Below are 198,996 nucleotides of genomic sequence, written 5' to 3' on the forward strand. Positions count from 1 at the left end.
CATGACCACCACCCGGGAGCCCTGGGAACCCGCCCTGTCGGTCCGTCAGGTCCTCGCCCTGGAGCGGGTGCTCGCCGGGCAGCCCGAGGTGGTGGCCGGCGCCCACCGGCTCGACCGGCCGGTGCGCTGGGTGCACGTCGCCGAGGCCGCCGACGTCGGCGTGATGCTCAGCGGCGGCGAGATGGTGCTCACCACCGGGGTCCTGCTCGCGGGCGACGAGGACAAGCAGGGCGAGTACGTCCGCTCCCTGCACCGCGCGGACGCCGCGGCGGTCGTGCTCGGCCTCGGCCGGGCCTTCCCCACCCCGCCCGACGGAATGCGCCGGGCCGCCGAACACTGCGGGCTGCCGATGGTCGTCCTGCACCGGCCCTTCCCCTTCGCCCAGCTCACCGAGGAGGTGCAGTCCCGGCTGCTGCGGCACACGTACGCCGCCGTCAGCCTCTCCGAGACCGTACGCACCGAACTGACCGGCCTGATCACCGCGGGCGCCCCGGTGCAGCGCCTGCTCGACGAGGTGGCCCGGCACGGCGGCTGCCCCGTGGTCGTCACCAACCTCGCCCACCGCGTCCTCGCCACGGCGGGGGAGCGGCCCGCGGTCGACGACGTGCTCCGGGACTGGGAACGCATCGCCCGCCAGGCCGGCGCCGGCCCGGCCGACGGCTGGATCCGCGCCGAGCTGACCTGCCGGGGCGAGCGCTGGGGCCGGCTGGTGCTGTGCGGCTACGGCGGGGACCGGGCCGCCGGGCGGCTGCTCGCCGACCGCGCCGCCGAGGCCCTCGTCCTGCACCGCATGCTGGGCGGCGGCGACGGGAGCCACGCCGGGGGGTCGGCGGGGGCGTGGGACTCCTGGGAGGAGCAGTCCGCGCGGAGCCTGCTCACCGACCTGGTCAGCGGCGCCGTACCCGCCCGGCACCTGCTGCCGCGGGCGCGGGCGGCCGGGCTGCCGGTGGGCCGGCGGGTCTTCGTCCCGCTGGTCGTCCGCGCCCGGGAACCGGTCCGCCCGGCCCGCGTCCTGCGGCTGCTGGGCCTGCCCGGGATCGTCGCCCCACTCGCCGACGGCACCAGCGCCGTCCTGCTCAGCCTCGCCCCCGACCAGGACCCCAGGGCGCTGACCGCCCACTTCGCGGCACGGCTGCGGTCGGAGCCGGACTCCGCCGGGGCGGTGGTGGCGGCGGCCGACGCGTGCGCCGCCTGGGAGGACGTACCCGCCGGGCTCCGTGAGGCCCGGCAGGTGGCCGACGCCGTCGACGACCTCGCGGCCCGCCCCGGCCTGCCGCCCGTCGTGCGGCTGCGCGACGTGCACCTGCGCGGACTGGTGCGGCTGCTGCGCGACGACCCGCACGTCCAGTCGTTCGCCGAGCGGGAGCTGGACGGACTGCTGCGCGGCCCCGACGAGGACCTGCTGTCCGTGCTGCGCACCTACCTCGCCACCGGCCGCAACAAGTCCCGCACCGCCCAGCTCCACCACGTCTCCCGGCCCGCTCTCTACCGCCGCCTGGAGGCCATACAGGGCCGCCTCGGCGTGGACCTCGACGACTTCGAGCAGGCCGCCTCCGTCCACATCGCGCTCCTCGCCCACGACGCCCAGCAGGGGTGACGCCGTGCATGACACCGTGCAATGCCCGCGCCCCGCAGACGTGACACCGTGCCCGTCGATCCGGCCGCACGCCGTCCCTAGTCTCGCCGTACACCGAGCGAGTGGAGGCCGAAGATGAGCCGAGTGATCCGTGCCGCGCTCTTCCAGACCGCCTGGACGGGCGACAGGGAATCGATGATCCAGGTCCACGAACAGGCGGTCCGCGACGCCGCCGCCCAGGGAGCCCAGGTCCTGTGCTTCCAGGAGCTGTTCTACGGGCCGTACTTCTGCCAGGTCCAGGACCCCGAGTTCTACGCCTACGCCGAGCGCGTCCCCGACGGCCCGGTCGTCGAGTGCTTCCGGCGCCTGGCCCGCGAGCACGGCATCGTCCTGGTGCTCCCGATGTACGAGGAGGAGCAGCCCGGCGTCCTCTACAACACCGCCGCCGTCATCGACGCCGACGGCTCCTACCTCGGCAAGTACCGCAAGACGCACATCCCGCAGGTCCGCGGTTTCTGGGAGAAGTTCTACTTCCGCCCCGGCAACTCGGGCTGGCCCGTCTTCGACACCGCCGTCGGCAAGGTCGGCGTCTACATCTGCTACGACCGGCACTTCCCGGAGGGCTGGCGGGCGCTGGGTCTCGAAGGCGCCGAGATCGTCTTCAACCCGTCGGCCACCTCGCGCGGCCTGTCCGGCTACCTGTGGCAGCTGGAGCAGCCGGCGGCGGCCGTCGCCAACGAGTACTTCGTCGGCGCCATCAACCGGGTCGGCGTCGAGGAGTTGGGCGACAACGACTTCTACGGCACCTCGTACTTCGTCGACCCCGAGGCCCAGTTCGTGGGCGAGGTGGCGAGCGACAAGGAGAGCGAACTCGTCGTCCGCGACCTCGACATGGGCAAGCTGCGCGAGGTCCGCGACCGCTGGCAGTTCTACCGCGACCGCGCGCCCGGCGCGTACTCCCCGCTGACCGCGCCCTGACCCGCCACCCGGGGCCCCTGACAGGAGGGAACAGCAGCATGAGCAGCCGTACCGTCATCCGCGGCGGCCTCGTCATCACCGCGTCCGACGAGATGCACGCCGACGTCCTGATCGAGGACGGCCGCGTCGCCGCCCTCGCCGCGACCGGCACCCCGGCCGCCGAGGCGTTCACGGCCGAGCGCGTCGTCGACGCGAGCGGCAAGTACGTCATCCCGGGCGGTGTCGACGGGCACACGCACATGGAGATGCCGTTCGGCGGCACCTACGCCGCCGACACCTTCGAGACCGGCACCCGCGCCGCCGCCTGGGGCGGGACGACGACGATCGTCGACTTCGCCATCCAGAGCGTCGGACACTCCCTGCGCTCCAGCCTGGACGCCTGGCACGCCAAGGCCGAGGGCAACTGCGCGATCGACTACGCCTTCCACATGATCGTCTCCGACGTGAACCAGAAGACGCTCAAGGAGATGGACCTGCTGGTGGAGGAGGGGGTCACCTCCTTCAAGCAGTTCATGGCCTACCCGGGCGTCTTCTACTCCGACGACGGCCAGATCCTGCGCGCCATGCAGCGCGCCGCCGGGAACGGCGGCCTGATCATGATGCACGCCGAGAACGGCATCGCCATCGACGTCCTGGTCGAACAGGCCCTCGCCCGCGGCGAGACCGACCCGCGTTTCCACGGCGAGGTACGCAAGGCCCTCCTCGAGGCCGAGGCCACCCACCGCGCCATCAAGCTCGCCCAGGTGGCCGGGGCGCCCCTGTACGTCGTGCACGTCTCCGCGTCCGAGGCGGTCGCGGAGCTGACCCGGGCCCGCGACGAGGGCCTGAACGTCTTCGGCGAGACCTGCCCGCAGTACCTGTTCCTGTCCACCGACAACCTCGCCGAGCCGGACTTCGAGGGCGCCAAGTACGTGTGCAGCACCCCGCTGCGCCCGCGCGAACACCAGGCGGCCCTGTGGCGGGGCCTGCGGACCAACGACCTCCAGGTGGTCTCCACCGACCACTGCCCCTTCTGCTTCAGCGGCCAGAAGGAGCTGGGACGCGGTGACTTCTCCAAGATCCCCAACGGCATGCCGGGCGTCGAGAACCGCATGGACCTGCTCCACCAGGCCGTCGTCGACGGGCACATCAGCCGCCGCCGCTGGATCGAGATCGCCTGCGCCACCCCGGCCCGCATGTTCGGCCTCTACCCGAAGAAGGGCACGATCGCGCCCGGCGCCGACGCCGACGTGGTCGTCTACGACCCGCACGCGGAGCAGGTCGTCTCCGCCGAGACCCACCACATGAACGTCGACTACTCGGCGTACGAGGGCAGGCGGATCACCGGCCGGGTGGAGACCGTGTTCTCGCGCGGCGTGCCGGTCGTCACCGAGCGGGAGTACACCGGGCGCAAGGGCCACGGCGTCTACACCCCGCGCGCCACCTGCCAGTACCTGAACTAGGAGCGGTGCCCATGGACTTCGGACTCGTCCTGCAGACCGACCCGCCGGCCTCCCGCGTCGTCGACCTGATGAAGCGGGCGGAGAGCAACGGCTTCCGCTACGGCTGGACCTTCGACTCCGCCGTGCTGTGGCAGGAGCCGTTCGTGATCTACAGCCAGATCCTGGCCCACACCACGACGCTCAAGGTCGGCCCGATGGTCACCAACCCCGGCACCCGCACCTGGGAGGTGACCGCCTCCACCTTCGCCACCCTCAACGACATGTTCGGCAACCGCACCGTCTGCGGCATCGGCCGCGGCGACTCCGCGATGCGCGTCGCCGGCCGCAGGCCCAACACCCTGGCCCGCATCAGCGAGGCCATGAAGGTCATCCGGGCGCTGGGCAGGGGAGAGGAGGCCGACCTCGGCGGCGGCACCGCCGTCCGGTTCCCCTGGATCCGGCCGGGCGCCGAAGTCCCCGTGTGGATGGCGGCGTACGGCCCGAAGGCTCTCAAGATGACCGGCGAGGAGGCCGACGGCTTCATCCTCCAGCTCGCCGACCTCTACCTGACCGAGTACATGGTCAAGGCCGTCAAGGACGCCGCCGTCGCCGCCGGACGCGACCCGGGCGACGTCACGATCTGCGTCGCCGCCCCGGCCTACGTCACCGCCGACGAATCGCCCGAGGCGCTCGCCCACGCGCGCGAGCAGTGCCGCTGGTTCGGCGGCATGGTCGGCAACCACGTCGCCGACCTGGTCGAGAAGTACGGCGCCCACTCGGCGGCCGTACCCGACGAACTCACCGACTACATCAAGGCCCGCGAGGGCTACGACTACGCCCACCACGGACGCAGCGGCAACCCGGACACCCGGTTCGTGCCGGACGAGATCGTCGACCGGTTCTGCCTGATCGGCCCGGCCGAGAAGCACATCGAGAAGCTGAACGCCCTGCGCGCCCTCGGCGTCGACCAGTTCGCGCTCTACGACATGCACGACGCGCAGGAGTCCGTGATCGACGCCTACGGCACGCGGATCATCCCGGCCGTCAACGCCTGACCCCACCCTCTTCCTCCCCGGGGAAGAGGGCCCAGGACGCGGCACCCGCGCAACCCCCTCGGCACCGCCCGCACGGCCTCTCCCGTCCCACCGCACGATTGGCCTGCCCATGACCGACACCGCGCCCACGGCGATACCGCCGTCCGCCCAAGTCACCCTCCCCGACGGGCGCGTGGAGCTCGCCCCCGGCTCCCCGCCGCCGAGCGGCCCCTACGCCAACGAGGACCTGCTGCCCGTCCCCGTCGAGGGACGCACCTGGACCACGTACAACTTCTCCGCGCTGTGGATCGGCATGGCCCACAACACGGCCTCCTGGACGCTGGCCTCCGGTCTGATCGCCGTCGGCATGGACTGGAAGCAGGCGGTGTTCACCATCGCCCTGGCCAACGTGATCGTGCTCCTGCCGATGCTGCTCACCGGGCACGCGGGACCCAAGTACGGCATCCCCTTCCCGGTGTTCGCCCGCGCCTCCTTCGGTATCCGCGGCGCCAACCTGCCCGCCGTGGTGCGGGCGCTGGTGGCGTGCGGCTGGTTCGGCATCCAGACCTGGATCGGCGGCGAGGCGATCTACTTCCTGGCCGGGAAGCTGATCGGCGACGGCTGGACGGACGCGGCGACGTTCGGCGGCTACGCCTGGACGATGTGGCTGTCGTTCGCGATCTTCTGGGCCATCCAGGTCGCCATCATCTACCGGGGCATGGAGACGATCCGCCGCTTCGAGAACTGGGCGGCGCCCTTCGTGCTGGTCGGCGCGTTCGTGATGCTGTGGTGGATGGCCGGCAAGGCGGGCGGCTTCGGCCCGCTCTTCGACCAGCCGTCGAAGCTGGGCTGGGGCGGCGACTTCTGGAAGCTGTTCTGGCCCTCCCTCATGGGCATGATCGGCTTCTGGTCCACCCTGTCCCTGAACATCCCGGACTTCACGCGCTACGGAAAGAGCCAGAAGGCCCAGACCCGGGGCCAGGCCCTCGGCCTGCCGACCACCATGACGCTGTTCGCGTTCCTCTCCGTGATGGTCACCTCCGGTTCGCAGGCGGTGTACGGGGAGGCCATCTGGGACCCGGTGAAGCTCGCCGCGAAGACGGACAACGCGGTGGGGCTCCTCTTCGCCCTCGTCACCGTCCTGGTCGCGACCCTGTCCGTGAACATCGCGGCCAACCTGGTCTCACCGGCCTTCGACTTCTCCAACGTCGCCCCGCGCAAGGTGAGTTTCCGGGCCGGCGCGCTCATCACCTGCGTCCTCGCCGTGCTGATCTTCCCGTGGAAGCTGTACTCCGACCCGCAGGGCTACATCTTCACCTGGCTCGGCCTGGTCGGCGGGCTGCTCGGCACGGTCGCCGGCATCCTCATCGCCGACTACTGGATCCTGCGCCGCGCCCGTCTCGACCTCGTCGACCTGTACCGCGCGGGCGGACGCTACTGGTACGCCGGGGCTGGAACTGGCGGGCGGTCGTCGCCTTCCTCGTCGGCGGGGTCCTGGCCATCGGGGGCGCCGATTTCCACCCGCTGGTCGACGGCAGGCCCGTGCCGTTCCTGGAACCGCTGGCCGACTACGGCTGGGCGGTGGGCCTCGGCACCTCCATGGCGCTGTACCTGGCCCTGATGCTGCTGCCCGCCACCCGACCCCGCCGGTCGGCCGCCACGGCTCAGCCCTGACCTTCCTCCAGGGCGGCCAGGGCCTCCTTGGCCGCCTTGATGGCACCCTTGTTGATCTCGTCCGTGCTCGGCGCCTTCTTCGACTCGAAGTCACTGCCGTTGTACGTGATCATCACCAGGGCGTTGGACGCGCGGACCAGCACCGTGCCCTCGCGGGTCTGCTGCTCGTCCTCGGTGGTGAGGTTCACGACGGAGTAGGCCTCCTCGCCCAGCCCCGGGACCTCGCCGCCGCCGGCGCGGTCGGCGATCCGCTCCTGGTACGACTTCCGCGCCGCCTCGTCCGACCGCATCACCTCGAAGGAGACGTCGAGCCAGCGGTAGTCGTATCCCTTGAGCGCGTTCCAGGAACAGGTGCGGCGCACGTCGGTGTCCGTGGACGGGATCTCCTTGCCGCCCGCCTTGGCGCCCGGCACCAGCGAGGTGACCGTCTTGCCGGCCAGGCTCGCGCAGGGCGCCGGGGCGGCCGCGTACGTCTTCGTCACCGCCTCGGTCGCCGGTGCGGAGGCGGAGGCGGACCGGTTCGTGGTGTCGGGCGGCGTCCGGTCCTTCGCGGCCGGTGAGGTGTCCGGCCCGGACGACAGGGCCCAGCCCGCCGTGGCGAGCACGGCGACCGGCGCCAGACGCGCGGTCAGGGCGAGCGGCAGGGGAAGAGAACGCACGGCGCACTTCTCGTGGGGGACGGTGCGGAGGGGGTCCGCACTGCGGACGGGACGCCAGTGTCACACGGCTGACTGTGGGGCGGAAGGCCGAACTCGGTGTGTGGTCGCGCGGTGACGCAGACGAATGGGACCGCCGGGCGCCCCCCTTCCAGGGCACCCGCGTCCAGGGCACCCGCGTCCAGGGCACCCCCCCGTCCAGGGCACCCGCTCCTAGGGCACCCGCTCCTAGGGCACCCGCGCCGTCCACTCGGCGGAGCCGAACTTCGTGCGGGCCAGCTCCCGTGCCCGGGCCAGCTCCTCGTCGGTCACCCTTCCCCCGGTGAGCCCGTACCGGCCGCCGAACGACTCGATCATCCGCTCGATCACGGCCTCCCGGGGCAGCCCGGTCTGCCGGCGCAGCGGGTCGACCCGCTTCCTCGCGCTCCTGGTGCCCTTGTCGGACATCTTCTCCTTGCCGATGCGCAGCACCTCCAGCATCTTGCCGGCGTCGATGTCGTACGACATGGTCACGTGGTGCAGGACGGCTCCGGGGCGGCCGTCCGGCCCCACGACGCGCTTCTGCGCGGCGCCCGCGATCTTGCCCTGGTCGGTGGCGATGTCGTTCAGCGGCTGGTACCAGGCGCGGATGCCCATCTCGCCGAGCGCGCCGAGCACCCAGTCGTCGAGGTAGGCGTAGCTGTCCTGGAAGGAGAGGCCCTGCACCAGGGCCTGGGGCACGGAGAGCGAGTAGGTGATCGTGTTGCCGGGCTCCACGAACATCGCGCCGCCGCCGGAGATCCGGCGCACCACCTCGACGCCGTGGCGTGCGGCGCCCTCGGCGTCCACCTCGTTGCGCAGCGACTGGAAGCTGCCGATGATCACCGCCGGGGCGGCCCACTCCCACACCCGCAGGGTCGGCGGACGCCGGCCGGCGGCGACCTCGGCGGTCAGCACCTCGTCCAGCGCCATGTGCAGGGCCGGGGACTGCGGACCCTCGTGGATCAGCTGCCAGTCGTAGTCCGTCCAGTCCGTGGCGTGCGCGAGGGCCCGGCGCACGGCGATGCCGACACCCTCCGAGGTGAGCCCGTACATGACGGTGCCCTCGGGCAGCGCCGCGTCGATCCGCGCGGCGAGTGAGGCGGCGTCGGCGTCCGCCGGGGCGCCCTCCAGCGCGCGGTTCACGGCGTCCAGCGCCTCGTCCGGTTCCAGGAAGAAGTCGCCCGCCACGCGCGCGTGCCGCAGCACACCGTCCTCGGACTCCACGTCCACGACGACCAGCTTGCCGCCGGGGATCTTGTACTCGCCATGCACGGCCTTCGTTCCCTTCCCGTGCGCGGCGTGGGTCGTGAGCCAGGTGCCCCGACATCAGGACAGACGCGCACATACGTCGTGTCGCACCCTAACGCCGCTCATGGCGAGGCCGTGACCTGGTGCCGTTCCCGCTCCGGCGCGTCACCGCCCGGTTCCGCCCCGTACCGGCGGGCGTGGTCAGCGGGCGTCCTCGGTCGCGGTCGGCGGCCGGAAGCAGGCGATGACCGTCTTGCCGTCCGGGCAGCGACGTGCCTCCCAGCTGTCGGCCAGCGCGTCGACCAGGAACAGACCCCGCCCGCCCGGCCGTTCGCCGCTCGCCGGCCGTGGGGTGGGCAGGTGCGTCGAGGCGTCGTGCACGGCGACGTGCAGGCAGGTGCCGTCCCAGGTCATGACCAGTTGGGCGGGGGAGTGCGCGTGCACATGGGAGTTGGTGACCAGTTCGGACACGGTGAGCAGGACGTCGTCCACCGTCTGCGGGGCGTCGTCGGTCCAGTCGAGCGTCTCCAGGTGCTCACGGGCCCAGTCGCGGGCCGCCTTCGGGCCGCTGCGCAGCGGCAGCGAGCGCGCCCACCCGACCGCCCGCAGTGACGAGTCATCCACGGTGTTCCCCCGGTCGTCCACGGTGTTCCCCCGGTCGTCGACGGTGATCCCCCGGCTCCGTTCCATGCCCCGCGAGTACCCCGGCGCGCTGCGGGAAGTCACGCGCCCTTCGCGGCGATGCGCTGAACGTTTTCGGCCAGATAGATCCGGCCGGAAGGTCGCGCAATCGAACGATCCGCACGCGTTCGCGTGCCCTTCACCCGTATTCGATCCGATATGGGCGAGTGAAGGGGAAAGGCTGATTCCGGCCCGCTTGGAAGCGCGGTTCCGGGGACCGCCGCGTCGGAATGTGTGCTTGTTGTGTCAACTTGTGCGGCACCGGTGACCGCACGGGTCACCGGGCCCGACGTCCCGCGCGGGACGGTCATTCCCTTGAGGAGGTGCGGTGATCCCACGTGGGTTCCGTATCGGAAGACGTACGACGACGGCGGCCCTCGCGGCCCTCGCCGTGACCCTCGTCGTGCCGCACACGGCCGTCGCCGCCGACCCCGCGGGGACGCGTACCGCGTGGCGAGCCGTCACCCCGCAACCCCGCGTGGCGACCCTGCCGATGGAGGACTACGGCGACCTCGTCGTGGACGGCGCGCACCAGAAGCTGTTCCTCAGTGATCCCGCGGGCGGCGCGGTCGTCGTCACCGACTTCCGGGGCGCCGTGCTCCAGCGGATCACCGGCCTGCCCGGCGCGGCGAAACTCGCCCTGGCGCCGGACTCCGCCACGCTCTACGCGGCGCTGCCCGACGCGGACGCCATCGCGGCGATCAGCACGACCACCCACCGCGTCACCGCGCGGTACGCGACCGGTGAGGGCACCGGCCCGGCGTCGGTCGTCGTCAGCGGGAAGCGGCTCTGGTTCGGATACGGCGGCCTGGGCGCCGGCGACATCGGCTCCGTCGACCTGACGACGGCCCGGCCGGTGGTCCGGCTCGGCCAGTCGGTGGCCGACCGCTGGTACTCCGCGCCGTCCCTCTACGTGTCTCCCGCCGACCCCGGCACCGTGGTGGCGGGCCAGGAGATCGGCAGCCCCACCCCGATCGCGGTGTACGACGTCCGTACGGGCGTGGCGCGGGAGAAGGCCTACCGGTGGAACCCCAGCGGGTACACCGGCACGCTCGCGGACCTCGCCTTCAGCCCGGACGGCAAGCACATCGTGCTCGCCAGCGGCGCCCCGTACTACCACCAGGTGCTGCGTACCGCCGACCTCGCCGACGCCGGGCAGTACCCGTCCGCCGCCTACCCGGACGCGGTCGCCGTCGCGCCGAGCGGGGCGGTGGCCGCCGGAGTCGACAGCTCGCACGGCTCCGACGTCTTCATGTACCGGCCGGGCACCCGTGTCTCGCACGGCGTCTTCGAGTTCGCCTCGGGCGACTCCTCCCCGCTGCTGCTGCCCGGCGGCCTGGGCTGGGCACCCGACTCGCGGCGCCTGTTCGCCGTCACCCAGGAGTTCCACGAGGGCGCCCCCGTCACCCTGCGCGTCCTGACCAGTCCCGGCCGGGCGGTCAGCGACCTGGCGCTGTACATCCCCTCGTGGGGGGAGCCGGGTGAGCTGCGGTTCGGCGGCCGGCTCAGCTCCGACCTGCCGATCGCGCCGGGTACGGAGATACGGATCAGCCGCCTCGACCCGGGAGCGACCGAGGCGACCGCGCTCCCCTCGGTGAAGGCCGACGCGGAGGGGGCGTTCGCGTTCACGGACCGGCCGATGGGCAGCGGCCTCGCCGTGTACACCGCGAGCTTCGGCGGGGACGCGCTGCACCTGCCGTCCATCGGACGCACGGAGGTCCAGCTCGGCTGAGGCCGGGTCCGGCACGGTCCGGTGCGCGGTCGGGGCCCGTCCCGCCCGCGTACCGTCCGTGGGGCGGGTGCCGGTTAGCCTGACCCGCATGCGTGTCACCAGGGAGCTGCCGGCGCTCGCCGCCGGCGAGGTGGACGTGCCCTTCGTGATCAAGGGGTACGAGGAGGTCGTCGCCGCCGACACGGCCTGGAACGAGCACTCCCACCCGTGGCACGAACTGCTCTGGAACGAACACGGCGCGTCCACCGTCGTGGTGGGCTCGCAGGTGTGGTGCGTGACGCCGACCCTGGGCCTGTGGATGCCGGCGGGGCAGCTGCACTCCGCCTCGGCGGTCGCCGGCACCGCGTACCGGGCCCACTTCTTCCGGCACGGCACGGTCTCCGCGCTGCCCGGCCGGCCGGTGGCCGTGGACATCACGCCGCTGCTGCGGCTCCTGCTGGAGCGGCTGGAGGAGCCGGACCTGTCCGCGCGCTCCCGGTCCGTGACCGAGGCGACGGTCCTGGACGTCCTGCGGCCCTCGTCCCGCGCGCTGCTGGTGCAGATGCCCACGTCCCCGCTGCTGCGGCCGATCGTGGACGCGGTCCGGGCCGACCCCGCCCACCAGCGGACGCTGGCCGGCTGGGCCGCCTCCCTCGGGTGCAGCGCGCGCACGCTCACCCGGGCCTTCCAGAGCGAGACGGGCACGAGCTTCGCCCGCTGGGTGGCGGCGGTGCGGGCCCAGCACGCCGTGCACCTCCTCTCCCGCGGCTTCGAGGTCGATGTGGTGGCCGACGCCGTCGGCTACCGCTCGGCGAGCGCCTTCGGTGCCGCCTTCCGCCGGACCACGGGCACGACCCCCGGCAGGTTCCGGGTGCGCTGACGCCCCGACAGGTGTCCCGATCGCTACAAGGGCTGTCGAAAAGGCTCGATTGATGTACGCACATCGACTCCTTACTCTGTGTGGGCAGGCAAGGCTTACCTAACTTGCCGTGCTTGTCGCGTATCCCTGAACCGAAAGTGACGACCGGGTCGATGAGAACTCCACGTGTTCGCGCGCTCGCCCTCGCGGCGGCCCTCCTGCTCGGCCTCACCGCCTGCGGCGGCCAGGACGGTGACCAGGACGACAGCGGCGCCGCCGGTGCCGGTGCCGGTGCCGACGCGCAGTTCCCGATGACGGTCGAGCACGCGCTCGGCAAGACCGTCGTCCCCGAGAAGCCCACCCGCGTCGCCACCGTGAACTGGGCCAACGAGGAGGTGCCGCTCGCCCTCGGCGTCGTCCCCGTCGGCATGGCCAAGGCCACCTTCGGCGACGACGACGCGGACGGCGTGCTGCCCTGGACCGAGGAGCGGCTGAAGAAGCTCGGCGCCAAGACGCCGGTCCTCTTCGACGAGACCGACGGCATCGACTTCGAGGCCGTCGCCGACACCAAGCCCGACGTCATCCTCGCCGCCTACTCCGGACTGACCGAGCAGGACTACGAGACGCTCAGCCGGATCGCCCCCGTCGTGGCCTACCCCGAGGCCGCCTGGGCGACCCCGTGGCGCGACATCATCCGCATGAACAGCAAGGCCATCGGACTCGCCGACGAGGGCGACAAGCTGATCGGCGACCTGGAGGCGCGGATCGAGCAGACCGCCGCCAAGTACCCGCAGCTCAAGGGCAAGTCGGCGATGTTCATGACGCACGTGTCGTCCAAGGACGTCAGCCAGGTCGGCTTCTACACGGTCCACGACACCCGCACCCAGTTCTTCACCGACCTCGGCATGAAGATCCCCGCCAGCGTCGCCGGACCCTCGAAGTCGACGAAGAAGTTCGTCCTCACCAAGAGCGCCGAGCGCATCGACGACTTCAACGACGTCGACGTCATCACCGGCTACGGCGACGACAAGGGCGAACTGCTGAAGGCGCTCAAGGCCGACCCGCTGACCTCGAAGCTGGCCGCGGTCGAGCGGGGCTCCATCTACCTGCTGCCCGGCACCACCCCCCTGGCCACCGCCGCCAACCCCACCCCCCTGTCGATCCCGTACGTCCTGGACGACTACGCGAAGGCGCTCGCCCAGGCCGCGGACAAGGTCAAGTGACCGTCACCGCCCCGACCGCGCCGGACACCGTCCCGATACGGCGTCCGGCGCGCGTCCGCTTCCTGTGGCTCCTCGCCGTCGCCGTGGTGCTGGCCGCCGTCATGACGGCCTCCCTCGCCTTCGGTTCCCGCTCCGTCGCCTGGTCCGACGTGTGGGCGGCGCTCGGCGGCGCCGAGCACACCCTGGAGGAGGCGGCGGTCGCCAAACGCGTACCGCGCACCCTCCTGGCCGTCGTCGTCGGCGCCGCCCTCGGACTGTCCGGCGCGGTCATGCAGGGCGTCACCCGCAACCCGCTGGCCGACCCCGGCATCCTCGGCGTCAACATGGGCGCCTCCCTGGCCGTGGTCACCGCCATCGCCCACTTCGGCCTCGCCTCCGCGTCCGGATACATCTGGGTGGCGATGCTCGGGGCGGCCCTGACCGCCGCCTTCGTGTACGCCGTCGGCTCGCTGGGCCGCGGCGGCGCCACCCCGCTGAAGCTGGCGCTCGCCGGGGCCGCCATCTCAGCGGCGCTCGCCTCGCTGGTCAGCGCCGTCGTCCTGCCGCGCAACGACATCTCCGACACCTTCCGGCTGTGGCAGATCGGCGGCGTCGGAGGCGCCTCCTGGGACCAGCTCGGCAGCGTCCTGCCCTTCCTCGGCGCCGGGTTCGTGATCTGCCTGGCCGCCGCCCGCGCCCTCAACTCCCTCGCCCTCGGCGACGACCTGGCCGCCGGCCTCGGGGAGCGGGTGGCGCTGGTCCGGGCCGGCGCGGCACTCGGCGCGGTCGTGCTGTGCGGGGCGTCCACCGCCGTCGCCGGGCCGATCGTCTTCGTCGGCCTCGTCGTACCGCACACCTGCCGGCTCCTGGTCGGCGTCGACCACCGCTGGCTGCTGCCCTTCTCCGCGCTGAGCGGCGCCATCCTGCTGACCGCCGCCGACGTGGTGGGCCGCGTCGTGGCCCGGCCGGCCGAGATCGACGTGGGCATTCTGACCGCGATCATCGGCGCCCCCTTCTTCATCCACATCGTCCGCAGGCAGAAGGTCACGTCACTGTGAGCGCCCCACCCCTCAGCGCCCCCACCGCGCGGCCGGCCGTCACCCGGGCCCGGATCCGCGCCGCCCGCCGGCGTCGGCTCCTCGCCCTGGCCCTGCTGCTCCTGGTCGCCGCCGCGTTCGTCACCACCCTCATGGCCGGCCACACCTTCTACCCGGCCGGCGACGTGCTGCGCGTGGTCATGGGCGAGCAGGTCCCCGGCGCGTCCTTCACCGTCGGCACGCTGCGGCTGCCGCGGGCGGTGCTCGCCCTGACCGCCGGCTTCAGCTTCGGCATGGCCGGCGTCACCTTCCAGACCATGCTCCGCAACCCGCTCGCCAGCCCCGACGTCATCGGCATCAGCGCGGGAGCGAGCGCGGCGGCCGCCATCGCCATCGTCACCTTCTCGCTGAGCGGGACCGAGGTGTCGGTCGTGGCGATCGCCGCCGCGCTCGGGGTGGCGCTGCTCATGTACACGCTCGCGTTCCGCGACGGGGTCGCCGGCACCCGGCTCATCCTCATCGGCATCGGCGTCGCCGCCCTGCTCGACAGCGTCACCTCCTACGTCCTGTCGCAGGCTGGCGAGTGGGACCTCCAGGAGGCCATGCGCTGGCTCACGGGCAGCCTCAACGGCAGCACCTGGGAAGAGACCCTGCCCGCCGTCGTCGCGCTGCTCGTGTGCGGACCGCTGCTGCTGTCCCGGGCCCGCGACCTGAGCGCGCTGAGCCTGGGCGACGACACCGCCTCCGCCCTCGGCGTCCGCGTCGAACGCACCCGCGTCACGGTGATCGTCGCGGCCGTCGGGCTCATCGCGTTCGCGACGGCGGCCGCCGGACCGATCGCCTTCGTCGCCTTCCTCTCCGGGCCGATCGCCGCCCGCCTGGTCGGGACCGGAGGCTCCCTGCTGGTCCCCGCGGGACTGGTCGGCTCCCTGCTCGTCCTGGTCGCCGACTTCACCGGCCAGTACGCCTTCGACACCCGCTACCCCGTGGGCATCGTCACCGGCGTCCTCGGCGCGCCCTACCTCGTCCACCTGATCGTCCGCACCAACCGGGCCGGAGGCTCACTGTGACCGCGTCGCACACCCTCGCCACCGAGGACCTCACGCTCGGCTACGGCGACCGTGCCGTCATCGAGGGCCTGGACCTGTCCCTCGCGGCCGGGCGGATCACGGTGATCGTCGGGGCCAACGCCTGCGGCAAGTCGACCCTGCTGCGCGCCATGTCCCGGCTGCTCGTGCCGCGCACCGGACGGGTCGTGCTGGACGGCAAGGAGGTGCACCGCACGCCCGCCAAGGAACTCGCCCGCACCCTGGGCCTGTTGCCCCAGTCACCGGTCACGCCCGAGGGCATCACGGTCCTGGACCTGGTCGGCCGGGGCCGCCACCCCCACCAGCGCGCCTTCTCCCGCTGGACGGCGAAGGACGACGCGGCGGTCGGCGCCGCCCTGGAGGCCACCCACACGACCGACCTGATGGACAGGGCCGTCGACGAACTCTCCGGCGGCCAGCGCCAGCGCGTGTGGATCGCGATGGCGCTGGCCCAGCAGACCGACCTGCTGCTGCTCGACGAGCCCACCACGTTCCTCGACATCAGCCACCAGATCGAGGTCCTCGACCTGCTCACCGACCTGAACCGGACCCGCGGCACCACGATCGTCATGGTCCTGCACGACCTCAACCTGGCCGCACGCTACGCCGACCGGCTCGTCGCCCTGGCCTCCGGACGCCTGCACGCCGCCGGGACGACCGACGAGGTGATGACCGAGGAGACGGTCCGGGCGGTCTACGGCATGGAGAGCCGCGTCATCGAGGACCCGGTCTCCGGCAAGCCCCTCGTCCTGCCGATCGGACGCCACCACTCGACCGCACCGGCCGACGAAGCGCCGGCCGGAACACCCTCCCCGGCGAACACGACGGCCTGACCGGGCCCTGACCACCTCACCAGGCCCCTGACCGCCCTCCACCGGGCCCCTGACCACCTCACCGGGCCCCTGTCCGCCCCCACCGCCCCCCTGACCGCCCACCATCGGCGCCCACGGCCCCCTCGGAACCAGGAACACGGAGTACGGCCATGCCCTCGCCCCACCCCCAACCGCCCACCGCGGCGGCCGCGTCGCCGCGGCACCCCGGCAGCGCCCGCCCGGCGCCCGGGCCGGCCGGGAGCCGCTGAACCATGGCACCGAAGCTCACCGCGCTGCTGCCCGACCTCGCCCCCTGGCGCTCCTCCCGGGACTTCCGCCTCCTGTGGTCGCAGGGCCTGGTGACCTACCTCGGCAGCGTCATGGCCCTGATCGCGCTGCCGCTCCAGATCAAGGAGCTGACCGGCTCACCGCTCGCGGTCGGTGTGATGGGCGCCGTCGAACTCGTCCCCCTGGTGGTCTTCGGCCTCTACGGCGGGGCGCTCGCGGACGCCGTGGACCGGCGCAGGGTCATCGTGCTGACCGAGGCGGGCCTCGGACTGCTCGCCGTCGTCCTCCTGCTCAACGCGATGCTGCCGCGGCCCAGCCTGTGGCCGCTGTACGTGGTGGCGGCCGGGGTGGCGGCACTCGCCGGGCTCCAGCGCCCGGCACTGGACTCCCTGCTGGCCCGCATCGTCCCGCACAACCAGCTCGCCGCGGCGGCCGCGCTGAACGCCCTGCGCTGGCAGGCCGGCGCGATCGCCGGACCCGCCCTCGCGGGGCTCGTCGTCGCCTACGCGGGCAACGTCCCCGCGTACGCCACCACCGTGGTCTGCTTCGCCGCCTCGGTCCTGATGTGCCGCCGGCTCAGTCCCGCGCCGCCCGTCGAGCACGCGGCCAAGCCGTCCTGGCGGGGCATCGTCGAAGGGGCCCGGTACGCCTGGTCCAGGCCGGTGCTGCTGGGCACGTACGCCATCGACCTGGCGGCGATGTTCTTCGCCTTCCCCAACACCATCTTCCCTTTCCTCGCGGACGAACTGGACGCCGACTGGTCGCTCGGGCTCATGTACTCGGCCGGAGCCGTCGGATCGCTGCTGGTCAGCCTGACCAGCGGCTGGGTGTCCCGCACCCGGCGGCACGGCCTGCTGGTGGTGTGCGGCGCGGCCGGCTGGGGCCTGGCCATGGCGGCGGCCGGCTGGACGTCGCAGGTCTGGCTGGTGCTGGCGTGCCTCGCCCTGGCCGGGGCGGGGGACATGCTCAGCGGGCTGGGCCGCTCGACCATCTGGAACCAGACCATCCCCGACCGGCTGCGCGGCCGCCTCGCCGGCATCGAGGTCCTCTCCTACAGCGTCGGCCCGCAACTCGGCCAGGTCCGCGCCGGCGCGATGGCGGGCTGGACCGGCGCCCGACCGGCCATCTGGAGCGGCGGCCTGGCCTGCGTCGCCGCGGTGGGCCTGCTCACCATGGCCCTGCCCAGGCTGCTCGCCTACGACTCGCGCACCGACGAGGACGCCGCACGGCGCCGGGCACAGGAGGAGGGCCCCACCGTTCCCGCCCCCGGGCCGGACGGGGAGAATCGATGAGGCCGTCGACCCCAGCGGACACGAGGTGACAGATGCGGTTCACCACCCGACCCACCCTCCAGGGCACCTTCGGCATGGTGTCCTCCACCCACTGGCTGGCCTCGCAGTCGGCCATGGCGGTCCTGGAGGACGGGGGCAACGCCTACGACGCCGCCGTGGCCGGCGCCTTCGTGCTGCACGTCGTCGAGCCGCACCTCAACGGGCCCGCCGGGGAGGTGCCGATCCTGCTCGCGCCGGCCGGCGGCGAGGTGCGGGTGCTGTGCGGACAGGGCGTGGCACCGGGCGGGGCGACGGTCGCGCACTACAAGGGACTCGGACTGGACCTCGTCCCCGGCACCGGCCCGCTGGCCGCCGCCGTGCCCGGCGCCTTCGACGCCTGGATGCTGCTCCTGCGCGACCACGGCACCAAGCCGCTGGATGACGTACTGAAGTACGCCATCGGCTACGCCGAGCACGGGCACCCGCCCGTGGAGCGGTTCACCCAGACCGTCGAGACCGTGCGGGAGCTGTTCGAGACGGAGTGGACGTCCTCGGCCGAGGTCTACCTCCCGGACGGGCACCCGCCCCGCCCCGGACGGCTCTTCCGCAACCCCGCCCTCGCCGCCACCTGGAAGCGGCTGCTCGCCGAGACCGCCGGCGCGGGGGACCGGGAGGCGCGCATCGACGCGGCGCGCGAGGTCTGGCGCACCGGGTTCGTCGCCGAGGCCCTCGTCCGGCAGTCCGCGCGCCCCACCCTGGACACCAGCGGCGCGCGCCACACCGGCACCCTGACCGCCGCCGACCTCGCCGGCTGGTCCGCGACCTACGAGGCGCCGGCGACGTACGACTGGAACGGCTGGACCGTGTGCAAGGCCGGTCCCTGGAGCCAGGGACCCGTGCTGCTCCAGCAACTGGCGCTGCTCCCGCCCGAACTGCCCCGCTACGGCTCCGCCGACTACGTCCACCTGCTGGTCGAGGGCTGCAAGCTCGCCATGGCCGACCGGGAGGCCTGGTACGGGGACGCGGCCGGCGCGGCCGGGGTGCCGCTCGACGAACTGCTGTCGCCGCAGTACAACGCCGGGCGGCGCGGGCTCGTCGGCGACAAGGCGTCCTTCGAGCTGCGGCCCGGCAGCCCGGGCGGGCGCACCCCGCGGCTCAGTGCCCACGCGCGCGGGGCGGCCGCGGAGGCGGAGGGCTTCGACGCCCTGGGAGTCGGCGAGCCGACGGTCGCCAAGAGCCCGGCGTCCCCCGTGCCGGGCGAACCGGACGTCGCCGCCGACGGCGGCACCCGCGGCGACACCTGCCACATCGACATCGTCGACCGCTGGGGCAACATGGTCGCGGCCACGCCCAGCGGCGGCTGGCTCCAGTCCAACCCCGTCGTGCCCGAACTGGGCTTCGCGCTCGGCACCCGGCTCCAGATGACCTGGCTGGAGGAGGGCCTGCCCAACTCGCTCACCCCGGGGCGCCGCCCGCGCACCACGCTCACCCCCTCACTCGTGCTGCGCGACGGGGTGCCCGTCATGGCGTTCGGCACGCCCGGCGGCGACCAGCAGGACCAGTGGCAGCTGCACTTCCTGCTGGCTCTCGCCCTGCGCGCGCCGGTGCGCGGCGGCCTCGACCTCCAGGGCGCGATCGACGCGCCGAACTGGCACAACGACGGCTTCCCCGGGTCGTTCTTCCCGCGCGGCATGCGGGCCGGGAGCCTCACCGTGGAGTCCCGCCTGTCGCCCGCGGTCGTCGAGGAGCTGCGGCGGCGCGGGCACGACGTGACGGTCGGCGAGGACTGGTCGGAGGGCCGCCTGTGCGCCGTCGCCCGAGACCCGGAGACGGGCGTGCTGTCGGCGGCGGCGAACCCGCGCGGCATGCAGGGGTACGCGGTCGGCCGCTGACCCCGCACCGCCTGTTCGCGCCGATTCCACCCGGCGTACCCGACCCGGGTGGGGATTGTCAGTGGGGCGTGCTCTCATGGAGTCATGATCGAGAACAACGAAACCATCGACGAGTTTCTCGCCCGCCACGCAGACGAGGTGGAGGAGGCCGTCCGCAAGGCCGCCGCCCAGGAGATCATGCCGCGCTGGCGCCGGCTCGCGGAGCACGAGGTCGACCAGAAGGCCGGCCCGCACGACCTGGTCACGGACGCCGACCGCAAGGCCGAGCTGTACCTCACCGAGGTCCTGGCCGACCTGCTGCCCGGCTCGGTCGTGGTCGGCGAGGAGGCCGTGCACGCCAACCCCGCGTCGTACGAGGCGATACGCGGCGACGCGCCGGTGTGGATCATCGACCCCGTCGACGGGACGCGCCAGTTCGTCCACGGCGACCCCGGCTTCTGCACCCTGGTCGCGCTCGCCCACCACGGCGTCGTGCGGGCCTCGTGGACCTACGCCCCCGTCGACGACCGCCTCGCCACGGCCGTCCGGGGCCGGGGCGCCTTCCTGGACGGTGAGCGGCTGTACGCCGGGCCGCCCGAGCCCGGTCGCGACCTGCGGGTCGCCACCTCCCACCCGGACTACACGACCGACGAGCAGAAGCACGCCCTGACCGGCCTGCGCACCCCGGGCGTCGCCCCCCGCGCCTGCGGCTCGGCCGGCCTGGAGTACCTCGCCGTCGCCCTCGGCGAGTCCGACGCCACCGCCTTCTCCTGGGAGGCGGCGTGGGACCACGCGGCGGGCCTGCTCCTGGTCGAGGAGGCGGGCGGCACCCACCTGACCCGCGCGGGCGATCCCTTCCGCATCACCGGGGACAACGACCTGCCGTTCACCGCGGCCCGCGACGCGGCCACGGCCCGACGGGTGGTGGCCCTGCTGTCCGGCGAGGCCTGATCCCGGCCGTGGCCCCCTCGGTGGCGGCGGGCCTCAGGCCGCCACCCGCTCCCACGCGAGGAACTTCTCGACGTACTCCCGCGCGCGACGGTCGAAGTCGGCGTACTGCGCCTCACGCTCGGCGCCCGCGACCGCGTCGCCGACCAGCAGGTTGCCCTCGGCGTCCACCCGCTGCGGGCGCTCCTCCGCGTCGGTGAGCAGGCCGACGGAGGAGTGGGCGAAACCGCAGTAGTAGGCGATGCCCTCGCTCAGGTTGGTCTCCAGGACGGACCGCATCCCCTCCACGACCCCGTCGTCGGCGGTGGCGCCGGCCAGACCCAGCCACAGCATGCGCTTGCCCGCGAGCCGGGGCTTGCTGCGGCCGTAGGCGAACCCGTAGTTCCACACCCGGTCGATCCACCCCTTGAGGAGGGCGGGCACGCTCTGCCAGTACACCGGGAAGACGGCGACGACGACCTCGGCGGCCAGGACGCGCCGCATGTGGGCCCGCGCCTCCTCCGAGTACGCCTTCTCCCTGTTCCCCCAGTCCGGCTGGTCGGCCACGGTCATCCGCGGGTCGAACCCCTCGGCGTGCAGGTCGAGCAGGTCGACGCGGTATCCGGCGGCCTCGAGCCTCGCGGCCGTACGGCGGGCGGTGTGCGCCGTGAGGGAATCGGCGCGGTGGTGGGCGACGACGACGAGGGCTGTCCTGCTGCCGCTGGTGTGCTGCGTCACGGTGACTCCTGGCTCGGCTCGATGCGGTGTCGTGCACTTCGACGGGTCCAGTACAGCCCCCGGTCGCGTGGATGATCCATGGGAGAAACTCTTCGGAACATAGGAGATCGTCCACGCCGACCCCCCTTGGCGGCCCCCGGTGCGTCTACGATGCGTCCCGTGGATCCTTTGAGTTCGCTGCTGAGCGGCATCCGCGCCGAGGGCTCCGTCGTCAGCCACGCCGTACTGACGGCGCCCTGGACCATCCGCTTCGCCGACGGCGCACCTCTCACCATGGTCAGCGTGCTGCGCGGCGGGGGCACCCTGCTGCTGCCCGACGGCACCGAGCGGACGGTCGGCGCGGGCGACACGGCCGTCGTGCGCGGCCCCGCCCCGTTCCACCTCGCGGATCGGCCCGCCACCGTGCACCGCCCCCACACCGAGTACGAGATCGCCTGCTTCACGCCGGACGCCGAGTGCGCCGCCGAGGAACTGGGCGGTATCCACTGGGCCGCCGATCCGCAGGACGCGACCGCGCTGATCGTGGGCGCCTACCGCGCCTCGGGCCATCGCCACGAACGGCTGCTGCGCGCCCTGCCGCCCGTCCTGGTCGTCAAGGAGGACGCCGAGGTCTGCGCCTGGCTGGAGACTGCGGCCGCCGACGCCGCCCGCCTGACGGCCGGTTCGCAGGCGCTGATGGACCGGCTGCTGGACTGGGCCCTGGTGTGCACGTTGCGCACCTGGTTCGACCGGGCCGGAGCCGACGCGCCCAGCTGGTACCGGGGCCTCGCCGACCCGGTCCTCGGCCCCGCCCTCCAGGCCTTCCACGACCGGCCCGCCGAGAGCTGGACGGTGGCGTCGCTGGCCACTCGGGCCGGCGTATCCCGGGCGCTGTTCGCCAAGCGCTTCACCGAGCTGATGGGCCGTCCGCCCCTCGCGTACCTCACCGAATGCCGCATGGCCGACGCCGAGGCGCTCCTGACCGACACCGACCTCAGCATCGCCCGGATCGCCCGGACCGTCGGCTACGCGGACGCCTTCGGCTTCAGCGCCGCCTTCAAGCGCCACAAGGGCCTGAGCCCCAGCACGTACCGCGCCGCGGCGGCCTGACGCGGAACGCCGCCCGGCCTCCGCCCCGAACCGGGCACCGCGCGGCGCCCGCCCGCCGACCCACGACCCCGGGCTGTCGGACCCCGGGCATATCCTGATCCCCAGTGGCCATCGGCTGACGAAGGGGTCCGAAGGTGCCGTCGATGCTCGATGCGGTCGTAGTGGGTGCGGGGCCGAACGGACTGACCGCCGCCGTGGAGCTGGCCCGCCGGGGCTTCTCGGCCGCCGTGTTCGAGGCGCGGGGCACCGTGGGCGGCGGCGCGCGCACGGAGGAGCTGACCCTGCCGGGCTTCCGGCACGACCCGTGCTCCGCCGCGCACCCGCTCGGCATCAACTCGCCCGCCTTCCGCGACCTCCCCCTGGAGCGGTACGGGCTCCAGTGGCTGCACGCCCCGCTGCCCATGGCCCACCCGTTCCCGGACGGCTCGGCCGCCGTGCTGTCCCGCTCGGTCGGCGAGACGGCCGCCTCCTTCGGAGCGCGCGACGCGGGCGCGTACCGCAGGCTGGTCGCGCCCTTCCTGCCCAGGTGGGACACCCTGGCCCGGGACTTCATGTCCCTGCCGCTGACCGCGCTCCCCCGTGATCCGGTCACCCTCGCCCGTTTCGGCCTGGCCGGCCTGCCCCCGTCCACATGGCTGATGCGCCGCTTCCGCGACGAGAAGGCCAAGACCCTCTTCGCCGGGCTCGTCGCGCACGTCATGGCCCCGCTCGGCGGCTTCGCGACCGGCGCCATAGGCCTGGTCTTCGCCCTCGCCGCGCACGCCCGCGGCTGGCCCGTGGCCCGCGGCGGCTCCCAGGCCATCTCCGACGCGCTCGCCGCCTACCTGAAGGATCTCGGCGGCACCGTCCACACCGACTACGAGGTCAAGCGCCTCGACGACCTCCCGCCGGCCCGCGCCTACGTCTTCGACACCTCGCCCACGGCCCTGGCCCGCATCGCCGGCCTCGGCAACCACTACGCCGGTTTCCGGTACGGCCCCGGCGTCTTCAAGATCGACTACGCCCTGGACGGCCCCGTCCCGTGGACCGCCGAGGAGCCCCGCACCGCCGGCACCGTGCAGATCGGCGCCGACAGCGCGGAGATCGGCGCCGCCCTGAACGCCGCCTCGCGCGAGGGCCGCGCCCCCGACGCGCCGTTCCTCATCACCACGCAGCCCAGCGTCGCCGACCCCACCCGGGCCCCGGAGGGCAAGCACGTCTTCTGGGCGTACGGTCACGTCCCCAACGGCTGGACCGGCGACCTCACCGACGCCGTCGAACGCCAGCTGGAGCGCTTCGCCCCCGGCTTCCGCGACCGCGTCCTCGCCCGGGCCACCGCCGGCCCGCCCGAACTCGCCGCGCGCAACGCCAACTACGTCGGCGGCGACATCGCCTCCGGCGCCACCTCCGGCCTCCAGCTCCTGCTGCGGCCCAAGCTGTCGCTGTTCCCGTACGCCACCCCGCACCCGGCCGTCTACATCTGCTCCTCGGCCACCCCGCCCGGCCCCGGCGTGCACGGCATGTCCGGGCACAACGCGGCCAAGGCCGTCTGGCGCAGGCTGCGGCAGACCTGACCACGCACCGGAAACGACCGGGGGACCCGCCATGACCACCCTCACCCTCGTCCAGGGCGACCTCACCCGCGAGAGCGCCGACGCGCTCGTCAACGCGGCCAACTCCTCCCTCCTCGGCGGAGGCGGCGTCGACGGCGCCATCCACCGGCGCGGCGGCCCCGCGATCCTGGAGGAGTGCCGCCGGCTCCGCGCCGGGCACCTCGGCAAGGGCCTGCCCACCGGACAGGCGGTCGCCACCACCGCGGGCGACCTGGAAGCCCGCTGGGTGATCCACACGGTCGGCCCGGTGTACAGCGACACCGAGGACCGCTCCGGCCTGCTCGCCTCCTGCTACCGCGCGTCCCTCCGCGTCGCCGACGAACTGGGCGCCCGCACGGTCGCCTTCCCGGCGATCTCCACCGGTGTCTACCGCTGGCCCGTGGACGACGCGGCCCGCATCGCCGTCGAGACGGTGCGCGGCGCCGCGACATCGGTCGCGGAGGTCCGCTTCGTCCTGTTCGACGACCGGGCCTACGCGGCGTTCGCGGCCCGGGCCGGCTGACCGGCCCGGCTCACCCATCGCCCCCACCTGCCCCATTTCTCCCCACGCCCCGGCCCACCTGGCTTGACGCTTCTCTTGCGCATGATGTGCAATAACCCGGCACTGACAACAAGCGTGGGGGAGACATGACAACCCGTCGGATACGAAGTGCGGCCGCCGCGGCGGCGTTCGCCGCCGGGGTCACGGCCTGCTCCGCGCCCGGGAACGGCGGCACGGACGGCGACGCCGAGGCGGCCGAGTCCGTCGTCATCGGGGTGGCCTCCGAGCCGGACACCCTCAGCCCGCTCCTCGGCTACGGCAAGGACGGGAACTCCAAGATCTTCGACGGGCTGCTCGCCCGCGACACCGACCTGGAGCTGAAGCCGGCCCTCGCCACCGCCCTGCCGAAGATTGCCGACGGCGGCAGGACGTACACGTACACCCTGCGCGACGGCGTGAAGTTCAGCGACGGGGAGCCCCTGACGGCCCAGGACGTGGTCTACACGTACCGCACGGTCCTCGACGCGAAGACCAACAACACCGCGCGCAGCGAACTGGACGCCGTCGAGGAGGTCCGCGCCAAGGGCGACGACACCGTCGTCTTCGAGCTCAAGTACCCGTACGCGGCCTTCGCCGCCCGCACCGTGCTGCCCATCGTCCCCGAGCACGTCGCGGGCGGGCAGGACCCCAACACCGGTGACTTCAACACCAAGCCGGTCGGAACCGGCCCGTACGTCCTGGCCGGCTGGAGCAAGGGCGAGAAGCTCACCTTCAAGGCCAACCCGCACTACTGGGGCGGCAAGCCCGCGGTGAAGTCGTTCACCATGGCGATCATCGCCGACGACAACGTCCGCGCCACCCGCCTGCGCTCCGGCGACCTCGACGGCGCCGTCCTGCCCCCCAACCTCGCCGCCACGTTCAAGAAGGACGACGGCCGGCGCACCTACGAGGCCAAGTCCTACGACTTCCGGGCCGTCACCCTGCCCACCGCCGGCAAGGTCACCGGCGACCGCGCGATCCGGCGGGCCCTGGACGCCGCCGTGGACCGCCAGGCGATGGTCGACAAGATCCTCGACGGCGCGGGCCGCCCGGCCTACGGGCCGCTGCCCGTCGACGACCCCGCCTACGCGCGCTCCGTCGAGCGCCCCCGCGACCTCGCCGAGGCCCGGCGGATCCTGGACGAGGCCGGCTGGAAGCCCGGCGCCGGCGGCGTCCGCGCCAAGGACGGACAGCGCGCCTCGTTCACCCTGTACTACCCCTCGGGCGACAAGGTCCGCCAGGACCACGCCCTCGCCTACGCCTCCGACGCCAAGAAGGCCGGCATCGAGGTGAAGGTGGAGGGCGCCACCTGGGAGGTCATCGAGCCGCGCATGGGCCGGGACGCGGTCCTCGCGGGCTTCGGCAGCGTCGGCGACCCGGACTTCGGCCTCTACACCCTGCTGCACTCCTCGCTGGCCGGCGACGGCTTCAACAACATGGCCCACTACGACGACCCGGTGGTCGACGAGGCCCTCGACGCCGGCCGCCGCAGCCAGGACCCGAAGGTGCGCGGCGCCGCCTACGAGAAGATCCAGAAGGCGCTGGTGGACAACCCCGGCTACACCTTCCTCACCCACATCGACCACCTCTACGTCCTCGCCGACCGCTGGGACGGCCTGACCACGCAGCTGGAGCCGCACGAGCACGGCTTCGCCAGCGGGCCCTGGTGGAACATCGAGGACTGGCAGCCGAAGAAGTGACCCGATCGCCCGGGAGGCTGCCCTGGACAGCGATGGCACGCCTGGCGGGGCGGCGGGCGCTGTTCGCCGTCCCCGTCGTCCTCGTCGTCACCTTCGGCGTCTTCGCCATCGCCGCCGCCTCCCCCTTCGACCCCGTCAAGGCGTACGCCGGCACTGCCGCGCTCGGCGCCGACCAGGAGACCCTGGACCGGCTGCGGGAGAACCTCGGCGTGGACCAGTCGTTCGTGGTCCGCTGGTGGGAGTGGCTGACCTCCGCGCTCACCGGCGACCTCGGCCACTCCGGCGTGATGCGCCAGCCGGTGGCGCAGGTCATCGGCGAACGCCTCGCCTGGTCCGCGCTGCTGTGCGCCGTCGCCTTCGCGGCCGCCGTCCTCGTGGGCACGCTCCTCGGGGTGCTGGCCGCCCGCCGTCCCGGCTCGGCGCTCGACCGGGCGGTCACCTCGCTCGCGTACACGCTGGAGGCCGCGCCGGTCTTCTGGATCGCGCTGCTCGCGGTGTGGCTGTTCGCCCTCCAGTGGGACGTGCTGCCGGCCGGCGGCCTGACGGACACCGCAAGCGAACAGGTCACCTTCGGCCAGGTCGCGAGCCACATCGTCCTGCCCGCCGGTGTGCTCGCCGTCTCCCAGCTGCCCTGGTTCACCCTGTACGTGCGCCAGGGCGTCGGCGACGCCCTCGCGGAGGACCCGGTGCGCGGCGCCCGGGCCCGCGGCATCGGCGAGGGGAAGGTCCTGTTCGGGCACGCCCTGCGCTCGGGACTGCTGCCGGTGCTCACGCTGATCGGCTCCCGGGTGCCGGAACTCATCACCGGCGCGCTGCTGGTGGAGAGCGTCTTCAGCTGGCCGGGCATCGCGGCGGCCACCGTCGAGGCGGCCACCGCCGTCGACTTCCCGCTGCTGGCCGCCCTCACCACCCTCGCCACCGCCGCCGTCCTCGCCGGCAACCTGCTCGCCGACCTGCTCTACGGCCTCTTCGACCCGAGGGTGAAGCTCAGTGAAATGTGAGTCCCATGGCTGACCTCACCGCCGAGAAGGCCGCGGCCGGGACGGCGGGAGGGCCCGGCACCGTGTGGCGCACCCACGGCACCGACCGCCGCTCCACCCGCACCCTGCGCCTGCGCGTCTCCGCCGCGCTGCTGACCGTCACGGTCCTCGCGGTGCTGCTGGTGCCGCCGCTGGTGCAGCTCGACCAGCAGGCCGTCGACCTGGCCGCCAAGCTGCAGGCTCCCAGCTGGGCGCACCCCTTCGGCACCGACGACGTGGGCCGGGACCTGCTCCTGCGCTGCGTGTACGGACTGCGTGTCTCGCTGCTCGTCGGCGTGGCGGCGGCCCTGACGGCGACGGTCGTGGGCACCGCCGTCGGCGCCACCGCCGGCGCGCTGGGCGGCTGGGTCGACCGCGCCGTGATGCGGGTCGTGGACACCATCTCGTCCGTGCCCCACCTGCTGCTCGGCATCTTCATCGTCGCGATGTTCCGCCCCGGCGTCTGGCCGGTGGTGATCTCGGTCGCGCTCACCCACTGGCTGTCCACCGCGCGCATCGTCCGCGCCGAGGTGCTGTCCCTGCGCTCACGCCCCTACGTCGACGCGGCCGTCTCCGGCGGCGCCTCCCGGTGGCGGGTGGCCGTACGGCATCTGCTGCCGGGCGTGCTGCCGCAGGCCGCGCTGGCCGCCGTACTGATGGTGCCGCACGCCATGTGGCACGAGTCGGCGCTGTCCTTCCTCGGCCTCGGCCTGCCCACCCACACCGCGAGCCTCGGCAACCTCATCCAGGAGGCGCGGGGTTCGCTGCTCGCCGGGCAGTGGTGGCCGACGCTCTTCCCCGGTCTGTTCATCATCGTGCCCACCCTCGCCGTCGCCGGTCTCGCCGGTGCCTGGCGGGAGCGGATCAACCCCCGTCGCCGATCGGAGCTGATGCTGTGACCGAGCGAGCCCCCGTGCTGTCGGTACGCGGTCTGTCGGTGCGCTTCCTGATGCCGGGCGGGCGCCGCGTCGCCGCCGTCACCGACGCCCACTTCGACGTGGCGGCCGGCGAGTGCCTGGCCCTGATCGGCGAGAGCGGCTGCGGCAAGTCCGTCCTCGCCTCCGCCCTGCTCGGCCTGCTCCCCGGCAACGCGCGCATCGCGGGCAGCGCGCTGCTCGGCGACCTCGACCTGCTCACCGCCGACGAGCGGACCTTCGCCCGCACCGTCCGCGGCAGGCTGATCGGCCTCGTCCCGCAGAGCCCGGCCGCCCACCTCACGCCGGTCCGCACCATCCGCTCGCAGCTGGAGGAGACGGTCGCCGAACTCACCGGGGTGCGCGGCCGCGCGGCCCTGCGCGAGACCGCCGAGGCCGCCGCCGCACGCGCCGCGTTCCCCGTGACCCACCTCGACCACCACCCGCACGAACTCTCCGGCGGCCTCGCCCAGCGCGCCGCCACCGCCCTCGCCCTGGTCGGCGACGCCCCGCTGCTGCTCGCCGACGAGCCGACCACCGGCCTCGACCGGGACCTGGTGGACCGCACCGTGGACGAGCTGCGCCGGCATGTCGACAACAAGGCGGGCGGCGAGAGCCGGGCCCTGCTGATGATCACCCACGACCTGGCCGCCGCCGAACGCGTCGCCGACCGGGTCGCCGTGATGTACGCGGGCCGCGTCGTGGAACTCGCCGACGCCCGCGAGTTCTTCGGCGCCCCCGGCCCCCGCCACCCCTACAGCCGGGGCCTGCTCGACGCCCTGCCCGACCGCGCCTTCACCCCCATCCCCGGCCTGCCGCCCGAACTCGGCGCCCTCCCCGGCGGCTGCGCCTTCGCCGCCCGCTGCGACCGGGCCACCGAAACCTGCACCGCCCTGCCGCCGCTCACCGGCACGGTCGCCTGCCACCACCCGCACGCCGCGCTCACGGAGGCCGCCGACCGTGCTTGAACTGAGCGCCATCACCGCCGGGTACGCCCGGAACGCACCCGTGTTCCGGGACGTCTCGCTGTCCGTCGCGCCGGGCGAGGCCGTGGGGCTGCTCGGTCCGAGCGGCTGCGGCAAGTCCACCCTCGCGCGGGTCGCGGCCCTGCTGCACCAGCCCGACGCCGGCACCCTGTTCGTCGACGGCACCCCCGTACGGCGCTGGCGCCACCGCGCCCCGCGCGACCAGCGCACCGCCTTCGGCGTCGTCTTCCAGCAGGCCCGGCTCTCCGCCGACCCCCGCCTCGCGCTCACCGACCTGATCGCCGAACCGCTGCGCGCCACCGGCCGACGCGAGGGCATCACCGGCCGGGTCGCCGAACTGGCCGCCACCGTCGGCCTGACCACCGACCTGCTGAGCAGGCGCCCGCACGAGGTCAGCGACGGCCAGTTGCAGCGCGCCTGCCTCGCCCGCGCCCTCGTCCTGCGCCCGCGCTGGCTGGTCTGCGACGAGATGACGGCGATGCTCGACGCGTCGACGACGGCCGCCCTCGTCCGCGTGGTGGAGGACTACCGGGCCGCCACCGGCGCCGGGTTGCTGGCCGTCGGCCACGACCGCGTCCTCCTCGACCGCTGGTGCCACCGCACCGTGGACTGGGGCACCCTGACGCGCGGCTGACCCCACCCCCGGGCCCGGCCCCCGGGAACCTTCATGGACATGTATCGGTCAAGCGCGGTCCACGGAAGCGGAAAACGCGGTTCATCCCGCGCCGATTGCCTGGTTGTCGTCCGGCCATCCGTCCCCTGGAGGTTCGATGACCCCCGACCGGCGACCGCTCCCCACCTCCGCGAACGCTCTCAAGAGAAGGGGCTTCCTCGGCCTCGCGGGCGCCGCCGGCGCCGGCGCGGTGCTGCTCGGCACCGGTGCCGCACCCGCCGCGACCGCCGCACCCGCCGCGCCCCTCGTGCCGGGCCGCGTCCCGGCCGACCCGTTCCGGCTCGGCGTCGCATCCGGCGACCCGCTCCCCGACGGGGTCGTGCTGTGGACCCGCCTGGCGCCGAAGCCCCTGGACGACGACGGCGGCATGCCCCGGCGTCCGGTCGCCGTGCGGTGGGAGGTCGCCCTCGACGAGCGGTTCCGGAAGGTCGTGAAGCGGGGCGTGGAGCACGCCGTGCCCGCCGAGGCGCACACCGTCCACGCCGACGTGCGCGGCCTGCGCCCCCACCACGAGTACTACTACCGCTTCCGCGCCGGCGACGCGGTGTCGCCGGTGGGCCGCACCCGTACCGCCCCGGCCCCCGGCACCTCGCCGACCGTCGACTTCGCCTTCGCCTCCTGCGCCAACTGGGAGCAGGGCCACTTCACGGCGTACCGGCACATGGCCGCCGAGCGCCCCGACGTGGTCTTCCACCTCGGTGACTACCTCTACGAGTACGCCGCCGGCGTCAACGGCAAGGTGCGCACGCACCACGGCGACGAGATGAACACCCTCGCCGAGTACCGCGCGCGGCACGCCCAGTACAAGACCGACCCCGACCTCAGGCTGCTGCACGCCACCGCGCCCTTCGTCGTCACCTGGGACGACCACGAGACCGACAACAACTACGCCGACCTGAGCCCGGAGAACACCGACGCCGGCCAGGGCAACGACACCACCGCCCGCTTCGCCGCCCGTCGCCGGGCCGCCTACCAGGCGTACTGGGAGCACATGCCGCTGCGGCGCCTGCGCAAGCCGGTGGACACGGCGCTGCCGCTGTACCGGCGCCTGGAGTTCGGGTCCACCGCGACCTTCAGCGTGCTGGACACCCGCCAGTACCGCACCGACCAGCCCTACGGCGACAAGTGGCAGGTCTCCGGCCCGGAGCAGTGGGACCCGAAGGCCACCATCCTCGGCGCCGAGCAGCACGCCTGGCTGGAGCGCAGCCTGTCCCGCTCGCGCTCCACCTGGAACGTGCTCCCGCAGCAGATCTACTTCGCCAACTGGGACGCCGTCGCCGGCCCGGACGACGGCGGCTACAACGACGGCTGGGACGGCTACCGCGTCTCCCGCGACCGGGTGCTCGGCTATGTCGAGGAGCGCCGCATCGACAACTTCGTCGTCCTCACCGGCGACGTGCACAACAACTGGACCAACGACCTGCGCCGCGACTTCGAGCGCCCCGAGACGCGGCTGCTGGGCAGCGAGTTCGTCACCACGTCCATCACCTCGGGCGGCGACGGCTCCGCCACCCACGACCCCGGGCAGGTGTACTGGGACGAGAACCCGCACACCAAGTACTACAGCAGCCGCCGCGGCTACGTGAGCTGCTCGGTGTCCAGGGAGAGCTACCGGGCCGACTACCGCGTCGTCGACTACGTCACCCGCCCCGGCGCCCCGGTCCGCACCGACAAGTCGTTCGTGATCGAGGCGGGCAGGCCCGGAGTACAGGACGCCTGAGTGCCGGGGGAGCGGGCGCCCGAGTCCGAGGCGCCCGAGCCCTTCCTCAGGAAACAACAAAGTCCGACGGGGTAATTGATTCGGTTGTGTTCGGGTCCTAGGGTGTGCGTGACTCAGTAGTCGCCGCGTCACCGGCAGTTGTGAACCATCCCCACGGCAACCGCCCTCACAGCACCGTGCGTTGAGCCGCCCCCCGAAGCCCCACGGAAGGCCACGGTCATGCCGCACTCGCCCGTGTCACCCGCCGCACTCCCGGCCCCCCGCCCCCGGCCGCTCGTCAGCCGTCGCCGTCTCCTGGAGGGCGGTGCCGCCGTCCTCGGCGCGCTCGCCCTGTCCGCGTCGGCCGGAGTCGCGCGGGCGGCCGGCCGGCCGGCGGCGGCCGACGAGCCCCCGGAGTGGAACGACTTCGGCGTCTTCCGCGTCGGCACCGAGCCGCCGCACACCACGCTGACGCCGTACGCGGACGTGAGACAGGCCCTCGCCGGCGACCGCACCCGCTCGCCGTACCGCCTGAGCCTGGACGGCACCTGGAAGTTCGCCTACGCCGACCGCCCCGAGGACCGGGACGTCGACTTCCACCGCACGGACACCGACGACGGCGACTGGGAGACCATCCCGGTCCCGTCCGTGTGGCAGCTGCACGGCCACGACTTCCCGATCTACCTCAACATCACCTACCCGTACTGGGGCCCCAACGGCCGCGGCGAGGACCCGGAGCCGCCCGCCGCGCCGACCCGCTACAACCCGGTCGGCCAGTACCGGCGCACCTTCACCGTCCCCCGCGACTGGGACGGCCGCCGCACCTTCCTGCACTTCGAGGGCGTCAAGTCCGCCCACTACGTGTGGATCAACGGCGAACTGGCCGGCTACGACGAGGACTCCTACACCCCGTCCGAGTACGACATCACCGACCTCCTCGAGCCCGGCACCAACCAGATCGCCGTCGAGGTCTACCGCTACGCCGACGGCGACTGGCTGGAGGACCAGGACATGATCCGGCTGAGCGGCATCTTCCGCTCGGTCCACCTGTACTCCACCCCGGCCGTCCACCTGCGCGACTTCAAGCTGGACACCCCCCTCGACGACACGTACACGGACGCCGAGCTGGCCGTCACCGCGAGCGTGCGGGCGTACGGCGACGCGGCGAGGGACGCGGGCCGGTACACCGTCGAGACCCAGCTGTACGACGCCCGCGGGCACGCCGTCTGGTCCCGGCCGCTGGAGCAGTCCGCCGACCTCGCCACGGCGGGCGCCGGCCAGGACGTCACCGTGCGGTCGGCGAAGGCCGTACCGAAGCCGAGGCTGTGGTCGGCGGAGCACCCGAACCTCTACACGGCCGTCCTGCACCTGCGCGACCCGGCCGGCAAGGTGGTCGAGACACTGTCCCACCGGGTCGGCTTCCGCGAGTTCGCGCTCAAGGACGGCCTGATGCGGATCAACGGCAGGCCCGTCTCCTTCCGCGGCACCAACCGCCACGAGATGCACCCCGACCGGGGCACCGCCCTCACCCGCGAGGACATGGTCGAGGACATCACGATCATCAAGCGGCTGAACATGAACAGCGTCCGCACCTCGCACTACCCGAACAACCCGCTGTGGTACGAACTCGCCGACGAGTACGGCCTCTACCTCGTCGACGAGACCAACCTGGAGACCCACGGCATCCGCGAGGAGTACCCCGGCGACCACCCCGACTGGACCGAGGCCTGCGTGGCCCGCGCCCAGAACATGGTCCACCGCGACAAGAACCACGCCTCGGTCGTCATCTGGTCGCTCGGCAACGAGGCGGGCGGCGGCTCCACCTTCACCGCCATGCACGACTGGATCCGCTCCTACGACCCCACCCGCGTCATCCAGTACGAGGGCGACGACCGACCGGGCATCAGCGACATCCGCTCCGAGATGTACGACACCCCGCAGCGCGTCGAGCAGCGGGCCGAGGACACCTCTGACACCCGGCCGTACGTCATGATCGAGTACGCCCACTCGATGGGGAACTCCACCGGCAACTTCAAGAAGTACTGGGACCTGATCCGCCGGTACGACGTGCTCCAGGGCGGCTGGATCTGGGACTTCGTCGACCAGTCGCTGACCTGGCCGGTCCCGCGGCGCACCCTGCTGACCGAGGAGGGTCCCGCCGGCCTGCGCGGGGAGATCCTCGCCGCCTCCGGCACCTTCGAGCGCGGCGAGGGCCTGTCCGGCGGCACGGTCTTCGCCCGCGACGAGCGCCTCGACCTCACCGGCTCGCTGACCCTGGAGGCCTGGGTCACCCCGGACGTCACCGGCTACCACCAGCCGATCATCGCCAAGGGCGACACCCAGTACGCACTGAAGCAGAACAACCGGTCCCTGGAGTTCTTCATCCACTCCGGCGGCCAGTGGATCACCGCTACCTGGACCGTGCCCGAGGACTGGACCGGCCGCGAGCACCACATCGCGGGCGTCTTCGACGCGGACGCCGGCACCCTCACCCTGTACGTCGACGGCGAGCGCCGGGCGACCCGCACCACCGACCGGCGCCCCGCGAACAACACCGCCTCCCTGGCGCTGGCCACCGACGCCGACAACCAGGTCCGCGAGTTCAGCGGCACGATCCGCCGCGCCCGCGTCTACGCCCGCGCCCTCACCGCCGCCGAACTGGCCGACGGCGGCCGTGGCCCCGGTGACGACGGGGTGCGGTTCTGGTTCGACGCGGCGAGCGTGAAGGTGGAGCGGCGGCGGACGAAGGAGAAGACCTTCCTCGCGTACGGCGGTGACTGGGGCGACAACCCCAACGACGGCTGCTTCGTCGCCGACGGCGTCGTCCTCGCCGACCGGGGGCACACCGGCAAGGCCGCCGAGGTCAAGCGGGTCTACCAGGCGGTCGGCGCCGAGCGGCGGTCCGGCGGCCCGGGCGCGGTCACCCTCGTCAACGAACACCTCTTCACCAACCTCCGCGAGTTCGACGGCCACTGGGCCCTCGTCGCCGACGGGCGCACCGTGCGGCGCGGACGGCTCACCCGCGACCAGCTGGACGTGGCGCCGCTGTCCCGCAAGGACATCACCGTGCCCGTACGGCTGCCGGACGACCCGGCGCCGGGCACCGAGTTCTTCCTGGAGCTGTCCTTCACCACGAAGGAGGCCACCCCCTGGGCGAAGGCGGGATTCGAGGTCGCCCGGCGGCAGCTCGCCCTCGACGCGCACGCCCCCGCCGCGACCCCCGTGCCCCTGGAGCGGGTGCCGTCCCTGCGCCACCGGGACGGCGAGGACGAGGTCACCGTCGACGGCCGGGGCTTCTCGGTCACCGTCGACAAGCGCACCGGCACCCTCACCTCCTACGAGGTGAAGGGCAGGCGGCTGATCACCTCCGGCCCGGTGCCCAACTTCTGGCGCGCGCCCACCGACAACGACAAGGGCAACGGCCAGCACACCCGCAACCAGACCTGGCGCGACGCGGGCGCCCGCCGGAAGGTCACCGACGTCACCGTGCGGACGCTGGGCGACCGGGCCGTCGAGATCAAGGTGAGCGGCACCCTGCCGACCACCGTGGAGTCGGCGTACTCCACCACGTACACGGTCTTCGGCAACGGCGAGGTCAAGGTCGACAACACCCTGCGCCCGGGCGCCGCGAACCTGCCCTACATCCCCGAGGTCGGGACGCTGCTGTTCCTGCCGCGCGGCCTGGACCGGCTGCACTGGTACGGCCGGGGCCCCGAGGAGAACCACTGGGACCGCAACACCGGCACCGACGTCGGCCTGTACTCCGGGACCGTCGCCGAGCAGTGGACGCCCTACATCCGCCCGCAGGAGAACGGCAACAAGACCGACGTCCGCTGGGTCGCCCTCACCGACGGCGACGGGGCGGGCCTGCTCGCCTCGGGCGAACCCCTGCTGGAGTTCAACGCCTCCCACTTCACCCCGGAGGACCTGTCGGCCGGGGCGCGGCACGACTACCAGCTCACGCCGAGGGACGCGGTCGTCCTGAGGCTGAACCACCGTCAGATGGGCGTCGGCGGCGACAACAGCTGGGGCGCGCACACGCACGACGAGTTCAAGCTCTTCGCCGACCGGGACTACGCGTACACCTACCGGCTGCGTCCGCTGCCGGACGTGAAGGAGGCGACGGCGCTCTCGCGGCGGCCCACGGCGACCGATTAGAGGTCCGGGTGCCCGGGGTACCCGGGCTCCCATGGGTGACGTACTGGTCGGCGCGTGTTCCTGGACGGACCGTCAGCTCGTGGCGAGCGGCTGGTATCCGCGCGGGCGGCGGGACGCCGAGGGGCGGCTGCGGCACTACGCGTCGCGGCTGCCCGTCGTCGAAGTGGACTCCGGGTACTACGCGTTGCCGAGCCGCCGCAACAGCGAGCTGTGGGTGGAGCGCACGCCGGAGGGCTTCCGCTTCGACGTCAAGGCGTTCTCGCTGCTCACCGGCCACCCCACGCGGGTGGAGGCCCTGCCGCCCGACCTGCGGGGCGCGGGGCCCGCCGCGCTGAGGCGCGGACAGGCGGGCGAAGGGCTCCTGGACGAGGTGTGGGGACGCTTCGCCGAGGCGGTCGAACCGCTGCGCAAGGCCGGGCGGCTCGGCACCGTGCTGTTCCAGTTCCCGCCGTGGTTCGCGCCCGGCGCCCCGGCCGAGGAGGCGCTCGAAGCGTGCGCCCAGCGCACCGAGGGCTGGCCGCTCGCGGTGGAGTTCCGCCACCCCGGATGGTGGGAGCCGGAGCGCGCGGACGCCACCCACGCCCTGCTGTCCGCCCTCGGTGCCTCGGCCGTCGGCACCGACATGGTGCAGGGCCTGCCCGGCTCCCTGCCGCCCATCGCGCCGGTCACCCGGCCGGACCTCGCCGTCGTCCGCTTCCACGGACGCAGCCGGGCCTGGGGGAGGGGCAGCAAGGAGGACCGCTTCCGGTACGACTACTCCCCGGCCGAACTCGCCGCCTGGGCGCCCCGGCTGCGGCGGGCCGCCCGCCGGACGGACGAACTGCACGTGCTGTTCAACAACTGCTGCGCGGACGCCGCCGTACGCGCGGCCGAGAGCATGCGGGAACTGCTCACTGAGCCGCGTCGCTGATCCCCAGCCGCAGGTGCTCCACGTGGTAGACGGCTTGGTCGAGCAGCCCGGCCACATGGTCGTCGTGCAGCGCGTACACCACCGACCGGCCGCTGCGCTCACCCACCACCAGGCCCAGATTGCGCAGCAGCCGCAACTGGTGCGAGCAGGCCGACTGCTCCATGCCGACCTCGGCGGCCAACTCGGTCGCGGGCAACGGGCCTTCGCGCAGCCTCGCGAGGATCAGCAGCCGGGAGGGCGTGGACAGGGCCTGGAGCGTGGTGGCGACCTTGGCGACGTTGTCCGCGTCCAGACGCACACGTGCGGCGGCGTCCTGCGCGGTGGTGGCGGCTCCGTGACCCATGCGCTCATCCTACTCACCACACATGAACGCATGAACGAGTCTTCATTTGTTCCTGTATGGTGTGCCGCGTGTCCACCACGCTCGCCCCCACCCCGGTCCCCACGCCCGTCCGCCGGGCGCCCCGCCGCCGCACCCGCGTCCTCGCCCTGCCCGAGGCCCGCTGGGCGCTCGCCTCGCTGCTCGCCTTCCTCGCGGCGCTCCCGTTCGACCTCGCCGGCGCCCCCGCCTGGACGTACGGCCCGCTGTACGCGCTCGCCTACGCCGCCGGCGGCTGGGAACCGGCGCTGGAGGGCCTGCGGGCGCTGCGCGAGAAGACCCTGGACGTCGACCTGCTGATGATCGTCGCGGCGCTCGGCGCGGCGGCCATCGGCCAGGTCCTCGACGGCGGCCTGCTGATCGTCATCTTCGCCACCTCCGGCGCCCTGGAGGCCCTCGCCACCGCCCGCACCGCCGACTCCGTGCGCGGCCTGCTCGACCTCGCCCCCACCACCGCGACCCGCGTGACCGGTGACCGCGAGGAGACCGTCCCCACCGCGGACCTCGCCGTCGGCGACGTGCTCCTGGTCCGCCCCGGCGAGCGGATCGGCGCCGACGGCACGGTCCTCGACGGCGAGGGCGAGGTCGACCAGGCCACCATCACCGGCGAGTCCCTCCCCGTCCTCAAGCGCGCCGGCGACGACGTCTTCGCCGGCACCCTCAACGGCACCGGCGCCCTGCGCGTCCGCGTCGGGCGCGACCCCGCCGACTCGGTGATCGCCCGCATCGTCACCCTCGTCGAGGAGGCGTCCCGCACCAAGGCGCCGACGCAGCTGTTCATCGAGAAGATCGAGCAGCGCTACGCCGTCGGCGTGGTGGTGGCCACCCTCGCGGTCTTCGGCATCCCGCTCGCCTTCGGCGCCGACCTCACCGACGCCCTGCTGCGCGCCATGACCTTCATGATCGTCGCCTCGCCCTGCGCGGTCGTCCTCGCGACCATGCCGCCCCTGCTGTCCGCCATCGCCAACGCCGGCCGGCACGGCGTCCTGGTGAAGTCCGCCGTCGCGATGGAACGCCTCGGCGAGATCGACACCGCCGCCCTCGACAAGACCGGCACCCTCACCGAGGGCACCCCCGAGGTGACCGCCGTACGCCCGCTGCCCGGCTCCGGCCTAGACGAGGACGCCCTCCTCGCGCTCGCCGCCGCCGCCGAGCATCCCAGCGAGCACCCGCTGGCCCGCGCCGTCGTGGCCGCCGCCCGCGCCCGGGACCTGCGCATCGCACCGGCCGAGGACTTCGCCGCCACCCCCGGACGCGGCGTCACCGCGATCGTCGACGGCCACGAGGTGCGCGTCGGCCGCGCCGAGACACCCGAGGGCGCCGAGACCACCGTCCAGGTCACCCGCGACGGCACCCCCGTCGGCACCCTCACCCTCACCGACCGCCTCCGGACCGACGCCGCCGGCGCCACCGCCGCGCTCACCGCCCTCAACGGCACCGCCCCCACCCTGCTCACCGGCGACAACGCGCCCGCCGCCGCCCGCGTCGCCACCGCCACCGGCCTCACCGACGTCCGCGCCGACCTGCTGCCCGAGGACAAGGTCGCCGCCGTACGGGAGCTGGAGCGGGCCGGCCGCAAGGTGCTCTTCGTCGGCGACGGCGTCAACGACGCGCCCGCCCTCGCCGCCGCGCACGCCGGAGTCGCCATGGGCCGCGCCGGCTCCGACCTGGCCCTGGAGACCGCCGACGCGGTCGTGGTGCGCGACGAGCTGGCGGCCGTACCCGCCGTCGTACGCTTGTCCCGGCGCGCGCGCCGGCTGGTGGCGCAGAACCTGGTCATCGCCGGGACGTGCATCACCGTCCTGGTCCTGTGGGACCTGATCGGGCATCTGCCGCTGCCGCTCGGCGTCGCCGGGCACGAGGGCTCGACCGTCCTGGTCGGCCTCAACGGCCTGCGGCTGCTGCGCGAGTCGGCCTGGCGATCCGGAGCGGCCCAGGAAGCGTGACGTCCATGTCGGATTCCCGCCAGCCCCAGCCCGGCCGGCGGGCCATCCTGGACCCATGCGGACGGGAATGCACACCGACACCGAGCGCTGCGTGCGCGCCGTGCGGTCGAAGGACGCGCGATTCGACGGCTGGTTCTACACGGCCGTCCTGACCACGGGCATCTACTGCCGGCCCAGCTGCCCGGTGGTGCCGCCGAAGCCCGAGAACATGACCTTCCACCCCAGCGCGGCCGCCTGCCAGCAGGCCGGCTTCCGGGCGTGCAAACGCTGCCGCCCGGACGCCAGCCCGGGCTCCCCTGAGTGGAACCTGCGCGCCGACCTCACCGCCCGCGCCATGCGGCTGATCGCCGACGGCGTCGTCGACCGCGAGGGCGTCCCCGGCCTCGCCGCCCGGCTCGGCTACAGCACCCGGCAGGTGGAGCGCCAGCTGCTCGCCGAGCTGGGCGCCGGCCCGCTGGCGCTCGCCCGCGCCCAGCGCGCCCAGACCGCCCGCCTGCTCATCGAGACCACCCCGCTGCCGATGGCGGACATCGCCTTCGCGGCCGGCTTCTCCTCCGTCCGCACCTTCAACGACACCGTCCGCGAGGTGTACGCCCTCGCCCCGAGCGAGCTGCGCAGCCGCGCCCCGAAGCGCCGCACGGCCGGCCCGGCCCCGGACACCGTCACGGGCTCCGCCCCCGCCCCCGGTTCCACCCCCGGCGCCCTGTCCCTCCGCCTCCCCTTCCGCACCCCCCTCAACCCCGACAACCTCTTCGGCCACCTCGCCGCCACCGCCGTACCCGGCGTGGAGGAGTGGCGGGAGGGCGCGTACCGGCGCACCCTGCGCCTCCCGTACGGTCACGGCATCGTGGCCCTCACCCCCCGACCCGACCACATCGCGTGCCGCCTCACCCTCAGCGACCCGCGCGACCTGACCGTCGCGATCAGCCGCTGCCGGCGCCTGCTCGACCTGGACGCCGACCCGACCGCCGTCGACGACCAGCTCCGCGCCGACCCGCTGCTCGCGCCGCTGGTCGACAAGGCACCCGGCCGGCGTGTGCCCCGCACGGTCGACGAGGCGGAGTTCGCCGTACGGGCCGTCCTCGGCCAGCAGGTCTCCACCGCCGCCGCCCGCACCCACGCGGCCCGCCTGGTCACGGCCCACGGCGAGGCGATCGACGACCCCGAGGGCGGTCTGACCCACCTCTTCCCGTCGGCGACGGCGCTGGCACAGGTCGACCCCGAGACCCTGGCGATGCCCCGCACCCGCCGCACGACCCTCACCACCCTCGTGTCCCGCCTCGCCGACGGCTCGCTCAACCTGGGCGTCGAGACGGACTGGGCCGAGACCCGCGCCAGACTCCTCGCCCTGCCCGGCTTCGGCCCCTGGACCGCCGACGTCATCGCCATGCGCGCCCTCGGCGACCCCGACGCCTTCCTCCCCACCGACCTCGGCATCCGCAGGGCCGCCGGGGAGCTGGGCCTGCCCTCGACCCCGGCGGCGCTCACCGCCCGCGCGGCGGCCTGGCGCCCCTGGCGGGCGTACGCGGTCCAGTACCTGTGGGCGACCGACAGCCATCCGATCAACTTCCTGCCCGTGTAAGGACGGACCCGTGGCACCGCTGAAGCAGCACACCGTGATCGACAGCCCGTACGGCCCCCTCACCCTGGTCGCCGACGACGGCGTCCTGAGCGGCCTCTACATGACCGGCCAGCGCCACCGCCCGCCCGAGGAGACCTTCGGAACGGCCGACGACGGACCGTTCGCGCGGGCCGAGGAGGAGCTGGCGGCGTACTTCGCCGGCGAACTGACGGACTTCACCCTCGACCTGCGCCTGAACGGAACCCCGTTCCAGCGCACGGTCTGGGACCAGCTCCGGAAGATCCCCTACGGCGAGACCCGCACCTACGGCGAACTCGCCGCCGCCCTCGGCACCCCGAACGCCTCCCGCGCCGTCGGCCTCGCCAACGGCCGCAACCCGATCGGCATCATCGTCCCCTGCCACCGCGTCATCGGCGCGAGCGGCGGCCTCACCGGCTACGGCGGCGGCCTGGAACGCAAGCAGCGCCTGCTGGACTTCGAACGGGGCTCGGCGCTCTTCTAGGGGGCGTCGTCGCGACCCCGGCATGATCCAGACGACGCCCCTTAGCCACCCGGCACGGTCACCCGGCGCCCAGCCCGCGCAGCAGCTCGGGCAGGGCCGTCCCGATGGGCTCCCGGACGACCTCGTCGGCGAGGTCGTCGTACGGCGTCGGCTCGGCGTTGACGACGACCAGGCGGGCCCCGTGGTCGGCGGCCACCCCGGCGAGTCCGGCGGCCGGCTGCACCTGGAGGCTGCTGCCGACGGCGACGAACACCTGGCACGCCTTGCTGACGGCCACGGCGTCACCGAGGACCACCGGGTCGAGCCGCTCGCCGAACATCACGGTCGCCGGCTTCAGGATGCCGCCGCACTCCAGGCACGGCGGGTCGTCCTCGCCCGCGTCGAGGCGGGCCAGCGCGTCCTCCATCGGGCCCCGGACGCGGCAGCCCGTGCACACGTAGGCGCGTGCCGTGCCGTGCAGTTCCAGCACCTTGCGGGCGGGGAGCCCGGCGAGCTGGTGCAGGCCGTCAACGTTCTGCGTGATCACCCGGACCGGTACCCCGCGCCGCTCCAGCTCGGCCACCGCCCGGTGCGCGGCGTTCGGCTCGGGCCGCAGCGCGTGGGTCTCGCGCCGCATCCGCCAGGAGCGGCGCCGGATCTCCGGATCGTTCATGTAGTACTCGTACGTGACGAGCTTCTCGGCCTCCGGATCGCGCCGCCACAGCCCGTTCGGACCCCGGTAGTCGGGGATGCCGGAGTCGGTCGACACGCCGGCGCCGCTGAGGAGGGCGACGAGGGGCTTGCTGGTCATGCCGTCGAGGTTAGGACGCCCGGCGGACGAGGGGCGAACGCTTATCGATCGACCCGGACGCCGTTCTCCAGCTCGGCCGTGCCCGAGCCGTCCGCGAGCACGTCCAGCGCGGCCAGCACCCGGCCGTGCAGGGAGCCGAGGAGGTGCTCGCCGAGTTCCGCGCGCGACACCAGCCGCCAGGACAGCAGCTCCTCCTCCTGCAACCGGATCGCCTTGAGGTCGTCGTCGCTCAGGACCCCGCCGTCGTACAGGTACGCCACGATCGGCGGCCGGCCCGCCCCGTGCGACCAGTCCACCGCGAGCAGCCGGCCGAGCCGCACGTCCAGGCCGATTTCCTCCACCGTCTCCCGCCACGCGCCCTGCCGCGGGGTCTCCCCGTCCTGCGCCTCGATGGTCCCGCCGGGCAGTGTCCAGCCCTCGCGGTAGTTGGGCTCGACGAGCAGTACCCGCCCCTCGGCGTCCCGGAGGACCGCGGCGGCGCCGGCGATGACCCGGGGGAGCGAGGCGATGTAGGTGGCGTAGTCAGCAGTGCTCATCCCGGAAGCGTAGCGAGAGCCGGGCCCGTGCCGTCGCCGCCGTTCCAGGGAGCGGGCAGGGGCATGACGGGGTGGGTGTCCTCCGGTTATGGTCGCAAGCGGCGCGACTGCCTTGACGTGCGCAAGGCTCGGAGAGCAAGGGGAGAGCAAGGTGGCTGACGCTGCAGTGGACGGGACCCGCAGGGTGCTCGTCGCCGCGGACAAGTTCAAGGGGTCGCTGACGGCCGTCGAGGTCGCCGAGCGGGTGACGGCCGGGCTGCGCCGCGTCGTGCCGGACCTCGGTGTCGAGGCGCTGCCCGTGGCCGACGGCGGTGACGGCACCGTCGCCGCGGCGGTCGCGGCCGGTTTCGAGCGCCGGGAGGTCCGGGTCGCCGGGCCCCTCGGCGACGAGGTGACGGCGGCGTTCGCGCTGCGCGACGGCACCGCGGTGGTGGAGATGGCCGAGGCCAGTGGCCTGCAGCGGCTCCCGGAAGGCGTCCTGGCGGCGCTGACGGCGTCCACGTACGGCTCCGGCGAGCTGCTGCGGGCCGCGCTGGACGCGGGGGCGCGGACGATCGTGTTCGGCGTCGGCGGCAGCGCGACCACCGACGGCGGCGCCGGGATGCTGTCCGCGCTGGGCGCCCGGTTCCTGGACGGCGACGGTGAGCCGGTCGCGCCGGGCGGGGGCGCCCTCGCCGGCGTCGCCTCGGCCGACCTGACCGGACTGGACCCGCGGCTCTCGGACGTCGAGCTGGTTCTCGCCAGCGACGTCGACAACCCGCTGACCGGCCCGAAGGGCGCCCCGGCGGTTTACGGCCCGCAGAAGGGCGCCTCCGAGGACGACGTGGCGGCCCTGGACGCCGCCCTCGCGCACTTCGCGAAGGTGCTGGAGGAGACCGACGGCGTGGGCGCGCGGGCCGCCGAGTACGCGGCCTCGCCGGGCGCGGGCGCGGCGGGCGGCATCGGGTTCGGCGCGATGCTGCTGGGCGCGCGGTTCCGGCCCGGCATCGAGGTGATGCTGGACGTGCTCGGCTTCGCGCCGGCGCTGGAGCGGGCGGACCTCGTGATCACGGGCGAGGGCTCGCTGGACGAGCAGACCCTGCACGGCAAGGCCCCCGCGGGCGTCGCGGCGGCGGCGCGGGCCGCGGGCAAGGAGGTCGTCGCGGTGTGCGGGCGCCTCGCGCTGGCGCCGGAGGTGCTGGGGCGGGCCGGGATCCGGCGGGCGTACCCGCTGACGGACGTCGAGCCGGACGTGGCGAAGTGCATCGCCGAGGCGGGGCCCATCCTGGAGCGGGTGGCGGAGCGGATCGGCCGGGACTTCCTGGCGTAGCCAGGCCCGGGGGTCTGGGGGCGGAACCCCCAGGGCGACCCCGCCCACGCCGGACCACCGGGAAAGCGGAGGGCCCCGGACCCATCCGGGTCCGGGGCCCACTCGGCGGAGCGCTACGGCAACTGCGCCGCCCGCGCCTCCCGCCGGTTGTCACGGAAATTGTTCACCTTGCGAGCGGTGGCGAACAGCGGGATCACCGCGCCCATCACCAGCTGCAGCGCACACCCCGTCTGGAGCAGCAGCTGCCCGCTCGGCGCGTCGAAGGCCCAGCCGGCCAGCAGCCCCATCGACAGGACGATCCACGACAGCATCGCCACCGCGAGGCGGCCCCGCGGCTTCGGGTACTCCACCCGGCTCACCATCAGCCACGCGGTACCGATGATCGCCAGCAGCGTCGCCACGAAGGGCAGCTCCAGCAGCACGATCGACACCACCGTCAGCGCCCCGAACGGCGACGGCATGCCCTGGAAGGTGCCGTCCTTGACGGTGACGCAGGAGAACCGCGCGAGCCTCAGCACCACCGCCAGCAGCACCACGATCGCCCCCACCGCCGCCACGCGCTGGTAGGCGTCGTCCGCGACCATGCCGTAGACGAGGACGAAGTACGCCGGGGCCAGCCCGAAGCTGATGAGGTCGGACAGGTTGTCCAGCTCGGCGCCCATCGGGGACGAGCGGAGCTTGCGGGCGACCAGACCGTCGAACAGGTCGAAGATCGCCGCGCACAGCATCAGGATGACCGCGGTGGCGGCGCTGTGCCGGGCCATGCCCGACTCGTCGCTGCCCATGAGGTGCGGGATGAGGATGCCGGTGGTGGTGAAGTACACCGCCATGAAGCCGCACGTGGCGTTGCCGAGGGTGAGGGTGTCCGCTATCGACAGGCGCAGCGAGAGGGGCATCTCCTCCTCGTCGTCCACGTCGTCGGCCTCGGGCACCCAGCCGGCCTGGGTCTGCGGATCAACCACGGTCAATGCGAGTCACCCCAGCCACCGTCTTCTGACCCACTTCGACCGCGACCTCGACGCCCTCCGGCAGGTACAGGTCGACGCGCGAACCGAAGCGGATCAGACCGACCCGCTCGCCCTGCTCGACCTTGGTGCCCTGCGGCACGTAGGGGACGATGCGGCGGGCGACCGCGCCGGCGATCTGGATCATCTCGATGTCGCCCAGCTCGGTGTCGAAGTGCCACACCACGCGCTCGTTGTTCTCGCTCTCCTTGTTGAAGGCGGGAACGAAGCCACCGGGAATGTGCTCGACCGACGTCACCGTGCCCGCCAGGGGCGCGCGGTTGACGTGGACGTTGAGCGGGCTCATGAAGATCGCGACGCGGGTGCGCCCGTCCTTCCACGGCATGATGCTCTGCACCACACCGTCGGCGGGCGAGATGACCCTGCCCTGCGTGATCTCGCGCTCGGGGTCGCGGAAGAACCACAGCATCCCCGCCGCGAGCGCGGTGGCGGGAACGGCGACGGCCTTGGCGGCGCCGGAGCGGCGGGCGCCAAGGAGGCTGACGGCTGCGGTGGCGACGGTCGGCAGAAGCCACGGCGATGCTCCGCGCGCGAGGCGTACGCCGGCCAGGCTGTCGCGAGATGCAGAGGTTTGGCTGTGGGGCATGGATGACCTTCGTAGCGGATGATGCCGCACACTGACGGGGGACGGCGGCTTTCCGGCGATCGTAGCGGCTTCCCGCCGCAACTGGGTAAGCCAGGAAGCCGAGTCGGCGGCCGAACGGTGCCTACGGGGTGTGACCTTCTTCTCCAAGAAAACACCCCGTATCCGGACATCTAACCCTGGAACCGATACTCTTCGAGCAGTCGGCGGCCGATGATCATTTTCTGGATCTCGGCGGTGCCTTCACCGATCAGGAGCATGGGAGCCTCGCGGTAGAGCCGCTCGATCTCGTACTCCTTGGAGAAGCCGTACCCGCCGTGGATCCGGAAGGCGTCCTCCACGACCTCCTTGCAATACTCGGATGCGAGGTACTTGGCCATCCCCGCTTCCAGGTCGTTTCGTTCGCCCGAGTCCTTTTTGCGTGCGGCGTTCACCATCATGGCATGCGCCGCCTCCACCTTGGTAGCCATCTCCGCGAGCTTGAACTGAATGGCCTGGTGCTGGGCGATCTGCTTGCCGAAAGTGTGACGCTGCTGGGCGTACCGGACGCCCAGCTCGAAGGCACGCTGAGCGACGCCGCAGCCACGCGCCGCGACGTTGACGCGGCCCACCTCGACGCCGTCCATCATTTGGTAAAAACCCCGGCCGGTGACCCCGCCGAGCACCCGGTCGGCGGGAACGCGCAGGCCGTCCATGATGAGCTCGGTGGTGTCGACGCCCTTGTAGCCCATCTTGTCGATCTTGCCGGGGATGGTCAGGCCGGGTCGGACCTCGCCGAAGCCCGGCTCCTTCTCCACCAGGAAGGTCGTCATCGACTTGTGCGGCGCGGTGCCCTCGGGGTGACCCTCGTCACTTTTCACCAGAACGGCCACCAACGACGACGTACCGCCGTTCGTGAGCCACATCTTCTGGCCGTTCAGGACGTACTCCTCGCCGTCCTTCACCGCCTTGGAGGAGATCGCCGAGACGTCGGAGCCCAGCGCCGGCTCCGACATCGAGAAGGCGCCCCTGATGTCGCCGGCGGCCATGCGGGGCAGGAAGTGGTCCTTCTGCTCCTGGGTGCCGTGCTGCTTGAGCATGTACGCCACGATGAAGTGCGTGTTGATGATGCCGGACACCGACATCCAGCCCCGGGCGATCTCCTCCACGCACAGCGCGTAGGTCAGGAGCGACTCGCCGAGGCCCCCGTACTCCTCCGGGATCATCAGGCCGAACAGGCCCAGCTCCTTGAGCCCGTCGACGATGTCCTGCGGGTACTCGTCCCGGTGCTCCAGCTCGGTCGCGACCGGGATGATCTCCTTGTCCACGAAGTCCCGGACGGTCGACAGGATCTCCTGCTGGATGTCCGTGAGACCGGCGGTCTGGGCGAGTCGCGCCATTACTGCTTCCCCTGTTCCTTCAGTTCGGGGCGGCCCGGCTGCTCGCCGCCGCGCTCCTTGACGTACGTCTCGGTGGGCACCATCACCTTGCGGCGGAAGACGCACACCAGCGTGCCGTCCTGCTTGTAGCCCTTGGTCTCCACGTGCACGATGCCGCGGTCGTTCTTCGACTTCGACGGCCACTTGTCGAGCACCGTGGTCTGGCCGTAGATCGTGTCGCCGTGGAAGGTCGGTGCCACGTGCTTGAGCGACTCGATCTCCAGGTTGGCGATCGCCTTGCCGGAGACGTCCGGCACGGACATGCCGAGCAGGAGCGAGTAGACGTAGTTGCCCACCACCACGTTCTTGCCGAAGTCCGTGGTCTTCTCGGCGTAGTTGGTGTCCATGTGGAGCGGGTGGTGGTTCATGGTGAGGAGGCAGAAGAGGTGGTCGTCGTACTCCGTGACCGTCTTGCCCGGCCAGTGCTTGTACGTCGCACCGACCTCGAACTCCTCGTAGGTCCGTCCGAACTGCATCGCCCTCAGCCCTCCGGGATCTCGAACTTGCTGGTGCGCGTCATGCCGGCGGCACGTCCCTTGCCGGAGACGACCAGGGCCATCTTGCGGCTGGCCTCGTCGATCATCTCGTCGCCGAGCATCGCGGAGCCCTTCTTGCCGCCCGCCTCGGACGTGTAGTAGTCGTACGCGTCCAGGATCAGTTCGGCGTGGTCGTAGTCCTCCTGGGAGGGAGAGAAGATCTCGTTGGACGCCTCGACCTGGCCCGGGTGCAGCACCCACTTGCCGTCGAAGCCGAGGGCGGCGGCGCGCTGCGCGACTTCGCGGTAGCCGTCGACGTTGCGGATCTGGAGGTAGGGGCCGTCGATCGCCTGGAGGTTGTTGGCGCGGGCGGCCATCAGGATCTTCATCAGGATGTAGTGGTAGGCGTCCGCCGGGTAGCCGGGCGGCTGCTCGCCCACGACCAGGGACTTCATGTTGATGGACGCCATGAAGTCGGCCGGGCCGAAGATGATGGTCTCCACGCGCGGGGAGGCCTGCGCGATCTCGTTGACGTTGTTCAGGCCCTGCGCGTTCTCGATCTGCGCCTCGATGCCGATCCGGCCGACCTCGAAGCCCATCGTCTTCTCGATCTGGGTGAGCAGCAGGTCGAGGGCGACGACCTGCTGGGCGTCCTGGACCTTCGGCAGCATGATGCAGTCGAGGTTGGGGCCCGCGCCCTCCACCACCGTCACGACGTCGCGGTACGTCCACTCGGTCGTCCAGTCGTTGACGCGCACGACGCGGGTCTTGCCGGTCCAGTCGCCCTCGTTGAGGAACTTGACGATGGTGTGCCGGGCCTCCGGCTTCGCGAGCGGCGCGCAGGCGTCCTCCAGGTCGAGGAAGACCTGGTCGGCGGGGAGGCCCTGGGCCTTCTCCAGGAAGCGCGGGTTCGAGCCGGGCACGGCCAGGCAGGAACGCCGGGGGCGAAGGCGGTTGACGGTCGTCATGCGGGGACCTCCAGGGGGTCGAGCTTGTTCGCGGTGCGGATCTCGTCGACGATGCGGCCGATGATTCCGGTGATGTCGAAGTCCTTCGGGGTGAAGACCGCGGCCACTCCGGCGGCCCGCAGCAGTTCGGCGTCACCGTTCGGGATGATGCCACCGGCGATCACCGGTATATCTGTGGCGCCCGCCACATGCAGCCGTTCCAGCACGTCCGGGACCAGTTGGGCGTGCGAGCCGGAGAGGATGGACAGGCCCACCGCGTGCACGTCCTCGGCGAGGGCCGCGTCCACGATCTGCTCGGGAGTGAGCCGGATGCCCTGGTAGACCACCTCGAACCCGGCGTCGCGGGCGCGCACGGCGATCTGCTCGGCGCCGTTGGAGTGGCCGTCCAGGCCGGGCTTGCCGACCAGGAAGCGCAGCTTGCCGACGCCGAGGTCCCTGGCCGTCAGGTCCACCTTGCGGCGGACCTCGCCGAGCGCCGAGCCCTCCTCGGCCGCGATCGCCACCGGCGCCGACGAGACACCGGTCGGGGCGCGGAACTCGCCGAACACCTCGCGCAGCGCCCCGGCCCACTCGCCGGTCGTGACGCCGGCGCGGGCGCACTCCAGGGTGGCCTCCATGAGGTTGTCGGTGCCCTTGGCGGCCTCCTTCAGCTTCTCCAGCGCCTTGCAGGGGCGCGGGTGGTTGAAGGGCGGCTGGTACCGCGTGTCGCGCCAGTGCTGGAGCGAGGCGATGACGCGGGCCTCCACGGCCGGGTCGACGGTCTGGATCGCGGTGTCCAGGTCGGCGGTCAGCGGGTTGGGCTCGGTGCCCTCGAAGGCGTTGACACCGATGATCTTCTCCTCGCCGGACTCGATCCGCGCCCGGCGCTCGGCGTGCGAGGCGACCAGCTGCGACTTGAGGTAGCCGGACTCGACGGCGGCCATCGCGCCGCCCATCTCCTGGATGCGCTCGATCTCGGTGAGCGACTCCTCGACCAGTTCGGCCACCTTCGCCTCGACGACCTTCGAGCCCTCGAAGAGGTCGCCGTACTCCAGCAGGTCGCTCTCGTACGCCAGGACCTGCTGGATGCGCAGCGACCACTGCTGGTCCCAGGGGCGGGGCAGGCCGAGCGCCTCGTTCCAGGCCGGGAGCTGCACGGCACGCGCGCGGGCGTCCTTGGACAGGGTGACCGCGAGCATCTCCAGGACGATCCGCTGGACGTTGTTCTCCGGCTGCGCCTCGGTCAGACCGAGCGAGTTGACCTGGACGCCGTAGCGGAAGCGGCGGTGCTTGGGGTCCTCGATGCCGTACCGCTCGCGCGTGACGCGGTCCCAGATCCGCCCGAAGGCCCGCATCTTGCACATCTCCTCGACGAAGCGGACACCCGCGTTCACGAAGAAGGAGATGCGGCCGACCACGTCGCCCATGCGCTCCTGGGGCACCTGGCCGCTGTCGCGCACGGCGTCGAGCACGGCGATCGCGGTGGACATCGCGTACGCGATCTCCTGCACCGGCGTGGCGCCCGCCTCCTGCAGGTGGTAGCTGCAGATGTTGATCGGGTTCCACTTCGGCATGTGGGAGACCGTGTACGCGATCATGTCCGTCGTCAGCCGGAGCGACGGCCCCGGCGGGAAGACGTGCGTCCCCCGGGACAGGTACTCCTTGACGATGTCGTTCTGGGTCGTGCCGCTGAGCCGGGTGATGTCCGCGCCCTGCTCCTCGGCGACGACCTGGTAGAGCGCCAGCAGCCACATGGCCGTGGCGTTGATGGTCATCGAGGTGTTCATCCGCTCCAGGGGGATGTCCTGGAACAGCCGGCGCATGTCACCGAGGTGCGCGACCGGCACGCCGACCCGGCCGACCTCGCCGCGGGCGAGGACGTGGTCGGAGTCGTAGCCGGTCTGGGTCGGCAGGTCGAAGGCGACCGACAGACCCGTCTGCCCCTTGGCGAGGTTGCGCCGGTACAGCTCGTTGGACGCCTCGGCCGTGGAGTGACCGGCGTAGGTCCGCATCAGCCACGGCCGGTCCTTCTGACGCTCACTCATGCGGCGCTCCTCAGATGTTCCGGAAGCGGTTGATGGCGTCGATGTGCTGCGCGCGCTTCTCCTCGTCGCGCACGCCCAGGCCCTCCTCGGGCGCCAGGCACAGCACGCCGACCTTGCCCTGGTGGGCGTTGCGGTGGACGTCGTGGGCGGCCTGGCCGGTGTCCTCCAGGGAGTACACCTTGGAGAGCGTCGGGTGGATCTTGCCCTTGGCGATGAGGCGGTTGGCCTCCCAGGCCTCGCGGTAGTTGGCGAAGTGGGAGCCGATGATGCGCTTCAGGGACATCCACAGGTAGCGGTTGTCGTACTCGTGCATGTAGCCCGAGGTCGAGGCGCAGGTGGTGATGGTGCCGCCCTTGCGGGTGACGTAGACGCTCGCGCCGAAGGTCTCGCGGCCGGGGTGCTCGAAGACGATGTCGATGTCCTCGCCGCCGGTGAGTTCGCGGATGCGCTTGCCGAAGCGCTTCCACTCCTTCGGGTCCTGGGTGTTCTCGTCCTTCCAGAACTTGTAGCCCTCGGCGTTGCGGTCGATGATCGCCTCGGCGCCCATCGAGCGGCAGATCTCCGCCTTCTGCGGCGAGGAGACGACGCAGATCGGGTTGGCGCCGCCGGCCAGCGCGAACTGGGTGGCGTAGGAGCCGAGACCGCCGCTCGCGCCCCAGATCAGGACGTTGTCGCCCTGCTTCATCGCCGCGCCGTTGCGGGAGACCAGCTGGCGGTAGGCGGTGGAGTTGACCAGGCCCGGGGCGGCGGCCTCCTCCCAGCTGAGGTGCTTGGGCTTCGGCATCAGCTGGTTGGACTTGACCAGCGCGATCTCGGCGAGGCCGCCGAAGTTGGTCTCGAAGCCCCAGATCCGCTGCTCGGGGTCGAGCATCGTGTCGTTGTGGCCGTCGGAGGACTCCAGCTCGACGGAGAGGCAGTGCGCGACGACCTCGTCGCCCGGCTGCCAGGCGTTGACGCCCGGGCCGGTGCGCAGGACGACGCCGGCCAGGTCGGAGCCGATGATGTGGTACGGCAGGTCGTGCCGCTTGGCCAGCTCGTTGGTGCGGCCGTAGCGCTCCAGGAAGCCGAACGTCGACAGCGGCTCGAAGATCGAGGTCCACACCGAGTTGTAGTTGACCGAGGAGGCCATGACGGCCACCAGAGCCTCGCCCGGGCCCAGCTCGGGCACCGGCACCTCGTCCAGGTGGATCGACTTGCGCGGGTCCTTGTCGCGGGTCTCGAGGCCCGCGAACATCTCGGTCTCGTCCTTGTGCACGGTGATCGCGCGGTACGACTCGGGGAGCGGCAGGGCGGCGATGTCGGCCGGCGTGGATTCGGGCGACTGGATCGCGTCCAGGATGTCCTTCACTGTCACGGTGTTGCCTCCGGCGATGAGCGCCCTGAGGGAGGGGCGCTGAGGGTTACGTCGGTGCTGCTGAGGGTTGGTGGAAGGTGCCTGTGACGCAGGCGTTCGGGCGCGCAGGGGATGGGTGCGGGGACAGCCCGGACACCTTCAACGTATGACACCGCGTGTCACCCCGCAAGGCACTGAGTGCCAGAAATTCCACTCAGATGAAATCTTTACGTAACAGATGAGCGATGATCGATCGAATGCCGTCTTGAGTGGGGTGGAAAAGGGGCGCCGACATGCAAAAACGGCCACCCGGTGGGTGGCCGTCGTCACAGAGCAGAGGAGCCGGCTCAGCGCTCCTTGAGTGCCTGCTCGATGGTCCGCATGACCTCGTGCAGCGGTGCGTCGGTGCGCGCGACCGTCACCAGCACCTCGCCCCGCACGGAGGCCGTGGAGGCGGCCGGACGCGCGGCGGAGGCCGTGGAACGCCCCGCGCCGATGCCCGTGCCGAACGTCCGGCGCACGATCGCGAAGGCGTGGTCCAGCTGGCTCTCCACGTCCCCCTGCCCGCCCGCCCTGAGCCAGCGCCGCAGCACGTGGTTGTGCGCGGTGACCACGGCCGACGCCGCGACCTCCGCCAGCAGCGGGTCGTCGTTGGCGTCGTCGTCGTGCGCGTGCTCGTCGAAGTGGCCGAGCAGATAGCGGGTGAACAGGCGCTCGTAGCGGGCCACCGACGCGATCTCCGCCTCGCGCAGGGTGGGCACCTCGCGGGTCAGCTTGTAGCGGGCGACCGAGATCTCCGGCCGGGCCGCGTACATCTTCATGACTTCCTTGATGCCGCGGCACACCGTGTCGAGCGGGTGCTCGTGCGCGGGCGCCGCGTTGAGCACCGCCTCGGCGCGCACCAGGGTGTCGTCGTGGTCGGGGAAGATCGCCTCTTCCTTGGAGCGGAAGTGGCGGAAGAAGGTGCGGCGGGCGACGCCGGCCTGGGCCGCGATCTCGTCGACGGTGGTCGCCTCGTACCCCTTGGTCGCGAACAGCTCCATCGCCGCCGCCGCCAGCTCCCGGCGCATTTTGAGCCGCTGGGCGGCGGCCCGGCCGCCGGCCGCGCTCTCCGGCGCGTCGGGCGTGGCTGGTGTACGTGAGGACTTGGCGGGCTGGGACATGACCCGAACGTACTGCATGTGCGCTCGATCATGCGCGTGACCGGGGATTCCCCCGCCCGCCGGGGGCGGGGGAGAGCCGGCCGGATCGAGCAGTCCGCCCCAGTCCTCCTTCGACCGGAACCAGTCGCCCGGTCGCTCAGCGGCGGGCATATTCGCGGAAGCCCCGGCCCGTCTTGCGGCCGAGGCAGCCCGCGGCCACCAGGTGCTCCAGCAGCGGCGCCGGGGCCAGCCCCGGGTCGCGGAACTCGCGGTGCAGGACCTTCTCGATGGCGAGCGAGACGTCAAGACCGACCACGTCCAGCAGCTCGAAGGGTCCCATCGGGTAGCCGCCGCCCAGCTTCATCGCCGCGTCGATGTCGTCGAGCGTCGCGTAGTGCTCCTGCACCATCTTGACCGCGTTGTTGAGGTACGGGAACAGCAGCGCGTTCACGATGAACCCGGCCCGGTCGCCGCAGTCCACCGGGTGCTTCCTGACCTTGGCGCAGACCTCGCGGACGGTGGCGTGCACGTCGTCGGCGGTCAGCACCGTGCGGACCACCTCGACCAGCTTCATGGCCGGCGCCGGGTTGAAGAAGTGCATGCCGATCACGTCCTGCGGGCGCGAGGTGGCGCGGGCGCAGGCGACGACGGGCAGCGAGGAGGTGGTGGTGGCGAGCACCGCGCCGGGCTTGCAGACCTTGTCCAGCGTGCCGAACAGCTGCCGCTTGACCTCCAGGTCCTCGGCGACCGCCTCCACGGCCAGGTCCACGTCGGCGAAGTCGTCGTACGTCCCCGTCGGCGTGATCCGCTCCAGCGCCTGCGCGGCGGCCTCGGCGGTCAGCCGGCCCTTGTCGACACCGCGGGCCAGCGACTTGCCGATCCGGGCCTTGGCGGTCTCGGCCTTCTCCGCGCTGCGGGCGGCGAGGACGACCTCGTACCCCGCCTTGGCGAACACCTCCGCGATGCCGGACGCCATGGTGCCCGATCCGGCGACGCCGACGGAGCGCACGGGACGGCCCGGGACGGGGTCGTCGCCGGCGCGGGGGGTCAGGGAGTCGGGCACGACGACCGCGCTGCCCGGCGCCTCGTAGGTGTAGAAGCCGCGCCCGGCCTTGCGGCCCGTCAGGCCCGCCTCGCTGAGCTGCCTGAGGATCGGCGCCGGGGCGTGCAGCCGGTCGTGGGAGGCGGCGTACATGGCCTCCAGGACCGTGCGCGCGGTGTCCACGCCGATCAGGTCCAGCAGGGTCAGCGGGCCCATCGGAAGCCCGCAGCCCAGCCGCATCGCGGCGTCGATGTCCTCGCGGGAGGCGTAGTTCGCCTCGTACATCGCGGCGGCCTGGTTGAGGTACCCGAACAGCAGCCCGTCGGCGACGAACCCGGGCCGGTCGCCGACCGCGACGGGCTCCTTGCCGAGGTCCAGGGCGAGGTTGGTGACCGCGGTGACGGCGCCCGGCGCGGTCAGCACCGAGGAGACGACCTCCACCAGCTTCATCGCCGGGGCCGGGTTGAAGAAGTGCAGGCCCAGCACCCGCTCCGGACGGGCCGAGTCGGCGGCCAGCCGCGTCACGGACAGCGCGTTGGTGCCGGTCGCCAGGATCGTCTCCGGGCGCACGATCCCGTCCAGCTCCCGGAAGATCTGCTGCTTGACCTCGTACGACTCCGGCGCCACCTCGATCACCAGGTCGGCGTCGGCCGCCGCGCCCAGGTCGGTGGAGGTGCGGACGCGGGCGAGGGCGTCGGAGCGCTCCCGCTCGGTGAGGCGTCCGCGCTCGACGGCACGGGCGGTGGAGGCTTCCAGCGCGGCGACGGCGGTCGCGGCCTGCGCCTCGCTGATGTCGATGCCGACGACGTCGCGGCCGGCCCGGGCGAGGACCTCGGCGATGCCGGTGCCCATGGTGCCGAGGCCGACGACGGCGACGGTCCGGAGCGGGGACAGAGGGGTGTCGGACAGGGGAGTGGCCATCGCGGGACTCCAGGAATGAGGGTGACGACGGGAGCACGCCCGGCCGCGCCGAGGGGCGCACCGGGTGCGTGCCGAAGGGAGTGGAGTGCGGGTGTTGCCGGGCTGACTGGCGCACACGCCCGGTGCCGTCGCTCAGGGCGTGCACACGCCCGCGCGGCGGCGGTGGCCGACCGGCCCTGTCCCGAGGCCGAGTCGCACTGCGGTACCCGAAGTACCGGACCGACTGCTCTCCCGGCGGCCGCGTCACCAGACCACCGGGAGGAGTTATGGCGAGTGGGTAACTCGCTCGTCTGAGATTAACTCGCGGGTAACGAGCGCGCCAGCCCTCGGTGTTCGTGATGTACGTCCCACTCGCCGTGTGACGCCCCTAACCTCGGTGTCATGGACGAAGAGTTGCGAACGCTCACGGAGCGTTTACGGGCCGAGTCGGCGGCGTCGGGCGCGCCGGGGGCCGCGGCGGTGTACGACCGTCTCGTGGCGACCGGCGACCTGGACGAACTGGCCGCGGTGCTCACCGAGCCCCGGCAGCCGCTCTGGGCCCGGGAACTGGCCGCGTTCCGGCTGGGCGTGGCGGGGGACCGGCGGGCCTTCGAGTCCCTGGTCCTGCTCCTCAACCACCGCGACCCGCCGCGCTGCGCCTCGGCCGCCCACGCCCTCGCCCGCCTCGGCGACCCCCGCACCGCCCGCGCCGCCGCCGCCCTCGCCACCAACGAACTCCGGGTCGCCTACGCGCTGCACCCGGTGCGGCTGCTGGTCGAACTGCGCGCCCCCGAGGCCGTGCCCGCCCTGATCACCACCCTGGAACGGCGACTGCGCCCGCACGACCCGTACCGGCGTGTGGCCCTCGCCTGCGTCGACGGTCTCGGCACGCTCGGCGACGACCGGGCCGCCCCCGTCCTGAAGGACGCCCTGGCCCACCCGGCGCTGGCCGAGGCGGCGGTACGGGCGCTGGCGCGGATCCCGGGGCAGCGGTGAGCCGTCAGCCGTCAGCCGTCAGCGTGCAGCCGTCAGCCTTCAGCGGTGAGCCGCCGACCCGTAGAGGACGTACAACCCGTCGTCGGCGGTGCGTCGTTCGCCGTCCCGGTCACGGGGCGACGACCGCGAACGCCTCGATCTCCATGAGGAACTCCGGCCGCACCAGCCCCGCCACCCGCACCGCCGAGGCGGCCGGCAGCCGGTCGTCGGGTATGTGCTCGGCGCGGGCCGCGCGGACGGCGGGCAGGTGTGCCGTGTCCGTGACGAAGTAGGTCAGCTTGACCACGTCGTCGAAGGTCGCCCCGGCCGCCGCCAGGCACCGGCGCAGGTTCTCGAAGACCTGGCGGGCCTGGGCCCGGGCGTCGCCCTCGCCGACCACCGCGCCGTCCTCGTCCAGGGCGAGCTGGCCGGAGACGGCCACGAACCGCCCGGTGCCGAGGACGACATGGCTGTACTGGGCGGCGGGCGCGACGCCCTCGGGCGCCGTGATCCTGGTCAGCTCACTCATGCGTCCATGGTGGACCACGGCACCGACATCCCCGGGGCTACCCCCGGAAGCCGAGCAGTCCGTGCAGCGTGGAGCCACGCGAGGACGCCGACGCGGCCTTGGACTCCAGCGGCTCCGGGGCGGGCAGCGCCTGGCACGCCGCGTCCGCCTCGCCGGTGCCCTCGCCGCGCGGCACGGTGCCGTCCGTCAGGTACGCGGCCAGGTGCCGGTCCAGGCAGGCGTTGCCGCTCAGCGTGATGCCGTGGTTCCCGCCGCCCTCCTCGACCACCAGGCGGGAGCCGCGCAGTAGACGGTGCGTGGTGACGCCGCCCTCGTACGGGGTGGCCGCGTCGCCGGTCGCCTGGAACAGCAGGGCCGGCGGCAGCTCGCCGTTGGCGACGTCCACCGGCTGCCGCGAGCCCGTGGGCCAGAAGGCGCACGGCGCGTTGTACCAGGCGTTGTTCCACGCCATGAAGGGTGCCTTCTCGTACACGTCCCAGTTGTCGTCGCGCCACTCCTCCCAGTCGCGCGGCCAGGCGGCGTCACGGCACTGCACCGACGTGTAGACGCTGTAGCCGTTCTCGCCGGAGGCGTCCACGGCCCCGAAGTTCTCGTACGCCTCCACCAGCGGGCCGGTGTCCGCGTCGTTCACGTACGCGGCGAACGCCTCCGCCAGGTAGGGCCAGTAGCCGTTGTAGTAGCCGCCGGGCAGGAAGGTGTCCTCCAGCTCCGCGGCACCGACCTCGCCGCCGGCCGGCTTCGTCGCCAGCGCCGACCGCATGGCGTACCACGCCCTCTCGATCCGCTCCGGGTCGGTGCCCAGCCCGTACGTGGCGTCGTGTTCGGCGGTCCAGGCGAGGAAGGCCCGGTGGCGGTCGTTGAACACGTGGTCCTGGTTGAGGTTGGCCTCGTGCCAGACGGCGGTCGGATCGACGACGGAGTCCAGCACCAGGCGCCGCACCCGCTGCGGGTGGAGCCTGGCGTAGACGGCGCCCAGGTAGGTGCCGTACGAGTAGCCGAAGTAGTTGATCCGCTCCGCGCCGAGCGCCGCGCGGATCAGGTCCAGGTCCCGTGCGGTGCTGACGGTGTCGATGTACGGCAGCACGTCCGCGTACTTCTCGCCGCAGGCCCCGGCGAACGACTTCGCGCGCGCGAGGTTGGCCTCCTCGACGGCCGGGGCGGCGGGCAGGGAGTCGGGGCGCACCGGGTCGAAGTGGCCCGGCCGGCAGTTCAGGGCGGGCTCGCTCTTCCCCACCCCGCGCGGGTCGAAGCCGACGACGTCGTACTGGGCCGCGACCTCTTTCGGCAGTGAGGACGCGACGAACCCGGCGAGCGTCAGCCCGCTGCCGCCGGGCCCACCGGGGTTGACGAGCAGCGGCCCCTGGTACGACTCGGCGGTGTGCGGGACCCGGGACAGGGCGAGTGTGATCCGCTTCCCGTCGGGACGCGCGTGGTCGAGCGGCACCGTGAGCGAGGCGCACTGGAGCGTCGGGTAGTCGGCCGTCCCGCACTTCTTCCAGGCCGGTTTCGCGGCGTGCGGGACGTGCGCGGGTTGCGCCGCGCCCGCCTCGGCGGGGACGGCGGTGACGGTCCCCGCGGCGATGACGGCGGCGCCGCACAGCACGGCTGCGCGTTGTCTCATGGCGTCCTCCCAGGACGGAGAGGCTGCGGCCCGCGCGGGTCGCGGTCCTCGCCGCATCGTCCCGGGGTACGCCCCCGCAGGAACGCGATCGGTCCCTACGTGACCCGATTGCGTCGGCAGATGCCCTCGAACGCGCTCAGAGAAGCGAGAGCTGGACCGGCTCGGTCGCGGCGGTCCGGGCCGGCTTCGGCTGCCCGGCCTCCGGGGGCCGGCGCGGCGTCCCCGCGCGCGTGGGTCCGATGCCGTACTCCCGGGCCAGATCGTGCACCTGGCGCGTGATCCGGCGCTGGTACCACTTCGGGGCGTAGGCGCCCTCCGCGTACAGCCGCTCGTAGCGGCGCACCAGGTGCGGGTGGTGCTGCCCGAGCCAGGCCATGAACCACTCCCGGGCGCCCGGCCGCAGATGCAGCACCAGCGGCGTCACCGACGTGGCGCCGGCGGCGGCGATCGCCCGTACCGTCGCGCGCAGTTGGGCCGGCTCGTCCCCGAGGAACGGGATGACCGGCGCCATCAGCACCCCGCAGCCGATGCCGTGCTCGCCGAGGGTCCTGACGACCTCCAGGCGGCGCTCCGGCGCGGGTGTCCCCGGCTCCACGGTCCGCCACAGCTCGGCGTCGGTGAAGCCGACCGAGACCGAGATGCCCACGTCCGTCACCCGCGCCGCCCGCGTCAGCAGGTCCAGGTCGCGCAGGATCAGCGTGCCCTTGGTCAGGATCGAGAACGGGTTCGCCCGCTCGGTGAGGGCCTCGATGATGCCCGGCATCAGCCGGTAGCGCCCCTCCGCGCGCTGGTAGCAGTCGACGTTGGTGCCCATCGCGACGTGCTCGCCCTGCCAGCGCCGCGAGGCCAGCTGGCGGCGCAGCAGCTCCGGAGCGTTCACCTTGACGACGATCTGGGAGTCGAAGCCGAGCCCCGTGTCGAGGTCCAGGTAGCTGTGCGTCTTGCGCGCGAAGCAGTACACGCACGCGTGCGTGCAGCCCCGGTACGGGTTGACGGTCCACTCGAACGGCATGCGCGAGGCGCCCGGCACCCGGTTGAGGATCGAGCGGGCCCGCACCTCGTGGAAGGTGATGCCCCGGAACTCGGGCATGTCGAACGTGCGGGTGGTGACCGCGTCCGCGCCGAACAGCGCGGGGTCGGCGGCCCGGGCGTGGTCGGAGTCCGTGAGGTTCTCCCAGCGCATGGCGCCTCCTCGGTAGTGCTGCTCCGCCACAATAGAACACTTGTTCCCTTGATCGTGCGGATGCGCCGCGCGGGACCGCTTCGCGCCCCCCGATTTGGTGGCCGGGCGGCGGGGTGGTTGGCTTGCCCCGACCCCGAGAACCAGGCCCTGGAGGAACCCGATGGCGCAGGTCGAGGCGACGACTGAGCGGATCGTCGCAGCGGACGCGGAGACGGTGTTCGACACCCTCGCCGACTACAGCGGCACCCGCGAGAAGCTGCTGCCCGAGCACTTCAGCGAGTACGAGGTCCGCGAGGGCGGTGACGGCGAGGGCACCCTCGTGCACTGGAAGCTCCAGGCCACCAGCAAGCGCGTGCGGGACTGCCTGCTGGAGGTCACCGAGCCGACCGACGGCGAGCTGGTCGAGAAGGACCGCAACTCCTCCATGGTCACCACCTGGCGGGTCACGCCGGCCGGTGAGGGCAAGTCCCGCGTGGTGGTCGTCACCGTCTGGCAGGGGGCCGGCGGCATCGGGGGCTTCTTCGAGAAGACCTTCGCGCCCAAGGGGCTCGCCCGGATCTACGACGCGATGCTCGCCAAGCTCGCCGCCGAGGTCGAGAAGTAGCCACGCGTTCACCGAAGGGCGCCCTTCTCGTACCGAAGGGCGCCTTTCGCGCATCGAAGGGCGCCTTTCACGCACCAAAAGGCATGCCCTGGACGGTTGTTGGCCGCCTCACCGGTTCGAGTGATCTCCGCGTGAACCGGTCGTGATTCCGTAACTCGCCGGACTTGTTCGCAGTTGTCGCCTCAGGCGGCATTTGTGAGCAGGTGTGACGAGGGGAGCGGAACATGGGCGGGATCACTCTGGTGAAGGACGAACCGGTCACCGCACCCCCGACGCCTCCCGAGCCCCCCGAACCCGGGCCTGAGCCCGGAGCCGGGCTGAGCCCGCGCCGGGTGCGGCTGGTCTTCGTCGGACTGATGCTGGCGCTGCTGCTCGCCGCGCTGGAGCAGATGATCGTCGCCACCGCGCTGCCGAAGATCGTCGGCGAGCTGCACGGCCTCGACAAGATGTCCTGGGCGATCACCGCCTACCTGCTCACCTCCACCGTCGGCCTGCCCATCTACGGCAAGCTCGGCGACCTCTTCGGGCGCAAGGGCGTCTTCCAGTTCGCCATCCTGGTGTTCATCGTCGGCTCGGCACTCGCCGGCCGGGCGCAGACCATGGACCAGCTCATCGCCTTCCGCGCCGTGCAGGGCGTCGGCGCGGGCGGCCTGATGATCGGCGTGCAGGCGATCATCGCGGACATCGTGCCGCCGCGCGAACGCGGCCGGTTCATGGGCCTGATCGGCGCCGCCTTCGGACTCGCCTCCGTCGCCGGACCCCTGCTGGGCGGCTACTTCACCGACCACCTCTCCTGGCGCTGGTGCTTCTACATCAACGTGCCCTTCGGCCTGGTCACCATGGCCGTCGTCGCCGTCGTCCTGAAGCTCCCCAAGCCGACGGCCAAGCCCCGCCTCGACATCCTGGGCGCGCTGCTGCTCGCCGCCGCCTCCACCTGCCTGGTGCTGCTCACCAGCTGGGGCGGCACCGAGTACGCGTGGGGCTCGCGGGTCATCCTCGGTCTCGCCGCGGGAGCGGTCGCGGCCACCGTCCTCTTCCTGGTCGCCGAGCACTTCGCGCCCGAACCGCTGATCCCGCTGCGGCTGTTCCGCGACTCCGTCTTCAACGTCACCGGCCTGGTCGGCCTCGTCATCGGCGTCGCCCTCTTCGGCGCCGCCAGCTACCTGCCGACCTTCCTGCAGATGGTCGACGGCGCCACCGCCACCGAGTCCGGTCTGCTGATGCTGCCGATGATGGGCGGCATCGTCGGCGCCTCGATCATCTCCGGACAACTCATCACCCGCACCGGGCACTACCGGTCCCACCCGATCCTCGGCAGCGCCCTGTCCGTCGTCGGCATGTGGCTGCTGTCCCGGCTCGACGCCGACACGCCCCGGCTGCACTACAGCGTCTGGATGGCCGTCCTCGGCGCCGGCATCGGCATGGTGATGCCCGTCCTGGTGCTCGCCGTGCAGAACTCCGTGCGCCCCGCCGACCTGGGCACCGCCACCAGCGCCAACAACTACTTCCGGCAGATCGGCGGCAGCGTCGGAGCCGCCGTCTTCGGCACCCTCTTCGCCGACCGGCTCACCGACGCGCTGGCCGACCGGCTCCCCGCCGAGGCCGGCGCCGGGCTGCCCGACGCCGAGGCCATCAGCCCCCAGCTCGTCCACTCCCTGCCCCCGGCGCTGCGCGACGCCTACATCGACGCCTACGCCGACGCCATGCCGCGGATCTTCCTGTACCTGGTGCCGGTGCTCGTCCTCGGGCTGCTCATCGCCCTCTTCCTCAAGGAGAAACCCCTGGTGTCCCACAACGCCCCCGTCACCGACCCGGCGACCGCGCACCCCGTCGCCGCGGTCCCGCCGGCACGGTCGCCCCACACCGCCGGGATCGCGGTCTGCGGCACCGTGCAGCACCCCGACGGCACCGTCGTACCCCGCGCGGCGCTCACCCTCATCGACGTCGCCGGGCAGCAGATCGGCCGGGGCGCCAGCGGCGACGACGGACGGTACGCGCTGGCCACGCCCGGCGCGGGGTCGTACGTCCTGATCGCCGCGGCCGGCGGTCACCAGCCCCAGGCGGTCTCCGTCACCGTCGGCGAGCGTCCCGTCGAGCTGGACGTCGTCCTCGGTGGCGCCGGGCGCCTGGCCGGCAGCGTGCTCACCGCCGACGGCAGCCCCGTGCGCGACGCGACCGTCACGCTCACCAACGTCCACGGCGAGGTCGTCGCCACCACGCGCAGCGGCCGCGAGGGCGGCTACGTCATCACCGAGCTGGTGGCCGGCGAGTACACCCTCGCCGGCAGCGCCCCCGCCTTCCGCCCGGCCGCGCTGCCCGTCACCGTCCAGGCCGCCCGGGAGACCCGCCAGGACGTGGAACTGGCCGGCGGCGCCGTGCTGCGCGGCACGGTGCGGGCCGGCGGCGGACGGGCCGTGGAGGACGCGCGCGTCACCCTGCTCGACGCGGCGGGCAACGTGGTGGACACGCTGACCACCGGCCCGGACGGCACCTTCCGGTTCGTCGACCTGTCGTCCGGCGAGTACACCGTCATCGCCGCCGGCTACCCGCCCGTCGCCACCGTGCTCCAGGTGGCCGGCGGCGGCCGCACGGAGCGGGACCTCCAGCTCGGGCACGAGGACTGAGGCTCGAGGCCCGAGACACGAGGCCGAGGCCCGAGACACGAGGAGCGAGAGGCGAACACACCGGCGCGCGGACGCGCGCCGGTGTGTTCGCGCGCCACCGATTCCGCCGTTGCCGCACATGGTCACCATCGGCCCCCGTACGGTGGTGACGGTGACACAGATCTCGGGGAGCCGTGGGGGAGAGAGGGCCTGACGCCATGGACCATGGCACCGAGCGGGACACACCAGCCGGCCCGGGAGGCGGACCCGGCGTGGCGCGCGGGGCGTCCGTGGCGGGCCGGGTCCCGCTGGCCGTGGTCGTGGTGGACCGCGACGGTCTGGTCTCCCACTGGAGCCGGGGCGCGCGAAGACTGTTCGCCCTGCCCAAGGAGGAGGCGATCGGCCGGCCCGCCCCCGACCTGCTGCCCGTCTCGGGCGTGCTCCCCGAGGACGGCCCCGGCGACCCCGCCGCACCCCGCTCCCACGCCGCCCACGACGACCTGGGCCCCCGTCTGGAGTCCTCCCTCGACGGACGGCTGTCCTACCCGGCGGCGGGCCGCGCCCGCCTCACCGTGCCGGGCGACGACCGCGTCGACGTGCTGTGGTGGGCCTACCCGCTGGTGGGACCCGGCCCGGAACGGCTGCTCGTGCTCGCCGCCGACGCGGAGGGACTGCGGCGGGACCACACCGACCCGAGCGCGGAGCAGACCGGCGTCGAGCGGATCGCGCCCGCCTTCGCCCTGCACACCGACTTCCCCGGAGCCGAGGAACTCGCCCGCCGCCTCCCCGAGATCCTGCCCAGCATGAGCGTCGGCGAGAGCGCCCGCATCGCCTCCCAGGTCCTCGAACTGGGGTATCCGGTGCTGGAGTTCAGCCAGAACGACCGGGTACCCGTCACCCCCGACTGGGGCGTGCCCCGGCGCGCCGCACGCCGCGCGCGCCGCGAGCGGGCAGCCCGGGCACTCGCGGCGGGCGAGCCGGTGCCGGACGACCTCCGGGACGAAGCCGAGGACCTGGAGTACGCCGCCGTCCGCGAACGCCTGGAGTTCCTCAACGAGGTCAGCGGACGGATCGGCACCTCCCTCGACCTCTCGCGGACCGTCGTGGAGGTCAGCAAGGCGGTCGTGCCCCGCTTCACCGACGTCGCCGGCACCTACCTGCGCGAGCAGGTCGTGGCCGGCGAGGGGTTCCCCGACGGCGTGCCGGACACGACGACCCTGTGGCACCGGGTGGCGGTGGAGCACACCGACGAACCCGGCCGCTGGGACGACGTCGTCCCGGTCGGCGAGGCCATGCCGTTCCCGGCGCACACCCCGTTCTTCCAGTGCATGACCACCGGTGAACCCGTCCTCGTGCCCCGCATCAGCGAGGAGATGGGCCACGCCATCGCCTCCCAGTTCGAGAAGCGGGACATCCGGCCGCTCATCACCGGCCGCTCGATGCTGGTGGTGCCGCTCAAGGCGCGCACCGTCGTCCTCGGCTTCATGATCCTGCTCCGGCATCCGGAGCGCCCCGTCTTCAACGACATGGACCGCGTCACCGGTGCCGAACTCGCCGCCCGCGCGGGCCTCGTGCTCGACAACGCGCGCATGTACACGCACCAGGAGAACGTCGCCGAGACGCTCCAGGACAGCATGCTCCCGCGGATCCCCGCGCGCATGGCCGGCTGCGACATCGCCACCCGCTACCTGCCCGGCACCCTGCTCGGCCGCGTCGGCGGCGACTGGTTCGACGCGGTCGAGCTGCCCGGCGCCCGCACCGCCCTCGTCGTCGGCGACGTCATGGGCCACGGTCTCAACTCCGCCGCCATGATGGGCCAGTTGCGCACCGCCGTGCAGACCATGGCCGGCCTCGACCTGCCGCCCGCCCAGCTCCTGCGCAACCTCGACGACCTCGCCCAGCGACTCGGCGACACCCACCTGGCGACCTGCCTGTACGCCGTCTACGACCCCGTCGCCGGCGCGCTGCACCTCGCCAACGCCGGCCACATCCCGCCCGTCCTGGTCCGTGTCCACGACGGCGGCAGCGAGCTGATCGACCTGCCCACGGGGGCGCCGATCGGCGTGGGCGGGGTGCCCTTCGAGGCGGTACGGGTGCCGGTGGCGCCCGGCGACCGGCTGGTGATGTGCACCGACGGCCTGGTGGAGGTGCGCGGCGAGGACATCGGCGTCGGGCTCGCGACGCTGTGCGCGTCCGCCGCCCACCCGGCCGCGTCGATGGACGACGCGTGCGACACGATCATCCGCGCGCTGGGCACACGCGGGGGCCGCAAGGACGACGTGGCGCTGCTGATGGCCCGGCTCAACGGCATCGAGTCCGACGCCGTGGCCGAATGGCGGCTCGCCCGCGACCCGGCCGAGGTGGGCCGGGCCCGGGCGGTGGTCCGGGAGCAACTCCACGACTGGGACCTGCCGCGACTGGTCCACCCCGCCGAACTGATGGTCAGCGAACTCGTCACCAACGCCGTACGGCACGCCCGCGCCCGTCCCGTCGTCCTGCGCCTGGTGCGCGCCGGCACCCTGCTGTGCGAGGTGGACGACGACGACCACGAGCTTCCGGCGCTGCGCGGCGCCGGCCCCGACGACGAGGCCGGGCGCGGGCTGCGGGTGGTCAGCACCCTCGCCCGCGCATGGGGCGCGAGCCGCACGAGGACGGGCAAGACCGTCTGGTTCGAACTGACGCTGCCGCCCCGGCACCGCCCGCGGACGCGGGGGTAGCCCCGGCGCACGGCCGCGTCCGCCCGGCGCGAACGACCGGTGAAGGTATGCGCCGGGTGCTTGTGGCCGTGCGCCCCGCGCGGTACACCGTACGGGCCCGTCACCGCCGACGGGTCGTACGTCGTCGCACCTGGGGAGACGCGCATGAGCGTGACGAGTCGGTACCGCAACGCCTGGGAAGGCTTCTGGAGCGAGGCGCCCGAGGGGCAGGGGGCGGTGTTCTGGGACGCGGAGCCGACGCTGACCGCCGGCCGCCACCTGGCCCACTTCGAGCCGCACCTGACCCACCCCGCCCTGCCGTTGATCGACCTGGGCTGCGGCAACGGCACCCAGACCCGCTACTTCGCCGACCGCTTCCCGCACGTCGTGGGCGCCGACCTGTCCGCCGCCGCACTCGACCGCGCCCGCCGCGCCGACCCCGCCGGCCAGGCGGCCTACCGGCAACTGGACGCCGCCGACAAGGCCGAGGCGGAGGCGCTGCACGCGGAGCTGGGCGACGCCAACGTCTATGTGCGCGGCGTCCTGCACCAGTGCGAGCCCGACGACCGGCAGCCCCTCGCCGACGCCCTCGCGGCGCTGCTCGGCGAACGCGGCCGCGCGTTCCTGGTGGAGCCCTCCCCGGCGGCCAAGACGCTCCTGATGGGCCTGGCCCAGGGGCCCGAGGGGCCGCCCGCCAAGCTCGCCCCGGTCCTGCGGCACGGACTGACCCCCGGTGAAGTCCCCGACGAGGCGGTACTGGAACACCTGCGCGCCGCCGGGCTCACCGTCCTGGCCGACGGGGAGATGCCCCTCGTCAGCACGGAGTACACCGCGGAGGGCACACGGATCGAGCTGCCGTCGAGGTGGGTGGTGGCGGGAAGGGCGGCCTGACGGGCGGCCGGCGCCGGGGGCGGGGCCGGGGCGGGGGCGGGGGCGGGGGCGCCTCACGCGACCGCGGCGCCCGGCCGCCCCGCAGGCACGCCGTGGTGCCGGAACAGCGGATCGACGCCGGTGGTAGACCATCGAGGTGGAACCAGTGGTCTGGACCAGCGGTAGTTATCCACAGCCCTGGCCGAGGCGGCCGGGCAGCGCGTACGGTTTCGCTCCATGAAGATCCTCATCAGCGCCGACATGGAGGGCGCCACCGGTGTCACCTGGCCGGCCGACGTGCTGCCGGGGACGCCGCAGTGGGAGCGGTGCCGGTCGATGTTCACCTCGGACGTGAACGCGGCGGTGCAGGGCTTCCTGGACGGCGGCGCCGACGAGGTACTCGTCAACGAGGCCCACTGGACCATGCGCAACCTGCTCCTGGAGCGGCTCGACGAGCGGACGCAGATGCTCACCGGCCGGCACAAGGCGCTGTCCATGGTGGAGGGCGTCCAGCACGGGGACGTGGACGGCATCGCGTTCATCGGGTACCACGCGGGCGCCGGCATGGAGGGCGTCCTCGCCCACACCTACCTCGCCAACCAGATCACCGGCGTCTGGCTGAACGACGTGCGGGCCAGTGAGGGCCTGCTGAACGCGCACGTCGTCGCCGAGTACGGGGTGCCGGTCGTGCTGGTCACCGGCGACGACGTGGCCTGCGAGGACGCGCTCGGATACGCGCCCGGGGCGCTGAAGGTCGCCGTCAAGGACCACGTGTCGCGGTACGCGGCCGTCTGCCGTACGCCGGCCAGGACCGCCGCCGACATCCGCGCGGCGGCCAAGGAGGCGGCGGCGCTCGCCGTGCGGCACGAGCCGGTGGACGGCGGCCCGTTCACCGTCGCCGTGGAGTTCGACGCCGAACACCTGGCGGCGGCCTCGACCGTGGTGCCCGGGGTGGCCCGCGTCGGCGAGCGCAAGGTCGCCTACACGCACGACACCATGTTCGAGGCGATCCGGACCTTCAAGGCGGTCACCACGATCGCCTCCGCAGCGGTGGAGGAGCAGTATGGCTGAGCAGCGGCCCCAGGAGACCGGCGCGCAGGCGCTCGACGAGGTCGTCCGGTTCACCTCCGAGCTGATCCGGATCGACACGACCAACCGGGGCGGCGGCGACTGCCGCGAGCGCCCGGCCGCCGAGTACGCCGCCGCGCGGCTCGCCGAGGCCGGGATCGAGCCCACGCTCCTGGAGCGGACCGAGGGCCGCACCAACGTCGTCGCCCGGATCGAGGGCACCGACCCGTCGGCCGACGCGCTGCTCGTGCACGGACACCTGGACGTCGTGCCCGCCGAGGCAGCCGACTGGAGCGTCCACCCGTTCTCCGGCGAGATCCGCGACGGCGTCGTCTGGGGGCGCGGGGCCGTCGACATGAAGAACATGGACGCGATGATCCTGGCCGTCGTGCGCGACTGGGCCCGGCAGGGGGTGCGGCCCCGGCGGGACGTCGTGATCGCGTTCACGGCGGACGAGGAGGCCAGCGCCGAGGACGGTTCCGGATTCCTCGCCGACCGGCACGCCGCGCTGTTCGAGGGCTGCACGGAAGGCGTCAGCGAGTCGGGCGCGTTCACCTTCCACGACGGCGCCGGCCGGCAGTTCTACCCGATCGCCGCCGGCGAGCGCGGGACGGCCTGGCTGAAGCTCACCGCGCGCGGGCGGGCCGGACACGGGTCCAAGGTGAACGCGGAGAACGCGGTCACCCGGCTCGCCGCGGCGATCACCCGCATCGGCGACCACACCTGGCCGCTGCGCCTGACCCCGACGGTCCGCGCCGCCCTGAGCGAACTCGCCGCCGTCTACGGCATCGAGACCGACCTGCGCGACGTCGACGCGCTGCTGGACAAGCTCGGGCCCGCCGCGAAGCTGGTCGAGGCCACCGTCCGCAACAGCAGCAACCCGACCATGCTGGACGCCGGCTACAAGGTCAACGTCATCCCCGGGGAGGCCGTCGCCCACGTCGACGGGCGCTTCCTGCCCGGCTGCGAGGACGAGTTCCGCGGCACCCTCGACCGGCTCACCGGGCCGGACGTGGACTGGGAGTTCGCCCACCGCGAGGTCGCCCTCCAGGCGCCGGTGGACTCGCCGACGTACGCCCGGATGCGCGCCGCCGTCGAGGAGTTCGCCCCCGAGGGGCACGTGGTGCCGTACTGCATGTCCGGCGGCACGGACGCCAAGCAGTTCTCGCGGCTCGGCATCACCGGCTACGGGTTCGCGCCGCTGAAACTGCCCGAGGGCTTCGACTACCAGGCCCTCTTCCACGGCGTCGACGAACGCGTCCCCGTCGAGGCGCTGCACTTCGGCGTCCGCGTCCTCGACCGCTTCCTGCGCACGGCCTGACGGACAACCCGAGGGCGAACCCGACAAGGATCTGGAGGAGAGCACGTGGGGGAGTCAGTGCGGACGCGGGCGTACGGGTCGTGGCCCTCGCCGATCGACGCGGCCCTCGCCGCCGCGCACGACGGGCGGCCCGAGGACGTGGGCTTCGTCGGCGACGAGGTGTGGTGGACCGCGCCCCGGCCCGCCGAGGGCGGCCGGCGCACGCTGGTGCGGCGGCGCCCCGACGGCACCGAGGAGCCGGTGCTGCCCGAGCCGTGGAACGTGCGCAGCCGCGTCCTGGAGTACGGCGGCCGCCCCTGGACCGCGCGCGTGACCGACGCCGGGCCGCTGCTGGTCTTCGTGAACTTCGCCGACCAGCGGCTGTACGCCCGCGAGCCCGGCGGCGAGCCCCGACCGCTGACGCCCCTCTCCCCGGTGGGCGGCGGCCTGCGCTGGGCCGAGCCCGACCTGCGGGCCGAGCGCGGCGAGGTGTGGTGCGTCCTGGAGGAGTTCACCGGTGACGGGCCCACCGACGTGCGCCGGGTCCCGGTGGCGGTGCCGCTGGACGGCTCGGCGGCCGACGACCGCGACGCGGTGCGCGAACTCACCGGCGAGCGGCACCGGTTCGTCACCGGGCCCCGTGTCTCGCCCGACGGCCGGCGCGCGGCCTGGCTCGCCTGGGACCACCCGCGCATGCCGTGGGACGGCACCGAGCTGGTCGTCGCCGAGATCGGCGCCGAGGGCACGTTCCTGGACGCCCGGACCGTCGGCGGAGGGCCTGAGGAGTCCATCGCCCAGGTGGACTGGGCCCCGGACGGCTCCCTGCTGTACGCCTCCGACCGCACCGGCTGGTGGAACCTCTACCGCGACGGCACCCCCCTGTGCGCCCGCGAGGAGGAGTTCGGCGGGCCGCTGTGGAAGCTCGGTCAGCGCTGGTTCGCCCCGCTGGACAACGGCCTGATCGCCGTCGTGCACGGCCGCGGCGCCACCGCCCTCGGCATACTCGACCCCGAGACCGGTGACGTCGTCGACGCGGCCGGCCCTTGGACCGAGTACGTGAGCACCCTCGCCGCCCACGGCGAGCGTGTGGTGGCCGTCGGCGCGAGCCCGCGCAGCTCCTGCGAGGTGCTCGAACTGGATGCCCGTACCGGCCGCACCCGTGTGATCGGCGCGCCCCACGTCGACGCCGTGGACCCGGCGTACTACCCCGAGCCGCTCAGCCGCGTCTTCACCGGTCCGGACGGGCGCGAGATCCACGCCCACGTCCACCCGCCACGCCACCCCGGCTGCCGCGCGCCGGACGGCGAGCTGCCGCCGTACGTGATCTGGGCGCACGGCGGCCCCACCAGCCGCTCGCCCCTGGTGCTGGACCTGGAGATCGCCTACTTCACCTCGCGCGGCATCGGCGTCGCCGAGGTGAACTACGGCGGCTCCACCGGCTACGGGCGCGCATACAGGGACCGGCTGCGCGAGCAGTGGGGAGTCGTCGACGTCGAGGACTGCGCCGCCGTCGCCCTGGCCCTGGCCGACGAGGGCACCGCGGACCGGGCGCGGCTCGCCGTGCGCGGCGGCAGCGCGGGCGGCTGGACGGCCGCCGCCTCGCTGGCCACGACCGACGTGTACGCCTGCGGCACCATCATCTACCCCGTGCTCGACCTGACCGGATGGGCGTCGGGCGGAACCCACGACTTCGAGTCGCAGTACCTGGAGAGCCTCATCGGCCCGTACGCCGAGGTGCCCGACCGGTACGCCGAGCGGTCGCCCGCCGAGCACGCCGACCGGGTCACCGCGCCGTTCCTGCTGCTCCAGGGGCTGGACGACGTGATCTGCCCGCCCGCGCAGTGCGAGCGGTTCCTCGCCCGCGCGGCGGGCCGGGGCGTCCCGCACGCCTACCTCACCTTCGAGGGCGAGGGCCACGGCTTCCGCCGGGCGGAGACGATGGTGCGCGCCCTGGAGGCCGAACTCTCCCTCTACGCGCAGGTCTTCGGGCTGCACCCGCCCGGCGTGCCGACCCTGGAGCTGACGAAGTGAGCACAACCGGGGAGCCCGGCGAGGTACGGGAACTGACACGGCCGGTCCGGCTCGCCCCCGGCGCCCGGGTGGCCGTCGTGGCGCCCAGCGGGCCCGTGCCCGAGGAGCGGCTCCAGGCGGGCCTGGACGTGCTGCGCGGCTGGGACCTCGACCCGGTCGTCGCCCCGCACGTCCTGGACCGGCACCCCGCCTTCGACTACCTCGCGGGCACCGACGCCGACCGGGCCGCCGACCTGCAGGCCGCCTGGTGCGACCCGGCCGTGGACGCGGTGCTGTGCGCCCGCGGCGGGTACGGCGCCCAGCGCGTGACCGACCTGCTCGACTGGCCGGCCATGCGGGCGGCCGGACCCAAGGTCCTCGTGGGCTTCAGCGACATCACCGCGCTGCACGAGGCGTTCGCCACCCGGCTGGGCCTGGTCACCCTGCACGGACCGATGGCGGCGGGCATCGACTTCCTCAAGAACGCGCGGGCACAGGAGCACCTCAGAGCCACCCTGTTCGCCCCGGAGACCGTCCGCGTGATCGCCTCCGGCGGCACCCCCCTGGTCCCCGGCCGGGCGCGGGGCGTCACCCTCGGCGGCTGCCTCTCCCTGCTCGCCGCCGAACTGGGCACCCGGTACGCCCGGCCCTCCGCGCGGGGCGGACTGCTGTGCCTGGAGGACGTGGGGGAGGAGACCTACCGGCTGGACCGGTACCTCACCCAGTTGCTGCGGGCCGGCTGGCTCGACGGGGTCGGCGGGGTGCTGCTCGGTTCGTGGGACCGTTGCGACCCCGCCGAGCGGCTGCGCCCGATGCTGGCCGACCGGCTCGGCGGACTCGGGGTCCCGGTCGTCGAGGACTTCGGGTTCGGGCACTGCGAGGGGGCCCTGACCGTCCCGTTCGGCGTGCCGGCGCGGCTCGACGCGGACGCGGGCACCCTGACCCTGGACCGGCCGGCGCTGCGCTGACGACGCCCCGCGCGCGGCGGTGCGGCGTCGTAGGCTGGCGCCATGCCGCACATCCCGACCCGACACCTCGCCGAGGGCCCTCGCGTGGGCATACGTCACTTCACCCTGGAGGACGGCGCCGAGTTCACCGCCCGCGCCCGGGAGAGCAAGGACCTGCACCATCCGTGGCTCTTCCCGCCGGACAGCCTCCGGGCCTACGAGGCGTACGCGGCCCGCCTGATCGAGGACCCATCCAAGGCCGGCTTCCTGGTCTGCGAGAAGCACGCGGGCGGGGCGGGTGGCGGCGGGGAGCACGCGGGCGGGGCGGGTGGCGGAGCCATCGCCGGGTTCGTCAACATCAACAACATCGTCCAGGGCGCCTTCCTCAGCGGCGCCCTCGGCTACGGCGCCTTCGCTCACGCGGCGGGACGCGGGCTGATGCGCGAAGGGCTGGACCTCGTCGTGCGGTACGCCTTCGGGCCGATGCGGCTGCACCGGCTGGAGATCAACGTGCAGCCGGGCAACGCCGCTTCCATCGCGCTGGCCCGCGCCTGCGGCTTCCACCTGGAGGGCTTCTCACCGCGGATGCTCTACATCGACGGCGCCTGGCGCGACCACCAGCGCTGGGCGATCACCGCCGAGAGCGTGACGTCCGGCTGACCTCCCCTGCCCGGGTCCGTCGCCGTCCGCCGCGCCGCTCCCCAGAACCGGACATGAGCCACCTCGCCGCGAACGTGACCGACGGAGCCCCTGTTCACGGCACCGGAGAGCGGCTTCCATGGGCAGCGTGACGACGATCCGACGTGAGGTACTGACCCTGCCCGCCGCGCCCCTGGGGCCGGACAACCCGCTGCCGCCCCTGCGCCCCCTGGGCGAGGCCCACCGCGTCGACGCGCGCGACCGGGCCGGCCTGCCGCGCGACATGGCCCGCCAGGTCGGTTACGAGCCGCTGCGCAGCCTGCTGCCGGTGCGGGTCCGCGACGGCTACGACCGGGTGCGCGAGCCGCGTGAGGTCGAGGCCCTCGTGATCGAGAACGACCGGCTGCGGGTCACCGTGCTGCCCGGCCTCGGCGGCCGCGTCGCCTCCCTCCACCACAAGCCGACGGACCGGGAACTCCTCTACGCCAACCCCGTGCTCCAGCCCGCCAACTTCGCCCTGAACGGCGCCTGGTTCTCGGGCGGCATCGAATGGAACATCGGCGCGACCGGCCACACCACCCTCTCCTGCTCACCGGTGCACGCCGCCCGCGTACCCGCCCCCGACGGCCGGGGGCACCTCCCGGGCCCTTCGGGCAGTGGGGGAGAGATGCTCCGCCTGTGGGAGTGGGAGCGGCTGCGCGACCTGCCCTTCCAGGTCGACCTGTGGCTGCCGGAGGGCTCCGACTTCCTGTACGTCGGCGTCCGGATCCGCAACCCGCACGAGCGCCCGGTGCCGACGTACTGGTGGTCCAACACCGCCGTGCCCGAGGAGCGTCGCGTCCTCGCCCCGGCCGACGAGGCCTGGCTCTTCGGCTACGAGCGGCGACTGCGCCGCGTGCCCGTCCCGTCGTACGACGGAGCCGACCGGACGTACCCGCTCAACAGCACGTACCCAGCCGACTACTTCTACGAGGTGCCCGACGGCCGGCGCCGCTGGATCGCCGCCCTCGACGAGCACGGCCACGGGCTGGCGCAGACCTCCACCGACGCCCTGCGCGGCCGCAAGCTGTTCGTGTGGGGCACGGGACCCGGCGGACGCCGCTGGCAGGAGTGGCTCACCGAGCCCGGCACCGGCGGCTACTGCGAGATCCAGGCCGGGCTCGCCCGCACCCAGCTGGAGCACGTCGAGCTGGCGGCGGAGGGCGAGGTGTCGTGGCTGGAGGCGTACGGACCGCTCGACGCGACACCCGACGGCGCGTGGCACACCGTACTGCGCGAAGCCGAGGACCGGCTGGAGGAGGTCCTGCCGCGCGCCGGCGTCGAAGCGGCGTACCGCGCCTGGCAGTCCTACGCCGACGCCGAACCCGGGGAGCGTCTCGCCACCGGGTCGGGCTGGGGCGCGCTCGAAGTGCTGCGCGCGGACTGGAAGCTGCCCGGCACGCCCTTCGAGGAGGACACCCTCGGTGACGCGCAGCGGCCCTGGCTGCACCTGCTGCGCACGGGCTCCCTGCCCGGCCCCGAGCACCACGCGCCGCCCGGAGACACGCTGGTCGCCCGGCCCTGGCGGGACATGCTGGAGACCACGGCCGCCACCCCGGACGCCGAGTACCACCTCGGCGTCGCCCAGTGGCACGGCGACGACCGGGCGCAGGCGGTGCGCAGTTGGGAGCGCGGGCTCCAGACGGCCGCCGTACGCTGGCCGCTGCTGCGCTGCCTCGCCGTCGCCGACCAGGAGGACGGCCACCACGAGCGGGCCGCCGACCGGTACGCCGAGGCCTTCGACGACCTGTGCGAGCGGCTGCGCGAGCAGCGGGGCGGGGGAGGAGAAGGGACGGGGACGGGCTCCCGCGCCGACGGCACGGCCGAGGACACGGCCGGCGACACCGTCGACGACACGCGGTGGACGGCCGTCGCCGCCGCGCTCGGCCGCGAGGCGATCGAGGCGCTGCTCGCGGTGTCCCGCACGGCGGACGCCCGGTCCGTGTGGGAGCGGCTGCACCCCGCGACCCGGGCCCGCGGCCGGTTCCGGCTGATCGAGGCGGAGCTGCTGGCCGCCGAGGGCCGGCGCGAGGAGGCGCGGGCCGTGTTCGACGAGGGCTTCGAGGTCGCCGACCTGCGGGAGGGCGCGGAGAGCATCGGCCGGCTGTGGTCCCGGCTCGGCGACGAACCGCTCCCGGCCCGGCACGACTTCCGGATGCGGCCGGACGGGGGGTGAGCCCGCCCGGCCCCGGGCCTCCCGTCCGCTATCCCCGCCGGTCCACGTACTCGTAGATCGCACCGTCCGGATGACGGGCGATCAGGTTGCGGCCGGCGGGTGTCGGGACCGGGCCGGCGATGACGTCCCCGCCCAGCGAGGTGAGGACGCGCTCGGTCTCCTCGACGTCCGTCACGGCGATCGTCGCCGCCACCTTGCGCAACACCTCGAGCTGGGACTCGGGTCCGCTCATCAGCAGGAAGCAGCCGACGGCGGCGACCTGCACGCCGCCGCGTTCGAAGCGGAGGGCCGGGGCACCGGCCAGACCCTCGTAGAAGGGGATCGCCTTGTCCAGGTCGTCGACGTACACGCGCAGTGTGGCTCCCAGAATGTCCATGCGGACGAGCCTAGTTGGCCGTGACGGGCCCGGGCCCGCCGTCCCGCCCATGGACGGCGCGCTCGCGGGTACCCGCAACCCATGGACCGCATGGATCACTTGGAACACCTGGACAAGCATCTGGTCGACGAACTGGCGCAGGTGGCACGCGAGACCGTGCGCGACGAGCTGCGGGAACAGACGCGGAAGCAGCGCCGCAAGGCCACCCTGTACGCCGCCTCCGGTGCCGCCGCCCTGTACGCGGGCGCCGCCCTCGCGCTCACCGTGGGCCTCGCCCTCGCCGTCGTCCTGCCCGCCTGGGCCGCCGCCCTGATCACGGCCGTCCTGCTGGGCGTCGTGGCGTACCTGCTGCGTGGCGCGGCCCGACCGGGGGCCGGCCACGCCGACGGGCCGGACCGCGCCCTCGGGGGCACCGCCCCGGGCGGGCCGCCGAGCGGACTCGGCATGCCCTACCCGCCGATGCCGCCCGTCGCGCCCGGTGGCGCCGGCGGAGCGACCGGCGCACCGGGTGCGGGCACGCCCGCACCGGGCGGCACCGGACCGGCGGCGCCGCGCCCGGACGACACCGGCCCCGAGGCCCCGCACGGCCGTGGCTGACCCGGCCACGACAAACCCCACAACGCCCCAAGGCCGCAAGGCCACAACGCCACAACGCGACAACGCCCCCGGACCCGCGTCCGGGGGCGTTCGCGCGCCGGCGTCAGGCCCTCCGCTGGAGCTGCGGCAGCACCTTCGTCCGGTAGAAGTCGAAGAAGCCGCGCAGGTCGGGACCGATCTGGTTGACGTAGACCCGGTCGAAGCCGGCGTCGGCGAACTGCCTGAGCTGCGCCACGTGTTCGTCGGCGTCGTCGCCGCACACGCGGTTGTCCCGGACCATGTCCTCGGTGACCAGGGTCTGCGCCTGCTCGAAGTGCTTGGGGGAGGGCAGCACCTGGCCCAGCTCGCCCGGCAGCAGCTCGTTGGCCCACAGCCGGTGCACGGTCCGCACCGCCTCGTCCCGGTCGGTGTCGTAGCAGACCTTGGTGCCGCCGCTGACCAGCTTCCCGCCGCCTCCGCCCTTGCGGTACTGCTCCACCATCGAACTGTCCGGCATCATCGTGATGTAGCCGTCGCCGACACGGGCCGCCAGCTTGGTCGCCGCCGGGCCGAAACCGGAGATGTCGATCGGCACGGGCTCGTCCGGGACGGTGTACAGGCGGGCGTTCTCCACCGTGTAGTGCGTGCCGTGGTGGTTGACCTCCTCGCCGGTGAACAGTCGGCGCATGACCAGGATGGCCTCCTCCAGCATCTCCAGGCGTACGTGCGCGGCCGGCCAGGCGTCGCCGAGGATGTGCTCGTTGAGCGCCTCGCCGGTGCCGACGCCGAGCCGGAAGCGGCCGTCGGTCATCACCGCGCTGGTCGCCGCGGCCTGGGCCACCACCGCCGGGTGCATGCGCACGGTCGGACAGGTCACCGCGGTCTCGACCGGCAGGGACACCGCGTCGGACAGCGCGCCGATCACCGACCACACGAACGGGCTCTGCCCCTGCTCGCCGTTCCAGGGGTGGTAGTGGTCCGAGATCCACAGGGCCTGGAATCCGGCCTGCTCGGCCATCCGCGCCTGCTCGATCAGCTCCGCGGGACCGTACTGCTCGCACGAGAGGAAATAGCCGTACTCGGGCATGGGGGGTTGCCTCCGGGACGTCGGACGGGTCGGGACCGGGGCCGGGTACCCGGGCGGGGGTGCGAAAACCGGCGGTCGCGCGGCTCGGCGGGACCCGGCGTCGGGCCTCCGCACGGGGCCGGCGGACGTTTGGCCGCCCCGGCCAGGGGGACGCGGAAGGCTCACGAGGTACGCGACAGCCCGGAGGCGAACCGTGAGCCGACCCCGCATCGTGATCGTCGGCGCCGGCTTCGCCGGGTACCGGACGGCCCGCACCCTGTCCCGGCTCACCCGGCACCAGGCCGACATCACCCTGCTCAACCCGACCGACTACTTCCTCTACCTGCCCCTGCTGCCCCAGGTCGCCGCCGGGATCCTGGAACCCCGCCGGGTCAGCGTGTCCCTGTCGGCCACCCTGCCCCGCGTACGGCTGGTGCTCGGCGAGGCCGACGGCATCGACCTCGACGGGCGCACGGTGCACTACACCGGCCCGGAGGGCGGCGAGGGCACCCTGTCCTACGACCGGCTGGTGCTCGCCGCGGGCAGCGTCAACAAGCTGCTGCCCATCCCCGGGGTCGCCGAGCACGCCCACGGATTCCGCGGGCTGCCGGAGGCGCTGTACCTGCGCGACCACGTGACCCGGCAGGTGGAACTGGCCGCCGCGGCCGGCGACCGCGCGGAGTGCGCCGCCCGGTGCACCTTCGTCGTGGTCGGCGCCGGGTACACCGGCACCGAGGTGGCCGCGCACGGCCAGATGTACACCGACGCGCAGGTCCGCAAGCACCCGATGCGCACCGGCATGCGGCCCCGCTGGATGCTGCTGGACGTGGCGGAACGGGTGCTGCCGGAGATGGACGAGCGGCTCTCCCGCACCGCCGAGCGAGTGCTGCGCCAGCGGGGCGTCGACGTGCGGATGGGGACCTCCGTGAAGGAGGCCACGCACGACGGGGTCCTGCTGACCGACGGCACGCGTGTCGACACGCGCACCCTGGTGTGGTGCGTCGGTGTGCGGCCCGACCCCCTCGTTCAGTCCCTGGGACTGCCCATGGAACGCGGCCGGCTGCTGGTCGACCCCCACCTCCAGGTGCCGGGGCGGCCCGAGCTGTTCGCGTGCGGTGACGTGGCCGCCGTGCCCGACCTGCACCAGCCCGGCCAGTACACGCCGATGACCGCGCAGCACGCCTGGCGGCACGGCAAGGTCTGCGCCCACAACGTCGCCGCGTCGCTCGGCGTCGGGGAGCGGCGGGTCTACCGCCACCGGGACATGGGCTTCGTCGTCGACCTGGGCGGGGCGAAGGCCGCCGCCAATCCGCTGGGGGTGCCGATGTCCGGCCCGGCGGCGGGCGCGGTCACCCGCGGCTACCATCTCGCGGCGATGCCGGGCAACCGCGTCCGGGTCGCCGCGGACTGGCTCCTCGACGCGGTACTGCCCCGGCAGGCGGTGCAGTTGGGCCTCGTACGGTCCTGGTCCGTGCCCCTGGAGTCGGCGTCGCCGGAGGTGGCGCGGGTGCGGGCGGACACGCCGCCGGGCGCCCTCGGCCGGGCGGGCGGCAGCCGCTCCGACGACGACACGGGAGAGACGGGCACACGCCGACCGGGTGGCGGCGAGGCCGCCAGGACTCAGCCCGGCGGTGAGCCCGCCAAGAATCAACCCGGCGGTGAGCCCGCCAAGAACCAGCCCGGCGGTGAGCCCGCCAAGAATCAACCCGGCGGCGAGACCGCGAAAGGGACCGGAGCGGGTGGAAGGGCCGGAGCAGGTGGAACGGCCGGAGCGGGTGGAAGGACCGGAGCGGCCGGGAAGCCCGGTGCCCCGCCCCGCTCACCCGGGACGCACGCCCCGGTCCGGTCCGCCGGTGCGCCCCGCGACCCCGGTCCCGAACCCCCGGCCGACCAGCCGCCCCCCGGACCCGACATCGCCCCCGGCCCCGTCCGGCGCACCGACCGGCGCGCCGAAGAAGGAGACTCATGAACACCGGTGAACTCGTCGAGCTCGGACAGCAGCTGCGCGTCGACAGCGTACGGGCGTCCGCCGCCGCGGGCTCCGGACACCCGACGTCCTCGATGTCCGCCGCGGACCTGATGGCCGTACTGCTGGCCAACCACCTCCGCTACGACTTCGAACGCCCCGCCCACCCCGGCAACGACCGCTTCGTCCTCTCCAAGGGACACGCCTCGCCGCTCCTCTACTCCGCCTACAAGGCGGCCGGTGCCATCGACGACGAGGAACTGCTCACCTTCCGCAAGCTCGGCAGCCGCCTGGAGGGCCATCCCACCCCGCAGCGGCTGCCGTGGGTGGAGACGGCCACCGGTTCGCTCGGCCAGGGCCTGCCCGTCGGCGTCGGCATCGCCCTGTCCGGCAAGCGGCTGGACCGCGCCGACTACCGCGTGTGGGTGCTGTGCGGCGACAGCGAGATGGCGGAGGGCTCGGTGTGGGAGGCGGCCGAGCACGCCGGGTACGAGCAGCTCGACAACCTCACCGTGATCGTCGACGTCAACCGCCTCGGCCAGCGCGGCCAGACCCGGCACGGTCACGACCTCGACGCGTACGCGCGCCGTTTCCGGGCCTTCGACTGGCACACGATCGAGATCGACGGCCACGACGTGGACGCCGTCGACCGCGCCTACGGTGAGGCCCTGTCGACCAGGGGCCAGCCCACCGCGATCATCGCCCGCACCCTCAAGGGCAAGGGCGTCGAGGCCGTGGAGGACCGCGAGGGCCAGCACGGCAAGCCGCTGCCCGAGGCCGAGGAGGCGATCGCCGAACTCGGCGGCCCGCGCGACCTCGCGGTGCGGGTGCAGGAGCCGCCGGCCACCCGGGCACTGCACTCCGCCGGCACCGGGCAGACCGAGCTGCCCCGCTACGACCAGGGCGACGAGGTCGCCACCCGCAACGCCTTCGGTGAGGCGCTCGCCGCGCTCGGCACCGCCCGCGGCGACGTCGTCGCCCTGGACGGCGAGGTCGGCGACTCCACGCGCGCGGAGTTCTTCGCCAAGGAGCACCCCGAGCGCTATTTCGAGTGCTACATCGCCGAGCAGCAGATGGTCGCGACCGCGGTGGGGATGGCGGCGCGCGGCTGGGTGCCGTTCGCCACCACGTTCGCCGCCTTCCTGACCCGTGCGCACGACTTCGTCCGGATGGCCTCGGTCACCGGCTCCGGCATCAGCCTGGTCGGCTCCCACGCGGGCGTCGCCATCGGCCAGGACGGGCCGAGCCAGATGGGCCTGGAGGACCTCGCGATGATGCGGGCCGTGCACGGCTCGACGGTCCTCTACCCGTGCGACGCCAACCAGACCGCCCGCCTCGTCGTCGAGATGGCCGGTCTGGAGGGCATCCGCTATCTGCGCACCTCGCGGGGCGGGAGCAAGGTGATCTACGGGCCCGACGAGGAGTTCCCCGTCGGCGGCAGCAAGATCCTGCGCTCCTCCGACCGCGACCGGCTCACCGTGGTCGCGGCCGGCGTCACCGTGCACGAGGCGCTCGCCGCGGCCGACGCCCTGGGGCGGGACGGCATCCGGGTCCGGGTGATCGACCTGTACTCGGTCAAGCCCGTGGACCGGGCCACCCTGCGGCAGGCCGCCGAGGACACCGGCTGCCTGCTGACCGTGGAGGACCACCGTCAGGAGGGCGGCCTCGGGGACGCGGTCCTCGACGCCTTCTGCGACGGACGGCCCGTGCCCCGCCTGGTCCGGCTCGCCGTCCGGACGATGCCCGGCTCCGCGACCCCGGCGGAGGAGCTGCACGCCGCCGGGATCGACGCCGAGTCCATCGAGGCGGCCACGCGGATGCTGGTGGAGCAGGCGATCGTCCCGTGAGCGGGGACGCCGTACGGACCGTCCGGACCGGCCGGCGCACCGTGGAGGTCCACCGGCCGGACAAGGTGCTGTTCCCCCGCGGGGACGACGGTGCCGAGGAGTACACCAAGGGCGACCTCGTCGACTACTACCGTTCCGTCGCCCCCTTCATGCTGCCGCACCTGCGGGGCCGCCCGCTGATGCTGGAGCGGCACCCGGACGGCGTCGACGGGCCGCGGTTCATGCAGAAGAACACCCCGGAGCACTACCCGGACTGGATCGGCCGGGTCGAGGTGGCCAAGGAGGGCGGCACCGTCCGCCACACCGTCTGCGACGACACCGCCACCCTCCTCTACCTCGCCGACCAGGCCGCCCTCACCCTGCACCGCTGGCTGTCGCGCACCGGGCAGGTCGAACGGCCGGACCGGATGGTCTTCGACCTCGACCCGGCCGGCGACGACTTCGCGGCCGTGCGGGAGGCCGCGCGGCTGCTGGGCGAACTGCTCGACCGGCTGAGGCTGCCCTCGGCCCTCATGACCACCGGCTCGCGGGGCCTCCACGTCGTCGTGCCGCTGACGGGCCGTCATGACTTCGACGGAGTACGGGTGTTCGCGCGGGAGGTCGCCGACACGCTCGCCGCCGCCCACCCCGGCCGGCTCACCACGGCCGCCCGCAAGAAGGACCGCGGCGACCGGCTCTACCTCGACATCCAGCGCAACGCCTACGCGCAGACCGCGGTCGCCCCCTTCACCGTCCGGGCCAGGCCCGGCGCCCCCGTGGCCGTCCCCGTCTCCTGGGACCAGCTGGACGACCCGGCCCTGCACGCCCGCCGCTGGACCGTCGCGGACGCGGTCGACCAGGCCCGCACCCGTCCCTGGGCCGGGATCATGAGCCGCCCCCGGGAGCTGGCCCCGGCCCGGCGCCGGCTGAACGCCCTGCGCGGCTGAGGCGGCCGCGGGGGGACGGGGTTCCGGGCGTGTGGCACATGCAGACACCCGTGGAGGTTTGGCGAACACACTTGCGGCCACACGGAGGGGGAGGTGGCCATGTCGAACACGAACAACACGTCCGAATCACAAGACTCACAACAGAGTTCACAGAAAACACAGAGTTCGCGTAGGTCTCAGAAGTCACAAGAGAATCAGAATGCGCAAAAGGGACAAAGCGCTCGGGGCGCGCAGGAGCCGCGTCGGCCCCGGCCGATGGAGGTGCTGCGCGAGGCGCGCGCCCAGCTCGCGGAGCTGACCGGCATGACCGCGGAGACCGTGTCCTCCTTCGAGCAGACGGAGGACGGCTGGTCGCTGGAGGTCGAGGTGACGGAGCTGGAGCGGGTGCCCGACACGATGAGTCTCATGGCGAGCTACCAGGTGGAGCTCGACTCCGAGGGGCAGCTCACGGGCTATCGGCGCGTCCGGCGTTACGAGCGCGGCCGGTCCGACAGCCGCGGCGGCCGCTAGGCCGTCCGACCGGACCCACCGCGGCGCATCCCGCACCCACACACACGATGGAGGAATCACCGGCATGACTGTCGTACCGGCACAGCAGTCCGGCGGCGGAGGCGGCAGCAGCGGCCTCTACGACGTGCTCGAGCTCGTTCTGGACAGGGGGCTCGTCATCGACGCATTCGTGCGTGTCTCCCTGGTCGGCATCGAGATCCTGAAGATCGACGTCCGAGTGGTCGTCGCCAGCGTCGACACCTACCTGCGCTTCGCCGAGGCGTGCAACCGCCTCGACCTGGAGGCCGGGCCGCGCAAGGACCCGGGCCTGCCCGACCTGGTCGGCTCGATCACCGAGTCCGGTGCCAAGGGCAAGTCCAAGGGGGCCCTGTCCGGCGCCGCCGAGACGATCTCCGACGCGTTCAAGCAGGCCCGTGAAGAGGGCGAGACCTCGTCGCGTCCGCGTGCCCGCAAGGCCGCGCCCTCGCGCCGGAAGGAGGAGCAGGAGTGAGTACGTACGTCTACGGCATCACCGCCGCATCGCACCCCGCGCTTCCCGAGGGCCTGACCGGCGTCGGCGACAGCGAGGTGCGGATCCTGAACGCGGGCGAGCTGTCGGCCGTCGTCAGCGACGCGCCCGAGGGGCTGCGGCCCAAGCGCAGGGAACTGCTCGCCCACCAGAACGTGCTCAGCGAGGCGGGCGTGGCCGGCTGTGTCCTGCCGATGCGCTTCGGCAGCGTCGCGCCGGACGACGGCGCGGTCACCGGGGTGCTCGCCGAGCGGGCCGAGCACTACAAGGAGCGGCTCGGCGCGCTGGACGGCCGGGTCGAGTACAACATCAAGGCCAACCACGTCGAGGAGGCCGTCCTGCACCACGTGATGGCCGAGAACCCGGACATCCGTGCCCTCGCCGAGGCCAACCGCAAGTCGGGTGGCGGGAGTTACGAGGACAAGATCCGCCTCGGCGAGATGGTCGCGGCCGCCGTCAAGGGCAAGGAGGCCGACGACGCGACCGCGCTGGAGCGCGCCCTGGAGCCGGGCGCCGACGCGGTGAGCGTGGGTCCCGAGTCCACCGGATGGCTGGCCAACGTGTCGTTCCTGGTGAGCCGGGACTCGGCCGAGGAGTTCCTGGCCGCCGTGGAGCGGGCACGCACGGAGATGCCGCACCTGGAGGTGCGGGTGAACGGCCCGCTGCCGCCGTACAGCTTCGTCGAGCCCGGCCCGGCCGAGCCCGCGGGGACCGCGGCAGGTGGTGCGGACGCCGGAGCGGAGTGACGTCATGGGACTGATCTCGGAGGTCCTGCTGCTGCCGTTCGCACCGGTGCGCGGCAGCGCCTGGGCCATCAGACAGGTCATGAACGAGGCCGAGCGGATCTACTACGACCCCGCCACGGTCCGTGCCGAACTAGCCCGCCTGGAGGAGCAGTTGGAGGCCGGCGAGATCACCGAGGAGGAGTTCGACCGACAGGAGGACGAGCTTCTGGACCGGCTGGAGACCGCTACGCGCACGAGCGCGGGATTGGGCAACGGGACGGCACAATGAATCGAGTGGGACTCGGCCTCGCCGTAGGGGCCGGCTATCTGCTGGGACGCACGAAGAAACTGAAACTCGCGGTCGCCGTCGGCACGATGGTGGCCGGCAAGAAGATGAACCTGACCCCCAAGGGGATCGCGGAGCTGGTCTCCACGCAGTTGCAGAACAACCCGCAGTTCAAGGAGATCGGGGACCAGCTGCGCACCGACCTCAGGGGCGTGGGCAAGGCGGCCTCGGGCGCTCTGGTCGAGCGGCAGATAGACGCGATCGCCGACCGTCTGCACGGGCGTACCGCCGAGGTGCGCGACCAGCTGTCCGGCGTGACCTCCCAGGTGCCCGGCGTCGGCTCCGACGACTCCCGCGACTCCCGCGACTCCGAGGACTCGGAGGACTCGGAGCCGTACGAGGAGTACGAGGACGAGGACGACGGGCGCTACGAGGACGAGCGCGACGACGACCGGGACCGTGACGGGGACGAGGAGCACGAGGAGCCCCGGCACGAGCGGGCCGCGAAGAAGGCCCCGCCCCAGGCGCGGAAGGCGGTCAAGAAGGCCCCCGCGAAGAAGGCCGCCGCCAAGGCCCCGGCGAAGAAGGCCGCGGCGAAGCGGGCGCAGCCCGCCAAGAAGGCGGCCGGGAAGAAGACCGCCGCCGCCAGGAACGCCACGCGCGGGGCCGGGCCCCGCCAGTCGAAGGGCGGTGGTGAGCGATGACCGACACCCTCGGTTCCGCGGCCTCCACGGCCGGCAAGGCGGCGAAGAAGAACCCGATCGCCGACGTGGCCCGCAGCGAGGCGGCCGACCGCCTGAAGGCGGAGGTGCAGGACTACCTCGCCGCCCAGGCGACGCGGCTGCTGACCGGCGTCGGCACCAAGCTCGGCGAGACCACCGGCAAACTGAACGACATCGCCGAGGGCAAGAGCCCCGGCTTCGCCAAGCTCGCCCTCGACGGCGGACGCAAGCTCGCCGAGGGCAAGAGCCCGATGCGGGCCGCGTTCGAGGTCGGCGCAGGCAAGGTGAAGGACAACGTCGTCGGCGCCTTCAAGAACCTGACCGGCGGCAAGGGCCGGAAGAAGGGCGGCGGCGGCCAGAAGCCGACCGTCATCATCGAGTACGTCGACGTGGGTGTGCCGCTGCGCACGGCCTACGACCAGTGGACGCAGTACCAGGACTTCAGCACCTTCGCCAAGGGCGTCAAGAGCGCGAACCGCGCCGACGACACGTCCTCCGACTGGCAGCTGAAGGTTTTCTGGTCCAACCGCAGCTGGAAGGCGAAGACCACCGAGCAGGTGCCCGACGACCGGATCTCCTGGACGTCGGAGGGGGCCAAGGGCTCCACCAAGGGCGTGGTCAGCTTCCACAAGCTCGCCGACAACCTCACCCGCGTGATCCTCGTCATCGAGTACTACCCCAAGGGCCTCTTCGAGAAGACCGGCAACATCTGGCGCGCCCAGGGCCGCCGGGCCCGCCTCGACCTCAAGAACTACGTCCGCCACATCACCCTCAAGGGCGAGGCGGACGACGGCTGGCGCGGGGAGATCCGCGACGGCGAGGTCGTCCGCAGCCACGAGGACGCCGTCGCGGAGGAGCAGGAGGAGCAGGCGGAGCAGGAAGGCCAGGAGCAGGAAGGCCGGGAAGGGGACGAGCAGGAAGAGCAGCAGGAGGGGCAGGACACCGAGCGGGACCGGGAGTCCGGGGAGTCGGACGAGGACTCCGAGGCGGCGGACGAGAGCGAGGAGGAGGCCCCGTACGCCGAGGAGGAGGGTGAGACGGACGCCGAGTACGAGGAGGAGCCCGAAGAAGAGTACGAGGAGGAGCCCGAGGGCGAGTACGAGGAGTACGAGGAAGCCGACGAGTCCGCCGAGGACGACGACGCGCCCCGTGACGACCACGAGGACGCCCACCGCGGGAGCGCGCGATGACCACGCCCAGCCGGCTGCCCGATCCCTACGGCGGCCAGGGACAGAGCGCCAACCTCGCCGACATCCTGGAACGGGTGCTCGACAAGGGCGTCGTCATCGCCGGCGACATCAAGATCAACCTGCTCGACATCGAGCTGCTCACGATCAAGCTTCGGCTCGTGGTGGCCTCCGTCGACAAGGCCAAGGAGATGGGCATCGACTGGTGGGAGAGCGACCCCGCGCTGTCCTCGCGGGCGCGGCACGACGAGCTGACCCGGGAGAACGCGGCACTGCGTGAGCGCCTGCGCGAGCTGGACCCGGGCCGCGTCCCGAGGGAGGAAGCATGAGCGGACTGCGGTACGTCTACGCCGTCTGCCGGCCGTTCGGCGCGGCCCTCCAGTCCCAGCTGGCCGGGGTCGCGGGCGACCCGCCCCGGCTGCTGGCCCACGGCGACCTGGTGGCCGTCGTCAGCCATGTGCCCGAGGCGGACTTCTCCGAGGAGGCGCTGCGCGCCCACCTGGAGGATCTGGACTGGCTCGCCGGGACCGCCCGCGCCCACCAGCAGGTCATCGACGCGCTCACCGCGGTCACCACCCCGCTGCCGCTCCGGCTGGCCACCGTCTTCCGTGACGACAGCGGCGTGCGCGTGATGATGGAGGAGCGGCGTGAGTCCTTCCTGCGCACGCTCGACCGGCTGGACGGGCGCGTGGAGTGGGGCGTCAAGGTCTACGTCGAGGCCGGGAGCGAGGGGGCCGCCGAGCAGGCCGAGCCCGCCCCGAAACCCGCCTCGGGCCGGGACTACCTGCGGCAGCGCCGCCAGCGGACGCGGGCGAACGAGGACCTGTGGAACAGGGCCGAGCGGTTCGCCACGCGCCTGCACGAGACGCTGTCCGCCCGGGCCGACGACGCGCGGCTGCACGCCCCGCAGAATCCCGGTCTGTCCGGTGCCGCCGGACGGAACGTGCTCAACGCCGCCTATCTGGTGCGGCGCGACGTGTCCGAGGAATTCGTGGAGACGGTGGACGGGACGAAGGACGACTCCCCCGGAATTCGCGTGGAACTCACCGGCCCCTGGGCGGCGTATTCCTTCGCCGGCGAGGAGAGCCCGGACAAGGGGGAGGGATCGTGACCGTCGTCGAACGCCGTGAGGTCGCCCTCGTGGACCTGCTCGACCGGCTGCTGGCCGGCGGCGTCGTCATCAGCGGCGACCTCACCCTGCGCATCGCGGACGTCGACCTGGTCCGCATCGACCTGAACGCGCTGATCAGCTCGGTCAACCGCAACGTTCCCTCACCGTTCGGGGACTGACGTGAGTGATGTGAGCGAACCTTCCGAGCCCCGCAAGCGCCTCGAACTCGAACCCGACACCGTCGAGCGCGACCTGATCAAGCTGGTGCTGACCGTCGTCGAGCTGCTGCGCCAGCTCATGGAACGGCAGGCGCTGCGCCGGTTCGACGAGGGCGACCTGAGCGAGGAGCAGGAGGAGCGGATCGGGCTGACCCTGATGCTCCTCGACGACCGCATGACCGAACTGCGGGACCGGTACGGCCTGCGGCCCGAGGACCTGAACCTGGACCTCGGGCCGCTGGGACCGCTGCTGCCCCGGGAGTGAACCTCCCGGGGCAGCGGCCTCGTCGCGAAGTGTTGTCCGACGTGGTGTGTGCGTTCACCACCTGTACCAGTTCACCACCTGTACCAGTTCACCACCTGTACCAGTTCACCACCTGTACCAGTTCACCACCTGTACCAGTTCACCACCTGTACCAGTTCACCACCTGTACCAGTTCACCACCTGTACCAGCGGCCCCTGCCGCCGCCGGCCGTGGTCCCACGGGCCAGGAAGCCCAGCAGCCACAGGACCAGAACCGCGGCAGCGATCCACCACAGGATCTCCACGGCGAATCCCGCGCCGAAAAGAACGATGACGAGAAGCAGTACGAGCAGAAGCGGAACCATAATGGATCACCTCCTGTCGTACTGGTTTCCCGGAATTCAACGATCAGGCGTGGACGCGGTCTCCTTTCGGCACAGGATCTCCCCGTGCAGGACACTGAACCAGCCGTCGGGCTGCCGTCCCCATTCCCGCCAGGCCGCCGAGACGGCCCGCAGCCGCTGTGCCGTCGCGTGCCCGCCCTCGGTGGCCCGCTCGGCGTACGCCGACGCCAGGGTGCGGTCCGCCCACAGCCCGCTCCACCACTCCCGTTCCCCGGGCGTGCTGAAGGTCCAGGTCGCGGAGGTCGCCGTGACGTCCGTGAAGCCCGCCTCCCGCGCCCATGCCTTCAGCCGGCGTCCGGCGTCCGGCTCGCCCCCGTTGGCCCGGGCCACCCGGTGGTACAGGTCGAGCCAGTCGTCCATGCCGGGGGAGGCGGGGTACCAGGTCATCGCCCCGTAGTCCGAGTCGCGGACGGCGACGATGCCGCCCGGCCTGGTGACCCGCCTCATCTCGCGCAGGGCCCGCACCGGGTCGCCCACGTGCTGGAGCACCTGGTGGGCGTGGACCACGCAGAACGTGTCGTCCGGGTGGTCCAGCGCGTGCACGTCGGCGACCGCGAAGTCGGTGTTGGTGAGCCCCCGCCCGGCCGCCGTGGCCCGGGCCCGCTCCACGATCTCCGGGGCCCGGTCCACGCCGGTGACGTGTCCGTCCGGGACCAGTGCCGCCAGGTCCGCAGTGATGGTGCCCGGGCCGCAGCCGACGTCCAGGATCCGCATGTGGGGCTTCAGGGACCCCAGCAGGTAGGCGGCGGAGTTGGCGGCGGTGCGCCAGGTGTGCGAGCGGAGCACGGACTCGTGGTGTCCGTGCGTGTAGACGGCGGTCTCCCGCGGTTCCGGCATGGTGGCCCCTCTCCCGGCTGTCCCGACCATGCGGTCACCGTACGCCCGTCGGCCGCATTATGAGACCGGCGTATCACAATGCGGACCATGCGTCTGGAGAGGAGCCGCCCCAGGAGCCGCCCCTCCGCCGGGCAGCGGTACGTCAGGAGAGGAGCCCGAGCCCCTCCCCGGGCAGCGGCCGGTACACCGTGAGCGCCTCGGGGAGCTTCTCCAGCGTCAGGTCGCCCTCGGTCTCGGTCAGCTCGCCGTCGAACGCCATCAGCGTGCCCGGCGCGACACCGGACAGCCGCAGCCGGCCCACCTGCACCGCCGCGTGGGCCGGAGAGCGCGTCAGCGGACCCGCGAGGGCCGCGGACAGCAGCCGCAGCGCCGGCCGGCGGCCACCGTGCACCACCCGCACGTCCAGCTGGCCGTCCGCCAGGTCGAGCCGGCGGCCCGACGCGATGCCCCGCCGGTGGTACGTGCCGTTGCCCGCGAACAGCATCCACAGCGGCCGCCTGCGGCCCCGTACCTCGGCCTCCAGCGGGTGCCGGTCGGCCCGCAGCACCCGCACCGCCGCGACCACCCCGGCCGGCCAGCCGCCGATCCGCGACGACCAGCGCTCCCGCTCGCGCACCAGCTCCGGATAGACGCCGAGGCTGAAGGTGTTCAGGAAGATGCCGCGCCGCCCGCCCGAGACGAACCGGCCCACGTCCACCCGCACGCCCTCGCCCCGCTCCAGCGCCCGGCACAGGTCCCGTACGTCCTCCACGCCGAGGTCGTAGGCGAAGTGGTTGAGGGTGCCGCCGGGCAGGACCGCCAGCGGGAGCCGGTGCCGCAGGGCGATCTCGGCGGCCGCGTTCACCGTGCCGTCGCCGCCGCACACACCGAGCACCCGGGCGTGGCCCGCGGCCCGCTCCAGCTCCGACCGGACGTCCTTCGGCTCGCACTCGACGACCTCCGCGTCGGGCAGCGCGTCGCACAGCGCCCGCACCCGGTCCGAGGTGCCCGAGCCGACGTTGGCCACCATCACCAGACCCTCGCCCTTGGGGAGCGCCGGCAGCTCGGCACGCGGCCGGGCCGGCGGGGTCAGCTGGGCCCGCGTGGGCACCATGCCCCGTACGGCGAAGGCGGCGCCCGCGCCGAGGGCCGCACCGGCCAGGACGTCGCTCGGGAAGTGGACGCCGGTGTACACCCGGGACAGGGCGACCGCGGCGGCCACCGGGGCCACCGCCGCCCCCCAGGCCGGGGACTCCAGCGCGACACCGGTCGCGAACGCCGCGGCCGACGCCGCGTGCCCGGACGGGAAGGACGTCGTGATCGGCTGCCGCTTCAGCTGCCGGACCAGCGGCACCGGGTCGAGGACGGGGCGGGCCCGGCGGACCGAGCGCTTGCCGAGGGTGTTGATCGTCAGCGAGGCCAGGCTCAGCGAGGCGATGCCCCGGGCGGCGGCCCGGCGGGCCCTCGGCGTGCGGGACGCGGCCAGGGCGGCGGCCGCCGCGAACCACAGGACGCCGTGGTTGGCGCTGCGGCTCAGCCGGGGCAGCAGAGGATCGGCGCCGGGCCACGTACGAGAGGCGACGGCCTCGAACGCACGCTGGTCCCAGCGAAGGAAGCCGTTGCGGACCGGGTGCGGGCCGGGCGTGAGGGCGGTGAGGTCTACGTCGGGGCTCATGGCTCCCGCATACCCTGCGGACGGCGTTTCCTGCCGGTGGCGCGCCCCGCGGGACCCCGCGCCGGGCGCGGTGCGGCTAATCGGTTTGCCCGGGGCGCGCCCGGGGCCGCAGAATCCGTACCCATGGGTCACCTCGAAGCCGCGCACCTGGAGTACTACCTTCCCGACGGGAGGGCACTGCTCGGCGACGTGTCCTTCCGCGTGGGGGAGGGGGCCGTCGTGGCCCTCGTCGGACCCAACGGAGCGGGCAAGACCACCCTGCTGCGCCTGCTGGCGGGGGAGCTGAAACCGCACGGCGGGACCGTCACCGTCGGCGGCGGCCTCGGGGTGATGCGGCAGTTCGTCGGCTCCGTCCGGGACGAGACGACCGTGCGCGACCTGCTCGTGTCCGTGGCACCGCCCCGCATCCGCGAGGCCGCCCGCGCCGTCGACGCCGCCGAGCACGCGATCATGACGGTCGACGACGAAGCCGCCCAGATGCGCTACGCGCAGGCCCTCGCCGACTGGGCCGAGGCCCAGGGCTACGAGGCCGAGACCCGGTGGGACATCTGCACCACCGCCGCGCTGGGCGTCCCTTACGACAAGGCCCAGTGGCGGCGGGTGAGCACCCTGTCCGGCGGCGAGCAGAAGCGGCTGGTCCTGGAGGCGCTGCTGCGCGGCACCGACGAGGTGCTGCTGCTCGACGAACCGGACAACTACCTCGACGTGCCCGGCAAGCGCTGGCTGGAGGAGCGGCTGAAGGAGACCCGCAAGACGGTCCTCTTCGTCTCCCACGACCGCGAACTCCTCTCCCGCGCCGCGCAGAAGATCGTCTCCCTGGAGCCGGGTCCCGCGGGCGCCGACGCCTGGATGCACGGCGGCGGCTTCGCCACCTTCCACGAGGCCCGGCGCGAGCGATTCGCCCGCTTCGAGGAGCTGCGCCGCCGCTGGGACGAGAAGCACGCGCAACTGAAGAAGCTGGTCCTGACGCTCCGTCAGGCAGCCGCCGTCAGCCATGAGATGGCGTCCCGCTACGCCGCCGCCCAGACCCGGCTGCGCAAGTTCGAGGAGGCCGGACCGCCGCCCGAGCCGCCGCGCGAGCAGGACATCAGGATGCGCCTGAAGGGCGGCCGCACCGGCGTGCGCGCCGTCACCTGCGAGCAACTGGAACTCACCGGCCTGATGAAACCCTTCGACCTGGAGGTCTTCTACGGCGAACGGGTCGCCGTCCTCGGCTCCAACGGCTCCGGCAAGTCGCACTTCCTGCGCCTCCTCGCCGGCGACGACGTGGCGCACACCGGGAACTGGAAGCTCGGCGCGCGCGTCGTGCCCGGACACTTCGCGCAGACCCACGCCCACCCGGAACTGCTCGGCCGCACCCTGCTGGACATCCTGTGGACGGAACACTCCCAGGACCGGGGCGCCGCCATGTCGCGCCTGCGCCGCTACGAACTGACCCAGCAGGCCGAGCAGACCTTCGACCGCCTCTCCGGCGGCCAGCAGGCCCGCTTCCAGATCCTCCTGCTGGAACTCCAGGGCGTAACCGCCCTGCTGCTCGACGAGCCGACCGACAACCTCGACCTGGAATCGGCCGAAGCCCTCCAGGAGGGCCTGGAGGGCTTCGAGGGCACGGTCCTCGCGGTCACCCACGACCGCTGGTTCGCCCGGTCCTTCGACCGCTACCTCGTCTTCGGCAGCGACGGCCGGGTCCGCGAGACGCCGGAGCCGGTCTGGGACGAACGGCGGGTGGAGCGGGCCCGCTGACGCGGACGCGGCCGGGGGCCCGGGTCACTTCCAGCGCAGCAGCGCGCCCAGGCCGCCCACCGGAGCCTTCTCGGCGGCCTCGGACGGCAGCGCCGGCGTCACCGAGATCGCCGGTGCGCCGGTCATCACCGCCGAGCGCAGCAGGGCGTCGTCCGCGCGGGCCGACCAGGAGTTCTGCTCGCCGAGCGTCTTCAGCTCCGTACGGCGCACGGCCACCTGGTCGGCGTCCTCGCCCACCCACACCTCGCGGTGGGTGTCGGGCGCGTCCGGGATGACCAGCAGCTCGTCGATGCGGTGCTCCCGGGCGGCCTCGACCAGCGCGGGCACGCCCTCCGCCGCGCCGGCCCGGCCCTCGCCGTCCGGTGTCCGGGCGGCCAGGAACCGGTCCAGGTCCTCCCGCGCCCGCGCCCGCACGTGGTCGTCGCGCAGCCGCTCCACCTCGTCGTCCAGCAACCTGCTGCCGGCGCCGCGCGAGGCCTCCGCGACGCGGTCCTGGAGCCGCTTGGGCATCCGCTCGTGCACGGACCGCCGCTCCCGGTCGTCGCCGACCAGGATCAGCAGGTCGGCGCCGGTCTCCTCCTGGCACACGGCGAGCGCGTCCGCGATCTCCGCCGCGTTGTGCTCCCAGGTGTTCTCCACCCGCAGCTGGAAGTGGCGCTCCGACCAGTCGGCGCTGCTCGTGCGGTGCACCGGCCACTGCCGGCCGGTCACGCCGCCCGCGTCCGAGCTGCCCAGCGCGCTGCGCAGCTCGAAGTCGGCGCCCTTGCGGTCGACGTACGCCACCACGCACACCGGGTCCTCGCCGGCCAGGTCGAGCAGCGGCGCGACGTGCGGCAGCGGCGCCCAGTCGGCGGTGGTGCCGCCGTACGGGGGCCGGGCCAGCGGGGGATCGAGGACCACCCGCCCGGCATGCGCGAACAGTGCCCGGCCGTGCGGGTCGGTGGCGTGGCGCAGCTCCTCCACCGCCTCCCGCACGGCCCGGCAGGTCGCGTCGTCCGCGCCCTGCTCCGCCAGCTCCCGGGCCACCGCGGCGGCCGTCAGCTCACGCTCGTGGGGGGTGTCCTCCGTGTGCCGGGACAGATCGACGTACACGGAGGCCCAGGGCCCCTGGTGTTCGTAGAGGGGGTGCAGAAACGCGAGATCCATGGCTCCCTCCCGGGTGCCCTCGGGGGTGGTAGTGCTCCGGGGGCGGGTACCCGGACCGCATGAACGAACACGACACGCGTGAGGCCACCGTGACCGGTGTCGACCCGGGCCGTCTGGACGACCAGCAGCTCATGAAAGAACTGGAGACCATCCACCGCACGCGCCACGACACGCTGCTCTACGGGTCGAACGACGCGCTGCGGGCCCACAACGAGCGGATGGCGCAGCTGGAGGGCGAGTGGCTGCGCCGCAATCCCCGGCGCCCGGTCGCCGCGGGCCGCACCCGCGAGGGCGCCCGCGAACGCGGCTGCGGGGAGCCCACCGCCCCCGGCGGCTGAGCACGCGCCGGGCCCGGCCCCTTCGGCGCGATCGGGGCGCGCCGCGGGACCGGGCCCGGCGTGAGGCTCAGGTGAGGGCTCGCGCCCCGTCCGTCAGCCGCCCGCCTTGGCGAACTCCTTGAGGAACGTCGCGCAGAACGCCTCGAGATCGTCCGGCTTGCGGCTGGTGATCAGCACGTTGTCGCCGTGGTCGCAGACCTTCACCTGTTCGTCGACCCAGGTGGCGCCCGCGTTGCGCAGGTCGGTCCGCAGGCTCGGCCAGGAGGTCAGGACCCGGCCGCGTACGACGTCCGCCTCGACGAGTGTCCACGGGGCGTGGCAGATGGCGGCCACCGGCCGGCCCTGCTCGAAGAAGGCCCTGACGAACGCCACCGCCTTCTCGTCCGTACGAAGGAAGTCCGGATTGGCCACGCCGCCGGGCAGCACCAGCCCGCCGAACGAGTCGGCCGACGTGTCGCCCACCACCTCGTCCACCGGGAACGTGTCCGCCTTGTCGAGGTGGTCGAAGCCCTGGATCTCACCCGCCTGCGTGGAGACGAGGACGGGCTCGTGGCCCGCGTCCTTCGCCGCCTTCCACGGCTCGGTCAGTTCCACCTGTTCCACGCCCTCGGGCGCGGTCAGAAATGCGATGCGCATGTGGTTCGGTCCTTTCCCGCGCGTCGGCGGATCGACGTCCGGCGCGCGTACGTTTCTTCGGGGGCGACGGGAGTCGGACGGGGGCCTCCCGGCCTCTCGCGAGGCCGCCCCGCCGCCCGTGTCAGTCGCCGCCCCGGGTGCCGGGTTCCGCGCGGCTGATGCCGGCGAGCGCCGAGGAGGGGGCGCGGGCCTCGGCCAGATCACCGAGGCTCACCATCCCGACCGGCAGCCCGTCCTCCACGACCGGCAGCCGGCGCACGGCGTGCTCGCGCATCAGCGCCACCGCGTCGGCCACCCGGTCGTGCGGGGACACCAGCAGGGGCTCGTGGGCGCACACCGCCGCGACGCTCACCGCCATCGGGTCGAGGCCCTCGGCCACCACCCGCACCGTGATGTCACGGTCGGTGAGCAGACCCACGACGTCCTGCCCGTCCGCGACCACCACGTCCCCGATGTTCTGCGTGCGCATGAGCCGCGCCGCCTCCACCAGGGAGGAGTCCGGACGTACGGCGGTCACACCGGCCGTCATGACGTCCCGCACGTACACGGCCGCGTTCTCGGTCACGAAACCGCCCCTTCCGGCGCCTAGGCGCCGCGCGGACCGGCGGCCTCGGACCCGCCGTTCTCGGTCAGGGCCACCGCCAGTTCCTGGACGTTGCCGTAGCGCGCCTTGCCCGGCAGCCGTTCCAGTCCCTCGACGAGGGCGTCCGGCGCGTTGCCGCGGCGCAGCGCCCTGGTCAGTTCCGGCGGGCTCGCGGGGAAGGTGCCCCGGGTCAGGTTCCGGGCCAGTTCGAGTCGGAGGGCCTCCAGATACGTGGGTCCGCGGCCCGGCGTCACCGGTCCGTACATCACGTCCGGGTCGTCCTCCGCGGCCGGTTCCGGGTCGTGCCACTCCTCGGTGCGGGTGGGGTGCCCGGACCTGAGCAGACCCTGCAGTTCGTGCTTCATCTCGTCGTCGCGGTGGACGCTCATCCGGTCACTGCCTCGCTGCATGTCTCCCTCCAGACTCTCAGGGTGCCGACCGCGTACCCGGACACCGCGGGCCGACACGGATTCACCCGGACGGGTCCGGTCCGATTCCGCCGGCCACCGTGCGTGCCCGGCCGTGCACGGCGGGTTTGCCCCGCGGGCCCGGGGAACCCGGCACGCGCCACCACCCCCCACGCCCACCCTTCACGGGAAGGACGGACCATGGCGGTGCTGCTCGCTGTGCTCATCCCGGTCCTCATGCTCGGCGTGGTGCTGGCCCTCGGCCGCTACGAGGAACTGGTGCTCCCGGGCACCGCCGACCCGTCCGACGACGCCGACGCGGCGGTCGCCCGGCGGACGGACCGGTAGTCGCCGGCGGTCGCCCGGCGGACGGATCAGTTATCGAGAAGCGGGGACCGCCGTGCCCCGTCTAGCGTGTCCCTGCCGACCCGCCGACGGAGGAGACACGATGAGCAGCGCCAAGAGGACGGACACACCGCCGAGCGCGCCCCATGCCGCCGACCGCCACGACATGATCCGTGTGCACGGTGCCCGGGAGAACAACCTCAAGGACGTCAGCATCGAGATCCCCAAGCGCCGGCTGACGGTGTTCACCGGCGTCTCCGGCTCGGGCAAGAGCTCCCTGGTGTTCAACACGATCGCCGCCGAGTCGCAGCGGCTGATCAACGAGACCTACAGCGCCTTCGTGCAGGGCTTCATGCCGACCCTGGCCCGGCCCGAGGTCGACGTCCTCGACGGCCTCACCACCGCGATCATCGTGGACCAGCAGCGGATGGGCGCCGACCCGCGCTCCACCGTCGGCACCGCCACCGACGCCAACGCGATGCTGCGCATCCTCTTCAGCCGGCTCGGCGACCCGCACATCGGCCCGCCCAGCGCCTACTCCTTCAACACCGCCTCCGTCCGCGCGAGCGGCGCGATCACCGTCGAGCGCGGCGCCAAGAAGGCCGTGAAGGCGACCTTCGAGCGCACCGGCGGCATGTGCGTGCACTGCGAGGGCCGGGGCAAGGTCTCCGACATCGACCTCTCCCAGCTCTACGACGACTCCAAGTCGCTCGCCGAGGGCGCGTTCACCATCCCCGGCTGGAAGTCGGACAGCCAGTGGACCGTGCAGGTCTACGCGCAGTCCGGCTTCGTCGACCCCGACAAGCCGATCCGCGAGTACACCGAGAAGGAACTGCGGGACTTCCTCTACGGCGAGCCGGTCAAGGTCAAGGTCAACGGCGTCAACCTCACCTACGAGGGCCTGATCCCGAAGATCCAGAAGTCGTTCCTGTCCAAGGACAAGGAGGCGATGCAGCCGCACATCCGGGCGTTCGTCGAGCGGGCCGTCACCTTCACCACCTGCCCCGAGTGCGACGGCACCCGGCTCAGCGAGGGCGCCAGGAACTCGCGGATCGGGAAGATCAGCATCGCCGACGCCTGCGCCATGGAGATCCGCGACCTGGCCGCCTGGGTCCGCGCACTCGACGAGCCGTCGGTGGCGCCGCTGCTCACCGCGCTGCGGGACACCCTCGACTCCTTCGTGGAGATCGGTCTCGGCTACCTCTCGCTGGACCGTCCGGCGGGCACCCTGTCCGGCGGCGAGGCGCAGCGCGTCAAGATGATCCGCCACCTGGGCTCCTCGCTCACCGACACCACGTACGTCTTCGACGAGCCGACCATCGGGCTGCACCCGCACGACATCCAGCGGATGAACGACCTGCTGCTGCGGCTGCGGGACAAGGGCAACACGGTCCTGGTCGTCGAGCACAAGCCGGAGGCCATCGCGATCGCCGATCACGTCGTCGACCTCGGCCCCGGGGCCGGCACGGCGGGCGGCACCGTCTGCTTCGAGGGCACCGTCGATGGCCTCAGGTCCGCCGGCACCGTCACCGGGCGCCACCTCGACGACCGGGCCGCGCTCAAGGAGACGGTGCGCGAGCCCACCGGCGCACTGGAGATCCGCGGCGCGCGCACCCACAACCTCCAGGACGTCGACGTCGACATCCCGCTCGGCGTGCTCTGCGTGGTCACCGGCGTGGCCGGCTCCGGCAAGAGTTCGCTGATCCACGGCTCGGTCCCCGCCGGGGCGGACGTCGTCTCGGTCGACCAGAGCCCCATCAAGGGCTCGCGGCGCAGCAACCCGGCCACGTACACCGGACTGCTCGACCCGGTCCGCAAGGCCTTCGCCAAGGCCAACGGCGTCAAGCCGGCCCTGTTCAGCGCCAACTCCGAGGGCGCCTGTCCCACCTGCAACGGCGCCGGCGTCATCTACACCGACCTGGCGATGATGGCCGGCGTCGCCAGCCCCTGCGAGGACTGCGAGGGCAAGAGGTTCCAGCCCTCGGTGCTGGAGTACCGGCTCGGCGGCCGGGACATCAGCGAGGTGCTCGCGATGTCGGTGGCGCAGGCGGAGGAGTTCTTCGGGGCCGGCGAGGCGCGCACCCCGGCCGCGCACCGGATCCTTGAGCGGCTCGCCGACGTCGGGCTCGGCTACCTCACCCTCGGCCAGCCCCTCACCACCCTGTCCGGCGGCGAGCGGCAGCGGCTGAAGCTCGCCACCCACATGGGCGACAAGGGCGGCGTGTACGTCCTCGACGAGCCCACCACCGGACTGCACCTCGCCGACGTGGAGCAACTGCTCGGCCTCCTCGACCGCCTCGTGGACGCCGGCAAGTCGGTCATCGTGATCGAGCACCACCAGGCGGTCATGGCGCACGCCGACTGGATCATCGACCTCGGCCCCGGCGCCGGCCACGACGGCGGCCGGATCGTCTTCGAGGGCACCCCCGCCGACCTCGTCGCCGACCGCTCCACCCTCACCGGTGAACACCTCGCGTCGTACGTCGGGGCCTGACCGCCCGCGGATCCCACGGCGCCGGCCCGCCGGCGGTGTCCGGCGCTGTGGGATCGTGGAGGGGTGACCACGCTGGAGGACCTGGCCCGGCTGCGCAGGGCCCGCGACCTGATGGACCGCGAGTACGCCGAGCCGCTCGACGTGCCCGCGCTGGCGCGGGTGGCACTGATGTCGGCGGGCCACTTCTCCCGCAGCTTCCGCGCCGCGTACGGGGAGACGCCGTACAGCTATCTGATGACCCGCCGGATCGAGCGGGCCATGGCGCTGCTGCGGCGCGGCGACCTGAGCGTGACGGAGGTCTGCTTCGAGGTCGGCTGTACCTCGCTCGGGTCGTTCAGCTCGCGCTTCACCGAGCTGGTCGGCGAGAGCCCGAGCGCCTACCGGGCCCGCGACCACGGTGACGGCGCCGCCGTCCCGGCCTGCGTCGCCAAGATCTACACCCGACCGGTCAGGAACGGAGAAGCGAGGCCGGTGTCCCCGCCCCTAGCGTGAGACGCATGGACATCAGCCTCTCGCAGTGCTTCATCGCCGTCGACGACCACGACCAGGCGCTCGCCTTCTACCGGGACGTGCTCGGGCTGGAGGTGCGGGGTGACGTCGGGGCCGAGGGCATGCGCTGGGTCACCGTCGGCTCCCCGGCGCAGCCCGGCGTGAACATCGTGCTCGAACCCCCGCTCGCCGACCCGAACGCCACGGACGAAGACCGCAAGGCCATGGCCGATCTGCTGGCCAAGGGCATGCTGCGCGGCGTCGTCTTCGCCACCGACGACGTCGACGCCACCTTCGAACGCATCCGCGCCGCCGGCGCCGAGGTGCTCCAGGAGCCGGTCGACCAGCCCTACGGCGTCCGCGACTGCGCCTTCCGCGACCCGGCCGGCAACATGCTGCGCTTCAGCCGGCCGCGCGAGCGGTGACCGCCGCGGCCGTCAGTCCCTCCCCGCGCCCGGCAGGAACTCCTGCACCTTCGCCTTGAATCCCTGTGCGAGCACCGACCCCCGGTCCGCGTCGCCCTTCAGGAGGGAGGCGGCCGTCGCCTCCATCTGGTCCCAGGTGGCGTGCGGCGGGACCGGGGGCACGGCGGGGTCGGTGAGGAACTCGAGCACCGCGGGGCCGTCCGCCGCCAGGCCCGCCCGCCAGGCCGCCTCCACCTCCTCCGGCTTCTCCACCCGGATGCCGGTCAGGCCCAGCGAGCGGGCGAAGTCGGCGTAGCGCACGTCCGGGAGCGCCTGCGAGGGCAGGAACGACGGCGCGCCCTCCATGGCCCGCATCTCCCAGGTGACCTGGTTGAGATCCCGGTTGTTCCACACGGCGACCACCAGGCGGGGGTCCTCCCACAGGTCGCGGTACTTCGCCGCCGTGATCATCTCCGCCAGCCCGTTCATCTGCATCGCGCCGTCGCCGACCAGGGCGATCACGGGCCGGTCCGGGTGGGCGAACTTCGCCCCGATCGCGTACGGCACCCCGCAGCCCATCGTCGCCAGCGTGCCGGACAGGGAGCCGCGCATGCCGGGCCGCATGGTCAGGTGGCGGGCGTACCAGTTCGCCGTCGACCCCGAGTCGCAGGTGACGATCGCGTCGTCCGGCAGCAGCGGGTCCAGGGCGGCGGCCACGTACTCCGGGTTGACCGGGTCGGCCTCCAGAGCGGCCCGGCGCTCCATGATCCCGCGCCAGCGCGACACGTTGTCGCACACCGTGTCGTACCACTCGCGCCCGCGGCCGGCCTCGATCAGCGGGATCAGCCGCTCCAGGGTCGCCTTCGCGTCACCGACGAGGTTCACCTCGTACGGGTAGCGCATCCCGACCATGTGCGGGTCGATGTCGATCTGCACCCCGCGCGCCGCGCCGAACTCCGGCAGGAACTGCGAGTACGGGAAGGACGACCCGATGGTCAGCAGGGTGTCGCAGTCCCGCATCAGCTCGTAGGAGGGGCGCGTGCCGAGCAGGCCGATCGACCCGGTGACGTACGGCAGGTCGTCGCCGATCACGTCCTTGCCGAGCAGCGCCTTGGCCACGCCCGCGCCCAGCAGCTCGGCGAGCCGCTCCACCTGCTCCCGTGCCCCGGCGGCGCCCTGACCGACCAGGACGGCCACCTTGTCGCCGGAGTTGAGCACCTCGGCGGCGCGCCGCACGGACTCGTCGGACGGGACCGCCGTCCAGGCGCCGCGGTCCAGGCTGGAGGGCACCATCTTGAACGCGTGCGTGGGCGGCGAGTAGTCCAGGTCCTGGACGTCACCGGGGATGATCACCGCGGTGGGGCAGCGGCGGGCGTACGCCGTGCGGATCGCCCGGTCCAGCACGTTCGGCAGCTGCTCGGGGACGGTCACCGTCTCCACGAACTCCGAGGCGACGTCCTTGAACAGCGTGTGCAGGTCCACCTCCTGCTGGTACGAGCCGCCCATCGCCGTCCGGTGCGTCTGCCCGACGATCGCCAGGACGGGGACATGGTCGAGCTTGGCGTCGTACAGCCCGTTGAGCAGGTGGATCGCGCCGGGACCCGAGGTCGCGGCGCACACGCCCAGCCGCCCGCTGAACTTGGCGTACCCGACCGCCTGGAACGCGGACATCTCCTCGTGCCGGGACTGCACGAACCTCGGCTGGTTGTCGGCGCGGCCCCACGCGGCCAGCAGACCGTTGATCCCGTCACCCGGGTAGCCGAACACGTGCTCGACACCCCACTCGCGCAGCCGTCGCAGGACGTGGTTGGACACCTTGACGCTCATGCAACGGACCTCCGGGCCGGGGGGATGTCGGTACAGCAGCCCTACGGGTGACCGCGCGCCCGCCCGGAAAACATCCCGGTGTTTGGCGCGAGGGTCAGGGGGCAGGTGCAGGACCAGTGCTTCGGACAGGAGGCACGTCCGTGGGAGCGGCGCGACGCCGCCACGGATGCGTCCGTCCGGTCGCCGGATGCCCTCCCACGGTGACAGCCCGAACCCCAGGGCCGTGTCGTCGCTACGGCACCGGTGAGGTGGTCCGGCCCGCGCGCCGGGATTCCGTGAACACCGGGCGCCCTCCGCGCCGACCGCGCCGACCGGGTCATCGCCCGGCCGCGACGACGGGACCCCGCGCTCCGAGGGAGTTGCGACGCACATGCCGACCCACGCAAGCGTGAAGCACCCGCACGACGACGCCCCCGACACCACCGACGCCTTCCGCAGGCTCGCCACCCTGTCCGCCGGTCCGGAGCGGGACGCGGTCCGGGACGGGATCGTCGAGGCCTGGCTCCCCATGGCCGAACGGCTCGCGGGACGGTTCCGCAGCCGTGGCGAGAGCTTCGAGGACCTGCGCCAGGTGGCGGCGCTCGGCCTGGTCAAGGCCGTCGACCGCTACGACCCCGGACGCGGCAACGCCTTCGAGAGCTACGCCGTGCCGACGATCACCGGCGAGATCAAGCGTCACTTCCGCGACCACATGTGGACCCTGCACGTGCCGCGCCGGGTCCAGGACCTGCGCAACCGTGTGCGCTTCGCCGGGCAGGACCTGTCCCAGACCATCTCCGGCCGCAGGCCCACCGTGGCCGAGATCGCCGAGCACGCCGACCTGAGCGAGGAGGACGTCCGGGTCGGCCTGGAGGCCCTGGAGAGCTTCACGGCCCTGTCCTTGGACGCCGAGCTGCCCGGCAGCGAGGACGGCTACTCCCTGAGCGACGCCCTCGGCGCCCCCGACCCCGCCCTCGACACCGTCGTCGACCGCGAGGCGGTCAAGGACCGGCTGGCCGCACTGCCCGAGCGCGAGCGCGCGATCCTCTACATGCGCTTCTTCGACGACATGACCCAGAGCCGCATCGCCGAGCAGCTCGGCATCTCCCAGATGCACGTGTCCCGCCTGATCAGCCGGTGCTGCGACCGCGTGCGGGAACAGGTCCTGCGGGAGCCGGGCGCCTGACCCCGGTCCGCGCGGACCGGCGGCGCGCGCACCTGAGGTCGTGACGTGCGGGGGCGTTCGCCGGTGGACCGAAACCTCGGCGTCACCCGCTCGGGCGCCCCGTTCCCGCGAACGGCGCACGGTGGCGGGCGCCCACGGCCCGGGCGGGCTGTGATGGCCGAGGGGGCGCGAGTGCCGTGCCCCCGCAGCCGTCGCTCGAAGGAGCCCGCCCCATGCGCCGCACCGCCCGCGCCCTGTCCGCCGCCGTCCTGGCCAGTGCCTCCCTCGGCGTCGTCGCGGGGCCCGCCTCGGCCGGTCCCGACCTCACCCCGGCGGACGTCGCCCCGGGCACCGTCTCCGCCTCCTGCGCCCCGGCCGGCCCGGCCGCCGGGTCCGTGCCCTCGACCCGCGGCGCCCCCTCGTCGGCCTTCGCCGAGCGCACCGTCGCGCTGCGCGAGGGGGAGGGCGACGCCGGAACGGCCGCCGGGCCCGCCGCCCGGGGCGCCGCGCGCATAACCACCGCCGATGAGCTCGAGGCCGACCCGGACGCGGTGGGCCCGGAGTCGGTCCCCGAGGAGGGGGGCGGGGGAGTGGGCCCGGAGTCCGTCCCCGAGGAGGGGGGCGGGGAGCCGGTCCCCGACGCGGTGGGGCCCGAGTCCGTCCCCGACGCGGTCGAGCCCGAGGACGACGCCTGGACCGCCGACGGGGCCTGCCCGGAGGCGTCCGGCGAGGAGGGCGGCGAAGCGGGCGATCCCTGGAGCGCGACGACCGCGCCGCGGCAGGGGAGCGGCACCGCCGCACCGGCGTGCCCCGAGCCCGCCGCACCGCACGGCGGGGCCTCCGCGCACGGCACGCCCTGCACCACCAAGCCGCCGTGCCCCGAACCCGCCGCACCGCACGGCGGGGCCCCGGCGCAGAAGGAGCCCTGCGGCGGCCCGGCCGCGGAGCACGGCGTGCGGGCCGGCGCGGGCGGGGCGTTCAGCGACTCGGTGCCCGCCCTGGTCGCGGGCGGCGTCCTGATGGCCGGCGCGTTCGGCGCCGCCGCGTACCGGCTGCGGCCGCGCCCGAGCGGGGACGCCGGGCACCGCTGACCGGCGCGGGCCCACCGGTCCGCGGGACCCGCGCGACCGGGGCCCCAGCCATGGCGGGGCGCCACGATGGGTACTTGGAGCAACGACCGAGGAAAGAGCATCCGCCGGACGGCGACAGGACTCGGCACCACGGACTGCGCGGAGGCACGCATGCGGCGGACGCACCTCGAAGGCCACGACTCCCGAGGCCGCCATCCCGAACGCGAGCCCACGCACACGCACGGCCATGACCCCGTAGGGCACGGCCCCGTCCGTTTCGGCCCGCACTTTCCCGGCGACGGCCTGCCGGTGCTGCCCGAGCTGTCCGCCGTCCTCGCCGCCGCCGCGGGCCGGGGACACGACGAACCGGCCGGCGGCGGCGCGCCCCTCCTGGCCGCCGCCTGCGGCTACTGGGCCCGGCGCGGCCTGCCCACCGAACCCGGTCACGTGGCCGCGGGGCCCGGCGCCGGCCCCCTGCTGCTCGCCCTGACCGCCGCGCTCGGCGGCGACGTCCTGGTGCCCCGCCCCTGCGCCGCCTGGTGGGCGCCGTACGCGCGACTGCTGGGCAGGCCCGTCTTCCACGTGCCCACCCCGGCGGAGTCGGGCGGCGTGCCCGACCCGTACGCGCTCCTGGAAACCGTCCGCAGGGTCCGCGCCGAGGGCGGCGACCCCCGCCTGCTCGTGCTGTCCGTCGCCGACGACCCCACCGGCACGGTCACGCCGCCCGAGCTGCTGCACGAGACCGTCGAGGCCGCCGTCGGCGAGGGGCTGCACCTGGTCAGCGACGAGACCTGGCGCGACACCCTCCACGACCTCCACGCCACCGTGCTGCTCAGCCCCGCCGAAATGCTGCCCGAGCGGGTCACCGTCGTCACCGACCTGGCCGGCGCGCTGCTGCCGCCGGGCTGGCCGGCCGCCGTGGCCCGTTTCCCCGCCTCCGCCGCCGGGGACGGCCTGCACGCGCGCGTGCTCGACGTGCTCACCGCGCTCGGCGCCCGGGTCGCCGCGCCCGTCGCCGCCGCGGCCGGGTACGCGCTCGGTGAACCCGAGCCGGTCACCGCCCGCCGCGCGGCGGCCGTACGCCTGCATGCGCGCGTGGCCGCCGCCGTGCACGCCGCCGTCGTGGCCGCGGGCGCCACCGCCCGGCCGCCGCAGGCCGGCCGTCACCTGTACGCCGACCTCGGCCCGCTGCGCGAAGCGCTCGCCGCCCGGGGCGTCGGCGACGCCCAGGAACTGGAGGACCACCTCACCGCCCGCCTCGGCATGCCCGCGCCCGGCGGGCACCGCTTCGGCGACGACCTCCCCGCCCTGCGGGTCCGGCTCTCCACCGGCCCCCTGGTGGAGGGCGCCGGCGAGCGGGGCGCGGAATGCCTCACGTCCCCCGAACCGTTGGAACTGCCGCACGTGCAAGGCGCGTTGAACGCCCTGAAGTCGGTCTTCGGTGATCTCCGCGACGCTCAGCGATGGGAGCCTCCTCGATGACGCAGCAGCCCCGGTCGAGCACGAGCGCCCCCACGTCCACCGGCGACACCGGGCCCGTGGACGCGGCACCGGGCGGATCCTCCCCGGCCCCCGGCCGCCCGCCGCTCGCGGATCCCCGCCCGCCGGCCGAGCGCCGGGTGTGGCCGCGGACCTTCCACGACCGGCTCACCGCACCACTGCCCGGCCTGAAGGCCTTCGCGAGGTTCGCCCGCGAGGGAGCGGTCAGACCCGGCCCCGGGGGCCTCGCCGACATCCCCCGGATCCCGTACGCCCCCGCCCCGCTGCCCCGCGTGGACGCCCGCGCCGTCGCCGTCACCTGGGTGGGACACGCCAGCTGGGTGGTGCGGATCGGCGGCCTCACCGTGCTCACCGACCCGGTCTGGTCCCGGCGCATCCTGGGCACCCCGGCCCGCGTCACCCCCGTCGGCGTGCCCTGGAGCGCCCTGCCCCGCGTCGACGCGGTCGTCATCAGCCACAACCACTACGACCACCTGGACGCCCCGACCCTGCGCAGGCTGCCGCGCGAGACCCCCGTCCTCGTCCCGGCCGGGCTCGGCCGCTGGTTCCACCGGCGCCGCTTCACCCGCGTCACCGAGCTGGACTGGTGGGAGGCGACGGAACTGAACGGCGTCCGCTTCGACTTCGTACCGGCCCACCACTGGTCCAAGCGCACCCTCACCGACACCTGCCGCACGCTGTGGGGCGGCTGGGTCCTCACCGCCCCCGACGGCCGGCGCGTGTACTTCGCCGGCGACACCGGGTACGGCCACTGGTTCGCCCGCATCGGCCGCCGCCACCCCGGCATCGACCTCGCGCTGCTCCCCATCGGCGCCTACGACCCCCGCTGGTGGCTGAGCGACGTCCACTGCGACCCGGAGGAGGCGGTGCGGGCCGCCCAGGACGTCGGCGCCCGCCGGATGGCGCCGATGCACTGGGGCACGTTCGTCCTGTCCGCGGAGCCGGTACTGGAACCCCTCACCCGGGTACGCGCCGCCTGGCAGCGGGCGGGCCTGCCCCGCGAACACCTGTGGGACCTCCCGGTCGGCGGCTCGGGCGTACTGGAGTGACCGCGCCCGGCCGCCCGGCCGCCGGGAGACCGTCTCCGGAACCGCTCCCGGCGCTCCCCCCCGGCCCCTCCCCGCGCCGCGGGTCTACGCCTTCTCCGGCCCCCGCAGCCGTCGCCACACGGTCGGCGCGCCGCTGACCAGCACCGTCAGGGCGATCGCCGCCGCCACGCCCTCCCACGGCTCACTGAACAAGGCGCCGCTGAGGACGCCGATCAGCTGGTACGTCACCGCCCAGGCCAGGCAGGCCGGGAGGTTGCCCCGGGCGAACCGGCGCAGCGGCCAATCGGCCAGCAGGCAGGCCAGCATCACCGGTATGCGCCCCGCCGGCACCAGCCGGGACAGCACCAGCACCGCGACGTCGTGCTCGGCGAGCTTCTCCCGCGCCTGCTCCAGCCGGTCCTCGGGCGCCCGGGACCGGATCGCCTCCAGCCAGCGCGAGCCGTTCTTCGAGTGGACCCCGCGCCGCCCCAGCCAGTACAGGGCCATGTCCCCGCAGAACGCGGCCAGCGACGCCGTCGCGAACACCACCAGCATGGACAGCGGCAGCGTCTGGTGCATCGCCACCACCGCCGCCGAACTCACCAGCGCCCCCGTCGGCACCACCGGCACCAACGCACCGATCAGCACCAGCAGGAACAGCGACGGATAGCCGAACGCCTGCTGGGTCGGCTCGGTCGGGATGCTCGTCACGGTGGCACCCAGCCAGCTCACCGCGCGACCTCCACGCGCACTCTCTCGCCATGCCCCAGCCGGTGCACGGCCACCCCCGGCGCACGCAGCGCCGACAGGCGCACGAACTCGTCGCCCGGCGTGTGGAACTCGTGGGGGCGCACGGCGTCCATCCCGATCGGCCAGTACGTGCCGTAGTGCACCGGCACCGCCGTACGCGGCGCCAGCCGGGCCAGCGCCTCGGCCGCCCGCCCCGCGTCCAGGTGCTCCGGACCCAGGTACGGCCCCCAGCCGCCCACCGGCAGCAGGGCCGCGTCGACCGGCCCGACCTCTTTCTCCATGCCGTCGAACAGGCCGGTGTCCCCGGCGAAGTACGTGCGCGCCTCGCCCTCGACGACGTAGCCGAGCGCGGGGGAGCGGTGCGGTCCGAGCGGCAGCCGCCGCCCGTCGTGCCGCGCGGGCACCGCCCGTACCCGCAGGTCGCCGACGGTCGTCTCGTCGCCCGGCGCCACCTCGGTCAGCGTCAGGTGCCGGAGCCGGCGCAGCCCCGGTACCGCCCGGCGTGCGCCCCGGGGCACGAGCAGGCGCGTGCCCGGCGCGAGCCGCGCGAGCGACGGCACGTGCAGGTGGTCGGCGTGCAGATGGGACACCAGCGCCACGTCCGCGCGGCAGGCGTCCGGCGGCGGCACCGCCCCCCGCCTGCGACGCAGGTGCGCGAGCCGGCGGGCGAACAGGGGGTCGGTCAGTACGCGTATGTCCGAGTCCTCGACCGTGCAGGTGGCGTGACCCCACCACGTGAGCTCCACCGGCACTTCTTTGCCTCCCTCTGCGCGACTCCCCGAAGCCTACGTCCAGGAGTAGGGTCGGCGGCGAAAACGGGAGGTGAGGGGGACACCATGAGGCTGGTGCGGGTGACGGCGATCGCGAGTCTGACGCCACTGGAGCGGCTGGACGACGACCCCTTCCTGGTCGACTCCCGCAGCCAGCACGCCATGTGCGCCCGCTGGGCCGCGGAGCACGGCTACGTCGTCGCCAGGGAGCTGCTGGTGAGCGGCCTGCGAACCGATCACGACGCCCTGTGGGAGGGAGTGCGCGCGGGCCGGGACCTCTTCGTCGCGCCCAGCCGCCGGGTGCTGGAGAGCGCGTTGTCGTCGGTGGAGGAGTTCACCGAGGAGTGCGCGCGGCGCGGCGTCCGCGTCGAGACGGCCGGGCACGCCGAACCGTCCTACGACGCCCGGATGAAGGCGTGCGTGCACCGGCGCCTGTCCATGCCGACGGCGGGGTACGACGGCCGCTGACCACCGCCGGGTGTGAACCGGACCCGGGGGGACAAACGGGTGCTCCGGTCCGTTGTGACAGGGTGGGGAAGGCCCGCGCCGACGGCGGGCCCGGGACGTGAGGTGTGCGGAGCGTGGGTGGAGGGCGTTGGCGCCGGGTCGCCAGTCAGATCGGGCGGAGTGTCACGGTGTGGGCCGTCTCCACCCTCACCATGCTCGTGCTCGCCGGGATCCTGCCGGACTTCCGGCTCCAGTCGCCCGACGGCGACAGCGCGACCGACATCGCCGTGACCGCCGCGGTCGGCGCCGGCGCCTTCGGTCTGCTGTCCGCCCTGGTGTGGCCGCTGCTGGTGCGGCTGCTGCTCCTGGTGCCGACGCTCGTCCTCGGGGTGCTGGTCTTCTTCCTCAACGGCGCCCTGCTGCTCCTCGCCATCGACGTGAACCCGGCCGGAAGCGGCGGCGTCGCCCCCGAGACGGCGGTCGTGGTGGCCGCCGTCATGTCCGCCGTCGCCTCGGCCACCGGCGGCGCCCTGGCCGTACGCGACGACGACGCCTACCGGCGCCGGCTCTACCGCCTCGCCGACCGCCGCCGCAGATCCGGCCCGCCCTGCCCGGCCGACCCCGGCACCGTCTTCCTGCAACTGGACGGCGTCGGCCACGACGTGCTCCTGGACGCCGTCGACGGCGGCGCCATGCCGACCGTCGCCCGCTGGCTCGGCCGGGACGGCGCCTCCGCGTCGCACCGCCTCGCCGCGTGGCGCACCGACTGGTCCAGCCAGACCGGCGCCAGCCAGCTCGGCATCCTGCACGGCTCCAACCACGACGTCCCCGCCTTCCGCTGGTACGAGAAGGACAGCGGCGAGGTCGTGGTCTGCAACCGCCCGACCAGCGCCGCCGAACTCCAGCACCGCGCCGTGCGGCGCACCGGAGACGGCGGGCTGCTCAGCCTGGACGGCGCCAGCCGCGGCAACCTGTTCGGCGGCGGCGCCGACGAGCAGGCCCTCGTCCTGTCCATCGCCACCCGCCGCCGCAGCCGGGAGACCCGCTCCCGCTCCGGCTACTTCGCCTACTTCTCCGACCCGGCCAACGCCGTGCGCACCGCGCTGTCCTTCGTCGCCGAGGTGGGCCGGGAGATCGGCCAGTCCACCCGCGCCCGCGTGCACAAGGTCCGCCCGCGCGTCTCCCGGGGCGGCCTCTACCCCTTCGTCCGCGCCTTCGCGACCGTCGTCGAACGGGACGTCGTCGTCGCCGCGGTGATGGGCGACATGCTCGCCGGACGCACCGCCGTCTACGCCGACCTGGTCGCCTACGACGAGGTGGCGCACCACTCCGGGCCCCGCGGCCGGGACGCCGCGAAGGTCCTCCAGCGGCTCGACCGGTCGCTGGCGCTGATCGAGAAGGTCGCCGAGCACGCCCCGCGCCCCTACCGCCTCGTCGTCCTGTCCGACCACGGCCAGAGCCCCGGCGAGACCTTCCGCGCCCGCTACGGCCTCACCCTCGGCGACCTGGTGCGGGCCGGCTGCGGACTGCCCGTGCCGCGCCGCGCGCAGCGCACCCGCAGCGGCGCCGAGGCGCGCAACACCGTCCGGGCCGCCCTGCACCGGCCCGTCGAGGAGGGCGCCGAGCAGCAGCGCCCCGCCGACACCCCCACCGGCCGCCGCTCGGAGCCGATCGTGCTGGCCTCCGGCAACCTGGGCCTGGTCTCCTTCCCGGACGTACGCCACCGGATGACCCGGGAGGAGATCGACGCCCGCCACCCCGCCCTGCTGCCCACCCTCGCCAACCACCCCGGCATCGGCTTCCTGCTGGTCCGCAGCGAGGAGCACGGCGGCGTGGTGCTCGGCGCGCGGGGCGCGGAGATACCCCTGGACCGGCTCGACGAGGACCCCGGCCCGCTCGCGCCCTTCGGCCCAGGTGCCGCCGACGCCGTGCGCCGCACGCACTCCTTCCCGCACACCGCCGACATCATGGTCAACTCCTTCCACGACCCGGCCGACGGCGAGGTCCTCGCCTTCGAGGAGCAGATCGGCTCGCACGGCGGACTCGGCGGCGCCCAGTCCCGCGCCTTCCTGCTGGCGCCGGTCGTCCTGTCCGCGCCGGTCGCCGAAGGGGCGGAGATCGTCGGCGCCGAACACGTCCACCGGATCCTGCGCCGCTGGCTGCGCGAGTCGAGCGGACCGCAGGTTCCCCTGGACGATTCCCGGCCGAAGGCCGTCGACGGCGCAGTATTTCCCGTCGCGGACGGGGTCGTGCGGGACAAAACCGCCTGATTTGGAGCGGCGCCGGAGCCTGCCGGACCATGGGCGCCGTCCCGGCGATCCCGGGCACCAGTTCCAAGGAAGGCGCACCACCCCATGCACGTCACCGGGACCGTCCCCCCACCGGCTCCGGACCCGCAGGAGACCCCCGCGGCGCCCGACTCCGCCCCCGCCCCCGCCCCGGGCAACGGCAGGCACGCCCGCCGCTTCGGGCTCCCCGTCGCCACCGCCCTGGTCATGGGCAACATCATCGGCGGCGGCATCTTCCTGCTCCCTGCCTCCGTCGCCCCCTTCGGCACCATCAGCCTGCTCGCCTTCGGTGTCCTGACCGTCGGCGCCATCGCGCTCGCCCTGGTCTTCGGCCGGCTCGCCGCCCGCGACCCGCGCACCGGCGGCCCGTACGTCTACGCCCGCGAGGCCTTCGGCGACTTCGCCGGCTTCCTCGCCGCCTGGGCGTACTGGATCACCACCTGGGTCTCCAACGCGGCTCTCGCCGTCGCCGCCGTCGGCTACCTCGACGTCCTGATCCCGGTGAACGACCACCGCTGGACCGCGTGCCTGGCCGCGCTCGTCATCCAGTGGCTGCCGGCGCTCGCCAACTTCGCGGGCACCCGCTACGTCGGCGCCGTGCAGCTCGTCTCCACCGTGCTGAAGTTCGCGCCGCTGCTGCTCGTCGCGGTCGGCGGGCTGTTCTTCTTCGACCCGGACAACCTCGGCCCGTTCGACGCGAGCGGCTCGAGCGGCATCGGCGCGGTCTCCGCCGCCGCCGCGATCCTGCTCTTCTCCTACCTCGGCGTGGAGTCCGCCGCCGTCAGCGCCGGCGAGGTCAAGGACCCCCGCCGCACGGTCGGCCGGGCCACCGTGATCGGCACCGCGGGCGCCGCCCTGGTCTACCTGCTGGGCACCCTCTCGGTCTTCGGCACGGTCGCCCACGACCGCCTGGTGACCTCCACCGCGCCCTTCTCGGACGCCGTGAACGCCATGTTCGGCGGCGCCTGGGGCGGCTGGGCGGTGGCGCTGGCCGCCCTGGTGTCGATGACCGGCTGCCTCAACGGCTGGACGCTGCTCAGCGCCCAGACCCCGTACGCCGCCGCGAAGGACGGCCTGTTCCCGGCCGCGTTCGCCCGCAGGCGGCGCGGCGTGCCCACGGTCGGCGTCGGCGTCACCGTCGTCCTGGCCTCCCTGCTCACCGTCTACAACTACACGTCCGGCTCGGCGAAGGTCTTCGAGATCCTCGTCCTCGTCACCACCTTCACCGCGACCGTGCCCTACCTGCTGGCCACCGCCGCGCAGATCTTCCACCTGGTCTCCGGCCAGGGCGAGAAGGTCGACCGGGGACGGCTGGCGCGGGACGGCGTGATCGCGGCTGTGGCGGCCGGGTTCTCCCTGTGGCTCGTGGCGGGCGCCGGCTACGCGGCGGTCTACCAGGGCGTGCTGTTCCTCTTCGCGGGTGTCCTGGTCTACGCGGTGATGGCGGCCCGCAGGCGGCGCGCGGAGGGGCCCGTTCCCGTCCCGGGGGACGGTTCTTGCGGGTGAGCCGGGCCGGAGTGTGATCGGATGGGGCGGTGGGAACCCGGAGCCGGGCTCCCACCGCCCCAGTACAGCAAGCGAATTCGAGAGGACCCGCCGTGGCAACCACGCGCTCCGCACACACCGTCTGGGAAGGCAACCTGCTCGAGGGCAAGGGTGTCGTCACCTTCGACTCGTCCGGCATCGGCGAGCAGCCGGTGTCGTGGCCGTCGCGCGCCGAGCAGGCCAACGGGAAGACCAGCCCGGAGGAGCTGATCGCCGCCGCCCACTCCAGCTGCTTCTCCATGGCCCTGTCGCACGGCCTGGCCGGTGCCGGCACCCCGCCCACCAAGCTCACCACGTCCGCCGACGTGACCTTCCAGCCCGGTGAGGGCATCACCGGCATCCACCTCACCGTGGAGGGCACCGTCCCCGGCCTCGACGACGACGCGTTCACCGCCGCCGCCGAGGACGCCAAGAAGAACTGCCCGGTCAGCCAGGCCCTGACCGGCACGACCATCACCCTCACGGCCAAGCTGGCTTAAGGGCCAGGAGGGACCGGCTAGGAGCCCGCGCGCTCCCAGCCCCGCCGGTCCGGGCGCGGCCCCAGCTGCCTGGGGTCGCGCGACCGGTAGACCACGTAGGGCCGGACCAGGTACCGCACCGGCGCGCTGAACATGTGCACGAGCCGGGTGTACGGCACCAGGGCGATCAGCACCATCCCGATCACCGCGTGCACCTGGTACAGCACCGGCACCCCCACCATCAGCTCCGTCTTCGGCTGGAGGGTGAACAGGCCGCGCGACCAGGGCGCGATGGTGTGCCGGTAGTCGTAGCCGGTGCCCGAGGAGTGCGCGAGCTTGGCGACCATGCCCAGCACGATCGCGCCGAGCAGGAAGACGTACATGCCCTTGTCGTTGGCGGTCGTCGCGCGGAAGACGGGCGCGTTGGTGCGCCGCCGGTAGATCAGGAGCCCGATCCCCGCCACCGCCAGCACCCCGGCCGCCGTGCCGCCGTACAGCGACAGCAGATGGTACGCGTGTTCGCTCACGCCCACCGCGTCCGTCCACGACTCGGGGACGAACAGCCCGATCAGGTGGCCGACGAGCACGAAGAGGATGCCGTAGTGGAACACGGGCGAGGCGATGTTCAGCAGCTTCGACTCGTAGACCTGTGAGGAACGCGTCGTCCAGCCGAACCGGTCGTAGCGGTGCCGCCAGACCAGCCCGGCGACCAGCAGGACGAAGGCGGCGTAGGGCAGGACGCCCCAGAGGAGGACGGTCACGGGCGGGCTCCAGCGGGTGCGGGCGGCAGGGTGGCGCACACCGCGTCCAGGACGCACGCGTAGGGCGTGCCGAAGGCGGTGAGCCGGGAGCGCAGCTGGTCCAGGGCCCCGCGGTGCTCGGTGAGCATGCCGATGTCACCGGTGCGGGAGGCGAACTCCAGGACCGCCGGGAGGAAGTCGGGGAGTTCCTCGTCGGTGAACTCCAGGCCGTGGGCGCGGTACAGCTCCTTGAACCGGACCAGCGCCATCCCGCGGTTGCGGGTGTCGCCGTCGGTCCACCAGCTCAGGTACAGGCTGTGCCGGTTCTTGAAGTCGAAGACCTCCACGTAGTGCGCCTGGAGGTCGCCCTGCGACGTCACGGCCGCGTGGTCGGTGAAGCCGCGCAGCTGGGGCGCGGCCTCGCGCAGCAGGGGCAGCCGGACGCGGAAGTCGTCGTCGGGATACGTCAGACAGAGCGCCGCCGCCTGGTACAGCACCTCGAACCCGGGCATCGGATCAGACCTCCCTCTCGTCGTCGGCGGTCTGCCGCCGGCGCAGGACGTGGAAGTTCTCCACCGGCACCAGCGGCAGCCGCCTGCGTCCCGAGTCCTGGCCGAACGGCCCGTCGCCGCCCATGCCGGGCCCGCCGTCGGTGTCCAGGCTGCACGTGTCCGGCAGAGCCGACGCCTCCAGCCGGTGCGCGTCCCCGACGGCCGCGGTCGGGATCACGTACCGCTCCTCGTACTTGGCGAGCGCCAGCAGCCGGTACATGTCCTGGACCTCCTGTGCGGACATGCCCACTCCCGCGAGGACGGCCGGGTCGGGGTCCTCGCCGAGGTTGATCGCCCGCATGTGGGAGCGCATCGCCGCCAGCTTCTCCAGCGAGGCCCGCACCGGTCCCACGTCGCCCGCCGTGAACAGCTCCGCGAGGTACTCCAGCGGGATCCGCAGCGTGTCGATCGCACCGAACAGGTTGTCCGCGTCCTCACCGTCGTGCCCGGTCTCGGTCAGCGCGTCCACCACCGGCGACAGCGGCGGGATGTACCAGACCATGGGCATGGTGCGGTACTCCGGGTGCAGCGGCAGCGCCACCCGGTACCTGCTCACCAGCGCGTGCACGGGGGAGCGCCGCGCCGCCTCGATCCAGTCGTACGGGATCCCCGCCTCCTCGGCGGCCCGCCGCACCCCGGGGTCCTCGGGGTCGAGGAAGACGCCCAACTGCGCCTCGTACAGTTCCCGTTCGTCCGGGGTGGACGCCGCCTCGGTCACCTTGTCGGCGTCGTACAGCACCACGCCGAGGTAGCGCAGCCGTCCCACGCAGGTCTCCGAGCACACCGTCGGCTGCCCGATCTCGATGCGCGGGTAGCAGAACGTGCACTTCTCGGCCTTGCCGGTGCGGTGGTTGAAGTACACCTTCTTGTACGGGCATCCGGTCACGCACATCCGCCAGCCCCGGCAGCGGTCCTGGTCGACCAGGACGATGCCGTCCTCGGAGCGCTTGTACATGGCCCCGGACGGGCAGGACGCCACGCACGACGGGTTGAGGCAGTGCTCGCAGATGCGCGGCAGGTAGAACATGAAGGTCTCTTCGTACGCGAACCGCACCTTCTCCGACGCCTGCTGCCGCGTGCGTTCCACCATGGGGTCGAGGTCGCCGTAGGCGGGGGCGCCGCCCAGGTCGTCGTCCCAGTTCGAGGACCAGCCGATCTTCATCGGTTTGCCGTCGAGCTGGGAGACGGGCCGGGCGACCGGATAGTCGGAGCCGAGCGGGGCGTCGGTGAGGTTCTTGTAGTCGTACGTCCAGGGCTCGTAGTAGTCCTTGATCTCCGGCAGCTTCGGGTTGGAGAAGATCCCGGCGAGCTTCTTGATCCGGCCGCCCGCCTTGAGCTTGAGCGCGCCCCGCCGGTTCAGCTCCCAGCCGCCCTGCCACCTCTCCTGGTCCTCGTAGCGGCGCGGGTAGCCCTGTCCGGGGCGGGTCTCGACGTTGTTGAACCAGACGTACTCCATGCCCCGGCGGTTGGTCCACGCCTGCTTGCAGGTGACCGAGCAGGTGTGGCAGCCGATGCACTTGTCGAGGTTCATGACCATGGCGACCTGGGCCATCGGGCGCATCAGTACTCGACCTCCTGGCCGCGGCGGCGGATCACGGTGACCTCGTCACGCTGGTTGCCCGTCGGGCCGAGGTAGTTGAACGCCCAGGACAACTGGGCGTAGCCGCCGATGAGATGGGTCGGTTTGAGGAGCAGGCGGGTGAGCGAGTTGTGGATGCCGCCGCGTTTCCCGGTCGTCTCCGCCAAGGGCACGTTGACCGTGCGTTCCTGCGCGTGGTGCATGTAGACCGTGCCGGGCGGCATCCGGTGCGAGACGATAGCGCGGGCCACGACCACGCCGTTGCGGTTGACCGCCTCGATCCAGTCGTCGTCGGCGACCCCGATCGCCTCCGCGTCCCGCGTGGACATCCAGATGGTCTGGCCGCCCCTCGACAGCGCCAGCATGAACAGGTTGTCCTGGTACTCGGAGTGGATGGACCACTTGTTGTGCGGGGTGAGGTAGCGGACCGTCACCTCGCGGTGTCCGTCGGGGCCGAGCTGGGGCTCGCCGAACAGCCGGCTCATGTCCAGCGGCGGCCGGTACACGGGCAGCGCCTCGCCCAGCTCGTGCATCCAGTCGTGGTCGAGGAAGAAGTGCTGGCGGCCGGTGAGGGTGTGCCAGGGCTTGAGGTGCTCGGTGTTGAGCGTGAACGCCGTGTACCGTCGCCCGCCCGCCTCGCTGCCCGACCACTCCGGTGAGGTGATCACCGGCACGGGCGCCGCCTGGGTGTCCGCGTACGTGATCCGCTTGCCCTCGTGCTCGGCGGCCAGGTGGGCCATCTCCTGCCCGGTCTTCGCCTCCAGCGTGTGGAAGCCCTGGACGGCCAGGCGCCCGTTGGTCGTGCCGGACAGCGCCAGGATGGTGTTGGCGGCCTTCACCGCCGTGTCCAGCGCCGGGCGTCCGTCGGCGGGGCCGCCGCGCACCGCGCCGTTCATGTGCCGCAGCCGCTCCACCTCCTCGTCCGGCTTCAGGGTGATGCCCTTGGCGGGCAGCCCCTTGGCCTCCACCAGCGGGCCCAGCGCCGCGAACTTCGCACCGACGGCCGGGTAGTCCCGCTCGACGACGACGAGGTTCGGCAGGGTCTTGCCGGGCTCGGGAGCGCACTCCCCGCGCCGCCAGTCCCGTACGACCCCGCCCGGCTGGGCGATCTCGCCCGGGGTGTCGTGCTGGAGGGGCGCCGCCACCAGGTCCTTGCGCACCCCGAGGTGGTCCACGGCCAGCTCGCTGAGCTTCTCGGCGAGCGCCTTGAAGGTGTCGAAGTCGGTGCGCGTCTGCCACGGAGGGTCCACGGCCGGCGAGAAGGCGTGCACGTAGGGGTGCATGTCCGTGCTGGACAGGTCGTGCTTCTCGTACCAGGTCGCGGCGGGCAGCACCACGTCGGACAGCAGCGTGGACGAGGTGTGCCGGAAGTCCAGGGACAGCAGCAGGTCGAGCTTCCCCTCGGGTGCCTCCTCGTGCCACACCACGTCCCTCGGCCGCTCGTCCGGCGCGGCCTCCTCGGCCCGCAGCGAGGAGTGGGTGCCCAGCAGGTGCTTGGTGAAGTACTCGGCGCCCTTCGCCGACGAGCCGAGCAGGTTCGCCCGCCACAGGGTCAGGATCCGCGGCCAGTTCTCCGGCGCGTCCGGATCCTCGCAGGCGAACTTCAGCGTCCCCGCCCGAAGTTCCGCCACCGCGTTCGCCACCGGGTCGCCGAACGCCTCGCCCAGCTCCAGCGGGTTGCGGTCGAAGGTCGGGTACGACGGCATCCACCCCGTCCGCGCCGACAGCGCCAGGCAGTCCGCGCCCGTCATCCCCGCCAGCCGCCCCTCGCCCAGCGGCGAGGCCAGCACGTCGGCGCCGAAGCGGTCGTAGCGCCACTGGTCGGTGTTGAGGAACCAGTACGCGGTGCCGATCATCTGACGCGGCGGCCGCGACCAGTCCGACGCGGCGGCCAGCGACGCCCAGCCGGTCGACGGGCGGCACTTCTCCTGGCCCACGTAGTGCGCCCAGCCGCCGCCGTTGCGGCCCTGGCAGCCGGTGAGCTGGAGCAGGGCCAGGAAGGCCCGGTAGATCGTCTCGGAGTGGAACCAGTGGTTGGTGCCCGCGCCCATCAGGATCATGCAGCGCCCCTTGGAGCGCTCGGCGGTCCGCGCGAACTCCCGGGCGATCCGCACACAGGCCGCCGCCGGGACCGAGGTGTGCGTCTGCTGCCAGGCCGGGGTGCCGGGCGCGTCCGCGTCCTCGTACGACGCCGGCCAGTCGCCCGGCACCCCCGGGCGGGCCACCCCGTACTGGGCCAGCAGCAGGTCGAACACCGTCGTCACCAGCGGCCCCGTCGCCCCGCCCAGCCGCGTCGCCGGCACCCCCCGCCGGACCACCTCGCCGCGGCCCTGCGCGTGCGCGCCGCCCTCCGTGTCGAAGCGCGGGAGCAGCACCTCCACGCCCGACGCCATCTCGTGGCCGTGCAGGCTCAGCCGGGGGCTCACGTCACCGAGGTCGAGGTTCCACCTCCCCTGGTCCGCCTCGTTCCAGCGGAAGCCCAGGGAGCCGTTCGGGACGACCGCGCGGCCCGACGCCTCGTCCAGCACGACCGTCTTCCAGCGCGCGTCCTCGCCCTCCTGCCCCAGGTCGGCGGCGCGCAGGAACTTCGCCGGCACGTACGCGCCGTCCCGCTCGGTCAGCGTCACCAGGAACGGCAGGTCGGTGAAGCGCCGCACGTAGTCGTCGAAGAACGGGGTCCGCCGGTCGACGAAGAACTCCTTGAGGACCACGTGCCCCATCGCCAGGGCCAGCGCGCCGTCCGTGCCCGGGTGCGGGTGCAGCCACTGGTCGGCGAACTTGGTGTTGTCGGCGTAGTCCGGGGAGACGACCACGACCTTCTGGCCCCGGTAGCGGGCCTCCGCCATCCAGTGCGCGTCCGGGGTGCGGGTGACGGGGACGTTCGACCCCCACATGATCAGGTACGCCGCGTCCCACCAGTCGCCCGACTCCGGCACGTCCGTCTGGTCGCCGAAGACCTGCGGGGACGCCACCGGCAGGTCGGCGTACCAGTCGTAGAACGACAGCATCGGGGCGCCGATGAGGGAGTGGAAGCGGGCGCCCGCCGCGTGCGACACCATCGACATCGCGGGGATGGGGGAGAAGCCCGCGATGCGGTCCGGGCCCTGGGTGCGGATGGTGTGCACGTGGGCCGCGGCCACCAGCTCGACCGCCTCGTCCCAGGTCGCCCGCACCAGGCCGCCCTTGCCGCGCGCTTGCTGGTAGCGCCGCCGCCGCTCCGGGTCGCTCTGGATGTCCGCCCAGGCCAGCACCGGGTCCGACAGCCGTGCCTTCGCCTCCCGGTACATCTCCAGGAGCACCCCGCGCACGTACGGGTAGCGCACCCGGGTCGGCGAGTACGTGTACCAGGAGAACGCCGCCCCGCGCGGGCAGCCGCGCGGCTCGTACTCGGGACGGTCCGGGCCGACCGACGGGTAGTCCGTCGCCTGGGTCTCCCAGGTGATGATCCCGTCCTTGACGAACACGTTCCAGCGGCACGAACCCGTGCAGTTCACGCCGTGCGTGGAGGTCACGACCTTGTCGTGGCTCCAGCGGTCCCGGTAGAAGGCGTCCGACTCCCGGCCGCCGACCAGCCCGATGCTGTGCAGGTCGGGCGCGGCGGTGCCGGACCGGAAGAACCGCCCCGCGCGCAGCAGCGCCGCGCCCGGCTCGGTGGGCGGTGTCCGCGTGTCGGTCACGTGCGCTCCCTCGATCGCCCAGGCCCTGGATCTTCGAACCTAGGGCCGGGCGCGGGAGCGCACCCGTTCGCGGCGCCCGTACGGGTCAGTGCGGGCGCCGGCCGGTCCCGTCAGACCTTGCGCGCCACCCCCGCGTACACCGGCACGATGCCCTCCGACTGGACCGCCACGTCCTGAGGGTCCGGCCGCCATCCGGTGACCGGGATGATGCCGGGACCCAGCAGTTCCAGCCCGTCGAAGAAGCGTGCGAACTCGCCGAGCGAGCGCGGGTAGAACGGGGTGCCGCTGCGGGCGAACAGCCCGGCGGCCTTCCCCACCGCCTCCGGGTTCAGGTCCGGCGTCACCTGGGAGAGGACCAGGTGGCTGCCGGGGGCCAGGGCGTCGACGTACCGCTTCAGCAGGCCGTGCACGTCGTCGCCGTCGGCCGCGTCACCGAGGTAGTGCGTCAGCGCCACCAGCGACAGGGCCACCGGTTCGCCGAAGTCCAGGGACTCCGCCGCCAGCCGCAGGATCAGGTCCGGGTCCCGGACGTCCGCGTGGACGTACTCGGTCGACCCCTCGGCCGTGCCGTGCAGGAGTGCCTCGGCGTGCCGCAGGACGATCGGGTCGTTGTCGGCGTAGACCACCCGCGCCTCGGGCGCCACGGCCTGGGCCACCTGGTGCAGGTTCGGCTCGGTGGGGATGCCGGTGCCGATGTCCAGGAACTGGCGGATCCCCGCCTCGGCGAGTGTCCGCACGGCCCGATGCATGAACCGGCGGTTGGCCCGCGCCCCGCGCACCGCCGTGTCGTCGGCGGCGAGGATCCTGCGGGCCAGTTCCTCGTCCACGGGGTAGTTGTCCTTGCCGCCCAGCCACCAGTCGTAGACGCGGGCCGGATGCGGCCGACTGGTGTCGACGGGGGCGGGCACGGCGTCGGATCCGGTCATGCGGTGTGGTCTCCTCGGGGTCGGGGTCGGGGTCGGGGTCGGGGTCGGGGTCGGGGTCGGTGTCGGGTCGGGGCGGGTCCGGGTGTCGGAGTCGGGCCGGGCCGCCGGGTCAGAAGGTCTCGCGGTACGCGCGCAGGATCTTCTCGGTGCGCTGGGTCGAGGCGGCACGCGCCGTCATGTGGTCCAGGACCTCCAGGTGCGCGGAGACCTCCGCGCGGGAGTCCAGGTACAGGGCGCCCGTCAGGTACTCGGTGAAGACCATGTCGGGCAGCTCCGGCTCGGCGAACCGGAACAGCGTGAAGGGCGCGTACGTCCCGGGGTGCGGCCCGTCGTCGAACTCGGCGACCTGGAGCGTCACCCGGTCCCGGGTCGCCAGCTCCAGCAGCTTGTCCAGCTGGTCGCGCATCACCCGGCCGTCGATGCTGACGGGGCGCCGCAGCACCGTCTCGTCCATCACCACCCACAGGTGCGGCGGGTCGGCGCGCTCCAGCAGCCGCTGCCGCTCCATGCGCAGCGACACGTGCCGCTCCACCGCGTCCGGGCCCGCGTTCCCTATCGTCCCGGCCTCCAGCACCGAGCGCGCGTAGTCCTCGGTCTGCAGCAGCCCGGGCACGAAGTGCGGCTCGTAGGAGCGGACGATCCGCGCGGCGCCCTCCAGGCTCACGTACATGCTGAACCAGTCCGGCAGCACGTCGTGGTACCGCTGCCACCAGCCCGGCTGGTTCGCCTCCTCGGCCAGCGTGACGAAGGCCGACACCTCGTCCTCACGCACCCCGTACGCCGTCAACAGGATCTGGACGTACGGTATTTTCAGCGCGACCTCGGCCATCTCCATGCGCCGCACGGTCGCCGGGGCCACCCTGAGCACCTTGGCGGCCTCCTCGCGCTTGAGGCCCGCCGTCTCCCGCAGTTCCTGCAACCGCCTGCCCAGGACCACCTGGCCCACCGTGGGTGCGGCCCGCCGCTCACTCACGCCACGCCTCCCCAACGCGCCCAAGTCCGCCCGCAGTCTGTCACGTTCCCCCACCGGCCTCACAGGGGTGCCGGCGGATCAACATCATTACCTGCCGGGTAATCGACCGTGCGCGGCCCGGCCGGGAGAGTGGAGTCAACGGGTTCCGGGCCGGCGCACTCCGGTCCGGCACCCGGCTTCCCGCAGCGTGTCCGATCCCGACGGAGGGTGACTCGTCATGTCCACCAACCAGCTGGCCGTCCTCGCCCGCACCGCCGAACCGCGGCTGATGCTGCGCCGCTTCCTCGCCCTCGACGCGGTGGTGACCGGCACCAACGCGGTCGCCTACCTCGCCCTGTCCGGGCCGCTCGGCCGGTTCCTCGGCGTGGACTCCGGGCTGCTGCTCGGCCTCGGCGCGTTCCTGGCGGTGTACGCCGGGTGCGTCGCCCTGCTGGCCGCGCGCCCCGAGCCGCCCGCCCTCGCCGTCCGGGCCGTCGTCGAGGCCAACCTCGCGTGGTCGGCGGTCAGTCTCGCCGCCCTCGGCCTGTGGCTGACGCCCACCACGGCCGGCGCGGTGTGGACCGTGCTCCAGGCCCTCACCGTCGCCGGGTTCGCCCTGCTCCAGTACGCGGCGCTGAGGCAGCGTCAGGGCAACAGGGTGTGAAGGTACTTGACCGTCGCCGGGTCGGCCGGGAGCAGTGTCTCGATGGCCAGCTCGGCGACGGTCACGTCCATCGGGGTGTTGAACGTGGAGATGGACGAGATGAACGACAGGGTCCGGCCCTCGTGCTCGATCCGCAGCGGCAGCGCGAAGTACGGCACCGGCTCGTCCGGTTCCTCGCCCGCGCCGCTGGCCGGCACCGGGTAGGCCGCCACCTCGTCGTACAGCGCCCGCAGCGGCGCCGAGCGGTGCAGGGCGATCTGGCGCCGCATCTGCTCCAGCAGGTGCCCGCGCCACTCGCGCAGGTTGCGCACGCGCGGGGCCAGTCCCTCGGGGTGCAGGGTCAGCCGCATCGCGTTGAGGGGCGGTTCGAGCAGGTGCTCCGCGACGCCGTCCAGCAGCATCGAGATGCCCCGGTTGGCGGCCAGCACCCGGTAGGTCGCGTCGACGACCAGCGCGGGGTACGGCTCGTAGCCCCGGATCAGCCGCTCCATGCCCTCGCGCACCGCGCCCAGCGCCGGGTCGTCCAGGGGCGTCTCCGGGTAGCGCGGGGCGTAACCGGCCGCCAGCAGCAGGGCGTTGCGCTCCCGCACGGGGACGTCCAGGTGCTCGGCGAGCCGCAGCACCATCTCCTCGCTCGGCCGGGAGCGGCCGGTCTCCACGAAGCTGATGTGCCGGGCGGAGGAGTCGGCGCGCAGCGCCAGCTCGAGCTGGCTGACCCGCCGCCGCTCCCGCCAGGCCCGCAGCAGCGGGCCCACGCCCTGGGTGGCGGATGCGGTGCCGGGCCCGCCCTGGGGGGTGGGGGTGGGTGCGGTACCGGGCGCGAGTGCGGTCATGCCCCGACGGTAGTCGACGGCGGGCCGCGCCGGGAGCGGCCGGCGCTCGGCCAGGGCCGGGGCGGCCCCGCTGTGGCAGGCTGAGGAGGTGTGCGCCGCGCGAGCGGCCGCCGAGGAGACGCCCAGGAGAAGGAGTGAGGCCCATGCCCGTCGAACCGCTGTCGCAAGAGGAGATCGAGGAGCGGCTGGCCGAGCTGCCCGGCTGGTCCCTCGACGACGGCCGCCTCACCCGTTCCTACCGGCTGGGCTCGCACTTCGCCGCGACCGCGATGGTCGTGCACATCGCCCAGGTCCAGGAGGAGCTCGACCACCACTCCGACCTGACGCTCGCGTACCACACGGTCTCGCTGGCCGTGCACACCCACAGCGCGGGCGGCGCCGTCACCGAGAAGGACATCGAGCTCGCCCGCAGGGTGGAGGACCTGGCCACCGGCCACGGGGCACACTGACGGTGTGCTCGACTACGACAAGGAAGCGGAAGTCTACGACGCCTCCCGCGGCGGCGAGCCCCGCGCCGAGGCCGCCGCACGGGCCGTACTGAGCCTCGTGCCGCCCGGGGCGCGCGAGCTGCTCGACGTCGGCTGCGGCACCGGCATCGTCACCCGGCGGCTCGCGGACGGACGGCCCGGCCTGCGCGTGACCGGCGCCGACCTCGCGCCCGCGATGGCCCGGCGTGCCGCCGCCCGGCTGCCCGGTGCCGTGGTGCTCGCCGACAGCCGCCGGCTGCCCTTCGGGGACGGCGAGTTCGACGCGGTCGGCAGCGTGTGGCTGCTGCACCTCGCCGACGGCGCGGACGGTGTGCGGGCGATCGTCGGCGAGTGCGCGCGCGTCCTGCGGCCCGGCGGGGTGTACGTGACGACGGTCGACAAAGGTGCCTCGCACAACGTGGGCAGCGACATCGACGCCGTGCTCGCCGCCCGCCCGCCGAGCACCGCCCACGACGCCGCCGACCTCGTCGAGTCCCACGCCCGCGCCCACGGCCTGGTCCCGGCCGGGCACGCCCGCTTCACCGGCCACGGACAGGGCCGCAGCCCGCGCCGTACGATCGCCGACCTCCGGCGCGGCTGGTTCGTCACGCTGCCGCCGGGCGATCCGCGCGCCGAGCACTTCGCGGCCCGGCTCGCCGCCCTGCCGGACCAGGACCGGCCCCGGCCCGACCCGGTGTTCACACTGAGGGCGTTCGCGAAGCCGTAGGCAGGCGTGGGGCGTCACGGGAAGCCGTCGGGCAGACCGTGGGGGAAGTCGTGGGCGGTGGGCGGCAACCCGGCCGCTCCGGGCGGCGACTGAGGGACGGAACCCGTCCGACCCCCAGGAGGTTCGTCCCGTGAGCCACCCCCACACGCGCCCCCACCCCCGCACGCACCGCAGACGCCGCCCGCTCGTCCTCGGCGCGGCCCTCGCCGCCGCGACGCTCGTCGGCACCGGCCTGACCACGCTCACCACCGGCACCGCCGAGGCGGCCACCGCCCGGCAGGTCGAGGCCCTCGACCGGGGCGTGGTCAGCGTCCACACCGGCGACGGCAACCTGGTCGGCTGGCGCTGGCTGGGCACCGACCCGGACAACGTGGCGTTCAACGTCTACCGGGCCGGCACCAAGGTCAACTCCGCGCCCGTCACCGGCACGACCACCTTCTTCCACGCCGGCGCCCCCTCCCACGCCGACTACACCGTCCGCGCCGTCGTCAACGGCACGGAGCAGGGCGACTCCGTCCACGCGGTCCAGTTCCGGTCCGGCTACAAGGACGTGCCGATCACCCCGCCCGCCGGCGGCACCACCCCCGACGGCGTCTCCTACACCTACGAGGCCAACGACGCCTCCGTCGGGGACCTCGACGGCGACGGCGCCCTCGACCTCGTCCTCAAGTGGCAGCCGACCAACGCCAAGGACAACTCCCAGTCCGGTTACACCGGCAACACGATCGTCGACGGCGTCAAGCTCGACGGCACCCGCCTGTGGCGCGTCGACCTGGGCCGCAACATCCGTTCCGGCGCCCACTACACGCAGTTCCAGGTGTACGACTACGACGGCGACGGCCGGGCCGAGGTCGCCATGAAGACCGCCGACGGCACGAAGGACGGCACCGGCGCGGTCATCGGCAGCTCCTCGGCCGACCACCGCAACTCCTCGGGCTACGTCCTCACCGGCCCCGAGTACCTGACCATGTTCGACGGCCGCACCGGCAAGGCCATGGGCACGGTCGACTACGTACCCGCCCGCGGCACCGTCTCCTCCTGGGGCGACTCCTACGGCAACCGCGTCGACCGCTTCCTGGCCGGCACGGCCTACCTGGACGGCTCCCGCCCCTCCCTGATCATGGCGCGCGGCTACTACACGCGCTCGGTGATCGCCGCCTGGGACTGGCGGGGCGGCGCCTTCACCCGCCGCTGGACCTTCGACACCAACTCCTCCACCAACGCCGGCAAGGGCTACGACGGCCAGGGCAACCACCAGTTGTCCGTCGCGGACGTCGACGGCGACGGCAAGGACGAGATCGTCTACGGCGCGATGGCCGTCGACGACAACGGCAACGCCCTGTGGACCACCCGCAACGGCCACGGTGACGCCATGCACGTCGGCGACCTCGACCCGTCCCGCGCGGGCCTGGAGGAGTTCAAGGTCGACGAGGACAGCTCGAAGCCGTCATCCTGGATGGCGGACGCGCGCACCGGCCAGATCATCTGGGCCACCGGCGCGAGCGGCGACAACGGCCGGGGCGTCTCGGCCGACATCTGGTCCGGCAGCGCGGGCGCCGAGTCCTGGTCGTCCGCGGAGAGCGGCATCCGCAACCCGAAGGGCACGGTGGTCAACAGCCGCAAGCCCTCCAGCGCCAACTTCCTGTCCTGGTGGGACGGCGACCCGGTCCGCGAACTCCTCGACGCCACCCGCGTCGACAAGTACGGCACCTCCGGCGACACCCGCCTGCTCACCGGCTCCGGCGTCGCCTCCAACAACGGCACGAAGGCCACCCCGGTCCTGTCCGGCGACATCCTCGGCGACTGGCGGGAGGAGGTCGTCTGGCGTACGTCGGACAACAGGGCCCTGCGCATCTACTCCACCCCGCACGACACGGACCGCCGCATCACGACGCTCCTCCACGACACCCAGTACCGCACGGCCCTGGCCTGGCAGAACACCGCCTACAACCAGCCCCCGCACCCGAGCTTCTTCCTGGGCGCCGGCATGACGACGGCACCGAGACCGACGGTGTACACACCCTGATCCCTGACCTGCTGCCCTCTGCCCGACGGGTACTCGTACGTGGCAGCCGCTCACCTCACGGGAGCGGCTGCCGCAAGTCTCCGGCAGTGACCTCACCGTCCGGCGGAGCGGCCATTCACCGCGGTCACGCGACCGCGCACGTCCGTCAGTCCCATCCGCCGAGGAAGCCGCTGCTCAGCTGCGCCATGCAGATGTTGTAGTCGCCGGAGGCGTGCCCCTTCTTGGTCTGCCCGTCGACGGTCACCGAGCAGTTGATGTCCCCGCCGCCCATGAGCTGCGCGGACACGTTGTAGTACATGGCCTCGCCGTCCAGCTTCAGTGTCTTCGTCATCGGCAGACCCTTGCCCGACCGGCTGTCGGTGTCGCTGCCGTAGTTGATGTCGACACCGGCCGGAGCGGATCCCCACACCTTGAACACGACTTCGCCCGCGGAGCCCGCCTCGGCCGGCGGGTCCGCGGGCTTGTCCTCGGCCTTCGGCTTGACCGTTTTCGTCTCCGTCACGGTCACGGTGGGCGCCGGCTTCGGCTCGTCGTCCTTCACGGGCTTCGCGGCGGCGGACTCGGTGACGGTGACGGTCGGCCGCGCCTCGGCGGCCGCGCTCGTCTTCTCCGGTTCGCCGCCTCCCGCGGCGCCGATGCCGACACCGACGAACAGGGTGAGAACGGCGGCCGGGATCACGTACCGCTTCCGCGCCCACGTCGGCCCGCCCGGCGGTGGCCCGGGCGGCATCGGAGGCGGCTCCGGGAACGGGGGTCGGGCAGGCGGCGGCTGATGGAACGACATGATTCCCCCAAGGTTGAACGTTGGAACACGTTAGACCACATGTGAGGAATCTGTGAACGCGGGTTACCGCTCTGTGACGGAACGGCTACCGGGGCCTGGCTTGTCAGACTTCGTGGATGTGGACGCCGTCGTCGGTGAGGGTGCCGTCGTGCTGCTCGTAGTGGGACAGTGCGAGGCCGAGTCCGAAGAACGTGGGTGCCCACTCGCCCACGAAGAGGCCCCAGCGGTCGGCGCGGTCGACGTTGACGCCGGGTTCGACCTTGAGGCTGGTGGCCCAGGCCGCGACGGTGAGGCCGATGGAGGCGAAGGCGGCCAGGTAGGCGTGCTCGCTCCTGACGCCCATGTCGTGCATCTTCTTGACGATCATCGGTGGCTCCGTTCCTGTGGGGAATCCACGGAACGGAGTGCCCTCGTCGCGTGCCCGTATTCACCCGTTCTGGGTTATCTGTCCTCTGTGTGCTCCTCAGCTCACCGGTGGGGCTTCTCGCCGTTGACCACCGTCCTGACCCGTCGCTGCGTCAGCCGCGTCCGCGAGGCCAGCACCTCCACCGGTACGCCTCGCCGGTACGCGGCGCGCAGGGCGGTGTCCCGCCAGTGGCCGTTTCTCTTCTTCGCGGTCCGGCCCGCGACGGTTCGCTGGAGCACCACCGCCAGCCCGAGCAGCAGCCGCCCTGCCGCGCCCTCCCACGTTCGCGCCATGCGGCGCCCCCTGTCCTCGCCACCACTCCCACTGACACCACGGTCGAAGAAGGGCGGCGGCGCCACAAGGGCGCGAAGCGGGCGCGGGGATCACGGAGCCGGGAGGGCGCGCCGCCGGTACGCGCCCTCCCGGGCTGTCATGCCTGCGTGCAGGCTCGGCCTCCCGACATGAACGACGTCGGTTTCGCGTTGGTCCCCGACCAGCTCCCCGTGAAGCCGAAGCCCACCGACGCGCCGGGCGCCACGCCGGCGTTCCAGCCGGTGTTCCTCGCCGTCACCGTCGCGCCCGACTGGGTGTGCTCGGCGTTCCAGAGCTGGGCCACCTTCTGGCCGTCGGCGAAGGGCCAGGTGAGGGACCAGCCGGTCCAGGCGGACGTCCCGGTGTTGGTGAGCCGGACGTCGGCCTGGAAGCCGCCCGGCCACTGGTTCGTGATCGTGTACGTCACCGCGCAGGCCCCGGTGGGGGCCGGGCCGGTGCCGTCGGCCGGGTCGCCGTAGACGATGCCGCGCCCGTTGGTCGCCACGTACACCCGGCCGAACACCCGGGGGTCGCCGGTGATGGCGGCGCCGGTCCAGCCCCACTGGTGGGCGTCGTCGTTGACGCGGGTCCAGGTGGCGCCCCGGTCGGTGGAGCGGAAGATGCCGCGCACGCCGTCGATCTTCGCACTGGTGAAGAGGGTCTGGTACGAGGCGTCGGGCGCCGCCTTGCCGAAGCCGATCGTGTCGGCCTCCTCGACGCCGGACAGCTTGGTGAAGCTCGCGCCGCCGTCCGTCGAGTGCCACAGACCGTACGGGCCGTCCGCCGCCCCGCCCGCCAGCCAGATGTCGCCCTTACCGCCCGGCAGCGCCTTGAAGCGGACGCTGTCGCCGGCGGGCAGCCCGGTCGCCGCCGACGCGGTGAAGGTGGCGCCGCCGTCGGTGCTGACGTAGAACTTCCCGGACTTGAAGCCGTAGAACGTCTTCGGGTCCACCCGGTCGGACTCGACGACCGCCCCGGCCGGGATGCCGGCCGACGCCTGCCAGGACGTGCCGACGCCGTTCGCGAAGTGGACGCCGGTGCCCTGCGGGCTCCACACGAAGCGGCTGCCGTCGGCGCCCGCCGCGACCGTGCCACCGCCGCTGACCCCCGAGGGATCGGTTCCGCCGGACCAGTGGGCGCCGTTGTCCGTGGAGAACGCGACGTGCGGGCCCGCGTCCAGGTTCCCGGCCCGCACGACGACGTCCGGGTTCGCCTCCGCGAAGTCCAGGCTCGTGGTCGTGGTGAAGTTCGGGGAGGTGAACATCATCGACGGCACCTCGGTCAGGCTGGTGTGCCGGAAGCCGCCGACGTCACCCAGCGCGCTGAGCAGCGGGGCGCCCGACGGGGGAGCCGCCAGGTCGTTCACCGCCGTCTCCTCCAGGCCGCGCACCATGGGGGAGACGCTGAACCTGCCGCCTTCGTCGTCCCAGTTCGTGAGGTTCTCCGTGCCGTAGATCGTCGCCCCCGTCCCGTACATCATCCGGTCGGAGTCGAACGGGTCGATCTCCAGCGTCTCCGTCATCCAGCCCAGCTTCGGCGTCTGCTCCGGCGGCGTCGGGTTCGCGCCCCAGGTCAGCCACGGGGACGACGAGACGTCCATCGTGTAGCGGTTCTCGCGGGCCGGGTACGACGTGTAGTTCCACGCCTGCGTCCACGTCCCGCCGCTGTCCGTCGAGCGGAAGATCTGCGTGTCCGGCCACCAGGAGCTGTACGCCGTGGCCATCACCGTCCCGGGGTTCTGCCGGTCGACGGTCAGGCCGCTGAAGCCGTAGGAGGTGTCCGCCTCCGCCGCCGGGCTGATGTCCGTCCAGGTGCCCGTCCCCGTCGCGTACCGGTACAGCCGGCCCTTGCCGCCGTCGTACGGGCCGCCCGTGTCGCTGTAGGCCAGGTACAGGTAGCCGTTCTCCGCGTCCAGGACGCCCTTGTGGGCCAGGTAGCCGGTGGGCTGCCCGGCGATCCGCTGCCAGGTCGCGCCCGCGTCCGTCGAGCGGTAGACGGCGTTCTCCTTGTCGGCGACCCCCACGTAGACCGTCTTGGTGGGCGCGCCCGCCGTCCCCGTGGACTCGTCGAAGGTGACCCAGACGACGCCCTGGTTGTCGGAGGCGTAGCCGCTCGTGTCGGTCGGGTCCTGCGCGTAGTTCCCGGGGTTCGGGAAGGCCGTCACCTCGGACCAGGTCACGCCCGCGTCCGTCGACCGCCACAGGCCGTTCCCGCTGGGCGCGCCCAGGTACAGCACGTCGTTGTCGTGCGGGTCGACGGCCAGGCGCTCGCCCATGCCGCGGCCCGGCATGTTGCCGCCCAGCTTGAAGGGCAGATCGGCCTTCTTCCAGGTCGCGCCCCGGTCGGCGGAGCGCAGCACGGCGCCGTTGCCCGGGTCCCAGTCGTTGGTGTACGTGCCGACCGCCGCGTACACCCGGTCCGGGTCGACGGAGTCGGAGGCGAGGGAGGCCACGCCCGTGTGCCCCCAGTCGTCCCAGCCGACGTGGTCGAGCAGCGGCGTCCAGGACCGCGTCGCCTCCTGCCAGCGGTAGGCGCCGCCGATGTCGGTGCGGGCGTAGGCCAGGTCCTTCTCGGAGCGGTTGAAGACGATGCCGGGGACGAAGCCGCCGCCGTCGACGCGCGCGTTCTTCCAGGTGTAGGTGTCGGCGGTCACGGCCGCCGCCTTCGGTGGCTCGGCGGCCAGCGCGGCGGGCGGGCCGGCCGTCAGGAGGCCGGCCGCCAGGGCCAGCAGAGCGGTGAGGACCCGGGTTCTTCGCACGGTGGGGAACCGTCCTTCCGTCAGGAGCAGAACATGCGAGCACCGGGTGGCCCCAGGCGTGGGCAGGGGCCACCCGGTCAGGTGGTCTCGTCGTCCGGTGACGAGACCGTGCACGCGGAGCCGTCAGGCGCACCGAGGCAGAAGCGGTGCCCACAGCGCCCCTACGAGGGGCGCGGGGAACTGCGCGACCAGCCACACACGGCCCGCAGCCGAGAACGAACCGCCCGACCCGCGGTGCGCCTCGCGGGGGCTATTCGAGAAGCTCCGCGTACGAACCCATGGCGAGGGCGATGTCCGCCTGCGCCCAGAACCGGTGGTACGTGAAGGTGGGCGCGGCACCGCCCGCGAGATAGCTCTCGATCTTCGACCAGGCGGGGTCGTCCTGGTAGAAGGAGCGGATCGAGGAGAACGTCGACGACGCGTCGATCGTGTCGCCGTTCGGCATGGTCCCGGTCCAGCCGCTGGGCACGTGCACCGGGTCGTCGAAGCGGCTGTAGTCGGCGCGGGTCTCCGGCACGGCGATGCCGAGCGCGGTCTGGTCGTTCTCCCACATGCCGTCCAGCAGCGCCTTCGCGGTCGCCGCCGCCTCCGCGTCACCCGAGCGGTCGGCGTAGTACGTCAGGGTCTTGGCGTACGCCGCCGCGACACCGACGTCGTCGGTGTAGTCCGCGACCGTGACGTGCAGCGAGGCGTTGGCACCGGGGGAGGCCGCGTTCCAGGTGTCCGGCTTGCCCGACCACTTCAGCGTCGAGGGGATCCGGAAGCTGCCGTCCGGGTTGACCGTCGTCTCCGACAGCGCCCAGTCGACCCACTTGTCCAGGACCTCCTTGGCCCGTACGTCGCCGCTCTGCTGGTAGTACTCGGCGACCCGCTCCATGGACCACGCCTGGAAGCCGAACCACTGGTTGGACGGCGGGTCGTGGTACACCGGCTTCTCGTCGTAGTACATGCCGTAGAACGTCGGCGTACCGGCCGGCGGGGTCGCGTACCGGCCCGCCCAGCTGTTGGTCGCGCCGCCCGCGATGGCGCCCTCGTCGGACTGCAGCCAGCGGTAGAACTCCACCTGCCGGTCCAGGGACTTCGCCCAGTCCGCCGCGCCCGTCGCCGACTTCGGCTTCAGGTCGTCGTAGGTGCTGAGCGCGTACGCGGCCAGCGGGTTCTGGTAGCCGCCGTGGGTGTGGCTGGAGCCGATGCGCCAGGCCCAGCCCGCCGAGGTGTCCACCGCGCCGCCCCAGGCGTAGTACCAGGACAGCAGGTAGTGCGAGGAGTCCTTGCCGGTGCCCGCCGGACAGCTCGTCGGACCCACGCAGTCGCCGACCTTCTTGAAGTACTTGTCGAACATGGCGTAGCGCAGGTAGTCGCCCATCTTGGCGGCCTTGTCCAGGGTCCCGGCGATCTCGTCGCCCTTGCCCTGCTCCTCGGCCCACTTGTCCGCCCAGTACGCGGCCTGCACGGCCCGCGCGTCGGCGTCCGGGGCGTTGGTGAACTTCCACTGCTTGGCGTAGGAGGCGTCACCGGTGAACAGGTCCAGGTAGCCGTTCTTGCCGCCGTACTTGAAGGCGTCGCAGGTGGGCTGCGGCACCGTCTCCCACACCGACTCCTGCGCGCCGCGCTGGAAGGTGTTGATGTACGACGGGCCGGTGTCCGAGGGGCCCGCCTCGCACTTGCCGGGCGAGTTGCCGTAGCCGTAGGTGTTGTCGACGTCCTGGAGCCAGTGCATGCCGTACACGTCGTCCGTGCCGTACGCCGACTTCAGCTCGGCGGCGATCGGGTCCGGGCCGACGGAGACCGTGCCGTCCAGCTTCGCCGGGTACTCCTGCGGCGTGTCCAGCTCGGGCGCGTACGTCGCCGGCTTGGAGGCGTTGTAGGCCGAGTTGGTCGGCTGGTCGGCGTGCGTGGGGATCATGTACGTCTCCATGATCTCCCAGGCGTTGTTGAACCGGGACCAGTCGCCGGTCACCTTGCCGTACATGGCCTGCAGCCACAGCAGGTAGCTGTACGCCTCGGACGTCGTCTCGTGCCCGTGGTCCGGGGCCTCGACGATCAGCGTCTCGACCGAGTGGTACGGGATGCCCTCGGGGGAGAAGTAGCCGTTCGCCGGGTCGGTGATCTTCCCGTACAGCTCCAGGAAGCGGGCGTCGTAGTCCTTGGCCGCGGCCAGCTGGGTCACGGTGACCGCGGCCTTGCCGTGGCCGGGGGCCGTCGACTCGAACACCGCCGAGCCGGTGCCCGAGGCGTCGGCCGAGACGGTCACCTTCTGGGCGGTGGCCCAGTTCGCGGGCGTGAAGGTGAGGCTCGCCCCGCCGGTCACGCTCAGGCCGGTGTTGCCGCTCGCCCGGGCCGTCGTCACGGTGACGTTCGCGGCCGGCTGCTTGGAGAGCTTGACCTCGTACGTACCCGACTCGCCCTGCTGGACGCCGAGTTGCGCGGGCGTGGCGACCACGGTCGGTCCCGAGGCGACCGTGATGCCGACCGGCGTCGAGTCCGCCGAGGCGCCCATGCTGTCGTACGCCTTCGCCACCAGGGAATGACTGCCCACGGTCAAGCCGGAGGCCGAGTAGGTGTAGGGCGAGCTGGTGTCGGTGCCCAGCAGCCGCGTGTCGTCGTAGAACTCCACCTTGCTGATCGTGGCGCCGTCGGCCGCGGCCGCGGTGGCCGCCAGCGGCACGGCCTCGCCCTGCGAGTACACCGCGCCCGCCTCGGGGCTGGTCAGCACGGTGATCGGCGGCTGGTGCGCCCCGGTGCAGGGGGTGCCGTTGACCGCGAAGCTCGTCGGGGCGGTGTTGGTGCCGCTGTAGGTGAACTGCCCGCCGGCGGTGACGGCGGCGCCGGACGCGATCCGGCCGTTGTAGGCGGCGTTCTTCACGGTGACCGTCCGGCCCGACTGGGACCAGGTGCCGTTCCAGCCGTTGGTCAGCCTCTGGTTGCCGGCGTAGTCGTACGTCAGCGTCCAGCCGTCGATGGCGTCGGCGCCGCGGTTGGTGAGCGTCAGCTCCGCGGTGAAGCCGGAGCCCCAGTCGTTGGTCCTGTAGTCCACGCTGCACTGAAGCGCGGCCGCCTGAGCGGGAGTCGAACCGGTACCCAGCAGGGTCAGGGGTAACGCGAGGGCCGCCAGCGCGGCCGTCCACAGGCGCCGCGCGGTGCGGCGTGGGCGTCTGCGGCCGGGTCTGTGTCCGGGATGCATGGTGCTGGTTCCTCCTTGCGGCTCGGGGAGGTGTGGGGGAGGAGCAACAAGCCTTGAACCAGTGGGAGCGCTCCCATAGTGGGGAGGGGGTGCGGAGCGGTCAAGATGTGTGGCGAGTCGAAAAGATTCGACAGGAGCCGCCGGGAGAATCTCGGTAACTCCTCTGTTCTTCACCGTCACTTGGCGCTACCTTCACTGGCACCAGTGGGAGCGGTTCCATCAGTCGACGCGTCCGTCACGGCGCCCGAACTGCAAGGAGTCGCTCATGCGACACCCCCCGCACCACCCTCCGTGTTCAGGACTTTTAGCCGCCGGTGCGGCTGGTCCGACGCGTCCTCGGCCGGCGGGCCGACTCGTACCTCCCCCGGGCGGTTCCACCGTGCCCGCGGGCCGTTCCTGACCTCCGAAAGCGGCGGCACCCCCATGCCGTCCGGCAGCGGGCCGCGCCCGGTACGGGCGTGGCCCCGGACGACAGCACCCGCACCCCCACCAAAGAAGGAACCCGCACTCATGACCCGTAGCAGAACCGCGATGCTCGCTGCCCTGACGCTGGTCGCCGGGGCGTCCGGCACGGCCCTCGCGGCCCATTCCGCGAACGCCGGAGCGGCGGCCGTCCCCTGCACCGTCGACTACAAGGTGCAGAACGACTGGGGCAGCGGCTTCACCGCCGCCGTGACCGTCACCAACAACGGCGCCGCCACCTCCAGCTGGTCGCTGGGCTGGACGTACGCCGGCAGCCAGAAGGTCACCAACAGCTGGAACGCGAAGGTCAGCCAGAGCGGTGCCGCCGTCACCGCGGCCAACGAGAGCTACAACGGCGCGCTGGCCACGGGAGGTTCGGCGAGCTTCGGCTTCCAGGGCACCTACAGCGGCAGCAACGCCGTCCCGGCCACCTTCACCCTCAACGGCGTGACCTGCAACGTCGACGGCGGCGGCGGACCGACCGATCCGCCGGACCCGACGGACCCGCCGGAGACGGGCGACAGGGTGGACAACCCCTACGCCGGCGCCAAGGTCTACGTGAACCCGGAGTGGTCCGCGAAGGCCGCCGCCGAGCCGGGCGGCAGCCGCATCGCGAACCAGCCCACCGGCGTGTGGCTCGACCGGATCGCCGCCATCGAGGGTGTGAACGGCGGCATGGGGCTGCGCGACCACCTCGACGAGGCGCTGACCCAGAAGGGTTCCGGCGAACTCGCCGTCCAGCTCGTGATCTACAACCTGCCCGGCCGTGACTGCGCGGCCCTCGCCTCCAACGGCGAGCTGGGCCCGACGGAGATCGACAAGTACAAGACGCAGTACATCGACCCGATCGCCGCGATCCTCGCCGACCCGAAGTACGCGGGCCTCAGGATCGTCACCACGGTCGAGATCGACTCGCTGCCCAACCTGGTGACCAACGTCAGCGGACGGCCGACCGCCACGCCGAACTGCGACGTGATGAAGGCCAACGGCAACTACCAGAAGGGCGTCGGCTACGCCCTGAACAAGCTCGGCGACATCGGCAACGTCTACAACTACGTCGACGCCGGCCACCACGGCTGGCTCGGCTGGGACAGCAACTTCGGTCCCTCCGCGGAGATGTTCAAGTCCGCCGCCACCACGGAGGGGGCGACCGTCGCCGACGTGCACGGCTTCATCGTCAACACCGCCAACTACAGCGCCCTGAAGGAGGAGAACTTCAAGATCACGGACTCGGTGAACGGAACCTCCGTGCGCCAGTCCAAGTGGGTCGACTGGAACCAGTACACCGACGAGCTGTCCTACGCCCAGGCCATGCGCGACAAGCTGGTCTCGCTCGGTTTCGACCGGAACCTCGGCATGCTGATCGACACCTCCCGCAACGGCTGGGGCGGCACCGCCCGGCCCACCGGACCGGGTGCGACGACCAACGTGGACACCTACGTCAACGGCGGGCGCTACGACCGCCGCATCCACCTCGGCAACTGGTGCAACCAGGCCGGAGCCGGCCTCGGCGAGCGCCCGAAGGCCTCTCCCGCCGCCGGGATCGACGCGTACGTCTGGATGAAGCCCCCGGGCGAGTCCGACGGCGCGAGCAAGGAGATCCCGAACGACGAGGGCAAGGGCTTCGACCGGATGTGCGACCCCACGTACACGGGCAACGCGCGCAACGGCAACAGCATGTCGGGCGCCCTGGGCGACGCCCCGGTGTCCGGGCACTGGTTCTCCGCGCAGTTCCAGGAGCTGATGAAGAACGCCTACCCGCCGCTGTCCTGAGCGGATTCCGGCGTAGGTGACGCCGGCAGGTGACGTCGTCGGGGCCCGGTCCTCCCGGCCTGGCCCCGACGGCTGCCCTGTTTGCGAAAGCGGCAACAGAACTTGCCCCGGCGCGGTGGGTCGTCGCACTCTGGCGACACCGCGAACGGGAGGCTGACCAGCATGGCGCACGATCAGGACCACGACCACCATCACGGCCACGGCCACGGCCACGGCCATGACCATGGCCACGATCACGACCACGGCCACCTCGACTGGGCCGAGATGGCCCCGGTGCTGGAGGCGCAGGCGGAGCTGTACGCACCGCTGTACCGGCAGGCGATGACATGGCTGGCCGAGGACGTGCCCGCCCCCGGCCTGGTCGCCGACGTCGGCAGTGGGCCCGGCGTCGTCTCCTGCCTGTTCGCCGAGGCCTTCCCCGGCGCGCGTGTCGTCGCCGTCGACGGCTCCGCACCGCTGCTGGAGCGGGCCCGCGACCGGGCCGCCCGCCTCGGCGTCGGCGACCGCTTCACCACCCTCACCGGCGACCTTCCCGCAGTGCTGGGCGAACTGCACTATCCGGCCGACCTGATGTGGGCGAGCCAGAGCCTGCACCACCTCGGCGACCAGCGCGCGGCCCTCGCCGCCCTCGCCGCGCACCTCGCCCCCGGCGGCACGCTGGCCGTCCTGGAGGGCGGCCTCCCGGCCCGGTTCCTCCCCCGCGACCTCGGCATCGGCCGCCCGGGGCTGCAGGCCAGGATGCACGCCGTGGAGGAGGACTTCTTCGCCGAGATGCGCGCGAGCCTGCCCGGCACGGTGGCCGAGACCGAGGACTGGCCCGCGATGCTGACCGCGGCGGGACTGAAGCACACCGGCACCCGCAGCTTCCTGCTGGATCTGCCGGCCCCCGTGCCGGACGCGGCACGCGCCCACGTCGCCGCCTCGCTGTCCCGGCTGCGGGAGCGGATCGGGGACGGCCTGGACGCCACCGACCGGGCCACCCTCGACCGGCTCCTCGACCCCGACGACGAGGCGGGCGTGCACCGGCGGCAGGACGTGTTCGTGCTGGTGGCGCACACGGTCTACACCGCCGTACGGCCGGCCTGACGCGGACGCCGGACACGCGAAGGGGCCCGGTCGCCGACCGGGCCCCTCGTCGTGCCGACCGCTCGGGCGGCGCGTCAGCCGTTGAACTCCGCCGGGTCCGGGCCCAGCCGCCGGTCCTCGTTCAGCGCGCTGATGGCCGCCAGGTCCTCGGTGTCCAGGGTGAAGTCGAACACGTCGATGTTCTCCTCGATCCGGGACGGCGTCACGGACTTCGGGATCACCACGTTGCCCAGCTGGAGGTGCCAGCGCAGCACCACCTGGGCCGGGGTGCGGCCGTGCTTGCGGGCGATCGCCACGATCGCCGGGACCTCCAGCAGGCCCTTGCCCTGGCCGAGCGGGGACCACGCCTCGGTGGCGATGCCCTGCTCCGCGTGGTACTCACGGGCGGCGTGCTGCTGGAGGTGCGGGTGCAGCTCGATCTGGTTGACGGCCGGGACGACCGACGTCTCGCCGATCAGCCGCTCCAGGTGCTCCGGCAGGAAGTTGGAGACGCCGATGGCCCGGACCCGGCCGTCGGCGAGCAGCTTCTCGAACGCCTTGTAGGTGTCGACGTAGCGCTCCTTGGCCGGCATGGGCCAGTGGATCAGGTACAGGTCCACGTACTCCAGGCCGAGCTTGTCCAGCGAGGTGTCGAAGGCCCGCAGCGTGGCGTCGTACCCCTGGTCGCTGTTCCAGAGCTTGGTGGTGACGAAGAGGTCCTCGCGGGCGATGCCGGAGGCGGCTAGAGCCTTGCCGGTGCCCTCTTCATTGCCGTAGATCGCCGCTGTGTCGATGCTGCGGTACCCGGCCTCCAGGGCCGACGCGACGGCCGTGCGAGCCTCGTCGTCCGGCACCTGCCAGACGCCGAAGCCCAGCTGGGGCATCTCGACGCCGTTGTTCAGGGTGATCGGGGGGACCTTGCTGCTCACGAGCTCTTGATCCTTCGGTTGTGGTCAGGTGGTACTCACATCGTCAACGATCACGGGCTCCCGTGCATTCCTGACCGGCGGACTCAGGCCGTGTAGAGCGCCTCGACCTCGGCGTCGTACGCCTTCTCGATGGCCTTGCGCTTCAGCTTGAGCGAGGGCGTGAGCAGGCCGTGCTCCTCGGTGAACGGCTGGGCGAGGATCCGGAAGGTGCGGATCGACTCGGCCTGGGACACCAGCGTGTTCGCGGCGACGACCGCCCGCCGCACCTCCGTCTCCAGGTCGGCGTCGTGCACCAGCTCGGCCGGGGGCATCCGGGGCTTGTTGCGCATCGCCAGCCAGTGCTCGACCGCCTCGGTGTCGAGGGTGATGAGGGCGGCGACGTAGGGGCGGTCGTTGCCGACGACGATGCACTGGTTGACCAGCGGGTGGTCGCGGACGCGCTCCTCCAGCAGGCCGGGGGAGACGCTCTTGCCGCCGGAGGTGACCAGGATCTCCTTCTTGCGGCCGGTGATGGTGAGGTAGCCGTCCTCGTCGAGCGCGCCCAGGTCGCCGGTGGCCAGCCAGCCGTCCCGCAGGGCCTCGTCGGTGGCCTTGGGGTTGTTCAGGTAGCCCTGGAAGACGTTGTCGCCGTTCAGCCAGATCTCGCCGTCCTCCGCGATGTGCACGGTGACGCCCGGGACGGGGCGGCCGACGGTGCCGAAGCGGGTGCGTTCGGGCGGGTTGGCGGTGGCGGCGGCCGTGGACTCGGTCAGCCCGTAGCCCTCGTAGATCTGCACGCCGGCGCCCGCGAAGAACAGGCCGAGGCGCCGGTCCATCGCGGAGCCGCCCGACATGGCGTTGCGCAGGCGGCCGCCCAGCGCCGCCCGCACCTTGCCGTAGACGAGCTTGTCGAAGAGCTGGTGCTGCACGCGCAGGCCCGCCGACGGGCCGGGGCCGACGCCCCAGGCCCTCTCCTCCACCGCCTGCGCGTACTTCACGGCCACGTCCACGGCCTTCTCGAAGGGGCCCGCCCGGCCCTCCTTCTCGGCCTTGCGCCGGGCCGAGTTGAACACCTTCTCGAAGATGTACGGCACGGCCAGGATGAACGTCGGCCGGAACGCGGCCAGGTCGGGCAGCAGGGCGGCGGCGTTGAGCTGCGGCTGGTGCCCGAAGCGGACCTTGCCGCGGATCGCCGCGACCTCCACCATCCGGCCGAAGACGTGGGCGAGCGGCAGGAACAGCAGGGTCGCCGCCTCGTCGCCCTTCCTGGAGTGGAACACCGGCTCCCAGCGGTCGATGACGGTGTCCGCCTCGTACATGAAGTTGCCGTGGGTGAGGACACAGCCCTTGGGGCGGCCCGTGGTGCCCGAGGTGTAGATGACGGTGGCGACCGTGTCCGGCGTGACCGCGTTGCGGTGCCGGTGCACCACCTCGTCGTCGAGGTGGGCGCCCGCGTCGTACAGCTCCTGGACGGCGCCGGAGTCCAGCTGCCACAGGCCCCGCAGGTGCGGCAGCCGGTCGATGACGGTCGCGATCGTCATCGCGTGGTCCTCGTGCTCCACGACCGCGGCGGTCACCTCGGCGTCGTACAGCATCCATTGGCACTGCTCGGCCGAGGAGGTCGGGTAGACGGGCACCACCTGGGCGCCGATCGTCCACAGGGCGAAGTCGAAGAGGGTCCACTCGTAGCGGGTGCGGGACATGATGGCGACCCGGTCGCCGAAGCGGATGCCCTGCGCCAGCAGGCCCTTGGCGAGGGCGAGCACCTCGTCGCGGAACGCGCCGGCGGTCACGTCCCGCCACCGCCCCGCCTCGTCCTTGCGGCCGAGCGCGATGTGGTCCGGGTCGTCCTGGGCATGCCGGAAGACGACGTCGGCCAGCCCGCCCACCGGTGGTGCCGACGTCGACGGAGGACTGGTGAACTCGCGCAAACCCCGCTCCCCGTTCCTGGTGACGCCCCGCACGGCGCGGTGAAAGCTACCCCACGCCGGTCGGCGGCGGCAGGGGTGCCACGATCGGTCGGGGCCCGTGTCCGCGCTGGTCAGCGAGAGAAAATGCGCCCACATGGGGAAGGGCCGGACACTTTCCTGACCATTGAGTAAGTTTCGGTGGCGTAATCTCCACGAGATCTGTACACCCGCTCACGGCCGGTAGTCCGGCTGCCCGAGGCCCCGGCGCCCGGGCCGGTGCAGACGGTCGCCGCTCGCCAGGATCGCCGACGCGAGGGCGTCCGCCGCACCCTGCGCGGAGGGGTGGCGCCGGCCGTGCACCAGCACGAAGTCGACCCGGCCCAGCTCCGGCAGCCCGGCCCGCTCCGGCACCCGCACCAGGCCCGGCGGGACGAGCCCGCGGGAGTGCGCCATCACGCCGAGGCCCGCCCGGGCCGCCGCGATCAGGCCGTTGAGGCTGCCGCTGGTGCACGCGACGCGCCACTCCCGGCCCTGCCGCTGGAGGGCCTCCATCGCGAGCGCGCGCGTGATGCCGGGCGGCGGATAGACGATGAGCGGCACCGGACGGTCCGCATCGAGGCGCAGCCGCTCCGCGCCGATCCACACCAGCCGGTCGCGCCACACCGGCTCGCCGCGCGGATCCTCCGGCCGCCGCTTGGCCAGGACGAGGTCGAGCTTCCCGGCGGCCAGCTGCTCGTGCAGCGTGCCCGACAGCTCCACGGTCAGCTCCAGGTCGACCTCGGGGTGGTCGTGCCGGAAGCCCTCCAGGATCTCCGGCAGCCGGGTCAGCACGAAGTCCTCGGACGCCCCGAACCGCAGCCGGCCGCGCAACCGGGTGCCGGTGAAGAAGGCCGTCGCCTGCTCGTGCACCTCGAGGATGCGGCGGGCGAACCCGAGCATCGCCTCCCCGTCCTCCGTCAGCTCCACGGAGTGCGTGTCGCGGCTGAAGAGCTGGCGGCCGGTCGCGTCCTCCAGCCGCCGCACGTGCTGGCTCACCGTCGACTGGCGCAGCCCGAGCCGCCGGGCGGCCTGCGTGAAGCTCAGCGTCTGGGCCACCGACAGGAAGGTGCGCAGGTGGGAAGGGTCGTACACGCGGGCAGCTTATCGCGGACCGTGATGACAGTCAGAGCGGTGTACCGGATTCCCGATCGCTGGAGGAGGGAGCACGATGGAGCGGGGACCCGCGACCCCGCCGGACGAGCGACTCTGCCGGACGAGCGACCCCGCCGGACGAGAAGTGAACGAACGAGCGACGAGCAAGTGGAGCACCGTGAGACGCCTGCGATGGCCGCGTTGGATGCCGATCGACCCGTACATCCTGCTGCTGCTCGGGACGGTGGGCCTCGCGGCGCTGCTGCCGGCCCGCGGCGCGGGCGCGGACGTCGCCTCCGGGGCCTCCACCGCCGCGATCGCCTTCCTCTTCTTCCTCTACGGCGCCCGGCTCTCCACCCGCGAGGCGATGGACGGACTGCGCCACTGGCGGCTGCACGTCACGGTGCTGGCCTGCACCTTCGTCGTCTTCCCGCTGCTCGGGCTCGCGTCGCGCGGACTCGTCCCGGTCCTCCTGACCGACCCCCTCCACCAGGGCCTGCTTTTCCTCACCCTGGTCCCGTCGACCATCCAGTCGTCGATCGCCTTCACCTCCCTGGCCCGCGGCAACGTGCCCGCCGCGATCTGCGCCGGGTCCTTCTCCTCCCTGGTCGGCATCGTCGTCACGCCGCTGCTGGCCGCCGCCCTGCTGGGCAGCGGCGCGGGCGGGTTCTCCGCGGACTCACTGACCGGGATCGTGCTGCACCTGCTGGTGCCGTTCGTCGCCGGACAGGTGCTGCGCCGCTGGATCGGGGGCTTCGTCGCCCGGCACAGGAAGGTCCTCGGGCTCGTCGACCGCGGCTCGATCCTCCTCGTCGTCTACACGGCGTTCAGCGAGGGCATGGTCCAGGGCATCTGGGGGCGGGTCAGCCCGGCCCGGCTGGCCGGACTGCTGGCCGTCGAGGCCGTGCTGCTCGCCGTGATGCTGCTGCTGACCTGGTACGGAGCGCAGGCGCTGGGCTTCGGCCGGGCGGACCGGATCGCCATCCAGTTCGCCGGGTCGAAGAAGTCCCTCGCGGCCGGACTGCCGATGGCGAGCGTCCTGTTCGGCGCCCAGGCCTCGCTGGCCGTGCTGCCGCTGATGCTCTTCCACCAGATGCAGCTGATGGTGTGCGCGGTCATCGCCAAGCGCCGCGCGCGCGATGCGGACGCCGACGCGCGGGCCGCCGCGCCGCCGCGCGCCACCGCCGGTGCCGCCGGCGGAGGCGGCCGCTGAGCCGGTACGGCCCGCTCACCCGCCCGCCGTCACCGCGTCCAGCGGCAGGTGCAGCACCGTGTTCCCGAGGGCGGAGGGCGGGTTCCCCGCGGCGATCTCCTCGTCGGTCAGCGCCCGGTTCCACACGTGCGCCTCGTCGATCGCGCCGGTGAAGCGGGCCCTGCCGTCCACGCGTTCCCCGACGTGCACACCGAACGGCGAGTTCCGGCTGACCGATCCGGGCACGTCCGCCGCGCCGAACGGCGTACCGTCGACGAACAGCGTGAGCCGGCCCCCGCCGCGGCGCAGGGCCAGGTGGTGCCACCGGCCGTCGTTGTGGGCGCGGTCGGTGCGCACCCACGCCGAGCGCGGCGCCGCCCCGCCCTCCCGCGTGGTGATCAGGCCCTGGATCCTGCCGTTGCCGGGCTCGGCCCGCAGCCACACCTGGGGCTGCGTGGTGCCCACCCCGCCCATCCACAGCAGCGGCTGCTCCCCGTCCACCGCCGTGTACCTAAACCACAGCGACGCCGTGAAGTCCCCGTCCCCGAGCGGCAGCCGCCCGTCGTACGGCAGCCGTACGGCGTCGTCGGCGCCGTCGAAGGAGAGCGCGCCGCCCACCGCGCCGTCCGTCGTCCCCGCGCCGCCGAGCACGGTCGCGGGCGCCGCCCCGGGCGTGAGGTCGGGGGTGGTGGGATCGGCGCCCCGGCGTGGCTGGAGCCACTCCTCGGTGAAGCGGGCGAAGCGGATCTCGTCGCGGGCGTCCACCGGCCCGGCCTCGTACATCAGGCCCACCGTGGTGTCGTCGACGGCGACCATGTCGGAGTAGCCGGACCAGTCCCGGGTGACGACCGTGCCCCGGTCCACGCTGTCCCAGGTCGCGCCGCCGTCGTAGGAGGACCGCACGGCCATGGTCCGGCGGCGGTCGGGGTCGGCGGGCGCGGACAGCAGCATCCGGTCGCCGAGGCGGAGCACGGCCCCCTGCACCTGCGGGGTGTACAGGTCCGGCAGGGTACGGAAGGGGGCGGCGAAGCTGTCGCCGCCGTCGCGGCTGACGGTCTGGGTCCGGTGACCGAGGTCGGTTCCGTTCTCCTCCCGGCCGCTGACCAGGAGTGTGCCGTCGGCGCGTTCGGAGAGGGTGACCTCGGAGGGCTTCTGCCGGAAGGTGCCGTCGGCGGCGACGGGCCAGGTGTCCGTGGCCCCGACCTTCCAGTGCTCGCCGCCGTCGTCGCTGACCAACAGCGCCGCGTGGTTGGCGGAGACCCTCCCCCGGCCTCCGGCCGGGGGGACCCCCATCTCGCTTCGCTCGTGGTCCCAGGTCTCGGCGTTGACGCCGACGACGAGCCGCCCCGGGTGGCTGCCGCCGGTGAGCTGCACGCCGTGCACCGGGCCGGTGGCGTACCAGGAGTTCCAGTCGGGCGGCAGGATCTCGGGGCTCAGGTCGCGCGGCGCGGACCAGGTGCGGCCGTCGTCGTCGCTGTACTGGAGGTGCGGCGTGCGGGCGCAGGGCACCGAGCAGCCCGCGGCGTCCGTGCGGCCCGCGTTGTACGTCTCGACGAGCAGGACGCGGCCGGTGGTGCGGTCCACGACCGGGGCCGGGTTGCCGTGGGTGTCGCCGCCGCCGTCGTTGACGACCTGGAGCGGACCCCAGGTGCGTCCGCCGTCCGTGGAGCGCTTGACGACGATGTCGATGTCCCCGGCGTCCCCGCAGTTGAGGACGCGCCCCTCGGCGAAGGCCAGCAGGGTGTCGTCGGTCGTCCGCACGATCGCCGGGATGCGGAAGCAGGCGTAACCCCCGGGGTCCTGGTCCGCCTCGAAGAGGACCTGCTGCTCGAACTGGGCCGCCCTGCCCCTCGGCTCGGCGTGGGCGGGGAGCGCGGAGGCGGCCAGGGCGCACAGGGAGGCGAGGGCGAGCAGGGGGGAGCGCGGACGCGTGCGGGGAGGTGACGGCATGGAGCGGTCTGCCCTTCGGGCGGCTGGACGGGAGCCGGTCGTCAGGACATCAGTACATCAGTACATGTACGCGGCTGACGGATGATCAGACGCGTGTCGTCCGAGGGCACTTCCTGGGGCGCCCGCGGGGCTGGTGAAGGGCCGCGGCGAGTCCGGGACCGGGGGCCGGGAGCCGAGACGGGGCCCCTGCGGCGCAGGGGGCGCTCCCCGCCGGTCGGGGCCCCGCCGCCGTGCCGCGGGGACCGGGTCAGCCCTGGGCGGCCGCGGCCCGCAGGGCGACCCGGTCCTCACCCGCGTACACGTTCATGGAGGTGCCGCGCAGGAAGCCCACCAGGGTCAGGCCGGTCTCGGCGGCCAGGTCCACCGCGAGCGAGGACGGCGCCGACACCGCGGCCAGCACCGGGATGCCCGCCATCACGGCCTTCTGGGCCAGCTCGAAGGAGGCGCGCCCCGACACCAGCAGGACGGAGCGGGACAACGGCAGGTCCCCGTTCTGCAGGGCGCGGCCGACCAGCTTGTCGACGGCGTTGTGCCGGCCGACGTCCTCGCGCACGTCCACCAGCTCGCCGTCCTCGGTGAACAGCGCCGCCGCGTGCAGACCGCCGGTCCGGTCGAAGACCCGCTGGGCGGCGCGCAGCCGGTCGGGCAGGCTCGCCAGCAGCGCGGGGGTGACGCGGAGCGGGGGAGTGTCGGCGATGGGCCAGCGGGCCGTCGTGCGCACCGCGTCCAGGCTCGCCTTGCCGCACAGCCCGCAGGAGGAGGTCGTGTAGACGTTCCGTTCCAGGGTGATGTCGGGGACGGTCACGCCGGGGCCGGTCCGCACGTCGACGACGTTGTAGGTGTTGGTCCCGTCGGCGGTCGCTCCCGCGCAGTAGACGATGTTCTGGAGGTCCCCCCGCTCCGCGAGCACCCCCTCGCTGACCAGGAACCCGGCGGCCAGCGCGAAGTCGTCGCCGGGCGTGCGCATGGTGATCGCGAGGGGCTTGCCGTTCAGCCGGATCTCCATTGGTTCCTCGGCGACGAGCGTGTCCGGGCGGGTGGAGACCGCCCCGTCCCGTACGCGGATCACCTTGCGTCGTTCCGTGACTCGTCCCATGTTCCGTGCCCCTCGTGCCGGTCAGTCCCGGTTCTGTACGTGCTGGTAGCCGAAGCGGCCCTTGATGCAGAGGTTGCCGTGGGTCACCGGGTTGTCGTGCGGGGAGGTGACCTTGACGATCTCATTGTCCTGCACGTGGAGGGTGAGGTTGCAGCCCACTCCGCAGTACGCGCACACCGTGGTCGTCTCCGTCTGCCGCTCCTCGTCCCAGGTGCCGGCCGCGCGCATGTCGAACTCGGACTTGAACGACAGGGCGCCCGTGGGGCAGACCTCGACGCAGTTGCCGCAGTAGACGCACGCCGAGTCGGTCAGCGGGGCGTCCTGCTCGACGGAGATCCGGGCGTCGAAGCCGCGGCCGGACACGGAGATGGCGAAGCTGTTCTGCCACTGGTCGCCGCAGGCGTCCACGCACTTGTAGCACAGGACGCACTTGCCGTAGTCGCGGACGTAGAGGTCGTTGTCGATCCTCGGTTCCTCGTCGACGCGGGCCGCGTCGGGGCCGAAGCGGTCGGGTTCCGCCCCGTACTCCTTGATCCACCCGGCCGCCCCGGGGGTGGTGGACAGGTCGACCGACGACGCGAGCAGTTCGAGGACGACCTTGCGGCTGTGCCGGGCGCGCTCGGTGTCGGTGCGGACCACCATGCCCGGCTCCGCCCGGCGCGAGCAGGCGGGGGCGAGCGTCCGGGCGCCCTCGACCTCCACGACGCAGACCCGGCAGGCGTTCTTCGGGGTGAGGGTGTCGCCGTGGCACAGGGTCGGCACGTCCTTCCCGGCGGCCCGGCAGGCGTCGAGGACCGTCGAGCCCTCGGGCACCCGGGTCTCCCGGCCGTCGAGGGTGAACTCCACCAGCCGGCGCGGCACTCCGAGCGGTATCGCGGTCATTCGTACGCCCCCAGACGGTCGATGGCGGATTCCACGGCGTTCCAGGCGGTCTGCCCCAGACCGCAGATCGAGGCGTCCCGCATCGCGCGGCCCACCTCCCGCAGCAGGGCGATGTCCCCGGCCGCGGCGGCGCCCGTGCGGTCCGCGATCCGGCGCAGCGCCTCCTCCTGGCGCACGGTCCCCACCCGGCACGGCACGCACTGCCCGCACGACTCGTCGCGGAAGAACTCCGCGATGCGCAGCAGCAGCGCGGGGAGCGGGACGGTGTCGTCGAAGGCCATCACGACGCCGGAGCCGAGCGTCGTCCCCGCCTGGCGGGTCCCCTCGAAGGTGAGGGGGATGCCGAGTTCGTCGGGGCGTACGAAGCCGCCCGCGGCGCCGCCGAGCAGCACCGCCCGCAGGCCCTCGCGCACGCCGGCGAGCGCGAGCAGCTCGCCGAGGGTCGCGCCGAAGGGCAGCTCGTAGACGCCGGGGCGGGCCACGCTCCCCGACACGCAGTACAGCTTGGGGCCGGTGGAGCCGGCCGTGCCGATCGCCGCGTAGGCGGCGGCGCCCAGGGTCAGGATCGGCAGCACGTTGACCAGGGTCTCGACGTTGTTCTCCACGGTGGGCTTGCCGAACAGGCCCTTCTCCACGGGGAACGGCGGCTTGGAGCGGGGCTCGCCCCGGTAGCCCTCGATGGAGTTGAACAGGGCTGTCTCCTCGCCGCAGATGTAGGCGCCCGCGCCCCGCCGGATCTCGATGTCGAAGGCGTAGCCCTGGCCGAGGACGTCGTCGCCGAGCAGGCCGCGGGCGCGGGCCCGGGCGAGGGCGTTCTCCATGCGGCGCAGGGCGCGCGGGTACTCGCCGCGCAGGTACAGGTAGCCCCGGTGCGCGCCGGTGGCGTACGCCGCGATGGTCATCGCCTCGACGAGCGCGAACGGGTCGCCCTCCATGAGGACGCGGTCCTTGAAGGTGCCGGGCTCCGACTCGTCGGCGTTGCAGACGAGGTAGTGCGGGTGGTCGGGCTGGGCCGCCGCGGCCTGCCACTTGCGGCCGGTGGGGAAGGCGGCGCCGCCGCGGCCGACCAGCCCGGCGTCGGTGACCTCGCGGATGACGCCGGCCGGGCCGAGGGCGAAGGCGCGGCGCAGGGCGCTGTAGCCGCCGTGGGCGCGGTAGTCGTCGAGGGAGGTGGGGTCGGTGGTGCCGATGCGGTGGAGGAGGGTGAGGGTGGGGTCGCCGGTCTGGGGGACGGAGGCTTCGGGGGCGGGTTCGGCGGGTGCCGATTCGGGGGCGGTGGCCGCGCGGATCGTGGCGTCCGGGGTCGCGGGGGCGCATACGGCCGTCGCGCGGAGGGTGCTTCGCCCCCGCCGCCCCTTCCCTTTCCCGACCCCGGGGGCTGCCGCCCCCGGACCCCCGCTTTCGGCCTGGACGGCCTCGTCCTCAAACGCCGGACGGGCTGAAATGCCCCCCTGTGCCGGACGGGCCGATGCACCCGCCCGGACGACCAGAGCCGCCGGGGCGCGCTCGCACAGGCCCAGGCACGGGCTGCGGTCGACCTTCACGCCGCGCTCCTCCACGGCCGCGCACAGTTCACTCGCCCCCGCCGCCGTGCACGCCAGGTCGGTGCAGACGTGCAGGACCGTGGCAGGGCGGGGGCGGACCGAGAACATGGCGTAGAAGGTGGCCACCCCGTACGCCTCGGCCGGGGGGACCGTCAGGCGGCGGCACACGTAGCCCAGGCCGCCCTCGCTGATCCAGCCGACCCGGTCGTTGAGCGCGTGCAGGGCCGGCAGCAGCTGGTCGCGGCGGTCCCGGGCCGCTCGGCCGCCCCGGGCCCATCTGAGGTCGGCATCGGACCGGTCCGCGCCCTCCCAGGACGACTCGGGCGGGCCGAGCAGGGCGTCGACGGCCTCGCGCTCCTCGTCCGTCGGCCTGCTGTCACCGAAGCGCAGGTCCACCGCTGCTCACCTTCTCGATCCGGATCGCCGAGGCCTTGAACTCCGCCGTCCCGGCGATCGGGCAGTTGGCCTCGATGGTCAGCTGGTTGGTGTCCACCTCGTCGGGGAAGTGGAAGCTCATGAAGGCGAGCCCCGGCCGCAGCGCGGTGTCGACCCACACGGGCGCGACCACCGCACCGCGCCGCGAGGCCACCCGCACCTCCTCACCGACCACGACCCCGTAGCGCTCGGCGTCCTCGGGGCACAGCTCGACGGCCTCGCCGCGGCGCAGGGGAGAGGCGTAAGCACCGCTCTGCACACCGGTGTTGTAGGAGTCGAGCCGCCGTCCCGTGGTCAGCCGGATCGGGTACTCCTCGTCGGTCAGGTCCACGGGCGGGTCGTGCCGGACCAGGCCGAAGGGCGCGCGCGGGCCGCGCCGGTCCGGGTCCGTGTCCCACAGCCTGCCGTGCAGGTAGGTCGGTTCCAGCTCCTCGGTGCTCGGGCACGGCCACTGGATGCCCTGGTGCTCCTCCAGCCGCGCGTACGTCATCCCGTGGTGGTCCGGCGACAGGGAGCGCAGCTCGTTCCAGACGGCCTCGGCGTCGGCGTACTTCCAGTCGTGGCCGAGGCGGGCCGCCAGGTCGCAGAGGATGTCGATGTCCTCCCGCGCCTCACCGGGCGGGGTGACCGCCCTGCGCACGCGCTGGACGCGCCGCTCGCTGTTGGTGGTGGTGCCCTCGGTCTCCGCCCAGCCGGCGGTCGCCGGCAGGACCACGTCGGCCAGCTCGGCGGTCTTCGTCAGGAAGATGTCCTGCACGACGAGGAAGTCCAGCGCCCGCAGGCGGCGTATCGCCTGCTCGCTGTCCGCCTCCGACTGCGCCGGGTTCTCGCCGATGCAGTAGACGGCCCGCAGGGTGCCGTCGTCCATGGCCTCGAACATCTCGGTGAGGGTGAGGCCGTGGCGCGGCTGGATGACGGTGTCCCAGGCCGTCTCGAACTTCCGCCGGACGCCGTCGTCGAGGACGTCCTGGAAGCCGGGCAGCCGGTTGGGGATCGCCCCCATGTCGCCGCCGCCCTGCACGTTGTTCTGGCCGCGCAGGGGCTGGAGCCCGGATCCGTAGCGGCCGACGTGGCCGGTGAGCAGGGAGAGGTTGATCAGCGCGCGGACGTTGTCCGTGCCGTTGTGGTGCTCGGTGATGCCGAGGGTCCAGCACAACTGGGCGCGCTCGGCGCGGGCGTAGGCGTGCGCCAGGTCCCGGACGGCGGCGGCCGGGACGCCCGTGACCTTCTCGGCGAGGGAGAGCGTCCAGGGTTCGACCAGGGCGCGGTACTCCTCGTAGCCCGAGGTCGCCCGCTCGACGAACGCCTCGTTGACCAGCCCCGCGTGGATGATCTCGCGGCCGATCGCGTGCGCCAGCGGGATGTCGGTGCCGACGTTCGGGCCGAGCCAGCTCTCCGCCCACTCGGCGGTGGAGGTGCGGCGCGGGTCGACGGCGTACAGGCGGGCCCCGCCGCGGATGCCCTTCAGCACGTGCTGGAAGAAGATCGGGTGCGCGAAGCGGGCGTTGGAGCCCCACATCACGATGACGTCGGTGTGCTCGATCTCCTCGTACGACGAGGTCCCGCCGCCCGAGCCGAAGGCCGCCGACAGGCCCGCGACGCTCGGCGCGTGACAGGTGCGGTTGCAGGAGTCGACGTTGTGGGTGCCCATGACGACCCGGGCGAACTTCTGCGCCACGTAGTTCATCTCGTTGGTCGCCCGGGCGCAGGAGAACATCCCGAACGCGCCGCGCGCCGCCGCCAGGCCCCGGGCGGTCCGGTCGAGGGCCTCGTCCCAGGTCGCGCGGCGCAGCGGTTCGCCGCGCGAGTCGCGGACCAGGGGATGGGTGAGGCGGACGTAGGTCTTCGGTTGCCGTTTCCTCATGCGGCGCTCCTCAGCGCGAGCAGGTCCGACAGGGCGTGGACGGTGCGCAGGGTGGGCACCGGGACCCCGGTGATCTCCGCCAGTTCGACGACGGCCGCGAGCAGCACGTCGAGTTCGAGCGGCTTGCCGCGCTCCAGGTCCTGGAGCGTGGAGGTGCGGTGGTCGCCGACCTTCTCGGCGCCCGCGAGGCGCCGCTCGATGGAGACGCCGACCTCGCAGCCGAGGGCCGCGGCGACCGCCAGCGTCTCGGCCATCATGGTCTCGATGACCCGGCGGGTGCCGCCGTGCAGGCACATCTGCCGCATGGTGGCGCGGGCCAGGGCGCTGATCGGGTTGAAGGAGATGTTGCCCAGCAGCTTCAGCCAGATGTCGCCCCGCAGGTCCGGCTCCACCGGGCACTTCAGGCCGCCCGCCCGCATGGCCTCGCTCAGTGCCAGGCACCGCGCCGACACCCCGCGGCCGGGCTCGCCGATGGAGAACCGGGTTCCTTCCACGTGCCGGACGACGCCCGGCTGTTCCAGTTCGGTGGCCGCGTAGACGACGCAGCCGACGGCCCGCTCGGGCGCGAGCACCGCGCTGACCGCGCCGCCCGGGTCCACGCTCTGAAGCCGGCGGCCGTCGTACGGGCCGCCGTGCCGGTGGAAGTACCACCAGGGGATGCCGTTCTGGGCGGCCACGATCGCCGTGGTGCCGTGCAGCAGCGGCTCGATCAGCGGCCCGCACGCCGCGTACGAGTGGGCCTTGAGCCCCAGGAACACGTAGTCCACCGGGCCGACCTCGGCCGGGTCGCCGGTGGCCCGGGGACGCGCGGTGAAGTCGCCGCGCGGGCTGCGCACCCTTACTCCGTCCCGCCTCATGGCCGCCAGATGCGGTCCACGGGCGATGAGATGCACGTCGGCGCCCGCACGGTGGAGCGCGGCACCGACGTAGGCGCCGATCGCCCCGGCGCCGAGGACTGCGACCTTCATGGCGGACGAGCTCCGTTCGGTCGAGGGATACCGCGGAACCGCCGACCGGACCCGGACCCGGCTCCCACCGGTTCCGCGTGTCTGTCGACGAAATATTGTCTACAGTATGGAGGTTGGGCCAGCAAGGCTTTGTGCAAGGACAGTGGTTGTCCGCTCAACCGTCTTCTCAACCGTGTGACGCCTGCCTACGGTTGGGGACTCATGAGTCCCCCCGTCGCACCCCCGGGCTGGAGCCGCTGGCTCGTTCCCCCCGCCGCCCTCTCGGTCCACCTCTCCATCGGCCAGGCGTACGCCTGGTCCGTGTTCAAACCGCCCCTGGAGTCCGCGCTCGGCCTCAGCGGCACGCAGAGCGCGCTGCCCTTCCAGCTCGGCATCGTCATGCTCGGGCTGTCCGCCGCGTTCGGCGGCACACTCGTGGAACGCAACGGCCCCCGCTGGGCGATGACCGTCGCCCTGGTCTGCTTCTCGTCCGGCTTCCTGCTCTCCGCCCTCGGCGCGGCCGTCGAGCAGTACTGGCTGATCGTCCTCGGCTACGGCTTCGTCGGCGGGATCGGCCTCGGCATCGGCTACATCTCGCCCGTCTCCACGCTCATCAAGTGGTTCCCGGACCGGCCCGGCATGGCCACCGGCATCGCCATCATGGGCTTCGGCGGCGGCGCGCTCATCGCCTCGCCCTGGTCGGCGCAGATGCTGGAGAGCTTCGGCAGCGACAGCTCCGGGATCGCGCTCGCCTTCCTGGTGCACGGACTGACGTACGCCGTCTTCATGCTGCTGGTCCGGGTGCCGCGCCCGAAGGCGGGGGCGGACGGCGGACCGGCCGCGCCGGCGGGCGTCCAGGTCTCCGCCCGCGGGGCGATGCGCACCCCGCAGTTCTGGCTGCTGTGGATCGTGCTCTGCATGAACGTCACGGCCGGCATCGGCATCCTGGAGAAGGCCGCGCCGATGATCACGGACTTCTTCGCCGACACCTCCACGCCGGTGTCGGCGACGGCCGCCGCCGGTTTCGTGGCCCTGCTGTCGGCGGCCAACATGGCGGGCCGGATCGGCTGGTCCTCGACCTCCGACCTGATCGGCCGCAAGAACATCTACCGCGTCTACCTCGGCGTCGGCATCCTGATGTACGCCCTGATCGCGTGGTTCGGCGACGCCTCCAAACCGCTGTTCGTGCTCTGCGCGCTGGTCATCCTGTCCTTCTACGGCGGCGGCTTCGCGACGATCCCCGCCTACCTCAAGGACCTCTTCGGCACCTACCAGGTCGGTGCCATCCACGGGCGGCTGCTGACCGCCTGGTCCACGGCCGGCGTCCTCGGACCGCTGATCGTCAACTGGATCGCCGACCGGCAGGAGGAGGCCGGGCGGCACGGCGCGTCCCTGTACGGACTGTCGTTCGGCATCATGATCGGTCTGCTGGTCGTCGGCCTCGTCGCCAACGAACTCGTCCGGCCGGTCCACCCCCGCCACCACCACGTCCCCGCCCCGGCACCGAAGGAGGCCGCCGATGTCCCACGACAGCAGCCCGAGTCCGCGTGAGGTGCCCGGCCGGCGGCCGCTGATCGCTTTCGCCTGGCTCTGGGTGGGCATACCGCTCGCCTACGGTCTGTACGAACTCGTCCGCAAGGCGACCCAGCTGTTCACCGGGTGACCCCGGGGCTCCCCGGGCTCCCTGGCGGGCGTCCGGGGACGCGCCGGTGGCGTCGCGGGTGCTGACCGAAGCCGACAAGGCGGGCGTCCGTTTCCTGTCGTATCACCTGCCGTCGTACCCGTCGGTCACTGATCACACTGGTGGATCCCGTACCCGAGGCATCGAGGACTCCACCCATGCACGGCTCCCGCATCACCGCCGTCGGCCACTACCAGCCCGCCGGGGTTCTCACCAACGAGGACCTGGCGGGCATGGTCGACACCAGCGACGAGTGGATCAGGAGCCGGGTGGGCATCCACTCCCGCCGGATCGCCGGGCCCGACGAGCCGGTCGACGAGCTGGCCGGCCACGCCGCCGCCAAGGCCCTCGCGGCGGCCGGGCTGGTGCCCGCCGACGTGGACATGGTGGTGGTGGCCACCTCCACCGCGATCGACCGGTCGCCGAACACCGCCGCCCGCGTCGCGGCCCGCCTCGGCATCCCGGGCCCCGCCGCCCTGGACCTCAACGTCGTGTGCGCGGGCTTCACCCACGCCCTGGCCACCGCCGACCACGCCGTCCGGGCCGGCTCGTCGAGCAGGGCCCTGGTCATCGGCGCGGACAAGATGTCCGAGGTGACCGACTGGACCGACCGCACCACCTGCGTGCTCGTCGGCGACGGGGCGGGGGCCGCCGTCGTGGAGGCGTGCGCCGAGGGCGCCGAGCCGGGGATCGGCCCGGTGCTGTGGGGATCGGTGCCCGAGATGGGCAACGCGGTCCGCATCGAGGGCACGCCCCCGCGGTTCGCGCAGGAGGGGCAGAGCGTCTACCGCTGGGCGACCACCCGGCTGCCCGCCATCGCCCGCCAGGCCTGCGAGCGCTCCGGGCTGGCACCCGCCGACCTGGCCGCGGTCGTCCTGCACCAGGCGAACCTGCGCATCATCGAACCCCTCGCCGCGAAGATCGGCGCCGTCAACGCCGTCGTCGCCCGCGACGTCGTCGAGTCCGGCAACACCTCCGCGGCGAGCATCCCGCTCGCCCTGTCCAAGCTGGTGGAGCGCGGCGAGATCGGCACCGGCGACCCGGTCCTGCTCTTCGGCTTCGGCGGGAACCTCTCCTACGCCGGACAGGTCGTCCGCTGCCCCTGACACGCGGGGCCCCGGTGCGCCGTAGACTGTAGACGAAAGACAATCGATACTCGGCGTACCGGTACGGGTGGTCGCTTCCCCCGTGCCGCTCGCGCCGGATCGCTTTCGAGGGGGACCGATGTTGTCCGCAGGACTGCCGCAGGGCGCGGTGCCCAAGCTCGAACGGCCCGGCCCGTTGCGCGACCGCGTCTACGAGGCGCTGCTCGAACTCATCACCACCCGGGCCCTCCGGCCCGGCCAGCACCTCGTCGAGAGCGAACTCGCCGGTCACCTGGGGGTGTCGAGGCAGCCGGTGCGGGAGGCCCTGCAGCGGCTGAACACCGAGGGCTGGGTCGATCTGCGCCCCGCGCAGGGCGCGTTCGTGCACGAGCCGACCGAGGAGGAGGCCGACCAGCTCCTGACGGTCCGTACGCTCCTGGAGGCCGAGGCGGCGCGGCTCGCCGCCGCCAACGCCGGCAGCGCGGGCGTCGCCGCGCTGAAGGAGCTGTGCGAGGAGGGGGAGCGGGCCGTGGCCGCCGACGACGTGGACGCGGCCGTCGCCGTCAACGCCCGCTTCCACGCGAAGATCATGGAGCTGGCGGGCAACGCCGTCCTCGCCGAACTCGCCGCGCAGGTCGACCGCCGGGTCCGCTGGTACTACACGCCGATCGCCCGGCAGCGCGGCCGGCAGTCCTGGATCGAGCACCGCGGGCTGATCGCCGCCATCACCGACCGGGACGAGCAGGAGGCGACGCGACTGATGCGCGAGCACACCGAACACACCCGGCGTTCGTACCACGCGCGCGCACAATCCTGAGGTCAGAGGCTGTTCAGGGGCCGCCCGGCACTCGCGCCGGGCGGCCCCTGCGCGTTCCGATCCGGTGGGAACACGGAACGCCTTTGTCCACTCAGTGGAGAAAGTTCGCAGCAATTCGTGCGTGACTTCTTCCCACACCCGGCGCCCACTGCTACGTTCCCTCCGAAAGCAAGCCAGGGACGTGGCCGGGAACCGGCACACTCGAGGCCGATTGAGGCGGGGAGGGGCTCGTGAGACGGATGACGGCACGACCCGCTAACGGTCACCAGGCCCGACTGCTCCAGCTGTTGCGCGACGGAGGGCCCAACTCCCGCGCCCAGCTCGGCGACCAGGTCGACCTCTCCCGGTCGAAGCTGGCCGTGGAGGTGGACCGGCTGCTGGAGACGGGGCTGGTGGTGGCCGACGGACTCGCCGCCTCCCGCGGCGGGCGCCGCAGCCACAACGTCCGCCTCAACCCCGAACTGCGGTTCCTGGGCGTCGACATCGGCGCGACCTCGGTCGACGTCGCCGTCACCAACGCCGAGCTGGAGATCCTCGGGCACATCAACCAGCCCATGGACGTGCGCGAGGGCCCGGTCGCGGTCTTCGAGCAGGTGCTCGCCATGGCGGCCAAGCTGCGGGCCTCGGGGCTCGCGGAGGGCTTCGACGGCGCCGGCATCGGCGTCCCGGGACCGGTCCGCTTCCCCGAGGGCGTGCCCGTGGCACCGCCGATCATGCCGGGCTGGGACGGCTTCCCCGTGCGGGAGGCGCTCAGCCAGGAACTGGGCTGCCCGGTCATGGTCGACAACGACGTGAACCTGATGGCGCTGGGGGAGCAGCACGCGGGCGTCGCCCGCACCGTGCACGACTTCCTCGTCGTCAAGATCGGTACCGGCATCGGCTGCGGCATCGTCGTCGGCGGGGAGGTCTACCGCGGGACGACGGGCAGCGCGGGCGACATCGGGCACATCCAGGCCGTGCCCGACGGCCGTCCGTGCGCCTGCGGCAACCGGGGCTGTCTGGAGGCCCACTTCAGCGGCGCGGCACTGGCCCGCGACGCCACGGAGGCAGCCCAGCACGGCCTGTCGGCCGAACTCGCGAACCGGCTGGAGGCGAACGGGGGCCTGAGCGCCGCCGACGTCGCCGCCGCGGCCGCCGCGGGGGACGCCACCGCACTCGACCTGATCCGCGAGGGCGGCCGGAGCACCGGCCAGGTCATCGCCGGACTGGTCAGCTTCTTCAACCCGGGCCTGGTGGTGATCGGCGGCGGGGTGACCGGCCTCGGCCACAACCTGCTCGCCGCGATCCGCACCCAGGTCTACCGCCAGTCGCTGCCCCTGGCGACCGGCAACCTGCCCATCGTCCTCGGGGAGCTGGGCCCCACCGCCGGAGTCATCGGCGCGGCCCGGCTGATCAGCGACCACCTGTTCTCACCCGCGTAGGCGTCACCCGGTACCCGGCCTCCACCGGGTCCCGTCCGAAGTTCACCAGCACAGCGCTCCGCACGGCCCCGCTCTGCCCAGCACTGCCTGATTTCTCATCCATCGTCCTGCTTCGCCCTGCTCTGCCCTGACACCGGCCCGCATGCCCGCCGAGGGGACCTCACATGGCACCAGAACCACCGCTGCTCAGCATGTCCGGCATCACCAAGTCGTTCCCGGGAGTCCGGGCCCTGGACGGCGTCGACCTCGACGTCCAGGCCGGCGAGGTGCACTGCCTGCTCGGCCAGAACGGCGCCGGCAAGTCCACCCTCATCAAGGTGCTGGCCGGTGCCCACCAGCCCGACACCGGCACCATCCGCTGGCGCGGCGAGGACGTCACCCTGCGCTCGCCCATCGCGGCCATGCGCCTCGGCATCGCCACCATCTACCAGGAACTCGACCTGGTGGAGCACCTGTCGGTCGCCGAGAACGTCCACCTCGGCCACGAGCCGACCACCGCCGGCTTCGTCGTACGGGGAAGGGCGGCCAAGGAATCCACGGCCCAGCTCCTCAAGCGGCTCGGGCACCCGGAGGTCGACCCGGGGCGGCTGGTCGGGGACCTCTCGGCCGCTCAGCAGCAGATCGTGTCCATGGCGCGGGCGCTCTCGCACGACGTACGGCTGATCGTGATGGACGAGCCGTCCGCCGCCCTCGACCCGGACGAGGTCGACAACCTCTTCCGCATCGTCGCCGACCTCACCGCCGACGGCGTCGCCGTCGTCTACATCTCGCACCGCCTGGAGGAGATCCGCCGCATCGGCGACCGGGTCACCGTCCTCAAGGACGGCCGGGCCGTCGCGGGCGGACTGCCCGCGAAGGAGACGCCGACCCGGGAGGTGGTGGCACTGATGACCGGGCGCAACGTCGAGTACGTCTTCCCGGACCGGCCCACCGCCCCGCCCACGGGCGAGCCCGTGCTGAGCGTGCGGGGACTGTCCCGTCAGGGCGAGTTCGCGCCGCTCGACCTGGACGTGCGGCCCGGGGAGATCGTCGGCCTCGCCGGCCTCGTCGGCTCCGGCCGCTCCGAGGTCCTGGAGACGGTCTACGGGGCCCGCAAGCCCAGTACGGGCCAGGTCCTCGTCGAGGGGCGCCCGCTCAGGCCGGGCAGCGTGCGCGCCGCCGTCCGCGCCGGGCTCGGGCTCGCCCCCGAGGAACGCAAGGCGCAGGCCCTGCTGATGCTGGAGTCCGTCACCAGCAACGTGTCGGTCTCCTCCATGTCCCGCTTCTCCCGCGGCGGCTGGCTCGATCACGGCGCCGAACTGAAGGCGGCCCGCGCCGCGACCCGTGAACTGTCCCTGCGGCCCGACAACCCCTCCGCGCCCGTGCGCACCCTGTCCGGCGGCAACCAGCAGAAGGCGGTCCTCGCCCGCTGGCTGCTGCGCGGCTGCAAGGTCCTGCTGCTCGACGAACCCACCCGCGGCGTCGACGTCGGTGCCCGCGCCGAGCTGTACGCGGTCATCCGCCGGCTCGCCGACGAGGGCCTCGCCGTCCTCCTGGTCTCCAGCGAGGTGCCCGAGGTGCTGGGCCTCGCCGACCGCGTGCTGGTACTGCGCGAGGGCAGCGTCGTGCACGAGGCCCCCGCCCGCGAACTCGACGAACACCGCGTACTCGACCTCGTGATGGAAGGAAGCCCGGCGTCATGACGCAGCACGTGTCCCCGCCCCGGGACGACACCGGCAAGGCGGCACCGGCGGACGGGCCGCCCGCCTGGCGGGTCCAGTTGGGCCGCGCCGACGTCCGTACCCTCAGCCTGCTCGGGGTGCTCGCCGTCCTGGTCCTCATCGGCGGCATCACCCAGCCCGACTCGTTCCTGGACACCCGCAACCTCCAGCTGGTGCTCACCCAGGCGTCCGTGATCGGCATCGTCACCGTCGGCATGACCTTCGTCATCATCTCCGGCGGCATCGACCTGTCCGTCGGCGCCATCGTCGCCCTGGCCTCGGTGTGGGCGACCACGGTCGCCACCCAGGAGTACGGCTTCTTCGGCATCCTGTTCACGGCGGTCGTGGTCGGCGTGGGCTGCGGCCTGGTCAACGGCGTGCTCATCGCGTTCGGCCAGATGGTGCCGTTCATCGCCACCCTCGCCATGCTGGCCTCGGCCCGCGGCCTCGCGCTCCAGATCACCGACGGCAGCACCCAGGTCGTCACCGTGCCCAGCGTCCTCGACCTGGCCGAACGCGACTCCTACGTGCTGGGCGTCCCGCCGCTGGTCCTGGTGTTCGCGGCCGTCACCGTCATCGGCTGGCTGGTGCTGAACCGGACCACCTTCGGCCGCCGCACCGTCGCCGTCGGCGGCAACCCGGAGGCCGCCCGCCTGGCCGGCATCGACGTCCGCCGCCAGCGGCTCTACCTGTACCTGCTGTCCGGACTGTGCTGCGGCATCGCGGCCTTCCTGCTGATCGTCCTGGCCGGCTCCGGCCAGAACACCAACGGCAACCTCTACGAACTCGACGCCATCGCCGCCGCGATCATCGGCGGCACCCTGCTGACCGGAGGCCGCGGCACCATCGTCGGCTCCGTGCTCGGCGTCCTGATCTTCACCACCATCACCAACATCTTCGCCCTGAACAACCTCGAGACCGCCGTCCAGCAGATCGCCAAGGGCGCGATCATCGTCGCCGCCGTGCTGGTCCAGCGCCGTACCGCAAGCACGCATTGAGGAAAGGGTTCACCGCCATGACGCAACTCACGAGCCGCAGAGGACTGCTCTTCGGAGCCGCCGCCGTGTCCGCCGGTGCCGTCCTCACCGGGTGCACGAGCAACGACCCCGACGACGGCGGGGACAAGGCCGCCGACACCCAGCCGGCCGCCGACGACAAGCCCGGCAAGCAGGTCACCATCGGCTACGCCGGACCGCTCGCCGACCACGGCTGGCTCAACGCCGTCAACGACCAGGCGCAGAAGCGCGCCGAGAAGTACTCGGACGTCACGCTGGAGACCACCGAGGGTTCCAACGACACCGCCCAGCAGATCGGCCAGATCGAGACCCTCATCAACAAGAAGGTCGACGTCCTGGTGATCCTGCCCGCCGACGGCAAGGCGCTCACCCAGGTCGGGCTGAAGGCCATGCGCGCCGGCATCCAGGTCGTCAACCTCGACCGCATCTTCAACAGCCCTCAGGCGTACCGCTGCTGGGTCGGCGGCGACAACTACGGCATGGGCCTCAACGCCGCCCACTACATCGGCGAGAAGCTCAAGGACAAGCCGAACGCCAAGGTCATCGAGCTGGCCGGCCTGGACAACCTGGAACTGACCAAGCAGCGCACCCAGGGCTTCGACGACGGCCTGAAGAACTACCCGAACATCCAGAAGGTGGCCCGCCAGGCCGCCGAGTTCACGGTCGAGTCCGGCCAGGCCAAGATGTCCCAGCTGCTCCAGGCCCAGTCGAAGTTCGACGCCCTGTGGAACCACGACGACGACCAGGGCGTCGGCGCGCTGCGCGCCATCGAGCAGGCCGGCCGCGACGACTTCCTGATGGTCGGCGGCGCGGGCGCGCTCTCCGCCTTCCAGGCCATCAAGGCGGACAGCGGCGTCCTGAAGGCGACCGTGCTCTACCCGCCGACCATGGCCGCCTCCGCGATCGACCTGGCCCGCGCCCTCGGCCAGGGCAAGGGTGTCAGCGGGCTCGCCGAGTTCGAGATCCCCTCGACGGTCACCTGCTACTCGGCCGTCGTCGACAAGGAGAACGTCGACCAGTACATGCCCACGGGCTTCAAGTGAGGGCCGCCGCCCCACGGCCGGCCTGACCAGCCGGCCGTCGGGCGGGGCCCCACCCCCCACCGCGCCACCACGACGAGGAGGACATCCGCATGGGACAGCCGCAGCAGCCCGAGGGGGCCGGGACGGAGGCGTCAGCCACCGGTACCGGACCCGGCGACGGGACCGGGACCACGGCGACGGGGGCATCCGCGACCAGACCGCCCCTGCGGGTCGGCATGGTCGGCTACGCCTTCATGGGTGCCGCCCACTCCCAGGGCTGGCGCACCGCCGGCCGGGTCTTCGACCTGCCGCTGAACCCGGTCCTGGCGGCGATCTGCGGGCGGGACGCCGACGCCGTCCGGACCGCGGCCGACCGGCACGGCTGGCAGAGCACCGAGACCGACTGGCGGGCCCTGGTCGAACGGGACGACATCGACCTCGTCGACATCTGCACCCCCGGCGACAGCCACGCCGAGATCGCGCTGGCCGCGCTCGCCGCCGGCAAGCACGTCCTGTGCGAGAAGCCGCTCGCCAACACCGTCGCCGAGGCGGAGGCCATGACCCGGGCCGCCGACGAGGCGCACGCGCGGGGCCAGTTGGCGATGGTCGGGTTCAACTACCGCCGGGTGCCGGCCACCGCGCTGGCCCGGCGCATGGTGGCCGAGGGCCGGGTCGGGCGGCTGCGGCACGTGCGGGTGACGTACCTCCAGGACTGGCTGGTGGACCCCAGGTCGCCCCTGACCTGGCGGCTGCGCAAGGAACTGGCCGGATCGGGCGCCCTCGGCGACCTCGGCGCCCACATCGTCGACCTCGCGCAGTACCTGACGGGGGAGCGGATCGCGGGCGTCTCCGCGCTCACCGAGACCTTCGTACGGGAACGCCCGCTGCCCGAAGGGGCCTCCCGGGGCCTGTCGGCGGGTTCCGCGGACGGGGTCACGGGCGAGGTCACCGTGGACGACGCCGCCGTGTTCACCGGCCGCCTCACCTCCGGCGCCCTGGTCTCCTTCGAGGCCACCCGGTACGCCACCGGCCGCAAGAACGCCCTGCGCATCGAACTCAACGGAGAGCGCGGCTCGCTCGCCTTCGACCTGGAGCGACTCAACGAGCTGTCGTACCACGACGGTACGGAGCCCGGGGAGCACGCCGGCTTCCGGCGCATCCTCGTCACCGAGCCGGAGCACCCCTACCTGGAGGGCTGGTGGCCGCCGGGCCACGGGCTGGGCTACGAGCACACCTTCGTCCACCAGGCGCGCGACCTCGTCCACGCCGTCGCCGAGGGCCGCCGGCCCGAACCCTCCTTCGCCGACGGGCTGCAGGTGCAGCGCGTGCTCGCGGCGGTGGAGGAGAGCGCCGAGAAGAACTCCGTCTACACCCCGATCGCCCCCTGAGGAGGCTGGCAGCGAATGCCGCGCAACTTCACGCTCTTCACCGGTCAGTGGGCGGACCTTCCCCTGGAGGAGGTCTGCCGCCTCGCCCGCGACTTCGGCTACGACGGCCTGGAGCTCGCCTGCTGGGGTGACCACTTCGAGGTCGACAAGGCCCTGGCCGACCCCTCGTACGTGGCATCCCGCCACCAACTGCTCGACAAGTACGGGCTGAAGTGCTGGGCCATCTCCAACCACCTGGTCGGCCAGGCGGTGTGCGACGCCATCATCGACGAACGCCACGAGGCCATCCTGCCCGCCCGCATCTGGGGCGACGGCGACGCGGAGGGCGTGCGGCAGCGGGCCGCCGCCGAGCTGAAGGACACCGCACGGGCCGCCGCCCGCCTCGGCGTCGACACCGTCATCGGGTTCACCGGGTCCGCGATCTGGCACCTGGTCGCGATGTTCCCGCCCGCCCCCGAGTCGATGATCGAGCGCGGCTACCAGGACTTCGCGGACCGCTGGAACCCGATCCTGGACGTCTTCGACGCCGAGGGCGTGCGGTTCGCGCACGAGGTCCACCCCAGCGAGATCGCCTACGACTACTGGACCACCCAGCGGGCCCTGGAGGCCGTCGACCACCGGCCCGCCTTCGGCCTCAACTTCGACCCCTCCCACTTCGTGTGGCAGGACCTCGACCCGGTCGGCTTCCTGTGGGACTTCCGCGACCGGATCTACCACGTCGACTGCAAGGAGGCCCGCAAGCGCCTCGACGGCCGCAACGGACGGCTCGGCTCCCACCTGCCCTGGGGCGACCCGCGCCGCGGCTGGGACTTCGTGTCGGCCGGCCACGGCGACGTCCCGTGGGAGGACGTCTTCCGCATGCTGCGCTCCATCGACTACCAGGGCCCCGTCTCCGTCGAGTGGGAGGACGCCGGCATGGACCGGCTCCAGGGCGCCCCCGAGGCTCTCACCCGCCTCAAGGCCTTCGACTTCGAGCCGCCCAGCGCGTCCTTCGACGCCGCCTTCAACAGCTGAACCGTCCGCCCGACGGCAGGTCGGGAAGGGGGCCGGGCACCACCGCCGGCCCTCGGTCCGGCCTGCCCTGATACCGCTTTGTCCTGCATTGGGAAAAAGTTCAACCGGTCCTGGTCCAAGGGGTGTCGGCCCCGGCAGAACGCGGTTACCGTCCCTGAAGTGTTCAGGACACCACTCCCGCCTCCGGGGTGACGGCGCACCCCGGCGCCCGCACCGCACGTCCACGACCCATCCCGTACGGCCCATTCCGTTCCCGGAGGGACTTCGTGCACAGAACCAGACTCAAGAGCACCCGCACCAAGAGGCGTCCCCGACTGCGCACCGGCCTCGCCCTGTTCACCGGCCTGCTGCTGGCGGTGGGCACTCCGGCGACCGTGGCCGGCGCCCACCCCGGCCACCCGGAGCACGACGAACCGGCGGCCGCCGAGGGACAGTTCCAGCAGGTGCCGCTCGCCAAGGGCGAACCCGAGATGGGCGAGCCCATGTCGCTCGCCGTGCTCCCGGACCGCAGCGTCCTGCACACCGCCCGGGACGGCACACTGCGCCTGACCGACCAGGGCGGCGTCACCAAGGTCGCCGGCAAGCTCGACGTCTACAACCACGACGAGGAGGGCCTGCAGGGCGTCGGCATCGACCCGGACTTCGAGAACAACCGGGCGATCTACCTCTACTACGCCCCGCCGCTCGACACCCCCGCGGGCGACGCCCCGGAGACCGGCACCGCCGAGGACTTCAAGAAGTTCGACGGCGTCAACCGCCTCTCCCGGTTCGTCCTCAACGCCAACGGCACGCTGGACCTCGCCAGCGAGAAGAAGGTCCTGGACGTCGCGGCCTCCCGGGGCACCTGCTGCCACGTCGGCGGTGACATCGACTTCGACGCCGAGGGCAACCTCTACCTGTCGACCGGCGACGACACCAACCCCTTCGCCTCCGACGGCTACACGCCGATCGACGACCGCCCGGACCGCAACCCGGCGTTCGACGCCCGCCGCAGCTCCGGCAACACCAACGACCTGCGCGGCAAGATCCTGCGCATCAAGGTCGCCGAGGACGGCTCGTACACCGTCCCGGAGGGCAACCTCTTCGCGCCGGGCACCGAGAAGACCCGCCCCGAGATCTACGCGATGGGCTTCCGCAACCCGTTCCGCATGAGCGTCGACGACAAGACCGGCACGATCTACGTCGGCGACTACGGCCCCGACGCCGGCTCCGCCGACCCGAACCGGGGCCCCGCCGGCCAGGTCGAGTTCGCCAAGGTCACCAAGCCCGCCAACTTCGGCTGGCCGTTCTGCACCGGCGACAACGACGCCTACGTCGACTACGACTTCGCCACCAAGACCTCCGGCGAGAAGTTCGACTGCGCCGCCCCGAAGAACACCTCGCCGCACAACACGGGCCTCGTCGACCTGCCGCCCGCGCAGGCCGCCTGGATCCCGTACGACGGCGGCAGCGTGCCGGAGTTCGGCAGCGGCTCCGAGTCCCCGATGGCGGGCCCGGTCTACCGCTACGACCCCGAGCTGGACTCCTCCGTGAAGTTCCCCGAGGAGTTCGACGGAGACTTCTTCGCCGGCGAGTTCGGCCGCCGCTGGATCAAGCGGATCGAGCAGAACGCCGACGGCACGGTCGCCAAGATCAACGACTTCCCGTGGACCGGCACCCAGATCATGGACATGGAGTTCGGCCCCGACGGCGCGCTCTACGTCCTCGACTACGGCGTCTCCTGGTTCCAGGGCGACGAGAACTCCGCGCTGTACCGGATCGAGAACGCCGAGGACGGCTTCTCCCCGATCGCCGAGGTCAGCGCCGACAAGACGTCCGGCGCGGCCGGCCTGAAGGTGAAGTTCACCGCCTCCGTCAAGGACGCCGACTCCCCGGACCTCACCTACAGCTGGGACTTCGGCGACGGCACCAAGGGCGAGGGCCTGACCCCCACCCATCAGTACAAGAAGGTCGGCACCTACACCGCCACCTTCACCGCCAAGGACCCCGAGGGCAACACCGGCAACGCCAGCGTCCGGATCGTGGTCGGCAACACCGAGCCCAAGGTGCGCATCGACGTCCCGGGCAACGGCACCCTGGCCGCCTTCGGTGAGCCCGTCCCCTTCAAGGTGACCGTCACCGACCCCGAGGAGACCATCGACTGCTCCAAGGTCAAGGTCGCCTACAGCCTCGGCCACGACTCCCACGCCCACGAGCTGACCAGCGAGATGGGCTGTGAGGGCACCCTCAACCCGCCGCCCGGCGACGGCGGGCACGACCCCAACGCCAACATCTACGGCGTCGTCGGCGCCAGCTACACCGACGGCGGGGCGAACGGCCAGGAGGCCCTGACCGGCACCGCGCGCACCGTGCTCCAGCCGCTGCACCGCCAGGCCGAGCACTTCACGAAGCAGCAGGGCGTCGCGGTCATCGACAAGACCGGTGCCAACGGCGGCAAGACCGTCGGCGACGTCCACGACGGCGACTGGATCTCCTTCAGCCCCTACAAGTTCGACGGGCAGAAGAAGCTCACCGTGCGGGCGTCCTCCGGCGGCGCCGGCGGATTCCTCGAACTGCGCACCGGCTCGCCCGACGGCCCGCTGCACGGCTCGGCGCACATCCCGCCGACCGGCGGCTGGGAGACGTTCCAGGACGTCGACGTGCCGCTGCGGGCCCTGCCCAAGAAGACCACCGACATCTACCTGGTCTTCCGGGGCGGTGACGGCGCGCTGTTCGACGTGGACGACTTCGAGTTCTCCAAGGAGCCGTTCAAGGACGGCAAGAAGGTCCTGGTCTTCTCCAAGACGGCCGGCTTCCGGCACGACTCCATCCCGGAGGGTGTCGCCGCCCTGAAGGAACTGGGCGCCCCGGCCGGCATCTCCGTCACCGCCACCGAGGAGGCCGGACAGTTCACCACGGCCAACCTCGCCAAGTACGACGCGGTCGCCTTCCTGTCGACGACCGGTGACGTCCTCAACGCCGACCAGCAGAAGGCGTTCGAGAACTACGTCAAGAACGGCGGCGGCTACATGGGCGTCCACGCCGCCGCCGACACCGAATACGACTGGGAGTTCTACGGCGGCCTGGTCGGCGCCTACTTCGACTCGCACCCGGCCATCCAGAAGGCCACCGTGCGCGTCCACGACCACGACCACCCGTCCACCGCGCACCTCGGCGACGCCTGGGAGCGCACCGACGAGTGGTACAACTACCGCACCAACCCGCGTGAGCAGGCCAAGGTCCTCGCCACCCTGGACGAGACCACCTACCAGGGCGGGAACATGAAGGGCGACCACCCGATCGCCTGGTGCCAGAACTACGGCGGCGGCCGCTCCTTCTACACCGGCGGCGGTCACACCAAGGAGTCCTACGCCGACGAGGCGTTCCGCACCCACCTGCTCGGCGGCATGCAGTACGCCACCGGCCAGGTCAAGGCGGACTGCAAGCCGAGCAAGGACTACCGGAAGATCTTCAACGGCCAGACCCTGGACGGCTGGAAGCAGGCCGGCCCCGGGAAGTTCGTCGTCCAGGACGGCACCCTGGTCTCCGAGGGCGGCATGGGCCTGCTCTGGTACCAGGCCAAGGAGCTGAAGTCGTACTCGCTCAAGCTCGACTGGAAGATGCGGGGCGACGACAACTCCGGGATCTTCGTGGGCTTCCCCGCCTCCGACGACCCCTGGTCCGCGGTGAACAAGGGCTACGAGATCCAGATCGACGCCACGGACGCGGCGGACCGCACCACGGGCTCCGTCTACTCCTTCAAGTCGGCGAACATCAAGGCCCGTGACCAGGTCCTGCGGCCGCCCGGCCAGTGGAACTCCTACGAGATCAAGGTCCAGGGCGAACGCCTCCAGGTGTTCCTCAACGGAGTCAAGATCAACGACTTCACCAACAAGGACCCGCAGCGGAGCCTGACGGACGGCTACATCGGCCTCCAGAACCACGGCGCCGCCGACCAGGTCTCGTTCCGTAACATCCAGCTCAAGGAACTGTCCTCCTAGGGCTACCGGAACGGCGGCGGGCGGAGGACGCCGGACCTCCGCCCGCCGTCCCGCCGGGCCCCGCGCCCGGCACCCCGCTCGTCCGCCTCCGGCACACTCCCACCCGGTTCGCGTACGACAAGGAGGCTGCCCATGTCCGCCGAACCGTCCCCCGCCACCCCCTCCACGGCCCCGCGCTTCGGCGTCTGGCTCATCGGGGCACGCGGCTCCGTCGCCACGACCGCGATCGCCGGCTGCGCCGCCGTCGCCGCCGGGCTCCACCCGCCGACCGGCATGGTCACCGAGACCCCCGACTTCACCTCCTGCGGGCTGCCCCCGCTCGCCTCCCTCGTCTTCGGCGGTCACGACACCCTCGACTGCCCCCTGCCCAAGCGCGCCGAACACCTCGCCGCCGGCGGCGTCCTGCCGCACGGTCTGCCGTCCGCCGTGCACGCCGAACTCGTCGCCGCCGACCGGGAGATCAGGCCCGGCGGGCCCCTGCCGGGGGGTACGGACGGCGGCCCGGAGCGCACCCAGGACGAGTGGATCGACGTGTTCGCGGCCGACATCCGCGACTTCTCGCACCGTCACGGCCTCGCGGGCACCGTCGTGGTGAACGTCGCCTCCACCGAGCCCGCCCCCACCGACGGCACGCTGCCGCCCAGCTCCCTCTACGCCGCGGCCGCCCTGCGCGCCGGCTGCCCCTACGTCAACTTCACCCCCTCCACGGGCCTGCACCACCCGGCGCTGGCCCCGCTCGCCGAGTCCTCCGGCCTGCCCTACGCGGGCCGCGACGGCAAGACCGGGCAGACCCTGCTGCGCTCCGTGCTCGGGCCGATGTTCCTGCAGCGCGCCCTCGCCGTACGCGCCTGGTCCGGCACCAACCTCCTGGGCGGCGGCGACGGCGCCGCCCTCGCCGACCCCGCGGCCGCCGCCGCCAAGAACGCCGGCAAGGAACGCGTCCTGGCCGACACCCTCGGCGCCGCGCCCGAGGGCGAGGTCCACATCGACGACGTGCCCGCGCTCGGCGACTGGAAGACGGCCTGGGACCACATCGCCTTCGACGGCTTCCTCGGCGCCCGCATGGTGCTGCAGACCACCTGGCAGGGCTGCGACTCGGCGCTCGCCGCCCCCCTCGTCCTCGACCTGGCCCGGCTGACCGTACGCGCCCGGGAGAAGGGCCTGTCCGGCCCGCTCGGTGAACTGGGCTTCTATTTCAAGGACCCCGTCGGCGACGGCCCCTCCGCCCTCGCCGAGCAGTACGGGGAGCTGAGGCACTTCGCCGGACGCCTGCGCGACGGCGCCGACGACGACCGCGGAGCGGGGCGATGAGCCGCACGGCGGCCCCGACCGGGGACACACCCGGCGGCACGGGCGGGGACACGGTCACGCCGGCCGGGGGAGCGACCGGGGACACGACCGGGGACACGCCCACGCCGACCGGGGGAGCGACCGGGAAGACGGTGGCGGACGGTGGGCCGGCCGGGGGCACGGTGACGGACGGCCCCCTCCCCGGGGACTTCGGGGCGAACACCTCCGACGGCACCGCCCGCCGCCGTACCCCCGGGGCCCGCCGCCGTACGTCCGGTGGCCGCACCGGTGGCCCGGACCCCCGCGCCTGGGCTGAACTGCTGCGCCTTCCCGCCCTCTTCACGGTCCCCGGAGACGCCCTGGCCGGAGCTGCGGCGGCCGGTGCGCGGCCCGGTCCCCGGACCCTGCTCGCCATCGGCTCCTCCCTGTGCCTGTACGAGGCCGGCATGGCCCTCAACGACTGGGCGGACCGCGCCGAGGACGCGGCGGAACGCCCGCACCGCCCGCTCCCCTCCGGTCGTGTCCGTCCCGCCGCGGCCTTCGCGGCGGCCTGCGGCCTCACCGGCGCCGGACTGGCACTGGCCGCCGCCGCGGGACGCCCGGCCCTCGCGGTGGCCGCGCCGCTGGCCGCCACGGTGTGGGCCTACGACCTGGCGCTGAAGCACACGCCAGCCGGCCCGGCGGCCATGGCCGCCGCCCGGGGACTGGACCTGCTCCTGGGCGCGGCAGCCACCGGCGGCGGCACTCGCGCCGCACTGCCCTCCGCCGCGCTGCTCGGCAGCCACACCCTGGCGGTCACGGCCGTCTCCCGCCGGGAGACCACCGGTGGCTCGGCCCTGGCCCCGCTGGCGGCCCTCGCGACGACGGGGGCGCTGACCGCGCTGGTCACCCACCGCCGCACCCGACTCCCGGCAGGCCGGCGGGCAGCAGCCGCCCCCGGCCTGCCGGGCCCCACCCCGCCGGCGCGCCCGGCCGGGGCCGGCGGCGCCCTCACCGCCGCCCTGGCCGCCGCGTACACGGCCACGGCCGCCCGGCCCTACTTCCACGCCGTGCTCAACCCCTCACCCCCGCTCACCCAACGGGCCGTCGGCGGCGGCATCCGGGCCACGATCCCGCTCCAGGCCGCCCTCGCCGCCCGCTCCGGCGCGAGGGCCACGTCCCTCCTGGTCGCCGCCCTCGCCCCGGCCGGCCGGATGTTCGCGAGGAGGGGCGGGATGAGGAAGGTGAGCATCACATGAGCCGAAACCCGAACCAACGCGCGGAGGACGCCGCATCCGCCTCCGCCTCCGCTTCGGCTTCCGCCTCCGCGCCCGCGCCGGTGGGCCTGCGGCGGGAACGGGGTGCCGGGGCTTCGTCCCCCCTCCGCTTCGGTTACGGCACCAACGGTCTCGCCGACCTCCGTCTCGACGACGCCCTCGCCCTGCTCGCCGACCTCGGTTACGACGGCGTGGGCCTGACCCTCGACCACATGCATCTCGACCCGCTCGCCGACGACCTCGCCGCCCGCACCCGCCGGGTCGCGCGGCGTCTGGACGCGCTCGGTCTGGGCGTCACGGTGGAGACGGGCGCCCGCTACGTACTCGACCCGCGCCGCAAGCACGGTCCCTCCCTCCTCGATCCGGACCCGGACGACCGCGCCCGCCGCGCCGGCCTCCTCGTCCGCGCCGTCCGGGTCGCCGCCGACCTGGGTGCCCACGCCGTGCACTGCTTCAGCGGCATCACCCCGCCGGGGACCGGCGAGGAGACGGCCTGGAAACGCCTGGCGGAGACCCTCGCCCCGGTCCTGGACGCCGCCGACGCCGCCGGCGTGCCGCTCGCGGTGGAGCCCGAGCCCGGCCATCTCCTGGCCACCCTCGCCGGCTTCCACCGGCTGCGCCGTGCCCTCGGCGACCCCGAGAACCTCGGCCTCACGCTGGACCTCGGCCACTGCCAGTGCCTCGAACCCCTCCCTCCCGCCGACTGCGTACGCGCCGCCGCCCCCTGGCTGCGGCACGTCCAGATCGAGGACATGCGCCGCGGCGTCCACGAACACCTCCCCTTCGGTGACGGCGAGATCGACTTCCCGCCCGTCCTCGACGCCCTCGCGGCCACCGGCTACCAGGGACTGACCGTCGTCGAACTGCCCCGGCACTCCCACGCGGGTCCGCTCTTCGCCGAACGCTCCCTCCCGTTCCTCCGCCGGGCCGCGGCGGCCTCCCCCCGCACGAACCGCTCGGGCGAGCCCTCCGCCACCCACTGAAGGGAGCAACCCCATGACGCAGCCACACGCCCCCCACGCCACCCCCGGCACCCGGGGGGCGGCCGCCGGCCGGGACGCGGCCGGCACCCCCGCCGGGCAGGACTCCCAGGGCACCACCCCCGCCCACGTCCCGCCCGCCGACCTGCGTGCCGCCCTCACCGCCGAGCTGGGTGGAGCGGCGCGGGCCTGGCTGGACCAGGCCCTGGACGAGGCCACCGCCCACCCCGGCACCCACGGCCCGATCTCCGTGTGGGAGCTGCGCCTGGCCGAGGCGGGCCGGCGCTGCGGCCCCGCCCACGCCGACGCCGCCCGCGTCCTGGTCCTGCACGCGGCCCGGGCCGACACCGAGGCGCTGGCCCGGGTCTACTCCCAGGGCACCGCCGACGAACGCCGCGCCGTCCTGTACGCGCTGCCCCACCTGGTGCCCGGCCCCGACGCCCTCCCGCTCGTCGAGGACGCCCTGCGCACCAACGACACCCGCCTCGTCGCCGCCGCCCTCGGCCCCTACGCCGCCCGGCACCTCGACGCCCACCAGTGGCGCCACGCCGTACTGAAGTGCCTGTTCACGGGCGTCCCCCTCGACCGCGTGGCGGACCTCGACCGCCGGGCCGGCGGCGATCAGGAACTCGCCCGCATGCTCGCCGACTACGCCGCCGAACGCACCGCCGCCGGCCGTCCCGTCCCCGAGGACCTGCACCGCGTCCTGGCCCTGGCCGAGTCCCGGAGCCCGGCGAACGCCACGGACGACCCCCACGGCAAGGAGTCCTGATGCGCATCTTCGACCCCCACATCCACATGACCTCCCGGACCACCGACGACTACGAGGCGATGTACGCGGCCGGTGTCCGCGCCGTCGTCGAACCGGCGTTCTGGCTGGGCCAGCCCCGCACCTCTCCCGCTTCCTTCCGCGACTACTTCGACTCCCTCCTGGGCTGGGAACCCTTCCGCGCCGCCCAGTACGGCATCGCCCACCACTGCACCATCGCCCTCAACCCCAAGGAGGCGAACGACCCCCGCTGCCTCCCCGTACTCGACGAACTGCCCCGCTACCTCGTCAAGGACCGGGTGGTGGCGGTCGGCGAGATCGGCTACGACTCGATGACCCCCGCCGAGGACACCGCCCTGGCCGCCCAGCTCCAGCTCGCCGCCGACCACGGCCTGCCCGCCCTCGTGCACACCCCGCACCGCGACAAGCTCACCGGGCTGCGCCGCACCCTGGACGTGGTCCGCGAGTCCGCGCTGCCCACCGACCGGGTCCTGGTCGACCACCTCAACGAGACCACCGTCAAGGAGGCCAAGGACAGCGGCGCCTGGCTCGGCTTCTCGGTCTATCCGGACACCAAGATGGACGAGACCCGCATGGTCGCCCTGCTGCGCGAGTACGGCCCGGACCGGGTCCTGGTCAACTCCGCTGCCGACTGGGGGAAGAGCGACCCGCTGAAGACCCGCAAGGTGGGCGACCTGATGCTCGCCGAGGGCTTCACCGAGGACGACGTGGACCGTGTCCTGTGGCGCAACCCCGTGGCCTTCTACGGACTCAGCGGGCGCCTGAGCCTGGACGTGACCTCGCCCGACGCCACGCACGAGGGCAACTCCATCCTGCGCGGCGGGGAGTGACCCATGCGCTTCCGGCACCCCGACGGCACCACCGTCCACCTCGCCTACTGCACCAACGTCCACCCCGCCGAGACCCTCGACGGCGTCCTCGCCCAACTCCGCGACCACTGCGAGCCGGTGCGCCGCCGCCTCGGCCGCGACCGCCTCGGCATCGGGCTGTGGCTCGCCAGGGACGCGGCCCACGCCCTGGTCACCGACCCCTCCGCGCTGCGCGGCCTGCGCACGGAACTCGACCGGCGCGGCCTGGAGGTCGTCACCCTCAACGGCTTCCCCTATCAGGGTTTCGGCGCCGAGGAGGTCAAGTACCGCGTCTACACACCGGACTGGGCCGACCCCGAACGCCTCGACCACACCACCTCCCTGGCCCGCGTCCTGGCCGGCCTCCTGCCCGACGACGTCACGGACGGCACCATCTCCACCCTGCCGCTCGCCTGGCGCACCGCGTACGACGAGGCCCGCGCCGACAAGGCCCGCACCGCCCTGGACACCCTGGCCGAACGCCTCGACGCCCTGGAGGAGCTGACCGGCCGCTCCATCCGCGTCGGGCTGGAACCCGAGCCCGGTTGTGTCGTGGAGACGACCCGCGACGCCATCGCGCCGCTGACCGCGATCGCCCACGACCGCATCGGCGTCTGCGTCGACACCTGCCACCTCGCCACCTCCTTCGAGGACCCGCACGCCGCCCTGGACGCCCTGACCGCGGCCCGCGTCCCGGTCGTCAAGTCCCAGCTCTCCGCCGCCCTGCACGCCGAACACCCCTCCCGACCCGAAGTCCGCGAGGCCCTCGCCGCCTTCGCGGAGCCCCGCTTCCTGCACCAGACCCGTACCACCGTCGCCCCCTCCACCGGCGACACCGACACCACCGCCCTGCGCGGCACCGACGACCTCGACGAGGCCCTCGCGGACGGCGGTCCGCTGCCGGACACCGCACCCTGGCGCGCGCACTTCCACGTTCCGCTGCACGCGGCCCCCGCCGCGCCCCTCACCTCCACACTCGACGTACTGAAGGCCGCGCTGACCCGGCTCGTCGGCGGCCCGCACCCGCTCACCCGCCATCTGGAGGTCGAGACCTACACCTGGCAGGCCCTCCCGCCCGAGCTGCGACCCCGCGCCCGCGCCCAGCTCACCGACGGCATCGCCGCCGAGCTGACCCTCGCCCGCGACCTGTTGACGGACCTCGGCCTGAAGGAACTGCCATGACCCGACCCCACCTCTCGGACGGACCGGCCTCCTCCGACGGCCCGGCGCCCTCCGCCGGACCGACCCCCCTCCTCGTCCTGGACGTCGTGGGCCTCACCCCCCGCCTCCTCGACCACATGCCCCACCTCAAGCAGCTCGGCCAGTCCGGCTCCCGCGCCGCTCTCGGCACCGTCCTGCCCGCCGTCACCTGCGCCGCCCAGTCCACCTTCCTCACCGGCACCCACCCCTCCGAGCACGGCATCGTCGGCAACGGCTGGTACTTCCGCGAACTCGGCGACGTCCTGCTGTGGCGCCAGCACAACGGACTCGTCGCCGGCGACAAGCTGTGGGACGCCGCCCGCCGCGCCCACCCCGGCTACACCGTCGCCAACATCTGCTGGTGGTACGCCATGGGCGCCGACACCGACATCACCGTCACCCCTCGTCCCGTCTACTACGCCGACGGCCGCAAGGAACCCGACTGCTACACCCGCCCCCCGGCCCTGCACGACGAACTCACCGGCAAACTGGGCACCTTCCCCCTCTTCCACTTCTGGGGACCCGGTGCCGATCTGGTCTCCAGCCAGTGGATCATCGACGCCACCCGGCACATCATGGCCACCCGGCACCCGGACCTCACGCTCTGCTACCTCCCTCACCTCGACTACGACCTGCAGCGCTTCGGCCCGGACGACCCCCGCTCCCTGAAGGCCGCCGCCGACCTGGACGCGGCGCTGGCCCCGCTCCTCGACGACGCCCGCGCCGAGGGCCGCACCGTCGTCGCGCTGTCCGAGTACGGCATCACCCGCGTGAACCGGCCCGTGGACATCAACCGCGCCCTGCGCCGCGCCGGACTGCTCGAGGTGCACACCCAGGACGGCATGGAGTACCTGGACCCGATGGCCTCCCGCGCCTTCGCGGTCGCCGACCACCAGGTGGCCCACGTGTACGTCCGCCGCCCCGAGGACCTCGACGCGGCCCGCGCCGCGCTCGAAGGGCTGCCCGGGATCGAGCAGCTCCTCGACGACGAGGGCAAGAAGGCACACCACCTCGACCATCCGCGCGCCGGCGAACTCGTCGCCGTGGCGGAGCCGGACGCCTGGTTCACGTACTACTACTGGCTCGACGACGACCGCGCGCCCGACTTCGCGCAGCTCGTCGAGATCCACCGCAAACCCGGCTACGACCCGGTCGAGCTGTTCATGGACCCCCTCGACCCCTACGTCAAGGTCAAGGCGGCCACCGCCCTGGCCCGCAAGAAACTCGGCATGCGCTACCGCATGGCGGTCGTGCCCCTGGACCCCTCACCTATTCGAGGCAGCCACGGCCGCCTCCCCGCGAGCGACGACGACGGTCCGCTCCTCATCTGCTCCACCCCCCGCGCTGTCGGAGACCGCGTCGCGGCCACCGATGTCAAACAACTCCTGCTCCAGCTCGCCGGACTCGGCTGACGCGGCACCACGTGCGGCCCCCGGGATCCGACTACTGAGAGTGAAACACACGGCACTGACAACGGCCCGCCCCGCGGTATCAGGGCAGGCCACGACGTAGAAGGCAGGCACCCGTGACCCTGTTCCCCGACCCCTCCCGCACCGACGCCGCCACCGCCCCGGCCGCCGACGGCCCGGACGAGAGCCTGCGCCGCACCCTCGGCGTGAACCGGCGCCGCTTCCTCAGCACCTGCACCGCCGTGGCGGCCGGAGCCGTCGCGGCCCCCGTCTTCGGCGCCGGCCCCGCCCTGGCACAGGACCGCGGCAGAGACCACGGCCACGGCCATGACCACGGCCACGGGCACGGCGGGCAGGTCCTCGTCCCGGCGCACAAGCGGGGCATCATCCTCTACACCGTCCGTGACGCCACCGGCCGCGACCCCCTCGCCACCGACCTTCCCTCCGGCTTCCGCGAGGTGTTCAAGCAGCTGTCCCGGCACGGCTACCGCCAGGTGGAGTTCGCGGGCTACCGCCAGCACGCCAACGCGCCCGGCGGAGCCAGCCTGGAGTCCGTCGAGGGCGCGAAGCTGCTGCGCTCCTGGCTCGACGACTACGGTCTGCGCGCCCAGGGCAACCACGGCTTCATCCCGCCCTCCTGGCCACTGACCACGGCGGACCTGGACACCTTCAAGAAGAACCTGGAGATCGCCAACATCCTCGGCATGGACCACATGGGCACCGGCGGAGACCCCACCGGCAGCTCCCACCGCGCCGACTGGGACGTGGCCGCCGACAAGTGGAACGCCCTCGGCGCGATCGCCCGCCGCGAGGGCATCAAGCTCTACACCCACAACCACGACGGGGCCTACGGCTTCCTGCTCGACGGCGGCCCGCTGGACGACCAGGGCCGCCCGACCCGCAGCTCCGGCATCCGCAAGCTGGAGTACTTCCTGAAGAAGACCGACCCCAGGCTGGTCTGGCTGGAGATGGACATCTTCTGGGCGCACGTCGCCCAGTACAAGTTCCACACGTACACCGCCCACGACGGCTCCACGCGCGAGAACGTCTTCGACCCGGCCGGGCTCGTCGCCCGCAACAACAAGCGCTACCCGCTGTTCCACGCCAAGGACGGCGTCGTCAGCACCACCAACGGCATGGGCTACGACATGGTGCCCTTCGGCACCGGCGTCATCGACTACACGACGTTCTTCTCACGGGTCGGCGAGCGCAACTACCACAACCCGATGATCGAGGACGACAACTCTCCGAGCGCCACCGACCCCGCGCAGTCACTTCGGGAGGCCAAGATCAGCTACGACAACCTGGCGGCCCTGCGCAAGCGCCGCCGCTGACCCCAAAACCCGGAACACGACCGGGCGGCCCCTCCCGCGTACAGCGGGAGGGGCCGCCCGGTCGTGCGAGGAAGCTCCGTCGGGTCATCCCTCGCCCAGCGGCCGCGGGTTGGGCGTGACACGCTTGTTCTTCGGGCGGCCCGGCGGCCGCAGGAACATCGCCATGAAGCCGGCGAATATCGAGATGCAGCCCGCCAGGGTGAAGGCCCCGTTGTAGCCCCAGGCGCCGACGACCACGGAACCCATGCCCGCGCCCAGACCGGAGACGAGCTTGGAGCTGTAGACCATCCCGTAGTTCGTGGCGTTGTTGTTCTCGCCGAAGTAGTCCGCCGTCAGGGCCGCGAACATCGGGAAGATGGCACCGCCGCCGAAACCGGAGATGGCGGAGAAGACCAGGAACAGCGGCAGGTTCTTGATCTCGGCCGACCAGATGATGCCGAACTGGGCGAGGCCCAGGATCGCGCACACGTAGAGCAGGCACTGCTTGCGGCCGTAGAGGTCGGAGAGCCAGCCGATGACACCGCGCCCGGTGCCGTTGACGATCGCCTTCAGCGACATCGCGGTGGCCACGATCCCGGCGGCGAAGCCCGCCTCCTCACCGATGTCGACCTGGAAGGCGATGCCGAAGATGTTCACCCCGGAGGTGCAGGCGAGACAGAACCACATCAGCGCCACCCGGCCGGTCTTCCACGCCTCCAGCGGGGAGTACTGCTTGACGGCCGGGGGGTTCTTCTCCAGCGATCGCCGCGCCCGCGGGTCGTCCGGCGGGTTCAGCGGGTCGATGGAGGCCGGCCACCAGTTCTTCGGCGGGTCCCGGAAGTAGAAGCCGGCGACGGCCACCGTCGCGGCGAGGAAGACACCTGCCGAGACCAGCACCCAGCGGAAGTTCGACACGTCCATGTAACCGTGGAAGATGAAGACGAACGGCACCGAGCCGTAGGCGAAACCGCCGTTGACGAATCCGGTCTTGCCGCCCCTGCGCTCGGGATACCACTTGCCGACCATGTTGACGCAGGTCGCGTACACCATGCCGGCACCCATGCCGCTGAACACGCCGAACCCGATGAAGGCGAGTGAGACGTGCGGTGCGTACGCCAGCGACAGATAGCCGAGCAGCGTGCCGACCGCCCCCAGCATCATCGCCCAACGCGCCGGCAGCTTGCCGTTCTCACGCAGCCGTCCCGCCGGAAAGGCGACGGCGGCCTGGCAGAAGACCCAGGCGGTCATCATCCAGTAGATGTTGCCGCTGGACCAGTGGTGGGCCTCGTGGAGCGTGTCCTCGGCGGACGCGAACGCGTACTCCGCTGAGGAGATGCCCATCATGCCGATCCACGGCAGGATCACCATCCACTTGCGCTTGCGCCCCATGATGTCGATGTCGGACTCGCCCACGCGATAGACGCGCCCGTTCCTGTCGGTCACCTCCCGGTAGGCGGCGACCCGTGTGACATCGGTGGTTGTCATGTCGTTTGCACCCCTAGCGTCGAAAGATCTGGCCAGCGCCCCCTGTCCCATGCCTTCCGTGCGCGCGCGGGTCCCGGGCCGGCCGACGCGCACCCGTCGGCCGGCCCCACGTCGCCTCACCTCATGAACCGCCCCCCAGCAACCCCGCGGCCCGCGCCCACCGGTACTTCGCACCGAGTACGGCCACCGGCTTCTCCGTCGTGTACGGGTACGCCACCACCCCGCGCTCGAAGAGGTACTGGCACGCCTCCTCCACCTCCACGTCCCCCGCGAGGGAGGCCACCACGGGCTTGTCGACACCGCGCTGGCGGAACTCGGCCACCACGCGCGCGGTGAGTTCGGCGAACACCATGGGGGGAGTGACGATGGTGTGCCAATAGCCGAGGACCAGGGCATGGACGCGCGGATCCTCCAGACCCAGCCGGATCGTCGCCTCGTACGTGGACGGCGGCTCGCCCCCCGTGATGTCCACCGGGTTGCCCGCCGCCCCGAACGGCGGGATGAACGCGCGGAACGCCGTGTCCAGGTCAGGCGGTATCTCCATCAGCGACAGCCCGTTGTCCGTCACCGCGTCCGACAGCAGCACCCCGCTCCCGCCGGCCCCGGTGATGATCACGACGTTGTCGCCCTTCGGCGCGGGAAGCACCGGCAACGCGCGCGCGTACTCCAGCATCTCGTTCAGACCGGGCGCCCGGATGACACCGGCCTGCCGCAGGATGTCGTCGTACACGGCGTCGTCCCCGGCCAGCGCCCCGGTGTGCGACCCGGCGGCCTTCGCGCCCGCCGCCGTACGTCCCGCCTTGAGCACCACGACCGGCTTCCTCGGCACCGTCGCCCGCGCGGCCTCGACGAACGCGCGCCCGTCCTTGAGGTCCTCCAGGTGCATCGCGATGCACTCGGTGTGCGGGTCCTCGCCGAACCAGGTCAGCAGGTCGTCCTCGTCCAGGTCCGACTTGTTGCCGAGTCCGACGATCGCCGACACGCCGGTCTTCGTGGTCCGTGCGAAGCCCAGGATCGCCATGCCGATGCCGCCCGACTGGGAGGTCAGCGCGACCCCGCCCTTGACGTCGTACGGCGTGCAGAACGTGGCGCACAGGTCCTGCCAGGTCGAGTAGTAGCCGTAGATGTTCGGGCCCAGCAGCCGGACGCCGTGCCGTTCGGCGACCGCCACGATCTCGTCCTGGAGCGCCTGCTCGCCGGTCTCCGCGAAGCCGGAGGGGATCAGGACGGCGTTGGGGACGCCCTTGCGTCCCACCTCCTCCAGTGCCGCCGCCACGAACCGTGCGGGGATCGCGAAGACCGCCACATCCACCTCGCCGGGAACGTCGGTGACACTCTTGTACGCCTTGCGGCCCAAGATGTCATCGGCCTTGGGGTTCACCGGGTGGATCTCGCCCGCGAAGCCGCCGTCGACCAGGTTGCGCATCACCGAATTGCCGATCTTGCCGCTCTCGTTGGAGGCGCCGATCACGGCGACCGACGTGGGCTCCATCAGACGGCGCATCGAGGTGAGGATCTCCTCGCGCGTGTACCGGCGGCGCTCCTTGGGCGCCTCGGTCGCGAGGATCACCCGTATGTCGGCGGCGACGGCACCCGCGGGCGTGGCGATCACCGGGTTGAGGTCCACCTCGGCGATCTCCGGGAAGTCCGTGACCAGCTCGGAGACCCGGCGGATCTGCTCGGCGAGCGCCCACCGGTCCACCCCGGTCCGCCCGCGCACCCCGCGCAGCACCTGAGCCGCCCGGATGGAGTCCAGCATGGACAGCGCCTCATCGGCGGCCACGGGCGCGAGCCGGAAGGTGACGTCCTTGAGCACCTCGACCAGCACACCGCCGAGCCCGAACGCCACCACCTTCCCGAACGTCGGATCGGTCACCGCCCCGACGATGACCTCCTGCCCGGCGGGGAGCAACTCCTGGACCTGCACGCCCTCGATCCGCGCCGACGCGTCGTACGCGCGCGCGTTGTCGACGATCCGGCGGAACGCGGCCCGTACGTCCGCCGCCCCCTCCACCCCGACGACCACCCCGCCGGCGTCGGTCTTGTGCAGGATGTCCGGCGAGACGATCTTCATCACGACCGGCCCGCCGAACCGCGCCGCGTACGCCACCGCCTCGTCGACGTCCCGCGCCAGTTCCTCGCCCGGTACGGCGATCCCGTAGGCGTCGGCCAGCACCTTGCCCTCGGGCGCGGTCAGCGCGGAGCGCCCCTGGGCCCGTACGGACTCCAGGAGCCCGCGCACCCGCGCCACCCGGTCCTCGGCCCGCACGTCAGATCACCCCGTTCGACTTGAGCAGGCGCAGTTCCTCGTCGCCGAGACCCAGCTCGCCGACGTACACCTCTTCGTTGTGCTCGCCGAGCAGTGGGGAACTGCGCACCTCCACCGGCGAGTCGGAGAGCTTGAGCGGGCTGCCCACGGTGACGAACTCGCCGCGCTCGGGGTGGGGGACGGTCACGACCATCTCGTTGGCGACCAGGGAGCGGTCCTCGATGATCTCCTTGGTGGACAGGATCGGCCCGCACGGGATGTTGTGGGCGTTGAGCCGCTCCAGCACCTCCCACTTGGGCAGGGTGGACGACCACTCCTCGATCAGCTGGAACATCTTGTTCAGCTTCGGCAGCCGGGCCTGCGGGGTCGCCCACTCGGGGTCGTCGGCCAGCTCGGGCCGGCCGATCAGCTCGCTCAGCGGCTGCCAGCCGACGGGCTGGACGATGACGTACACGTAGTCGTTCGGGCCGCCCGGCGCGCACTTGACCGCCCAGCCCGGCTGCCCGCCGCCGGACGCGTTGCCGGAGCGGGGAACCTCGTCGCCGAAGTCCTCGTTGGGATATTCGGCGAGTGGACCATGGGTCAGGCGCTGCTGGTCGCGCAGCTTCACCCGGCAGAGGTTGAGCACCGCGTGCTGCATGGCCACGTTCACCCGCTGTCCGCGTCCGGTGCGCTCCCGCTGGTACAGCGCGGCGAGGATGCCCGCCACGACGTGGACGCCCGTGCCCGAGTCCCCGATCTGGGCCCCCGTCGCCAGCGGCGGCCCGTCCTCGAAACCGGTGGTGGACATCGATCCGCCCATGGCCTGCGCGACGACCTCGTACGCCTTGAAGGCGGTGTACGGGCCCTCGCCGAACCCCTTGACGGAGGCGTAGACGATCCGGGGATTGATCTCCCTGATGCGGTCCCAGGTGAACCCCATCCGGTCCACCGCTCCCGGCCCGAAGTTCTCGACCATGACGTCGGAGCGCCGGATCAGCTCGGTGAGGATCTCCTTGCCGCGCTCGGTCTTGGTGTTGAGGGTGATGCTCCGCTTGTTGCAGTTGAGCATCGTGAAGTAGAGGGAGTCGACGTCCGGCAGATCGCGCAACTGCTTGCGCGTGATGTCACCGGTCGGCGCCTCCAGCTTGACGACGTCCGCGCCGAGCCAGGCGAGCAGCTGGGTCGCCGAGGGGCCGGACTGGACGTGCGTCATGTCGAGGACGCGGATGCCCTCGAGGGCCTTGGCGGGCGGTGCGGTCATGGGTCCCACCTCACTTGTACATCGTCTGGTTCATGGTTCCGGGGGCGTACGCGTCCGGGTCGACCCAGACGTTGATCAGGGACGGCTTGCCGGACTCGCGGGCCCGGCGCAGCGCGGGGCCGATGTCGGCGGGGTCGCGGACCTCCTCGCCGTGGCCGCCCAGCATCCGCGCGAACTCGTCGTAGCGGACGTCGCCGAGGGTGTTGCCGACCCGCTCGCGCTCCTTGCCGTACTTGGCGGCCTGGCCGTAGCGGATCTGGTTCATGGAGGAGTTGTTGCCGACGATGCCGACGAAGGGGAGGTCGTAGCGGACGAGGGTCTCGAAGTCCCAGCCGGTGAGTGAGAAGGCGCCGTCCCCGAAGAGGGCGACGACCTCCTTGTCGGGCCGCGCCTGCTTGGCGGCCAGCACGAAGGGGACGCCGACGCCGAGCGTGCCCAGCGGTCCCGGGTCCATCCAGTGCCCCGGTGACTTGGGCTGCACGACCTGCCCGGAGAAGGTGACGATGTCGCCGCCGTCGCCGATGTAGATCGAGTCCTCGGTGAGGAAGTCGTTGATCTCGCTGACCAGCCGGTACGGGTGGATGGGGGAGGAGTCCGACCTGAGCTGCGGCAGCCGCTTGTCCAACGCGGTCCGCTCCGCGGCGCGGAGTTCGTCGAGCCATTCCTTGCGCTTGGCCGCACCGCCGTTGATCCGCCCGGAGGCGGCCTCGGTCACCGACTTCAGCACCAGCCCGGCGTCGCCGACGATGCCGAGGTCGATGTCGCGGTTCTTGCCGACCGTGCGGTAGTCGAGGTCGATCTGCACGACCGTCGCGTCGGGGGAGAGGCGCTTGCCGTAGCCCATGCGGAAGTCGAAGGGCGTGCCGACGATCACGATGACGTCGGCGTTCGAGAAGGCGTAGCGGCGCGACAGCTGGAAGTGGTGCGGGTCGCCGGGCGGCAGGGTGCCGCGGCCCGCGCCGTTCATGTACGCCGGGATGTCGAGCGTGCGGACGAGGTCGACGGCGGCCTCGGTGCCGCGCGTCGTCCACACCTGGCCGCCGAGCAGGACGGCCGGCTTCTCCGCGTGGACGAGAAGGTCGGCGAGCTTCTCGACGGCCTCCGGATCACCGGGCGAGCGGGTCGAGGCACGGTAGGCCCCGGCCTTCGGCACCCGGGCCTTGTCCGTCGCCACCTTGGCGTCCAGCACGTCGCGCGGGATCTCCAGGAAGGAGGGCCCGGGCGCGCCGTGGTAGCACTCGCGGAACGCCATCGACACCATGTCCGCGGCCCGCGCGGTGTCCGGCACGGTCGCCGCGAACTTGGTGATCGGGGTCATCATGTCGACGTGCGGCAGGTCCTGGAGGGACCCCATCTTGTGCTGGGTGTGGGCGCCCTGACCGCCGATCAGCAGCATCGGGGACTCGGCGCGGAACGCGTTGGCGACGCCGGTGACGGCGTCGGTCGTCCCCGGTCCCGCGGTGACCACCGCGCAGCCGGGCTTTCCGGTGACGCGGGCGTAGCCGTCGGCGGCGTGCGCGGCGACCTGCTCGTGGCGTACGTCGACGACCTCGATGCCCTCGTCGACGCAACCGTCGTAGATGTCGATGATGTGGCCGCCGCACAGCGTGTAGATGCGGTCGACCCCCTCGGCCTTGAGTGCCTTGGCGACGAGGTGACCGCCGGAGATGACGTCCTGGGTGGTGTCGTCGGGCATGGCGAAGTCCTGTCCCTTCACGAGGGGTTGGGGGGCTCACGCGTACATTGCATACAGTCGACGAATACTGTATGAAGCTTGTTATCCCGCATCCGGTGGGTGGTGTCCAGGGGGCGTGCGGCACTTTCAGTCAGGAGCCGGAATGGACCTGTACGAACACCAGGCAAGGGAACTCTTCGAGGAGAACGGCATCGTGGTGCCGAGGGCCGAGGTCACCGACTCGCCCGAACGGGCCCGCGACATCGCCCGCAGGCTCGGCGGACGCGTCGTCGTCAAGGCGCAGGTGAGGACCGGCGGCCGGGGCAAGGCGGGCGGGGTGCGGCTCGCCGCCGGTCCGGCCGCCGCCGAGGACGCCGCCCGCCGGATCCTCGGCATGGACATCAAGGGCCACACCGTCGGCGCGGTGATGCTCGCCGAACCCGTCGACGTCGACCGCGAGTTCTACGTCTCCTACGTCCTCGACCGCGCGGCGGGCCGATTCCTCGCGATCGCGTCGGCCCAAGGCGGAATGGAGATCGAGGAGGCCGCGGCCGAACGGCCGGAGGCCGTCGTACGCGTCCCCGTCGACCCGGCCGAGGGCGTCACCACGGCCGTGGCGGCACGCGTCGCCGACGCCGCCGGCCTGCCCCCGCAGACCGTGGACGTGCTCGTACGCCTCTGGGAAGTCCTGGTCCGCGAGGATGCCCTCCTCGTCGAGGTCAACCCGCTGGTCCGCACCACGCGCGGCGCGATCGTGGCCCTCGACGGCAAGGTCACCCTCGACGACAACGCCCTCTTCCGCCGGACCCGGTGGGGAGGCGGACGGACGACGCCCGCCGACCCGCTGGAGGCACGGGCGGCCGGCAAGGGCCTCACCTACGTGAGACTGGACGGCGAGGTCGGCGTCATCGGCAACGGCGCCGGACTGGTCATGTCGACGCTCGACGTGGTCGCCGGCCAGGGCGCCCGGCCCGCCAACTTCCTCGACCTCGGCGGCGGCGCCTCCGCCCGGGTCATGGCCGACGGGCTCTCCGTCGTCCTCTCCGACCCCGCCGTGAAGTCCGTACTCGTCAACGTCTTCGGCGGCATCACCTCCTGCGACGCCGTCGCCGACGGCATCGTCCGCGCCCTGGAGGAGGTCAGGCTCACCAAGCCGCTCGTCGTACGCCTCGACGGCAACAACGCCGCCCGGGGCCGCGCCGTCCTCGCCGCCCGCGCGCATCCGCTCGTCGAACAGGCCACCACCATGGACGGCGCCGCCCGCCGTGCCGCCCGACTCGCCACCGCGGCGTAAGGAGACCCCCGACATGGCGATCTACCTCACCAAGGAGAGCAAGGTCCTCGTCCAGGGCATGACCGGTGCCGAGGGCATGAAGCACACCCGCCGCATGCTGGCCGCCGGCACCGACGTGGTCGGCGGCGTCAACCCGCGCAAGGCGGGCCGCACCGCGGACTTCGACGAGCGCGCCGTACCCGTCTTCGGTTCGGTGCGCGAGGGCGTCGAGCACACCGGCGCGGACGTCACCGTCGTCTTCGTGCCCCCCGCCTTCGCCAGGGCCGCGGTCACCGAGGCCGCCGACGCCGGCATCGGCCTCGCCGTCGTCATCACCGAGGGCATCCCCGTCCACGACTCCGTCGCCTTCACCGCCTACGCGAAGGACAGGGGCACCCGGATCATCGGCCCCAACTGCCCCGGGCTGATCACCCCCGGCCAGTCCAACGCGGGCATCATCCCGCCCGACATCACCAAACCCGGCCCCATCGGCCTGGTCTCCAAGTCCGGCACGCTCACCTACCAGCTCATGTACGAACTCCGCGACCTCGGCTTCTCGACCTGCGTCGGCATCGGCGGCGACCCGGTCGTCGGCACGAGCCACATCGACTGCCTCGCCGCCTTCCAGGACGACCCCGACACCGAACTCATCGTCCTCATCGGCGAGATCGGCGGCGACGCCGAGGAACGCGCCGCCGCCTACATCCGCGACCACGTCACCAAGCCAGTCGTCGGCTACGTCGCCGGCTTCACGGCACCCGAGGGCCGGACCATGGGGCACGCCGGCGCGATCGTCTCCGGGTCCTCGGGCACGGCGCGGGCCAAGCAGGAGGCACTGGAGGCGGCCGGCGTACGGGTGGGGAGTACCCCGACCGAGACGGCACGGCACGTCGTCGCCGTCCTCGGCGGCGCGGCACGGGACGGAGTGCCGGCATGACGGCCGCTGCCGAGGGCGCCGCCGCCCCGACCGCTACGGCCCTCACCCTCAAGGCGGGCACCTCCTGGGCCGACGCCTGGCAGCGCTGCCTCACCGTCGCCCCGGAGGCGTTCCGGGACGACCGCGTCCTCAACCTCTGGGGCGGCACCTGGCGGGCGGACGGCCGGGTCCTGCCCGCCACCAGCCCCGTCGACGGCACCCCGGTCACCGGCCCGCCCCGGCTGGACGGCGAGAGCGCCCACCGGGCCGTACGCGCCTCGCTCGACCAGCACCGCGCCTGGCGCCACCTCCCGTTGCCCGAGCGCCGCGCCCGTGTCGCCGCCACCCTGGACGCCCTCGCCCAGCACCGGGACCTCCTCGCGCTGCTGCTCGTCTGGGAGATCGGCAAGCCCTGGCGGCTCGCGCGGGCCGACGTCGACCGGGCCGTGGACGGGGTGCGCTGGTACCTCGACGGAATCGACGACATGCTCGACGGGCGTGCCCCGCTGGACGGACCGGTGTCCAACATCGCGAGCTGGAACTACCCGATGAGCGTGCTCGTTCACGCATTGCTGGTACAGGCCCTGGCGGGCAACGCGGTCATCGCCAAGACCCCGACCGACGGCGGTGTCGCCTGTCTCACCCTGGCCTGCGCACTCGCCGCCCGCGAGGGGATTCCCGTCACCCTCGTCAGCGGCAGCGGAGGAGAGCTGTCCCAGGCGCTGGTGCGGGCGCCCGAGATCGGCTGCGTCTCCTTCGTCGGCGGACGCGACACCGGCGCCGCCGTCGCCACGGCCCTCGCCGACCTCGGCAAGCGGCACATCCTCGAACAGGAAGGACTCAACACCTGGGGCATCTGGAACTTCACGGACTGGGACGCGCTCACCCGGGTGATCCCGAAACTCTTCGACTACGGCAAGCAGCGCTGCACCGCCTACCCGCGCTTCGTCGTCCAGCGCCGGCTCTTCGACGCGTTCCTCGCGGCCTACCTCCCCGCGGTCCGCACGCTGCGCGTCGGCCACCCCCTCGCCGTCGAGAACCCGCACGCCCCCTACCCGGAGCTGGACTTCGGGCCGGTCATCAACCCGGCCAAGGCCAAGGAGCTGCGGGACCAGGTCGCCGAGGCCGTCGACCGCGGCGCCGTACCGCTGCACCGCGGCAGCGCCGACGACGCACGCTTCCTGCCCGGCCAGGACACCTCGGCCTACGTCCAGCCGGTCACCCTCCTGAACCCGCCCCGCTCCTCGCCGCTGCACCACGCGGAACCGTTCGGCCCGGTCGACACCGTCGTCCTGGTCGACACCGAGGCCGAGCTGCTCGCCGCGATGAACGCCTCCAACGGCGCCCTGGTCGCCACGCTGTCCACGGACGACCGCGCGACCTACGACAGGCTCGCGCCGCAGATCCGCGCGTTCAAGGTCGGGCACGGCGTCCCGCGCTCCCGGGGCGACCGCGAGGAGCTGTTCGGCGGGCACGGCGCGTCCTGGCGCGGTGCGTTCGTCGGCGGAGCGCTGCTCGTGCGCGCCGTCACGCGGGGCCCGGAGGGGGAGCGGCTGCCCGGGAACTTCCCGGACCACCACCTCATGCCGTGAAGCCGGACCGCCGGCGCACGGCCGGGCGGCAGGGCGTGTGCGCGTGACCCCGGGTCAGCCGATGCCCTGCCGGTCCGGTCGCAGCGCGAAGGCCCGGTCCGCCGGGGACGGCGCGGCCCGCTCGACCGCCTGCCGCAGCAGCTCGCGGTGGCGCAGCAGCGGTTCGCGCCGCTCCGGCGGGGCGAGCAGCAACAGGTCGTCGAGCCCGGCCAGCATGCGCCGCGTGACCTGCGGCGCACCGGCGCCGCAGGCCCGGACCTCGGCGAACCCGAGGTCCACCAGCTCGGTCCAGCCGGGAACGGGCTGCACCAGCCGGGGCACGCCCCGCCGGTCGCGGTGCACGACGGCGTCCAGCGGCCGCCTGGACAACGCGGCCAGGATCTGCACGACCCGGTCCAGCGCCTGGACGGCGGTCGTCGGATCGTTGACCGCGCTGGACAGGGCCCGCAGCGCGATGTCGGACAACTGGCGCAGCCCGAACCCCAGGTCCTGGTGAAAGGTGCGCTCCACCCCCACGGACAGGGCGTACCGCAGCGCCCGGCGAGGTGGCGCCTGGCCGCCGTGCACCGCGAGGACGGGGGTGCCGGGCACCAGGAAGTCACCGATCCGCGGGACCAGCCGCAGCACCACCCCGTGGGCGCGCGCCACCCGCACCAGCCTCGCGGTGTGCACGTCCCGCAGCACACCCGCCCGCCCGTCGTGGGCCACCCACGCGGTCACGGGACCGAGAGGGCCTTCGGCGTTCCCGCCCGGACCGCGCGGCGTCGTGCCGTGGACCGGCGCCGGCATCAGCGCCGCCACCCGGAAGGACTCCTCGGCGATCCGGGCGATCACATGACCGACCCGCATCAGCCGCAGCGTCGCGTTCACGTACATCACGAAGAGCAGCAGGCTCAGCGCCACCATGACGAGCGTCAGCGCCGACTGCACGATCGGTACGGACGTGATGTCACGAGGGTCGGGGGTGCTGTCGTAACTGGTCAGGACGAGCAGCGTCAGGACGAACGTGGCGAGGAAGACCGCGAAGGTCGCCTTCGTGATCCGGCTGCGGACGAAGAGCCGCACCACACGCGGGGTGAACTGCCCACCGGCCATCTGCACGGCGACCAGCGAGATGCTGAACACCACACCGATGAAGGTCATCATGGCCGAGCCCACCGCGGACACGACCGTCTTCGCGTCGTCCGCGAACCGCACCAGCTCGGCGAGCGTGTCGTGGTCGCCCTCATCCCGCAGCGTCCGGACGAGAGCGGCATCGAGTTCCTGGGCCACCCACCACACCACGAAGACGCCCACCATGGCAGCGGTGGGCGCGAACCAGAACGTGTCCCGCAGGTGCTCCCTGAGCGGCGACAACGCCCGCGGCCTACGACGCGGAAGCGGGCTGTGGGTAACCGGCCAGTCACTCATGGTGCGACCTTAGATGCGGTGGGCCCTTCCGCCCCGGGCCGCCGCTCAGGGGAAGGAAACGCAGGTGAAAGGCGCTGCGAAACCTTGGTATGGTTGTCCATGTCGCCACGGGGGAACAGCCCGCCGAGGCGACGGACACCTGGTCCGGGTGGCGGAATGGCAGACGCGCTAGCTTGAGGTGCTAGTGCCCTTTATCGGGCGTGGGGGTTCAAGTCCCCCCTCGGACACAACAGAGCAGGTCGAGCGAGATGCCGGCCGGGAGAGATCCCGGTCGGCATCTCGCGTTGCGGGCGAGGGTGCGTGCGGGGGCGCCGCGAGGGCGTGCGGCGGCGCACCGAAAATGCGCTGCGGAGCCCCTCCCGGCTTCCCTAGACTCACCACGACATCGAGATCGAGTGAGGGGAGCCGGGCCGTGCGTATCCGCACCGCTGCCGTCGTTCCCCCGTCCCGGTACGAGGTGATCCTCGTGTCTCCGGCCGTCCGGTGTCCGCTGCGCGGCCGGCACCGGAAGCCCGCGACGAGCATCTGACGAGCGACCACTCCCGCCGCCGTACGGTGGCGGCCTTCGCCTCGCCTCGTTCCGTCCTCCTCGCGGGAATCGCGCCGCCCCGCTCACACTCCAGCGAAAGGCCACGGGCCGTGCGCACCGTCACCAACCCCCTCGCCACCGTTCGCAACCTGGGCATCCTCGCCCACGTCGACGCCGGCAAGACCACCGTCACCGAGCGGATCCTCTACACCACGGGCACCACGTACAAGCGCGGCGAGGTCCACGACGGGACGACCGTCACCGACTTCGACCCGCAGGAGCGCGACCGCGGCATCACCATTTTCGCCGCGGCGGTCAGCTGCTCCTGGGACGGTCACCGGATCAACCTGATCGACACCCCGGGGCACGTCGACTTCGCCGACGAGGTCGAACGCTCCCTGCGCGTGCTGGACGGCGCGGTCGCCGTGTTCGACGCCGTCGCGGGCGTGGAACCGCAGAGCGAGTCCGTGTGGCGGCAGGCCGACCGGCACGGGGTGCCGAGGATCGCGTTCGTCAACAAGATGGACCGCGCGGGCGCCGACCTGGACAGGGCCGTCGACTCGATCCGCGAGCGGCTGCACCCCGTACCGCTGGTCACGCAGTTGCCCATCGGCTCCGAGGACGGTTTCACCGGCGTCGTCGACCTGGTCCGCATGCGCGCCCTGGTGTGGGCCGACGGCTCGGACACGGCCGAGGAGGGGCCGGTGCCCGACGCTCTGCGCGAGGAGGCGGCACGCAGGCGCCGCCTGCTGGAGGAGGCGGTGGCGGAACGGCACCCGGCCGCGCTGGAGGAGTTCTGCGACCGGGAGACGCTCACCGCGGCCACCCTCGCCACGGCGCTGCGCGACCTGACCCGAGCCGGCGACGGAGTGGTGGTGCTCTGCGGCTCGGCCTACCGCAACCGCGGGGTCGAACCGCTGCTGGACGCGGTGGTGGCCTACCTGCCGTCACCACTCGACGTACCTCCGGTCCGGGGCACGCACGACGGCACCCCCGACGGCACGGAGGTGGAAAGGCCCGCCGACCCGGCGGCGCCGATGGCGGCACTGGCGTTCAAGGTGAACGCCACCCCGACGGGACGACTGACGTACCTGCGGGTGTACTCGGGCACGATCGAGAAAGGAGACACCGTGTGGGACGCGGGCACGCGGCGCGGTGAGCGCGTCGGCCGCATCCTGCGGGTGCGGGCCGACCGCCACGACCCGCTCGAACGGGCCGTCGCCGGGGACATCGTCGCCGTGGTCGGGCTGAAGACGGCCCGCGCCGGCTCGACCCTGTGCGCGCCGGGCGCCCCCGTCGTCCTGGAGCCCCCCGGGGTGGCCGAACCGGTCGTGCACGTGGCGGTGGAGGCCCGTCGCTCCACCGACACCGACCGGCTGGCCTCGGCGCTCGCCCGGCTGACCGAGGAGGACCCCTCGCTGGCCGCGCGCACCGACCCGGAGACCGGGCAGACCGTGCTGTCGGGCATGGGCGAACTGCACCTGGAGGTCGCCATGGAGCGCGTCCGCCGCGAGTACGGCCTCGAGGTCGCCGTCGGCCGCCCCGGCGTGGCGTACCGCGAGACGGTGGGCGAGGGCGTGTCGGGCTTCGTCCACCGCCACGTCAAGCAGGACGGTGGCGCGGGGCAGTTCGCGCATGTCGTGCTCGACGTGGAGCCGTGGGAGGGCGACGCGGTGGAGGGCGGATTCGTCTTCCGGTCGACGGTGGTCGGCGGGCGGGTGCCGCAGGAGTTCGTCCGGGCCGTCGAGGCCGGCTGCCGGGACGCCCTGGCGGAGGGTCCGCTCGGTGGGCACCCGGTGACCGGTCTGAGGGTCACGCTCACCGACGGCCAGACCCATGTGAAGGACTCCTCGGACACGGCGTTCCGCACCGCCGGCCGGTTCGGCCTCCGGGAAGCCCTGCGCGCCTCGGCGATGGTCCTGCTGGAACCGGTCGTCGACGTCACGGTCACCGTGCCCGAGGACGCGGTCGGCGGCGTCCTCGGCGACCTGGCCGCCCGCCGCGGCCGGGTCACCGGCTCGGACACGCGGGGCGGGGCGGCAGTCGTCACGGCCACCGTGCCGCTGGCCGAACTCTTCGGCTACGCGACGCGGTTGCGCAGCCGTACGCAGGGCCGGGGCACCTTCACGGCCCGGCCGACCGGCTACGCACCGGCACCGGCATCGGCACCGGCCACCACGCCGGCGGCGCGGTAGCGTGCCGGGCTGCCTCCTCCCCTCTGCGGGAGGGGGCAGCCCGCCCTCCAGCCCGCCCTCCAGCCCTCCCTCCGGCCCTCCCAACCCCCAGCTCCCGGCAATCCGGTGAACCCCTGCTCTCGATCAGCGTGGGAGAGCGCTCTACCGGCCGCTGGACCTCGCCGGTTAGGGTGCGGGCATGAGCAGACGGGCGCCGACCCTGGAGGACGTGGCCCGGGAGGCCGGCGTGTCCCGGGCCACCGTCTCGCGCGTGGTGAACGGCGTCCGCAACGTCGACCCCGCCATCCAGGACCTGGTCCGCCGGGTCGTCGAGCGCACCGGGTACGCCCCCAACCAGGCCGCCCGTCAACTCGTCACCCGGCGCACCACGACCGTGGCCCTGGTGGTCTCCGGCGCGGGGGACGCCACGGAGACGGAGCGGAACGCCTTCGCCACCCGGGTGTTCGCCGACCCCTTCTTCGGCCGGGTGGCGGGCGGCGTCGTCGGACACCTGCGGCCACGCTCGATGCACCCGGTGCTCATGTTCGCGGAGACCCCCGGGGCACGGCAGGAGGTCGTGACGTACCTCCGGCAGGGCGGTGCGGACGGGGCGCTGGTCGTCTCCACCCATCCCGACGACCCGCTGCCCGCGCTGCTCGCCGGGGCTCGGCTGCCGGCGGTGCTGTTCGCCCGGCCCGGACGCCCGGCACCGCTCAGCCACGTCGACCTCGACCACTGCCACGGCGGCCGGCTCGCGGCCGAGCACCTGCTGGGGCGGGGCTGCCGCCGGATCGCCACCATCACCGGGCCGTTGGCCGTCGCCGCGAGCCAGGAGCGGCTGGCCGGTTTCCGGGACACCCTGGCCGCGCACGGACATCCCCGCGTCCCGGTGGCCGAGGGCGGCTTCACGGTCGACAGCGGTATGGCGGCGACGACCTCGCTGCTCGCCGAACACCCCGCTCTGGACGGCCTGTTCGCCGCCAACGACCTGATGGCCCAGGGCGCCGTCCAGGCCCTGCGCGACCACGGTCGCCGGGTGCCGCAGGACGTCGCGGTCGTCGGCTTCGACGACTCGGGCGTGGCCGTCACCTGCCGGCCCCGGCTGACCACCGTGCGCCAGCCGGTGGAGGAGATGGCGGCCACGATGGCCCGCCTCCTCCAGGAACACATCAGGGGCGAGCGCACGGCCCCCACGTCGGTGATCTTCGCCCCCGAACTGGTGGTGCGGGAGTCGGCGTAGCCGCCCCTCGGTTGCCCAGGGGGGCATCTTCGACGAACGGAACAGAGGCGCGCGGTGGGGCTTATTCCGCCGGGCCGGACGGAATAGTCCCAGACATGTCAAAGGCAACGCGCGACGTGCTGATCGTCGTCCTTCTGGTCTGGAGCGGGTTCGCCTACCCCTGGTTCGACAAGGGCTGCGACATCGCGGAGGCGTACACGGCGGTCATCGAGTACGGGGTGCCGGAGGGCCTCGAGCCCCTCCCGGCCTGCTACGGCTGAACGTCCGGCCGGACCGGCGCGCACGGCCCCGTCGGCCGGCTCCCGGACCGGCGCGCACGGACTCACCGTCCGGGTCCCGGACCGGCGCGTATGGACAGACCGGCCGGCTTCCGGACCGGCGCGTACGGACAGACCGACGGGCCGGCTCCCGGACCGGCGCGCACCGACCCACCGTCCGGGTCCCGGGACGGCCCCGGGACCCGGACGCACCTCGTCACCCGCCGGAGAGCAGCACCTCGAGCTCCTGCGCCGAGCGCGGATGGCGAACCGTGAGCACCGCGCCGCCCTCCGACGGGACGGGCCGGGCCGTCGCCCACGCACCGTCGCAGCCCAACAGGTCCGCCACCGCGTCGCACGCGGCCGGGTGCGCGGAGAGCAGAGCGGCACCCGACGGGACGGGAGCCCCGGGTTCCGACCACTCCCCCGCGCAGCCCAGCAGCCCCGCCACCGCGTCGCAGGTCGCCGGATACTCCGGGAGCAGCGCGGCGCCCCGGGGGCCGTGGGCCGCCGCGTCCGCCCGGCGCGCGGGGAGCGGCGCGGCGGGCATCCGCCACGGCGGCACCCACGCGTCCAGCTCCGCGAGCCGGCCCGGGAAGATCCGCCCGGCCTCCCGGATCAGCAGCGGCGCCAGCTCGGCGGCGCCGGACCGCAGGGTCGTGATCAGCAGCGGCAGCCACGGCAGCAGCACCGCGTCCGGCAACCGCCCGAAGGCGTTCGACACCGCCTCCACGACCACGTCCGCCAGTCCCGGCACCGGCTCCAGCGCGTGCACGAAGCCACTGAGGTAGCGCGGATACGCGGGCACCACCAGCGGGTTGTCCAGCAACTCGCCGCACCGGGCCCGCAGCTCCGCCCGCGACAGCGTGCCGAGCTGCACCTGCGCCGCCCACAACAGGGCCGTCCTGGACGGATCCTCCGGATGCGACTGGGCGACCGCCAGCTCCAGCTGGGCCCGGTCGCAGCCCAGCGACAACGCGAGCCCTTCCATGCTGAACAGGAAGCCGAGCATCGCCGCGACCTGCCCGACCTTCGCGTCCTCGTCCCGGAACGCCGTCGGCAGCAGCGTGCAGTAGTGCGCGTACCCGGTCTTCACGAACGACTCGATCCAGGCCGGCAGGACCGGCTCGGTGGTCCGGTAGTACGACAGCAGCGCCCGGACCCGGCGCAGCACCTCCGGCGCGCCGTCGACACTGCGCTCGGTGGCGAGCACCTTCAGCGCGTGGCCGCCGAGTTCGTCGGCGAGGCGGCGGCTGCGCAGGTACAGCGTCGCGTCCTCGACCGCGGCGAGTACGGTCGCCGTCGTCGCCCGCGGCCCGTAGGCGTCGCGCCGCAGCCGCTGCTCCAGGACCTGTTCGACGCTGACACCCTCGTAGCCCAGCTCGATGAGCGCGCGCTGGTGGGTGCCGATCGCCAGGTCCCACGACTCCTGGATCGACCGCTCGCCGAGCCGCCGCTCACCCATGATCGGCCGCGCCGCCCCCTGCGGCATCAGGCGCCGCAGCATCCACAGCACGTCGGAGCACGCCTGAAGCTCCGGCCGGGACGCCATGTCGAGCAACGCCCGCTGCACTCCGCGCTGCTGGAGCTTCAGCCCGAGCGGCGCCAGCCGGTCGTGCACGTCCCGGGCGAGCGGCGGCAGCGCCTCGTAGCCGACCTGGCCGATCCGGTCGCCGCCCATCATGATCTCGACGAGCCGCCGCACGTCCCGCCGCCCGGGCACGACGTCCTTCTCGATGCACGTGACCGCCGCGTCCTGGAAGTCGTACGGCGTCGGCTTCGCCCGGTCCCGCATGCCGGCGAGCAGGATCGACGTCTCGAAGACCGCGATGGCGTCGGCGGTGGAGGCGAGGTAGCCGGCGCGCCGGGCCGCGCGCACGATGTCCACGGACCAGCCGAGCAGTTCCGCCTCGTCCAGCGCGTCGAGCACGGGCGGCCGGCGCAGGAAGCCGGACAGGTGGTCGGCGGAGGCGTCCGGGGACGGCACTGCGGAGGCGGATGCCGGCCGGGCGGTGGTCTTCTTCGCGGACGGTTTCCTCGTGCCCGCCTGGCCCGCCAGCCGGTACGGCCGCACCCGCGTCCGCTTGAGGCTCTTGGCCCACTCCGTCGCCGCGATCGACACCGAGCCGGCGGCGAGGCCGAACTGCGCCTCGATCGCCGTGTGACTGGACGGGATCAGTCCGTACTGCCAGGTGGTGGCGGTGCGCGGGGAGATCGTGAATGTGTCCGCGCTGCCGTGCACGCCGAACTCCTCGACGCGGCTGGCCGCGTGGAACGCCCCGCACACGTACAGGCAGTCCGCCGGATCGGTCCCGGTCGCGCCGAGGTGCTCGCGCATCCGGGTCCACATGTACCGCTCCCGGTCCTCGTCCACCCGGAGCCGGGCGCCGTCGCCGGGGGCGAGCCGCCGGAAGAGGCTGCCGATGAGGAACATGACCTGGCGGTACGTGTCGTGGTCGGCGGTGCCGTCGCCGAGCGGCACCTCGACGTACTGGTGCCACCACTCCGACCAGTGCCGCACCTTGCCGTGGCGCAGCAGGTGCTCCTCCAGCTCGGCGAAGCGCGGCCTCAGGTCGCCGATCTCGACGCCGACGGCCTCGCCGTGCAGCCCGGAGGCGGGCTCGGTGCCGGCCTCGGGTGCGGCGTCCTGCGCCGGGGCCTCGGGCGCCCGCTCGTCCCGGCCGTCCCACTGGAAGACGTGGTCCGAGGAACGGTCGACGAGGACCAGCTCCACCCCAGGAGTGTCCAGCGCGTACGCGATGGCCTGGTACTCGGCGGACGCCTCGGTGATCGGCGCGACGACCGACAGCGGCGCCCACTCGGCGGGGAAGCCGTCGACGTCACCGGCGAACGCCTGCACCGCCACCGGCAGCCGGCAGTTGCGCAGCTCGGCCAGGAGCGGCGCCATGTCCTCGCACAGCTCCAGGTACACGACCTTGGGCTGCTTCTCGCGCAGCCGCCGGGCCATGGCCGTCGCCGAGGCGGGGGAGTGGTGGCAGACGGGGAAGATCTCCAGCGGCTCGCGCACCGCCCGGTCGACGTCGTCGACCATGCCGAGGAGGATGCCCTCCAGGGCGTCGGGCCCGCCCGCGAACGCGGCCGCCGCCTCCTGGAGCTGCCCGCGCAGCGCGGCGAACGACGTACTCTCCTGGACCCCGCTCATGACAGCGTGGCGATCGCGTCGCGGCCGCCCTCCAGGAACTCCGGCCACGAGCCGCCCTCCTCCTTGCTGCGCGGCTCGACGACGCCGTGCAGGTACTTGTTGAGGATGGCGAGGTCCTCGGGCTCGCGGCGGGTCAGGGAGCCGACGAGCGAGGAGGCCAGGGTACGAGCGGTCAGGGCGCGCTCGCCGAAGAAGTTGCTGTGCAGGACGGCGTCCTCCAGCACGCCGATCTGCTCGGCCGTGGACAGCGCGGACTCCAGCTTCTCGTCGTCGCTGCCCGCCGAGGCGGCGGAGGCGCGCAGGTCGGCGAAGCTCTGCAGGAGCACGTCGAGCAGGGTCGGCGGCACGTCCAGGTCGATCGAGTGCCGGCGCAGCAGCTCCTCGGTGCGGAACCGGACGATCTCCGCCTCGCTCTTCTTGTTCGTCACCACCGGGATGCGGACGAAGTTGAAACGCCGCTTGAGGGCGGAGGACAGGTCGTTGACGCCCCGGTCGCGGCTGTTGGCCGTGGCGATGATCGAGAAGCCCGGCTTGGCGAAGACGATGTTGTCGTCACCGCCGCCGCTCTCCAGCTCGGGGACGGAGATGTACTTCTCGGAGAGGATCGAGATCAGCGCGTCCTGCACGTCACTGGTCGACCGGGTCAGCTCCTCGAAACGGCCGATGGACCCGGCCTCCATCGCGGTCATGATCGGCGAGGGGATCATCGACTCCCGCGACTGTCCCTTGGCGATGACCATGGACACGTTCCACGAGTACTTGATGTGGTCCTCGGTGGTGCCGGCCGTGCCCTGCACGACCAGCGTGGAGTTGCGGCTGATCGCGGCGGACAGCAGCTCGGCCAGCCAGCTCTTGCCGGTGCCCGGGTCGCCGATGAGCAGCAGGCCGCGGTCGGAGGCGAGCGTGACGATGGACCGCTCGACGAAGCTGCGGTCACCGAACCACTTCTGCGCGATCTCCCGGTCCAGGCCGTCGGAACGCTCGGAGCCGAGGATGAACAGGCGGACCATCTTCGGCGACAGCCGCCACGAGAACGGCTTGGGACCGTCGTCGATCGACTCCAGCCAGTCCAGCTCCTCGGCGTACTTGATCTCGGCGGGCGCGCGCAGCAGGTCGGACATGAGGAAGAGGCCTTTCAGTACGAGGATCAGGGCATACGACGCGGAGGGCGGCCGCTGATCAGGTGAGGAACGTCTTGAGTTCGTGCACGAGCTTCTTGATGTGACCGGAGATCACCGGCGTGCCGAGGTCCTTGAACCGCTCCCGGAACCACGGGTCGACGCTGCCGCGCCCGGAGCTGGTCACCGAACCGACCGGGATGAACTTCGCCCCCGAGCGGTGCACGGCGGCCATGCTGTCGAACAGCTCCTGGCGGCGCCACTCGTAGAAGTCGGAGATCCACACCACGACGGTGTTGCGCGGCTCGGCGATCTTCGGCTGGGCGAGCGCCATGGCGACGGTGCCGTCGGTGCCGCCCCCGAGCTTGGTGCGCAACAGCGTCTCGAACGGGTCGTGCGCCCAGGGAGTCAGGTCCAACGCCTGCGTGTCGTACGCGATCAGGTGGACGTCCACCTTCGGCAGCCCGGCGAAGATGGAGGCCAGGATGGTGCAGTTGACCATCGAGTCGACCATCGAACCGGACTGGTCCACGACGACGATCAGCCGCTGGGGCGTGGTCTTGCGGCTGGTGTGCCGGTAGTAGAGGCGGTCGACGTAGAGCCGCTCCTCCTCCGGGCTCCAGTTGGTGAGGTTCTTCCAGATGGTCCGGTCGATGTCGAGGTTGCGGAACACCCGCTTGGGCGGCACGGAACGGTCCAACTCGCCGACCGTGGACTTCTCCACCTGGGTGCGCAGCACTTCGGTGACCTCGTCGACGTAGCGCCGGATCAGCGCCTTGGCGTTGGCGAGGGCCACACCGGACAGGTTGCCCTTGTCCCGCAGCAACTGCTCGATCAGGGACATGCTCGGCGTCAGCCGGGAGGCCAGCGCCGGGTCGGCCAGTACCTCGCGCAGGTGCATGCGCTTGACGAGGTCGCCCTCGATGGCACCCAGCTCCGGACCGATCGCGGGGATCAACCGGCTGAGGTCGGGCGTGGGACCGCCGACACCGGTGCCGGTCGGGCTGACCCCGCCGCCGGCACCGCCACCCGCCCGGCCCGAGCCGCCCCGCCCGCCCCGCAGCTCGCCGGGCCGGCAGCCGAGGGCACGCTCGAACCAGTCGGCGTCGGACTGCCAGCGCGCCAGCTGCTCGGCGGTGACGTTGCCGGGCCGGGAGGCGAAGACGTTGAGCAGCACCTTGGAGGCGAGCGCCGCGCGCCGCACCTCGGCCGCCCGGTCCCGCTCACCGTCCTCCTCCGGCTCCGGCACCATCAGTCCGTCGAACTCGGCGGCCAGTTCCGGATGCCGCTGGACGACCGAGCCGACGGACGCGTCGGGGTCGAGCAGCGCGGGCGGCAGACCGATGTCCTCGACGACGGACAGACTCGCCGACTCCAGTGAGGCCTGCTCCTCGGGATCGAACAGCCGGGCCAGCAGCCGCCAGTAGAGAACCTGCCGCCGGTTGTCGTACGCGTCGGGCTCGGGAGTGTCGTACGCGTCGTACTCGGGAGCGCCGTACGCGTCGGGCTCGGGTCCGGGACCTTGCCCGGTACGGGGGCCGGTCATTTCCGCAGCAGCTTTCCGGCGCGCTCGCGCAGCACGGTGACGGCGTCGGTCGCGGCCTTCTCGCCCCGTACCCCCGCCTTGTCGGCCGTCCCCCCGGCCCAGGCCCCGGCATGCACGGCGACCGCCTTCTTGCGCACCGTCCGCTCCACGCCGAGCGGCTGGAGCAGGAACTCCCCGGCATCCCAGCGCAGCAGCCCGAGGCAGGCACTGGACGACGCCACGGCCTCGGGCGTGAGCGGGCCAGCGGCCGGCACGCGGTCGGCGTCGACGCCCAGACGGCACCCGGCGACCTCCAGCACGATCCCGTCGTCCCCCTCCTCCACGCCGTACCCCTCCACCAGGACGGGCACCGCGATCCGGGCCGGATGCCGGTCCAGCGGCGACACGGCGAACGCGGTGGCGGCGGGCAGGGCCACCCGGGCGGTGACGAAGGCGTCGGCGGGCTCGCCCGCACGGGCACACGCGTCGTCCCACACCAGGTCGCCCTCGGCGGTGACGGGCATCGCGTCGAGGTCCATGGCCCTGCCCTCACTCACGGCGGCCAGCAGGGACATGTGCGGCCGCAGCAGCTGCCACAGACCGGCCCCGACGACCGTGTCCGGCTTCGGCGCGGACACCGAGGCCCGCACCAGCCGGGTCGCGCCCCCGTCCGCGGGCTCGAACACCGCGTGCACCTGCGCCTGTACGGCGGTGGCGTGCTCCTGGACGTCCACGCCGAGCGGCAGCAGACGCCCCGTCACCTCCGCCACGGCCGGGGCCGTGTCCGCTCCCGGCAGCGTCAGCAGCAGGGCGCGCGACCACAGGTCGGCCCAGCGGCGCACCGGCACCCGGTCCAGGGTCGCCCCGGGGCAGGAGGCGGCCAGCTCGGCGGCGAACCCGTCGAGGAGCATGGCGAGTCGGCGCGACGCCGGATCGGGCAGCATCGCGGAGACCACGGACGCGGCCCCGCCCACGAGTTCGTGGTCGATGCCCCGCCAGCCGGCCCGGGCCAGGTCGCACAGCCAACCGCGCGCGGCGGTCCGCAGGTTCACCGCGTGCTCCTCCCCGGCCAGCGAGCCGGTGGTGTCGTCGGCCGCGACCGGCCGGCCCACGGCCTCCGCCACCCGCGCGGTGAGGGCGTCGTGCACGGACCCGAGCAGAGCCGTACGAGCGGCGGCGAGCGCGATGAAGTGGTCCTCGTCGCCGGCCCCGGCGGTCGTCTTGTCGGCGGCCTCGGCGACCCGCGAGGCCAGCGGCGTCCCGGCGACGGCGTCGGCGAGCCCGGCCAGCCCAGCGGCCTGCGCGGGTTGCGGACGCAGCAGCCCGCCCACGAGCGCCGCGTCGAAACCGTCCACGGCGGCGAGGGCCTCGTCGAGCCCGTCGACGTCATCGAGCAGCAGATCGGCGCGCATCAGGCGGCCACCGCCCTGGTCGTCGGGAACCACTGCATCTCGGGCGAGGGACGGGTCGTGGGCGCGAGTTCGAGGTAGGCGAGATGCCGCAGGAACCGGCTGAACACCTGCGCCGCTGCCGAACTGTCCCCCGGCGCGGGCCGCGAGGCCGTCATGACGGAGGTGAGCGCGTGTGCCTCGGCGCCACCCTCGGCGTCGATCTTCAGATACCGGGCCACACGCTCGGCCCCGTACTGGAGCACCGCCTCGCCGACGAGCGCCCGTATGTGGTTGCAGAACGAGCCGCGCGCCCCGCCGCAGGGACGGTTGTTGTTGGTGCTGCAGGCGTACGCGTACGACCCGGCCGCGACCGAGGAGACGTAGACCCGCCCGATGTCCGACCCACTGGACACCACACCCTGCAAGCGCCCGTCGGCCAGCTCCACGAACGGCACCTTGGCCAGCTTCCGCGGCCGCGCCGGCGGCACCACCCGTGCCGTGCTCGACTTCTCCCAGACGGACAACGCACCATCTCCCATGCATGCGAAGGGGGAGTTCACGCCACCTCGGCGGAACAAGACCGAATCTATCGGCGGCCACTGACAATCGCCCCGGACGTCGCCCCGAGGCCGCTGCGACCTTGACGCCGGTCCGGAACCGGTCGCTACTTGTGCAGTGCACGTTGGGCGGTTGTCCATGTCTGTGTCAGCGGTGAGGGGAGAGGATGGCGCGCGTTCGTCCCCGGTCTTCGATCCAGGCGGTGAGGCAGTGCGGGCAGTGCAGGCGGTGCAGACGATGCGTATGAGGAAGAGAATCCGCGGCGCGGGAGCCGTCCTCGGCGTCCTGGCCACGGTGGGCGCACTACCAGCACAGGCGTCACCACCCGCATCACCCGCATCACCCGCACCGCCCCAACAGGGCGCTCCCGCCCTGCCCCTGGGCCCCACGCACCTGCCCGAGACCCGCACCACCACGACCCTCCAGCCGGGCGTCACCCTCACCCGCATCGTGCGCGGCACCCCCGACCCGTCACTGCACTGGACGGTGGAGGTCTCCATCCCCGGCGGCGACACCTCGCCGGACCCGGACGCCCCGCCGACCGCCCTGAAGGACAAGGCCAGCGCCGACGAACTGGTCGCCGACCTGCGACGGGACGGTTTCGAGGCTCGGGCGGAGCAGGTGACCACACCAAGGACGGCCGACTACGCGGGCGGCACCCTCGGCTGGCGGGTCCGCGTGGGGACGTACGCCTCACAGTCCACCGCGACGACCGAACGCACCCGCCTGAGGGCGGCCGGGTACACGGGATCCGCCGTTTACACGGGCTGGGACGGCGCACCCACGGACCGCGGCCCGTGGCACGTCGACGTGCTCACCGTCGACCCGCGCACGTTCCGCGGCAGCCTGGACGCGTCATACGGCCCGGACCTGGAGAACCGCGAGACGACCAGCACCCTGGCGACGTCGGCCCACGCGACCGCCGCGGTCAACGCCGGCTTCTTCGTCCTCGACCCCAAGGCGGGCGCCCCCGGCGACCCCGCGGGTGTGGGCGTGTACGACGGACGCCTGCTGAGCGAACCGGTGGCCGGACGCCCGAGCCTGGTGCTCCAGGACAACGGCCGGCGGACGCGGGTCACGCGTTTCACCTGGCAGGGCGAGGTGACCGGCCGCGCGACCGCCCTCCGCCTCAACGGCGTCAACCGCGTCCCGGGCCTGATCCGCAACTGCGGCGGCACCGAGGGCGACGCCCCCACGTCGCTGCCCCTGCACGACGTCACGTGCACCAACCCCGACGAACTGATCGCCTTCACACCGGACTACGGCTGGCACACGCCCCAGGGCGAAGGCGTGGAGGCCGTACTGGACGCCCACGACCGGGTCGTGGAGCTGCGCTCGCCACGGGGCGGCGAACTCCCGCCGGGCGGCAGCTCCCTCCAGGCGACCGGCCGCCGCGCCGCCGACCTGACCGCACTCGCGCGCGCAGGGGACCGCCTGCGCGTACGCACGACGCTCTTGGACGAACGCGGACACCGCCTGTCACCCACACCCCACACGGACATCCTGAACGCCGGACCGGAACTGGTCCGCGACGGACGCGTCCACGTCACCCCCGCCACCGACGGCATGGTCCACCCCGGCGACCCGAGCTGGTACTACGGCTGGGTCCACAAGCGCAACCCCCGCACCCTGGCCGGCGTGGACGCCGCAGGCCGCACCGTCCTCGTCACGGCCGATGGACGCGACACGGACACCCTGGGCCTCAGCATCACCGAGAGCGCCGAGGTCGCCAGGTCTCTGGGTCTGCGCGACGCGGTCAACCTCGACGGCGGCGGCTCGACGACGATGGTCGCCCACGGCGAGGTGATCAACGACCCGTCGGACGCCGCCGGCGAACGCCCGGTGGGCGACGCCCTGCTGGTCCTACCCCGCAGACCCGCCGACTGACGCCCGAGCCGACCCGACTCAGCCCCACCCCCGCACCACAGCGCGACGAACAGCAACCCACCCAGGGAGCCGCCATGTCCGCCAACGTGCCAGCCACCCCGACCCCGTCCAGAACCCGAACCTTCCTGCTAGCCCTGGCCACCCTCCTGACCGTCCTCACAGCCACCCTCGCACCGACAGCCCCCGCGTCGGCAGCGGAGCAGCAGCCGCTCTCCACCCGCCACCCCGGCGCCGAAGTCGTCGCCGTCACGCAGGTCGCCGACCGACAGGTCGACCTGTCCGTACGCTCACCCTCCCTGGGCGGACGCACGGTGAACGTCCGCCTCCTCACCCCGGACGGCTGGAACCCGCACGACCGACGCCACCGGCAGAACTGGCCGACCCTCTGGCTGCTGCACGGCTGCTGCGGCGACTACACGTCCTGGACGAGCAGGACGGACGTGGCGGAGATCGCCGGCCTCCGCGACGTCCTCGTGGTCATGCCCGAGGCCGGCTGGAACGGCTGGTACAGCGACTGGTGGAACCACGGCCGGGGCGGCGACCCGGCGTGGGAGACCTTCCACACCAAGGAGCTGCGCCACCTCCTGGAACGCGACTGGGGCGCCGGCCGCGACCGCGTCGTCGCCGGCCTGTCGATGGGCGGCCAGGGCGCCCTCCTCTACGCCGCCCGCCACCCGGGCATGTTCAAGGCGGCCGCCTCCTACTCCGGCTCGGCCCACCCCCTCCTCAACACCGAGTCGGTCGACCGCATCCTGGGCCTCTTCGCCGGCCAGAACAACGACCCCCTGCGCGTCTGGGGCGACCCGGTCGCCCAACGCCGCGTCTGGGAGTCCCACGACCCCTTCCACCTCGCCAACCGCCTCCGCTCCCTCCCCGTGTACCTGTCCTGCGGCGACGGCACGACGGGGCCGCTGGACGCACCGGGGAGCGTGAGCGCGCTGGAGGCGGACTTCGAGCGCCAGAACCTGGCGCTGGCGGCAGAGCTGCGCCGGGTGGGCGCGCGACACCTGACGACCCACTTCTACGGACCCGGCACCCACGGCTGGGCGTACTGGGAACGAGAGCTGCACGCTTCGCTGCCGATGCTGTTGGGGGCGCTGGGATAGGCGGACGCCGCCAAGGCGGTGCCCGCCGCACCGATCACCATCCTCTACGCTCTCGTTACCACTGAGCCTTTTCCAACCTCATGCCGG

163 protein-coding genes, 1 tRNA gene and 1 pseudogene are annotated in these 198,996 nt (G+C 72.9%); 103 read left to right on the forward strand and 62 right to left on the reverse strand.

All coding sequences use genetic code 11. The features are described from left to right. Position 1: 1 nt before the first annotated feature. The 5 genes and pseudogenes from ACFIF2_RS04865 to ACFIF2_RS04885 all read left to right on the forward strand — a co-directional run bounded on the left by ACFIF2_RS04865 (position 2) and on the right by ACFIF2_RS04885 (position 6,683). Positions 2 to 1,597: a PucR family transcriptional regulator gene (locus ACFIF2_RS04865; RefSeq protein WP_395571224.1), complete on the forward strand. Its 1,596-nt coding sequence runs from the start codon at positions 2 to 4 to the stop codon at positions 1,595 to 1,597. A 114-nt stretch (positions 1,598 to 1,711) separates the two neighbouring features. Then, the gene (locus tag ACFIF2_RS04870) at positions 1,712 to 2,554 is read left to right on the forward strand and encodes a nitrilase-related carbon-nitrogen hydrolase (RefSeq protein ID WP_395571225.1); all 843 of its coding nucleotides are present in this window, start codon (positions 1,712 to 1,714) and stop codon (positions 2,552 to 2,554) included. A 38-nt stretch (positions 2,555 to 2,592) separates the two neighbouring features. Beyond that, a complete protein-coding gene (hydA, locus tag ACFIF2_RS04875) occupies positions 2,593 to 3,996 on the forward strand; it encodes a dihydropyrimidinase (protein WP_395571226.1) in 1,404 nt (467 codons plus the stop codon). An 11-nt stretch (positions 3,997 to 4,007) separates the two neighbouring features. Further along, complete coding sequence (locus tag ACFIF2_RS04880) at positions 4,008 to 5,030, forward strand: TIGR03842 family LLM class F420-dependent oxidoreductase (RefSeq protein ID WP_395571227.1); 1,023 nt, start codon at positions 4,008 to 4,010, stop codon at positions 5,028 to 5,030. A 109-nt stretch (positions 5,031 to 5,139) separates the two neighbouring features. Then, a pseudogene (locus ACFIF2_RS04885) lies at positions 5,140 to 6,683 on the forward strand (NCS1 family nucleobase:cation symporter-1). On the opposite strand, the gene ACFIF2_RS04890 reads toward ACFIF2_RS04885, so the two are convergent. The 3 genes from ACFIF2_RS04890 to ACFIF2_RS04900 form a co-directional block, all read right to left on the reverse strand. Next, the gene (locus ACFIF2_RS04890; RefSeq protein WP_395571228.1) at positions 6,674 to 7,342 is read right to left on the reverse strand and encodes a hypothetical protein; all 669 of its coding nucleotides are present in this window, start codon (positions 7,340 to 7,342) and stop codon (positions 6,674 to 6,676) included. The pseudogene ACFIF2_RS04885 and the gene ACFIF2_RS04890 sit on opposite strands and share 10 nt — an antisense overlap. Positions 7,343 to 7,567: 225 nt before the next feature. Continuing rightward, positions 7,568 to 8,632, reverse strand: coding sequence for a biotin/lipoate A/B protein ligase family protein (locus ACFIF2_RS04895; protein ID WP_395571229.1), 1,065 nt, complete (start codon positions 8,630 to 8,632; stop codon positions 7,568 to 7,570). A 177-nt stretch (positions 8,633 to 8,809) separates the two neighbouring features. Continuing rightward, positions 8,810 to 9,232: an ATP-binding protein gene (locus ACFIF2_RS04900; protein ID WP_395571383.1), complete on the reverse strand. Its 423-nt coding sequence runs from the start codon at positions 9,230 to 9,232 to the stop codon at positions 8,810 to 8,812. A gap of 385 nt (positions 9,233 to 9,617) precedes the next feature. On the opposite strand from ACFIF2_RS04900, the gene ACFIF2_RS04905 reads away from it, so the two are divergent. From ACFIF2_RS04905 to ACFIF2_RS04945, 9 genes are all read left to right on the forward strand, one after another. Continuing rightward, on the forward strand, positions 9,618 to 11,021 hold the full coding sequence (locus tag ACFIF2_RS04905) for a YncE family protein (protein WP_395571230.1): 1,404 nt from the start codon (positions 9,618 to 9,620) through the stop codon (positions 11,019 to 11,021). An 88-nt stretch (positions 11,022 to 11,109) separates the two neighbouring features. Next, entirely contained in the window at positions 11,110 to 11,880 is a 771-nt protein-coding gene (locus tag ACFIF2_RS04910) for an AraC family transcriptional regulator (protein ID WP_395571231.1), read from the forward strand. A 152-nt stretch (positions 11,881 to 12,032) separates the two neighbouring features. Next, a complete protein-coding gene (locus ACFIF2_RS04915; protein WP_395571232.1) occupies positions 12,033 to 13,082 on the forward strand; it encodes an iron-siderophore ABC transporter substrate-binding protein in 1,050 nt (349 codons plus the stop codon). Beyond that, entirely contained in the window at positions 13,079 to 14,119 is a 1,041-nt protein-coding gene (locus ACFIF2_RS04920) for a FecCD family ABC transporter permease (RefSeq protein WP_395571233.1), read from the forward strand. The genes ACFIF2_RS04915 and ACFIF2_RS04920 overlap by 4 nt, the downstream gene beginning before the upstream one ends. After that, a complete protein-coding gene (locus tag ACFIF2_RS04925) occupies positions 14,116 to 15,168 on the forward strand; it encodes a FecCD family ABC transporter permease (protein ID WP_395571234.1) in 1,053 nt (350 codons plus the stop codon). The genes ACFIF2_RS04920 and ACFIF2_RS04925 overlap by 4 nt, the downstream gene beginning before the upstream one ends. Further along, on the forward strand, positions 15,165 to 16,019 hold the full coding sequence (locus ACFIF2_RS04930) for an ABC transporter ATP-binding protein (protein WP_395571235.1): 855 nt from the start codon (positions 15,165 to 15,167) through the stop codon (positions 16,017 to 16,019). The genes ACFIF2_RS04925 and ACFIF2_RS04930 overlap by 4 nt, the downstream gene beginning before the upstream one ends. Positions 16,020 to 16,270: 251 nt before the next feature. Then, positions 16,271 to 17,578, forward strand: coding sequence for an MFS transporter (locus ACFIF2_RS04935; RefSeq protein ID WP_395571236.1), 1,308 nt, complete (start codon positions 16,271 to 16,273; stop codon positions 17,576 to 17,578). A gap of 32 nt (positions 17,579 to 17,610) precedes the next feature. Next, the gene (locus tag ACFIF2_RS04940) at positions 17,611 to 19,449 is read left to right on the forward strand and encodes a gamma-glutamyltransferase family protein (protein WP_395571237.1); all 1,839 of its coding nucleotides are present in this window, start codon (positions 17,611 to 17,613) and stop codon (positions 19,447 to 19,449) included. An 84-nt stretch (positions 19,450 to 19,533) separates the two neighbouring features. Continuing rightward, positions 19,534 to 20,379 (forward strand): inositol monophosphatase family protein, encoded by an 846-nt coding sequence (locus ACFIF2_RS04945; protein ID WP_395571238.1) that lies wholly within the window; start codon positions 19,534 to 19,536, stop codon positions 20,377 to 20,379. A gap of 33 nt (positions 20,380 to 20,412) precedes the next feature. Here the strand turns inward: ACFIF2_RS04945 and ACFIF2_RS04950 are convergent, their stop codons facing one another. Next, entirely contained in the window at positions 20,413 to 21,093 is a 681-nt protein-coding gene (locus tag ACFIF2_RS04950) for an NAD(P)H oxidoreductase (protein ID WP_395571239.1), read from the reverse strand. 150 nt (positions 21,094 to 21,243) lie between these two features. Between ACFIF2_RS04950 and ACFIF2_RS04955 the strand changes: the two genes are divergently transcribed. From ACFIF2_RS04955 to ACFIF2_RS05005, 11 genes are all read left to right on the forward strand, one after another. Beyond that, on the forward strand, positions 21,244 to 22,182 hold the full coding sequence (locus ACFIF2_RS04955) for an AraC family transcriptional regulator (protein ID WP_395571240.1): 939 nt from the start codon (positions 21,244 to 21,246) through the stop codon (positions 22,180 to 22,182). A 143-nt stretch (positions 22,183 to 22,325) separates the two neighbouring features. After that, positions 22,326 to 23,735, forward strand: a complete 1,410-nt coding sequence (locus ACFIF2_RS04960) for a phytoene desaturase family protein (protein ID WP_395571241.1) — start codon at positions 22,326 to 22,328, stop codon at positions 23,733 to 23,735. Positions 23,736 to 23,766: 31 nt separating this feature from the next. Then, positions 23,767 to 24,276 carry an O-acetyl-ADP-ribose deacetylase gene (locus ACFIF2_RS04965; RefSeq protein ID WP_395571242.1) on the forward strand — a complete coding sequence of 170 codons (510 nt, stop codon included), beginning with the start codon at positions 23,767 to 23,769 and terminating at the stop codon, positions 24,274 to 24,276. Positions 24,277 to 24,401: 125 nt separating this feature from the next. After that, positions 24,402 to 25,994, forward strand: coding sequence for an ABC transporter substrate-binding protein (locus ACFIF2_RS04970; protein ID WP_395571243.1), 1,593 nt, complete (start codon positions 24,402 to 24,404; stop codon positions 25,992 to 25,994). 32 nt (positions 25,995 to 26,026) lie between these two features. Then, positions 26,027 to 26,995: an ABC transporter permease gene (locus ACFIF2_RS04975; RefSeq protein ID WP_395571244.1), complete on the forward strand. Its 969-nt coding sequence runs from the start codon at positions 26,027 to 26,029 to the stop codon at positions 26,993 to 26,995. A gap of 5 nt (positions 26,996 to 27,000) precedes the next feature. Beyond that, positions 27,001 to 27,912, forward strand: a complete 912-nt coding sequence (locus tag ACFIF2_RS04980) for an ABC transporter permease (protein ID WP_395571245.1) — start codon at positions 27,001 to 27,003, stop codon at positions 27,910 to 27,912. Beyond that, positions 27,909 to 28,895, forward strand: coding sequence for an ABC transporter ATP-binding protein (locus ACFIF2_RS04985; protein WP_395571246.1), 987 nt, complete (start codon positions 27,909 to 27,911; stop codon positions 28,893 to 28,895). Before ACFIF2_RS04980 ends, ACFIF2_RS04985 begins: the two co-directional genes overlap by 4 nt. Further along, entirely contained in the window at positions 28,888 to 29,547 is a 660-nt protein-coding gene (locus tag ACFIF2_RS04990) for an ABC transporter ATP-binding protein (RefSeq protein ID WP_395571247.1), read from the forward strand. Before ACFIF2_RS04985 ends, ACFIF2_RS04990 begins: the two co-directional genes overlap by 8 nt. Positions 29,548 to 29,683: 136 nt before the next feature. Next, entirely contained in the window at positions 29,684 to 31,306 is a 1,623-nt protein-coding gene (locus tag ACFIF2_RS04995; RefSeq protein ID WP_395571248.1) for an alkaline phosphatase D family protein, read from the forward strand. Between the two features lie 219 nt (positions 31,307 to 31,525). Continuing rightward, positions 31,526 to 35,443, forward strand: a complete 3,918-nt coding sequence (locus ACFIF2_RS05000; RefSeq protein ID WP_395571249.1) for a glycoside hydrolase family 2 TIM barrel-domain containing protein — start codon at positions 31,526 to 31,528, stop codon at positions 35,441 to 35,443. A 31-nt stretch (positions 35,444 to 35,474) separates the two neighbouring features. Then, positions 35,475 to 36,353 (forward strand): DUF72 domain-containing protein, encoded by an 879-nt coding sequence (locus tag ACFIF2_RS05005; protein ID WP_395571250.1) that lies wholly within the window; start codon positions 35,475 to 35,477, stop codon positions 36,351 to 36,353. Here ACFIF2_RS05005 and ACFIF2_RS05010 read toward each other — a convergent pair. Next, entirely contained in the window at positions 36,334 to 36,696 is a 363-nt protein-coding gene (locus ACFIF2_RS05010; protein WP_395571251.1) for an ArsR/SmtB family transcription factor, read from the reverse strand. The genes ACFIF2_RS05005 and ACFIF2_RS05010 overlap by 20 nt on opposite strands. 56 nt (positions 36,697 to 36,752) lie before the next feature. On the opposite strand from ACFIF2_RS05010, the gene ACFIF2_RS05015 reads away from it, so the two are divergent. From ACFIF2_RS05015 to ACFIF2_RS05025, 3 genes are all read left to right on the forward strand, one after another. Then, on the forward strand, positions 36,753 to 38,678 hold the full coding sequence (locus tag ACFIF2_RS05015; protein ID WP_395571252.1) for a heavy metal translocating P-type ATPase: 1,926 nt from the start codon (positions 36,753 to 36,755) through the stop codon (positions 38,676 to 38,678). A 67-nt stretch (positions 38,679 to 38,745) separates the two neighbouring features. Further along, positions 38,746 to 40,260 (forward strand): AlkA N-terminal domain-containing protein, encoded by a 1,515-nt coding sequence (locus ACFIF2_RS05020; protein ID WP_395571384.1) that lies wholly within the window; start codon positions 38,746 to 38,748, stop codon positions 40,258 to 40,260. A gap of 19 nt (positions 40,261 to 40,279) precedes the next feature. Beyond that, the gene (locus ACFIF2_RS05025) at positions 40,280 to 40,762 is read left to right on the forward strand and encodes a methylated-DNA--[protein]-cysteine S-methyltransferase (protein WP_395571385.1); all 483 of its coding nucleotides are present in this window, start codon (positions 40,280 to 40,282) and stop codon (positions 40,760 to 40,762) included. Between the two features lie 58 nt (positions 40,763 to 40,820). On the opposite strand, the gene ACFIF2_RS05030 is transcribed toward ACFIF2_RS05025, so the two are convergent. After that, on the reverse strand, positions 40,821 to 41,552 hold the full coding sequence (locus tag ACFIF2_RS05030) for an SIR2 family NAD-dependent protein deacylase (protein WP_395571253.1): 732 nt from the start codon (positions 41,550 to 41,552) through the stop codon (positions 40,821 to 40,823). A 41-nt stretch (positions 41,553 to 41,593) separates the two neighbouring features. Further along, positions 41,594 to 42,088 (reverse strand): NUDIX domain-containing protein, encoded by a 495-nt coding sequence (locus ACFIF2_RS05035; protein WP_395571254.1) that lies wholly within the window; start codon positions 42,086 to 42,088, stop codon positions 41,594 to 41,596. Between the two features lie 184 nt (positions 42,089 to 42,272). Here ACFIF2_RS05035 and ACFIF2_RS05040 point away from each other — a divergent pair, with 184 nt between their 5' ends. Then, positions 42,273 to 43,397: a glycerate kinase gene (locus ACFIF2_RS05040; protein ID WP_395571386.1), complete on the forward strand. Its 1,125-nt coding sequence runs from the start codon at positions 42,273 to 42,275 to the stop codon at positions 43,395 to 43,397. Positions 43,398 to 43,510: 113 nt separating this feature from the next. Here ACFIF2_RS05040 and pssA read toward each other — a convergent pair whose 3' ends face one another. The 9 genes from pssA to ACFIF2_RS05085 form a co-directional block, all read right to left on the reverse strand. Beyond that, positions 43,511 to 44,329: a CDP-diacylglycerol--serine O-phosphatidyltransferase gene (gene pssA, locus ACFIF2_RS05045; protein ID WP_395571387.1), complete on the reverse strand. Its 819-nt coding sequence runs from the start codon at positions 44,327 to 44,329 to the stop codon at positions 43,511 to 43,513. A gap of 22 nt (positions 44,330 to 44,351) precedes the next feature. Further along, entirely contained in the window at positions 44,352 to 45,008 is a 657-nt protein-coding gene (locus tag ACFIF2_RS05050; protein WP_395571388.1) for a phosphatidylserine decarboxylase, read from the reverse strand. A gap of 170 nt (positions 45,009 to 45,178) precedes the next feature. Next, entirely contained in the window at positions 45,179 to 46,384 is a 1,206-nt protein-coding gene (locus tag ACFIF2_RS05055) for an acyl-CoA dehydrogenase family protein (protein ID WP_395571255.1), read from the reverse strand. Further along, complete coding sequence (locus ACFIF2_RS05060) at positions 46,384 to 46,899, reverse strand: MaoC family dehydratase (RefSeq protein ID WP_395571256.1); 516 nt, start codon at positions 46,897 to 46,899, stop codon at positions 46,384 to 46,386. Before ACFIF2_RS05060 ends, ACFIF2_RS05055 begins: the two co-directional genes overlap by 1 nt. 5 nt (positions 46,900 to 46,904) lie before the next feature. Beyond that, a complete protein-coding gene (locus ACFIF2_RS05065) occupies positions 46,905 to 47,867 on the reverse strand; it encodes an HpcH/HpaI aldolase/citrate lyase family protein (protein ID WP_395571257.1) in 963 nt (320 codons plus the stop codon). Further along, positions 47,864 to 49,891, reverse strand: coding sequence for a protein meaA (locus tag ACFIF2_RS05070; RefSeq protein WP_395571258.1), 2,028 nt, complete (start codon positions 49,889 to 49,891; stop codon positions 47,864 to 47,866). Before ACFIF2_RS05070 ends, ACFIF2_RS05065 begins: the two co-directional genes overlap by 4 nt. Before the next feature lie 10 nt (positions 49,892 to 49,901). Continuing rightward, on the reverse strand, positions 49,902 to 51,245 hold the full coding sequence (gene ccrA, locus ACFIF2_RS05075; RefSeq protein WP_395571259.1) for a crotonyl-CoA carboxylase/reductase: 1,344 nt from the start codon (positions 51,243 to 51,245) through the stop codon (positions 49,902 to 49,904). Between the two features lie 326 nt (positions 51,246 to 51,571). Next, positions 51,572 to 52,387, reverse strand: coding sequence for a TetR family transcriptional regulator (locus ACFIF2_RS05080; protein ID WP_395571260.1), 816 nt, complete (start codon positions 52,385 to 52,387; stop codon positions 51,572 to 51,574). A gap of 136 nt (positions 52,388 to 52,523) precedes the next feature. Further along, positions 52,524 to 54,329, reverse strand: a complete 1,806-nt coding sequence (locus ACFIF2_RS05085) for a 3-hydroxyacyl-CoA dehydrogenase family protein (RefSeq protein ID WP_395571261.1) — start codon at positions 54,327 to 54,329, stop codon at positions 52,524 to 52,526. A gap of 381 nt (positions 54,330 to 54,710) precedes the next feature. Here ACFIF2_RS05085 and ACFIF2_RS05090 point away from each other — a divergent pair, with 381 nt between their 5' ends. Then, positions 54,711 to 55,304 carry an adenylosuccinate lyase gene (locus ACFIF2_RS05090; RefSeq protein WP_395571262.1) on the forward strand — a complete coding sequence of 198 codons (594 nt, stop codon included), beginning with the start codon at positions 54,711 to 54,713 and terminating at the stop codon, positions 55,302 to 55,304. Positions 55,305 to 55,413: 109 nt separating this feature from the next. On the opposite strand, the gene ACFIF2_RS05095 is transcribed toward ACFIF2_RS05090, so the two are convergent. From ACFIF2_RS05095 to ACFIF2_RS05105, 3 genes are all read right to left on the reverse strand, one after another. Next, the gene (locus tag ACFIF2_RS05095) at positions 55,414 to 55,812 is read right to left on the reverse strand and encodes a RidA family protein (RefSeq protein ID WP_395571263.1); all 399 of its coding nucleotides are present in this window, start codon (positions 55,810 to 55,812) and stop codon (positions 55,414 to 55,416) included. 37 nt (positions 55,813 to 55,849) lie between these two features. After that, positions 55,850 to 57,433, reverse strand: a complete 1,584-nt coding sequence (locus ACFIF2_RS05100) for an alpha/beta hydrolase (protein ID WP_395571264.1) — start codon at positions 57,431 to 57,433, stop codon at positions 55,850 to 55,852. 136 nt (positions 57,434 to 57,569) lie between these two features. Further along, complete coding sequence (locus tag ACFIF2_RS05105) at positions 57,570 to 58,616, reverse strand: Rv2578c family radical SAM protein (protein WP_395571265.1); 1,047 nt, start codon at positions 58,614 to 58,616, stop codon at positions 57,570 to 57,572. A 160-nt stretch (positions 58,617 to 58,776) separates the two neighbouring features. Here ACFIF2_RS05105 and ACFIF2_RS05110 point away from each other — a divergent pair, with 160 nt between their 5' ends. The 10 genes from ACFIF2_RS05110 (at position 58,777) to ACFIF2_RS05155 (ending at position 73,568) form a co-directional block, all read left to right on the forward strand. Continuing rightward, the gene (locus ACFIF2_RS05110) at positions 58,777 to 59,220 is read left to right on the forward strand and encodes an SRPBCC family protein (RefSeq protein WP_395571266.1); all 444 of its coding nucleotides are present in this window, start codon (positions 58,777 to 58,779) and stop codon (positions 59,218 to 59,220) included. Between the two features lie 224 nt (positions 59,221 to 59,444). Continuing rightward, on the forward strand, positions 59,445 to 61,844 hold the full coding sequence (locus ACFIF2_RS05115; RefSeq protein ID WP_395571267.1) for an MFS transporter: 2,400 nt from the start codon (positions 59,445 to 59,447) through the stop codon (positions 61,842 to 61,844). 197 nt (positions 61,845 to 62,041) lie between these two features. Next, positions 62,042 to 64,540 carry a SpoIIE family protein phosphatase gene (locus tag ACFIF2_RS05120; RefSeq protein WP_395571268.1) on the forward strand — a complete coding sequence of 833 codons (2,499 nt, stop codon included), beginning with the start codon at positions 62,042 to 62,044 and terminating at the stop codon, positions 64,538 to 64,540. Between the two features lie 144 nt (positions 64,541 to 64,684). Next, positions 64,685 to 65,410 (forward strand): methyltransferase domain-containing protein, encoded by a 726-nt coding sequence (locus ACFIF2_RS05125; RefSeq protein WP_395571269.1) that lies wholly within the window; start codon positions 64,685 to 64,687, stop codon positions 65,408 to 65,410. Positions 65,411 to 65,626: 216 nt separating this feature from the next. Beyond that, positions 65,627 to 66,460: a M55 family metallopeptidase gene (locus ACFIF2_RS05130; protein ID WP_395571270.1), complete on the forward strand. Its 834-nt coding sequence runs from the start codon at positions 65,627 to 65,629 to the stop codon at positions 66,458 to 66,460. Continuing rightward, positions 66,453 to 67,778, forward strand: a complete 1,326-nt coding sequence (locus tag ACFIF2_RS05135; protein ID WP_395571271.1) for a M20/M25/M40 family metallo-hydrolase — start codon at positions 66,453 to 66,455, stop codon at positions 67,776 to 67,778. Before ACFIF2_RS05130 ends, ACFIF2_RS05135 begins: the two co-directional genes overlap by 8 nt. Before the next feature lie 45 nt (positions 67,779 to 67,823). Next, entirely contained in the window at positions 67,824 to 69,788 is a 1,965-nt protein-coding gene (locus ACFIF2_RS05140; protein ID WP_395571273.1) for a prolyl oligopeptidase family serine peptidase, read from the forward strand. After that, the gene (locus ACFIF2_RS05145; protein WP_395571274.1) at positions 69,785 to 70,735 is read left to right on the forward strand and encodes an LD-carboxypeptidase; all 951 of its coding nucleotides are present in this window, start codon (positions 69,785 to 69,787) and stop codon (positions 70,733 to 70,735) included. The genes ACFIF2_RS05140 and ACFIF2_RS05145 overlap by 4 nt, the downstream gene beginning before the upstream one ends. A gap of 42 nt (positions 70,736 to 70,777) precedes the next feature. Continuing rightward, on the forward strand, positions 70,778 to 71,374 hold the full coding sequence (locus tag ACFIF2_RS05150; RefSeq protein WP_395571275.1) for a GNAT family N-acetyltransferase: 597 nt from the start codon (positions 70,778 to 70,780) through the stop codon (positions 71,372 to 71,374). Positions 71,375 to 71,492: 118 nt separating this feature from the next. Further along, positions 71,493 to 73,568, forward strand: a complete 2,076-nt coding sequence (locus ACFIF2_RS05155; protein WP_395571276.1) for a DUF5107 domain-containing protein — start codon at positions 71,493 to 71,495, stop codon at positions 73,566 to 73,568. 28 nt (positions 73,569 to 73,596) lie between these two features. On the opposite strand, the gene ACFIF2_RS05160 is transcribed toward ACFIF2_RS05155, so the two are convergent. Further along, positions 73,597 to 73,944 (reverse strand): VOC family protein, encoded by a 348-nt coding sequence (locus ACFIF2_RS05160; protein ID WP_395571277.1) that lies wholly within the window; start codon positions 73,942 to 73,944, stop codon positions 73,597 to 73,599. Positions 73,945 to 74,025: 81 nt separating this feature from the next. On the opposite strand from ACFIF2_RS05160, the gene ACFIF2_RS05165 reads away from it, so the two are divergent. Beyond that, a complete protein-coding gene (locus ACFIF2_RS05165) occupies positions 74,026 to 74,541 on the forward strand; it encodes a phage holin family protein (RefSeq protein ID WP_395571278.1) in 516 nt (171 codons plus the stop codon). Between the two features lie 103 nt (positions 74,542 to 74,644). On the opposite strand, the gene ACFIF2_RS05170 is transcribed toward ACFIF2_RS05165, so the two are convergent. Then, the gene (locus ACFIF2_RS05170; RefSeq protein ID WP_395571279.1) at positions 74,645 to 75,607 is read right to left on the reverse strand and encodes an LLM class F420-dependent oxidoreductase; all 963 of its coding nucleotides are present in this window, start codon (positions 75,605 to 75,607) and stop codon (positions 74,645 to 74,647) included. Positions 75,608 to 75,800: 193 nt separating this feature from the next. On the opposite strand from ACFIF2_RS05170, the gene ACFIF2_RS05175 reads away from it, so the two are divergent. The 13 genes from ACFIF2_RS05175 (at position 75,801) to ACFIF2_RS05235 (ending at position 85,857) form a co-directional block, all read left to right on the forward strand. Beyond that, positions 75,801 to 77,555 carry an FAD-dependent oxidoreductase gene (locus ACFIF2_RS05175; RefSeq protein ID WP_395571280.1) on the forward strand — a complete coding sequence of 585 codons (1,755 nt, stop codon included), beginning with the start codon at positions 75,801 to 75,803 and terminating at the stop codon, positions 77,553 to 77,555. Continuing rightward, positions 77,552 to 79,399, forward strand: coding sequence for a transketolase (locus tag ACFIF2_RS05180; protein ID WP_395571281.1), 1,848 nt, complete (start codon positions 77,552 to 77,554; stop codon positions 79,397 to 79,399). Before ACFIF2_RS05175 ends, ACFIF2_RS05180 begins: the two co-directional genes overlap by 4 nt. Beyond that, complete coding sequence (gene ligD / locus ACFIF2_RS05185) at positions 79,396 to 80,325, forward strand: non-homologous end-joining DNA ligase (RefSeq protein WP_395571282.1); 930 nt, start codon at positions 79,396 to 79,398, stop codon at positions 80,323 to 80,325. Before ACFIF2_RS05180 ends, ligD begins: the two co-directional genes overlap by 4 nt. Before the next feature lie 99 nt (positions 80,326 to 80,424). After that, positions 80,425 to 80,835, forward strand: coding sequence for a gas vesicle protein (locus ACFIF2_RS05190; RefSeq protein ID WP_395571283.1), 411 nt, complete (start codon positions 80,425 to 80,427; stop codon positions 80,833 to 80,835). Between the two features lie 64 nt (positions 80,836 to 80,899). Next, complete coding sequence (locus tag ACFIF2_RS05195; RefSeq protein WP_395571284.1) at positions 80,900 to 81,325, forward strand: gas vesicle structural protein GvpA; 426 nt, start codon at positions 80,900 to 80,902, stop codon at positions 81,323 to 81,325. Further along, on the forward strand, positions 81,322 to 82,089 hold the full coding sequence (locus ACFIF2_RS05200) for a GvpL/GvpF family gas vesicle protein (protein WP_395571285.1): 768 nt from the start codon (positions 81,322 to 81,324) through the stop codon (positions 82,087 to 82,089). The genes ACFIF2_RS05195 and ACFIF2_RS05200 overlap by 4 nt, the downstream gene beginning before the upstream one ends. Before the next feature lie 4 nt (positions 82,090 to 82,093). After that, positions 82,094 to 82,357 (forward strand): gas vesicle protein GvpG, encoded by a 264-nt coding sequence (locus ACFIF2_RS05205; protein WP_395571286.1) that lies wholly within the window; start codon positions 82,094 to 82,096, stop codon positions 82,355 to 82,357. Continuing rightward, on the forward strand, positions 82,354 to 83,058 hold the full coding sequence (locus tag ACFIF2_RS05210; protein ID WP_395571287.1) for a DNA primase: 705 nt from the start codon (positions 82,354 to 82,356) through the stop codon (positions 83,056 to 83,058). The genes ACFIF2_RS05205 and ACFIF2_RS05210 overlap by 4 nt, the downstream gene beginning before the upstream one ends. After that, on the forward strand, positions 83,055 to 84,266 hold the full coding sequence (locus tag ACFIF2_RS05215) for an SRPBCC family protein (RefSeq protein WP_395571288.1): 1,212 nt from the start codon (positions 83,055 to 83,057) through the stop codon (positions 84,264 to 84,266). The genes ACFIF2_RS05210 and ACFIF2_RS05215 overlap by 4 nt, the downstream gene beginning before the upstream one ends. Continuing rightward, positions 84,263 to 84,592: a gas vesicle protein gene (locus ACFIF2_RS05220; protein ID WP_395571289.1), complete on the forward strand. Its 330-nt coding sequence runs from the start codon at positions 84,263 to 84,265 to the stop codon at positions 84,590 to 84,592. Before ACFIF2_RS05215 ends, ACFIF2_RS05220 begins: the two co-directional genes overlap by 4 nt. After that, positions 84,589 to 85,374 (forward strand): GvpL/GvpF family gas vesicle protein, encoded by a 786-nt coding sequence (locus ACFIF2_RS05225; protein WP_395571290.1) that lies wholly within the window; start codon positions 84,589 to 84,591, stop codon positions 85,372 to 85,374. Before ACFIF2_RS05220 ends, ACFIF2_RS05225 begins: the two co-directional genes overlap by 4 nt. Continuing rightward, positions 85,371 to 85,553: a gas vesicle protein gene (locus ACFIF2_RS05230; protein ID WP_395571291.1), complete on the forward strand. Its 183-nt coding sequence runs from the start codon at positions 85,371 to 85,373 to the stop codon at positions 85,551 to 85,553. The genes ACFIF2_RS05225 and ACFIF2_RS05230 overlap by 4 nt, the downstream gene beginning before the upstream one ends. 10 nt (positions 85,554 to 85,563) lie before the next feature. Next, positions 85,564 to 85,857 (forward strand): gas vesicle protein K, encoded by a 294-nt coding sequence (locus ACFIF2_RS05235; RefSeq protein ID WP_395571292.1) that lies wholly within the window; start codon positions 85,564 to 85,566, stop codon positions 85,855 to 85,857. 173 nt (positions 85,858 to 86,030) lie between these two features. Here the strand turns inward: ACFIF2_RS05235 and ACFIF2_RS05240 are convergent, their stop codons facing one another. The 3 genes from ACFIF2_RS05240 to ACFIF2_RS05250 all read right to left on the reverse strand — a co-directional run bounded on the left by ACFIF2_RS05240 (position 86,031) and on the right by ACFIF2_RS05250 (position 88,731). Continuing rightward, positions 86,031 to 86,201, reverse strand: a complete 171-nt coding sequence (locus ACFIF2_RS05240; protein WP_395571293.1) for a hydrophobic protein — start codon at positions 86,199 to 86,201, stop codon at positions 86,031 to 86,033. A 36-nt stretch (positions 86,202 to 86,237) separates the two neighbouring features. Then, positions 86,238 to 87,077: a methyltransferase domain-containing protein gene (locus ACFIF2_RS05245; RefSeq protein ID WP_395571294.1), complete on the reverse strand. Its 840-nt coding sequence runs from the start codon at positions 87,075 to 87,077 to the stop codon at positions 86,238 to 86,240. Between the two features lie 142 nt (positions 87,078 to 87,219). Beyond that, entirely contained in the window at positions 87,220 to 88,731 is a 1,512-nt protein-coding gene (locus ACFIF2_RS05250) for a bifunctional phosphatase PAP2/diacylglycerol kinase family protein (protein WP_395571295.1), read from the reverse strand. Positions 88,732 to 88,854: 123 nt separating this feature from the next. Between ACFIF2_RS05250 and ACFIF2_RS05255 the strand changes: the two genes are divergently transcribed. Then, a complete protein-coding gene (locus ACFIF2_RS05255; protein ID WP_395571296.1) occupies positions 88,855 to 90,474 on the forward strand; it encodes an ABC-F family ATP-binding cassette domain-containing protein in 1,620 nt (539 codons plus the stop codon). Positions 90,475 to 90,498: 24 nt separating this feature from the next. On the opposite strand, the gene ACFIF2_RS05260 is transcribed toward ACFIF2_RS05255, so the two are convergent. After that, entirely contained in the window at positions 90,499 to 91,620 is a 1,122-nt protein-coding gene (locus tag ACFIF2_RS05260) for a Vms1/Ankzf1 family peptidyl-tRNA hydrolase (protein ID WP_395571297.1), read from the reverse strand. Positions 91,621 to 91,679: 59 nt separating this feature from the next. On the opposite strand from ACFIF2_RS05260, the gene ACFIF2_RS05265 reads away from it, so the two are divergent. Beyond that, positions 91,680 to 91,958, forward strand: coding sequence for a DUF6158 family protein (locus ACFIF2_RS05265; RefSeq protein WP_395571298.1), 279 nt, complete (start codon positions 91,680 to 91,682; stop codon positions 91,956 to 91,958). 93 nt (positions 91,959 to 92,051) lie between these two features. Here the strand turns inward: ACFIF2_RS05265 and ACFIF2_RS05270 are convergent, their stop codons facing one another. The 3 genes from ACFIF2_RS05270 to ACFIF2_RS05280 all read right to left on the reverse strand — a co-directional run bounded on the left by ACFIF2_RS05270 (position 92,052) and on the right by ACFIF2_RS05280 (position 93,587). Next, positions 92,052 to 92,594, reverse strand: a complete 543-nt coding sequence (locus ACFIF2_RS05270) for a type 1 glutamine amidotransferase domain-containing protein (RefSeq protein ID WP_395571299.1) — start codon at positions 92,592 to 92,594, stop codon at positions 92,052 to 92,054. A gap of 121 nt (positions 92,595 to 92,715) precedes the next feature. Further along, a complete protein-coding gene (locus tag ACFIF2_RS05275; protein WP_395571389.1) occupies positions 92,716 to 93,123 on the reverse strand; it encodes a CBS domain-containing protein in 408 nt (135 codons plus the stop codon). A gap of 56 nt (positions 93,124 to 93,179) precedes the next feature. Beyond that, the gene (locus ACFIF2_RS05280) at positions 93,180 to 93,587 is read right to left on the reverse strand and encodes a DUF2795 domain-containing protein (RefSeq protein WP_395571300.1); all 408 of its coding nucleotides are present in this window, start codon (positions 93,585 to 93,587) and stop codon (positions 93,180 to 93,182) included. Positions 93,588 to 93,785: 198 nt separating this feature from the next. Here ACFIF2_RS05280 and ACFIF2_RS05285 point away from each other — a divergent pair, with 198 nt between their 5' ends. The 4 genes from ACFIF2_RS05285 (at position 93,786) to ACFIF2_RS05300 (ending at position 97,337) form a co-directional block, all read left to right on the forward strand. Beyond that, entirely contained in the window at positions 93,786 to 93,932 is a 147-nt protein-coding gene (locus ACFIF2_RS05285; RefSeq protein ID WP_395571301.1) for a hypothetical protein, read from the forward strand. 100 nt (positions 93,933 to 94,032) lie between these two features. Further along, entirely contained in the window at positions 94,033 to 96,423 is a 2,391-nt protein-coding gene (locus ACFIF2_RS05290) for an ATP-binding cassette domain-containing protein (RefSeq protein ID WP_395571302.1), read from the forward strand. A gap of 63 nt (positions 96,424 to 96,486) precedes the next feature. Beyond that, positions 96,487 to 96,915 (forward strand): helix-turn-helix transcriptional regulator, encoded by a 429-nt coding sequence (locus ACFIF2_RS05295; RefSeq protein WP_395571303.1) that lies wholly within the window; start codon positions 96,487 to 96,489, stop codon positions 96,913 to 96,915. A gap of 5 nt (positions 96,916 to 96,920) precedes the next feature. Further along, entirely contained in the window at positions 96,921 to 97,337 is a 417-nt protein-coding gene (locus ACFIF2_RS05300; RefSeq protein ID WP_395571304.1) for a VOC family protein, read from the forward strand. 12 nt (positions 97,338 to 97,349) lie between these two features. Here the strand turns inward: ACFIF2_RS05300 and ACFIF2_RS05305 are convergent, their stop codons facing one another. Further along, positions 97,350 to 99,143, reverse strand: coding sequence for a thiamine pyrophosphate-requiring protein (locus ACFIF2_RS05305; RefSeq protein WP_395571305.1), 1,794 nt, complete (start codon positions 99,141 to 99,143; stop codon positions 97,350 to 97,352). Positions 99,144 to 99,513: 370 nt separating this feature from the next. Here ACFIF2_RS05305 and ACFIF2_RS05310 point away from each other — a divergent pair, with 370 nt between their 5' ends. From ACFIF2_RS05310 to ACFIF2_RS05325, 4 genes are all read left to right on the forward strand, one after another. Beyond that, the gene (locus tag ACFIF2_RS05310) at positions 99,514 to 100,308 is read left to right on the forward strand and encodes an RNA polymerase sigma factor SigF (protein ID WP_395571306.1); all 795 of its coding nucleotides are present in this window, start codon (positions 99,514 to 99,516) and stop codon (positions 100,306 to 100,308) included. 212 nt (positions 100,309 to 100,520) lie between these two features. Continuing rightward, positions 100,521 to 101,378 (forward strand): hypothetical protein, encoded by an 858-nt coding sequence (locus ACFIF2_RS05315; RefSeq protein WP_395571307.1) that lies wholly within the window; start codon positions 100,521 to 100,523, stop codon positions 101,376 to 101,378. A gap of 150 nt (positions 101,379 to 101,528) precedes the next feature. Continuing rightward, positions 101,529 to 102,839: an aminotransferase class I/II-fold pyridoxal phosphate-dependent enzyme gene (locus tag ACFIF2_RS05320; protein WP_395571308.1), complete on the forward strand. Its 1,311-nt coding sequence runs from the start codon at positions 101,529 to 101,531 to the stop codon at positions 102,837 to 102,839. Further along, positions 102,836 to 103,906 (forward strand): MBL fold metallo-hydrolase, encoded by a 1,071-nt coding sequence (locus tag ACFIF2_RS05325; RefSeq protein WP_395571309.1) that lies wholly within the window; start codon positions 102,836 to 102,838, stop codon positions 103,904 to 103,906. Before ACFIF2_RS05320 ends, ACFIF2_RS05325 begins: the two co-directional genes overlap by 4 nt. 84 nt (positions 103,907 to 103,990) lie before the next feature. On the opposite strand, the gene ACFIF2_RS05330 is transcribed toward ACFIF2_RS05325, so the two are convergent. Next, positions 103,991 to 104,617, reverse strand: coding sequence for a DedA family protein (locus tag ACFIF2_RS05330; protein WP_395571310.1), 627 nt, complete (start codon positions 104,615 to 104,617; stop codon positions 103,991 to 103,993). After that, positions 104,614 to 105,387: an MBL fold metallo-hydrolase gene (locus ACFIF2_RS05335; RefSeq protein ID WP_395571311.1), complete on the reverse strand. Its 774-nt coding sequence runs from the start codon at positions 105,385 to 105,387 to the stop codon at positions 104,614 to 104,616. Before ACFIF2_RS05335 ends, ACFIF2_RS05330 begins: the two co-directional genes overlap by 4 nt. 84 nt (positions 105,388 to 105,471) lie before the next feature. On the opposite strand from ACFIF2_RS05335, the gene ACFIF2_RS05340 reads away from it, so the two are divergent. The 4 genes from ACFIF2_RS05340 to ACFIF2_RS05355 all read left to right on the forward strand — a co-directional run bounded on the left by ACFIF2_RS05340 (position 105,472) and on the right by ACFIF2_RS05355 (position 110,164). After that, positions 105,472 to 105,873 (forward strand): hypothetical protein, encoded by a 402-nt coding sequence (locus ACFIF2_RS05340; RefSeq protein WP_395571312.1) that lies wholly within the window; start codon positions 105,472 to 105,474, stop codon positions 105,871 to 105,873. Between the two features lie 104 nt (positions 105,874 to 105,977). Next, positions 105,978 to 108,122 carry a phage holin family protein gene (locus ACFIF2_RS05345; RefSeq protein ID WP_395571313.1) on the forward strand — a complete coding sequence of 715 codons (2,145 nt, stop codon included), beginning with the start codon at positions 105,978 to 105,980 and terminating at the stop codon, positions 108,120 to 108,122. Positions 108,123 to 108,206: 84 nt separating this feature from the next. Then, positions 108,207 to 109,646: an amino acid permease gene (locus ACFIF2_RS05350; RefSeq protein WP_395571314.1), complete on the forward strand. Its 1,440-nt coding sequence runs from the start codon at positions 108,207 to 108,209 to the stop codon at positions 109,644 to 109,646. 92 nt (positions 109,647 to 109,738) lie between these two features. Then, a complete protein-coding gene (locus ACFIF2_RS05355) occupies positions 109,739 to 110,164 on the forward strand; it encodes an OsmC family protein (RefSeq protein WP_395571315.1) in 426 nt (141 codons plus the stop codon). 17 nt (positions 110,165 to 110,181) lie between these two features. On the opposite strand, the gene narI is transcribed toward ACFIF2_RS05355, so the two are convergent. From narI to ACFIF2_RS05385, 6 genes are all read right to left on the reverse strand, one after another. After that, positions 110,182 to 110,904, reverse strand: coding sequence for a respiratory nitrate reductase subunit gamma (gene narI / locus ACFIF2_RS05360; RefSeq protein WP_395571316.1), 723 nt, complete (start codon positions 110,902 to 110,904; stop codon positions 110,182 to 110,184). Beyond that, on the reverse strand, positions 110,901 to 111,395 hold the full coding sequence (narJ, locus tag ACFIF2_RS05365; RefSeq protein ID WP_395571317.1) for a nitrate reductase molybdenum cofactor assembly chaperone: 495 nt from the start codon (positions 111,393 to 111,395) through the stop codon (positions 110,901 to 110,903). The genes narI and narJ overlap by 4 nt, the downstream gene beginning before the upstream one ends. Before the next feature lie 4 nt (positions 111,396 to 111,399). Further along, positions 111,400 to 112,995 carry a nitrate reductase subunit beta gene (gene narH / locus ACFIF2_RS05370; RefSeq protein WP_395571318.1) on the reverse strand — a complete coding sequence of 532 codons (1,596 nt, stop codon included), beginning with the start codon at positions 112,993 to 112,995 and terminating at the stop codon, positions 111,400 to 111,402. Continuing rightward, positions 112,995 to 116,690, reverse strand: coding sequence for a nitrate reductase subunit alpha (locus ACFIF2_RS05375; protein WP_395571319.1), 3,696 nt, complete (start codon positions 116,688 to 116,690; stop codon positions 112,995 to 112,997). The genes narH and ACFIF2_RS05375 overlap by 1 nt, the downstream gene beginning before the upstream one ends. A 110-nt stretch (positions 116,691 to 116,800) precedes the next feature. Next, positions 116,801 to 117,616: an SAM-dependent methyltransferase gene (locus ACFIF2_RS05380; RefSeq protein WP_395571320.1), complete on the reverse strand. Its 816-nt coding sequence runs from the start codon at positions 117,614 to 117,616 to the stop codon at positions 116,801 to 116,803. Between the two features lie 109 nt (positions 117,617 to 117,725). Next, positions 117,726 to 118,589 (reverse strand): helix-turn-helix transcriptional regulator, encoded by an 864-nt coding sequence (locus tag ACFIF2_RS05385; RefSeq protein WP_395571321.1) that lies wholly within the window; start codon positions 118,587 to 118,589, stop codon positions 117,726 to 117,728. A gap of 217 nt (positions 118,590 to 118,806) precedes the next feature. Here ACFIF2_RS05385 and ACFIF2_RS05390 point away from each other — a divergent pair, with 217 nt between their 5' ends. Next, on the forward strand, positions 118,807 to 119,232 hold the full coding sequence (locus ACFIF2_RS05390) for a hypothetical protein (protein ID WP_395571322.1): 426 nt from the start codon (positions 118,807 to 118,809) through the stop codon (positions 119,230 to 119,232). Here the strand turns inward: ACFIF2_RS05390 and ACFIF2_RS05395 are convergent. Beyond that, a complete protein-coding gene (locus ACFIF2_RS05395; protein ID WP_395571323.1) occupies positions 119,214 to 120,065 on the reverse strand; it encodes a helix-turn-helix domain-containing protein in 852 nt (283 codons plus the stop codon). The two genes, ACFIF2_RS05390 and ACFIF2_RS05395, sit on opposite strands and share 19 nt — an antisense overlap. A 143-nt stretch (positions 120,066 to 120,208) precedes the next feature. Between ACFIF2_RS05395 and ACFIF2_RS05400 the strand changes: the two genes are divergently transcribed. From ACFIF2_RS05400 to ACFIF2_RS05410, 3 genes are all read left to right on the forward strand, one after another. After that, complete coding sequence (locus tag ACFIF2_RS05400) at positions 120,209 to 120,514, forward strand: 4a-hydroxytetrahydrobiopterin dehydratase (RefSeq protein ID WP_395571324.1); 306 nt, start codon at positions 120,209 to 120,211, stop codon at positions 120,512 to 120,514. 4 nt (positions 120,515 to 120,518) lie between these two features. Beyond that, positions 120,519 to 121,259 (forward strand): class I SAM-dependent methyltransferase, encoded by a 741-nt coding sequence (locus ACFIF2_RS05405; protein ID WP_395571325.1) that lies wholly within the window; start codon positions 120,519 to 120,521, stop codon positions 121,257 to 121,259. A 130-nt stretch (positions 121,260 to 121,389) separates the two neighbouring features. Beyond that, positions 121,390 to 123,285 carry a rhamnogalacturonan lyase gene (locus tag ACFIF2_RS05410; RefSeq protein WP_395571326.1) on the forward strand — a complete coding sequence of 632 codons (1,896 nt, stop codon included), beginning with the start codon at positions 121,390 to 121,392 and terminating at the stop codon, positions 123,283 to 123,285. A gap of 145 nt (positions 123,286 to 123,430) precedes the next feature. Here the strand turns inward: ACFIF2_RS05410 and ACFIF2_RS05415 are convergent, their stop codons facing one another. From ACFIF2_RS05415 to ACFIF2_RS05435, 5 genes are all read right to left on the reverse strand, one after another. Beyond that, positions 123,431 to 123,964, reverse strand: a complete 534-nt coding sequence (locus tag ACFIF2_RS05415; protein ID WP_395571327.1) for an MmpS family transport accessory protein — start codon at positions 123,962 to 123,964, stop codon at positions 123,431 to 123,433. Positions 123,965 to 124,172: 208 nt separating this feature from the next. After that, positions 124,173 to 124,436, reverse strand: a complete 264-nt coding sequence (locus ACFIF2_RS05420) for a hypothetical protein (protein WP_395571328.1) — start codon at positions 124,434 to 124,436, stop codon at positions 124,173 to 124,175. 101 nt (positions 124,437 to 124,537) lie between these two features. After that, complete coding sequence (locus tag ACFIF2_RS05425; RefSeq protein ID WP_395571329.1) at positions 124,538 to 124,768, reverse strand: hypothetical protein; 231 nt, start codon at positions 124,766 to 124,768, stop codon at positions 124,538 to 124,540. Positions 124,769 to 124,905: 137 nt separating this feature from the next. Further along, positions 124,906 to 127,545, reverse strand: coding sequence for a cellulose binding domain-containing protein (locus ACFIF2_RS05430; RefSeq protein ID WP_395571330.1), 2,640 nt, complete (start codon positions 127,543 to 127,545; stop codon positions 124,906 to 124,908). 250 nt (positions 127,546 to 127,795) lie between these two features. Further along, positions 127,796 to 130,729 carry a glycoside hydrolase family 48 protein gene (locus tag ACFIF2_RS05435; protein WP_395571331.1) on the reverse strand — a complete coding sequence of 978 codons (2,934 nt, stop codon included), beginning with the start codon at positions 130,727 to 130,729 and terminating at the stop codon, positions 127,796 to 127,798. Positions 130,730 to 131,239: 510 nt separating this feature from the next. Here ACFIF2_RS05435 and ACFIF2_RS05440 point away from each other — a divergent pair. Both ACFIF2_RS05440 and ACFIF2_RS05445 read left to right on the forward strand, forming a co-directional pair. Beyond that, on the forward strand, positions 131,240 to 132,964 hold the full coding sequence (locus tag ACFIF2_RS05440; RefSeq protein ID WP_395571332.1) for a glycoside hydrolase family 6 protein: 1,725 nt from the start codon (positions 131,240 to 131,242) through the stop codon (positions 132,962 to 132,964). A 162-nt stretch (positions 132,965 to 133,126) separates the two neighbouring features. Next, complete coding sequence (locus ACFIF2_RS05445) at positions 133,127 to 134,050, forward strand: class I SAM-dependent methyltransferase (protein ID WP_395571333.1); 924 nt, start codon at positions 133,127 to 133,129, stop codon at positions 134,048 to 134,050. A 74-nt stretch (positions 134,051 to 134,124) separates the two neighbouring features. Here the strand turns inward: ACFIF2_RS05445 and ACFIF2_RS05450 are convergent, their stop codons facing one another. From ACFIF2_RS05450 to ACFIF2_RS05460, 3 genes are all read right to left on the reverse strand, one after another. Further along, the gene (locus tag ACFIF2_RS05450; protein ID WP_395571334.1) at positions 134,125 to 134,958 is read right to left on the reverse strand and encodes an aldo/keto reductase; all 834 of its coding nucleotides are present in this window, start codon (positions 134,956 to 134,958) and stop codon (positions 134,125 to 134,127) included. Positions 134,959 to 135,041: 83 nt separating this feature from the next. Beyond that, positions 135,042 to 136,868: an AMP-dependent synthetase/ligase gene (locus ACFIF2_RS05455; RefSeq protein ID WP_395571335.1), complete on the reverse strand. Its 1,827-nt coding sequence runs from the start codon at positions 136,866 to 136,868 to the stop codon at positions 135,042 to 135,044. 210 nt (positions 136,869 to 137,078) lie between these two features. Then, complete coding sequence (locus ACFIF2_RS05460) at positions 137,079 to 137,978, reverse strand: LysR substrate-binding domain-containing protein (RefSeq protein ID WP_395571336.1); 900 nt, start codon at positions 137,976 to 137,978, stop codon at positions 137,079 to 137,081. Between the two features lie 205 nt (positions 137,979 to 138,183). On the opposite strand from ACFIF2_RS05460, the gene ACFIF2_RS05465 reads away from it, so the two are divergent. Continuing rightward, a complete protein-coding gene (locus ACFIF2_RS05465) occupies positions 138,184 to 139,191 on the forward strand; it encodes a bile acid:sodium symporter family protein (protein ID WP_395571390.1) in 1,008 nt (335 codons plus the stop codon). 15 nt (positions 139,192 to 139,206) lie between these two features. On the opposite strand, the gene ACFIF2_RS05470 is transcribed toward ACFIF2_RS05465, so the two are convergent. The 6 genes from ACFIF2_RS05470 to ACFIF2_RS05495 all read right to left on the reverse strand — a co-directional run bounded on the left by ACFIF2_RS05470 (position 139,207) and on the right by ACFIF2_RS05495 (position 147,909). After that, positions 139,207 to 141,120: an exo-alpha-sialidase gene (locus ACFIF2_RS05470; RefSeq protein WP_395571337.1), complete on the reverse strand. Its 1,914-nt coding sequence runs from the start codon at positions 141,118 to 141,120 to the stop codon at positions 139,207 to 139,209. 247 nt (positions 141,121 to 141,367) lie between these two features. Next, a complete protein-coding gene (gene fdhD / locus ACFIF2_RS05475) occupies positions 141,368 to 142,216 on the reverse strand; it encodes a formate dehydrogenase accessory sulfurtransferase FdhD (RefSeq protein WP_395571338.1) in 849 nt (282 codons plus the stop codon). 21 nt (positions 142,217 to 142,237) lie between these two features. After that, the gene (locus ACFIF2_RS05480) at positions 142,238 to 143,098 is read right to left on the reverse strand and encodes a 2Fe-2S iron-sulfur cluster-binding protein (RefSeq protein WP_395571339.1); all 861 of its coding nucleotides are present in this window, start codon (positions 143,096 to 143,098) and stop codon (positions 142,238 to 142,240) included. Continuing rightward, positions 143,095 to 145,038, reverse strand: coding sequence for an NADH-ubiquinone oxidoreductase-F iron-sulfur binding region domain-containing protein (locus tag ACFIF2_RS05485; RefSeq protein ID WP_395571340.1), 1,944 nt, complete (start codon positions 145,036 to 145,038; stop codon positions 143,095 to 143,097). Before ACFIF2_RS05485 ends, ACFIF2_RS05480 begins: the two co-directional genes overlap by 4 nt. Continuing rightward, complete coding sequence (locus ACFIF2_RS05490; protein ID WP_395571341.1) at positions 145,019 to 146,941, reverse strand: molybdopterin oxidoreductase family protein; 1,923 nt, start codon at positions 146,939 to 146,941, stop codon at positions 145,019 to 145,021. Before ACFIF2_RS05490 ends, ACFIF2_RS05485 begins: the two co-directional genes overlap by 20 nt. After that, positions 146,938 to 147,909, reverse strand: a complete 972-nt coding sequence (locus ACFIF2_RS05495; RefSeq protein ID WP_395571342.1) for a 2-dehydropantoate 2-reductase — start codon at positions 147,907 to 147,909, stop codon at positions 146,938 to 146,940. The genes ACFIF2_RS05490 and ACFIF2_RS05495 overlap by 4 nt, the downstream gene beginning before the upstream one ends. Before the next feature lie 201 nt (positions 147,910 to 148,110). Between ACFIF2_RS05495 and ACFIF2_RS05500 the strand changes: the two genes are divergently transcribed. The 19 genes from ACFIF2_RS05500 to ACFIF2_RS05590 all read left to right on the forward strand — a co-directional run bounded on the left by ACFIF2_RS05500 (position 148,111) and on the right by ACFIF2_RS05590 (position 172,119). After that, on the forward strand, positions 148,111 to 149,439 hold the full coding sequence (locus ACFIF2_RS05500; RefSeq protein WP_395571343.1) for an OFA family MFS transporter: 1,329 nt from the start codon (positions 148,111 to 148,113) through the stop codon (positions 149,437 to 149,439). Then, positions 149,408 to 149,551: a hypothetical protein gene (locus ACFIF2_RS05505; protein WP_395571344.1), complete on the forward strand. Its 144-nt coding sequence runs from the start codon at positions 149,408 to 149,410 to the stop codon at positions 149,549 to 149,551. Before ACFIF2_RS05500 ends, ACFIF2_RS05505 begins: the two co-directional genes overlap by 32 nt. 176 nt (positions 149,552 to 149,727) lie before the next feature. After that, positions 149,728 to 150,675: a beta-ketoacyl-ACP synthase III gene (locus ACFIF2_RS05510; RefSeq protein ID WP_395571345.1), complete on the forward strand. Its 948-nt coding sequence runs from the start codon at positions 149,728 to 149,730 to the stop codon at positions 150,673 to 150,675. Positions 150,676 to 150,793: 118 nt separating this feature from the next. Continuing rightward, positions 150,794 to 151,471, forward strand: coding sequence for a GntR family transcriptional regulator (locus tag ACFIF2_RS05515; protein WP_395571346.1), 678 nt, complete (start codon positions 150,794 to 150,796; stop codon positions 151,469 to 151,471). Positions 151,472 to 151,710: 239 nt separating this feature from the next. After that, positions 151,711 to 152,892, forward strand: coding sequence for an ROK family protein (locus ACFIF2_RS05520; protein WP_395571347.1), 1,182 nt, complete (start codon positions 151,711 to 151,713; stop codon positions 152,890 to 152,892). A 164-nt stretch (positions 152,893 to 153,056) separates the two neighbouring features. Next, a complete protein-coding gene (locus ACFIF2_RS05525; RefSeq protein ID WP_395571348.1) occupies positions 153,057 to 154,574 on the forward strand; it encodes a sugar ABC transporter ATP-binding protein in 1,518 nt (505 codons plus the stop codon). Further along, positions 154,571 to 155,590, forward strand: coding sequence for an ABC transporter permease (locus tag ACFIF2_RS05530; RefSeq protein ID WP_395571349.1), 1,020 nt, complete (start codon positions 154,571 to 154,573; stop codon positions 155,588 to 155,590). Before ACFIF2_RS05525 ends, ACFIF2_RS05530 begins: the two co-directional genes overlap by 4 nt. A gap of 17 nt (positions 155,591 to 155,607) precedes the next feature. After that, positions 155,608 to 156,651 (forward strand): substrate-binding domain-containing protein, encoded by a 1,044-nt coding sequence (locus tag ACFIF2_RS05535; protein ID WP_395571350.1) that lies wholly within the window; start codon positions 155,608 to 155,610, stop codon positions 156,649 to 156,651. Positions 156,652 to 156,740: 89 nt separating this feature from the next. Beyond that, a complete protein-coding gene (locus ACFIF2_RS05540; protein WP_395571351.1) occupies positions 156,741 to 158,018 on the forward strand; it encodes a Gfo/Idh/MocA family protein in 1,278 nt (425 codons plus the stop codon). Positions 158,019 to 158,033: 15 nt separating this feature from the next. Next, a complete protein-coding gene (locus ACFIF2_RS05545; protein ID WP_395571352.1) occupies positions 158,034 to 159,032 on the forward strand; it encodes a sugar phosphate isomerase/epimerase family protein in 999 nt (332 codons plus the stop codon). A gap of 266 nt (positions 159,033 to 159,298) precedes the next feature. Further along, positions 159,299 to 163,012, forward strand: a complete 3,714-nt coding sequence (locus ACFIF2_RS05550; protein ID WP_395571353.1) for a ThuA domain-containing protein — start codon at positions 159,299 to 159,301, stop codon at positions 163,010 to 163,012. Positions 163,013 to 163,144: 132 nt separating this feature from the next. Continuing rightward, positions 163,145 to 164,323 (forward strand): inositol-3-phosphate synthase, encoded by a 1,179-nt coding sequence (locus ACFIF2_RS05555; protein WP_395571354.1) that lies wholly within the window; start codon positions 163,145 to 163,147, stop codon positions 164,321 to 164,323. Next, positions 164,320 to 165,540 (forward strand): SCO3242 family prenyltransferase, encoded by a 1,221-nt coding sequence (locus tag ACFIF2_RS05560; protein ID WP_395571355.1) that lies wholly within the window; start codon positions 164,320 to 164,322, stop codon positions 165,538 to 165,540. The genes ACFIF2_RS05555 and ACFIF2_RS05560 overlap by 4 nt, the downstream gene beginning before the upstream one ends. After that, positions 165,537 to 166,541 (forward strand): sugar phosphate isomerase/epimerase family protein, encoded by a 1,005-nt coding sequence (locus tag ACFIF2_RS05565; RefSeq protein WP_395571356.1) that lies wholly within the window; start codon positions 165,537 to 165,539, stop codon positions 166,539 to 166,541. The genes ACFIF2_RS05560 and ACFIF2_RS05565 overlap by 4 nt, the downstream gene beginning before the upstream one ends. A gap of 13 nt (positions 166,542 to 166,554) precedes the next feature. Further along, positions 166,555 to 167,310, forward strand: coding sequence for an EboA domain-containing protein (locus ACFIF2_RS05570; protein WP_395571357.1), 756 nt, complete (start codon positions 166,555 to 166,557; stop codon positions 167,308 to 167,310). Next, positions 167,310 to 168,158: a TatD family hydrolase gene (locus tag ACFIF2_RS05575; protein ID WP_395571358.1), complete on the forward strand. Its 849-nt coding sequence runs from the start codon at positions 167,310 to 167,312 to the stop codon at positions 168,156 to 168,158. Before ACFIF2_RS05570 ends, ACFIF2_RS05575 begins: the two co-directional genes overlap by 1 nt. Before the next feature lie 3 nt (positions 168,159 to 168,161). After that, positions 168,162 to 169,358: a metabolite traffic protein EboE gene (eboE, locus tag ACFIF2_RS05580; RefSeq protein ID WP_395571359.1), complete on the forward strand. Its 1,197-nt coding sequence runs from the start codon at positions 168,162 to 168,164 to the stop codon at positions 169,356 to 169,358. Beyond that, entirely contained in the window at positions 169,355 to 170,788 is a 1,434-nt protein-coding gene (locus ACFIF2_RS05585) for a nucleotide pyrophosphatase/phosphodiesterase family protein (protein WP_395571360.1), read from the forward strand. Before eboE ends, ACFIF2_RS05585 begins: the two co-directional genes overlap by 4 nt. Positions 170,789 to 170,901: 113 nt before the next feature. After that, positions 170,902 to 172,119, forward strand: coding sequence for a sugar phosphate isomerase/epimerase family protein (locus tag ACFIF2_RS05590; RefSeq protein ID WP_395571361.1), 1,218 nt, complete (start codon positions 170,902 to 170,904; stop codon positions 172,117 to 172,119). An 84-nt stretch (positions 172,120 to 172,203) separates the two neighbouring features. On the opposite strand, the gene ACFIF2_RS05595 is transcribed toward ACFIF2_RS05590, so the two are convergent. The 4 genes from ACFIF2_RS05595 to ACFIF2_RS05610 all read right to left on the reverse strand — a co-directional run bounded on the left by ACFIF2_RS05595 (position 172,204) and on the right by ACFIF2_RS05610 (position 178,791). Next, complete coding sequence (locus tag ACFIF2_RS05595; RefSeq protein ID WP_395571362.1) at positions 172,204 to 173,583, reverse strand: OFA family MFS transporter; 1,380 nt, start codon at positions 173,581 to 173,583, stop codon at positions 172,204 to 172,206. 121 nt (positions 173,584 to 173,704) lie between these two features. Continuing rightward, a complete protein-coding gene (locus ACFIF2_RS05600; protein ID WP_395571363.1) occupies positions 173,705 to 175,852 on the reverse strand; it encodes an acetate--CoA ligase family protein in 2,148 nt (715 codons plus the stop codon). Position 175,853: 1 nt separating this feature from the next. After that, positions 175,854 to 177,095 (reverse strand): formyl-CoA transferase, encoded by a 1,242-nt coding sequence (gene frc / locus ACFIF2_RS05605; RefSeq protein WP_395571364.1) that lies wholly within the window; start codon positions 177,093 to 177,095, stop codon positions 175,854 to 175,856. 10 nt (positions 177,096 to 177,105) lie between these two features. Beyond that, the gene (locus ACFIF2_RS05610) at positions 177,106 to 178,791 is read right to left on the reverse strand and encodes a thiamine pyrophosphate-binding protein (protein ID WP_395571365.1); all 1,686 of its coding nucleotides are present in this window, start codon (positions 178,789 to 178,791) and stop codon (positions 177,106 to 177,108) included. Positions 178,792 to 178,933: 142 nt separating this feature from the next. On the opposite strand from ACFIF2_RS05610, the gene sucC reads away from it, so the two are divergent. Genes sucC through ACFIF2_RS05625 form a run of 3 tightly spaced genes read left to right on the forward strand, consistent with a single transcriptional unit; the run spans position 178,934 to position 182,551 of the window. Continuing rightward, on the forward strand, positions 178,934 to 180,064 hold the full coding sequence (sucC, locus tag ACFIF2_RS05615) for an ADP-forming succinate--CoA ligase subunit beta (RefSeq protein ID WP_395571366.1): 1,131 nt from the start codon (positions 178,934 to 178,936) through the stop codon (positions 180,062 to 180,064). 13 nt (positions 180,065 to 180,077) lie between these two features. After that, positions 180,078 to 180,980 carry a succinate--CoA ligase subunit alpha gene (gene sucD, locus ACFIF2_RS05620; protein ID WP_395571367.1) on the forward strand — a complete coding sequence of 301 codons (903 nt, stop codon included), beginning with the start codon at positions 180,078 to 180,080 and terminating at the stop codon, positions 180,978 to 180,980. Beyond that, positions 180,977 to 182,551, forward strand: coding sequence for an aldehyde dehydrogenase family protein (locus tag ACFIF2_RS05625; RefSeq protein ID WP_395571368.1), 1,575 nt, complete (start codon positions 180,977 to 180,979; stop codon positions 182,549 to 182,551). Before sucD ends, ACFIF2_RS05625 begins: the two co-directional genes overlap by 4 nt. Positions 182,552 to 182,605: 54 nt before the next feature. Here the strand turns inward: ACFIF2_RS05625 and ACFIF2_RS05630 are convergent, their stop codons facing one another. Continuing rightward, complete coding sequence (locus ACFIF2_RS05630; protein ID WP_395571369.1) at positions 182,606 to 183,961, reverse strand: DUF2254 domain-containing protein; 1,356 nt, start codon at positions 183,959 to 183,961, stop codon at positions 182,606 to 182,608. 142 nt (positions 183,962 to 184,103) lie between these two features. On the opposite strand from ACFIF2_RS05630, the gene ACFIF2_RS05635 reads away from it, so the two are divergent. The 4 genes from ACFIF2_RS05635 to ACFIF2_RS05650 all read left to right on the forward strand — a co-directional run bounded on the left by ACFIF2_RS05635 (position 184,104) and on the right by ACFIF2_RS05650 (position 188,164). Continuing rightward, positions 184,104 to 184,188, forward strand: a tRNA-Leu gene (locus ACFIF2_RS05635). Positions 184,189 to 184,600: 412 nt separating this feature from the next. Continuing rightward, a complete protein-coding gene (gene fusA / locus ACFIF2_RS05640; protein ID WP_395571370.1) occupies positions 184,601 to 186,685 on the forward strand; it encodes an elongation factor G in 2,085 nt (694 codons plus the stop codon). 178 nt (positions 186,686 to 186,863) lie between these two features. Then, positions 186,864 to 187,904 carry a LacI family DNA-binding transcriptional regulator gene (locus tag ACFIF2_RS05645; protein WP_395571371.1) on the forward strand — a complete coding sequence of 347 codons (1,041 nt, stop codon included), beginning with the start codon at positions 186,864 to 186,866 and terminating at the stop codon, positions 187,902 to 187,904. Between the two features lie 95 nt (positions 187,905 to 187,999). After that, positions 188,000 to 188,164: a hypothetical protein gene (locus tag ACFIF2_RS05650; RefSeq protein ID WP_395571372.1), complete on the forward strand. Its 165-nt coding sequence runs from the start codon at positions 188,000 to 188,002 to the stop codon at positions 188,162 to 188,164. Positions 188,165 to 188,378: 214 nt separating this feature from the next. On the opposite strand, the gene ACFIF2_RS05655 is transcribed toward ACFIF2_RS05650, so the two are convergent. The 5 genes from ACFIF2_RS05655 to ACFIF2_RS05675 are packed head-to-tail and all read right to left on the reverse strand — an operon-like array spanning position 188,379 to position 195,897. Beyond that, on the reverse strand, positions 188,379 to 191,324 hold the full coding sequence (locus ACFIF2_RS05655; RefSeq protein WP_395571373.1) for a hypothetical protein: 2,946 nt from the start codon (positions 191,322 to 191,324) through the stop codon (positions 188,379 to 188,381). Next, positions 191,321 to 192,445: an AAA family ATPase gene (locus ACFIF2_RS05660; RefSeq protein WP_395571374.1), complete on the reverse strand. Its 1,125-nt coding sequence runs from the start codon at positions 192,443 to 192,445 to the stop codon at positions 191,321 to 191,323. Before ACFIF2_RS05660 ends, ACFIF2_RS05655 begins: the two co-directional genes overlap by 4 nt. A 58-nt stretch (positions 192,446 to 192,503) precedes the next feature. Further along, a complete protein-coding gene (locus tag ACFIF2_RS05665) occupies positions 192,504 to 193,988 on the reverse strand; it encodes a VWA domain-containing protein (protein ID WP_395571375.1) in 1,485 nt (494 codons plus the stop codon). After that, positions 193,985 to 195,412: a hypothetical protein gene (locus tag ACFIF2_RS05670; protein WP_395571376.1), complete on the reverse strand. Its 1,428-nt coding sequence runs from the start codon at positions 195,410 to 195,412 to the stop codon at positions 193,985 to 193,987. Before ACFIF2_RS05670 ends, ACFIF2_RS05665 begins: the two co-directional genes overlap by 4 nt. Beyond that, the gene (locus tag ACFIF2_RS05675) at positions 195,379 to 195,897 is read right to left on the reverse strand and encodes a hypothetical protein (protein WP_395571377.1); all 519 of its coding nucleotides are present in this window, start codon (positions 195,895 to 195,897) and stop codon (positions 195,379 to 195,381) included. Before ACFIF2_RS05675 ends, ACFIF2_RS05670 begins: the two co-directional genes overlap by 34 nt. Before the next feature lie 262 nt (positions 195,898 to 196,159). On the opposite strand from ACFIF2_RS05675, the gene ACFIF2_RS05680 reads away from it, so the two are divergent. Together ACFIF2_RS05680 and ACFIF2_RS05685 are read left to right on the forward strand one after the other, a co-directional pair. Next, complete coding sequence (locus ACFIF2_RS05680) at positions 196,160 to 197,803, forward strand: phosphodiester glycosidase family protein (protein ID WP_395571378.1); 1,644 nt, start codon at positions 196,160 to 196,162, stop codon at positions 197,801 to 197,803. Between the two features lie 74 nt (positions 197,804 to 197,877). Then, entirely contained in the window at positions 197,878 to 198,909 is a 1,032-nt protein-coding gene (locus ACFIF2_RS05685; protein WP_395571379.1) for an alpha/beta hydrolase, read from the forward strand. Positions 198,910 to 198,996 lie beyond the last annotated feature (87 nt).

It is taken from the genome of Streptomyces sp. BK79, from assembly GCF_044142145.1.
GTDB lineage: Bacteria > Actinomycetota > Actinomycetes > Streptomycetales > Streptomycetaceae > Streptomyces.

What these genes read in the sequence shown, in the direction of transcription:
- ACFIF2_RS05190 (WP_395571283.1), top strand. Translation starts at nt 80,425, where the DNA reads ATGTCGAACACGAACAACACGTCCGAATCACAAGACTCACAACAGAGT.
- ACFIF2_RS05080 (WP_395571260.1), bottom strand. Translation starts at nt 52,387, where the DNA reads ATGTCCCAGCCCGCCAAGTCCTCACGTACACCAGCCACGCCCGACGCG.
- ACFIF2_RS04970 (WP_395571243.1), top strand. Translation starts at nt 24,402, where the DNA reads ATGACAACCCGTCGGATACGAAGTGCGGCCGCCGCGGCGGCGTTCGCC.
- ACFIF2_RS05505 (WP_395571344.1), top strand. Translation starts at nt 149,408, where the DNA reads ATGTCCCACGACAGCAGCCCGAGTCCGCGTGAGGTGCCCGGCCGGCGG.
- ACFIF2_RS05560 (WP_395571355.1), top strand. Translation starts at nt 164,320, where the DNA reads ATGAGCCGCACGGCGGCCCCGACCGGGGACACACCCGGCGGCACGGGC.
- fdhD (WP_395571338.1), bottom strand. Translation starts at nt 142,216, where the DNA reads ATGGGACGAGTCACGGAACGACGCAAGGTGATCCGCGTACGGGACGGG.
- ACFIF2_RS05340 (WP_395571312.1), top strand. Translation starts at nt 105,472, where the DNA reads ATGAGGCTGGTGCGGGTGACGGCGATCGCGAGTCTGACGCCACTGGAG.
- ACFIF2_RS05015 (WP_395571252.1), top strand. Translation starts at nt 36,753, where the DNA reads ATGGTGTGCCGCGTGTCCACCACGCTCGCCCCCACCCCGGTCCCCACG.
- ACFIF2_RS05465 (WP_395571390.1), top strand. Translation starts at nt 138,184, where the DNA reads ATGCCGATCGACCCGTACATCCTGCTGCTGCTCGGGACGGTGGGCCTC.
- ACFIF2_RS05540 (WP_395571351.1), top strand. Translation starts at nt 156,741, where the DNA reads ATGGGACAGCCGCAGCAGCCCGAGGGGGCCGGGACGGAGGCGTCAGCC.
- ACFIF2_RS04980 (WP_395571245.1), top strand. Translation starts at nt 27,001, where the DNA reads ATGGCTGACCTCACCGCCGAGAAGGCCGCGGCCGGGACGGCGGGAGGG.
- ACFIF2_RS04965 (WP_395571242.1), top strand. Translation starts at nt 23,767, where the DNA reads ATGACCACCCTCACCCTCGTCCAGGGCGACCTCACCCGCGAGAGCGCC.
- hydA (WP_395571226.1), top strand. Translation starts at nt 2,593, where the DNA reads ATGAGCAGCCGTACCGTCATCCGCGGCGGCCTCGTCATCACCGCGTCC.
- ACFIF2_RS05180 (WP_395571281.1), top strand. Translation starts at nt 77,552, where the DNA reads ATGAACACCGGTGAACTCGTCGAGCTCGGACAGCAGCTGCGCGTCGAC.
- ACFIF2_RS05380 (WP_395571320.1), bottom strand. Translation starts at nt 117,616, where the DNA reads ATGACCGGATCCGACGCCGTGCCCGCCCCCGTCGACACCAGTCGGCCG.
- ACFIF2_RS05070 (WP_395571258.1), bottom strand. Translation starts at nt 49,891, where the DNA reads ATGAGTGAGCGTCAGAAGGACCGGCCGTGGCTGATGCGGACCTACGCC.
- ACFIF2_RS05060 (WP_395571256.1), bottom strand. Translation starts at nt 46,899, where the DNA reads ATGCAGTTCGGACGGACCTACGAGGAGTTCGAGGTCGGTGCGACGTAC.
- ACFIF2_RS05645 (WP_395571371.1), top strand. Translation starts at nt 186,864, where the DNA reads ATGAGCAGACGGGCGCCGACCCTGGAGGACGTGGCCCGGGAGGCCGGC.
- ACFIF2_RS05500 (WP_395571343.1), top strand. Translation starts at nt 148,111, where the DNA reads ATGAGTCCCCCCGTCGCACCCCCGGGCTGGAGCCGCTGGCTCGTTCCC.
- ACFIF2_RS05400 (WP_395571324.1), top strand. Translation starts at nt 120,209, where the DNA reads ATGCCCGTCGAACCGCTGTCGCAAGAGGAGATCGAGGAGCGGCTGGCC.
- ACFIF2_RS05300 (WP_395571304.1), top strand. Translation starts at nt 96,921, where the DNA reads ATGGACATCAGCCTCTCGCAGTGCTTCATCGCCGTCGACGACCACGAC.
- ACFIF2_RS05160 (WP_395571277.1), bottom strand. Translation starts at nt 73,944, where the DNA reads ATGGACATTCTGGGAGCCACACTGCGCGTGTACGTCGACGACCTGGAC.
- ACFIF2_RS05265 (WP_395571298.1), top strand. Translation starts at nt 91,680, where the DNA reads ATGAACGAACACGACACGCGTGAGGCCACCGTGACCGGTGTCGACCCG.
- ACFIF2_RS05050 (WP_395571388.1), bottom strand. Translation starts at nt 45,008, where the DNA reads ATGCCCCACAGCCAAACCTCTGCATCTCGCGACAGCCTGGCCGGCGTA.
- ACFIF2_RS05205 (WP_395571286.1), top strand. Translation starts at nt 82,094, where the DNA reads ATGGGACTGATCTCGGAGGTCCTGCTGCTGCCGTTCGCACCGGTGCGC.
- ACFIF2_RS05270 (WP_395571299.1), bottom strand. Translation starts at nt 92,594, where the DNA reads ATGCGCATCGCATTTCTGACCGCGCCCGAGGGCGTGGAACAGGTGGAA.
- ACFIF2_RS05325 (WP_395571309.1), top strand. Translation starts at nt 102,836, where the DNA reads ATGACGCAGCAGCCCCGGTCGAGCACGAGCGCCCCCACGTCCACCGGC.
- ACFIF2_RS05280 (WP_395571300.1), bottom strand. Translation starts at nt 93,587, where the DNA reads ATGCAGCGAGGCAGTGACCGGATGAGCGTCCACCGCGACGACGAGATG.
- ACFIF2_RS05095 (WP_395571263.1), bottom strand. Translation starts at nt 55,812, where the DNA reads ATGAGTGAGCTGACCAGGATCACGGCGCCCGAGGGCGTCGCGCCCGCC.
- ACFIF2_RS05440 (WP_395571332.1), top strand. Translation starts at nt 131,240, where the DNA reads ATGACCCGTAGCAGAACCGCGATGCTCGCTGCCCTGACGCTGGTCGCC.
- ACFIF2_RS05630 (WP_395571369.1), bottom strand. Translation starts at nt 183,961, where the DNA reads ATGAGTGACTGGCCGGTTACCCACAGCCCGCTTCCGCGTCGTAGGCCG.
- ACFIF2_RS05120 (WP_395571268.1), top strand. Translation starts at nt 62,042, where the DNA reads ATGGACCATGGCACCGAGCGGGACACACCAGCCGGCCCGGGAGGCGGA.
- sucC (WP_395571366.1), top strand. Translation starts at nt 178,934, where the DNA reads ATGGACCTGTACGAACACCAGGCAAGGGAACTCTTCGAGGAGAACGGC.
- ACFIF2_RS05320 (WP_395571308.1), top strand. Translation starts at nt 101,529, where the DNA reads ATGCGGCGGACGCACCTCGAAGGCCACGACTCCCGAGGCCGCCATCCC.
- ACFIF2_RS04945 (WP_395571238.1), top strand. Translation starts at nt 19,534, where the DNA reads ATGATCGAGAACAACGAAACCATCGACGAGTTTCTCGCCCGCCACGCA.
- ACFIF2_RS04880 (WP_395571227.1), top strand. Translation starts at nt 4,008, where the DNA reads ATGGACTTCGGACTCGTCCTGCAGACCGACCCGCCGGCCTCCCGCGTC.
- frc (WP_395571364.1), bottom strand. Translation starts at nt 177,095, where the DNA reads ATGACCGCACCGCCCGCCAAGGCCCTCGAGGGCATCCGCGTCCTCGAC.
- ACFIF2_RS05530 (WP_395571349.1), top strand. Translation starts at nt 154,571, where the DNA reads ATGACGCAGCACGTGTCCCCGCCCCGGGACGACACCGGCAAGGCGGCA.
- ACFIF2_RS05470 (WP_395571337.1), bottom strand. Translation starts at nt 141,120, where the DNA reads ATGCCGTCACCTCCCCGCACGCGTCCGCGCTCCCCCCTGCTCGCCCTC.
- ACFIF2_RS04960 (WP_395571241.1), top strand. Translation starts at nt 22,326, where the DNA reads ATGCTCGATGCGGTCGTAGTGGGTGCGGGGCCGAACGGACTGACCGCC.
- ACFIF2_RS05275 (WP_395571389.1), bottom strand. Translation starts at nt 93,123, where the DNA reads ATGACGGCCGGTGTGACCGCCGTACGTCCGGACTCCTCCCTGGTGGAG.
- ACFIF2_RS05610 (WP_395571365.1), bottom strand. Translation starts at nt 178,791, where the DNA reads ATGCCCGACGACACCACCCAGGACGTCATCTCCGGCGGTCACCTCGTC.
- ACFIF2_RS05675 (WP_395571377.1), bottom strand. Translation starts at nt 195,897, where the DNA reads ATGGGAGATGGTGCGTTGTCCGTCTGGGAGAAGTCGAGCACGGCACGG.
- ACFIF2_RS05495 (WP_395571342.1), bottom strand. Translation starts at nt 147,909, where the DNA reads ATGAAGGTCGCAGTCCTCGGCGCCGGGGCGATCGGCGCCTACGTCGGT.
- ACFIF2_RS05165 (WP_395571278.1), top strand. Translation starts at nt 74,026, where the DNA reads ATGGACCGCATGGATCACTTGGAACACCTGGACAAGCATCTGGTCGAC.
- ACFIF2_RS04865 (WP_395571224.1), top strand. Translation starts at nt 2, where the DNA reads ATGACCACCACCCGGGAGCCCTGGGAACCCGCCCTGTCGGTCCGTCAG.
- ACFIF2_RS05010 (WP_395571251.1), bottom strand. Translation starts at nt 36,696, where the DNA reads ATGGGTCACGGAGCCGCCACCACCGCGCAGGACGCCGCCGCACGTGTG.
- ACFIF2_RS05420 (WP_395571328.1), bottom strand. Translation starts at nt 124,436, where the DNA reads ATGATCGTCAAGAAGATGCACGACATGGGCGTCAGGAGCGAGCACGCC.
- ACFIF2_RS04870 (WP_395571225.1), top strand. Translation starts at nt 1,712, where the DNA reads ATGAGCCGAGTGATCCGTGCCGCGCTCTTCCAGACCGCCTGGACGGGC.
- ACFIF2_RS05480 (WP_395571339.1), bottom strand. Translation starts at nt 143,098, where the DNA reads ATGACCGCGATACCGCTCGGAGTGCCGCGCCGGCTGGTGGAGTTCACC.
- ACFIF2_RS04915 (WP_395571232.1), top strand. Translation starts at nt 12,033, where the DNA reads ATGAGAACTCCACGTGTTCGCGCGCTCGCCCTCGCGGCGGCCCTCCTG.
- ACFIF2_RS05055 (WP_395571255.1), bottom strand. Translation starts at nt 46,384, where the DNA reads ATGGCGCGACTCGCCCAGACCGCCGGTCTCACGGACATCCAGCAGGAG.
- ACFIF2_RS05425 (WP_395571329.1), bottom strand. Translation starts at nt 124,768, where the DNA reads ATGGCGCGAACGTGGGAGGGCGCGGCAGGGCGGCTGCTGCTCGGGCTG.
- ACFIF2_RS05115 (WP_395571267.1), top strand. Translation starts at nt 59,445, where the DNA reads ATGGGCGGGATCACTCTGGTGAAGGACGAACCGGTCACCGCACCCCCG.
- ACFIF2_RS05155 (WP_395571276.1), top strand. Translation starts at nt 71,493, where the DNA reads ATGGGCAGCGTGACGACGATCCGACGTGAGGTACTGACCCTGCCCGCC.
- ACFIF2_RS05150 (WP_395571275.1), top strand. Translation starts at nt 70,778, where the DNA reads ATGCCGCACATCCCGACCCGACACCTCGCCGAGGGCCCTCGCGTGGGC.
- ACFIF2_RS05625 (WP_395571368.1), top strand. Translation starts at nt 180,977, where the DNA reads ATGACGGCCGCTGCCGAGGGCGCCGCCGCCCCGACCGCTACGGCCCTC.
- ACFIF2_RS05125 (WP_395571269.1), top strand. Translation starts at nt 64,685, where the DNA reads ATGAGCGTGACGAGTCGGTACCGCAACGCCTGGGAAGGCTTCTGGAGC.
- ACFIF2_RS05020 (WP_395571384.1), top strand. Translation starts at nt 38,746, where the DNA reads ATGCACACCGACACCGAGCGCTGCGTGCGCGCCGTGCGGTCGAAGGAC.
- ACFIF2_RS05515 (WP_395571346.1), top strand. Translation starts at nt 150,794, where the DNA reads ATGTTGTCCGCAGGACTGCCGCAGGGCGCGGTGCCCAAGCTCGAACGG.
- ACFIF2_RS05310 (WP_395571306.1), top strand. Translation starts at nt 99,514, where the DNA reads ATGCCGACCCACGCAAGCGTGAAGCACCCGCACGACGACGCCCCCGAC.
- ACFIF2_RS05290 (WP_395571302.1), top strand. Translation starts at nt 94,033, where the DNA reads ATGAGCAGCGCCAAGAGGACGGACACACCGCCGAGCGCGCCCCATGCC.
- ACFIF2_RS05685 (WP_395571379.1), top strand. Translation starts at nt 197,878, where the DNA reads ATGTCCGCCAACGTGCCAGCCACCCCGACCCCGTCCAGAACCCGAACC.
- ACFIF2_RS05065 (WP_395571257.1), bottom strand. Translation starts at nt 47,867, where the DNA reads ATGACGACCGTCAACCGCCTTCGCCCCCGGCGTTCCTGCCTGGCCGTG.
- ACFIF2_RS05660 (WP_395571374.1), bottom strand. Translation starts at nt 192,445, where the DNA reads ATGTCCGACCTGCTGCGCGCGCCCGCCGAGATCAAGTACGCCGAGGAG.
- ACFIF2_RS05575 (WP_395571358.1), top strand. Translation starts at nt 167,310, where the DNA reads ATGCGCATCTTCGACCCCCACATCCACATGACCTCCCGGACCACCGAC.
- ACFIF2_RS04940 (WP_395571237.1), top strand. Translation starts at nt 17,611, where the DNA reads ATGCGGTTCACCACCCGACCCACCCTCCAGGGCACCTTCGGCATGGTG.
- eboE (WP_395571359.1), top strand. Translation starts at nt 168,162, where the DNA reads ATGCGCTTCCGGCACCCCGACGGCACCACCGTCCACCTCGCCTACTGC.
- ACFIF2_RS05090 (WP_395571262.1), top strand. Translation starts at nt 54,711, where the DNA reads ATGGACGAAGAGTTGCGAACGCTCACGGAGCGTTTACGGGCCGAGTCG.
- ACFIF2_RS05490 (WP_395571341.1), bottom strand. Translation starts at nt 146,941, where the DNA reads ATGAGGAAACGGCAACCGAAGACCTACGTCCGCCTCACCCATCCCCTG.
- ACFIF2_RS05510 (WP_395571345.1), top strand. Translation starts at nt 149,728, where the DNA reads ATGCACGGCTCCCGCATCACCGCCGTCGGCCACTACCAGCCCGCCGGG.
- ACFIF2_RS05525 (WP_395571348.1), top strand. Translation starts at nt 153,057, where the DNA reads ATGGCACCAGAACCACCGCTGCTCAGCATGTCCGGCATCACCAAGTCG.
- ACFIF2_RS05445 (WP_395571333.1), top strand. Translation starts at nt 133,127, where the DNA reads ATGGCGCACGATCAGGACCACGACCACCATCACGGCCACGGCCACGGC.
- ACFIF2_RS05650 (WP_395571372.1), top strand. Translation starts at nt 188,000, where the DNA reads ATGTCAAAGGCAACGCGCGACGTGCTGATCGTCGTCCTTCTGGTCTGG.
- ACFIF2_RS05245 (WP_395571294.1), bottom strand. Translation starts at nt 87,077, where the DNA reads ATGCCGGAACCGCGGGAGACCGCCGTCTACACGCACGGACACCACGAG.
- ACFIF2_RS05595 (WP_395571362.1), bottom strand. Translation starts at nt 173,583, where the DNA reads ATGACAACCACCGATGTCACACGGGTCGCCGCCTACCGGGAGGTGACC.
- ACFIF2_RS05255 (WP_395571296.1), top strand. Translation starts at nt 88,855, where the DNA reads ATGGGTCACCTCGAAGCCGCGCACCTGGAGTACTACCTTCCCGACGGG.
- ACFIF2_RS05435 (WP_395571331.1), bottom strand. Translation starts at nt 130,729, where the DNA reads ATGCATCCCGGACACAGACCCGGCCGCAGACGCCCACGCCGCACCGCG.
- ACFIF2_RS05285 (WP_395571301.1), top strand. Translation starts at nt 93,786, where the DNA reads ATGGCGGTGCTGCTCGCTGTGCTCATCCCGGTCCTCATGCTCGGCGTG.
- ACFIF2_RS05305 (WP_395571305.1), bottom strand. Translation starts at nt 99,143, where the DNA reads ATGAGCGTCAAGGTGTCCAACCACGTCCTGCGACGGCTGCGCGAGTGG.
- ACFIF2_RS05110 (WP_395571266.1), top strand. Translation starts at nt 58,777, where the DNA reads ATGGCGCAGGTCGAGGCGACGACTGAGCGGATCGTCGCAGCGGACGCG.
- ACFIF2_RS05100 (WP_395571264.1), bottom strand. Translation starts at nt 57,433, where the DNA reads ATGAGACAACGCGCAGCCGTGCTGTGCGGCGCCGCCGTCATCGCCGCG.
- ACFIF2_RS05260 (WP_395571297.1), bottom strand. Translation starts at nt 91,620, where the DNA reads ATGGATCTCGCGTTTCTGCACCCCCTCTACGAACACCAGGGGCCCTGG.
- narH (WP_395571318.1), bottom strand. Translation starts at nt 112,995, where the DNA reads ATGCGCCCGATGGCCCAGGTCGCCATGGTCATGAACCTCGACAAGTGC.
- ACFIF2_RS05395 (WP_395571323.1), bottom strand. Translation starts at nt 120,065, where the DNA reads ATGACCGCACTCGCGCCCGGTACCGCACCCACCCCCACCCCCCAGGGC.
- ACFIF2_RS05565 (WP_395571356.1), top strand. Translation starts at nt 165,537, where the DNA reads ATGAGCCGAAACCCGAACCAACGCGCGGAGGACGCCGCATCCGCCTCC.
- ACFIF2_RS05085 (WP_395571261.1), bottom strand. Translation starts at nt 54,329, where the DNA reads ATGGCCACTCCCCTGTCCGACACCCCTCTGTCCCCGCTCCGGACCGTC.
- ACFIF2_RS05170 (WP_395571279.1), bottom strand. Translation starts at nt 75,607, where the DNA reads ATGCCCGAGTACGGCTATTTCCTCTCGTGCGAGCAGTACGGTCCCGCG.
- ACFIF2_RS05555 (WP_395571354.1), top strand. Translation starts at nt 163,145, where the DNA reads ATGTCCGCCGAACCGTCCCCCGCCACCCCCTCCACGGCCCCGCGCTTC.
- sucD (WP_395571367.1), top strand. Translation starts at nt 180,078, where the DNA reads ATGGCGATCTACCTCACCAAGGAGAGCAAGGTCCTCGTCCAGGGCATG.
- ACFIF2_RS04995 (WP_395571248.1), top strand. Translation starts at nt 29,684, where the DNA reads ATGACCCCCGACCGGCGACCGCTCCCCACCTCCGCGAACGCTCTCAAG.
- ACFIF2_RS04935 (WP_395571236.1), top strand. Translation starts at nt 16,271, where the DNA reads ATGGCACCGAAGCTCACCGCGCTGCTGCCCGACCTCGCCCCCTGGCGC.
- ACFIF2_RS04975 (WP_395571244.1), top strand. Translation starts at nt 26,027, where the DNA reads ATGGCACGCCTGGCGGGGCGGCGGGCGCTGTTCGCCGTCCCCGTCGTC.
- ACFIF2_RS05535 (WP_395571350.1), top strand. Translation starts at nt 155,608, where the DNA reads ATGACGCAACTCACGAGCCGCAGAGGACTGCTCTTCGGAGCCGCCGCC.
- ACFIF2_RS05005 (WP_395571250.1), top strand. Translation starts at nt 35,475, where the DNA reads ATGGGTGACGTACTGGTCGGCGCGTGTTCCTGGACGGACCGTCAGCTC.
- ACFIF2_RS05655 (WP_395571373.1), bottom strand. Translation starts at nt 191,324, where the DNA reads ATGAGCGGGGTCCAGGAGAGTACGTCGTTCGCCGCGCTGCGCGGGCAG.
- ACFIF2_RS04955 (WP_395571240.1), top strand. Translation starts at nt 21,244, where the DNA reads ATGCGTCCCGTGGATCCTTTGAGTTCGCTGCTGAGCGGCATCCGCGCC.
- ACFIF2_RS05000 (WP_395571249.1), top strand. Translation starts at nt 31,526, where the DNA reads ATGCCGCACTCGCCCGTGTCACCCGCCGCACTCCCGGCCCCCCGCCCC.
- ACFIF2_RS05250 (WP_395571295.1), bottom strand. Translation starts at nt 88,731, where the DNA reads ATGAGCCCCGACGTAGACCTCACCGCCCTCACGCCCGGCCCGCACCCG.
- ACFIF2_RS05030 (WP_395571253.1), bottom strand. Translation starts at nt 41,552, where the DNA reads ATGACCAGCAAGCCCCTCGTCGCCCTCCTCAGCGGCGCCGGCGTGTCG.
- ACFIF2_RS05585 (WP_395571360.1), top strand. Translation starts at nt 169,355, where the DNA reads ATGACCCGACCCCACCTCTCGGACGGACCGGCCTCCTCCGACGGCCCG.
- ACFIF2_RS05035 (WP_395571254.1), bottom strand. Translation starts at nt 42,088, where the DNA reads ATGAGCACTGCTGACTACGCCACCTACATCGCCTCGCTCCCCCGGGTC.
- ACFIF2_RS05240 (WP_395571293.1), bottom strand. Translation starts at nt 86,201, where the DNA reads ATGGTTCCGCTTCTGCTCGTACTGCTTCTCGTCATCGTTCTTTTCGGC.
- ACFIF2_RS05680 (WP_395571378.1), top strand. Translation starts at nt 196,160, where the DNA reads ATGAGGAAGAGAATCCGCGGCGCGGGAGCCGTCCTCGGCGTCCTGGCC.
- ACFIF2_RS05195 (WP_395571284.1), top strand. Translation starts at nt 80,900, where the DNA reads ATGACTGTCGTACCGGCACAGCAGTCCGGCGGCGGAGGCGGCAGCAGC.
- ACFIF2_RS05545 (WP_395571352.1), top strand. Translation starts at nt 158,034, where the DNA reads ATGCCGCGCAACTTCACGCTCTTCACCGGTCAGTGGGCGGACCTTCCC.
- ACFIF2_RS05105 (WP_395571265.1), bottom strand. Translation starts at nt 58,616, where the DNA reads ATGCGCTGGGAGAACCTCACGGACTCCGACCACGCCCGGGCCGCCGAC.
- ACFIF2_RS05215 (WP_395571288.1), top strand. Translation starts at nt 83,055, where the DNA reads ATGACCGACACCCTCGGTTCCGCGGCCTCCACGGCCGGCAAGGCGGCG.
- ACFIF2_RS05225 (WP_395571290.1), top strand. Translation starts at nt 84,589, where the DNA reads ATGAGCGGACTGCGGTACGTCTACGCCGTCTGCCGGCCGTTCGGCGCG.
- ACFIF2_RS05390 (WP_395571322.1), top strand. Translation starts at nt 118,807, where the DNA reads ATGTCCACCAACCAGCTGGCCGTCCTCGCCCGCACCGCCGAACCGCGG.
- ACFIF2_RS04910 (WP_395571231.1), top strand. Translation starts at nt 11,110, where the DNA reads ATGCGTGTCACCAGGGAGCTGCCGGCGCTCGCCGCCGGCGAGGTGGAC.
- ACFIF2_RS05210 (WP_395571287.1), top strand. Translation starts at nt 82,354, where the DNA reads ATGAATCGAGTGGGACTCGGCCTCGCCGTAGGGGCCGGCTATCTGCTG.
- ACFIF2_RS05220 (WP_395571289.1), top strand. Translation starts at nt 84,263, where the DNA reads ATGACCACGCCCAGCCGGCTGCCCGATCCCTACGGCGGCCAGGGACAG.
- ACFIF2_RS05570 (WP_395571357.1), top strand. Translation starts at nt 166,555, where the DNA reads ATGACGCAGCCACACGCCCCCCACGCCACCCCCGGCACCCGGGGGGCG.
- ACFIF2_RS05315 (WP_395571307.1), top strand. Translation starts at nt 100,521, where the DNA reads ATGCGCCGCACCGCCCGCGCCCTGTCCGCCGCCGTCCTGGCCAGTGCC.
- narJ (WP_395571317.1), bottom strand. Translation starts at nt 111,395, where the DNA reads ATGCCCGGGTTCGAGGTGCTGTACCAGGCGGCGGCGCTCTGTCTGACG.
- ACFIF2_RS05130 (WP_395571270.1), top strand. Translation starts at nt 65,627, where the DNA reads ATGAAGATCCTCATCAGCGCCGACATGGAGGGCGCCACCGGTGTCACC.
- ACFIF2_RS05350 (WP_395571314.1), top strand. Translation starts at nt 108,207, where the DNA reads ATGCACGTCACCGGGACCGTCCCCCCACCGGCTCCGGACCCGCAGGAG.
- ACFIF2_RS05135 (WP_395571271.1), top strand. Translation starts at nt 66,453, where the DNA reads ATGGCTGAGCAGCGGCCCCAGGAGACCGGCGCGCAGGCGCTCGACGAG.
- ACFIF2_RS05665 (WP_395571375.1), bottom strand. Translation starts at nt 193,988, where the DNA reads ATGACCGGCCCCCGTACCGGGCAAGGTCCCGGACCCGAGCCCGACGCG.
- ACFIF2_RS05520 (WP_395571347.1), top strand. Translation starts at nt 151,711, where the DNA reads ATGACGGCACGACCCGCTAACGGTCACCAGGCCCGACTGCTCCAGCTG.